The 216,098-nt window shown below is 63.1% G+C and carries 207 protein-coding genes, 2 tRNA genes, 3 other RNA genes, 4 pseudogenes and 1 riboswitch; of the genes and pseudogenes, 122 read left to right on the top strand and 94 right to left on the bottom strand.

The features are described from left to right. The coding region (locus tag HB860_RS13155) for an inovirus Gp2 family protein (RefSeq protein ID WP_247626931.1) at window positions 1-457 on the top strand (457 nt) is incomplete at its 5' end. Between the two features lies 1 nt (window position 458). Next, window positions 459-1,109, top strand: a complete 651-nt coding sequence (locus HB860_RS13150; protein WP_247626930.1) for a hypothetical protein — start codon at window positions 459-461, stop codon at window positions 1,107-1,109. A gap of 175 nt (window positions 1,110-1,284) precedes the next feature. On the opposite strand, the gene HB860_RS13145 is transcribed toward HB860_RS13150, so the two are convergent. From HB860_RS13145 to smpB, 3 genes are all read right to left on the bottom strand, one after another. Then, window positions 1,285-2,523, bottom strand: a complete 1,239-nt coding sequence (locus HB860_RS13145; RefSeq protein ID WP_247626929.1) for an integrase domain-containing protein — start codon at window positions 2,521-2,523, stop codon at window positions 1,285-1,287. 164 nt (window positions 2,524-2,687) lie between these two features. Next, window positions 2,688-3,047: a transfer-messenger RNA gene (gene ssrA / locus HB860_RS13140) on the bottom strand. 122 nt (window positions 3,048-3,169) lie between these two features. Then, window positions 3,170-3,658 carry an SsrA-binding protein SmpB gene (gene smpB, locus HB860_RS13135; RefSeq protein WP_041206169.1) on the bottom strand — a complete coding sequence of 163 codons (489 nt, stop codon included), beginning with the start codon at window positions 3,656-3,658 and terminating at the stop codon, window positions 3,170-3,172. Between the two features lie 240 nt (window positions 3,659-3,898). Here smpB and HB860_RS13130 point away from each other — a divergent pair, with 240 nt between their 5' ends. Beyond that, entirely contained in the window at window positions 3,899-4,333 is a 435-nt protein-coding gene (locus tag HB860_RS13130; RefSeq protein ID WP_139435216.1) for an SRPBCC family protein, read from the top strand. Then, on the top strand, window positions 4,326-4,685 hold the full coding sequence (locus tag HB860_RS13125) for an RnfH family protein (protein ID WP_202046383.1): 360 nt from the start codon (window positions 4,326-4,328) through the stop codon (window positions 4,683-4,685). Before HB860_RS13130 ends, HB860_RS13125 begins: the two co-directional genes overlap by 8 nt. 88 nt (window positions 4,686-4,773) lie before the next feature. Here the strand turns inward: HB860_RS13125 and HB860_RS13120 are convergent, their stop codons facing one another. The 4 genes and pseudogenes from HB860_RS13120 to HB860_RS13105 form a co-directional block, all read right to left on the bottom strand. Continuing rightward, window positions 4,774-5,409, bottom strand: a complete 636-nt coding sequence (locus tag HB860_RS13120; RefSeq protein ID WP_247626928.1) for an NAD(P)H-binding protein — start codon at window positions 5,407-5,409, stop codon at window positions 4,774-4,776. 125 nt (window positions 5,410-5,534) lie between these two features. Then, window positions 5,535-5,873 carry an outer membrane protein assembly factor BamE gene (locus tag HB860_RS13115; protein ID WP_005325779.1) on the bottom strand — a complete coding sequence of 113 codons (339 nt, stop codon included), beginning with the start codon at window positions 5,871-5,873 and terminating at the stop codon, window positions 5,535-5,537. Window positions 5,874-6,008: 135 nt separating this feature from the next. Continuing rightward, window positions 6,009-6,971, bottom strand: a pseudogene (locus HB860_RS13110) (iron-containing alcohol dehydrogenase); the annotation flags it as partial. A 248-nt stretch (window positions 6,972-7,219) separates the two neighbouring features. Then, window positions 7,220-7,993, bottom strand: a complete 774-nt coding sequence (locus HB860_RS13105) for a LexA family transcriptional regulator (RefSeq protein WP_180911496.1) — start codon at window positions 7,991-7,993, stop codon at window positions 7,220-7,222. A 435-nt stretch (window positions 7,994-8,428) separates the two neighbouring features. On the opposite strand from HB860_RS13105, the gene HB860_RS13100 reads away from it, so the two are divergent. The 33 genes from HB860_RS13100 (at window position 8,429) to HB860_RS12945 (ending at window position 29,744) form a co-directional block, all read left to right on the top strand. After that, a complete protein-coding gene (locus HB860_RS13100) occupies window positions 8,429-10,642 on the top strand; it encodes a DNA-binding protein (protein ID WP_247626927.1) in 2,214 nt (737 codons plus the stop codon). Window positions 10,643-10,683: 41 nt separating this feature from the next. Continuing rightward, entirely contained in the window at window positions 10,684-11,406 is a 723-nt protein-coding gene (locus HB860_RS13095) for an AAA family ATPase (protein ID WP_010673988.1), read from the top strand. A 44-nt stretch (window positions 11,407-11,450) separates the two neighbouring features. Beyond that, a complete protein-coding gene (locus HB860_RS13090) occupies window positions 11,451-12,056 on the top strand; it encodes a hypothetical protein (protein ID WP_043133130.1) in 606 nt (201 codons plus the stop codon). Then, on the top strand, window positions 12,040-12,600 hold the full coding sequence (locus tag HB860_RS13085) for a transcriptional regulator (protein WP_180911498.1): 561 nt from the start codon (window positions 12,040-12,042) through the stop codon (window positions 12,598-12,600). Before HB860_RS13090 ends, HB860_RS13085 begins: the two co-directional genes overlap by 17 nt. Window positions 12,601-12,655: 55 nt before the next feature. Then, the gene (locus HB860_RS13080; protein WP_124813042.1) at window positions 12,656-12,886 is read left to right on the top strand and encodes a hypothetical protein; all 231 of its coding nucleotides are present in this window, start codon (window positions 12,656-12,658) and stop codon (window positions 12,884-12,886) included. Window positions 12,887-12,918: 32 nt separating this feature from the next. Continuing rightward, window positions 12,919-13,539: a DUF3164 family protein gene (locus HB860_RS13075; protein WP_247626926.1), complete on the top strand. Its 621-nt coding sequence runs from the start codon at window positions 12,919-12,921 to the stop codon at window positions 13,537-13,539. 14 nt (window positions 13,540-13,553) lie between these two features. Continuing rightward, window positions 13,554-13,751, top strand: coding sequence for a hypothetical protein (locus HB860_RS13070; protein ID WP_247626925.1), 198 nt, complete (start codon window positions 13,554-13,556; stop codon window positions 13,749-13,751). A 2-nt stretch (window positions 13,752-13,753) separates the two neighbouring features. After that, window positions 13,754-13,823: hammerhead ribozyme type II (locus tag HB860_RS13065), an RNA gene on the top strand. An 8-nt stretch (window positions 13,824-13,831) separates the two neighbouring features. Further along, complete coding sequence (locus tag HB860_RS13060; RefSeq protein ID WP_247626924.1) at window positions 13,832-14,521, top strand: DUF2786 domain-containing protein; 690 nt, start codon at window positions 13,832-13,834, stop codon at window positions 14,519-14,521. Between the two features lie 108 nt (window positions 14,522-14,629). After that, the gene (locus HB860_RS13055) at window positions 14,630-14,842 is read left to right on the top strand and encodes a hypothetical protein (protein ID WP_247626923.1); all 213 of its coding nucleotides are present in this window, start codon (window positions 14,630-14,632) and stop codon (window positions 14,840-14,842) included. Further along, an RNA gene (locus HB860_RS13050) (hammerhead ribozyme type II) lies at window positions 14,841-14,915 on the top strand. The genes HB860_RS13055 and HB860_RS13050 overlap by 2 nt, the downstream gene beginning before the upstream one ends. A 40-nt stretch (window positions 14,916-14,955) precedes the next feature. Beyond that, window positions 14,956-15,186: a hypothetical protein gene (locus tag HB860_RS13045; RefSeq protein ID WP_247626922.1), complete on the top strand. Its 231-nt coding sequence runs from the start codon at window positions 14,956-14,958 to the stop codon at window positions 15,184-15,186. Between the two features lie 149 nt (window positions 15,187-15,335). Beyond that, the gene (locus HB860_RS13040) at window positions 15,336-15,917 is read left to right on the top strand and encodes a gp16 family protein (protein WP_247626921.1); all 582 of its coding nucleotides are present in this window, start codon (window positions 15,336-15,338) and stop codon (window positions 15,915-15,917) included. Then, complete coding sequence (locus tag HB860_RS13035; protein WP_247626920.1) at window positions 15,910-16,338, top strand: Mor transcription activator family protein; 429 nt, start codon at window positions 15,910-15,912, stop codon at window positions 16,336-16,338. The genes HB860_RS13040 and HB860_RS13035 overlap by 8 nt, the downstream gene beginning before the upstream one ends. A 168-nt stretch (window positions 16,339-16,506) precedes the next feature. Further along, window positions 16,507-17,397, top strand: coding sequence for a hypothetical protein (locus HB860_RS13030; protein ID WP_247626919.1), 891 nt, complete (start codon window positions 16,507-16,509; stop codon window positions 17,395-17,397). Window positions 17,398-17,480: 83 nt separating this feature from the next. Beyond that, window positions 17,481-18,068, top strand: a complete 588-nt coding sequence (locus tag HB860_RS13025) for a glycoside hydrolase family 108 protein (RefSeq protein WP_247626918.1) — start codon at window positions 17,481-17,483, stop codon at window positions 18,066-18,068. Further along, complete coding sequence (locus HB860_RS13020; RefSeq protein WP_247626917.1) at window positions 18,065-18,376, top strand: hypothetical protein; 312 nt, start codon at window positions 18,065-18,067, stop codon at window positions 18,374-18,376. The genes HB860_RS13025 and HB860_RS13020 overlap by 4 nt, the downstream gene beginning before the upstream one ends. Beyond that, complete coding sequence (locus HB860_RS13015) at window positions 18,369-18,590, top strand: hypothetical protein (RefSeq protein WP_124813754.1); 222 nt, start codon at window positions 18,369-18,371, stop codon at window positions 18,588-18,590. Before HB860_RS13020 ends, HB860_RS13015 begins: the two co-directional genes overlap by 8 nt. A 14-nt stretch (window positions 18,591-18,604) precedes the next feature. Beyond that, complete coding sequence (locus HB860_RS22205) at window positions 18,605-18,832, top strand: TraR/DksA C4-type zinc finger protein (protein ID WP_124813752.1); 228 nt, start codon at window positions 18,605-18,607, stop codon at window positions 18,830-18,832. Further along, entirely contained in the window at window positions 18,813-19,115 is a 303-nt protein-coding gene (locus tag HB860_RS13010; protein WP_124813751.1) for a DUF2730 family protein, read from the top strand. Before HB860_RS22205 ends, HB860_RS13010 begins: the two co-directional genes overlap by 20 nt. Further along, window positions 19,112-19,408: a VpaChn25_0724 family phage protein gene (locus HB860_RS13005; protein ID WP_124813749.1), complete on the top strand. Its 297-nt coding sequence runs from the start codon at window positions 19,112-19,114 to the stop codon at window positions 19,406-19,408. The genes HB860_RS13010 and HB860_RS13005 overlap by 4 nt, the downstream gene beginning before the upstream one ends. Before the next feature lie 2 nt (window positions 19,409-19,410). Next, on the top strand, window positions 19,411-19,986 hold the full coding sequence (locus tag HB860_RS13000) for a DUF3486 family protein (RefSeq protein ID WP_124813747.1): 576 nt from the start codon (window positions 19,411-19,413) through the stop codon (window positions 19,984-19,986). Further along, window positions 19,986-21,545 (top strand): terminase large subunit domain-containing protein, encoded by a 1,560-nt coding sequence (locus HB860_RS12995; protein WP_247626916.1) that lies wholly within the window; start codon window positions 19,986-19,988, stop codon window positions 21,543-21,545. The genes HB860_RS13000 and HB860_RS12995 overlap by 1 nt, the downstream gene beginning before the upstream one ends. Continuing rightward, the gene (locus tag HB860_RS12990) at window positions 21,545-23,116 is read left to right on the top strand and encodes a DUF935 domain-containing protein (protein WP_247626915.1); all 1,572 of its coding nucleotides are present in this window, start codon (window positions 21,545-21,547) and stop codon (window positions 23,114-23,116) included. Before HB860_RS12995 ends, HB860_RS12990 begins: the two co-directional genes overlap by 1 nt. Beyond that, window positions 23,116-24,585 (top strand): phage head morphogenesis protein, encoded by a 1,470-nt coding sequence (locus tag HB860_RS12985; RefSeq protein ID WP_180911515.1) that lies wholly within the window; start codon window positions 23,116-23,118, stop codon window positions 24,583-24,585. Before HB860_RS12990 ends, HB860_RS12985 begins: the two co-directional genes overlap by 1 nt. 19 nt (window positions 24,586-24,604) lie before the next feature. Continuing rightward, entirely contained in the window at window positions 24,605-24,805 is a 201-nt protein-coding gene (locus tag HB860_RS12980) for a hypothetical protein (RefSeq protein WP_043159992.1), read from the top strand. After that, window positions 24,805-25,251, top strand: a complete 447-nt coding sequence (locus tag HB860_RS12975; protein WP_247626914.1) for a phage virion morphogenesis protein — start codon at window positions 24,805-24,807, stop codon at window positions 25,249-25,251. The genes HB860_RS12980 and HB860_RS12975 overlap by 1 nt, the downstream gene beginning before the upstream one ends. 202 nt (window positions 25,252-25,453) lie before the next feature. Continuing rightward, entirely contained in the window at window positions 25,454-26,599 is a 1,146-nt protein-coding gene (locus HB860_RS12970) for a phage protease (protein WP_247626913.1), read from the top strand. 54 nt (window positions 26,600-26,653) lie between these two features. Continuing rightward, the gene (locus HB860_RS12965; RefSeq protein ID WP_247626912.1) at window positions 26,654-27,562 is read left to right on the top strand and encodes a Mu-like prophage major head subunit gpT family protein; all 909 of its coding nucleotides are present in this window, start codon (window positions 26,654-26,656) and stop codon (window positions 27,560-27,562) included. 104 nt (window positions 27,563-27,666) lie between these two features. Further along, window positions 27,667-28,149 carry a Rho termination factor N-terminal domain-containing protein gene (locus HB860_RS12960; protein ID WP_247626911.1) on the top strand — a complete coding sequence of 161 codons (483 nt, stop codon included), beginning with the start codon at window positions 27,667-27,669 and terminating at the stop codon, window positions 28,147-28,149. A gap of 1 nt (window position 28,150) precedes the next feature. Beyond that, window positions 28,151-28,564, top strand: a complete 414-nt coding sequence (locus HB860_RS12955) for a gp436 family protein (RefSeq protein ID WP_180907219.1) — start codon at window positions 28,151-28,153, stop codon at window positions 28,562-28,564. Then, window positions 28,561-28,998: a phage tail terminator protein gene (locus HB860_RS12950; protein ID WP_218408996.1), complete on the top strand. Its 438-nt coding sequence runs from the start codon at window positions 28,561-28,563 to the stop codon at window positions 28,996-28,998. The genes HB860_RS12955 and HB860_RS12950 overlap by 4 nt, the downstream gene beginning before the upstream one ends. After that, on the top strand, window positions 28,995-29,744 hold the full coding sequence (locus tag HB860_RS12945; RefSeq protein ID WP_247626910.1) for a hypothetical protein: 750 nt from the start codon (window positions 28,995-28,997) through the stop codon (window positions 29,742-29,744). Before HB860_RS12950 ends, HB860_RS12945 begins: the two co-directional genes overlap by 4 nt. 48 nt (window positions 29,745-29,792) lie before the next feature. On the opposite strand, the gene HB860_RS12940 is transcribed toward HB860_RS12945, so the two are convergent. Beyond that, complete coding sequence (locus tag HB860_RS12940) at window positions 29,793-30,182, bottom strand: hypothetical protein (protein WP_247626909.1); 390 nt, start codon at window positions 30,180-30,182, stop codon at window positions 29,793-29,795. 486 nt (window positions 30,183-30,668) lie between these two features. Between HB860_RS12940 and HB860_RS12935 the strand changes: the two genes are divergently transcribed. Genes HB860_RS12935 through HB860_RS12895 form a run of 9 tightly spaced genes read left to right on the top strand, consistent with a single transcriptional unit; the run spans window position 30,669 to window position 41,721 of the window. After that, complete coding sequence (locus HB860_RS12935; protein WP_247626908.1) at window positions 30,669-33,521, top strand: tape measure protein; 2,853 nt, start codon at window positions 30,669-30,671, stop codon at window positions 33,519-33,521. Beyond that, on the top strand, window positions 33,518-33,883 hold the full coding sequence (locus HB860_RS12930; RefSeq protein WP_247626907.1) for a hypothetical protein: 366 nt from the start codon (window positions 33,518-33,520) through the stop codon (window positions 33,881-33,883). The genes HB860_RS12935 and HB860_RS12930 overlap by 4 nt, the downstream gene beginning before the upstream one ends. Before the next feature lie 2 nt (window positions 33,884-33,885). After that, window positions 33,886-37,347 (top strand): hypothetical protein, encoded by a 3,462-nt coding sequence (locus HB860_RS12925; RefSeq protein ID WP_247626906.1) that lies wholly within the window; start codon window positions 33,886-33,888, stop codon window positions 37,345-37,347. A 38-nt stretch (window positions 37,348-37,385) separates the two neighbouring features. Beyond that, window positions 37,386-37,646: a hypothetical protein gene (locus HB860_RS12920; protein WP_247626905.1), complete on the top strand. Its 261-nt coding sequence runs from the start codon at window positions 37,386-37,388 to the stop codon at window positions 37,644-37,646. Then, window positions 37,647-38,705, top strand: a complete 1,059-nt coding sequence (locus HB860_RS12915; protein ID WP_247626904.1) for a hypothetical protein — start codon at window positions 37,647-37,649, stop codon at window positions 38,703-38,705. A gap of 7 nt (window positions 38,706-38,712) precedes the next feature. Then, entirely contained in the window at window positions 38,713-39,264 is a 552-nt protein-coding gene (locus HB860_RS12910; RefSeq protein WP_247626903.1) for a hypothetical protein, read from the top strand. Then, window positions 39,264-41,168, top strand: a complete 1,905-nt coding sequence (locus HB860_RS12905) for a hypothetical protein (protein WP_247626902.1) — start codon at window positions 39,264-39,266, stop codon at window positions 41,166-41,168. Before HB860_RS12910 ends, HB860_RS12905 begins: the two co-directional genes overlap by 1 nt. Beyond that, entirely contained in the window at window positions 41,169-41,405 is a 237-nt protein-coding gene (locus HB860_RS12900) for a hypothetical protein (protein WP_247626901.1), read from the top strand. 34 nt (window positions 41,406-41,439) lie between these two features. After that, window positions 41,440-41,721, top strand: a complete 282-nt coding sequence (locus tag HB860_RS12895) for a DUF2845 domain-containing protein (RefSeq protein WP_247626900.1) — start codon at window positions 41,440-41,442, stop codon at window positions 41,719-41,721. A gap of 165 nt (window positions 41,722-41,886) precedes the next feature. Here HB860_RS12895 and HB860_RS12890 read toward each other — a convergent pair. After that, window positions 41,887-42,078, bottom strand: a pseudogene (locus HB860_RS12890) (L-threonine dehydrogenase); the annotation flags it as partial. A 392-nt stretch (window positions 42,079-42,470) separates the two neighbouring features. On the opposite strand from HB860_RS12890, the gene udp reads away from it, so the two are divergent. Then, entirely contained in the window at window positions 42,471-43,226 is a 756-nt protein-coding gene (gene udp, locus HB860_RS12885) for a uridine phosphorylase (protein WP_025326293.1), read from the top strand. Between the two features lie 128 nt (window positions 43,227-43,354). Here udp and HB860_RS12880 read toward each other — a convergent pair whose 3' ends face one another. Then, on the bottom strand, window positions 43,355-44,083 hold the full coding sequence (locus HB860_RS12880; protein WP_247626899.1) for an RluA family pseudouridine synthase: 729 nt from the start codon (window positions 44,081-44,083) through the stop codon (window positions 43,355-43,357). Window positions 44,084-44,257: 174 nt separating this feature from the next. Here HB860_RS12880 and rihA point away from each other — a divergent pair, with 174 nt between their 5' ends. Together rihA and HB860_RS12870 are read left to right on the top strand one after the other, a co-directional pair. Beyond that, a complete protein-coding gene (rihA, locus tag HB860_RS12875; RefSeq protein WP_247626898.1) occupies window positions 44,258-45,193 on the top strand; it encodes a pyrimidine-specific ribonucleoside hydrolase RihA in 936 nt (311 codons plus the stop codon). Between the two features lie 29 nt (window positions 45,194-45,222). After that, window positions 45,223-45,693 carry a hypothetical protein gene (locus HB860_RS12870; protein WP_139435202.1) on the top strand — a complete coding sequence of 157 codons (471 nt, stop codon included), beginning with the start codon at window positions 45,223-45,225 and terminating at the stop codon, window positions 45,691-45,693. Window positions 45,694-45,851: 158 nt separating this feature from the next. Here HB860_RS12870 and HB860_RS12865 read toward each other — a convergent pair whose 3' ends face one another. The 3 genes from HB860_RS12865 to HB860_RS12855 all read right to left on the bottom strand — a co-directional run bounded on the left by HB860_RS12865 (window position 45,852) and on the right by HB860_RS12855 (window position 48,491). Further along, window positions 45,852-46,148: a winged helix-turn-helix domain-containing protein gene (locus HB860_RS12865; protein ID WP_247626897.1), complete on the bottom strand. Its 297-nt coding sequence runs from the start codon at window positions 46,146-46,148 to the stop codon at window positions 45,852-45,854. Between the two features lie 31 nt (window positions 46,149-46,179). Then, entirely contained in the window at window positions 46,180-46,710 is a 531-nt protein-coding gene (locus HB860_RS12860) for a DUF1523 family protein (RefSeq protein WP_139435198.1), read from the bottom strand. Between the two features lie 158 nt (window positions 46,711-46,868). Beyond that, entirely contained in the window at window positions 46,869-48,491 is a 1,623-nt protein-coding gene (locus tag HB860_RS12855; protein WP_247626896.1) for a methyl-accepting chemotaxis protein, read from the bottom strand. 163 nt (window positions 48,492-48,654) lie between these two features. Between HB860_RS12855 and HB860_RS12850 the strand changes: the two genes are divergently transcribed. Continuing rightward, window positions 48,655-49,287, top strand: coding sequence for a LysE family translocator (locus HB860_RS12850; protein ID WP_139435193.1), 633 nt, complete (start codon window positions 48,655-48,657; stop codon window positions 49,285-49,287). Window positions 49,288-49,358: 71 nt separating this feature from the next. Here HB860_RS12850 and HB860_RS12845 read toward each other — a convergent pair whose 3' ends face one another. The 7 genes from HB860_RS12845 to HB860_RS12815 form a co-directional block, all read right to left on the bottom strand. Next, window positions 49,359-50,462 (bottom strand): beta-N-acetylglucosaminidase domain-containing protein, encoded by a 1,104-nt coding sequence (locus HB860_RS12845; RefSeq protein WP_247626895.1) that lies wholly within the window; start codon window positions 50,460-50,462, stop codon window positions 49,359-49,361. A gap of 89 nt (window positions 50,463-50,551) precedes the next feature. Beyond that, on the bottom strand, window positions 50,552-52,279 hold the full coding sequence (locus HB860_RS12840) for a potassium/proton antiporter (RefSeq protein ID WP_139435189.1): 1,728 nt from the start codon (window positions 52,277-52,279) through the stop codon (window positions 50,552-50,554). 268 nt (window positions 52,280-52,547) lie between these two features. Continuing rightward, window positions 52,548-52,694 (bottom strand): hypothetical protein, encoded by a 147-nt coding sequence (locus tag HB860_RS12835; RefSeq protein ID WP_005325762.1) that lies wholly within the window; start codon window positions 52,692-52,694, stop codon window positions 52,548-52,550. Next, window positions 52,694-53,380: a M15 family metallopeptidase gene (locus tag HB860_RS12830; protein ID WP_247626894.1), complete on the bottom strand. Its 687-nt coding sequence runs from the start codon at window positions 53,378-53,380 to the stop codon at window positions 52,694-52,696. Before HB860_RS12830 ends, HB860_RS12835 begins: the two co-directional genes overlap by 1 nt. After that, window positions 53,377-54,504 carry a succinyl-diaminopimelate desuccinylase gene (gene dapE / locus HB860_RS12825; RefSeq protein WP_247626893.1) on the bottom strand — a complete coding sequence of 376 codons (1,128 nt, stop codon included), beginning with the start codon at window positions 54,502-54,504 and terminating at the stop codon, window positions 53,377-53,379. The genes HB860_RS12830 and dapE overlap by 4 nt, the downstream gene beginning before the upstream one ends. 22 nt (window positions 54,505-54,526) lie before the next feature. Further along, complete coding sequence (locus HB860_RS12820; protein ID WP_202046369.1) at window positions 54,527-54,877, bottom strand: ArsC family reductase; 351 nt, start codon at window positions 54,875-54,877, stop codon at window positions 54,527-54,529. A 197-nt stretch (window positions 54,878-55,074) separates the two neighbouring features. After that, on the bottom strand, window positions 55,075-55,389 hold the full coding sequence (locus HB860_RS12815) for a hypothetical protein (RefSeq protein WP_162519153.1): 315 nt from the start codon (window positions 55,387-55,389) through the stop codon (window positions 55,075-55,077). A 284-nt stretch (window positions 55,390-55,673) separates the two neighbouring features. Between HB860_RS12815 and dcuC the strand changes: the two genes are divergently transcribed. Together dcuC and HB860_RS12805 are read left to right on the top strand one after the other, a co-directional pair. Beyond that, entirely contained in the window at window positions 55,674-57,050 is a 1,377-nt protein-coding gene (gene dcuC, locus HB860_RS12810; protein WP_247626892.1) for a C4-dicarboxylate transporter DcuC, read from the top strand. An 82-nt stretch (window positions 57,051-57,132) separates the two neighbouring features. After that, a complete protein-coding gene (locus HB860_RS12805; RefSeq protein ID WP_247626891.1) occupies window positions 57,133-58,272 on the top strand; it encodes a M20 family metallopeptidase in 1,140 nt (379 codons plus the stop codon). A 110-nt stretch (window positions 58,273-58,382) separates the two neighbouring features. On the opposite strand, the gene HB860_RS12800 is transcribed toward HB860_RS12805, so the two are convergent. The 3 genes from HB860_RS12800 to HB860_RS12790 all read right to left on the bottom strand — a co-directional run bounded on the left by HB860_RS12800 (window position 58,383) and on the right by HB860_RS12790 (window position 61,422). Further along, window positions 58,383-59,039 carry an adenine nucleotide alpha hydrolase gene (locus HB860_RS12800; RefSeq protein WP_247626890.1) on the bottom strand — a complete coding sequence of 219 codons (657 nt, stop codon included), beginning with the start codon at window positions 59,037-59,039 and terminating at the stop codon, window positions 58,383-58,385. A gap of 132 nt (window positions 59,040-59,171) precedes the next feature. After that, window positions 59,172-60,515 carry an anaerobic C4-dicarboxylate transporter gene (locus tag HB860_RS12795; RefSeq protein ID WP_025326310.1) on the bottom strand — a complete coding sequence of 448 codons (1,344 nt, stop codon included), beginning with the start codon at window positions 60,513-60,515 and terminating at the stop codon, window positions 59,172-59,174. A 298-nt stretch (window positions 60,516-60,813) separates the two neighbouring features. Beyond that, a complete protein-coding gene (locus HB860_RS12790; protein ID WP_247626889.1) occupies window positions 60,814-61,422 on the bottom strand; it encodes a TetR/AcrR family transcriptional regulator in 609 nt (202 codons plus the stop codon). Window positions 61,423-61,656: 234 nt separating this feature from the next. Here HB860_RS12790 and HB860_RS12785 point away from each other — a divergent pair, with 234 nt between their 5' ends. The 3 genes from HB860_RS12785 to HB860_RS12775 all read left to right on the top strand — a co-directional run bounded on the left by HB860_RS12785 (window position 61,657) and on the right by HB860_RS12775 (window position 64,838). After that, window positions 61,657-62,748 (top strand): alkene reductase, encoded by a 1,092-nt coding sequence (locus tag HB860_RS12785; protein WP_247626888.1) that lies wholly within the window; start codon window positions 61,657-61,659, stop codon window positions 62,746-62,748. A gap of 116 nt (window positions 62,749-62,864) precedes the next feature. Then, window positions 62,865-63,662, top strand: a complete 798-nt coding sequence (locus HB860_RS12780) for an SDR family NAD(P)-dependent oxidoreductase (protein WP_247626887.1) — start codon at window positions 62,865-62,867, stop codon at window positions 63,660-63,662. 171 nt (window positions 63,663-63,833) lie between these two features. Continuing rightward, window positions 63,834-64,838, top strand: coding sequence for an NADP-dependent oxidoreductase (locus tag HB860_RS12775; protein WP_247626886.1), 1,005 nt, complete (start codon window positions 63,834-63,836; stop codon window positions 64,836-64,838). Between the two features lie 74 nt (window positions 64,839-64,912). Here HB860_RS12775 and asnS read toward each other — a convergent pair whose 3' ends face one another. Then, window positions 64,913-66,313 (bottom strand): asparagine--tRNA ligase, encoded by a 1,401-nt coding sequence (gene asnS / locus HB860_RS12770; protein WP_139435166.1) that lies wholly within the window; start codon window positions 66,311-66,313, stop codon window positions 64,913-64,915. A 199-nt stretch (window positions 66,314-66,512) separates the two neighbouring features. On the opposite strand from asnS, the gene HB860_RS12765 reads away from it, so the two are divergent. After that, window positions 66,513-66,857 carry a hypothetical protein gene (locus HB860_RS12765; protein WP_247626885.1) on the top strand — a complete coding sequence of 115 codons (345 nt, stop codon included), beginning with the start codon at window positions 66,513-66,515 and terminating at the stop codon, window positions 66,855-66,857. A gap of 259 nt (window positions 66,858-67,116) precedes the next feature. Here the strand turns inward: HB860_RS12765 and HB860_RS12760 are convergent, their stop codons facing one another. Further along, complete coding sequence (locus tag HB860_RS12760; protein WP_247626884.1) at window positions 67,117-67,938, bottom strand: HAMP domain-containing protein; 822 nt, start codon at window positions 67,936-67,938, stop codon at window positions 67,117-67,119. Between the two features lie 135 nt (window positions 67,939-68,073). After that, window positions 68,074-69,348 carry an adenosylmethionine--8-amino-7-oxononanoate transaminase gene (gene bioA / locus HB860_RS12755; RefSeq protein ID WP_247626883.1) on the bottom strand — a complete coding sequence of 425 codons (1,275 nt, stop codon included), beginning with the start codon at window positions 69,346-69,348 and terminating at the stop codon, window positions 68,074-68,076. A gap of 191 nt (window positions 69,349-69,539) precedes the next feature. On the opposite strand from bioA, the gene bioB reads away from it, so the two are divergent. From bioB to htpX, 5 genes are all read left to right on the top strand, one after another. After that, on the top strand, window positions 69,540-70,628 hold the full coding sequence (gene bioB / locus HB860_RS12750; RefSeq protein WP_043131627.1) for a biotin synthase BioB: 1,089 nt from the start codon (window positions 69,540-69,542) through the stop codon (window positions 70,626-70,628). Further along, entirely contained in the window at window positions 70,625-71,821 is a 1,197-nt protein-coding gene (gene bioF / locus HB860_RS12745; RefSeq protein ID WP_247626882.1) for an 8-amino-7-oxononanoate synthase, read from the top strand. Before bioB ends, bioF begins: the two co-directional genes overlap by 4 nt. Beyond that, window positions 71,811-72,614 (top strand): malonyl-ACP O-methyltransferase BioC, encoded by an 804-nt coding sequence (bioC, locus tag HB860_RS12740; protein WP_247626881.1) that lies wholly within the window; start codon window positions 71,811-71,813, stop codon window positions 72,612-72,614. The genes bioF and bioC overlap by 11 nt, the downstream gene beginning before the upstream one ends. Window positions 72,615-72,734: 120 nt before the next feature. Continuing rightward, on the top strand, window positions 72,735-73,415 hold the full coding sequence (bioD, locus tag HB860_RS12735) for a dethiobiotin synthase (protein ID WP_139435152.1): 681 nt from the start codon (window positions 72,735-72,737) through the stop codon (window positions 73,413-73,415). Between the two features lie 114 nt (window positions 73,416-73,529). Continuing rightward, a complete protein-coding gene (gene htpX / locus HB860_RS12730) occupies window positions 73,530-74,402 on the top strand; it encodes a protease HtpX (RefSeq protein WP_171269207.1) in 873 nt (290 codons plus the stop codon). 85 nt (window positions 74,403-74,487) lie between these two features. Here the strand turns inward: htpX and HB860_RS12725 are convergent, their stop codons facing one another. After that, the gene (locus HB860_RS12725; protein ID WP_247626880.1) at window positions 74,488-76,290 is read right to left on the bottom strand and encodes a hybrid-cluster NAD(P)-dependent oxidoreductase; all 1,803 of its coding nucleotides are present in this window, start codon (window positions 76,288-76,290) and stop codon (window positions 74,488-74,490) included. 351 nt (window positions 76,291-76,641) lie between these two features. Here HB860_RS12725 and HB860_RS12720 point away from each other — a divergent pair, with 351 nt between their 5' ends. From HB860_RS12720 to HB860_RS12710, 3 genes are all read left to right on the top strand, one after another. Beyond that, complete coding sequence (locus HB860_RS12720) at window positions 76,642-78,288, top strand: NAD(P)-binding protein (RefSeq protein WP_247626879.1); 1,647 nt, start codon at window positions 76,642-76,644, stop codon at window positions 78,286-78,288. Next, window positions 78,285-81,860 (top strand): pyruvate:ferredoxin (flavodoxin) oxidoreductase, encoded by a 3,576-nt coding sequence (gene nifJ, locus HB860_RS12715; RefSeq protein ID WP_247626878.1) that lies wholly within the window; start codon window positions 78,285-78,287, stop codon window positions 81,858-81,860. Before HB860_RS12720 ends, nifJ begins: the two co-directional genes overlap by 4 nt. A 247-nt stretch (window positions 81,861-82,107) precedes the next feature. Further along, window positions 82,108-82,971, top strand: coding sequence for a hypothetical protein (locus HB860_RS12710; RefSeq protein ID WP_247626877.1), 864 nt, complete (start codon window positions 82,108-82,110; stop codon window positions 82,969-82,971). A 148-nt stretch (window positions 82,972-83,119) separates the two neighbouring features. Here HB860_RS12710 and HB860_RS12705 read toward each other — a convergent pair whose 3' ends face one another. The 6 genes from HB860_RS12705 to HB860_RS12680 all read right to left on the bottom strand — a co-directional run bounded on the left by HB860_RS12705 (window position 83,120) and on the right by HB860_RS12680 (window position 88,435). After that, complete coding sequence (locus HB860_RS12705; protein ID WP_005313020.1) at window positions 83,120-83,335, bottom strand: YdcH family protein; 216 nt, start codon at window positions 83,333-83,335, stop codon at window positions 83,120-83,122. A gap of 286 nt (window positions 83,336-83,621) precedes the next feature. Beyond that, window positions 83,622-84,212 carry a hypothetical protein gene (locus tag HB860_RS12700; RefSeq protein ID WP_247626876.1) on the bottom strand — a complete coding sequence of 197 codons (591 nt, stop codon included), beginning with the start codon at window positions 84,210-84,212 and terminating at the stop codon, window positions 83,622-83,624. An 11-nt stretch (window positions 84,213-84,223) separates the two neighbouring features. Next, window positions 84,224-85,570, bottom strand: a complete 1,347-nt coding sequence (locus HB860_RS12695; protein ID WP_202046349.1) for an MATE family efflux transporter — start codon at window positions 85,568-85,570, stop codon at window positions 84,224-84,226. Between the two features lie 139 nt (window positions 85,571-85,709). Continuing rightward, window positions 85,710-87,533 carry a SulP family inorganic anion transporter gene (locus HB860_RS12690; protein ID WP_247626875.1) on the bottom strand — a complete coding sequence of 608 codons (1,824 nt, stop codon included), beginning with the start codon at window positions 87,531-87,533 and terminating at the stop codon, window positions 85,710-85,712. Between the two features lie 70 nt (window positions 87,534-87,603). Next, window positions 87,604-88,188, bottom strand: a complete 585-nt coding sequence (locus HB860_RS12685; RefSeq protein ID WP_247626874.1) for a nucleotidyltransferase family protein — start codon at window positions 88,186-88,188, stop codon at window positions 87,604-87,606. Beyond that, complete coding sequence (locus HB860_RS12680) at window positions 88,178-88,435, bottom strand: GNAT family N-acetyltransferase (protein ID WP_247626873.1); 258 nt, start codon at window positions 88,433-88,435, stop codon at window positions 88,178-88,180. The genes HB860_RS12685 and HB860_RS12680 overlap by 11 nt, the downstream gene beginning before the upstream one ends. 146 nt (window positions 88,436-88,581) lie before the next feature. Between HB860_RS12680 and cysM the strand changes: the two genes are divergently transcribed. Continuing rightward, window positions 88,582-89,484, top strand: a complete 903-nt coding sequence (cysM, locus tag HB860_RS12675) for a cysteine synthase CysM (protein ID WP_247626872.1) — start codon at window positions 88,582-88,584, stop codon at window positions 89,482-89,484. 37 nt (window positions 89,485-89,521) lie between these two features. Here cysM and HB860_RS12670 read toward each other — a convergent pair whose 3' ends face one another. Genes HB860_RS12670 through HB860_RS12655 form a run of 4 tightly spaced genes read right to left on the bottom strand, consistent with a single transcriptional unit; the run spans window position 89,522 to window position 93,246 of the window. Then, complete coding sequence (locus tag HB860_RS12670; RefSeq protein ID WP_247626871.1) at window positions 89,522-90,706, bottom strand: iron-containing alcohol dehydrogenase; 1,185 nt, start codon at window positions 90,704-90,706, stop codon at window positions 89,522-89,524. Window positions 90,707-90,723: 17 nt separating this feature from the next. Continuing rightward, a complete protein-coding gene (locus HB860_RS12665) occupies window positions 90,724-91,230 on the bottom strand; it encodes an SCP2 sterol-binding domain-containing protein (RefSeq protein ID WP_247626870.1) in 507 nt (168 codons plus the stop codon). Beyond that, a complete protein-coding gene (locus HB860_RS12660) occupies window positions 91,220-91,810 on the bottom strand; it encodes a TetR/AcrR family transcriptional regulator (RefSeq protein ID WP_247626869.1) in 591 nt (196 codons plus the stop codon). The genes HB860_RS12665 and HB860_RS12660 overlap by 11 nt, the downstream gene beginning before the upstream one ends. A gap of 8 nt (window positions 91,811-91,818) precedes the next feature. Continuing rightward, on the bottom strand, window positions 91,819-93,246 hold the full coding sequence (locus tag HB860_RS12655) for a coniferyl aldehyde dehydrogenase (RefSeq protein ID WP_247626868.1): 1,428 nt from the start codon (window positions 93,244-93,246) through the stop codon (window positions 91,819-91,821). A 213-nt stretch (window positions 93,247-93,459) separates the two neighbouring features. Between HB860_RS12655 and HB860_RS12650 the strand changes: the two genes are divergently transcribed. Next, window positions 93,460-93,753, top strand: a complete 294-nt coding sequence (locus HB860_RS12650; RefSeq protein WP_025326337.1) for a hypothetical protein — start codon at window positions 93,460-93,462, stop codon at window positions 93,751-93,753. A 66-nt stretch (window positions 93,754-93,819) separates the two neighbouring features. Here HB860_RS12650 and HB860_RS12645 read toward each other — a convergent pair whose 3' ends face one another. The 8 genes from HB860_RS12645 to HB860_RS12610 form a co-directional block, all read right to left on the bottom strand. Further along, window positions 93,820-94,269, bottom strand: coding sequence for a C40 family peptidase (locus tag HB860_RS12645; protein ID WP_139435118.1), 450 nt, complete (start codon window positions 94,267-94,269; stop codon window positions 93,820-93,822). A 117-nt stretch (window positions 94,270-94,386) separates the two neighbouring features. Continuing rightward, window positions 94,387-95,301, bottom strand: a complete 915-nt coding sequence (locus tag HB860_RS12640; protein ID WP_202046339.1) for a hydrogen peroxide-inducible genes activator — start codon at window positions 95,299-95,301, stop codon at window positions 94,387-94,389. 314 nt (window positions 95,302-95,615) lie between these two features. Beyond that, window positions 95,616-96,581: an alpha-L-glutamate ligase-like protein gene (locus HB860_RS12635; protein ID WP_025326340.1), complete on the bottom strand. Its 966-nt coding sequence runs from the start codon at window positions 96,579-96,581 to the stop codon at window positions 95,616-95,618. Between the two features lie 3 nt (window positions 96,582-96,584). After that, on the bottom strand, window positions 96,585-98,123 hold the full coding sequence (locus HB860_RS12630; protein ID WP_202046338.1) for an inactive transglutaminase family protein: 1,539 nt from the start codon (window positions 98,121-98,123) through the stop codon (window positions 96,585-96,587). A gap of 3 nt (window positions 98,124-98,126) precedes the next feature. Then, window positions 98,127-98,885, bottom strand: a complete 759-nt coding sequence (locus HB860_RS12625) for an ATP-dependent zinc protease family protein (RefSeq protein ID WP_025326342.1) — start codon at window positions 98,883-98,885, stop codon at window positions 98,127-98,129. Between the two features lie 82 nt (window positions 98,886-98,967). Next, window positions 98,968-99,945: a tRNA 5-methoxyuridine(34)/uridine 5-oxyacetic acid(34) synthase CmoB gene (gene cmoB / locus HB860_RS12620; RefSeq protein ID WP_247626867.1), complete on the bottom strand. Its 978-nt coding sequence runs from the start codon at window positions 99,943-99,945 to the stop codon at window positions 98,968-98,970. Next, the gene (gene cmoA, locus HB860_RS12615) at window positions 99,942-100,682 is read right to left on the bottom strand and encodes a carboxy-S-adenosyl-L-methionine synthase CmoA (protein ID WP_205641370.1); all 741 of its coding nucleotides are present in this window, start codon (window positions 100,680-100,682) and stop codon (window positions 99,942-99,944) included. Before cmoA ends, cmoB begins: the two co-directional genes overlap by 4 nt. 383 nt (window positions 100,683-101,065) lie before the next feature. Then, entirely contained in the window at window positions 101,066-101,914 is an 849-nt protein-coding gene (locus HB860_RS12610) for a DUF72 domain-containing protein (protein WP_247626866.1), read from the bottom strand. Window positions 101,915-102,346: 432 nt separating this feature from the next. Between HB860_RS12610 and aspS the strand changes: the two genes are divergently transcribed. The 3 genes from aspS (at window position 102,347) to HB860_RS12595 (ending at window position 106,853) form a co-directional block, all read left to right on the top strand. Next, a complete protein-coding gene (aspS, locus tag HB860_RS12605) occupies window positions 102,347-104,125 on the top strand; it encodes an aspartate--tRNA ligase (RefSeq protein ID WP_247626865.1) in 1,779 nt (592 codons plus the stop codon). Window positions 104,126-104,193: 68 nt separating this feature from the next. Continuing rightward, window positions 104,194-104,934 carry a YebC/PmpR family DNA-binding transcriptional regulator gene (locus HB860_RS12600; protein ID WP_139436470.1) on the top strand — a complete coding sequence of 247 codons (741 nt, stop codon included), beginning with the start codon at window positions 104,194-104,196 and terminating at the stop codon, window positions 104,932-104,934. A 293-nt stretch (window positions 104,935-105,227) separates the two neighbouring features. Continuing rightward, window positions 105,228-106,853 (top strand): phosphoethanolamine transferase, encoded by a 1,626-nt coding sequence (locus HB860_RS12595; protein ID WP_247626864.1) that lies wholly within the window; start codon window positions 105,228-105,230, stop codon window positions 106,851-106,853. 142 nt (window positions 106,854-106,995) lie between these two features. Here the strand turns inward: HB860_RS12595 and nagC are convergent, their stop codons facing one another. From nagC to nagB, 3 genes are read right to left on the bottom strand one after another with little or no spacing between them, the layout of a single operon-like run. Continuing rightward, window positions 106,996-108,210, bottom strand: coding sequence for a DNA-binding transcriptional regulator NagC (gene nagC / locus HB860_RS12590; protein ID WP_162519201.1), 1,215 nt, complete (start codon window positions 108,208-108,210; stop codon window positions 106,996-106,998). Window positions 108,211-108,214: 4 nt separating this feature from the next. Further along, on the bottom strand, window positions 108,215-109,360 hold the full coding sequence (gene nagA / locus HB860_RS12585; RefSeq protein ID WP_202046332.1) for an N-acetylglucosamine-6-phosphate deacetylase: 1,146 nt from the start codon (window positions 109,358-109,360) through the stop codon (window positions 108,215-108,217). A gap of 9 nt (window positions 109,361-109,369) precedes the next feature. After that, the gene (nagB, locus tag HB860_RS12580; RefSeq protein ID WP_247626863.1) at window positions 109,370-110,170 is read right to left on the bottom strand and encodes a glucosamine-6-phosphate deaminase; all 801 of its coding nucleotides are present in this window, start codon (window positions 110,168-110,170) and stop codon (window positions 109,370-109,372) included. A gap of 271 nt (window positions 110,171-110,441) precedes the next feature. On the opposite strand from nagB, the gene nagE reads away from it, so the two are divergent. Further along, on the top strand, window positions 110,442-111,896 hold the full coding sequence (gene nagE / locus HB860_RS12575) for an N-acetylglucosamine-specific PTS transporter subunit IIBC (protein ID WP_005325683.1): 1,455 nt from the start codon (window positions 110,442-110,444) through the stop codon (window positions 111,894-111,896). Window positions 111,897-112,018: 122 nt separating this feature from the next. Next, window positions 112,019-114,682 (top strand): beta-N-acetylhexosaminidase, encoded by a 2,664-nt coding sequence (locus HB860_RS12570; protein WP_247626862.1) that lies wholly within the window; start codon window positions 112,019-112,021, stop codon window positions 114,680-114,682. A 238-nt stretch (window positions 114,683-114,920) separates the two neighbouring features. Here the strand turns inward: HB860_RS12570 and HB860_RS22200 are convergent. The 6 genes and pseudogenes from HB860_RS22200 to HB860_RS12545 form a co-directional block, all read right to left on the bottom strand. Then, window positions 114,921-115,256, bottom strand: a pseudogene (locus tag HB860_RS22200) (nucleotidyltransferase family protein); the annotation flags it as partial. 35 nt (window positions 115,257-115,291) lie between these two features. Continuing rightward, a pseudogene (locus tag HB860_RS22365) lies at window positions 115,292-115,486 on the bottom strand (NTP transferase domain-containing protein); the annotation flags it as partial. Next, window positions 115,476-116,465 (bottom strand): XdhC family protein, encoded by a 990-nt coding sequence (locus HB860_RS12560; protein ID WP_247626861.1) that lies wholly within the window; start codon window positions 116,463-116,465, stop codon window positions 115,476-115,478. The pseudogene HB860_RS22365 and the gene HB860_RS12560, both read right to left, overlap by 11 nt. Further along, window positions 116,458-117,675: a c-type cytochrome gene (locus HB860_RS12555; RefSeq protein WP_247626860.1), complete on the bottom strand. Its 1,218-nt coding sequence runs from the start codon at window positions 117,673-117,675 to the stop codon at window positions 116,458-116,460. The genes HB860_RS12560 and HB860_RS12555 overlap by 8 nt, the downstream gene beginning before the upstream one ends. Beyond that, complete coding sequence (locus HB860_RS12550; protein WP_139436452.1) at window positions 117,672-118,202, bottom strand: (2Fe-2S)-binding protein; 531 nt, start codon at window positions 118,200-118,202, stop codon at window positions 117,672-117,674. The genes HB860_RS12555 and HB860_RS12550 overlap by 4 nt, the downstream gene beginning before the upstream one ends. After that, the gene (locus HB860_RS12545) at window positions 118,199-120,991 is read right to left on the bottom strand and encodes a xanthine dehydrogenase family protein molybdopterin-binding subunit (protein ID WP_247626859.1); all 2,793 of its coding nucleotides are present in this window, start codon (window positions 120,989-120,991) and stop codon (window positions 118,199-118,201) included. Before HB860_RS12545 ends, HB860_RS12550 begins: the two co-directional genes overlap by 4 nt. Before the next feature lie 563 nt (window positions 120,992-121,554). Between HB860_RS12545 and glnS the strand changes: the two genes are divergently transcribed. Beyond that, on the top strand, window positions 121,555-123,216 hold the full coding sequence (gene glnS / locus HB860_RS12540) for a glutamine--tRNA ligase (protein WP_247626858.1): 1,662 nt from the start codon (window positions 121,555-121,557) through the stop codon (window positions 123,214-123,216). A gap of 117 nt (window positions 123,217-123,333) precedes the next feature. On the opposite strand, the gene fur is transcribed toward glnS, so the two are convergent. Further along, the gene (gene fur / locus HB860_RS12535; RefSeq protein ID WP_005325677.1) at window positions 123,334-123,762 is read right to left on the bottom strand and encodes a ferric iron uptake transcriptional regulator; all 429 of its coding nucleotides are present in this window, start codon (window positions 123,760-123,762) and stop codon (window positions 123,334-123,336) included. A gap of 244 nt (window positions 123,763-124,006) precedes the next feature. Here fur and HB860_RS12530 point away from each other — a divergent pair, with 244 nt between their 5' ends. Next, the gene (locus HB860_RS12530; RefSeq protein ID WP_247626857.1) at window positions 124,007-124,507 is read left to right on the top strand and encodes a DUF4442 domain-containing protein; all 501 of its coding nucleotides are present in this window, start codon (window positions 124,007-124,009) and stop codon (window positions 124,505-124,507) included. Between the two features lie 46 nt (window positions 124,508-124,553). Here HB860_RS12530 and fldA read toward each other — a convergent pair whose 3' ends face one another. From fldA to HB860_RS12510, 4 genes are read right to left on the bottom strand one after another with little or no spacing between them, the layout of a single operon-like run. Beyond that, window positions 124,554-125,078 carry a flavodoxin FldA gene (gene fldA, locus HB860_RS12525; protein ID WP_005325673.1) on the bottom strand — a complete coding sequence of 175 codons (525 nt, stop codon included), beginning with the start codon at window positions 125,076-125,078 and terminating at the stop codon, window positions 124,554-124,556. 38 nt (window positions 125,079-125,116) lie between these two features. Next, complete coding sequence (ybfE, locus tag HB860_RS12520) at window positions 125,117-125,413, bottom strand: LexA regulated protein (protein ID WP_005325670.1); 297 nt, start codon at window positions 125,411-125,413, stop codon at window positions 125,117-125,119. 20 nt (window positions 125,414-125,433) lie between these two features. After that, window positions 125,434-125,655 carry a DUF2788 domain-containing protein gene (locus tag HB860_RS12515; protein WP_106887376.1) on the bottom strand — a complete coding sequence of 74 codons (222 nt, stop codon included), beginning with the start codon at window positions 125,653-125,655 and terminating at the stop codon, window positions 125,434-125,436. 55 nt (window positions 125,656-125,710) lie between these two features. Beyond that, entirely contained in the window at window positions 125,711-126,475 is a 765-nt protein-coding gene (locus HB860_RS12510; RefSeq protein WP_247626942.1) for an alpha/beta fold hydrolase, read from the bottom strand. A 288-nt stretch (window positions 126,476-126,763) separates the two neighbouring features. Here HB860_RS12510 and seqA point away from each other — a divergent pair, with 288 nt between their 5' ends. Then, entirely contained in the window at window positions 126,764-127,270 is a 507-nt protein-coding gene (gene seqA / locus HB860_RS12505; protein WP_202046322.1) for a replication initiation negative regulator SeqA, read from the top strand. 54 nt (window positions 127,271-127,324) lie between these two features. Continuing rightward, the gene (pgm, locus tag HB860_RS12500) at window positions 127,325-128,974 is read left to right on the top strand and encodes a phosphoglucomutase (alpha-D-glucose-1,6-bisphosphate-dependent) (RefSeq protein WP_247626856.1); all 1,650 of its coding nucleotides are present in this window, start codon (window positions 127,325-127,327) and stop codon (window positions 128,972-128,974) included. An 84-nt stretch (window positions 128,975-129,058) separates the two neighbouring features. Here the strand turns inward: pgm and HB860_RS12495 are convergent, their stop codons facing one another. Next, window positions 129,059-129,940 (bottom strand): DMT family transporter, encoded by an 882-nt coding sequence (locus tag HB860_RS12495; RefSeq protein WP_139436438.1) that lies wholly within the window; start codon window positions 129,938-129,940, stop codon window positions 129,059-129,061. Window positions 129,941-130,034: 94 nt separating this feature from the next. Between HB860_RS12495 and HB860_RS12490 the strand changes: the two genes are divergently transcribed. Then, window positions 130,035-130,517, top strand: a complete 483-nt coding sequence (locus HB860_RS12490) for a MarR family winged helix-turn-helix transcriptional regulator (RefSeq protein WP_005325629.1) — start codon at window positions 130,035-130,037, stop codon at window positions 130,515-130,517. A 45-nt stretch (window positions 130,518-130,562) separates the two neighbouring features. Here HB860_RS12490 and mltB read toward each other — a convergent pair whose 3' ends face one another. The 10 genes from mltB to HB860_RS12440 form a co-directional block, all read right to left on the bottom strand. Next, a complete protein-coding gene (gene mltB / locus HB860_RS12485) occupies window positions 130,563-131,648 on the bottom strand; it encodes a lytic murein transglycosylase B (RefSeq protein ID WP_139436436.1) in 1,086 nt (361 codons plus the stop codon). A 128-nt stretch (window positions 131,649-131,776) separates the two neighbouring features. Continuing rightward, window positions 131,777-132,379 carry a CDP-alcohol phosphatidyltransferase family protein gene (locus tag HB860_RS12480; protein ID WP_247626855.1) on the bottom strand — a complete coding sequence of 201 codons (603 nt, stop codon included), beginning with the start codon at window positions 132,377-132,379 and terminating at the stop codon, window positions 131,777-131,779. After that, on the bottom strand, window positions 132,372-133,031 hold the full coding sequence (locus tag HB860_RS12475) for an ATP-binding cassette domain-containing protein (protein ID WP_247626854.1): 660 nt from the start codon (window positions 133,029-133,031) through the stop codon (window positions 132,372-132,374). Before HB860_RS12475 ends, HB860_RS12480 begins: the two co-directional genes overlap by 8 nt. Before the next feature lie 2 nt (window positions 133,032-133,033). Further along, window positions 133,034-134,689, bottom strand: coding sequence for an ABC transporter permease subunit (locus HB860_RS12470; protein WP_247626853.1), 1,656 nt, complete (start codon window positions 134,687-134,689; stop codon window positions 133,034-133,036). Window positions 134,690-134,692: 3 nt separating this feature from the next. Continuing rightward, window positions 134,693-135,859 carry an ABC transporter substrate-binding protein gene (locus HB860_RS12465; RefSeq protein ID WP_247626852.1) on the bottom strand — a complete coding sequence of 389 codons (1,167 nt, stop codon included), beginning with the start codon at window positions 135,857-135,859 and terminating at the stop codon, window positions 134,693-134,695. Between the two features lie 18 nt (window positions 135,860-135,877). After that, the gene (locus HB860_RS12460) at window positions 135,878-138,031 is read right to left on the bottom strand and encodes an FAD-dependent oxidoreductase (protein WP_247626851.1); all 2,154 of its coding nucleotides are present in this window, start codon (window positions 138,029-138,031) and stop codon (window positions 135,878-135,880) included. Further along, a complete protein-coding gene (locus tag HB860_RS12455) occupies window positions 138,028-138,609 on the bottom strand; it encodes a carboxymuconolactone decarboxylase family protein (RefSeq protein ID WP_247626850.1) in 582 nt (193 codons plus the stop codon). Before HB860_RS12455 ends, HB860_RS12460 begins: the two co-directional genes overlap by 4 nt. 1 nt (window position 138,610) lies before the next feature. Then, window positions 138,611-139,312: a DUF1499 domain-containing protein gene (locus tag HB860_RS12450; protein WP_139436423.1), complete on the bottom strand. Its 702-nt coding sequence runs from the start codon at window positions 139,310-139,312 to the stop codon at window positions 138,611-138,613. A gap of 192 nt (window positions 139,313-139,504) precedes the next feature. Continuing rightward, window positions 139,505-139,783, bottom strand: coding sequence for a peptidylprolyl isomerase (locus HB860_RS12445; RefSeq protein WP_042650241.1), 279 nt, complete (start codon window positions 139,781-139,783; stop codon window positions 139,505-139,507). Window positions 139,784-139,862: 79 nt separating this feature from the next. Beyond that, window positions 139,863-140,237: a hypothetical protein gene (locus HB860_RS12440; protein WP_139436421.1), complete on the bottom strand. Its 375-nt coding sequence runs from the start codon at window positions 140,235-140,237 to the stop codon at window positions 139,863-139,865. Window positions 140,238-140,766: 529 nt separating this feature from the next. Here HB860_RS12440 and tamA point away from each other — a divergent pair. Both tamA and tamB read left to right on the top strand, forming a co-directional pair. Continuing rightward, window positions 140,767-142,542: an autotransporter assembly complex protein TamA gene (gene tamA / locus HB860_RS12435; protein ID WP_139436419.1), complete on the top strand. Its 1,776-nt coding sequence runs from the start codon at window positions 140,767-140,769 to the stop codon at window positions 142,540-142,542. Window positions 142,543-142,618: 76 nt separating this feature from the next. Next, a complete protein-coding gene (gene tamB / locus HB860_RS12430; RefSeq protein ID WP_247626849.1) occupies window positions 142,619-146,371 on the top strand; it encodes an autotransporter assembly complex protein TamB in 3,753 nt (1,250 codons plus the stop codon). Between the two features lie 146 nt (window positions 146,372-146,517). Here tamB and HB860_RS12425 read toward each other — a convergent pair. Together HB860_RS12425 and HB860_RS12420 are read right to left on the bottom strand one after the other, a co-directional pair. Then, window positions 146,518-146,602 (bottom strand) — tRNA-Tyr (locus HB860_RS12425). Window positions 146,603-146,632: 30 nt separating this feature from the next. Then, window positions 146,633-146,717 (bottom strand) — tRNA-Tyr (locus HB860_RS12420). Between the two features lie 126 nt (window positions 146,718-146,843). On the opposite strand from HB860_RS12420, the gene HB860_RS12415 reads away from it, so the two are divergent. Next, window positions 146,844-147,353 (top strand): VC2046/SO_2500 family protein, encoded by a 510-nt coding sequence (locus HB860_RS12415; protein ID WP_247626848.1) that lies wholly within the window; start codon window positions 146,844-146,846, stop codon window positions 147,351-147,353. A gap of 75 nt (window positions 147,354-147,428) precedes the next feature. On the opposite strand, the gene hpf is transcribed toward HB860_RS12415, so the two are convergent. Then, window positions 147,429-147,767, bottom strand: coding sequence for a ribosome hibernation-promoting factor, HPF/YfiA family (hpf, locus tag HB860_RS12410; protein ID WP_025326380.1), 339 nt, complete (start codon window positions 147,765-147,767; stop codon window positions 147,429-147,431). Window positions 147,768-148,157: 390 nt separating this feature from the next. Here hpf and HB860_RS12405 point away from each other — a divergent pair, with 390 nt between their 5' ends. From HB860_RS12405 to yciA, 5 genes are all read left to right on the top strand, one after another. Beyond that, on the top strand, window positions 148,158-150,674 hold the full coding sequence (locus HB860_RS12405) for a putative bifunctional diguanylate cyclase/phosphodiesterase (protein ID WP_247626847.1): 2,517 nt from the start codon (window positions 148,158-148,160) through the stop codon (window positions 150,672-150,674). Window positions 150,675-150,760: 86 nt separating this feature from the next. Beyond that, entirely contained in the window at window positions 150,761-152,677 is a 1,917-nt protein-coding gene (locus tag HB860_RS12400; RefSeq protein ID WP_247626846.1) for a transglycosylase SLT domain-containing protein, read from the top strand. A gap of 176 nt (window positions 152,678-152,853) precedes the next feature. Beyond that, window positions 152,854-153,852, top strand: coding sequence for a LacI family DNA-binding transcriptional regulator (locus HB860_RS12395; RefSeq protein ID WP_041206143.1), 999 nt, complete (start codon window positions 152,854-152,856; stop codon window positions 153,850-153,852). 246 nt (window positions 153,853-154,098) lie between these two features. Continuing rightward, window positions 154,099-154,914, top strand: coding sequence for an NAD-dependent epimerase/dehydratase family protein (locus HB860_RS12390; protein WP_247626845.1), 816 nt, complete (start codon window positions 154,099-154,101; stop codon window positions 154,912-154,914). A gap of 127 nt (window positions 154,915-155,041) precedes the next feature. Next, window positions 155,042-155,440: an acyl-CoA thioester hydrolase YciA gene (yciA, locus tag HB860_RS12385; protein WP_005325590.1), complete on the top strand. Its 399-nt coding sequence runs from the start codon at window positions 155,042-155,044 to the stop codon at window positions 155,438-155,440. A gap of 6 nt (window positions 155,441-155,446) precedes the next feature. Here yciA and HB860_RS12380 read toward each other — a convergent pair whose 3' ends face one another. Next, window positions 155,447-155,671 carry a hypothetical protein gene (locus HB860_RS12380; protein ID WP_025326386.1) on the bottom strand — a complete coding sequence of 75 codons (225 nt, stop codon included), beginning with the start codon at window positions 155,669-155,671 and terminating at the stop codon, window positions 155,447-155,449. 111 nt (window positions 155,672-155,782) lie between these two features. Between HB860_RS12380 and HB860_RS12375 the strand changes: the two genes are divergently transcribed. Next, window positions 155,783-156,628: an endonuclease/exonuclease/phosphatase family protein gene (locus HB860_RS12375; protein ID WP_139439273.1), complete on the top strand. Its 846-nt coding sequence runs from the start codon at window positions 155,783-155,785 to the stop codon at window positions 156,626-156,628. Window positions 156,629-156,725: 97 nt separating this feature from the next. On the opposite strand, the gene HB860_RS12370 is transcribed toward HB860_RS12375, so the two are convergent. Further along, entirely contained in the window at window positions 156,726-157,976 is a 1,251-nt protein-coding gene (locus tag HB860_RS12370) for a LysM peptidoglycan-binding domain-containing protein (RefSeq protein ID WP_247626844.1), read from the bottom strand. Window positions 157,977-158,030: 54 nt separating this feature from the next. On the opposite strand from HB860_RS12370, the gene HB860_RS22290 reads away from it, so the two are divergent. After that, a complete protein-coding gene (locus tag HB860_RS22290; RefSeq protein WP_241672827.1) occupies window positions 158,031-158,249 on the top strand; it encodes a hypothetical protein in 219 nt (72 codons plus the stop codon). 87 nt (window positions 158,250-158,336) lie between these two features. Here the strand turns inward: HB860_RS22290 and gloB are convergent, their stop codons facing one another. After that, the gene (gene gloB / locus HB860_RS12360) at window positions 158,337-159,101 is read right to left on the bottom strand and encodes a hydroxyacylglutathione hydrolase (RefSeq protein WP_247626843.1); all 765 of its coding nucleotides are present in this window, start codon (window positions 159,099-159,101) and stop codon (window positions 158,337-158,339) included. Between the two features lie 81 nt (window positions 159,102-159,182). On the opposite strand from gloB, the gene HB860_RS12355 reads away from it, so the two are divergent. Further along, complete coding sequence (locus HB860_RS12355; protein ID WP_162519303.1) at window positions 159,183-159,905, top strand: class I SAM-dependent methyltransferase; 723 nt, start codon at window positions 159,183-159,185, stop codon at window positions 159,903-159,905. A 59-nt stretch (window positions 159,906-159,964) separates the two neighbouring features. Here HB860_RS12355 and rnhA read toward each other — a convergent pair whose 3' ends face one another. Further along, on the bottom strand, window positions 159,965-160,429 hold the full coding sequence (gene rnhA / locus HB860_RS12350) for a ribonuclease HI (protein ID WP_025326391.1): 465 nt from the start codon (window positions 160,427-160,429) through the stop codon (window positions 159,965-159,967). Window positions 160,430-160,481: 52 nt separating this feature from the next. On the opposite strand from rnhA, the gene dnaQ reads away from it, so the two are divergent. Beyond that, the gene (dnaQ, locus tag HB860_RS12345) at window positions 160,482-161,216 is read left to right on the top strand and encodes a DNA polymerase III subunit epsilon (protein WP_247626842.1); all 735 of its coding nucleotides are present in this window, start codon (window positions 160,482-160,484) and stop codon (window positions 161,214-161,216) included. Beyond that, window positions 161,213-162,475 (top strand): TIGR03503 family protein, encoded by a 1,263-nt coding sequence (locus tag HB860_RS12340; RefSeq protein WP_247626941.1) that lies wholly within the window; start codon window positions 161,213-161,215, stop codon window positions 162,473-162,475. Before dnaQ ends, HB860_RS12340 begins: the two co-directional genes overlap by 4 nt. Before the next feature lie 83 nt (window positions 162,476-162,558). Here HB860_RS12340 and HB860_RS12335 read toward each other — a convergent pair whose 3' ends face one another. Beyond that, window positions 162,559-164,076: an HD domain-containing phosphohydrolase gene (locus HB860_RS12335; protein ID WP_247626841.1), complete on the bottom strand. Its 1,518-nt coding sequence runs from the start codon at window positions 164,074-164,076 to the stop codon at window positions 162,559-162,561. 173 nt (window positions 164,077-164,249) lie between these two features. Beyond that, window positions 164,250-166,706 (bottom strand): acyl-CoA dehydrogenase FadE, encoded by a 2,457-nt coding sequence (gene fadE / locus HB860_RS12330; protein WP_247626840.1) that lies wholly within the window; start codon window positions 166,704-166,706, stop codon window positions 164,250-164,252. 256 nt (window positions 166,707-166,962) lie between these two features. On the opposite strand from fadE, the gene lpcA reads away from it, so the two are divergent. The 3 genes from lpcA (at window position 166,963) to HB860_RS12315 (ending at window position 169,089) form a co-directional block, all read left to right on the top strand. After that, complete coding sequence (gene lpcA / locus HB860_RS12325) at window positions 166,963-167,541, top strand: D-sedoheptulose 7-phosphate isomerase (RefSeq protein WP_005325554.1); 579 nt, start codon at window positions 166,963-166,965, stop codon at window positions 167,539-167,541. Window positions 167,542-167,659: 118 nt separating this feature from the next. Continuing rightward, window positions 167,660-168,457: a class II glutamine amidotransferase gene (locus tag HB860_RS12320; RefSeq protein ID WP_247626839.1), complete on the top strand. Its 798-nt coding sequence runs from the start codon at window positions 167,660-167,662 to the stop codon at window positions 168,455-168,457. A gap of 296 nt (window positions 168,458-168,753) precedes the next feature. Beyond that, window positions 168,754-169,089, top strand: coding sequence for an Hpt domain-containing protein (locus HB860_RS12315; RefSeq protein ID WP_043132862.1), 336 nt, complete (start codon window positions 168,754-168,756; stop codon window positions 169,087-169,089). Between the two features lie 14 nt (window positions 169,090-169,103). Here HB860_RS12315 and HB860_RS12310 read toward each other — a convergent pair whose 3' ends face one another. Continuing rightward, the gene (locus tag HB860_RS12310) at window positions 169,104-170,027 is read right to left on the bottom strand and encodes a gluconeogenesis factor YvcK family protein (RefSeq protein ID WP_139439281.1); all 924 of its coding nucleotides are present in this window, start codon (window positions 170,025-170,027) and stop codon (window positions 169,104-169,106) included. A gap of 112 nt (window positions 170,028-170,139) precedes the next feature. Here HB860_RS12310 and HB860_RS12305 point away from each other — a divergent pair, with 112 nt between their 5' ends. Then, window positions 170,140-171,324, top strand: a complete 1,185-nt coding sequence (locus tag HB860_RS12305; protein WP_247626838.1) for an FIST signal transduction protein — start codon at window positions 170,140-170,142, stop codon at window positions 171,322-171,324. Window positions 171,325-171,342: 18 nt separating this feature from the next. Continuing rightward, window positions 171,343-173,424, top strand: coding sequence for an ATP-binding protein (locus tag HB860_RS12300; RefSeq protein WP_247626837.1), 2,082 nt, complete (start codon window positions 171,343-171,345; stop codon window positions 173,422-173,424). A 268-nt stretch (window positions 173,425-173,692) separates the two neighbouring features. On the opposite strand, the gene HB860_RS12295 is transcribed toward HB860_RS12300, so the two are convergent. The 4 genes from HB860_RS12295 to narQ form a co-directional block, all read right to left on the bottom strand. Next, window positions 173,693-174,268 carry an LON peptidase substrate-binding domain-containing protein gene (locus tag HB860_RS12295; RefSeq protein WP_139439283.1) on the bottom strand — a complete coding sequence of 192 codons (576 nt, stop codon included), beginning with the start codon at window positions 174,266-174,268 and terminating at the stop codon, window positions 173,693-173,695. Between the two features lie 303 nt (window positions 174,269-174,571). Continuing rightward, window positions 174,572-174,997 (bottom strand): globin domain-containing protein, encoded by a 426-nt coding sequence (locus HB860_RS12290; protein WP_247626836.1) that lies wholly within the window; start codon window positions 174,995-174,997, stop codon window positions 174,572-174,574. Window positions 174,998-175,155: 158 nt separating this feature from the next. Continuing rightward, window positions 175,156-175,794 (bottom strand): two-component system response regulator NarL, encoded by a 639-nt coding sequence (gene narL, locus HB860_RS12285; RefSeq protein WP_247626835.1) that lies wholly within the window; start codon window positions 175,792-175,794, stop codon window positions 175,156-175,158. Then, window positions 175,794-177,506 (bottom strand): nitrate/nitrite two-component system sensor histidine kinase NarQ, encoded by a 1,713-nt coding sequence (narQ, locus tag HB860_RS12280; protein WP_139439285.1) that lies wholly within the window; start codon window positions 177,504-177,506, stop codon window positions 175,794-175,796. The genes narL and narQ overlap by 1 nt, the downstream gene beginning before the upstream one ends. Before the next feature lie 79 nt (window positions 177,507-177,585). Then, window positions 177,586-177,725, top strand: a riboswitch (molybdenum cofactor riboswitch). Here narQ and moaA point away from each other — a divergent pair. The 18 genes from moaA (at window position 177,713) to HB860_RS12190 (ending at window position 192,531) form a co-directional block, all read left to right on the top strand. Then, window positions 177,713-178,708: a GTP 3',8-cyclase MoaA gene (moaA, locus tag HB860_RS12275; protein ID WP_247626834.1), complete on the top strand. Its 996-nt coding sequence runs from the start codon at window positions 177,713-177,715 to the stop codon at window positions 178,706-178,708. (Overlaps the previous riboswitch by 13 nt.) 250 nt (window positions 178,709-178,958) lie before the next feature. Beyond that, entirely contained in the window at window positions 178,959-179,468 is a 510-nt protein-coding gene (napF, locus tag HB860_RS12270; RefSeq protein ID WP_247626833.1) for a ferredoxin-type protein NapF, read from the top strand. A gap of 8 nt (window positions 179,469-179,476) precedes the next feature. Next, window positions 179,477-179,767 carry a chaperone NapD gene (locus tag HB860_RS12265; protein WP_226989672.1) on the top strand — a complete coding sequence of 97 codons (291 nt, stop codon included), beginning with the start codon at window positions 179,477-179,479 and terminating at the stop codon, window positions 179,765-179,767. A 126-nt stretch (window positions 179,768-179,893) separates the two neighbouring features. Continuing rightward, complete coding sequence (napA, locus tag HB860_RS12260; RefSeq protein WP_247626832.1) at window positions 179,894-182,383, top strand: nitrate reductase catalytic subunit NapA; 2,490 nt, start codon at window positions 179,894-179,896, stop codon at window positions 182,381-182,383. A gap of 15 nt (window positions 182,384-182,398) precedes the next feature. Continuing rightward, window positions 182,399-183,133, top strand: a complete 735-nt coding sequence (gene napG / locus HB860_RS12255) for a ferredoxin-type protein NapG (protein WP_247626831.1) — start codon at window positions 182,399-182,401, stop codon at window positions 183,131-183,133. Then, entirely contained in the window at window positions 183,130-184,005 is an 876-nt protein-coding gene (gene napH / locus HB860_RS12250) for a quinol dehydrogenase ferredoxin subunit NapH (protein ID WP_247626830.1), read from the top strand. The genes napG and napH overlap by 4 nt, the downstream gene beginning before the upstream one ends. Further along, window positions 184,005-184,460 (top strand): nitrate reductase cytochrome c-type subunit, encoded by a 456-nt coding sequence (locus tag HB860_RS12245; RefSeq protein WP_139439291.1) that lies wholly within the window; start codon window positions 184,005-184,007, stop codon window positions 184,458-184,460. Before napH ends, HB860_RS12245 begins: the two co-directional genes overlap by 1 nt. A gap of 11 nt (window positions 184,461-184,471) precedes the next feature. Beyond that, a complete protein-coding gene (locus HB860_RS12240; RefSeq protein WP_139439292.1) occupies window positions 184,472-185,062 on the top strand; it encodes a cytochrome c3 family protein in 591 nt (196 codons plus the stop codon). 224 nt (window positions 185,063-185,286) lie between these two features. Then, window positions 185,287-185,793, top strand: a complete 507-nt coding sequence (gene moaB, locus HB860_RS12235; protein ID WP_106887335.1) for a molybdenum cofactor biosynthesis protein B — start codon at window positions 185,287-185,289, stop codon at window positions 185,791-185,793. A 50-nt stretch (window positions 185,794-185,843) separates the two neighbouring features. Then, window positions 185,844-186,338 carry a cyclic pyranopterin monophosphate synthase MoaC gene (gene moaC / locus HB860_RS12230; protein WP_139439293.1) on the top strand — a complete coding sequence of 165 codons (495 nt, stop codon included), beginning with the start codon at window positions 185,844-185,846 and terminating at the stop codon, window positions 186,336-186,338. Then, window positions 186,335-186,580, top strand: coding sequence for a molybdopterin synthase sulfur carrier subunit (moaD, locus tag HB860_RS12225; RefSeq protein ID WP_247626829.1), 246 nt, complete (start codon window positions 186,335-186,337; stop codon window positions 186,578-186,580). The genes moaC and moaD overlap by 4 nt, the downstream gene beginning before the upstream one ends. Window positions 186,581-186,582: 2 nt before the next feature. Continuing rightward, on the top strand, window positions 186,583-187,062 hold the full coding sequence (gene moaE, locus HB860_RS12220) for a molybdopterin synthase catalytic subunit MoaE (protein WP_247626828.1): 480 nt from the start codon (window positions 186,583-186,585) through the stop codon (window positions 187,060-187,062). A gap of 85 nt (window positions 187,063-187,147) precedes the next feature. Continuing rightward, the gene (modA, locus tag HB860_RS12215; RefSeq protein ID WP_247626827.1) at window positions 187,148-187,876 is read left to right on the top strand and encodes a molybdate ABC transporter substrate-binding protein; all 729 of its coding nucleotides are present in this window, start codon (window positions 187,148-187,150) and stop codon (window positions 187,874-187,876) included. Window positions 187,877-187,987: 111 nt separating this feature from the next. Further along, complete coding sequence (modB, locus tag HB860_RS12210; RefSeq protein WP_139439297.1) at window positions 187,988-188,668, top strand: molybdate ABC transporter permease subunit; 681 nt, start codon at window positions 187,988-187,990, stop codon at window positions 188,666-188,668. Next, entirely contained in the window at window positions 188,665-189,720 is a 1,056-nt protein-coding gene (gene modC / locus HB860_RS12205) for a molybdenum ABC transporter ATP-binding protein (protein WP_247626826.1), read from the top strand. The genes modB and modC overlap by 4 nt, the downstream gene beginning before the upstream one ends. 70 nt (window positions 189,721-189,790) lie before the next feature. Beyond that, window positions 189,791-190,570: an alpha/beta fold hydrolase gene (locus tag HB860_RS12200; protein WP_247626825.1), complete on the top strand. Its 780-nt coding sequence runs from the start codon at window positions 189,791-189,793 to the stop codon at window positions 190,568-190,570. Window positions 190,571-190,682: 112 nt separating this feature from the next. Continuing rightward, entirely contained in the window at window positions 190,683-191,726 is a 1,044-nt protein-coding gene (parM, locus tag HB860_RS12195) for a plasmid segregation protein ParM domain-containing protein (protein WP_241672828.1), read from the top strand. Next, a complete protein-coding gene (locus HB860_RS12190) occupies window positions 191,719-192,531 on the top strand; it encodes a hypothetical protein (protein ID WP_247626824.1) in 813 nt (270 codons plus the stop codon). Before parM ends, HB860_RS12190 begins: the two co-directional genes overlap by 8 nt. Window positions 192,532-192,612: 81 nt before the next feature. On the opposite strand, the gene moeB is transcribed toward HB860_RS12190, so the two are convergent. Together moeB and moeA are read right to left on the bottom strand one after the other, a co-directional pair. Then, window positions 192,613-193,368: a molybdopterin-synthase adenylyltransferase MoeB gene (gene moeB, locus HB860_RS12185; protein ID WP_247626823.1), complete on the bottom strand. Its 756-nt coding sequence runs from the start codon at window positions 193,366-193,368 to the stop codon at window positions 192,613-192,615. Then, window positions 193,365-194,591: a molybdopterin molybdotransferase MoeA gene (gene moeA / locus HB860_RS12180; RefSeq protein WP_282101219.1), complete on the bottom strand. Its 1,227-nt coding sequence runs from the start codon at window positions 194,589-194,591 to the stop codon at window positions 193,365-193,367. Before moeA ends, moeB begins: the two co-directional genes overlap by 4 nt. Before the next feature lie 353 nt (window positions 194,592-194,944). On the opposite strand from moeA, the gene folE reads away from it, so the two are divergent. Together folE and HB860_RS12170 are read left to right on the top strand one after the other, a co-directional pair. Further along, the gene (gene folE, locus HB860_RS12175; protein WP_106887327.1) at window positions 194,945-195,601 is read left to right on the top strand and encodes a GTP cyclohydrolase I FolE; all 657 of its coding nucleotides are present in this window, start codon (window positions 194,945-194,947) and stop codon (window positions 195,599-195,601) included. Window positions 195,602-195,876: 275 nt separating this feature from the next. Further along, complete coding sequence (locus HB860_RS12170; RefSeq protein ID WP_247626821.1) at window positions 195,877-197,526, top strand: methyl-accepting chemotaxis protein; 1,650 nt, start codon at window positions 195,877-195,879, stop codon at window positions 197,524-197,526. Between the two features lie 133 nt (window positions 197,527-197,659). On the opposite strand, the gene HB860_RS12165 is transcribed toward HB860_RS12170, so the two are convergent. Continuing rightward, window positions 197,660-199,390 (bottom strand): formate--tetrahydrofolate ligase, encoded by a 1,731-nt coding sequence (locus HB860_RS12165; RefSeq protein WP_247626820.1) that lies wholly within the window; start codon window positions 199,388-199,390, stop codon window positions 197,660-197,662. Between the two features lie 66 nt (window positions 199,391-199,456). Here HB860_RS12165 and HB860_RS12160 point away from each other — a divergent pair, with 66 nt between their 5' ends. After that, complete coding sequence (locus HB860_RS12160) at window positions 199,457-199,864, top strand: hypothetical protein (protein ID WP_247626819.1); 408 nt, start codon at window positions 199,457-199,459, stop codon at window positions 199,862-199,864. Between the two features lie 18 nt (window positions 199,865-199,882). Here HB860_RS12160 and HB860_RS12155 read toward each other — a convergent pair whose 3' ends face one another. Continuing rightward, a complete protein-coding gene (locus HB860_RS12155) occupies window positions 199,883-200,785 on the bottom strand; it encodes a LysR family transcriptional regulator (protein WP_139439304.1) in 903 nt (300 codons plus the stop codon). A 110-nt stretch (window positions 200,786-200,895) separates the two neighbouring features. On the opposite strand from HB860_RS12155, the gene HB860_RS12150 reads away from it, so the two are divergent. The 4 genes from HB860_RS12150 to HB860_RS12135 all read left to right on the top strand — a co-directional run bounded on the left by HB860_RS12150 (window position 200,896) and on the right by HB860_RS12135 (window position 203,808). After that, window positions 200,896-201,456, top strand: coding sequence for a YceI family protein (locus HB860_RS12150; RefSeq protein WP_202046282.1), 561 nt, complete (start codon window positions 200,896-200,898; stop codon window positions 201,454-201,456). Continuing rightward, window positions 201,456-202,193: a hypothetical protein gene (locus tag HB860_RS12145; RefSeq protein ID WP_247626818.1), complete on the top strand. Its 738-nt coding sequence runs from the start codon at window positions 201,456-201,458 to the stop codon at window positions 202,191-202,193. Before HB860_RS12150 ends, HB860_RS12145 begins: the two co-directional genes overlap by 1 nt. Before the next feature lie 185 nt (window positions 202,194-202,378). Beyond that, complete coding sequence (locus HB860_RS12140) at window positions 202,379-203,500, top strand: adenosylhomocysteinase (protein ID WP_202046280.1); 1,122 nt, start codon at window positions 202,379-202,381, stop codon at window positions 203,498-203,500. After that, window positions 203,497-203,808 carry a SelT/SelW/SelH family protein gene (locus HB860_RS12135; protein WP_247626817.1) on the top strand — a complete coding sequence of 104 codons (312 nt, stop codon included), beginning with the start codon at window positions 203,497-203,499 and terminating at the stop codon, window positions 203,806-203,808. Before HB860_RS12140 ends, HB860_RS12135 begins: the two co-directional genes overlap by 4 nt. Before the next feature lie 57 nt (window positions 203,809-203,865). Here HB860_RS12135 and HB860_RS12130 read toward each other — a convergent pair whose 3' ends face one another. Continuing rightward, window positions 203,866-205,578, bottom strand: coding sequence for a lysophospholipid acyltransferase family protein (locus HB860_RS12130; RefSeq protein WP_247626816.1), 1,713 nt, complete (start codon window positions 205,576-205,578; stop codon window positions 203,866-203,868). A gap of 144 nt (window positions 205,579-205,722) precedes the next feature. Beyond that, complete coding sequence (gene pepT / locus HB860_RS12125; RefSeq protein ID WP_247626815.1) at window positions 205,723-206,949, bottom strand: peptidase T; 1,227 nt, start codon at window positions 206,947-206,949, stop codon at window positions 205,723-205,725. Between the two features lie 1,060 nt (window positions 206,950-208,009). On the opposite strand from pepT, the gene speA reads away from it, so the two are divergent. Both speA and HB860_RS12115 read left to right on the top strand, forming a co-directional pair. Then, window positions 208,010-209,911, top strand: coding sequence for a biosynthetic arginine decarboxylase (gene speA / locus HB860_RS12120; protein WP_111912556.1), 1,902 nt, complete (start codon window positions 208,010-208,012; stop codon window positions 209,909-209,911). A gap of 266 nt (window positions 209,912-210,177) precedes the next feature. After that, window positions 210,178-210,366, top strand: coding sequence for a hypothetical protein (locus tag HB860_RS12115; protein ID WP_247626814.1), 189 nt, complete (start codon window positions 210,178-210,180; stop codon window positions 210,364-210,366). A gap of 45 nt (window positions 210,367-210,411) precedes the next feature. Here the strand turns inward: HB860_RS12115 and HB860_RS12110 are convergent, their stop codons facing one another. Beyond that, window positions 210,412-210,699: a hypothetical protein gene (locus HB860_RS12110; RefSeq protein WP_247626813.1), complete on the bottom strand. Its 288-nt coding sequence runs from the start codon at window positions 210,697-210,699 to the stop codon at window positions 210,412-210,414. Window positions 210,700-210,863: 164 nt separating this feature from the next. Beyond that, on the bottom strand, window positions 210,864-212,966 hold the full coding sequence (locus tag HB860_RS12105) for a putative bifunctional diguanylate cyclase/phosphodiesterase (protein WP_247626812.1): 2,103 nt from the start codon (window positions 212,964-212,966) through the stop codon (window positions 210,864-210,866). A gap of 449 nt (window positions 212,967-213,415) precedes the next feature. On the opposite strand from HB860_RS12105, the gene HB860_RS12100 reads away from it, so the two are divergent. Continuing rightward, window positions 213,416-213,784 carry a VOC family protein gene (locus tag HB860_RS12100; protein WP_247626811.1) on the top strand — a complete coding sequence of 123 codons (369 nt, stop codon included), beginning with the start codon at window positions 213,416-213,418 and terminating at the stop codon, window positions 213,782-213,784. Between the two features lie 14 nt (window positions 213,785-213,798). Here the strand turns inward: HB860_RS12100 and HB860_RS12095 are convergent, their stop codons facing one another. Continuing rightward, window positions 213,799-214,014 carry a DUF3955 domain-containing protein gene (locus HB860_RS12095; RefSeq protein WP_247626810.1) on the bottom strand — a complete coding sequence of 72 codons (216 nt, stop codon included), beginning with the start codon at window positions 214,012-214,014 and terminating at the stop codon, window positions 213,799-213,801. Between the two features lie 181 nt (window positions 214,015-214,195). Next, window positions 214,196-215,554: an NADP-specific glutamate dehydrogenase gene (gene gdhA / locus HB860_RS12090; protein WP_247626809.1), complete on the bottom strand. Its 1,359-nt coding sequence runs from the start codon at window positions 215,552-215,554 to the stop codon at window positions 214,196-214,198. Window positions 215,555-216,098: the final 544 nt, after the last annotated feature.

The raw sequence follows: 216,098 nt of genomic DNA, 5'->3' as shown, positions 1-216,098 counted from the left end.
TAACCCCATGTCCGGGTGGATCACTTTTCAATCGGCGAAATTAGCCAGAGTGGATCAGTTTTCGGTCGGCGTTGACAGACAGCCAGCCTTCCCTGCATATATCTGGGTGCGCGAGCAGGACTCTAGTGCCAACCCGCATTACCACGTGGTGCTGCTTTTTAATAAAGACATTTATGCGTACTTGGGAGATTACCGTAACGCCGAGGCCGACAACATGGCCCTTAGGATACAGCGTGCTTGGTGTCGTGCCCTTGGGCTCTCTCACCCGGACTATGCGTCTTTAGTGCATTTTCCGAAGAACCCTGCGTACGTATTTGACCGCCGTGCTGCGACGGTACATTCCCCTGTGTTTCGCGAGTTTTTATTGCGAGCTGCTTATTTAGCGAAGACCCGAACAAAGGTTCCCGGTCAGCGTAATTTTGGTAGTAGTCAACTTTTTGGAAAATCAGGAGAGTAAGATGACGGAAATGAACAAGAGTGAAGTAGTAGGAGAAAAGGTACAGCCAGAGTTTGAGCAGTATATGCATATGCCTACTGTATGCGGTGGTTTAGCGCATTATGATCTAAAGCCAGTCCTGACGAAGGATATTCTGCGGCTATTGTGGTGGGAGGCAACTGACCCAGTATCGACGCGTTATGCGTTTAGCTTGGAAATCTATTTCGGTGCTCGGCATTTTAATGATGTTTGCATTGCGTCAGAGTGGTTAGCCACCTCTCTGGCATCGAGTACTGAGACTCGAGCTTTATTTAAAGAGTTGGAATGTGTGGTCTGCCGTGTGAGTCGCTCTCACGACATGACGTTGGTGCGCATGGTCTTCTTATTCAGTGACTGTAAACAAGCGACAAGGCCTGAGTGGTTTGCCTATCGAGTGGCAGAATACTGGCGTGAGTGCATCTTGCGGCGCTTTCGTTTCTGCAAAGAAGTAGAACGACTTCCAATGGAACCAGGCTTGGGGCGTGTGGCATACCACTGTATAGACCAAGAGGAGACTGCGCTAACCGTGTTCGAATGGCTAATGAGTGGGCACCGGCTTTACGGTGATAACGCTACACAGGCGGAGTATTTCTGCGGTCGTCACATTAAAAGGCAGGAGGCGGGATCTTTATAGGTTCTTGTCGCAGGAGAGAGCCAAGGCTCTCCCCTGTATCTAATGTTGTATCAGGCAAACCTCAACGAGTAGTGATCACATCCAACAGGATCATCTGATACTTGTTTTTGTGGGGCCCAAAGGAGTCCTAGCATCTTCTGCTTTATTGATAATCAGTTTGGGGCCAGTAAATAACTTAACCAGCCATTGTTGGTTGTATCCATGTCAGCGCTGAGCCGATCTTGGATGCGGCATCTATATGCTCTGACCACCAGACCATCATTTCTCTGCGACGTTCCAGATAATCCGTGCGGTTATAGGCGCTACGCACCTCGTCCTTGTCAGAATGTGACAAGGCGGACTCGATAACGTCTCGATCAAATCCTCTCTCGTTAAGGGTTGTGCTGCCCAAGGCTCGCAGGCCATGAGCGACCAAGGTCCCTTCATATCCCATTCGTTTTAAGGCCGCATTGGCTGTTTGCTCGTTGGTGTGCGTTTTAGGGTTACGGATACCAGGGAAGATAAATTCACGATGGCCGCTGATCGGTCGCATGAGTTCCAGATAGGCAAGGGTCTGTGGTGTTAATGGCACATCATGACCTCTGCGCTTCTTCATTCTCTCTGGTGGGATCCGCCAGAGTTTCTTTTCCATATCGATCTCTGCCCACCGGGCTCCGGCTGCTTCGCTGGGGCGAGCCAAGGTATGCAGGCTCCATTCGATAAGGCAGCGGGTCTGCAAATTGATACTGGCTTTCGATAGCCGATTCATCAGTTCCGGCAGCTGGTTTGGATTAATGCTGGGCATGTGCTGTTTGGCTGGACGTTGAAATACCTTGCTGATCCCCGAGCAAGGGTTGGCATCGATCAGACCAGAGTTGACGGCAAAGGTCATGATCTCGTTCACCCGCTGGGTGAGACGACGCACAGTTTCGAGTTTTCCAGCAGCGGCGATGGGTTCGATGATCTTGATGGCTCTCTGCGCTTTTATCTCCATCACGGGCACAGTGCCAATTTCGGGGAAGAGGTACATTTCGAGCGAACGCCAGAGATCCTCAGCATATGCTGGGGTGACGGAAGGACGCTTAACATCAAGCCAGCGCTTGGCGACGGCTTCAAAGGTGTGCTCGCTCAGCGATAACGCAGCGGATACCTGCTCGTCACGATGGTGTTGGGGATCGATGTTTTGTTGCAGCAACGTTTTGGCTTCGGAGCGCTTCTCTCTCGCGTCAGCCAATGACATCGTAGGGTATGAGCCGAAGCTGATCATGTTTCTCTGTTTAGTGAGAGGGCGGTAGTAACGAAGGCGCCACAACTTGGAACCATTGGGCTTGATGACGAGCTCCAGGCCCGCGCCGTCGCAGAGGGTGTATTCCTTCTCCTTGGGCTTGGCTGCTTTGATCTCGGTTGGGGACAAGGGGCGGGTGATACGAGGCATAGGCATACGCTCCTGAAGGTATACAGAACCATATACCTAACGATATGCCTAAAAGGGCTGGATGGCAACGCATCCCATTGGACAGCGTAAGACAACAAAAAACCCGCAAAGCCTTACGCTCTGCGGGTTTCTTGGACTTCGTTGGTCACTGTTGGACCGGTATTTGGTGGAGCTGGGGGGATTTGAACCCCCGTCCAAAATTACTACATCCTCGGTACTACATGCTTAGTCACTCTTTACATTCGCCAACACGCTGCGGAGAGACACGCCACGCATTGACTAGCTCGATTGGTTTTAATGCTTCCGCCCCGAGCAGGACTTCCACACGATCCTGTGAAGGATGACCTTCCAATTCCCTAGGACACAGGCAAGCTAGGGGAGAAGGGCTCAGCGCAGGTTATTAAGCTGCGAGTGCGTAGTTTTCGTCGTTTGCGACTATTTTTTTGCGGTTTGTTAACGAGGCCTACCGCACCTCGGCATGCACCTTGGGTTTCGTGAATCTTGTCGAATCCAGAATCAGCCCCAAGTTGTCAAAAGCGATTGTACGCAAAAATCCTGCCATGGCAAGGCGTTGATGGCAATCGACCGGCACGGGCCGGTCGATTGCTGGTTTATTGGTCGCCGCACGGGTGCTGGCGGCGCACAATCAACCGCGGTTCTTGTTCTTCATGATGCGGGCCTTCTCCCGGTCCCATTCCCGGGCCTTGGTGTCTTCCCGCTTGTCGTGCTCTTTCTTGCCCTTCACCAGGCCGATCTCGACCTTGACCCAGCACTCTTTCCAGTAGAGTGCCAGCGGCACTATGGTGTAGCCCTGGCGGGCAACCAGGCTCTCGAGCTTGTCGAGCTCACGGCGGCTCAGCAGCAGCTTGCGGGTGCGGGTCGGGTCACACACCACGTGGCTGGAGGCGGCGTTCAGCGGCAGGAAGCTGGAGCCGAACAGGAAGGCTTCGCCCTGCAGGAAGATGACATAGGCTTCGCTGATGTTGGCCTTGCCCGCCCGCAGGGATTTGACTTCCCACCCTTGCAGGGACAGACCGGCTTCCACGCGCTCTTCGATGAAGTACTCGTGGCGGGCGGTTCTGTTGAGTGCAATGGTGCTGGACCCGGCTTTGTTTTTACTGTTCTTTTTGCTCATGACGGGGGCCTTCGGCAATGTTTAGGAAGGCGCATTATACGTGGGTGGCGGCGGCTGTAAAACGCGCAACCACTCGAGTGGCGGCTTTGTGAGCAGTTCGGTGATGTTTTTGGCTGGCAAGGTGGTGTAAAGCTGGTCATCAGGGGCGGCAATTGCGCGCGTGGCGGCCAGGTGAGCAGTTTCGGCGGTGATTTTGGCTGACAAGGTGATAAAATCGGCCCGATTGGATGAGGAAAGCCCATGCCCCGTATTACTCGCAGTGCCCTGGTGATGTTCAGCGCGGAACAGATGTTCCGTCTGGTCAACGATGTTCACGCTTATCCCGAGTTTCTGCCCGGTTGTGTCGGTAGCCGCGTTCACGAGACCGGTGAGGACTACATGATGGCTTCGGTGGATGTGGCCAAGGCGGGCATCGCCAAGACCTTTACCACCCGCAACCAGCTCGATACCAATCGACGAATCAAGATGGAGCTGGTGGAAGGTCCCTTCAAGACGCTGGCGGGCTGGTGGACCTTCACGCCGCTGGACGTGGATGCCTGCAAGGTGGAGTTCGATCTCGACTTTGAATTTACCTCCAAGCTGATCGAGCTGGCCTTTGGCCAGATCTTCCGTGACCTGGTGAGTTCCATGGTGCTCGCCTTCTCCAACCGCGCCAAGGTGGTCTACGGTGTCTGATCTGCTCAATATCGAAGTCGCCTATGCCCTGCCCGAGCGACAAACCGTGCTGTGCATCCGGGTGGCCCCGGGCACCAGCGTGCTGGCTGCCATCGAACAGTCCGGCATAGTGCAGAAGCACCCGGAGATCGATCTCTCGGTCAACAAGTTCGGCATCTACAGCCGTCCGGTCAAGGGGAGCGAGCCGGTGCAGGACGGGGATCGCATCGAGATCTACCGCCCCCTCATCGCCGATCCCAAGGAGATGCGCAAGAAGCGGGCCGAGAAGGCCAAGGAAGAGGGGCGGGCCGACGTGGTCACCGGCGGGCGCCCAGACGTGCACCGCAAGCGGGACGATGGCGAATCGACCTGATGCGGGGAAGGCCGAGCAATGAAAAGAGGCGCCATGGCGCCTCTTTTCTATTGGATGTTTTACCACAGGGGCTGCACTGGCCTGGGCCTTACAGGGTGAGCAGCCGCTCGTTCTGCACTATCTCTACCCCCTGAGCCTGGTTGGCGAGCACCGTCATGGCATGGGCCACCTGGCTCGCCTCTATGGCCCGCCAGCGCCTGAGGGGTCCTTGCAGCAGGGGCTTTATGCAGGGATAGATGGCTTGAACTAGCTGCTCGGAGCGGCGCGGAGGCTCGCGATGGCCGAGCAGCATGGCGGGGCGCAGTATGACGAGTCGCTGCCACGCCTGCGCCAGCAAGGCCTGCTCCATCTCGCCCTTGGTGCGGGGATAGAGGGCGGGCGCGCGCGGGTTGGCCCCCAGGCTGGAGACGACCAGCAGGCGCCGGCAGCCGTGGCGGCGGGCGAGGGCGGCAAAGGCCAGCACATAGTCGTGATCGACCCGGCGAAAGGCCTCATCGGAGCCGGCGTCCTTGCGGGTGGTGCCGAGGCAGCAGAAGGCCATGTCGACGGAGCCGGGCAGCGCCACCTCGTCGAGGTGTTCGAAGTTCACAGGCAGCCAGTGCCGGTTGGGGGTGGCCTCGCCCGGCTGGCGGCAGAGCAGGGTCAGCTGGTGCTCGGGGCCGAGCTGGCGGATGAGGGCCTGGCCGATCAGGCCGGTTGCCCCGGCGATCAGGATCTGGCTCATGTGATCTCCTTGAGGGGATGATGAGGGGCGTTGACGTCCTTGATCATGGTTCAGGGAGCGCCCCTGCGAAACCCGATCGAAGGCCAGACAAGAGAAAACCGGCCTTGGCCGGTTTTATGATGCTGTCAGAGCGGGGTGGTGAAGGCGGCGGGGAGGGGGAAGTCACCCGTGGCGGTGGCGAGTCTGTCGCCCACGAAGTTCAGGGTCAGCTCCTTGCGCTCCTTGTCACCACGACCTGGCTGGAACTCATAGAGATAGTACCAGGTGTTGGGGTCAAAGCCGTCGCGCAGCATGGGAGAACCCAGCACGAACTCGACCTGCTCGCGGGTCATGCCCTGGCGCAGCTTGTCGACCTGCTTTTGTTCCACATAGTTGCCCTGAGGAATATCGATGCGATAGACCAGGCTGCAACCGGACAGGGTGAGGGCGGTCAGGGCCGCGGCAATCAGGTGTTTCATCCGCATATCGGGTTCAGATCATCCATACAGTCTTTTTTAGCTCGGCAAATCATACCCACTCCCCGTGCGGAAGTAAAAAGCCATTGATCCTCCTGCCAATAAAAAGGGCCGCGTGGCGGCCCTGACACACAATGGCGCGTCTCACATGGCGGCGCGGAAGATGGCGACTATCTCCTCGTGGCTTGCCTGCCTGGGGTTGGTGAAGCCGCAGGCATCTTTCAGGGCGTTGCTGGCCAGCACGTCGAAGTCATCGGCCCTGACCCCGAGCTGCTCCAGCCCGGCCGGGATCTTCACATCCAGCGCCAGCTGCTTGATGGCGGCAATCGCCGCCTCGGCACCCTGCGCGTCGCTCATGGCGCTCACGTCCACCCCCATGTGGCGGGCCACCTCCTTGAGGCGGGCGGCGATCACCCGGGCGTTGTAGGCCTGCACGTGGGGCAGCAGCACGGCGTTGCAGACCCCGTGGGGCAGGTCATAGAAACCACCGAGCTGGTGGGCCATGGCGTGTACATAGCCGAGGCTGGCGTTGTTGAACGCCATGCCGGCCAGGAACTGGGCGTAGGCCATCTGCTCGCGGGCCTGCAGGTCGTCCCCCTGGTTGACGGCGGTGCGCAGGTGCTTGGCAATCAGCTTGATGGCCATCACGGCGCTGGCATCGGTGACCGGGGTGGCGGCGGTGGAGACATAGGCCTCGATGGCGTGGGTCAGGGCATCCATGCCGGTGGCGGCGGTGAGACCGGCGGGTTTGGCCAGCATCAGCTCGGGATCGTTGACCGACATCAGCGGGGTGACGTGCTTGTCGATGATGGCCATCTTCACCTGACGGGTCTCGTCGGTGATGATGCAGAAGCGGGTCATCTCGGAGGCGGTACCGGCCGTGGTGTTGATGGCGATGAGTGGCAGCTGTGGCCTGGCGGAGCAGTCCACCCCTTCGTAATCCTGGATGCTGCCCCCGTTGGTGGCCACCAGGGCGATGCCCTTGGCGCAGTCATGGGGGGAGCCGCCCCCGAGGGAGATGACGCAGTCGCAGCCATGGGCCTTGATCATGGCCAGACCGGATTCCACGTTGCTCATGGTGGGGTTCGGCTTGGTGTCGTCGAAAACTTGTAACCGACCACAGAGAATGAAAAAACCGGGAGCAGCCGAAAGCAAGTGGGATCTCGTGGGACAAACTCAAGGCTGATAAGGCTTAGAGGGGGATCGGGAGGTTCTAGGCGCGGGCGGCGCCAAAATGAAAGTTCATGGACGGTCTTCGGGGGCGTTGCGCCAAAAATGAAAACCCAGGGCGGGTGGTCGGCAATGCAGTTTGGGGTTTAACTCGGCGTTTAAACCCCATTTTGAAGCGGCCCAGGTTAAAAAAAATCGTGTCCCAGCCAGACTACCTTGCCGATGATGCTCAATGACTCCAGCTCGTTGGGGAGCACGGAAAGCGTCTCATACCCTGCCTTGTTATCGCTGATGATATTTACCCCACCATCGACCCGCTTCTGCAGCCGCTTGGCATAGAGCTCATCCCCCAGGCGCAGCACGAACAGGCCACCGTCCTGGATCTGGTTGCGGCTCAAATCCACCAGGATGGAATCGCCGGAATGGATAGTTGGCTCCATGCTATCGCCCTTGGCAAAGACGACGGCCATGTTCTCCGGGTTCAGCTGACGGAACTTAAGCCACTTGCGGCGAAAGGCCAGCTTGCGTTTAACCTCATGCTGGTCATTGAACGAACCGTGGCCAGCACTGACAGCAATGTGGTACCCGTCAATCAGTGCGTACTCTTCATCGAAATCAGCCCATCGAGAATCAACAGACGCTTTCTCCTCTGGCTTATCAGTGCTGTACACCGCGACAGACTCTTGCAGTGCCTGCCACTCTCCATTGGCTGTCTCGCCTGAGAGTAGCCAGACCAGATCAATCCCTCTTGCTCGCGCTATCGCGAGAGCATCATCAGCCCTAGGAATTCGACCTTTTAAAAAGGCTCTTACTGCGCCCTCTGAGAGCCCGATCTCTTCTGCGAATGAACGGACGCTTTGGGTTCCTATGACCTCAGTTAAACGCTCAGGGAAGGATCCGATCCCACGCCTAAGAAACGGATCTGTGTTTCCGATCTGGTCCTCGCTTTCCGATTTCATATTTTCCCTTTTAGTTCAGTCACTTAGCTTTATTAATTGTGATGCGTCCCTTTGTGCGAATTGGAAGCGTACATTTATCAATATCGTTGATTGACGTGCGCACGAAACGGATCAATAATCACGATTGTTCGCAGTGCGTATAAAAGTGAAGTGTACGCAATGCGAATAACCGACGGATATTAACACGGAATGAACCGATGGAAATACGAAGCGCGAAACACATACACGGACATCTGGTAGCCAAAGGCTCCAGTTGTCGTGCGTGGGCTATTGAGCGTGGCTACAACCCACGGACAGTCCAGCTCTATGTTCAAATGTACGCGCCTGATACGGGGCGCTCGCCCCGGCCTCGTTCCCTTGCCGAGGAAATCATGAATGCACTGTATGAGTTCATAGGTTATGAGCAAGCGCAGAAGTCAGGTGAGGAGCGAGACGATGAGTGAATGGCTCACTTCCATCAAACTGGCCGGCTTGCCTGGCCTGCCGGCGACTGATCGTGCAATTCGGATCCGGGCGAACAAGGAGCAATGGACATCTCGGCCAAGAGCCGTAGGTAAAGGCAGTGAGTACCACATCAGCTCATTACCCGCAGAAACCCGGCGCTACCTGGCAGAGCAGGCTGTTGCCCTGCAGGGACAAACGGTGACCGATCATGCGGCCGGTGGCAAGGCGATGGCCAAGCTGCTTGCTCGTGAAGTGCCAGTGAAGCCGGATGCGGGGCGCAAATTGCTGACCCTGGGCGCTGCCGCCCGCAAGAAGGTAGATGCCCGGCTGTTGATCCTGCAGGCCGCCGATCTCTTCCTGGCTCCTTATCAAGCATGTCAGCAAGGGGAGGTGGGACGCCGCGCCTTTATCGAGGCATACCGCACCCGCAGCCTGTCACTACCTGTGAGCGTCTATGAGCAGCAAAAGCCGTTCAGCCTGATCACCTTGCGGCGCTGGCAAGGCACCCTGGCCGATGCCGGCCCGGCGGCACTGGCAGGCAACTACCAGCGGGAGCGGCCATCCAGCGTCGAGCAAAGCCCGGATCTGGCCCGGTTCCTCACGGCATTAATCACCGCCAAACCGCACTTGGCCAACAAGTGGGGGGCGCTGCATGAGTTGGCGACCCAGTACAGCGAGATGAACCAGCTTGGCTGGCAGATCCCCAGCCAGTCCTCCTTGCGCCGCTGGCTGGTCAAGTGGTTGGCAGAGAACAAGGTGGCCTTTACCTATGCCACCAACCCCGACGCTTACAACAACAAGTACCGCACTGCCATCGAAGAGATGTACCCCTGGATGGGCCAGCCCAACGACGTCTGGGAGTTCGACAGTACCCCTGTCGATGCCATGTTGGTGGAAGGCCGCCACAGCATTATCGCGGTGATCGATGTGTTCACCCGTCGGGTGCGGTTGCTGGTGGCCAAGACCTCATCGAGCGAGGGGATCTGCCTGCTGCTGCGCAAGACCCTGCTGACCTGGGGCACCCTCAACGACAACGGGGTGATGCGTACCGACAACGGTTCCGATTACGTGAGCCAGCGGGTCATGTCCATCTGCACCCTGCTCGGCATGAACGTCAGCCGATCCAACGCCTATTCGGGATGGGAGAAGCCGCATATCGAGCGCTTCTTCCGCACTCTTTCCCACGGTCTGATCGAGTTGCTGCCCGCCTATATCGGGCACTGCGTGGCCGATCGCCAAGTGATCGAGGCTCGCAAGAGCTTTGCCCAGCGGCTGGAGGAGAAGCGCAAGCCGGATGCGGAAAAAGAGATCTACGAACTTGCCATGACAGCCGGCCAGTTACAGACCCTGCTCGATGATTGGCTCGATGCTCGTTATCACAACCGCAAACACAGCTCACTCGGGATGACCCCCAACGAGAAGTACCAAATCGCCCGCTATCAGCGCCGCGCGATCGTCGATGAGTCGGCGCTGGATCTGCTGCTCAACCATATCGGTGAGGCCACTGTGTCCAAGGGCTTCATCAAGGCCGGCGGCCTCAAGTACAGCGCCCCGGAGTTACTGGAGAACAGTTGGAAAAGCCAGCGGGTCAGCGTGTTCCTCGACCCGAGCGATGTGGGCCGGGCCATCTTGTATCGCACTGGCGACTGGAACGAGCGGATCGAGGCCGTGAACCTCGACCTGCTGGGGAACGGGGTGAGCCCGGATGCCTTCCGCGCCGCCAAGCGTGCCGATGCCAAGGCGCTGGCGAGTTTTCGCCGCGAGATGCGCAGCCTCGCCAAGACCTTCGGCATCAACGAGCTGCATCAGGATGTGGTGCGCCACTTCGTTGACCAGGCGCGTGATGTTGCCCAGTTCCAACGTAGTGATATCGGGCTCGATAACCCGGCATTGGCGGCGCTCTCAGGCATTGCTGCACCCAGTGAGCCTGCCCAATTCAGCGCGGCAGAGCTGGCTGCGATAGAAGCTCGCCGTGAGGCGAAAGCAGCCCGTGTCCAAGCGACAGCAGGACAGGAGTCCAAGGTGCTCAAGAGCGAATATGACCGAGCAATCATTCTGGCCGAGAAGGAGTTGGATACCCCTCTGGAAGGGTGGGAGAAGGAATTTCTGACTAAGTACCTCTACAGCCACAAGCTGATGGCGAAACGGATTATCCGCCATCTGGAAAGTATCAGGGCCACTCGCAACGCCCAGGCAAAAGGTTAACGAGCGGCCCTGTAAAACAACCTCATAAGGACAAAAAGACTATGAAACACAAGATCGTTGAAGTCAAAAACATGATCAAGACCGAGCAGTTGCTCGACAACCTGCTCAACCGTTCCAGCATCGTGCCGGGCATCGGGTTGATCCACGGTCCTTCCGGCTTTGGCAAGACCACCGCCGTGGAGTGGCTGTTCAACCAGGACGAGGTGAACGGCATCTATGTGCGCTGCTACAAGGCCGACACCGTGACCAGCTTGCTGGAGCAGATCGCCAAGGAGATCGGCATTCCCCAGCGCCACAACCTGCGGGCCCAGGTCGATAGCATCGTCGAAGCGGTGCGGGCCGAGGAGCTGGCCATCTTCGTGGACGAGGCGGATTACGTGGTCGGGAATGCCCGCATTATGGAGACCCTGCGCGATATCTATGACGCCACCGAACAGCCGCTGATCCTGGTGGGGATGGAGGAGATTGCCCGTCGCATCAGCCAGCGCAAGCAGCTGTTTAACCGCATCTCTCAGTGGATCGAATTCAAACCCGCCGACCTGGAAGATGTCTCCCTCATCGCCAACGAAATGCTGGAGGTGGACGTGGAGATTGACGACGCCCTGCTGGACCTCATTCGCAAACGCTCCAACGGGGTGGTGCGCACCATCGTCTCGGCCCTGGACAAGATAGAGAAGATGGCCATGGCCTCTGATGCCCGGATTATCCGGCTGGAGGACGTGGACGCCAGCGAACTGCTGCATGACGTGCGCCGCAGCCGGTAGCCGCGAGGACCAGCAAATAACAACAAAGCACGGGAGGGATACCAGTGGTTGATATCAACGATAAGTCCAAGACGGAAGAGGCTTGGTTGTGGATGTGTAAACAGGACTCGTTCGATATGAGTGAGTTACTCGCAGCGACAGACGTTAAGCAAGCAAATTTATATGCGCTGATGCGTCGTTGGTTAGCGAGCGGCCATCTCAGTTGCGTTGTTGAAGGGCCATTGCGCCAAAGAGAGGTGTTTGGCTGCAATCGGTATCAAGTTTCGGATGTGAATGAACCACCCAAATTTGGCACCAATCAAGGAACTTGCATCTCTCGGAAGAAGCGGAAAAGCCGGCGCAAGACCAGCCAACAAAAGATGTGGAACACCATGAAAATCAGTCGGGTGTTCACGTTGACGGAATTGGCGATGACCTCGAATTCAACCAGTAACCATGCAGGCGTCTATGCAAAGGCGTTGGCTAAGGCTGGTTACGTAAAAGTTCAGGCCAAAGCCATGCCACATCGTGGAGAGGTCGCCAAGTACCAGTTGCTGAGAGATACAGGTCGCTTTGCCCCCATTGTCCGCCAAAACGGTTGCTGGGATCAGAATCAGCAGCGGCTCTATCCGTTCCTGGTTGAGGAGGAGAAACATGGACACGTGGCTTGAGGTATTGCAAGCCGAAGTCGGGGCCAGCTCGTTGTCCGTGGTGGCCGAGAAACTCGGTCTGTCCCGCACCACGATAAGCCAGGTCTGCAACGAGAAGTACCCAGGAGATCTGGCCCGGGTGCAGAAGCTGGTGGAAGGCAATCTGATGGGACACAAGGTGACCTGCCCCATTCTAGGGGAGATCCCGGTACATCAGTGCCTGGCGTTTCAGCGCCGAAGAGCGGACGAGGTCGGGACCAGACCGATGGATATCAAGCTCTGGAAAGCCTGTCACAGCGGCTGCCCCCATAGCCAGCTCAGTGAGGATCAGCAACTGCGTCGGCCGATGCGCCTGGCCGTCGAACAGGTTGGCAGAGGCGTGGAGAAGGGCACCCGCTATGACGCCGAGGCCACCCTCTCCAGGTTGCGCCGCCAAGCGAAAAGCGATGGCGAGAACGCCAGCAGCAGCTTGCGCATCTTGGCTGAGCTGCTGGCCGAGGAGCTCAAGATCCTGGGCATCAAATACAACCGGCTGCTCGACAAGGTTGAGAAGCACGGCCAGTAAACCAGCGGGCTCGGGGTGTGCAGTGGGCCCAGTGAGACATCACAAGGAGAACGGGATGAACAGAAATCTGCAGAAGACCGCCGAGCAGTTGCGGGTCTGGCTGACGGCGAAAGGGTGCAAGGTGAGTACCAGCCGGGTATGCCATACCCCCTTGCTGGCGGTGACTGGCCCCTTGCCCGAAGCAATGACCAAGCGGGCAGTGTGGGGGCGGGAGTGCCTCGCGGGTGTGGTGCGGGATGTCGCCATCGTGCGTTTCGGTGGTTGCCTGCTGCACTGGCGCCAGTAAGAGAACCAACGGGATTTATCAAGGAGAGCCTCATGCAAGAAGCACAGACCAGCAACACGACCCCGATGCGGCAGAACGCCCAGGGGCACTGGGTACCGGAAACCCTAATCGCCCCAGCGGACAAACTGCGCGATGAGGTGGTGATGGCCATCATCGCAGCGGCCCGCGAGCAGCGCTCATTGCTTGCCGCCTTCAAGATCGACGCCATGCAGCAGATCGCCGACTTTGTGGACCTCTCGGCCGAGCAGTACGGGGTGGCCTGGGGCGGCACCAAGGGCAACGTCACCCTGCTCAGCTTCGACGGCCGCTACAAGCTCGTTCGAGCGGTGGGGGAACACCGCAAATTTGATGAACGGATCCAGGCGGCCAAGGTGCTGATCGATAGCTGCATCGAGCGCTGGAGCGACGGTGCCAGCCCTAAGCTGCGGGCCCTGGTGGACCACGCCTTTAGGGTTTCAAAGGCCGGTCATATCGACGTCAACCAGGTGCTCTCCCTGCGTCAGCTCAACATCGAGGACGCCGACTGGGAGCAGGCCATGCAGGCGATCGCCGATGCCATCCAGGTGACCGGTACCAGTCAATATCTGCGGCTCTACGAGCGGGACGGTCAGGGCCGTTACGTCCAGATGAGCCTGGACCTGGCCAAGTTGTAAGGGAGGAGTGCGCGATGGAAATCAACGTAGAACAGGCCGAACAGCAACTGCAGTTGTGCGAGCAGATAGGCGAAACCGAAGGCACCTGCTACCCCGATGACACCTATGAGGATGGCATCAAGGCAGCCCTGTTGTGGGCCCTGGGATTGGGTCCGGCACCCCTCAATGCAGAGGACTATCAGGGGCTGATGCCGCTGCAGTTTGATCAGTGACAGTGCGAAACAGGGTGGCCATGCCGCCCTGTCTGCCCGGCGTGGTGGTCGGGTACTGATGAGCAGCCAGGGATGAACAGATGAACAAACGAATCTTAGGGAAGATCAAGAAGCTGATGGCCTTGGTGGAACGAGGAAACCCGCACGAGTCGGCCAACGCGCTCAAGAAGGTACAAGCGCTGATGGCAGAACACCAGCTATCCAGCGAAGACGTGGCCCTGAGCGGTATTGATACCGCCAAGGTCAAGGCCGCCAACCGCAGCGAGCGCCAGCCTAAGTGGAGCAACATGCTGGCCGGCGTCGTGAAGGAGGCGTTTGGTGTGGAAGTCGTATTCAGTCGCGCTTGTCTGATGGGTCACATCACCGCTCAGGTGATGTTTATTGGCCCAGCCGAACGGGTCGAGATAGCCGGTTATGTCTACACCGTGCTGGCGCGTCAGCTCAAGGTCGCCCGTAGCGAGTACATCGGCACCCTGAATAAACGTATCAAAACCAGCACCAAGACAGCCCGTGCCGATCTGTTCTGTGAAGGCTGGTGCAATGGGGTGTGGCACAAGGTCACCGCCCTGGTGCCGACCGAGCAGGAGTGCCAGCAGGTTGCCCAGTACATCGAGAAGCATCACCCGCATCTGACCACCGGTAAGTCTCGCGAAGCAAAGGCCACCAAGCGCGACCAGTCTGCATCCCTGCAGGGCTGGATTGCTGCGAAACAGGTGGAGCTCAATGCCGGGGTTGGTGGAGAGGAACAAGCAAAGCTGGGGGCTGCATGAACCGTGAAGCGGCCTTCTGGCTGCTGGTCAACGTGGCCGCCGCCGTTTATGGGGCATTCGTTGCCGGTCTGTTCACCGGCCTGTTTTTGGTCAACTGAGGAACCGGATATGGAGAACGTGAAAGCACTGCTCAATACCAGCGTGGCCGATGCCAAAAGTTCCCTGGAATGCCAACTGATGAGCAATCCACGGCAGGCCTTAGAGGAGGCGCAGTTGGCCGTTGACTTTATCAACGAGTACGGCACGGCTACCAGCCAGAAATCCAGGCTGGCCATGCTGACATCCATCATCAACAAAGCCCGCAAACAGTTATCTCACTAAGCGAAACCATCCCGAGCGACCGCTCGGGATGGTCTGCCCGGCGTGGTGGCCGGGTACTGATGAGCAGCCGACCTGGGCCCAGGTCTTCACCGCCTCGAACAAGGAGCACGGCGATGACCAAAACAGAGATGGATATTCGGCTTACCAAGATATTCAGCGCGGCCGCCATTGCACAGGCGACCCCTGATAAACGGGCTGTGTGCAGACAGCTCAAGCAGTTTGATAGAGAAGCTCGTGCCCAAGGGCTGTTTGCCCTGGCAGGAGAGGCCAGCCAGATGCGCTGGCAACTCGTGGCAGAGCTGCAGCAAGCCAGATCAGCAGAGGTCAGTCATGGCGGCGTCTAATTGGCAGGGCTTGCTGGCCTATGTGATGAAGTTCGGCCCATTTAGCCAGCAAGGCGCCGAGCATTGGCTCGATCGTCATTGTCCGCAATGGCGTAGTGGGAGCGACGTGGTCGCCGGCCAGATCTGGGTGGCAAAAGTGGGGAGAAATCATGACAGCAAACAATGAGCGTACCCGCTTGATCCGGTTGGTACAGGTGGGCCGCCGCTCCCTGGGGCTGGATGAGGAAACCTATCGAGAGCTGCTGGCCCAGCAGAGTGGCAAGCGCTCGGCGGCAGAACTGACGCTGCAGGAGTTGGACAAGGTGCTGCTGGCCATGAAGGGTGCAGGGTTTAAACCGACCGTTAAACGTGCCGTAAACGGGGGTAAACCAAAGCGTTTAAGCCCGGCTCGCGGCGCCCCGACTAAGACCGCCGAGATAGGCGTGATCCGGGCTATCTGGATCACCATGCACCGCCATGGCCTGCTGCGTGATGGCAGCGAGACGGCGCTCAATCACTATGTGGAGCGTCAGACGGTGCGGATCAACAACGGGGTTGGTGTGGCCGAAGTGGCCTGGCTCAGCGAGGCGCTGGCTTACCCGGTACTGGAGTCCCTCAAAAACTGGCACAAGCGGGAGATGGTTAAGGCGCTGCAGGCGGCCAAGAAAACTGTCCCCATCAATGAGAAGACAGGGCGGGTGGCAGGCTATCAGGCCGTTCTCGGGGCGTTTGAGGAGATACAGCATGGATAAGAACCTGGACTTGTTTGCCGACGATCATGAGTCGCTGGGTCAGTTGGTGGACCGGTTGGATCAGATCCCGGCGGCCGAGCTGACTGCCAAATGGCCCAAGGCACTGGCCGAGTTGGTTGATGTTTTGGCCTGCGAATTGGGCCGAGGTGGAATGGCGCCGGAGCTGGCCCGAGCTCAGGCCCGCAAGTTGGCTCTGGTGCAGGCCCACTATATGGGGGGCCGAGCGTATTACATCCCCACGGGTGATCACCTCAAATCCGCCCTGCGCGACCGGGCCATTTGGGATGAGTTCAACGGCCGCAACATCGACCAGCTGGCTCGCAAACATGGGCTTTCGGTGCCCCAGACCTATGCGGTGGTGGCAGAGCAGCGGGAGCTGACAAGACGACGGAACCAGTTCGACCTGTTCGGCTATCAATAGCGATGGCCCTCACGTTACGAACAAACCCCGCCTAGGCGGGGTTTTCATTTATGTTCAGTTGAGGATAAATGGGGTATTCATTGATAAAACCAAGTTCCGTCAGATAACATCGGCGGCCGATAAATCGTTACACTGAAAGCGAGAGCTTTGATGGCAGATGAGCAAGACATGAAATTCAGATTCTTTTACGATGGCCCAGCGTTACAAGGGCATCAAATGGATGTGAAGGTTATTGCTCCTGCGTTAATGGCTATGGGGCAACTACTAGAACAGGCCAACAAACTGGTTAATGGCCCCAAGTCGCGAGTGCAAGCGCGTGTTGATGCATCGTTTATCGCGGGTTCTTTTGGGGTCGATATTGCTGTGGTCGCCCCTGATCTTTGGCAACAGACCAAGGATATGCTTTCTGGCAATGATGCGACTGCCGTACTCAATTTGATTGCGTTCCTAGGTCTAGGTGCTGGCTCGGTCAAAGGGTTGGTGCATCTCATCAAGTGGTTACAGGGTCGCGCAATCGATAAAGTTGAGGTCGTGAATCAAGATTTTGTGGTTGTCATAGTGAATGAGCAAAGGCTGAAAATCGACCGACCAGTGCTTGATCTGTATCGTTCTTATGAAGTGCGTCAATCACTTGAAGGTGTTATGGCACCTCTCGCTGAAGAGGGAATTGATACCTTCTCTACCGGAGTTGAAGGTTCACCTAGTGTTGAAGTGTTGAAATACCAGCGTGAGTGGTTTAACTCGCCGATACCAGGTGATGTACAGCCAGAAAGTACCAGTGGTACAGGGTTGTTCAGACTGGTCTCTTTGACGTTCAAAGATGACAATAAATGGCGTTTTCATGATGGCACAGCAGAAATTTATGCAGTGATGGCGGATGAGCATTTCTCAACCAGGGTTGCCATGGGACAAGAGGCGTTTTGTAGCGGGGATACACTCCGAGTCAGATATACCAAAACACAATGGTTAGATGGCAACAAGATAAGGTCTGAATACAGAATTGACGAAGTATTGGAGCACATATCCGCTTATCGTCAAATCCCCATCAATTTTGAATAAGTATTAGCACTAACCCACCATAAACCCGCCCTATTGAGGCCCCTCGGTACGCTGCGATAACGCAGTTAATCGAGGGGCCTTTTATGTTGCCTGATACCTATCCCATAGCGCTTGCCTGGTTGCTTCGTCCCGATGTGGAAGGGGGCGAGGTCAACCACCCGGCCGACCGGGGCGGCCACACCAAGTTCGGCATGGCTGATGCCGCCGACGGCAAGAAAGACGGCATGCTCGATCTCGATCGCGATGGCCGGACAGATATTGCCGTCGGCGATGCGACCCCTGCCCATGCCCAGCTGTTTTACCGAGCGAACTACTGGCTGCCAGCCCGTTGCGACAGGGTTGATAGCGTCTGCCCGCTGATTGCCATCGCCCTGTTCGACGGCGCCGTGCATCACGGTCCTGGTCGCTCGGTGCGCCAGTTACAGCAGGCGCTTGGCGTCTTGGCCGATGGGTTACTGGGCTCCCATACCCTGCGGGTGCTGGCCGCCAAGACGGGGCAAGACGGTGGCCGCGCCCTGTTGCTTGCGCTGCTGGAGATCCGCGCCGGCTTCATGCTCGGCATAGTGCGCAAAGACCCGAGCCAGTGGGCCAATGCCCATGGCTGGAGCAACCGCCTGCTGCGCCTGCAGAGCTACCTGCTCTCTACCCGGTTCGGGGAGGGGGCTGCATGAGCAAACCTAGCCTCATCAACAAGCGTCGTCAGGCGTTGCAAGGGATCCAGGCCGCCGGCTATTTCGGTATCCCTGAACTCAAGAACCCCCGTTACATCGCCTGCTTCAAGGAAGGGCGCCGCGCCCATCTGAAAGCCTATCTGGCCGAACCCGCCCCCACGGACCTGGAGACGATCCCGCTCTACAGCCATCACCCCACCCGACAGTCCCTGTTTGCCCAGGGCTGGCGGTCGGTGGGCGAGCTGGATCGCCTGCGGGCCCGTGCCCGTCATACCCCACCTCTACAGAAGGAAGCCCGTCATGCCTGATTCCCTGTTACCCCAAGCAAAGCCTGCGCTCAAGAGCCGCGCCGTGATCGGTGGCGTCATCGCCGTAGGAGCTGGTATTGCCGGCCTGTTCGGCGTACCGGTCGATGCCGGTACCCAAGCCAGCCTGGCTACCACCGTCGTGGATCTGGCCAGTGCCATCGGTGGCCTGATGGCCATCTGGGGGCGTCTCAAGGCGACCCATGTCATCAAGTAGGCCAGGAGACTCCTTTGAGCGACCCCATAGACCGCGCCCAGCAGCTCGATGCCGAGCGAACCGGGCGCCTTATTCAGTCCCATCAAACAAGGGCAAGGCCCCATGGGGATGGCATCTGCTGCGATTGCGATGACGCCATCCCGCCCTTGCGCCTTGCAGCAGAACCTGGTGCCGAGCGTTGCATCGAGTGCCAGACCCTATTCGAGCGCAAGGAGGCTGTCCGTGTGGGAATTCATCGTTAAGAACTGGGGCCCGCTCTATGCGTTGGCCAGTCTGGTGGGGCTGGTGGTCATCATCTTGCTCTCCAAGACCTACGCCAAACGCGAAGACCTCACCGGTCTGACAGAGCGGGTGCAGCGGGTGGAGCAGGTGCTGACCGATCTGCCGAGCGAGCGGGAGCTGCACAAACTGCAGCTGGAGATCAGCGAACTTCGCGGCGAGCTGCGGGAGATGAAGCCGGACCTGCGGCAAAACCGTCGCCTTGCCGAGCTGCTGCTGGAAAATGAACTCAAGGAGAAGGCATGAGCATTCAAGGAATATTGGACGCCCAGCAACGCCTGGTGATCTTGCGCTCTCTGCTCGATATCGGCGGGGCGGCCAACGAGTCGATCCTTAACGATTGCCTCGATCAGTTGGGCACCGGCCGGGTGTCCCGGGACAAGGTCAAGACCCTGCTGGCCTGGCTGGAAGAGCAGGGGCTGGTGCGCATCGAACGCCTCGCCCAGGTGCAGGTGGCCCATCTCACCGGTCGAGGTCAAGATGTGGCCGAGGGGCGGTCCAGCGTGCCCGGCGTCAAGAAGCCCAGGGCGGAGGATTGACCATGGCCGAGAAACCGACCCGGGGCCGCCCCAACAAGATCTGGCTGCTGCCCGAGACTATCCGCGATGCCCTCAACGCCATGCTGCGGGATCGGGCCAACAGCCAGGCCGCCATCCTGGACGAGATCAACGGCCTTATCGAGGGGGCGGGGTTACCCGATGACCTCAAGATCTCCCGCTCTGGGCTCAGCCGGCACGCCAGTCAGGTGGAGCAGGTGGGCCAGCACCTGCGGGACTTGCGGGAGACTACAGCGGCACTGACCTCCCAGCTTGGTGACAAGCCGATGGGGGAGACCACCAAGCTCATCCTGGAACTCGGCCGCTCCCAGTTGTTCAAGGCGATGCTGGCCCAGGTGCAAAACCCGGAGGAGGCGGTGGATATCGACATGCTGAAAAACGCCATGCTGGCAGCTCAGCGGCTCGAATCCACCGCCATGCAGAGCCACAAGCGGGAGAAGGAGATCCGCCAGGCCTTTGCCGAGGAGGTGGCCGAACGTACCTCGGCCATCGTTATCCAGGCAGGCCTGAGCGGTGAAGCCGCCGCCGCCCTTCGCCGCGAAATACTGGGGATTGCCTGATGACCGCCATTGCTCAGACCCCTATCGCCCAGCAGTTGGCCCAAACACTCGGTACCGAATACAACCCCGACGAGGTGCTACTGCCCTACCAGCGCATCTGGATTGCCGACGAAAGCCCGCTCAAGATCGCCGAGAAGAGCCGCCGCACCGGTATTACCTGGGCGGAGGCGGCTGATGCAGCTCTGACGGCCTCCAAAGCCAAGGCGGCCGGCGGCTGCCACCACTTCTATGTGGGCAGCAACAAGGAGATGGCCCGCGAGTTTATCGACGCCGTGGCCATGTGGGCCAAGGCCTACAACAAGGCGGCCGGTGAGATCCAGGAGGCGGTGTTCACCGACGACGAGGACAAGGCGATCCTCACCTTCGTGGTCTATTTCGCCTCTGGCTTCAAGGTGCAGGCGCTCTCCAGCAACCCCTCCAACCTGCGGGGGATGCAGGGCAATGTGACTATCGACGAAGCCGCCTTCCATGATCGGTTGGCCGAGGTGCTCAAGGCTGCCATGGCGCTCACCATGTGGGGGGCCAAGGTGCGCCTTATCAGTACCCACAACGGCGTCGATAACCTGTTTAACCAGCTGATAAACGACAGCCGGGCGGGTCGTAAAGACTATTCCATTCACACCATCAGCCTGGACGACGCCTGCCGCCAGGGGCTCTATCGCCGCATCTGCCAGGTCAAGGGCACACCCTGGACACCGGAGGCCGAGGAGAGCTGGAAGGCTGGGCTGCTCAAGGCCACCGCCACCGAGGAAGACGCGTTGGAGGAGTATTTCTGCGTGCCCAAGCAGAGCAGCGGCGTCTACATCAAGCGCACCCTGATCGAGCGGGCCATGCAGCCGGATATCCCCATCCTGCGCTTCACTTCCCCTGCGGACTTCGAGCTGCAAAGCGAGGAGACCCGCAAGGCGGTGGCGGAGATCTGGTGCGAGGAGAACCTCAAGCCCTGCCTGGAAGCCCTCGATCGCAGCTGCCGCCATGTGCTCGGCGAGGATTTTGCCCGCAAAGGGGATCTCTCGGTGTTTGTCCCGCTATCCATCGCGGCCAACCTGCGCAAGCGGGTGCCCTTCGTAGTGGAGCTGGTCAATGCCCCCTATGAGACCCAGCGCCAGATCCTCTTTTACCTGCTGCAGGGGCTACACCGCTTCACGGCGGCCGCCTTCGATGCCACCGGCAACGGCGGCTATCTGGCAGAAGCTGCCCGGCTGCGCTGGGGTGCCAGCATGATCGAGTGCGTGATGCTGAGCGACCCCTGGTACCGGGAGTGGATGCCCAAGCTCAAGGCAGAGTTCGAGGACGACAACCTGATGATCCCGCGCCATGCGGACGTGCAGGACGACCTCGGCAAGATCCAGGTAATCAACGGTATTCCCAAGATCGACAAGGGCAAGAACACCGGCCAAGGCGGCCAGCAGCGCCACGGCGACTTTGCGGTGGCGTTGGCCATGGCCGTGCGGGCGAGTTGGATGGAGGGGGGCGCCATCGAGTTCACCCCCTTACCAGGTAAACGCGATTCAGAGCGCAACGACGACTATCACCGATATGAGAGAGGGGGTTGGTAATGGCCGGACTCATCGACATTCATGGCAACCCGCTGCGCCTGCAGAAGGTGCCGCAGACCGAGAACGACGCCAAGCTGGCCCAGTTGCGTCGTCACTACAGCGAACACCCCACGGTGGGGCTCACCCCGGGCAAGGCTGCGGCAGCGCTGAAAGAGGCGGAGGAGGGGAGCCTCATCGCCCAGTGCGAGCTGGCCGAAGACATGGAAGAGAAGGACGCCCACCTGCAGAGCGAGCTCGGCAAGCGGCGCCGGTCCCTGCTCGGGGTGAGTTGGACCATAGAGCCGCCCCGCAATGCCACCCCCGCCGAGCAGCGCGACTGCGAGATGATCCGCGAGCTGCTGGAGGACTTCACCTGGTTGGATGATGCCATCTTTGACGCCACCGATGCGGTGCTCAAGGGGTTCAGTGCCCAGGAGTTCAGCGGCTGGGAAATGGTGGAGGGGCTGCAGCTCCCCAAGGGCATCGTCTGGCGCGATCCCGCCTGGTTCCAGACCCACCCGGATGACTGGAACCAGTTACGGCTGCGGGACGGCAGCAAGGAGGGGGCTGCCCTCAATCCGTTCGGCTGGATCATGCACAAGGCCAAGTCGAAATCCGGCTATCTGGCCCGCACCGGCCTTATCCGCACCCTGGTCTGGCCCTTCCTGTTCAAGAACTACAGCGTGCGGGATTTGGCCGAGTTCCTGGAGATCTACGGCTTGCCGGTGCGTCTGGGAAAATACCCGGAAGGGGCCACCGAGAAGGAGAAGGCGACCCTGCTGCAGGCGGTGCTCTCCATTGGCCACAACGCGGGCGGCATCATCCCCCGGGGGATGGAGATCGAGTTCCAGAACGCAGCCAATGGCCAGGCCGATCCCTTTGTGGTGATGATGGACTGGTGCGAGCGCTCCATGAGCAAGGCCATCCTGGGGGGCACCCTGACCAGCCAAGCCGACGGCAAGAGCTCGACCAATGCGCTCGGCAACGTGCATAACGAGGTGCGCCAGGAGGTGCGGGATGCGGACCTTCGCCAGCTCGCCGCGACGCTGACCCGGGATCTGGTCTATCCGCTGTTTGCCCTGAACGGCAAGAGCTTCCAGGGGCCTCGCCGCTGCCCGCGCCTGGAGTTTGACGTGACCGAGCCCGAGGACATGCGCGATCTGGCCTATCCGCTGCGGGCCCTGGTGGGCATGGGGATGCAGATCCCGGCGCAGTGGGTGCGGGACAAACTGCAGATCCCGGCGCCCAAGGAAGGGGAAGAGGTGCTGGTCATCGTCGATAAGCAGGCAGGGGCCGGGGAGGCGGCTCTCAGGGCGCAAGGGTTGGCGGCGCTGGCGGCAAAGTCCCCTGTCCAGGGTGATAACAACGACGCCCAGCTTGACCGCCTGCAAGCGGAGGTTGCCCCGTTGCTTGCCAGCATGACAGATGCCGTCCAGGCACTGGTGATGCAGGCCACCACCCTGGAGGAGATCCGGGATGGCTTGCTGGTGCTGGAGCCCAACCTCAGTCATGACGAGCTGGGGGCCCTGCTGGCCCAGGCCATCGCCGCCAGCGAACTGCTCGGCATGCTGGAGATGGAGGAGGGCAACTGATGCCCGTTCGTTACGGCAGTCTGCCGTTCAAGGAGGCGATCGCCTTCTTCCGCCAGAAGCTCGATATGCCGAGTGAGCGCTGGGCCGATGTGTGGCGGGATGCCCATAACCGCGCCTTTATGGTGGCGGGGGCGACCAAGACGGACTTGCTGGCGGACCTGCGCGGCGCGGTGGACAAGGCGATCAGCGAGGGGCAATCCCTCGGCGCGTTTCAGAAGGCGTTCAAGGAAGTAGTGGCCCGCCACGGTTGGGAGCACACCGGCCCAGCCTCCTGGCGCTCTCGCGTCATCTTCGAGACCAACCTGCGCCAGAGCTACAACGCCGGGCGTGATGACCAGATTGAGCGCATCAAGCACAAGCGCCCCTATGCGCTCTATCGCCACGGCGACTCCGAGCACCCCAGGGAACTGCATCTCAAGTGGAACAACCTGGTGCTGCCGGTGGACCATCCCTGGTGGGATACTCACAGCCCCAGCAACGGCTATGGCTGCAAGTGCAAGAAGTTCCTGCTCTCCGAGGCGGATCTCAAGCGTCGGGGGTTGACGGTGGGCCAGGCACCGGATGACGGCGATTATGAGTGGGTGGACAAGGCGACCGGGGAGATACACAGGATCCCCCGTGGCATCGACCCCGGTTTTGACTACCGGCCGAAGACCCCGGCCGCCCTGACCGAGGCCGTGGCCAAGCGGGAGGCGGCGAAACCCGCGCTGGCCGAGCGCTTGCCGCAGCGGTTGGTGGAGAGCGCGTTTTCGACGGCCAAGGGGGTAACGGCGCAGGGGGTCAGCGATCTGCTGGCCCAGCTACCCGCACCCCAGCGCGAGCCCTTGGCGGCCTTCCTCAAGGCGCACCCAATCAAGACCCTGTTTATCAAGCAGACCGAGATGGGGAAGGGGGCCGCGAGCTTGAAAGTGGCTCCAGCGATAGGTGAGTATCTAGGGATCAACCCCAGCAATGTGAGGTCTTGGTACACCACGGCAGGGGCTGCAAGGACCAATGGATTCACCTTTGCACAGGCCGACCACGTTGTGATCAAAGTTGCAGCGGGCGATAAACTTAAAGAGGTGGATATGCAGGCGGTACAGGCTGCTGCCGCCCAGGTCATCGCGGATGGCAAGGCCAACCGGGGCCCACGAGCATGGCGGCCACGAGGCACCAGTGGTGATACCTTCCATCTACACTGGAGTGTGTCAGCCAATGTGGGTGAGACAGTGGGGTCTGCCTCACAACGGATATCTACTTGGTTGCACGAACTTGGTCACCAGGTACATTTCTGGGCCGGTGAGCCAGATCTGAGTGGCGGGCCGCTGCTGACCGAGTATGGTAGCAAGAGCAAGCGAGAAGCAGCCGCAGAGGCATTCGCTGCCTGGATGCTGGCGGGTGAACAACTGGCCGAGCACTATCCTGCGCTGGCTAAACAGGTGGAAGCGATGCTGACCAAGGCGGCGCAGGCCACCACCAAAGGCAGATGAAGGTGATATGGAACGAGAAATGAAGCTATTGGAGCAAGCCAATGCCCTGTTCGAGAAAGGGGATCTGCTCACACTCACCGATGTTCAGACCCTGGAAGCGCTCTGCGCGCAGGCATCTGGCAAGGAGGCGGAGTACCTGGGGGATCTCTGGTCGGCTGCATTGCTTAATTCCGATGAGCAGGCATTTGCCTACATGACCCAGATCGAGGATGAAGCCTGATGGCCGGGAGCTTTATCGCCATCAGCCACCACGGGGTGGCTGATGCCCATGAGTTGCTGGCCCGGCTCTATCAGCGCACCGGCGATTTGAGCGAACCCCTGGCGGATATCGGCGAGGGGCTGGCGCTCACCCACCGGGATCGCTGGGATGCGCAGGAGACCCCGGAAGGGGAGCCCTGGGCCCCCCTCTCGGACAAGTACCGCGCCCGCAAGCCGCGCCATGCCGACGAGGTGCTACGCCTCAACGACGATCTGCGCGACACCCTCAACTATCAGGCCGATCCCCAGGCCCTCTACTTCGGCACCCCGCTTGAATATGGCGCCGCTCATCAGTTCGGCCGCCCCGAGATCAACCTGCCCGAGCGCCCCTATCTGGGGCTGTCAGAAGCAGACCAGCAGAGCGTGCTGGAGACGCTGGAAGGCTATCTGACGGCGGACGCGCCCTAAGCCTCTGAGTGCGTTTACGGGGATAGGGCCGGTGCGATGGCATGGCCCGTCCGCTCTTCGCACAGCAAAACGGTGTTTAAACACCATTAAACAGTACCGGCACCCCCTGCTGTTGCAGTAACCCACCATAAACCCCACCCCTCGCTCTCCTCCCTGACACTGGCGCCAGTGATTTTTGCTGTGACCAGCCGGAGTGAGAGTGATGCCCCCATCTGCGATTGCCGTGGCCATCTTGAATGCCAGACCCACCACCCTGGGGCTGGCTGTGCTCGATGCGGCGCTTAGTCCCAGTGACGACGGTTGGCACCAGTTGCTGCCGGTGGGCCCGTTCAAGGCCCGCGATGGCCGCCCCTTCGATGTTCCTGGTGGCCACTGGCAGCTCGACAGGGCCATCGCCACCACCCTGATCAACCGTGCCAAGGCGCTCGGCCAAGACATCCTCATCGACTACGACCACCAGACCCTCCATATCGAAAAGACGGGCAAGGAGGCCCCGGCCGCCGGTTGGTTCAACGGTGACGAGATCGAATGGCGCGAGGGGCTGGGCCTCTTTATCAAACCGCGCTGGACGGATCGTGCTGCTGCCATGGTGGACGCCAAGGAGTACCGATTCCTTTCAGCAGTCTTTCCCTATGACGCCCAGGGCCGCCCGCTGGAACTGCGGATGGCAGCCATCACCAACGATCCCGGTGTGGTGGGTATGCAGGCTCTGGCGGCGCTCAGTGCGCTACCCGCTTCCCAACCCGGCCAGCTGGCCACCCCCGCCCATGCGGTACACAAGGAGACTCCCATGAATGAACTGCTGAAAAAGCTGCTGGCCAAGCTCGGTATCGAGCTGACCGGTGACCCGACCGACGAGCAACTGCAGAAGGCGCTCACCGAGATCGACAGCCTGCAGGCCAGTGCCAAGAAGGCGCCGGAGCTGGAGGCAGCGCTCTCGGCTGAAAAGGCCTCGCTGGCCGCGCTCAAGGCGCAGCCGGGCGGCCAGGTTGACCTGGCGCAATTCGTGCCTGTGGCGACCTATAACGCCCTGGTCACCCAGGTGGCGTCCCTGACCGCCCAGGTGGACACCACCGACGCCGCGACCCTCATCAAGGAGGCCCGCACCGCAGGCAAGGTGGTGGCGGCCGAAGAGGAGTACCTGACCGCCTACGCCGCCCAGAAGGGGGTGGCCGCCCTCAAGGCGCTGCTGGAGCCGCGCCCGGCTATCGCCGCGCTCACGGCGAGCCAGACCTCTGCCGTCACCCTGCCGGAGAAGAAGGGCGATGCCGTGCTCTCGGCCGAGGACAAGTACGCCGCCGACCAGCTCGGCATCAGCCACGAGGACTTTGCCAAGGCCAAGGCCTGAGCAAGCCCCGCTTCACGCGAAGGCAGTTCCGTTTAACCAGAGAAGGAATAGACCATGGCCATGATTACCCCTGCGCTGCTGCAGTCCCTCTTCACCGGCTTCAAGAAGAACTTTGAAGACGCCAAGAGCGAAGCGCCGAGCCAGTACACCAAGATCGCCACCGTGATCAAATCAACCACCAAGTCCAACACCTATGGCTGGCTCGGCAAGTTCCCGTCCCTGCGCAAGTGGGTCGGTGATCGGGTGATCGAGTCGCTGAAGGCGCACGGTTACCAGATCGTCAACGAAGACTTCGAAGCCACTGTGGGGGTCGATCGCAACGATATCGAGGACGACGAGCTGGGCATCTATGCCCCGATGTTTGCCGAGATGGGGCGTTCGGCCGGGGTGCATCCCGACGAGCTCTGCTTCGGCCTGTTGGGGGCTGGCTTCACGACCCCTTGCTATGACGCTCAGTATTTCTTCGACACCGACCACCCGGTCTACCCCAAGGCCGATGGCACCGGCACCCCGGCGCTGGTGGCCAACCTGGTAGTGGATGCCGGCTACAGTGGCGAGCCCTGGTTCCTGCTCGATACCAGCCGCGCCCTCAAGCCGGTTATCTTCCAGGATCGCAAGTCGCCGCAGCTCATCGCCATGACCAAGGTCGACGACGAGGCGGTGTTCACCCGCAAGGAGTTCCGCTATGGGGTGGACTGCCGCGATGCCGCCGGTTTCGGCTTCTGGCAACTGGCGTTCGCCAACAAGCGGGCGCTGACCCCTGACAACCTGTGGGATGCCTTCTCCAGGATGCGTGCTTTCGAGGCTGACGGCGGCCGCAAGCTCGGCATCAAGCCGACCCTGCTGGTGGTGCCGGCCTCCCTGGAAAAGCTGGCGACCCAGATGCTGGAGCGTGAGCTCTCCGAGAACTCCAGCAACGAGCTCAAGGGCAAGCTGGAACTGGTGGTGGCTGACTACCTGTAAGCGACACCGAGCTGTTTAACGGCGGGGTTAAGCGAGCGCAGTGTGGACGTTTAACCCCCGTTTAAACCGGATCCTGGATTGAACGAGACAGAGGGAAACATGAGATGGAACACGAGATGGAACAGGCTATTCGAGTTGGCATCACATCAACGGTTCGTCAGCTCTATTATCGCGCGGGCCTGGCGATTGCACCTGGCAAGTCTGAGCTGGCTGTGTCGTCTGTGCAGTGCGAGACCCTGGAGGCCGATCCGCGCCTGGTGGTCACCCGCCTGGGTCAAGACGTCGCCCCTGCGACGACTGATGCACCGCAGACGGGCCGGGATCTGGACGCAGCAGTGGGCGGCCTGACCGGCTCGGGCTATCTGGCGGGCGTCGCCACCCTGGATGGCAAGGTCACCCCGTTGGCCGAGATGAAGGTCGATGAGCTGCGCGAACTGGCCGTGGAGATGGCGATCCCGGGCGCCGCCAGCATGAAGAAGGCCGAGCTGGCGGCTGCCATTGCGGCGATTGAGGTGCAATACCCGGTCAAGGACGAGGCTGGTGCGACCACTGAGCCGCCTGCCGACCCCGTGGCCGAGGGCGCCTGATATGTACGCCAGCGTCAACGACATGGTGACCCGCTTTGGCGAGGCGGAGCTGTTGCGCCTCGCCATGACCCCGGCCGGCGAGCTGGATAGCGCGGCCATCACCATCGCACTGCAGGACGCCGGAGCCTTGATCGACGGCTACCTGGCGGGGCGCTACCCGCTGCCGCTGGCTCATGTCCCGAGCGCCCTGGTGCCTATCTGCGCCGACATTGCCCGCCACCGCCTCTATGGCGAGCAGGCGCCGGAGCAGATTGCCAAGCGCAATGAGGCGGCCCTGGCCTTCCTCAAGTCGGTGGGCAAGGGGGAGCTGGCGCTGGGGCTCGCCGCTGACGGCGAGCAGGTGGAAAGCCAGAACCTGGCCCAGCTGCAGTCCGATGGTCGGGTGTTTGGCCGGGGCAGTGGGGGCTTCCTATGAACGGGCCCACGCCTGAACTCGACTACCTGGCGGCGGGGGAGCGGCTGCGTGAGCTGTTGCTGCCCTTGAAAGGGCAGGGGCTCAAGGAGGTGTTTGTGGCCACCGATCTGGAGGCGGTGGCCAACCTGGGGCAGCACACCCCGGCCATTCATGTGATTTACCAGGGGGAACGAGAGAACGATACCAGCCAAAGCGGGCGGCAAAGCGCGTTCGATCAGGTTTGGCTGCTGGTGTTGGTGCACCGTGCCACTCCCAAGGAGGCCAGCGCCGGGGTGTGGTTGGGGCGCATGTTGCAGGCCGTGGCCGGTCGGGCCTGCGGTGACAGTACCTTTCGGCGTGAAAGCGCACCGGTCAAGCCGAGTTACAAGGGTGGGGTGGTCTATCTGCCCCTTGCCTTCAAGACGACAGTGAAATTCAAGGGAGAACGGTCATGAGCGAAACACTGCACCTGGAAGGGGATCTCTATATCGAGACCTTCACCAACAACGTCTCGAACGGGGTTATTGGCCCGGTGGACGTCAACAGCCTGGAAGTCAAACCGGACAGCGATAAGATCAGCATCCCGAGCAAGCGCAAGGGCAAGCTGGGTCAGGCGCGAGAGACCTATTTCGTGCCAAAGCCCGCCACGGTCACCATCAAGACCAGCGAGATCCCGCCGGTGCTGCTGGCAGCCGCCTTTATGGGGCTGGAGAGCCCCATCAACCAGGGGGCGGGGACGCTGACCGAGGTGCCGCTGACCCTGCCCGCCCATCCGAAATGGTTGTCGCTCGGCAAGACCAATCTCTCGGCCACCGGCCTGGTGGTGAAGGAGGGCGTCACCTCTTTGGTGCTCGGCACCGACTTCGAGATCAACTATGCCCTGGGGCTGCTGCGGGCCACTAAGGCGGGGGCGGTGGCAGATGGCGGCCCCGTGACCGTCAGCGCCAGCTACAACGCCATCACCGGTACCCGCATCGCCGGCAACGTGCAGCCAGAGGTGAAGGCGAAGCTGACCCTGGATGGGCGCAGTGTGATCGGTGGGGAGTCCATCATCCTGACGGTGCCCCGTGCCAGCCTGACCCCCAAGAAGGCGGTGGATTTCCTCAGCGACAAGCCCATCGAGATCGAGCTGGAAGGGGAACTGCTTGCCCTGGATGGTGAGACTGCGCCTTTCTATGTGGATCGGCCGGAGACGGTGTAAGGGGTGGACAGCAGAACGGCGGGGAGACCTGCCGTTTTGTGAAAAACCCTAGCCTCTTTCAAAACGCTGCTCAATTAAAGTCATTTGTGTCGCTATGGAAGCTGCTTTTACTCGATGGGACTTTTTTTCTCCGTGAGCGAAGTGAACACACAAAAGACCAGTTATCCCACATACAGCAAATACAGCCCAAGCAACAATAATGTTTGTTTTATCCGCTTCTGATATAGCCCCTGTTAAAATAGATATTACAGTTGCTAAGGCGGCACCTAGTAGTAAAGAGCCTACGGTTTGGATTAACCATGGCTCTGTGGTTAACTCTCCTATTTGGTTTTTGAGAACATCCCACTCATTACATGGGATCGGAAATGCTTTGTCGTTCTTAGGTCGAAGAACCTCAAAGCCTTGCGACATTTTGAATCCAGTTTCAGTGTCCATCATTTCTTCTCCTGAGTAGGGGAAGGTGATTCTGGCTTTACTACACCGGCGATTATTGCGTTAACAAGAACAGTGTTACCGCAGTTTCCACATGAGACCGGTATGACGGGGATAAGGGGGCCCCCCATCACAAGATTACCACTGTGAAACTCCATAAGTTGAAACGTATTGTCCGGAACATTCCATGGACCTTTGCCGCACATTGGGCAACCTTTGCCACCCCATTTTTCAGAAAGAAAGTCAATTACTTTTTGTGGGTGTAATTTAGACACTATGTTTCCTCAGAGAAGAGATATGAACATCTAGAATTTTGGAACTCTGATTTTACGTCGTTTAATTGCGTACATGCTAGTAATGCAGGTGTGATTAGCTCATCACAATCGAACGTTCACAAGATTCTTGCGATATATTTATCAGTAATACACCATAAATCCGCATATCTTCCCATTTCCTTACTATGGGGCATCTCCTACTTGTTCGGGAATGCCCATGTCCACCTCTTCCACCCTCAAACTCGCGCTGGAGCTGGCGGCCAAGGTCACCGGCCGCGAGGACCTGGCTGCGCTGGCGGGTGAGGTGCAGGAGCTGGGCCCTATCTCAGACGAGACGGCCGCCGAGACCGAGCGGCTGGCGCAGACGCTGGAAACCCTGAGCCAGCAGCAGGAACTGATCGCGCAGTTCAACCAATCCGCCGAGGCCCTGACTCAGCTTGAGCAGGCCAGCGTACTGTCCCGCGACAAGCTGGCACAATTACGGGCCGAGCAGCAGACCAGTGCTGGTCAGGCCCGTGTGCTCACTGACCAGGAACGGCTGCTGGCATCCGAGGTCAAGCAGCTGGAGCGCCAGCTGATTTCCCAATCCGCCGCCCATACCCGCCTGCACGTCGGGCTCACCCAAGCCGGGCTCGATACCCGCAACCTTGCCCAGGAACAGCAACGCCTGCAGCGGGAGCTGCGCGAGAGTGCGGCCCAGACCGAACGGCTGGGGCGTTCCCTGGTGCAGGGAGCGCAAGGCGCTGGCGGCTTCCAGGGGGCCATCGGTAGCCTGACCGGCCGCCTGGTGGCCATGGCCGGTACCTGGTTCGGGATCCAGACCCTTACCACCCAGCTGATGGCCATGTTCCAGACCGGCGATCAGGCCGAACGCCTCAGCGTTCAGCTCAAGGCGGTGATGGGCTCCATTGAAGGAGGCCAGCAGGCCAGCGCCTGGATCCAGGACTTTGCCAAGAACACCCCGCTGCAGCTTGACGAGGTGACCCAGGTCTTCGTGCGTCTGAAAGCCTTTGGCATCGACCCCATGAATGGTGCCATGCAGGGCATCGTCGATCAGGCGTTCAAACTGGGCGGCGGATTTGAGGAGGTGCAGGGTATCTCCCTGGCCCTCGGCCAGGCCTGGGCCAAGCAGAAACTGCAGGGGGAGGAGATCCTGCAGCTTATCGAGCGCGGGGTGCCGGTGTGGCAACTGCTGGAGCAGGTCACCGGCAAGAACACCGCCGAGCTGCAGAAGCTCTCGGAAGCCGGCAAGCTCGGCCGTGACACCATCCAGGCCCTGATGAACGAGATCGCCGCCCAGTCGAGCGGGGCTGCGGCCAACAACATGAGCCTGCTCTCGGGGCTTATCTCCAACGCCCAGGACAACCTGGCCAAGTTCTACCGCATGGTGGCAGAGAACGGAGCGTTGACCTGGCTCAAGAACCAGCTGGCCCAGCTCAACGCAGAGTTTGACGCGATGGCCAAGGATGGCCGCCTGCAGGCGTGGGCCCAGCGCCTCTCCGATGGCATCGTCGGGCTTGGGGAGTCCATCAAGGCCTTTATCCAGACCGTCTATGCCTGGCGGGATGCCCTGCTGGTGATGGCGCAGGCCTGGTATGGCCTGAAAATCGCGGGCTGGATTGCCGATCTGCGCGGTCTTTATGGTCAGTTTATCGCCCTGCCGGCAGCTACGGCCACGGCTGCAGGAGGCATGAGCACGGCAGGCACGGCGGCGGCCGGTGCTGCCATCGGCGTGCGGGCGCTGGGCATGGCCCTCAAGGCTGTGCTGGCCGCAGTGACGGTGGAATCCATCATCCAGATCACCCAGTTCGCCAACGCCCTGCGCCAATGGGTACAAGCCGAGCTAGCCCTTAGAGAGGCGCAAGGCTTGCGCTCGCAAACCCAGGCCCAGCTCAATGGCCAGTTGGCTGCCCTCTCTGCCGAACTGGGTGTGGCCATTACCAGCATGGCGGATCTCGACCGCCTGGTCGCCGAGGGCAAGATCCATTACGACGAGGCCACCGGCAGTTGGCGAGCTGGGGCCGCCGCCGTCCAGGAGCTCGGTACCGAGGCCAAGCAGACCCGCGATTACATGAATGAAATCAATGCCGTGGCCAAGAAAACGGCGGCAGAGATCCCCGCCACCCTTGGCAAGGCAGCCGAGACCCTGGGGCTGGACTTCGAGCGGGCCAATGGCCGTATCGGCGAGAGTTTCAAGGAGACCTTGGGGGCGCTCGACACCCTGGTGCAGCACAGCGGCTCCAGTTCGGCGGCCTGTGAAGAGTACCTGGCGGCGGCGTTCAACCAGGCGAAGAACAAGGCCGAGATCGATGCGGTGATCGAGCGTATGCAGGCGATGGCCAAGCAGGGCCAGCTCACCGGGGATGGCATCACCCGCTCGATGGCCATCGCTGCTGACGCCATGAGCAAGGTGAAGGGGGGCAGCGGCGATGCCAAACAGGCGGTGGCGGCGATCGGCGATGGCTTCGACACGGCCGCCGCCAAGGCCAAGAGTGCCACCGATGCCATGCGCTCCGGCCTTCGCGGCGTGCAGAAAGAGGCAGAGCAGACCGGTAATGCCGTGGCCTCTGCAGGTGGTGGGGGCGGTGCCGGTGGGGGCCGAGGGGACGTCACCCGCACCGTGGGCGCCGGCTCGTTCTTCTACAAGACCGTGGACATCAACAACCTGCGCGGCAATGCCGATGCCCTGGCCAACACCCTCGCGGGCGTGGAAGAGGAGCTGGCCCGCTACAGCCAGAAGGTCAGGGACATCCCCGCCTATAGCGAATGGAGCAAGTATTACGGTGAGAAGTTCCAGAAGGAGATGGAGGCCATGCGCACCAAGCTCCAGCAGGAACTGAGCAAGGCCCAGGCCAAGGAGGCTGACAAGGCTCAGGTCAGCCAAGCAGGGCCATCCCCGTCCCAGTACTCGCCGCCTATCAACACCCCCAGCGCCAGCGTGCCGGCGGCCCAGCCTCTCCAGCCCATCGTGATCCAGCTGGGTGAGCGCTCGGCCCGGATCGATGTGGCGCCATCCCAGGTGGTGGGGCTGCTGGATGTATTGAAGCGCTACCAGGAGGGGCAGACATGAACAGCATCAACGGCGTTGAGCTGGATGACGAACTGGTCTGGAGCGATGAATGGGCGTGGACCCCCATGCTCCAGAGCGTGGATTACGCCGTGACTGGCGACTTGATTGCCCAGCACGGTTTGAAGGCCGGCGGCCGACCGGTCACCTTGACAGGTCGGATACGGTACGCCGGGCTGGCGGCGGTTTATCAGTTGCTGAGCGATCCGACACCGATGACGCTCTCGCTGTTCGGGCGTGAGTCTCAGGTCATCTTCCGCCATGCAGATGGGCCCATCCAGGCGATTCCCGATTACGAGGTTGCCAACCCGGCCGAGTTCCCCGAGCTGGGATACTCCCTCACCCTGCGTTTAACAGAGGTTTAAACATGCCCATCACAGCAAAAGATATCGTCATCTACGAGTCGGCCAGGCTGACGGATGAAGACAACGGCGGTGGGTTACCGACCGGCCGCCAGGTGATCGATGGGCAGGTCAACAACCTGTTCCCCGACACCAGTCGCCTGGACCGCACCCAGGGCCGGGTCAATATCCGCAAAATCTTCGGTGGGGTGGCGGTGGATACTCAGGAGGTCTACCTGGGCTCCCATTTCATGGTGAGCAAGGATGCCGCCGACAGTCGCGTCAACATGATCGCCTTTGCGGGCACCCCGACGGATACCCGGGCAGAGGTCAAGAACGCCATCGAGAGCTACCTGGTGCCCGGCATCAGTGCCCGCATGTACCTGCTCGGCGACCAGTACAAGGGGCAGCGGATGATCCTCGCGTTTCAGGAGGTGTCCGCTCCCGAGCCCGAACTGGGCGGCACCCTGCTGCTGCGTGGGGTGGACCCTGACACCAAGGCCGCCTATGAGCAGTACGTCAAGATCGCAGAGTATGAGGCCCACGAGCAGACCTTCACCTATGAACACGGGGGGGAGTTCAAGACCCTGGTGCGGCGGGTCTGCACCCTCAAGATCACGGCCCGGCTCGCCTTTACGTTCTATGGCGGCGCCCCGTATCCAACCGGCTCGACCACCTCGAACGGCAATCAGGTGGCCGACATCCTCACCACCACGGTGGCGGATGCGGCACGCTACTACGGGGTCGCTGCGTTGGCGCGGCCAGCCTTGCCGGGGGATCTGCAGGTGCGGGTCAACTCGGTTTACAAGCCGATCGTGCCGAGCGCCTATGGCGAGAACCTGTTGACCGACCGCTCGGCGGCGACTGATCTGGCGATCATGCAACCCTCGGGCAATGCCGTGACCCGCCCCCTCCAGTTCGCCCTGGTGGCGGGTAGCCAGTCCCGCAGCTATCTGGAGCGGGTGCCCAAGCGCGGCTCCCTGCAACTCACGATCGATGGGGGCGTGTTCAAGGACAATGGCAGTGGGGAGCTGAAGTTCCAAAGCGGTAACAACAACTTCAGCAAGCTGACCGTGAACTTCGAAACCGGTCAGATCGACGCCTGGCGCAATGCGGGCAGCTTTACCGCTTCGGCCACCGCCAGCTACACCCCGGCGGTGCGGATCCTGGGCAACCTCATCAGCGTGAGCCGGGAGGTGACCCCGGCCACCCGCACCTTTAACTGGACGTTCGACTTCTCCGCCGCCATCCCCATGCCGGGCTCGGTGCGGGTCTTGTACCGGGCGCTGGGTAAGTGGCAGCAGCTCGAAGACAACGGCAGCGGCCAGCTGGTGGGGCAGGGCTCTGGCACTCAGAACTTTGTGACCGGCTCCCTGGCCGTCACCACTGCCGCCCTGCCGGATGCCGAGAGCGAGATCATCGTCCAGTACCAGCCCGCTCAAGGGATAGCGGTCGAGTTGCTGCTGGGCAGCAAGACAGTCGGCAAGCACCAGCGCCTGGAGTTGCCGGACGGCATCCTGCCGGGCTCGCTGCAGGTCAGCTGGGTCAATGGCAGTACCGGATACAGCCTCACCAGCAACGAGCAGGGGGAATTGTCCGGCAGTGGCAGCGGCACCGTGCTCGATGTGGATGGGCTGATCGAGTTCATGCCACTCGTGTTGCCCAGTGATGGACTTTATACCCTGACCTACACACCGGATATCCGTCTGCTTGGGGAGGTGGTGATCCCGGGAGCAGGAAACCAGAGTGCCAACGGGTCGGTGGGGCAAGCGTTCAAGCCGAGGAGCTTCCTGCTGCGCTATGCGGTACGCCGCTTCAATCACGCTGGGCGCTTTAATGCCCAAGGGGATGGCTATTACACCACCCAGGTGATCGATATCCGCGATGACGGGGTAGGCAATTTGCTGCGAGATGAGGCCGTGGTGGGGACGATCGACTATTTGACCGGGGTGTTTTCGTTCAGCTGGTCACAAAGTTACAGCTACCAGTATTACATCACAGAGCAGGGGTATCAGACCGTCAACCTGCAGGAGGAGATGGTGGGGCCCGGCAGCTGGCAGGCGCTGGAAACGGGCACTGGAACCACCCCCATCACAAGCCAAGTCAATGCGCCGGAACTCGATTTCCTACTGGGTAAGCCCAACATCCTGACCGGTTCGCTCTGGTTTACCGATGGCAGCACTCACTATATCGAGCGGGATGGCATCCTCTGGAAGAACCCGGACTCCCGCACCGGGGCCGGTAGCCGGGTTGGCCGGGTGGATCTGGGAATAGGGCGGGTAGTGCTCTCCGATCTCAGCGGCTTTACCGGCAACCTCACGCTGCTCTCTTGTGCCCGCGTGGTGACGGCGGCGTTTGCCAATGCGCTGACCTTCCGCACCCCCGGTAGCCCGCTCAAGCAAGCCAACTTCCAGCTGATCGCGGTGGCCTATGACGGCACCCTGGTGAATGCCAGCGCGGATGCCCAGGGGGATCTGGTGGGCGAGGGCGTGACGGGGACGGTGAACACCAACACCGGGGTGGTGAAAGCCGATTTTGCCAAGCCGATCATGGCGAGCTCGGCCCGCTACAACACAGTGTTGCTCACCGCCTTGCCGCTGGATGCCGCCCGCATTGGGCTGGATCCGGTACGCTTGCCCGCCGATGGCAAGGTGCCCATCTACCAGGATGGCGACACCCTGGTGCTCTCCCACATCTCCTCCCAAGCGGTGGGGGAGCCGGCCGGTGGCGCCGTGCTCGACGCTGGCCGTGACTATGTGGCCGATCTCTACCTGGTGGGGGCCAATGGCAAGCGCCTCGCGCCATCCCAATACACCGAGGATCGGGATAGTGGTCTGCTGACCCTGAAAGCAGGCTACAGCCTGGTGGATGACACTGGTGCTGCAGTGACAGCACCGCTCACCTTCGTCAACCGCATCGAGCACATGAGTCTGGTGCTGGACGTGCAGATCTCCGGTGACCTGACCCTGGCCGATCCGCTGGTACACGACTATCCGGCCGGGGAGACCATGGTCAGCTCCTGCCTGCAGTTTGGCGACCGCTTTGCCAGCTGGGCCAACAACTTCGTCCAGCAGAGCTGGAACAGCGCCAGCCCGAACTGGGGCAGTACGCCCGTAGGTGGGGCCATCAGCGCCAACTACAACTGGACGGATCACCCGGTGCAGGTGACCGACCGTGGGGCGGTGGATGAGCAGTGGGCGCTGGTGTTCACCGGCACCTCTACTTACAACGTCATCGGCAAGACGCGGGGGCTGATCGCCTCCGGCAACCTGACCACCGACTTGGCGCCCCTCAACCCCAACACCGGTACCCCTTTCTTTGTGCTGGAGGCAGCGGGTTTCTCCAACGGCTGGGCCAACAACAACGTGGTGCGTTTCGATACCAGTTCGGCGTTGGCCCCCATCTGGTTGCTGCGCTGCATCAGCGTCGGCCGCGCCACCCACCCGGACGACAGCTTCGAGGTCTTCCAGCGCGGTGATGCCGATTAAGCGGCCGCCGACAATGAGCAACGACGAGGAGCCGCGCCATGCAGCGACTATCAGGCAGTGTCAATGACCAGGGCGTGCTGCTGGCCGATGCCGTGGTGCTGGCCCTGCCGCGCTTTGCCGGGGTGATCCCCGGCTCATCCCCGCCCAGGGTGGGGCGCTGGGTGCTTGCCCATACCCGCACCGACGGGGCGGGGGCGTGGCAGCTCGATTGCGACTATTCAGGCCCGGTCATCGTGATGTGCTGGGATACCACAGGACGACAACTGGCCCCCATGGTACTGGGGCCGGTGGAGGCATAGATGGCGCTCGAATATGGCAGCGGAACCCAGGCAGATCCTTATCTGCTGGTCAATCTGGCGGATGTGACGGAATGGCTGACCACCAAGCAGACTCAGGGCTACTGGTTTGCACTGGTGGCGGATCTCGATGTCTCCGCCACCAATATCACCACACCGTATGCCGACTGGAAATGGAACCTGGATGGGCGGGGCTTCAAGCTCAGTATTAAATGCAATTCCACCTCAACCAACATCGTCATTAATAACCTGCAAGCCTGCAATCTGAACAACGTGTGGTTTGTGTTGAGCACAAACGCCACCTATTTCATCAATGGCGGCACCCCGGGAACGATGAAGCTGAGCAACGCGGTGCTGCAGTTCACCAAAGCGTTCACCACTGCCGCCAAGACGATGGTGAGCGGGACCAATGGGCTGGTGATAGAGCCAGGCAGTTACATCGCGGTAGCAGCAGGCTCAACGAATATTTACCGGCAAGGTACCGTGATGGCCAACACCATCAACACCGCCAGCTTTGCTGATGGCAATCCGTATAACCGCAATAACTACACGACCTTTGCCGAGGTAAATTGGATCTTTGATGGCATCAGCCTGCCGCGCCCGCGTGCGCAGGCGACCGTCGATCTGACCAACCGTTACGGGGTCAAGGGGCAGAGCAAGGTGGGCAGCAACGGCCTGCAGCGCAATGTGGCGGTGTTTACCGAAAACGGACTGCGTTACAAGCTGCAGACGACCAAGCCCGATGGCACCTTTTTTATCAATCTGAACGACGTGGCCACCCCGGTGATCTTGCTGGTGCATGACGAGATCGGGGCCAAGTTGGTGGCCAATACCGCCTATGCGCTCAATCAGATCATCCACCCCGCCATTCCCAACGGCTATCGCTACCGATGCACCCTAGCGGGCAACAGTGGCGCTACGCTCCCCGCCGAGCCGTGGCCTACTGCGGCGGTACTGACAGCCGGGGCCGCCCAGTTCACCCCGGAGCCGGTATTTGAGCCCAAGGCACACGGCCCGCTGCTGCCGGTGTTGTTTAACGTGTTAACCGAACAACCGGTGTGAGGTCGATATGGCAACTCCCTATTTACTAGCGACCGATCCCCGCGCTCTGGTGTTTACAGCCACGGCGAGTTATGTCTCCCCGGCTGCGCCGGCGGTGTTGTTCGATGCGCCCGACTGGTTGGAGCGCACCATCACCGGCCGGGTGGCCGGGGTGGTCACGGTGCGCAATATTGGCCGCGCCCGCGAAGTGCTGGTGTTGAGCGCAGAGCCGGTCGATGGCCAGTACCGGGTGCTGGCCGAGGTGATCAGCGGCGGCGATGGGGCCTTCGCCGCCGAGTGGCTTACCTACCAGGGCAAGGTGCTGGTGGTGGGGCTCTCGCAGTATGGCGAGACCTGGCAGGCCGAACGCATCTATCAGGTGGGGGAGGTGGTGAGCCCGACCGAGTGGAACGGTTTCATGTATGTCTGCGAGCAGCCCGGCACGGCGGACATCGAGGAGCCGGTCTGGCCGCTCGCCGAAGAGGCCGCCGTGTTTGTCGGTAGCGCCGTGTTTCGTGCCCGGCAATATCTGCCCATCGTGGCCCATGGGCCGCTGCAACCCGAGATCGAGGTGAGCTGATGTATCTGCCACCCGCTGCCACTGCCATTACGCTCGCCATTGCCTCGCGCCGCCTGGTGAAGATCCCCGCCCCGGCGGCCATCGACTTTTATCTGGGGGGATCGCTGCGCCCACCCATGGCCCCGTCGCTCCGCACTGCGGTAGCCAGCGGTTGGCAGGGGATGGCCCAGGTGAGGGATAGCCAGCTGACCCTGACACGTGGCCTGCTGCACGCAACCGACCAAGGTGACGCGCTGCCCTTTGGTCAGGCGAGACCGTTGGCACAGCCGCTGATGGCCCCGCTGACCCAGGCGCGGGCCGTGGATCTGACCCAGGTGGGGAGCTGGCTGCTGGCCACCCGGCAAGACAGCCGCCTCTGGCAGGACTTGGTGATGAGCGCGGCGCGTGATCAACAGCCCATGCGAGGCGCCTGGCAGCAGGCTGCCCAGCGACTGGATCTGGCCTGCACCGGCCCCTGGCAGCAACCGCCCGCCTGTGACCAGGCCACCGCCACCTGCTGGCATATCACCGATCTCCGCTATCGCCCCTGGGAGCTGCGTTGGGACGGGTTGCCGCCGTTGCTGACCCGGTTACCTGCCCGCAACCAGCTCGATTTTGCCCTGACCGTTGCCTCGGTCGAGTGGCAGGCGATGAGCCTGGTGTTTTCACTGGCCGAGCCCCAGCCCGATCGCGCCGTAGCTCCCCGCGACCAGGGGCACTGCCTGCCCGCTGGCTATGCCCGCCTGGCCGACCAGGCCGATGCGCTGCCCTGGGGAGCGGGCGCCAAACCGCTCGACCCGGGCTGGGGGCTTGAGCATGGCGACGACTCTGGCGGCGAGATTGGCGATCGCGAGCCTCCCATCAACCCTCAACCGGCGCCCTACATCATCATGAACGAGATCAGTTGCGTTGCCGTCAATGGCAGTGAGCGCGTGCCGCTCGCCCTGTTCAACCCGAGCCTGAAACTCGATATCGACAGCTTTGTGTGGGAGCTCTCCGGTGAGCTGCGGGGCAAGACCAATCTGCCCTATGTGAAGCCGACTGCCACCGGGCCGCGCCATATCGAGTTGACCATCAACGGCTGGACCTGGTTGTTTGCGGTGCAGGGCTACCGGGTCAATCGTGCCTTGGGGAATGAGGTCTACCCCTTCACGGCCCGCTCGCGCTCTCAGTTCCTCGACAGCCCCTGGGCGTCCCTGGTCGATGTGACCCTGCCCAATGAGATGACCGCCTGGCAGCTCGCCGAGGCGCTGTTGACGCCGCTGGGCTTTGCCATCGAGCGCCCCGCCCACGGCGAGTGGGTGCAGACCCCGGACTGGCCGCTGGCACCGGGCTCTATCAGCGAACGGATGGCTCCCAAAGAGCTGCTGGCCAGGCTGGCCAAGGCGGCGGGGGCCGTGCTGGTACCCCACATGAGCGAAGACAAGGTGACGGTGCAGCCCCGTTATCTGGTAAGTCCCTGGCAGTGGGCCACGGCGCCGGATTCGGCCTTTAGCCACCTCATCCCTGAGGCGATGATCCCGGAAGAATCGAGCGAGTCGGCATCAAGTCCGCGCCTGGAGCGGGTGTTGATCGCCGGCACCACCCACGGGGTGGTCACCGAGGTGGTGCGCACCGGCACGGCGGGCGGGCAGAGCGGGGAGGATATCAGCGACGTGCTGGCCCAGACCCACCCGGTCAATGCCGAGCGGGGCCGCAATCTCATCGCCGACTCTGGCGAGCAGGAGATGGTGACCCTGCGCCTGCCACTGATGCGGCCGGGGCAGGCCCCCGGGCTGGTGGTACCTGGTCAGCTGGTGAAGGTGCTGCGGGCCGATGGTAGCCATACCAGGGCCCTGTGCATCAGCAATGCGCTGGCACCCTCTGGCATCAGTTCGGTGTGGCAGAACGTCACCCTGGAAGTGCATTTGGACATGGAGGCATAGATGGCGAGCAACAACCCGTGGAAAAAGTTTGAGGCCATGCTGCCGAGCACGGTGAGGGTGAGGGGCAAGGTGCTGCTGATCGATAGCCTACGCGGTACCAGTCTCATCGAACAGGTGGGCGGGGCCACCCTGCGGGTGTTTGGCACAGGTGCCGCCGTGGGCCGCTGGGTGCTGGTTGAAAATGGTGCAATTGTGACCCAGCTCCCCGATCTGCCCTTTGCCAGAATTGAAGTCTAGGGCTACGTTTGATGCCAACTGAACAGGAGGTTCTATGAGACGGTTGATAATACTGCTGATATTGGCGATGCCCGTGGTGGCGAATGCTGGAGCAATGAGATGCAAAAGCGCACTGATCAGCGAAGGAGATTCATCCTTCAACGTGCAGAAGAAGTGCGGTCAACCTCAGATGAAAGAGGACATCATCGATGAGCGTCTTCTGGATGCTCCTAAGGTTGGGGAGCGCTGGACCTATCAGGCTCGCGAAAGCGACATCCCTCAGGCCGTGACCATCATCAATGGCAAGGTTACCCAGATAGAAGACCTCACCCGCTGATATGACAATGGCCACGCAATGTGGCCATTTAAACTCCTTCGTTTAACCCCTCGATACTGCTTATCAAACTCAGCGAAACCGCTTCACCCAATTTGATAAATCCAAGGCACAGACAGATTTTCGTTTTAACCGCGAAAGTTTTTCATTTTTCGCGGCGGGCTACAAAACTGCGCTTTCAATGCCATGTTCTGCCAGCAGGCTGGTGAGCCTGGTGACCACCCCTATCTGGCTCAGGATCTTGTCGGTGACGATCAGCGCCTTGCGAAAGCCATGACCCTGGATGTCGGCCGCCGCTTCTTGCAGGCAGCCCGCCCCCATCAGGTTGACCGCGGGAATGTAGAACTTGAATGTCGCCATGGTGGACTCCGTTTGATTAGCCATTAAGTGGTATACGGGCGTCAACATAACAGCGTCAGAGGGGATGAAAAGGGGTCAATGGTATCTGATTGGCAACTTTATGGACTCGATCACGGACCGAAAAACCGGGGCCAGAGGGGGATTGACAAGGGCGCTTGCCTCTTGTTCGGTGTAAAAACGTTTTTCAAGAAATTCATCAAGTTAGCAAACGTTTTGCCGGTTTTTTAGCGCCTCGGATGCACGGAAGTGTGAAGCGCGTCAAGGAATTGGAAAGCGCTTTCGACCATAGTTGGCGCCTTCCCCGATGGAGGGAAACAGGCTCGAAAATACCATAAAGAATCACCTTAACTGCGCTCGGCTGCGAGGCGGCGGGATGCAACCAGGAGTCCACTATGTCTGATGTATTTCACTTGGGTTTGAAGAAAGCGGATCTGCAAGGCGCCACCCTGGCGATCGTTCCCGGTGACCCCGAGCGCGTGAAGCGCATCGCAGAGCTGTTGGACAACCCTGTGCACCTGGCCAGCCATCGTGAGTTCACTACCTGGCGCGGCGAGATGGACGGCAAGGCCGTGATCATCTGCTCCACCGGCATCGGCGGCCCGTCCACCTCCATCGCGGTGGAAGAGCTGGCCCAGCTGGGTATCCGCACCTTCCTGCGCATCGGCACCACAGGCGCCATCCAGCCGCACCTGAACGTGGGCGATGTCATCGTCACCACAGGCTCGGTGCGCCTCGACGGTGCCAGCCTGCACTTTGCACCCATGGAGTTCCCGGCCGTGGCCGACTTCGACTGCACCACTGCGCTGGTCAACACCGCCAAGGAGCTGGGTTCCACCCTGCACGTGGGTGTGACTGCCTCTTCCGATACCTTCTACCCGGGTCAGGAGCGCTACGACACCGTATCCGGCCGCGTAGTGAGCCGTTTCCAGGGTTCCATGAAAGAGTGGCAAGCCATGGGCGTGCTGAACTACGAGATGGAGTCCGCCACCCTGCTGACCATGTGCTCCAGCCAGGGCCTGCGTGCCGGTATGGTAGCCGGTGTCATCGTGAACCGTACCCAGCAGGAAATCCCGAACGCCGAAACCATGGCGAGAACCGAATCTGATGCCATCAAGATCGTGCTGGGCGCCGCCCGCAAGCTGATCTGATAGCACCACCACGAGTGGGGGGTGGGGGCCGTTGCGAAAGCGCGGCCCCTATCTTTATCCGCCGTTTGCCCTGTTCCCCTTCGCCTCTCTGTTTTCCCTCCCAATGCGTTTGATGTCGGCCAACATCCCTAGAAGGGGGCGGCACACTTGACGGCCATCGGCTCGCCGCTCACCGGATGCACGAAATCCAGCGCGCTGGCATGCAGCATCAGCCGTGGTGCCAGCTCGCAACCCGGCAGCACCAGACCGCCGTAGAGATCGCAGCCGAGTATGGGATGACCCAGCCACTGGCTGTGGATCCGCAGCTGATGGGTGCGGCCTGTCTCCGGCACCAGGCTGACTCGGGTCAATGGCAAGGGCTCGCCCCTCGCGCCCTCGCGCACCAGTCGCTCCACCACCCGATAGCGGGAGCGGGCGGGCTTGCCGCTGGCGCAGATCTTCATCAGGGGGAAGATCGCCGGATCCTTGGCGATGGGGGCCTCGATCACCCCCTCATCGTCCGCCAGGTGGCCGCACAGCAGGGCGTCATAGGCCTTGCTCACCGCCCGCTGGCTGAACTGCTGGCACAGCATCCCGTTGATGCCCTTGTCTCTGGCCACCACCATGAGACCCGAGGTGCCAAAGTCGAGGCGGTGGACCAGGGTGCAGCCGGGGTAATCCTGCACCAGCCGATAATGCACCGAGTCGAGGTTCTGCGGGTTCTTGCCCGAGAGGCTGAGCAGGCCGCTCGGCTTGTTGATGAGCAGCAGGTGTTCATCCTCGAACAGGACCTCTATTTGGGCATTGCAAGGGGGGGCGATAAAGGTATCGACGATAACAGACATGGGGCGCACGGGCTGGAAACGGGGGGCGATCATACTCCAAGCGGTGGCGCGGGGCGAATCGGCGTGAGCTGGCCAGGTCCTGCCTGGGGTATCTGGTGGCAAGTGATTGATAATGCAGGACGATGCCGTTTTGTGACCCCTTCCCGAGTTCATTCGGCGCTGGCTTGCTAAGGTATGGCTCCCTGTCATGTCGTAAGGAGCCTCTCCATGGCGTTGCCCGTTATTCTCGATTGCGATCCCGGCCACGATGATGCCATCGCCCTCATCCTGGCGCTGGCGAGCCCAGAACTCAAGGTGCTGGCGGTGACCACCAGCGCGGGCAACCAGACCCCGGACAAGACCCTCAACAACGCCCTGCGCATCCTCACCCTGCTCGGTCGCCACGACATTCCGGTGGCGGCGGGGGCCCCCAAGCCGCTGATGCGCGAGCTTATCATCGCCGACAACGTGCACGGGGAGTCGGGCCTCGACGGCCCCACACTGCCGGATCCCGCCTTTGCGCCCCAGGCCATGACGGCCCTCGAGCTGATGGCCAAGTGCCTGCGCGAGAGTCCGGAGCCGGTCACCCTGGTGCCGACTGGTCCCCTCACCAATATCGCCCTGCTGCTGGCGGCCCACCCCGAGTTGAAATCCAGGATTGGCCGCATCGTCTTGATGGGCGGCGCGGCGGGGGCGGGCAACTGGACCCCGGCGGCGGAATTCAATATTTATGTGGACCCGGAAGCGGCCGATATGGTGTTCAGCGCCGGCATTCCCATCACCCTGTGCGGGCTGGATGTGACCCACGAGGCCCAGGTGATGGACGAGGATATAGCGCGGGTGCGTGCCATCCCCAACCCGGTGGCCCAGTGCGTGGCGGACCTGCTCGACTTCTTCATGATCTACCATCGGGATCCCAAGTGGGGATTTGCTGGCGCGCCGCTCCATGACCCCTGTACCATCGCCTGGTTGCTGGCGCCTTCGCTGTTCCATGGGCAGGACTGCTGGGTCGGCATAGAGACCCAGGGCAGGCATACTGTGGGGATGACGGTGGTGGATCGCTACGGGCTCACCGGCAAACCGGCCAATGCGCGGGTACTGCTGGGGCTGGACAGGGTCGGCTTCATCGATCTGCTGGTGGGGCGCCTAAGGGCATTTGACTAAGTTCTTCGACATCGGATAAGGGGTTGGGCATGTGGAAAGGGACGTTGGCACTGCTGACATGTATGCAATTGACTGCCTGTGCCACCCCCTTCGAGAGGATGTGGCAGGGACTGGCGACCTGCGATCTGGACGATCTCCATCTCGACAGCGAGAGCGGTGAGCCGTCCCACCCGCTGCTCAAGAGCTTCACCCCCGACAAGACGTCAGACGGCTTCGCCTGGTACAAGACCCACCAGGAGCTTCATGGCCTGCCCATCACGGGCTTTCTGATCCCGGCCTCGACCTTCGAGGTGCACGCCCTGTTTGTGGATACCCCCATCGCCAATGCACGCAGGCTGACCCACAACGCCTATGGCAGCGAGTTTGCCGACGAGCAGAAGCACGACAGGGGGGAGGCCCCCCTGCTGCTGCGCGATCCGGGCAACCCCAAGCGCTCCATCATCGACTGCACCCGGGGGGAGTCGGCGGAGCCGCTGCCGGAAGAGTCCTTCCCGGAATAGGGAAGGACATTCTGATGACCATGAGAGAGGGGAGCCTGGGCTCCCCTCTCTTTTTATCTGTTGCCGGCTAGCCCTCAGGGATAACCCAGGGTCTGCTTGATGACAGCCAACTGGGCCGTTATCCACGCCGGATTGGTTGATCCCCTGGTCATCCCTGTTCAGGGATACCCCAACGTCCCCTTGATGACAGCCAACTGGGCCTTGATCCAGTCAGGATTGATGGGGCCCCAGTCGCTGATGCGGTAGTGGCCCTGCAGGTGGCGAGCCCCCTCGGTCTGCTCGAAGGCGCAGCTGATATCGAGTTCGGCCAGGGCGCTCAGGGTATCCTGGGCGGTGCGCCTGGGCATGCCGGTGGCCGCCATGATGGCGGGCACTGTGTCCGTGCCCTGGCTGATGAGGTGAGCCACGTAGAGGCGGCGATAGAAGCTGGTGCGGGTCTTGCTCGGTTCGCTCATTGCCCGTCTCCGCCTGATGCCGGTACGCTCCTCATATCTCGTCCTCGAGACGGTCGAAGTAGCGCCAGGTAGCGATGGCGGCCTTGCCCATCACCAGCGCCCAGACGCCGAACCAGAACCAGCGGAAGAAGCTCCAGGTGGAGGCATCGGGCTGGGTGCTCTCTATCTTGGTGACGTTGGGGAAGAGGGAGAACATGTTCACCCGCCAGCCGTAGGAGGTGATGATGGCCAGGCGCTTCTCGAACTCCATGGACTTGGCCTTGGCCTGGACGTCGGCGGCATTGAACTTGAAGTAGAAGGGCCAGCCCCAGCCGGTATCTTCATTGCGGAACACCCGGATCTTCTCGCCGGGACGCTCGGTGTAGATGTAATAGACGTCGGTGATGGGGCCGTCGGCCGGGTTCTTCTGGCTGATGGGACCATCCTTGTCGGTGCGCTTCACCTCGACCCCCGTGATGGTGGCTATGGTGTGTTCCGGCAGATAGAAATCGAGCCAGAGCGCGGAGAGCAGGGCGACGAGGCCCAGCGTGATAAAAGCGGGTTTCTTGAACTTCAGGCTCATGGTGTTCTCTGGGTGAGGGGGAATGACGTGCCTCTACCATACCCATATTTGCGGATGCAGCCCAGCCCCTAATGGCGCCTTGTGGGCAAAAAGCCGTTTTAAACACGAGGGGACAGACCCCGGGGCGGGGCCCGGAGTCTGTCAACGAGAGGGGAGTATTACAGCTGGAACTGGGCGAGTTGCCTGCGCTGCTGCTCGGCGAGCTGTGACAGTTCGTGACTGGCGGCGGCGCTCTGGCTGATGCCGGCCACGTTCTGGTTCACTATCTCGTGGATGTTGGTGATGTTGCGGCTGATGTCGGCGGTGACACAGGATTGCTCCTCGGCGGCGGTGGCCACCTGGGCATTGGCGCCATTGATCTGGTTGACCGCCTCCGTGATACCCCCCAGCAGCGCCTGCACCTCGGCGGAGAGGCGCTGGTTGTGGCCGAGGATCTCCAGGGTCACCTGCACGCCGCTGTTGGCGGAGAGGGACTGACTCTGCAACTGCTCTATGATGACCTGGATCTCCTTGGTGGAGTCCTGGGTCCGCGCCGCCAGCAGGCGCACCTCGTCGGCCACCACCGCAAAGCCTCGGCCGGTTTCACCGGCGCGGGCGGCCTCGATGGCGGCGTTGAGCGCCAGCAGGTTGGTCTGCTCCGAGATGCTCTGGATCACCTCTATCACCTTGCCGATCTGCTCGGACTGGGACTTGAGCCGCGCGACCACGGTGGCGGCGTTCTCCAGGCTGCCGGTCATGCGACCGTTGGCCTGGATGCTCTCGGCAAACAGCGCCAGCCCCTGCTCGACCCGGCGGTTGGCGTCCCGTGCCAGCTCATCGGCCAGGGCGGCGTTGTGGTTGACGTTGTCCGCTGTGCTGGCCAGCTCGGTGACGGCGGAGGCCACCTGCTCGGTCTCGCTGCGCTGCTGCTGGGCGTTGGCCTCGGACTGGGTCATGACGGCAGCCAGCTCGGTGGCGGCGGAGGCCACGTTGCCGCTGATGCCGGTCAGGGCATGGATAGTGCTGCCAAGCTGGCTCAGGGTCTGGTTGATGTCCTTGGCCAGCTGGCCCAGCTCGTTGTTGCCTTCGGCCTTGGCGCGCACGTTGAAGCGACCGAGGGCGACGGCGTGCATCACCTCCTGCAACTGGCCTATGGGCTGGACGATGCGACCGGAGAGCCACCAGCCGCCGCAGAGCGCCGCGACCAGGGTGGCCCCCATCAGCAGCAGGGTCTGCAGCAGGGTGGCGTGGTAGTGGGCCTGCTCCTGGGCTATCTCCTGCTGGATCAGCTGATTGATGTGGGCAGAGAGGGTGTCAATCTGCTTGATGAGCTGCTCCCCCAGCTCGCGAAAGCGCAGCCGGGACTGCTCATAGCCGGCGGGCTCGCCACTGCCTGCGTGTTTGGCGGCCAGCAGCGGCAGCATGTTGCTGCGGGTATGGCCGAGATAGGCCTGCAGCGCCGCGGCCACCTGGCCGTTGTCCTGCTCGGCCCCCGGGATCACCAGCCGCGACAATATGGTGGCTATCTCCTGCTCGGCGGCGGAGAGCTGGCTCGGCAACTGGGCGAAGCGCGCCTGATCGTAGAGGCCGTAGATGGCGTTGGTGCGCAGCCGGTAGGTGGCGTGGATCAGGGCGGCGATGTCGTCCTTGTGGCGGGTGACGCTGGCGGTGGTATCGTTCATGTCCTTGATGGCACCGTCTATCTCCTGCTTGCTGATCACGGCCATGAGCAGCATCAGCAGGCTGGCGAGCAGTAGTGGAATGAGAACTTGCAGACGAATGGACAGATTATTCAAAGACATGAAAGATCCTAACCCAAAAGAGGAGTGAGGCGGCATCTTACACAGGCGCGACAACTCTTGTCACAGGGTTTTTAATGCTGAATTCTTGCTGAAGGAAAAGGTTTTTCTTGTGTTAAAAGAGTGTGATAGGCAAGATCGACTGCTTGTTACCTGGAGGTGTAGTGTGTCTCACTGGATTGATCCCGCCATCTTGGCGCTCTTTATTCCCACGTTTTTCTTTGTCTCCGTGACCCCCGGCATGTGCATGACCCTGGCGATGACCCTGGGCATGAGTCTGGGGGTGCGCCGCACCCTGCACATGATGTGGGGGGAGCTCATCGGCGTCGGCCTGGTCTCCGTGCTCTCTGTGGTCGGGGTGGCGGCCGTCATGCTCAACTATCCGGCCCTGTTCTCGGCCTTCAAGTACGTGGGCGGCGCCTATCTGGTCTGGCTCGGCATCCAGATGTGGCAGGCCAAGGGCAAGATGGCGATTCCGGCGGATCTCTCCGCCGGCCAGGAGACCAAGCCGCTCGGGTTGGCGCTGCAGGGCTTCGTCACCGCCATCGCCAATCCCAAGGGGTGGGCCTTCATGGTCTCCCTGCTGCCCCCCTTCATCAATGCGGCCAAGCCGATGGCCCCCCAGATCAGCGCCCTGGTGGTGCTCATCCTGGTCATCGAGTTCTCCTGCCTGCTGCTCTATGCGAGCGGTGGCCGCACCCTGCGCCACTTCCTCGCCAAGAGCGGCAACGTCACCCTGATGAACCGCATCGCCGGCTCGCTCATGCTGTTTGTGGGCGTCTGGCTGGCCTTCGGCTGAGGGGATAGGAATGAAAAAGGCCACCTCCCTGCCGGGAGGTGGCCTTTTTCGTGGGCGGCTGACGGCCGGGGTCAGTCGGTGAGGCAGTCGGGATCGAAGACGTATTCGCCGTCCAGCCAGCGCAGGATCTCGGCGACGCAGCCCTGATCCTGGAATGGCAGGTAGCGGGCCTTGAGGTGAGTCACCTGCTCAGGTGTCAGCTGGGCCAGCCCTATGTCCTGAAACAGCGGCAGGTCGGCCTCTATCATGGCGGAGATCTGCGGCCCGCAGGTGGCGTTGAGGGAGGCGTGCAGCGCCTGATCCGGATCGTACTGGCGGCCGAGCCGGTAACTCATGGGCAGGGTGGCGAGCGGCAGCACAGAGAGCGCCGCCTGCTTCATGGGATTGACCGCGTGACCGGCGGTGAGATCCGCGAGCTCTGCCGGGCGGTGCTCGAAGGCGCGCAGGTGCAGGAAGCTGCTCGCCTTGCTGCCGTCATTGACCGGGTAGTTGTCCCACAGGAACGGCTTGCGGTGCAGCCAGTCGGCGGCCTGCCTGAGGTGGGCGGCCGGGTACTCGGTGGAGCAGACCCTGGGGCCGGTCCAGAAGATGTCGAAGCGCTTGTCCAGCCCCTGGCCCAGATCCGTCAGATAGTGGGGGGGCATGGCGCCGAACACCTTCTCCAGCACGGGATCCGTCGAGTAGTAGCTGGGGCAGAAGATGAGACGGCTGGCGCGGGTGTGGGCCGCGATGTCGTGGGCTATGGTGAGCTGCCAGTGGGCGAGATCCGGGGTATCCCCCTTCATGTCGTCAAACAGCACCGCCAATATGTCGGGCTGGAGCGCCTCCTCGATGAGGTGCACCTTCTCGAGCAGGGCCGGGCGCTTGTGGGCGTAGTCGTGATGGGCGCCCATGGGGCTCAACCCCACACCGAAGGCGAGGCCGTTCTCCCGGCACTGCCGGGCCAGCTGGCGCAGGTGGTCGAGCTGCTCCCTCGGCCAGGGCTCGGCCCAGTGCTTGCGCAGGTAGCCGTCTTCCTTGGGGGCATAGAGGTAGAAGCCGTAGCCATGGCGGGGCAGCCACTGGGCGTAGCGGGCGCGGGCCTCCCAGCTCCAGCCCTTGCCGAAGAAGCCCTCGATCAGCCCCAGTCGGGGGGAGGGAGGATAGAGACCAGACAACTGGGTTTGATAAGGCATGGGTCACTCCCTTCTCGCCGGGCGCAGGTTCACCGTCTTGGCGGGAACGGGCGCCGAGTATGTGTATTGAACAGGGTCCGGCTTGCGTCCTAGACCGGATCTTCTTCCAGGAAGCGTACCCCTATCTTGCGAGGTTCACCCTCTTCCATCTCCGCCACCGTCCAGAGCAGGCCCTGCCAGGCGACGTGGTCACCCACTACCAGATTATCGCCCAACTGATGGGCAATGAAATCGCCGAGCGTCTGATCCGCCACCTCGCTCACATCCAGCCCGTAGAGCGGGGCGAGATCCACCAGCCTGGCGGTCGCCTCCAGCAGGAAGTCACCGAAGAAGCGCGGGCCCAGATCCTGCTCAGGCGCCTGGCTGAACAGCTGGCCGAGGGCGGGCAGATCGCGCTCGTGGCCGATGACGCAGAGGATGTCGTCCGACTGCAGGCAGGTACTGCCCGAGGGGTGCAGCAGCTCCTGGCCGCGGAACAGGGCGCAGATGCGGGTACCCTGGGGCATGCGCAGCTCCCGCAGGGGGGAGCCGATGCACCACTTCTCGGCGCTCAGGCGATAGACGAAGGTCTCCCACTGGCTGTCGAGATCGATCTCGAGCCCGGAGCGGTTGATGGGGGACGGCGGCGCCGGCACCTCCACCCGCGCCAGCCTGGAGGCCAGCGGCAGCGAGCTGCCCTGCAGGATGAGGGAGACCAGCACCACGAAGAAGGCAACATTGAAGTAGAGCTGGGCGTTGGGCAGCCCCGCCATCATGGGGAAGACCGCCAGTATGATGGGCACGGCGCCACGCAGGCCGACCCAGGAGATGAACCAGCGCTCCCGGGGGGCGAAGTTCTTGAACGGCAGCAGCCCTATCCAGACCGACACCGGGCGGGCAAAGAGTATCATCCACATGGCCAGCGCCAGCGCCGGCACGGCGATGGGCAGCAGATTGCTCGGGGTGGCGAGCAGCCCCAGCACCAGGAACATGCCGATCTGGCTGAGCCAGGTCAGGCCGTCCAGCACCGACAAGGTGGTGCTGCGGCTGCGCAGGGAGAGGTTGCCGAGCAACAGGCCGGTGAGGTAGATGGCGAGGATGCCGCTGCCCCCCACCGCTGTGGTGAGGGCGAAGATGAGCAGGCCGCCGCTGACGGTGAGCAGCGGATAGAGCCCGGGGGCCAGGCGGGCCGTGTTGATGAGCCGCCACAGCAGCCAGCCCCCGGCTAGGCCTATGCCGGCGCCCAGGCCAAACTGCTTGATGAGTTGCAGCAGCAGGAAGCCGGCGTCCAGCCCCTGCTGGGCGGTGGCCAGCACCTCTATCAGGGTGACGGTGAGAAAGACCGCCATGGGATCGTTGCTGCCGGACTCTATCTCCAGGGTGGCGCTGACCCGCTCGTTGAGGCTGCGCCCGCCGAGCAGGGAGAACACAGCCGCCGCATCGGTGGAGCCGACGATGGCGCCGATCAGCATCCCCTGCATCAGGTTCAGATCAAACAGCCAGGCGGCGGCAAGACCGGTCAGGCCTGTGGTGATGGCCACCCCGACGGTGGCGAGCGACAGGGCGGGCCAGAGTGCGACCCGAAAGGAGGAGACCCGGGTGCGCATGCCGCCATCCAGCAATATGATGGCGAGCGCCAGGTTGCCCACCAGGTAGGCGACAGAGTAGTCGGCGAAGTGGATGCCACCGGGGCCATCCTCACCGGCCAGCATGCCGACGGCGAGGAAGATGACCAGGATGGGGATGCCGACCCGGGACGAGAGCGCACTTAACAGGACACTGGCTCCCACCAACAAGGCACCGATAAAAAAGAAACTGTTGATGGTGGTGGCATCCAATGGCGAACTCCTTATAGCGGACGGCAAAACAGGCACATTATATGCAGATTGCACCCCTTTGTGTGGCTTAATTGTGCATCGATTTGCAGTTTTTTACGGTTGTTGTGCTGTTTTTAAGCAGCAGGCGCGAGGCTAAAGAGGGGCGAGAAAGAGGGGGCGGGAGTGGCAATCGGTGCCCATTTTCAGGGGCCGGGGCCGGGGTGCCAGCAGGCTGGCATCGAGCCCGGCAAGGGGGAGCAGGAGCGCCATCGGGCTCCTGCGGGGGAGGTCAGTCGTCCTCGTCGTCCTTGACTTCCCGGATCTTGTCCCTGTATTTCGGCAACTGCTTTTCGAGCTGTTTCATGTCCTTGATGGCATTGAGAAACAGGCCGAGCAGAAACAGCAGCGGCAGGCCTATCCATAACCACAGACTCATCAGATTCTCCTTTCGGTGTGACCGGCAGTGACATAACGGGCCAGGATCTCGTCGAGATGGGACAGTATGCACGCCTTGCCTTCAATATCCGCCTGTTGCAGGCAAAGCGCCAGCGCATCCGGATCCAGCCGCTGTTCAGCGGACTCCAGGGCGAAGCTGATGTGCCAGGGCTCGTAGGCGACCCCCTGAGCCGCCTCCAGCGGTTTGGCATAGGGCAGGAAGAAGCCGAAGTCGCTCATGTGATCCCCGAGCCATTCGCCGAGATCGGCAAACCAGCCGCCCGCCTCGTACTCCCAGGGCTCCAGCGCCAGCCTGGTACCGGCGGGCAGGCAGTCGGGATCATAGATGTCGAGATCCGTGCCCCAGTGGTGGCGGCTGGTGCCCGGCAGGGCGCTCCAGCGCAGTATGGCGTGGAGGCGCTCCTCGTCGCTCAGTTGCAGCGCATCCAGCGGCCGGTTGTTCGCATCCAGCAGGGGCCGCTCCCCGCGCCACTTGCCATTCCAGATGGCGAGCTGGCGCTCGAAGCTGCGCCAGCTGGAGGCGGCCTGCAGGTTGAACCCCTCATGGGCGGCCGCCACCTGCATGTCGTTGAAGGCCGCAGCCGTGGCGGCGGTCAGGCGGTGGGGGCCGCGCCCCACCAGGATGAGGTGGCTCTCGTCGAGCCCAAGCAGTTGATCCTGGGTCATGCCAGCAAGTGCTCCAGCACCCCTTGGTACATGTCCGCCAGCAGATCCAGATCCTCCGCCTTCACGCACTCGTTCACCTTGTGGATGGTGGCGTTGACCGGGCCCAGCTCGATGACCTCGGCGCCGGTGGGGGCGATAAAGCGCCCATCGGACGTTCCCCCCGTGGTGAGCAGGGCCGGTTGCTGACCGTTGACCGCCGCCACGGCGGCCACTGTAGCCTCCAGCAGGGCGCCGGTGTCGGTCAGGAAGGGCTGGCCGGAGAGGGTCCACTTCAGCTCGAAGTCCAGACCGTGACGGGTCAGCAGCGCCTCGACCCGCTCGCGGATGTCGAGATCGGTGAGCTCTGTGCTGAAACGGAAGTTGAACTGCACCTGCAACTCGCCGGGGATGACGTTGGAGGCACCGGTGCCGGCCTGGATGTTGGCTATCTGGAAGCTGGTGGGGGGGAAGTAGGCGTTGCCCTCGTCCCAGACGGTGGCGGCGAGTTCAGCGAGGGCCGGGGCCGCCTTGTGGATGGGGTTGTCCGCCAGGTGAGGGTAAGCCACGTGACCCTGTACCCCGCGCACCAGCAGATCGCCGGTGATGGAGCCGCGGCGACCGTTCTTCACCACGTCCCCCACCAGGTTGGTGGAGGAGGGCTCGCCGACGATGCACCAGCGGATCTTCTCGTTGCGCGCCTCCAGGGTGTCGATGACGCGCACCGTGCCGTTGATGAAGGGGCCCTCTTCATCCGAGGTGATGAGGAAGGCGATGGAGCCCTTGTGGTCCGGATGCTGGGCCACGAAGCGCTCGGTGGCCACCACCATGGCGGCGAGGGACCCCTTCATGTCGGCGGCGCCGCGGCCATGGAGCATGCCGTCCTTGATGGTCGGCTCGAACGGCGGGGTGTGCCACTTCTCCAGCGGGCCGGCGGGCACCACGTCAGTGTGGCCGGCGAAGCAGAACAGCGGTCCCTCGCTGCCACGGCGGGCCCAGAGGTTGGTGGTGTCTTCAAACACCATGGGCTCGATGACGAACCCGAGGCGCGCGAGGCGCTCCGCCATCAGGGTCTGGCACCCTTCGTCCAGCGGGGTAACTGAGGGGCGGCGGATCAGATCCTTGGCCAGTGCGATGACATCCGACATCGGCGTTCCTTAACAGAAATGTTTAACGAGAGAAGAGGGATTGGTAGTGGTCTGCCTTGAACCCCAGGGTCAGCTCGCCATCGCGGTCCAGCAGCGGGCGCTTGATCATGGCGGGGTGCTCCAGCAGCAGGGCGCGGGCTTTGGCGCCGTCCAGCCCTTGCTTGGCCTCCTCCGGCAGGGCGCGGAAGGTGGTGCCTCGGGTGTTGAGCAGGGCTTCCCAGCCCAACTGGGCCAGCCAGCCGTCCAGCCGGGCAGGCTCGAGGCCGTCGGCTCTGTGATCGTGAAAGCGATAGTCGATGCCAGCCTCGTCCAGCCACTTGCGGGCCTTCTTGATGGTGTCGCAGTTCTTGATGCCATAGAGGGTGGTGGCCATGGGAGATCCTATGTCTGCGGGCCCGGGGCCCTGAAATCCGAACGTGAAATCGTGCAAGGGCCCAATTCTGGCATTGTGGCCCAGCCATGGCAACGCTCATGGCCGGGCTGGCTGGTTTTACCAGCGGGGAGGGGGAGAAAAAGCGAGGGGCCAGATAGCCAAAACGCGCCTGGGGCGCGTCTTGGGGGAAGGGGCTATCAGTGCAGGGTGGTCCACTGGTGGTCGAAGACCCGGGCCCGCTCCCAGGGCGCATCCGGCAGGCTGGAGGAGAGGCCGGTGTATTTGCCCACGTCGTCCACCACTATGGCGGAGAGGATCGGCAGGTTGTTTTCGGTGCAGTACATGCGGATGCGTTGCAGCAGGGTGCGCAGCTCATCCTGGCACTGTTCCAGCCCTGCCTGCCTGGCCAGCTTGGAATAACGAATGGTGGTGCGTTCCTTTGCAGACTCGACGAGGATGTCCCACAGCTTGTAGTCGCAGGTAGAGACACCTGCGGTGGCTTGGCTTGTCATAACTCTCTCCGGTGCGAAATGGTCGCTCTGTATCGACGGGCATCTTGGCCAGTTCACCCCTGACGGGCGTTGATCCAACGCAAAAAAAGTGGAGGTTGTTGGCCAGGATCTCATGCAGGGCATTCTAGTGGGTCGGGACTGGATTGATGTACCAATTTTATTTGATTTATCAAAATTTAATGCTGCTTTTTGTCATTCAAGCCAATTTTATTGATAGGGATCAAGGGGAAAGGAGGGGCTCGCCACTAGATTTCGATCCTCGATAATCTTATCAGGAGCACACTTTGGAACTCTTATTCGTCTTGCTCGTGCTGATGGCCGTGGTCTACGGCATCGTCAAGGATTACAACCCGCAGGCGGTGCTGGCGCTGGCAGGCATGGCCATCTTCGCGGTGGCCTACTGGCTGGGGTTGCACCCCATACTGCCTGCCGACAAGAGCACGGGGTTCGCCCTGTTCGACCTGTTCGAGGTGTTCAAGGGGATCTTCTCCTACCGGGCGGCGGGGCTCGGCCTCACCATCATGGCGGTGGCGGGTTTTGCCACCTACATGTCCCATATCGGCGCCTCCCAGTCCCTGGTGCGGGTGGCGGTCAAGCCGGTGGCGGGCATCCGGTCCAGCTACCTGATGCTGGCCATCTGCTACCTGGTGGCGGTGTTCGTGTCGCTGTTCGTCACCTCCGCCACCGGCCTCGGCCTGCTCTTGATGGTCACCATGTACCCTGTGATGCGCAACCTCGGCATCAGCCCGGCGTCGGCCTGCGGCGTCATCGCCACCTCCCAGGCGTTCGAGATCGGTCCGACCCAGACCAACGCCATTTTCTCGGCCGGTCAGTCCGGTATGGATCCCACCAGCTACTTCGTCGACTACCAGATCTGGCTGGTGGCCCCCATGCTGCTGGTGACCATGGTGCTGCACTTCTTCTGGCAGCGTCACTGCGATCGCCAGGATGGCTGGGATCCCGCCCTGCACCGGGGCGATCCGGCCGAGCTGGACGAGCAGAGGAAGGAGGAGGTGCCGGCGCCGACCTGGTATGCCCTGCTGCCCATCATCCCCTTCGTGCTGATGATGACCTTCTCCAAGCTCCTGGTGACCACCATCAGCGTCAGCGTGGAGGTGGCCATGCTGCTGTCGGTCTTCATCGGCATGCTGTGCGAGCTGCTGCGCACCCGCTCGGTGCGCACCGCCATGGCCGGACTGTCGAGCTTCCTCGACGGCATGGGCAAGGTGTTTGGCCCCGTGGTGGCGCTCATCGTCTGCGCCGAGCTGTTCGCCGAGTCCCTCAAGGCCATCGGCGCCATCGACACCCTGCTGCACTCTGCCAGCAATGCCGGGATCGGCAGCGGCCTGATGACGCTGGTGATGGTGGGGCTCATCATGGTGGCGGCCGTCATCATGGGCTCAGGCAATGCGGCCTTCCTGAGCTTCTCCACCCTGGCCCCCGCGGTGGCGGCCAAGTTCGGCGTGCCGGCGGTGACCATGCTGCTGCCGATGCAGCTCGCCTCCAGCATAGGCCGCACCGTCTCCCCCATAGCAGCTGTGCTCATCGCCTGCGCGGGGATCGCCAAGGTCTCCCCCTTCGTGGTGGTCAAGCGCACCTGCGTACCCATGGCCGGAGCCCTGGTGACGGCGCTGCTGCTCAACTATCTGCTGTTTATGTAATGGCGGGGCGGGTGGCAAGGCTGCCCGCTCCATTCACTCTGCGCAAGGGCGAGGCCCGACCTTTTGCCCTTTGGAGACGATGATGACAGATCCTCGCAACGCTTTTTCCCTGGACGCCTATCTGGCGGATCTGGCCCCCCTCATCAACCTGGATTGCGGCACCCGCACCCCGGCCGGGGTGGCTCGGGTGGCCGACATCATGACCGAAAAATACGAGGCCATCGGCTGGCAGGTGAGCCGCCACCAGTTTGCCGCCGAGTGCGGCCCCTGCCTCGAGGCAACCAATGCCCCGGGGGCGGATCACTATGACGTCATGCTGGTGGGCCACATGGACACCGTCTTCCCCGAGGGGACGGCGGCCAAACGCCCGCTGACAGTCGAAGGCAATCAGGCCTTCGGCCCCGGCGTCTCTGACATGAAGAGCGGCCTGCTCTCCACCTGGTATGCCTTGAAGGGGATGGACCCGGCCGTGCTGGCCAAGCTCAAGGTGCTGGTCTGCTGCAACTGCGACGAGGAGATTGGCTCCCCCTGGTCGAAGGATTGGCTGGTCGAGCGAGCCAAGCAGAGTGGCTGCGTGCTGGTGGCCGAGGCGGCCCGTCCGAGCGGGGATCTTATCAGCGCCCGCAAGGGCAACGCCAAGTATCGCATCCGCTTCCACGGCAAGGCCTCCCACGCGGGCTCTGCCCTGGCCGAGGGTATCTCCGCCATTACCGAGCTCGCCCATTGGGTGCTGGCCATCAACGAGCAGGTGAACCTGGAGACGGGCACCACCATGAACGTGGGGGGGGTGCAGGGGGGCACCGGCGTCAACGTGGTGCCGGACTTCGCCGAGGCGATCGTCGATCTGCGCTTCTGGAGTAACGAAGAGGCCGCTGCGGTGCACAACCGGCTCAGCTTCATGGCCAAGAATCCTTTCCTTGCCGGTTGCCGGGTCGAGGTGGATCGCCAGAGCTTCAAGCCGGCGATGCGCCCGAGTGAAGACACCCGGGCCCTGATGGCGCTGGTGGAGACGGCCGCAGCGCAGGAGGGGATCCCCTTCAACTGGCTGGAGGCGGGGGGCGGCTCCGACGCCAACTTCACCGCCGCCGCCGGTGTGCCGTCCCTGGATGGCTTTGGCCCCATGGGGGGCGGCTTCCACTCGGAGGCGGAATTCCTGCTGCTGGGTAGCATAGCGCCGCGCATTCGCCTGCTGCAGCGGGTGCTGGGCAAGCTGGCGAAATAAGCCGGTTTATTCCATGTTCGGGTCCTTATTGGCCCGCTCAAAATTGGTTCGCTGAAATCCAAACGGGAGGCTGTTGCCTCCCGTTTTTTATGTGCCGCCTTAGTGAGGCGTCACCCCTCGTCCTCCAGCAGATAGGCCAGATGATCCTGGTGCGCCACCTGCCAGCCATCGAGGCGCAGCGGGGCGGCAAAGCCCGGGCCGTCGATCACCATGGTGTGATACTCCCCCTGCTCGCCGCAGGCATCAAATCCTTCACGCTCGGCCAGTTGCTGCAACTCGGTCAGGGTGGCGGCATCCAGCACTCGCCCGGCCCAATCCGGCGCCAGCACCCGGGTATCGACGCAGGAGAGGTGGGCGACGATGCCGCGGGCCAGCATATCCGCCAGCAGCGCCTCGCGAGATTGCTGCCAGAGCGGGGTGTGGACGGCGAGCCCGAGCGGCTGGCAGCGTTCGCGGATCCAGTTCGGTGCGCCCCCCACGCTGTCGATGTCGCCGGTCACTACACCATCCAGGGCCCACTCGTGCTGCAGGCGGCTCAGCGCCGTCTCATAGCTCTGCTCGAACGGCGCCTCTATGGTGACCAGCAGATGGGGCAGCCCGAGGACCGCCGCCTGACGGCGCACCAGCGGCAAGGGGTGAGCGAGAAAGCGGGGCTCAGGGGGAGCGAAGGTGACCAGGGCCACCACCTGATGACCCGCATCGCGGGCATGACAGAGGGCCAGCATGGCATCCTTGCCACCGCTCCAGAGCAGGATGACGCGAGACATGGGGGTTGATTCCAATCATGAAAGATGAGGCATGCTACCGAGCCGGCGGGCGCTTGGCAAAGCGGGAGGGCGGGAAAGGCAACGGGCCCGCGAAGGGGCCCGTTGGGGATGGCGCGGCGAACGCCGTCTGGATTACAGCAAGATGGTGGTCAGCACATACCCCAGGGCGCAGGAGCTGCTGACCCCGATCAGCCCCGGTATGATGAAGCTGTGGTTGATGATGAACTTGCCGATGCGGGTGGTGCCGGAGCGGTCGAAACCGATACAGGCCAGATCGCTCGGGTAGGTCGGCAGCACGAAGTAGCCGTAGCTCGCCGGCAGGAAGGCGATCAGCAGCTTGGGTTCGACACCCAGCGCCAGACCCATGGGGGCGATGGCGGTGAGCGCGGCGGCCTGGCTGTTCACCAGCTTGGAGATGAGGAAGAGCACCAGGGCATAGGTCCAGGGCTGGGCCTGTACCACGTGGGCCAGGGTCTCTTTGAGCAGCGGCATGTGGGCCTGGAAGAAGGTCTCGCTCATCCAGGCAACCCCGAACACGGAGAAGATGGCGACCATGCCCGCCTTGAAGACGGCGCCATTGGAGATGTCGCCCGGCTTGACCTTGCAGCGCATCAGGATGATGGCGCCGGCGATCAGCATCATCATCTGGATCACCAGGTTCATGGAGAGGGGGCCGGTTTTGTCCTTGATGGTGAACACCGGACGCAACCCTTCGTTGGCACCGAGCAAGACCACGGCGGCGATGGCGGCGAAGAAGATCCAGGTAGACCAGTAGGCCTCTTTCGGGAACTTGGTGTTGAGCAGGGTTTCACCGCCGCCGTAGACGAAGGCGCGCTGCTCCGGATCCTGGATCTTGGCCTGGAACTCTTCGTCCTTGTCCAGATCCTTGCCGCGGCGCAGGCTCCACAGGGCCGCCATGACCACACCCGTGAGAGAGGAGGGGATGGCGATCATCAGGATGTCGAGCAGGCCGTAGGCCTGACCTATGCCGTGACCGGCCGCCAGAATGGAGACCATGGAGACCACGGCAACGGAGACCGGGGAGGCGCAGATCGCCATCTGGGAGGCAACGGATGCCACCGCCATGGGGCGCTCGGGACGGATGTTCTTCTGCAGCGCTATGTCGGCGATGATGGGGAACATGGTGTAGACCACGTGGCCGGTACCGCACAGGAAGGTGAGGGTCCAGGTGGTGAGCGGCGCCAGTATGGTGATGTATTGCGGGTGACGGCGCAGCAGGCGCTCGGCCACCTGCATCATCAGGTTGAGGCCACCGGCGGTCTGCAGGGTGGCGGCGCAGCCGATCACCGCCAGTATGGTCAGCATCACCTGAACAGGCGGCTCCCCCGGCACCAGGCCGAACACGAAGGTCAGCAGGAACAGACCTATGCCGCTGATGAGACCCAGTCCCATGCCCCCAAAGCGGGTACCCAGCAGCAAGCAGCCGAGCACCACCAAAAATTCCATCAAGATCATTCCATTACCTCGTGTGATTGAATCCATGTCCGCACTGGCCCTGGGGCCCGGGAGCATCTGTTGTGGTTATTTGCCCCTAAAGGGTTAGTGGGTATTCTGGCACCCCTAAAGGGGTAAAAAATTGAGGTGGTTCAATAACAGACCCTTTTCCGATTTAAGTGCATAAAAACTATGGATATGCCCTTGAACAGGGGGATCGGGGAATGACAGGCAGGGGATGAGGGGGTGGATCCGAGGATCGGGAAGGAACGAAGGGGTGGAGCAGGCCGGCGCCGGCCTGCGAGTCTGGATGACCGGCTCAAGCGTCCCGGTTTGGCTCGGCGGTGGCCGCCTCTTCGCAAGAGGCAACCTGCGACAGCAGGGTTGTGCGGCAGGCAGCCAGGATCTCATCGGCCAATGGCGACTCGTCCGGGCAGGCCCGTGACAGCATGATGGCGCCAATCATCTGTGCCATCAGCGCTATCCTCCTGGCGCGATGGGCCTGGGTCTCCTCTGTATCCGGCGTGTCGTGAGGGCCACAGGTGCGGGCCAGCATCTCTTCAATGCCGGCCTCGAAGGCAGCCTTGACCTGGGGCGGTTGGCGCGCCGCATCGGCGCACAGCGCGGCCATGATGCAGCCATCCCCTGGGGCATCGCGGTGCTCTCTGGAGAGGTAGTGCCTGACAAACTCGGGGCTAGCCAGGGCACTGGTTTTCTCCAGGCTCTGTTCAAAGCCGCAGGCGGCGGCCTCCGCCATCAGATCCGCCTTGGCGGGGAAGTGCTTGTAGAAACCGCCGTGAGTGAAGCCGGCCGCCGCCATCAGATCTGCCACTCCCACGCCATCGTAACCCCGCTCGCGAAACAGCCTGGCTGCGGTGGCGACTATGTGTGCCCGGTTTGCCTGAGCCTGTGCCTTGGTGACCCTCATACCCGGTCCTCCTCTGAATCATGGAAGTGGTGAACACTATACATTGATGTTGGTCATCATCAAAATGCTTGACTGAAAAGATTATGATCGTCATCTTTAATGCGCAGACCCCGGGAAGGGGTTGAACGCCCTGACCCTGGATTGACCCTTGCAGCCCCCGAGCCTGGCGGCGCCATGTCGGGATACGGACTACCTTCCTTCCCAGACCCATGTTCCACACGACAGAGGCACGCCATGACAGACAAGAGACTCTTCGAGGCCTATTCCCTTGGCCCCATCGCCCTCGCCAACCGCATCGTGATGGCGCCACTCACCCGCAACCGTGCCGGCCCCGGCCTGGTCCCGAGCGAGCATGCCGCCACCTATTACAGCCAGCGGGCCACGGCGGGTCTGCTGATCGCCGAGGCGACCCAGGTCTCGGCCCAGGCGCAGGGCTACCAGGATACCCCCGGCCTCTACACGGCGGCGCAGATTGCGGGCTGGCGCAAGGTGACCGATGCGGTGCATGCCAGGGGAGGTCGTATCTTCGTGCAGCTGTGGCACGTCGGCCGCGTCTCCCACGTCGCGCTGCAACCCGATGGCGCGGCGCCGGTGGCCCCTTCGGCCCTTCGCGCCCAGACCAAGACCTTCGTCAACAATGAGTTCGTCGAGGTGTCTATGCCCCGTGCATTGGCACTGGAGGAGCTTCCCGGCATCGTCGACGACTTTCGTCAGGCGGCTGCCAACGCCATGGCGGCGGGTTTCGACGGGGTCGAGATCCACGGTGCCAACGGCTATCTGCTGGAGCAGTTCCTCAAGGATGGCGCCAACCTGCGTACCGACGGCTATGGCGGCTCCATCGAGAACCGCGCGCGGCTGCTGCTCGAGGTCACCGCCGCCGTGGCCAAGGAGATCGGGGCCGATCGCACCGGGGTCCGGATCTCCCCCGTCTCACCGGCCAATGGCATCTCCTGCAGCGATCCCCAGCCGCAGTACGACTATCTCGTCGAGCGGCTCAGTGCGCTGGGCGTCGTCTATCTGCACGTGATCGAGGGCGCCACCGGCGGCCCCCGGGATGTCGCCCCTTTCGACTTCGCCTCCCTGCGTCGGCGCTTCAAGCAGACCTATCTGGCCAATAACGGCTATGACCTGACGCTGGCCAGCAGTGCGCTGGCCCAGGGCAAGGCGGACTTGTTTGCTTTCGGTCGCCCCTTTATCAGCAATCCGGATCTGGTCGAGCGCCTGCAGCAGGGCGCCGCGCTCGCCGCGCTCAGACCCGAGACCCTCTATGGCGGCGGCGCCGAGGGCTACATCGACTACCCGGCCCTGGCGGGGGCCGGCGAGTAAACGGACATCGGCAGGGGGCGTCATAGCAGGTCCCCTGTCGACACAGCGCCATCGGCCGTTGAGTGCCTGGCGCGACATCCATCCCGGTTCAAAACGATCACAGAGAGAATGACATCATGACCATTAAACCCAGAGTGCTTATCACCGGTGCCTCCAGCGGCATTGGCGCCACCTATGCGGACCGCTTCGCCCGGCGCGGCCACGATCTGGTGCTCGTCGCCCGCGACGAGGCGCGGCTGACGGCACTGGCCGGCCGCCTGCGCCAGGCGTACGGCGTCACCGTCGACATCCTGCCTGCCGACCTCACTCAATCCCGGGAGCTGGCCGCCGTGGAGGCCCGGTTACGGGAAGATGCCAGCATCGGCATCCTGATCAACAACGCAGGGGCGGGTCAGGTGGGCCACTTCCTCGCCCAGACCGCCAGCAGTGTCGAGCAACTGGTGACCCTGAACACCACGGCGCTGGCACGCCTGGCGGCGGCCATAGCCCCGCGACTGGTGCAAGCCGGGGAGGGGGCCATAGTGAACATCGGCTCCGTGGTCGGGCTCGCCCCCGAATTTGGCATGACGCTCTATGGCGCGACCAAGGCCTTCGTGCTGTTCCTCTCCCAGGGGATGAGCCTGGAGCTCGCTCCCGCCGGGGTCTATGTGCAGGCGGTGCTGCCCGCCGGCACGCGCACCGAGATCTGGGCACGCTCCGGCATCGATCCCGACAGCTTGCCGGAGTTGATGGAGGTGGAGGAACTGGTGGACGCGGCCCTGGTCGGTTTCGATCGCCGGGAAGTGGTCACCATACCGCCGCTGCATGAGGCCAGTCGCTGGGATGAGCTCGATGGCGCGCGCAAGGCGCTGCTCTCCGACCTTCGGCAGGCCCATGCTGCCGAACGCTATCAGGTTGCGCCTCAGGGCCGCTGATCCCGGCAACAAGACCGGCGGTCTGCTGGGGACGGCGCCATGCCCAACCCGCAGTTCTCTCCAGATCGCCTCTTTTATCCTCGCGATGAGGTGTGCCTGACCTGTGCCGCTGCCCTGTATGGGACAGGGCGGTTTGCCTGGTTCGGTCACCTCATGCTTTCTGGTAACAAGATGATGAAAGCCTTTGTGTTCAGACACTATGGCCGCTCGGCGCGGCCCGAGTTCGCGGAGCTGCCGCACCCGACCATGGGGCCGGACGAGATCTTGGTCAAGGTGCATGCCGTCGGCCTCAATCCCATCGACAACATGATCCCGCGAGGCACCTTCAAACCCCTGCTCAAGTTTGAGCTGCCCGCCGTGCTCGGCAGCGATCTGGCCGGTGTGGTGGTGGAGGTCGGCAGCCGGGTGACGCGGTTTCGGCCGGGGGATGCCGTCTATGCCAGCCTCTTCGATCTGGGGCGCGGCGCCCTGGCGCAATGGGTTGTGGTGCCCGAACACGCGGCGGCCCTCAAACCGGCCAGCCTCGACTTCGTTCAGGCGGCGTCCATTCCCATGGTGGCGCTGACGGTCTGGCAGGCCTTCACCGAGCAGGCCCCGCTCGCGCCGGGCCAGAGGGTGTTCATTCCCGCCGGGTCCGGCGGCATAGGCTCCTTTGCCATTCAACTGGCCAGGCACCTGGGGGCCTTGGTCGCGACCTCCACCAGCACGGCGAACGCCGAGTGGGTAGGGCAGTTGGGGGCCGAGGTGGTGATCGACTACAGACGGCAGGCGTTCGATGCCGTATTGCAGGGTTATGATCTGGTACTGGGGACCTTGCGGGGCGACGCGATCGAGCGGTCACTGTCGATCCTCCGGCCGGGGGGCCGGCTCCTGTCGCTGGTCGGTCCGCCGGATGCGGCCTTTGCGCGGGCGAGAAACATGAATGTCATCATGACCGCCCTGTTTGGCCTGATGAGCTGGAAGATCCACCGTCTTGCCCGGCGACGGGGTGTCACCTACGGCATGATGTTCGTGCGCCCGGATGGTGCCCAGCTGACCCGGATTGCCGCGCTGCTCGACGAGGGCAAGCTCAGGCCCGTCATCGACAAGGTCTTTCCGTTTGAACAGGCCGGCGAGGCGCTCGCCTATCTGGCGACCGGTCGCGCAAAGGGAAAGGTGGTCGTCAGCCTGGCGTAGGAGCAGGGCGACGGCAAAGAACAAAAAAAGCCGACCCAAGGGTCGGCTTTTTGCGATTCGCGTGCTGCCCGCGATTAGAACTCGGCGGTGCGAGGGGTACGCGGGAAGGGGATGACGTCGCGCACGTTGCCCATGCCGGTCACATAGACCACCAGGCGCTCGAAGCCCAGGCCGAAGCCGGAGTGCGGCACTGTGCCGTAGCGACGCAGGTCGCGATACCACCAGTAATCCTCCTTGTTCAGGCCCATCTCGGCCAGGCGGGCATCCAGCACCTCGAGACGCTCCTCACGCTGGGAGCCACCGATGATCTCGCCGATCCCCGGGGCCAGCACGTCCATGGCGGCGACGGTCTTGCCGTCGTCGTTGAGGCGCATGTAGAAGGCCTTGATGTCTTTCGGGTAGTTCTTCACCACCACAGGAGACTTGAAGTGCTCCTCGGCCAGATAGCGCTCGTGCTCGGAGGAGAGGTCGATGCCCCAGGAGACCGGGAACTCGAACTTCTTGCCGCAGTTCTTCAGCACTTCGATGGCGTCGGTGTAGTCAATCTGGGCGAAGTCGGAGGCGACGAAGCGCTCCAGACGGTCGATGGCATCCTTGTCGATGTGCTGGGCGAAGAACTCCAGATCGTCGCGGCGCTCGGTCAGCACGGCGTTGAAGACGTACTTCAGCATGGCTTCGGCCAGGGCGGCGTTGTCTTCCAGGTTGGCGAAGGCCACTTCCGGCTCCACCATCCAGAACTCGGCCAGATGGCGGCTGGTGTTGGAGTTTTCGGCGCGGAAGGTCGGGCCGAAGGTGTAGACCTTGGACAGCGCGCAGGCATAGGTCTCGACGTTCAGCTGACCGGAGACGGTCAGGAAGGTCTCCTTGCCGAAGAAGTCCTTGTCGTAGTCCACCTTGCCTTCGGGGGTGCGCGGCAGGTTTTCCATGTCCAGGGTTGAGACGCGGAACATCTCGCCGGCGCCTTCGGTGTCGGAGGCGGTGATGAGCGGCGCGGCAATCCACAGATAACCTTCTTCATGGAAGAAGCGGTGAATGGCCTGGGCCAGGCAGTTGCGCACCCGGGTCACGGCGCCGACCACGTTGGTACGGGCACGCAGGTGACCTTGCTCGCGCAGGTATTCGATGCTGTGGCGCTTGGCAGACATGGGGTAGGTGTCCGGGTCTTCGACCCAGCCCACGACCTTGACGTCGGAGGCCTGCAGTTCGAAGGCCTGGCCGCTGCCTTGGGAAGCCACGACCACACCGGTCACTTCCACTGAGCAGGCGGTGGTCAGACGCAGCACTTCATTCTCGTAATTGGCCAGGGTATTGGGGACGACGGCCTGTACCGGATGGAAACAGGAGCCATCGGATATGGCCAAAAATGAGATCCCCGCCTTGGAATCGCGGCGGGTCCGGATCCACCCTTTCACTGTCTGGGTGGTGCCAACCGCATACTTACCGGTCAGCACATCTACTACGGATGCGTGCGTCATCGAAATATTGTCTCCAGCTTGTTCTTGCAGCGCTATTTGCAACACTAGGGGTCTGGCCCGGGCATGAGTGGCCCACCATGGCAGACTAAGCCGTTAATCTTACCCGCGCGGGTTTGATAAACAAGCAAAAATGTCGGACCCTTGCGGGGTTTTCCCCATGAATCTTGCATGGATCCGGTCGGTTGGGCAGGGGGTGAGAGTGAAGGAACGCAGGCGGGGGCCGGATGGCTGGATACGGGTTCTCCAGGGGCTGGTGATCCTCTGCTGGAGCGGCTTTATCGTCCTGCTCTCCCTTTACCACTTTGCCAGGCCGCAGACGGCCTACGGTTTTCTGGTCTATGGCGGGGTCAAGGTGCGCCAGGAGTGGGATCCCGCCCTCACCCCCTGGCTGGTGCACGGGCTCTGGGGTTGCTGCCTGCTGACCCTGGTGGTGCTGGCGCTGGAGCACAGGCGCAGCCGACGGCAAGAGGATGCCCTGCACGTCAATCTATTCATCCTGCTGCTGATCCTGGCCGCCAGTCTGCTGTTTTATTACCTGGCGTGATCCGCCGGCTTCTCCTCCTGGGACGAGCGCGCTGGAGCACAGGCGCAGCCGCCGGCAAGAGGATGGGCTGCATGTCAATCTGTTCCTCCTGCTGCTGATCCTGGCCGCCAGCCTGCTGTTTTACTACTTGGCGTGATCCGCCGGTTTCTCCTCCTGGGACGAGAGCGCTGGAGCACAGCCGCAGCCGACGGCAAGAGGATGCGCTGCACGTCAATCTATTCATCCTGCTGCTGATCCTGGCCGCCAGCCTGCTGTTTTATTACCTGGCGTGATCCGCCGGCTTCTCCTCCTGGGACGAGGGGGCGGGGCGCTTGCCGAGCTGGCGCTCCACGCTGTCGAGCATCTGGTTGTAGGCGAGGGCCACCCGACCTATCTCGTCCCCTTCATCGCCCTCCAGCCGGTGACCGAAGTCGTGCAGATCGGTGGCCTCCTCCATGGAGCGGGTCAGCTGGTTGAGGGGGCGGACTATCCAGGTGCGTATGACCCAGAGGGTGAGCAGCAGCCCCAGCCCGAAGATGAGGGTGAGGCTCAGGGCCGAGGTGAGTATGTTCTGCTCGACCCGGGTAAAGAGGGTGTCGAGGGAGTAGTCAAAGCGCACCGCCCCCAGCACCGTGTTCTCCGGCACCTGGTGACAGCTGGTGCAGTCGGTGCCGCGAAAATCCTTCTTGGCCAGCAGGGGGCGGGTCACCACCAGCTTGCTGTGGGTGCCGTCGTGCACCACCTCCAGGCTCCCCTTGCCCGCCAGGGCCAGGGCATCGAATCTGTCCTTGGGGGCCTCACTGTCGCGGCCAGGCCCATACTGCTTGTTGACCGGCGCCCCACGCACTATGCGGGCATCTTCCACGTGGGCGTGATCGAGAAACTTGGCGCGCAGGGTATCGCGGGCCTCCATCTTGCCGGTCAGCATCAGCATGTTGAGGCCGTCGAAATAGGCCTCGGTCTGCTCGCGGCTCTGCTCCTTGATGAGGGTCAGGATGAGGTCGCGCTCGCGCACCGCCTGATAGGCCGCGGAAAACACCAATACCATGGAGAAGATGAAGAGCAGGAAGAAATTGATCTTGGCAGTGATGGAGAGGCGCATGGGAAAGGTACATCTGTTGGGTAAAACCCGCGCAGTCTACTCCCCTCGCCTGGCGGGTTCTGGTGTCTCGCTCACATTCTGATGAAAAAGAGCCAAAAGGCCCTGCATTCTCATGCAGAGCCTATTCATCGAGACTCAGAATTCGCCGCTGGCGATGGCCTCATGGATGGCCCGGGTCAGCACCCGCAGCTCCTCGGGGCTGATGACGAAGGGGGGCATCAGGTAGATGAGCTTGCCGAACGGGCGGATCCAGGCCCCCAGCGACACGAACTTGCGCTGGATGCGCGCCACGTCCACCCGCTCCTTCATCTCCACCACACCGATGGCGCCGAGTACCCGCACGTCGGCCACAGCCGGATGCAGGGTCAGCTGTACCAGTTCGGTGCGCAGCTGATGTTCGATGGCCCGCACCCGTTCCTGCCAGGGTGAGGCCAGCAGCAGTTCGATGGAGGCGTTGGCCACCGCGCAGGCCAGCGGATTGCCCATAAAGGTGGGGCCGTGCATAAAGACGCCGGCCTTGCCGTCACAGATGGTGCGGGCGACCTGCTCGGTAGTCAGGGTGGCCGACAGCGTCAGGTAGCCGCCGGTGAGCGCCTTGCCAAGGCACATGATGTCGGGGCTGATCCCCGCCCAGTCGCAGGCAAACAGCTGGCCGGTGCGGCCAAAGCCGGTGGCGATCTCGTCGGCGATCAGCAGCAAACCGAACTCGTCGCACAGGGCGCGCACCCACTGCAGGTAGCGGGGGTGATAGAAGCGCATGCCACCCGCCCCCTGCACTATGGGCTCCAGCACGATGGCAGCGATTTCCTCATGGTGGTCCGCCACCAGGGTCGCCAGCTCCACCACGCAGCTCTCGTCCCACTCGGCGTGGAAGCGGCAGCTGGGGGCGGTCACGAAATGGTGCTCCGGCAGGAAGCCCTTGTAGAGCTCGTGCATGCCGCCATCCGGATCGCAGACGCTCATGGCGCCGAAGGTGTCCCCGTGATAGCCGCCCCGCAGGGAGACGAATCTGGCGCGGGGCGTTCCCTTGGCGTGCCAGTACTGCTGGGCCATCTTGAGCGCCACCTCCACCGCCACCGAGCCGGAATCCGCCAGAAAGACCCGATCCAGACCGGCCGGGGTGATTTCCACCAGCTTGCGACAGAGCTCGACCGCCGGGGCGTGGGTCAGGCCGCCAAACATCACGTGGGACATCTTGCCGAGCTGGGTGGTGGCGGCCGCGTCGAGCTCCGGCACCTGATAACCGTGGACGCAGGCCCACCAGGAGCTCATGCCATCCACCAGCTCGCGGCCGTCGCTGAGGGTGAGGGTCACCCCCTTGGCGCTGGCCACTTCATAGCAGGGCAGGGGATGGGTGAGGGAGGTATAGGGGTGCCAGACGTGGTGCAGGTCGAATTCTTGGTTGGTCATTTTATGTTCTGTTGTCAATTGGTTTGATCTGGTCGGTGTTGACAGTCTACGCGCGCTCTCTACACTAGCCAACAATTTCAGCCACTTGGCGCCAGTCCTAACAGCGAGTAGGTCGGCCGGTGGCGGCTTTTGCGGTCCTTCATCTCAGGATGGCGGCGCAGGATCCCACTTATAACAACTGGAAGCCATGTATGAATGCTCTCACCCTGGGCGGTCACGCCCTTCGTCACGACTGGACCCTCGCCGAGGTCCAGGCCCTGTTTGCCCTGCCATTCAACGATCTGCTGTTCCAGGCCCAGACCGTACACCGCGCCCATTTCGACCCGAACGAGGTGCAGGTGAGCACCCTGCTCTCCATCAAGACCGGCGCCTGCCCGGAGGATTGCAAATACTGCCCCCAGAGCGCCCGCTACCACACCGGGCTCGAGACCGAGCGGCTGATGGAGGTGGAAAAGGTGCTGGAGCGGGCCCGCGAGGCCAAGGCCAACGGCTCGTCGCGCTTCTGCATGGGGGCCGCCTGGCGCAACCCCAAAGAGAGGGACATGCCCTATATCCTGCGCATGGTCGAGGAGGTGCGCGGGCTGGGGATGGAGACCTGCATGACCTTGGGGATGCTGACCGCCGATCAGGCGGCGCGCCTGGGTGCCGCCGGGCTTGATTACTACAACCACAACCTCGATACCTCGCCGGAGTTCTACGGCGACATCATCACCACCCGCACCTATCAGGACAGGCTGGACACCCTGGAGCACGTGCGCGGCGCCGGCATGAAGGTCTGCTCCGGCGGCATCGTCGGCATGGGGGAGCAGGCAAAGGATCGGGCGGGCCTCCTGATGGCGCTGGCCAACCTGCCCCGCCACCCGGAGAGCGTGCCCATCAACATGCTGGTCAAGGTGAAGGGGACGCCCATGGAAAACCAGGAGAATCTGGACCCGTTCGAATTTATCCGCACCATAGCCGTGGCGCGCATCATGATGCCCGCCTCCCACGTGCGTCTCTCCGCCGGACGGGAGAAGATGAACGAGCAGATGCAGGCCATGTGCTTTATGGCGGGTGCCAACTCCATCTTCTATGGCTGCAAGCTGCTGACCACCCCGAACCCGGACGAGAACAGCGACATGCAGCTGTTCAAGCGCCTCGGCATCCGCCCCGCCCAGCGGGCCCAGAAGCCGGATCAGGTGCAGGAAGAGGAGCTCCTTGCCGAGGTGAGCCGCCAGAGCGAGCCGAGCGAGCTCTTCTACGATGCCACCCGTTCCCGCGCAGGTGCCGTCCGTCCATGACTTCCCCTGTTGTCACCGGCCCCTTTGCGCTGGGGGAGGCCCTGGCCGAACGTGAGCAGGCGGCCCTGCTGCGCCGACGCACCCCTGTGGATGTGGCGAGCGGCGGGCGGATCCGGGTCGGGGGACGCGACTACCTCAACCTCTCTGCCAACGACTATCTGGGGCTCGCCGATCATCCCGCCATCAAGGCCGCCTTCAACGAGGGGATCGACCGCTATGGCGCGGGCGCCGGCGCCTCGCCCCTGGTGACCGGCTACAGCCGCGCCCACCAAGAGCTGGAAGAGACCCTGGCTGAGTGGCTCGGGGTGGAGGCTGTGCTGCTGTTCAACAGCGGTTTTTCTGCCAATCAGGCGGTGCTCAAGGCCCTGCTCGGCAAGGAGCACCTGCTGTGGCAGGACAGGCTCAACCACGCCTCCCTGCAGGAGATGGGCAGCCAGCTGCCCTGCAGGATGAAGCGCTTCGGCCACAACGACATGGCCGCGCTCGCGCGTCAGCTTGAGCCAAACCGGGGCCTGATCGTCTCGGAGGGGGTGTTCAGCATGGACGGGGATCAGGCGCCCTGGACTGAACTCGCGACATTGGCAGCCCAGAGCGGCAACTGGCTGATGATCGACGATGCCCATGGCCTCGGGGTGCTGGGGCCACAAGGGCGCGGCACCCTGGCGGCGCAAGGGGTTGCTCCCGCCAGCGTGCATATCCAGATGGGCACCTTTGGCAAGGCGCTCGGGGTGGCAGGCGCGTTTGTGGGCGGCAGCCGCGAGCTGGTGGAGTACCTGGTCAATTTTGCCCGCCACTATGTCTACAGCACCCATATGCCCGCCGCGCAGGCTTGCGCGATCAGCCAGAGCATTGCGTTGGTACGCGCCGCCGACGAGGCCCGCGCCCAGCTTGTTCACCTTATCGCCCGCTTTCGGCAGGGGGCACAGACGCTCGGTTGGACGCTGGGTGCAAGCGAGACCCCGATCCAGCCCCTGCTGGTGGGGGAGAGCAGTGCCGCCCTGCAACTGGCCGAGCGGCTGCGGGAGCGCGGTGTCTGGGTGAGCGCCATTCGCCCGCCCACTGTGCCGGTCGGCACGGCGCGCCTTCGCATTACCCTGAGTGCCGCCCACCGCGAGCAGGATGTGGATAGCCTGCTCGAGGCCCTGGGTCCCTGCCCATCCAGTGATCAGAGAGGAGGCGCCCATGCTGCATGAGCGTTTCCAGCAGGTCGACAAGGCCCAGCTCGCCCGTCGCTTCGGGGCCGCCGCCCGTCACTACGACGCCCACGCCCGCTTCCAGCAGGAGGTGGGGCAGGCGCTGCTGGTGCGCATGGGCGAAGGGAGTATGAAAGAGATGCGCCCGGGGGCCGGGCTGGATCTGGGCTGCGGCACCGGCTTCTTCCTGCCCGCGCTGGCGGGTCGTTGCCAGCAGTTGCACGGGCTGGATCTCGCCCCCGGCATGCTGGCGCAGGCCGCCCTGCGTGGCAGCGGCGCCCGGCTGGTGTGCGGCGATGCGGAGGCGCTGCCCTTCGCGGATCAGAGCCTGGACTGGGTCTTCTCCAGCCTGGCCCTGCAGTGGTGCGAGCGCCCGGCCCAGGCGTTTGCCGAGATCCACCGGGTGCTCAAGCCCGGCGGTCAGATCTTCTTCTCGACCCTGCTGGCCGGCTCGCTTTGGCAGTTGCGCGAGGCCTGGGGCGCCGTCGACGGGCATGCCCACGTCAACCGCTTCCTCGCCCTGCCCCAGTTGCAGCAGGCCATTGGCGCCGCGGGTTTTCAGGAGCCTGAGCTGACCTCTGTCACCTGGTCTCTCGCCTATCTGGAGCTCAACGACTTGCTGCGGGATCTCAAGGGCATAGGGGCCAGCCAGGTCAATGACGACAGGGCTGCGGGGCTGGGCAACCGCCAGCGCCTGAGGCGTCTCGGGGAAGCCTATGAGCGCCACCGCCAGCCCGACGGCCTGCTGGCCGCCAGCTATGAGGTCTGTCTCGGGCGCCTTGTCCGCCGCTGACCGGCTGCGGGAACACGCGTTTTTGCCTTGGGCCGGGCGAGTTTAGCCGCCCGGCACAAGCCCATCATTGATACCCAGGTGGTGCCAGAGCGCCACCTTGAACTGCGCTGAGGAATCATCATGGTCAGATCCTATTTCATCACGGGCACCGACACCGACGTGGGCAAGACCCTGGTCGCCCGTACCCTGCTGCAGGCGTTCGCCGCCCGGGGCATCCCCTGCGCCGGCTACAAGCCGATCTCCGCCGGTTGTGCCCGCACCCCGGAGGGGCTTCGCAACCTCGATGCCCAGCAGCTGCAAGCGGCCGCCAGCCTCCCGCTGCCCATCGACTCGGTCAACCCCTACGCCTTCGAGCCCCCCATAGCCCCCCACATAGCCGCCCGGGAGGTGGGGGCGAGCATTCCCCTGGCGGGCCTGTCTGCCGGGTTGCGGGAGATTGAGCGGGCGGGGGCCGAACGGGTGATAGTCGAGGGGGCGGGGGGCTGGTTTTTGCCGCTGGATCACCAGCATCTGCTCTCCGACTGGGTTGCCCTTGAGCGCCTGCCGGTGATCCTGGTGGTGGGGGCCAAGTTGGGTTGCCTCAATCATGCCCTGCTCACCTGCGCCGCCATCCGCCATCAGGGGCTGACCCTGGCCGGCTGGGTGGTCAATCGGGTGGATCCGCACATGAGTCGCTACCAGGAGAACCTGGCCACCTTGAAAGCCATGTTGCCGGCCCCATTTCTGGGGGAGATCCCCTTCGTAGACCAGCCGCTCGAGGCGGATCTGCGCGATTGTCTCGACATCTCGTCCCTGCTCTGAGGCCCAACATTCAGCAAACATTCATCGAGTCTGTCTATGATCGGGGGCAGGTGTGGTATCGGGTCGATTGTGAATTGGCCCGAACCATGCATCTATATCTCACAAGGAGTCAATATGAAGCGAATTATGCTATTCCTGGTGACCAACCTGGCCGTCATGCTGGTGCTGGGGGTGGTACTCAATATCCTGTTCTCGGTTCTGGGGATCAACAAGTCCAGCATTTCCGGTCTGTTGGTGTTCTGTGCCGTGTTCGGTTTTGGGGGTTCCTTTATCTCCTTGCTGATGTCCAAGTGGATGGCCAAGCGCAGCTATGGCGTCCAGGTCATCGAGCAGCCCCGCAACGAGACAGAGCACTGGCTGGTGAGCACAGTCGCCCGTCAGGCCCGTGAGGCTGGCATCAAGATGCCGGAAGTGGGGATCTACGACTCCCCCGAGATGAACGCCTTCGCCACCGGCGCCCGCCGCGACGACTCCCTCGTTGCCGTGTCGTCCGGCTTGCTCTACAGCATGAGCCGTGACGAGGCGGAAGCCGTGCTGGCCCACGAGGTGAGCCACGTGGCCAACGGCGACATGGTGACCCTGACCCTGATCCAGGGGGTGGTGAACACCTTTGTGATGTTCTTCGCCCGCATAGTGGCCGGCGTCATCAGCAACTTCTTCAGCTCCAACAACGACGAGGAGAGCAGCAGCTCGGGTGGTTTTGCCTACATGATCACCGTGTTCGTGCTGGAGATGCTGTTCGGCGTGCTGGCCTCCATGATCGTCATGTGGTTCAGCCGTCAGCGCGAGTTCCGCGCCGATGCCGGTGCCGCCAAGCTGGCCGGTCGCGACAAGATGATAGCCGCGCTGCAGCGCCTCTCCCGTGGCGCCGAGCCGCAGATGGAAGGCACCATGATGGCCTTCGGCATCAACGGCAAGCGCTCCATGAGCGAGCTGTTCATGAGCCACCCGCCCATCGAGCAGCGCATCGCCGCCCTGCGTGGCTGATTGCCAGACACGATAAGAAAACGGCTGCCTCAGGGCAGCCGTTTTGCTTTGCGATGATGGCGCCGACCCGTGCGGCGCCATCATCTTATTTGATCACCAGATCGGAGAGGGGCACGGCGCAGCAGGTGAGGATCTTGCCCGCGGCTCGCTCGGCGGCTGTGATGGCCGGGGCGTCCGGATGATCCACTTCCCCTTCGAGCAGGGTCTGCTTGCAACTGCCGCAGATGCCGGCGCGGCAGCTCCAGGGCAGCTCCACCCCCTGCTTGTGGGCCTGATCCAGCACTGTGCCCTGATTGTTGCCAGCGAAGGTCTGCTCGCCGATGCGCAGTTGCACCGCCTTGTGGGGGCGGGCCACCGAGAGGATGGCCCCGCCAAAGCTCTCCTGGCGGATGCGCTCGGCGGCGACCCCCTGCTCCTGCAGCAGCCTGGCCGCCTCGCTCATAAAGCCGTGGGGGCCGCACAGGAAGATCTCCCGCGCCAGCAGATCCCTGACCTGCTCGAGGTGCCCCTTGCCAAGGCGACCGCTCATGCCCTGCCAGTGGCCATCGGGCTGGCTCAGGATCAGGGTCAGTTGCATGCCTGCCTGACTCATGGCGTGCAGCTCGGCGGCGGCCGGAATGTCGGCCTCGTTGCGGCACAGGTGCATAAAGTGAACATCTTCCAGCTCCCCGCGCAGCGCCAGGGTGCGGGCAATGGACAGCATGGGGGTGACGCCTGAGCCCGCCGAGAGCAGCAGCAGCTTGCGCTCTGTGCCTAAGTAAAACTCGCCGGCCGGGGGGGCGGCCAGCAGGTGATCGCCCACGCGCAGCTCATGGTGAAGCCAGGGGGAGATGCGGCCATCGGCCAGCTTCTTGACGCTGATGCTGTAACGCTCGGGTCTCTCCGGGGTGGAGCTCAGGGTGTAGCGGCGCTGTTGCCGCTCCCCCTTGATGTCGAGGCTGATGGGCAGGTGCTGGCCCGGCAGGTAGTCGGGCAGGGGCTCGCCGTCGGCGGCCTCGAACCAGAAGGTCTCCAGATCCCGGGCCAGGGGCTCGCGGGCGACGCAGACCAGCTCCCGCTTCTTCGGCGCCGCATTGGGGTAGACGGGGGGACGGGCGGTTTCCAGCACCTGGATCTCGCTCCCTGCCTCAATCCAGCCCTCGTTAAGCGCCACCAGATTCTGGCCGAAATAGACCTCCCCATCCTCGCCACGGCGGTAGCGGGTGAGGGTGGCGAGCGGCTCTTTCAGCGCGTTGAAGCGATCCGTGCCCGCCTCCACCGTGGTCATGATGCAGCGGCTGCACGGCTTGGCCACCAGAAACTCCACCTCGCCGATGCGGATCCGCTTCCAGCCATCCTCCTCGAAGGGGCGGGTGCCGCTCGCCACCAGATTGGTGCGAAACTGGCTCATCTGGTGCAGGGCATCGGATCTCAGGTTGAGGTCATCCAGCGAACTCTGGCTGATCAGCAGCAGGGGATAACCGTCGGCAAAGCTGACCCGGGTGCCGGTCTTCTCCCGAAAGCGGTCAGAGGTTTCGCCGAGCCAGAGCAGGCGAACCGGCTCCCCCGCCACCCGGCTCAGCCACTCATCGGCCTGGGACTGGGTGTGCAGGGCATGGAAGCTGTCGCCCCAGACGCCTGTGGCCTGGGGGGCGCGGCTGAAGTCCGCTTCCTGCAGCCTGAGCTGCGCCATTCCGGGGTAACGCAGTTGCAGGCCGCCCTCCACCGGGGTGGCAGTCACCAGTTGCAGCTGGGGATGGGTGCGGGCTGTGATGAAGGTGCCGTCCGGCTTGACCACCATGTAGCGGCGATCCCCCAGCAGCCCCTCCTCGGTCACCCGGGCGCGGGTCAGCGGCATGCCCGCCGTCGATTTGATGGGGTAGAGATGTATGCTGGCGAGGCTGGGCATGTCAGGGTCCTTGTGCTGTGGCGATTCCAGTGAAGAGGGCAAGATAACGATTCCTGCCCCGTGCGGCAATCCTCTCTTGCCCCCCATCATGGGGGGCAAGAGAGGAGGCGCCTGATTGGTGCAGTCCAACGGCGCCATGTGATCGGGGTCGGATCCCGGGGGAAACACCCCATAAAACGCAACATTTATTGATCCTGATCCACCATGTCGTACAAAAAACGGCCCATCATCGAGCCAGCTTCCAGTTTCTAACGCTTTCGCTTCTTCCCCCTCCGGCCACCGTCTGCCCAGGCAAAACGGTATCAAGCGCCATCGGAGCGGGCCTGTTACCCAACAAGAAGAAAGCAATGTATGAGCAAACAACTGGATATGACCCCACAGCCGGATCTCTCCCAGAAAACGGGAACAGGCCCGGTCCGTACCCGGCTACCCGTTTGGCGGCCGGCCCTGCCACCCTGCAATCATGCCTGCCCGGCCGGAGAAAATATCCAGGCCTGGCTTGCCCTGGCCGAAGCTGGCCGCTTTGAAGCGGCCTGGCAGCGACTCATCGAAGAAAATCCCCTGCCCGCCGTCCACGGCCGGGTCTGTTATCACCCCTGCGAAAGCGCCTGCAACCGGGCCCAGGTGGACGAGGCCGTCTCCATTCACGCCATCGAGCGCTTCCTCGGTGACGAAGCGCTGGCCAAAGGCTGGCAGCCTTCGCCCCCCGCGCCCGCCAGCGGCAAGAAGGTGCTGGTGATCGGTGCCGGTCCCTCCGGCCTCTCCTGTGCCTGGCACCTCAACCGGCTCGGCCATCAGGTGGAGATCCGCGAGGCGGGGCCACTGGCGGGCGGCATGCTGCGTTTCGGCATTCCCGCCTACCGTCTGCCCCGCGATGTGCTGGACAGGGAGGTGGCCCGCATCCTGGCGGCCGGGGTGACCCTGACCCTCAACCACAAGGTGGAGGATGTGCTGTGGGAGCGCGACGAGGGGGGCTTTGACGCCGTCTTTATGGCCATCGGTGCCCATCTGGCCAAGCGGGTCGATATTCCGGCCCGGGAGGCGGGCAAGATCCTCGATGCGGTGAGCTTCCTCGAGCAGGCGAGTCTGGCCGAAGAGCAGGGTTTGCCGCCCCCCAGACTGGGACGGCGGGTGGCCATCTACGGCGGCGGCAATACCGCCATGGACGCAGCCCGTACCGCCCGTCGCCTCGGTGTGGAAGAGGCGATGATCATCTACCGCCGCGACCGGGATCATATGCCTGCCCACGCCTTCGAGGCCCTTGAAGCCGAGGAGGAGGGGATCAAGATCAACTGGCTGCGCAGCATCCGCCAGCTCGACAACACCAATATCGAAGTGGAGGTGATGGCGCTGGATGAGCAGGGCAAGCCGGTGCCCACCGGCCAGTTTGAAACCCTTGAAGCGGACTCCCTCATTCTGGCGCTCGGTCAGGAGGTCGACCTCTCGGTGCTGGAGAGCATTCCCGGCGTGCGGGTCAACAAGGAGGGGGTGGTGCAGGTGGCGGGTAACCTGATGACGGATGTGCCGGGTCTGTTTGCCGGCGGCGACATGGTGCCCTCCGAGCGCACCGTCACCATCGCCACCGGCCACGGCAAGAAGGCGGCGCGCCATATGGATGCCTGGCTGCGCGGTCGCCACTACCACAAACCACTTTCCTATTCATTGGTGGGGCCGGAGCAGTTGCAGCTCTGGTTCCAGACCCATGCGCCCGCCAGCAGTCAGCCGATCAAACCGGCGTGGGCGCGGGATGACTTTGGCGAGATCATAGGTGGGCTGGATGAGGTGGCCGCCCGCTACGAGGCGGCGCGTTGCTACTCCTGCGGCAACTGCTTCGAGTGCGACGGCTGCTACGGCAGCTGCCCCGAGCAGGCCATCGTCAAGCTGGGGCCGGGCAAAGGCTATCAGGTGGATGCCGAGCGCTGCACCGGCTGCGGTGCCTGTCATGACCAGTGCCCTTGTCACGCTATCGAGCTGCGCCAACCGGAGGAGTCCCAATGAAACATGAACTGATCATGGTCGATGGCAACGAAGCCGCGGCCCGGGTGGCGTACCAGCTGAGCGAAGTCTGTGCCATCTACCCCATCACCCCCTCCTCGACTATGGCGGAGCTGGCCGATGCCTGGGCGGCGGAGGGGCTGACCAACCTGTGGGGCAATATCCCCACAGTGGTGGAGATGCAGAGCGAAGGGGGGGCGGCCGGTACGGTACACGGCGCCCTGCAGGCGGGGGCGCTCGCCACCACCTTCACCGCCAGTCAGGGGCTGATGCTGATGCTGCCCAACATGTACAAGATTGCCGGCGAGCTGACCTCGGCTGTGTTCCATGTGGCGGCCCGTTCGCTGGCCGCCCAGGGGCTGTCGATTTTTGGCGACCATCAGGACGTGATGGCGGCGCGCAGCACAGGTTTTGCCATGCTCGCCTCCGGCTCGGTGCAGGAGGCGCAGGACCTGGCCTTGGTCGCCCACAGCGTCACCCTGCAGTGTCGGGTGCCCTTTATCCACTTCTTCGACGGCTTTCGCACCTCCCACGAGGTGAACAAGATCACGGCCCTGCATCGGGACGAGATCCGGGCCCTTATCGACAACGACTGGGTGCGCGCCCACCGTGCGCGGGCGCTTAACCCGGATCATCCGGTGATGCGCGGCACCGCCCAGAATCCGGATACCTATTTCCAGTCCCGCGAGAGCGTCAACCCCTTCTACGAAGCCGTACCGGCACGGGTGCAGCAGTGCATGGAGAGCCTCGGCAAGCTGACCGGCCGCCACTACCATCTGGTGGAGTATCACGGCGCACCGGATGCCACCGATGTCATCGTGCTGATGGGCTCGGGGGCGGCCACCGCCCGCACCACGGTCGATTGGCTCAACCGGCAGGATCGCAAGACCGGGGTGCTGGTGGTGCGTCTCTATCGCCCCTTCCCGGTACAGGCGCTGCTCGATGCCCTGCCCGCCAGCGTGCGCCGCATCGCCGTGCTGGATCGCACCAAGGAGCCGGGGGCGGGCGGCGAGCCGCTGCTGCTGGATGTGCAGAGTGCGCTGATCGATGGCTTGCAGCGCGGTCTTATCAAGCGCCTGCCGTGGCTCAGTGGTGGCCGTTACGGCCTCTCCTCCAAGGAGTTCACTCCCGCCATGTGTGCGGCTGTGTTCGAGGAGCTCTCCTCCGATGCACCGCGCCCGCGCTTTACCGTGGGGATTGTCGATGACGTATCGGGCCTCAGTCTGGCCTGGCACCCCATCGGCGATCTGGAGCCCGCCAGCCGGGTGCGGGCGCTCTTCTTCGGCCTGGGTGCAGACGGTACGGTTGGCGCCAACAAGAACAGCATCAAGATCATCGGCGAGCTGGATGGCTTCCACGCCCAGGGCTACTTTGTCTACGACTCCAAGAAGTCGGGCTCGCGCACTGTCTCCCACCTGCGCTTTGGCCCCGAGCCCATAGACGCGCCCTGGCTCATCGAGCAGGCGAGCTTTATCGGTTGTCACCAGTGGAGCTTCACCGAATCGGTGGACTTGCTGGAGCACGCCGCCGAAGGGGCGACCCTGCTGCTTAACGCTCCCTACGAGGCTGACCAGGTGTGGAGCCAGCTGTCCGAGCGGCTGCGTGCCCGCATCCGCGCCCTCAATATCCAGCTCTACTGCATCGACGGGGATCGGGTGGCCGAGCAAAACGGCATGGGCAATCGCATCAACACCATCATGCAGACCTGCTTCTTCGCGCTGGCCGGGGTGTTGCCACGGGATGAGGCGATTGCGCTGATCAAGGAGAGCATCGAGAAGAGTTATGCCCGCAAGGGACCCGAGGTGGTGGCGCGCAACTTCGCGGCGGTGGACGATACCCTGGCTCACTTGAGCAAGGTGGCGATCCCGGCCGGTGACGAGCAGATCAGCGACTATCCGCTGCCATTGGCACCGGGGGGCAGCGAGTTTGTCCAGCGGGTCACAGGCCCGATGCTGGCGGGGCGCGGCGATTTGATCCCCGTCTCCATGCTGCCGGTGGATGGCACTTACCCCACCGCCACCAGCCGCTTCGAGAAGCGGGATATCGCCCGCGAGATCCCGATTTGGCACTCCGATATCTGCATCCAGTGCGGCAACTGCGTCTTCGTCTGCCCCCACGCGGCGCTGCGGGCCAAGTTCTACCATCAGGATTGGCTGGCAACCTCCCCCGAGGCGGCCCAGTCGGTGCCCGTCACCGCCAAGGGCTTCCCCGACAGCCGCTACACCCTGCAGCTCTATCCGGAAGATTGCACCGGCTGCGGCCAGTGTGTGCAGGCCTGTCCGGTGCGGGTCGGGGCGGATGAGGAACACGAAGGCGAACGCGCCATCACCATGATGGACAAGGCGCCGCATCTGGCGGGCCAGAAACAGGCGCTGCGCTGGTTCGAGAGCCTGCCATGGCCTGCCCGCGAGCGGGTGGACTTCTCCACCGTGCGCGGTGCCCAGTTCCTCGAACCCCTGTTCGAGTTCTCCGGTGCCTGCGCCGGTTGTGGCGAGACCCCGTACCTCAAGCTGCTGACCCAGCTGTTTGGCGATCGCATGCTGGTGGCCAACGCCACCGGCTGCTCCTCCATCTATGGCGGCAACCTGCCGACCACCCCCTGGGCCAAGAACGCGGAAGGGAAGGGGCCGGCCTGGTCCAACTCATTGTTCGAGGACAACGCCGAGTTCGGCTTTGGTTTTCGTCTCACCGCTGATCAGCACCACGCCCAGGCGGTAGCGGCCTTGCAGGCGATGAAGGGGGAGCTGGGTGAGGCATTGGTCGAGTCGCTTATCAAGGCCCCGCAGCGGCTGGAGTCGGAGATCCGCGCCCAGCGAAATCGGGTCGCACAAGTGCGCGAGCGGCTGGAAGAGGTTAAATCCGGCAAGGCCCGCGAGCTGCTGTCACTCATCGATCAGCTGGTGCGCCGCTCGGTCTGGATAGTGGGGGGCGATGGCTGGGCCTATGACATCGGCTCATCGGGGCTCGATCACGTGCTCGCCTCCGGGCGCGATGTGAACGTGCTGGTGATGGATACCGAGGTCTACTCCAACACCGGCGGCCAGATGTCGAAGTCGACCCCGCTCGGTGCCGTCGCCAAGTTCGCGGCGGGGGGCAAGACGCTGGCCAAGAAGGATGTGGCCTTGCAGGCCATCTCCTACGGCAACGTCTATGTTGCCCGCATCGCCTTTGGTGCCAACCCGCAGCAGGCGCTGCAGGCCTTGCGTGAGGCCGAGGCCTATCCGGGGCCGTCGCTTATCATCGCCTACAGCCACTGCATCGCCCACGGCATCGACATGGAGTTTGGTCTGACCCAGCAGAAACGCGCCGTCGCCTCCGGTCACTGGCCGCTGATGCGCTACAACCCGGTACTGCGCAGCGCCGGGCAGAATCCCTTCAGCCTCGACAGCCTGCGCCCCTCCATCCCGCTCGCCGAGTACCGGCAGGAGGAGAACCGCTTCCAGGTGCTGGCCCAGAGCCATTCGGAGGAGGCGGAGCGGCTGATGCAGGTGGCGCAGCAGGTGGTCTGGCAGAGGTGGACCACCTACGAGGAGATGGCCACCCGCGAGGCCAGCCATTTCCATCCGCCGGTTTGATGATGGGGTTAATTCTGTATAGAGAAGCGGGCCATTGGCCCGCTTCTTTGTATTGGATAGTGATGGATATTCTATTTCTGATCTCTGAGATCAAGTACCATTACTGTAGTGGTGAAATATTTTCCGCACCATAATGATGGGTTGATATGCTAGGGAAATCCGGGCAGGATATACATCACAATATATTTTAATGCAGATGCTCCATGCATAATCAACCTTTGTTATATCTTCATGGTGTGGAAACTTAATGGAACCAAAAAACGTTATCCAACGATATATGAATCTATCGAAATTCCTATATCTCTTGCAAAATAGCACCTTGTTTTTGCCTAAAATGTCTATTTTTGATGACCAACTCGAAGGTGGGTTGACGGCAACTGACTATTTAAATAAGTCTAATGAACCAGGCATTCTTGAACTTACTATGAATTTTCTTCCAGTATATGGTGAGTCAGCAGAGCAAAGGGAAAAAAGATTAAATGTCAATGAGTTTTCTAAGCAGAAACTAGATAATGCAAAATTCATGACTCCATTTGGTGAATACCTGAAAAGTGACACTCAGACTGTTTTTCCAAAGTGTCGCGAGTATCTCTATGTAAGCTGTTGGCATCGATCTTATTTTGAATGTAGTGCCATGTGGCTATTGTATGGTGCTGAGAAAAACTCAGTCTGTATTTTTACCTCGATTGAAAAACTAGAACAGCAAATCATTCATAATGAGTTGCTTGATAATCTAAAGCTTGAAGATGTCAACTATATTGATCATGCAAAGGCTCAGTTCGGCTCTAATTGTCTTGATCCATTCCTGTCAAAATCCTTGCCATTCAGTTTTGAAAAAGAGCTGCGTATTGTAGCTTTCGACTCGAAGACTGATTTGGCAAGAGTTGAACAAAATGAAAAGGCTGGCGTAAACATAAGAATTCATTCCCTTCCTAAGCTAATAGATAGAGTTGTGGTCTCTCCAAATTCAGATTCATGGTTTAAAGATTGCATTCAGAAGCTATGTAATGAGTATGGCTTGGGTATTGAAGTAGAAATGTCATCACTTAAGCGTGAACGTAATGAAAGTTTCTTGGGGGCTATGGCACAACTTCAAAACATAGAGCTCTAGTTATCCCCTGACACAGGCCTGACCCCCTGGAAGTTCCGACACTGGCGGCCGGATATGGCAGTCGCCGTGTCTTGAGGCGGCCAATAAAAAGCCCGGCTTTAAGCCGGGCTGGGGGATAAGTTGCTTATCCGGGTATTCGTCGAGGCGTCTAGTGTGGATGTTGTTTGAGGATGTCGTATATCTCCTCTTTCAGTTTAAGTTTCTGTTTTTTCAGATCCTTCACCTCGGAGCTGTAATCGCTGGCGTGATGTTTTTCCAGCTTCCTGATCTCCGCATCCAGGTCGTTGTGCAAGTCAAACTTCTTTTGGAAATGGACATCACTGCTCTTCAGTTTCGAGATGAGATCTCTGTACTCCGGGAACATGTAATGAAGCCTCCTTGGTGTCGTTTGATTGTGCCTTGACCTTCAAACTACCCCTTACCCCGGGAGATAAATGTGATCCCGATCGAATTTGGGGCAATGGGTTTGCTGCATCTGGCGGATGATTTTTAACTGATTGAATCACAAGAAGATAAGTGATTTATAAGGAGGACAGAGAGGCGGGAATCGGGATCCCGTTCACAGTCGTGACCCTTCGATGACAGCCAAGGGCCGCCGGGCGGGCAGCAAGAAGGGGCGCAGGGCCCCTTCTTGGTAACAGGTGTGGCGTTTACTCTTTTTTCTTTTTCTTCTCGGGCAGGGGCTGACCGCCTCGGGCAATCACCTTGCCCACCTCGAAGCCTATCTGGGCCGCCAGCTCTTCCAGATCCGGGGCCTTGGCCTCGTTGCCGATGGCGTACTGGTAGTTGGCTATGGTGATCTTCTCGGCCACCGGGGTGCCCGGCACTATGGGCTCACGCCAGCCCTGGCCCACATGGGCCACCAGGGTGCCGTTCATGATGAGCTCGCCGACTATCTCCTGGGTGGGGATGCCCTTGCCGTAGGTCAGCCCCTGGGCATGTTTCTTGCCGACCAGGGGTTCGGTGCTTGCGGGCACCAGCTTGGTGCGGATCAGCCACTTGGGATCCTTGTGCTTGCCCACCGCCTTGCCGGTCTGGTACTCGTTGATCTTGATGGTCTTGATCATCTGGGCCATGAAGTCCTTGGTCAGGGCCTTCTGCGCCTCGCTGGTCTGGTCGATGACGATGGGGGCCACGTACCAGGTCTGGGGGGCTTGCGCCTTGGGGGCCGCCGGAGCGGTTTGTGCCATGGCGAGCGGGCTGAGCAGGATGGCCGCCAACAAGAGTCCGATTTTCTTCATTGTGATTCCGCTTATGTTTCGACAAGAATTTTGTTTTGCCAGCGACGACTGCGCCAGCGCCAGAACATGGCCAGACCGCGAACCCACTCGTCGCAGGCCAGCGCCAACCAGATGCCTACCAGGCCATAGCCCTGCATGATACCAAGGAAATAGGCGAGGGGAACGGCAATGCCCCACATGGAGACGAGCGCCATGTAGAGCGGGAAACGGGCATCCCCGGTGGCGCGCAGGGCGTTGATCACCACCAGGTTGAAGGTGCGGCCGGGTTCGAGGATGAGGCTGATGAGGAACAGCTGCGCCACCTGGGTGATGATGTCGGCGTCGTCGGTGAACAGGCTGATGATGGCGCGTCCGTTCAGGGCCGCGGCGATGGCAATCAGGCTGGTGACGATGAGGCCGAGCTTGAGGCTCTTGATGAGCTGGCGATAGGCCTGCTCGAAGCGACGGGCCCCCGCCAGATGGCCGATGATGATCTCGTTGCCAAGGCCGATGGAGAGGCCGAACAGCAGGATGAACAGGCAGATCTGGAAGAAGTAGGACTGGGTCGCCAGCGCCTTGTCGCCGAGCAGGCCGACGAAGGCGGTCACCACCATGAACTGCAGCATCCAGGAGAGGTTCTCCCCCGCCGCCGGCAGGCCGATGTGCAGCACCTTGTCCAGCATGACCTTGCTTGGCCGGAGGATCTCCGGCAGTCGCAGCCGTATGCCGGTCTTGCGCGCCACCAGCCACACCAGTAGCACCACGCCGACGATGCGCCCGGCAACAGTGCTGATGGCGACCCCGGCGACCCCGAGCTGGGGCAGGCCGAACCAGCCATAGAGCAGCAGCAGGTTGCCGACGAAGGTGATGAGGTTGACGATGAGGGTCACGTACATGGCCTGACGGGTGTGGCCATGGGCGCGCAGGGTGGCGGCCAGGCAGAGCGCCGCCGCCTCCGGCAGCAGGCAGAGCCCGATGATCTGCAGGTAAAGGGTGGCATCCCCCATCAGGTGGGCGGGCAGGTTCATCAGCGCCAGCATGGTGCTGGCACCGGCCATGACCCCGACTGCGGCCACCAGCCCCACCAGCAGGTTGAAGCCGATGGCGGTGTGGATGACCACGCGCGCCTTCTCCCTATCCCCCGCTCCCAGGTACTGGGTGATCACCACGCTGGTGCCTATGCTGACAAAGCTGAACAGGGTGATGGCGAGATCGAACACCTGGTTGCCCACCGCCAGCGCCGCCACCCCCTGGTAGGAGACGTGGCCCACCATGAAGGTGTTGAGGGCCCCGGTCAGGAAGTGCAGGGCGAGATCGATGAACAGTGGCCAGGTCAGGGCGAAGAGGGAGCCCGGGCCCGCGTGGGATTGAGTCTGCATGGGATGTCCAAATACTGGGGATGGCCCTCGTCAGCGCCATCTGGACGGGCATTTAACACCAAGCGGGTGCGGGGTGCAATCCTGCCCTGAGCAAAGAGGGGGACGGGCCGGCCCGGCACCCTCTCGCTGGGTGGCGCCGTCAGACCGGGGTGGCGCCCGCTTCCTGCTCGCAGGGCCGGGTGAGGTGCGCCGAGTCCGGCAGCTCGTCGTCCTGGGGCCAGCGGGAGAGCAGGGTATCCGTGGTGCTCTCCACCACCTCGTCATCCTTGAACACAGGCTCCCGATAGCAGCGGGTCATGCGCAGGGCCTGATACATGTCGGGGCTGAGGATGACCCCCTCGTCGCCTATCCGGATCCCCGCCTGCTTGAGCCACTGGGTCATCTGGCCGTGGCGACCGGCCATCACCATGTGGATGCCACGGCGCCTGAGCTCCTTGTGCAGCTCCCCCACCATGCTCATCACGCTGATGTCCTGATGGGTGAAGCAGGCCACCGCGTCCACCACCAGGCACTTGGGATTGTGGGGATCCTGCACCAGCAGCGCCAGCACCCGCCGCTTGAAGTAGGGGGCGTTGAAGTAGGTCAGCGGCGAGTTGAAGCGATAGACCAGGATGCCGGGAATCGCCTTGGCCTGCTCGTTGTCCCCCAGGGTGCGCACCACCCCCTCGTCGTCCATGCCGAGCAGCTGATCGGTGGGACGCATCACGTTGCGCAGGAACTGGAACAGGCCCAGCAGGACCGCCAGGGTGATCCCCGGAATGACCCCCATGGTCAGCACGCTGACGAAGGTGATGAGGGCCAGCCAGAAGGCGGCGCGGTCCGAGTCGCGCAGGGCCCAGAGGCCGCGAAAATCGGTGAGCGACAGGGAGGCCATCACCAGCACCACCCCGAGGGCGGCGGTGGGGATGAATTTAAGCGGCGCCGTCAGGTAGAAGGTGATGAGGGCGATCACTGCGGCCGCTATGATGGAGACCAGCTGGCTCTTGCCGCCGTTGGCGTCGTTGACCGCGGTGCGTGAATCCGCCCCGCTGATGGCAAACCCCTGGGAGACAGCAGAGGCGAGGTTCGCCATGCCCAGCGCCCTGAACTCCTTGTCCGCGTCGATCTCGTAGCCGTTCTTGGCGGCGAAGCTGCGGGCGGTGAGCATCATGGAGACGAAGCTCACCATGGCGAGGTTGAGCGCCGGCAGCACCAGCTCGCGCATCAGGCCGGGGGGGAATTCCGGCATCTGGAAGGCGGGCAGGCCCGAGCCCACGGCCCCCAGGGTGGCGATATCGAACTGGCCGAGATTGAGGGCCCACACCAGGGCCGCCGTCACCACCATGGCCACCATGGAGGAGGGCCAGGATGGCTTGTAGCGCTTGGCCAGCAACAGGGTGAGCAGGGCGGTCAGGCTCATGGCCAGGGTGGGCAGATGGGTCTGGGTAATGTAGTCGGTGCCATTCAGGATCCGCTCGATGAGATAGCGCTCGCTGAAGGTGAAGCCGAAGATCTTGGAGAGCTGACCCACCATGATGGTGATGGCCACCCCGTTGAGCAGCCCCATCAGGATGGGGCGGGAGAGAAAGTCCGCCAGCACCCCCAGCTTGAAGCGGCTGGCGATGAGGCACCAGAAGCCGGTCATGGCGGTCATGGTCATCACCAGTTGCCACTGGCGGGTGGGATCCCCGGCGGCGAGCGGCGTCACCACGGCGGCGATGACGGCGCAGGTGGCGGCGTCCGGGCCGACGATGAGCTGGCGGGAGGTGCCAAAGAGGGCGTAGACCACCATGGGCAGGATGCAGGAGTAGAGGCCGACGATGGCGCCTACCCCGGCGAGCTCCGCATAGGCGATGGCCACGGGCAGGGCCACGGCCGCCACCGAGAGTCCAGCGCGAAGATCCGGCATCAGCCAGGCCCGCTGATATTGCAGCAGGGCGGCGAGGCCCGGCAGCCAGCGTTCGAGTGAGAAGAAGTCGCGCATTATTTAACCCATTGAGTTACAAACATCTTTTTCTTAGTGTGCCCAAGGTTGTCGGCCCATTGCAATCCGGTCATGGCCAGTTCACCACCAGATCAGGCCAGATGCGCTGCCACTGTTTGTCCCTGATCCTGTCGATGAAGATCCGGCTCTCCTGCCGGCAGCGGGGATTGGGGCTCACCTGCAGGGACCAGTTGGGGCCAAAGCCGTAGGGAGCCAGCCACTGGAACTCATCGTTTTCCAGCAGGCGGACCCCGATGCAGGTGGGCACCTCCACCCAGTGGCCGAGCGCCGCCAGCGAGCTGGCAAAGGGGGCCACTTGCTGGCGCACATGCATGCGGGCCTGGTTACGCACCTCCCAGCGCTGGCCGGGCAGACGCTCCGCCAGCCAGGCTTCGTGCTCCCGCTCGGCGGCACCTTCCGGATCGCTCGGATCCAGATAGACAAGATCTATGTCGTTGAGAGGGGTGGGCTCGGCCTTGTGATGGAGATGATCCCAGATGAGGTTGCGCACAAAGCCCGCCCCCAGCGCCCAGTCCGGCAGGGCCAGCTCCCGCGCTGCCCAGAGGCAGGCCATGCGCAGGGGATCGGCCCGCAGCAGGACCTCGGTGTGGGCTTGCAGCTGCGCCTCCCGGGGGGCTTGTGCCTCAACCGGCATGACGGCGCAGCCAGACGTCCATGTAGCTGCAGCTCGGCACTATGGTGAGCCCCTCTGCCCGGGTCCAGTCGTAGAAGCGGCGCGCCAGCCTGTCGGCAATGCCCTGTCCCCTCAGCTCGGACGGCACCTGGGTGCTGCAGGCGTCCACCGTAGTTGCGTCCAGCATGCGGTAGCTGAGGCGAGAGGTCTTGCCGTCCACCACGCAGATGAACTGCTGCTGGTCGGCCTGATGAAGAATGTCGCTCATGGAGGCTCCTCAAAGGGTGGGGAAGGGGTATCAGAGCATGCTGGCCGGACTTTGCCAACCGTGCTCTTTGCGGGCCGAGGAGGCTCGCTTACACTGACCGGCCTGCGAGCGGCTCGCTAGGCAAGGTATAGAACAGTTAGCAGAGGATGGATCCCGTTATGGCCTTCGCCACCCTGGAAGATCTGATTGGCAATACCCCGTTGCTGCGCCTGCGGCGCATCAACCCCTGTCCCGACGTGACCCTGCTGGTGAAGCTGGAGGGCAACAACCCCGCCGGCTCGGTCAAGGACAGGCCGGCCCTGAACCTCATCCGGGCGGCGGAGGCGAGCGGTCACTTAGGGCCAGGAGCACGACTCATCGAGGCCACCTCGGGCAATACCGGCATAGCGCTGGCCATGGTGGCGGCGGCCCGGGGATACCGGATGCGCCTCGTCATGCCCAGTACCATGAGCCAGGAGCGGCGCGACGCCATGCAGGCCTACGGCGCCGAGCTGGTGCTGGTGGAAAACGGCATGGAAGAAGCTCGGGATCTGGCGCTGGCCATGCAGGCCCGAGGCGAGGGGCTGGTGCTCGATCAGTTCAACAACCCGGCCAACCCGGATGCCCACTACCTCTCCACCGGCCCCGAGATCTGGCGCCAGAGCGCGGGGGCAATCACTCACTTCGTCTCGGCCATGGGCACCACGGGCACCATCATGGGGGTCTCCCGCTACCTCAAGGAGCAGAACCCGGCGGTGCAGGTGATAGGCCTGCAACCGGCAGAGGGGAGCCAGATCCCCGGCATTCGCCGCTGGCCCGCCGCCTATATGCCCGCCATCTTCGAGCCAGAGCGGGTCGATCGGGTGCTGGATGTGACCCAGGAGGAGGCGCTCGCCACCATGCGCCGGCTGGCGCGGGAAGAGGGGATCTGCTGCGGGGTCAGCTCGGGGGGCGCCGTGGCCGGCGCCCTGCGGGTGGCGGCCGAGATCAAGCAGGGGGTGGTGGTGGCCATCATCTGCGATCGGGGGGATCGCTACCTCTCCACCGGGGTCTTCACGCCGCCCATCTAATCCTGCTCCCCCGGCCCTCTGCGGGCTGGCTTGGGGGTCATTCCCACACCTGCTCCAGCAGGGCCAGCAGCTGTTCCCTGTCCGCATCCTTGCGGTTGTAGAGCAGGGCGCCGTCGTTGATGGCGAGATCCCGGATATCCTTGAGCAGGGCTCTGTCCGTCACCCCGGCTTCCGCCAGGGTGCGCGGCAGCCGCACCGCCTCCCACAGGGTGTCGCGCAGGGCGCAGAGTGCATCCAGGGTGGCCTGGGGTCGCAGTGCCTGTGGGGTGGCCGCGAAGCGCTCAGGCCCCGCCAGCGGCAGCAGCAGACGGGCCAGCTCAGGGTCTATCTGCGGCCTGTTGTAGTCGAGCACAGTGGGCAGGAAGAGGTTCATGCACAGGCCGTGGGGCAGGTGGCAGCGGGCCCCCAGGCTGTGGCCGAGGGCGTGTACCAGCCCCACCATGGAGTTGGAAAACGCCATGCCCGCCAGGGTGGAGCCCTCCGCCAGCTGCAGTCGCAGGCGCTTGTCCTCGGGGGCCAGCAGCACCCTGGGCAGGGCATCGGCTATCTTCTCCACCGCCATCAGGGCCAGGGCGTCGCTGACCGGGTTCTTGCCGTTGCCGATGAAGGCCTCGATGGCGTGGGTCATGGCGTCCATGGCGGTGGCAGCCGTGATGGGCAGCGGCAGCCCCTGGGTGAGGCGCGGATCCAGCACCGCCAGCTGGGGCAGCAGGAAGGGGGAGGTGAAGGGCACCTTGCGCCCGCTCCCCTCGTCCCGGATCACCGCCACCAGGGTCACCTCCGAGCCGGTGCCCGCCGTGGTGGGCACCACAGCCAGCGGCTTGAGGGGTCGGGTCAGGCAGCCTGCCCCTGCGTGATCCAGCAGTCGCTCCCCGCCCAGGGTGACCAGGATGTTGACCGCCTTGGCGGTATCGATGACGGAGCCGCCCCCCAGGGCCACCATGCTGTCACAGCCCAGCTCCCGCCAGCGGGCGGCGATGCGCTCCACCACGGCGGTGGAGGAGTCGGCGGGGATCTCGTCCCAGATGGCGGCCACCGGCAGGCCCCCCTCCGCCAGCACATTGGCCAGCAGGGTGGCGAGCCCGCTGCCGCCGACCCCCTTGTCGGTGAGCAGCAGCGGACGGCGTGCCCCCAGTGCCATCAGCTCGTCCGGAAGCTGCTCCAGCGCCTGCTCCCCCGCCATCAATCTGACCGGACAGAAGAAATCGTAATAACGGCTCATGGTGTTCATCCTTCTCTTCAACCGGTCAGCAGACCCAGGTAGATGTGGCAGGCTCGCGCGAGCTTGTGGCGCGGGCTCGGGTAGTGGCGCAGCAGGGGCCGCGCGATGAAGGCAGGCAGGATCAGTGCTTGCAGCTGCTCCAGCGCTCGCACCAGGTGCATGGCCGCCCCGAGATCCCCCTCCACCAGCAGCCGGTTCTCGCAGAAGGCCTGATTGATGCCGAGGCGAAAGCTGAGGGCGCGAAAGGCGATGGCGGGGTGTTTGAAACGCACCCGCAGCGGGTGCAGGCCGCCGGGATCGGGCGCCGCGCCGCAGCGCCAGCGGCTCCCTGACTTGTACAGGGTCAGCCCCCGTTTTATGCCGCTCACCTCCAGCCGGATGCAGAGCCCCTCCGGCAGGGGGGCGAGCTCGCGGCGCACCGCCTCGTCGACCCGGGCGGCGCGGCACAGGGTGCGGCCGATGACCCAGAGCAGGCCCCCTATCCAGAGGCGCCTGCCGGTGGCAAGCCAAGGATCAAGCGTCATCAAGGCCTCCTGCGATGGCGGACCAGAAGAGGGCGAAGGCGCTGGCCTGCCAGTGGGGGTCCTCCCCGAGCTCGGGCTGGTCGACAAAGAGGGAGGCGCAGGCCAGAAACTGGCTCTGGCACACCTCCAGCATCAGGACGGGGGGCGCCTGCATCAGCTCGCCGCTGGCCTGACCCTGGGCGAGCAGGCGCGGCAGGAAGCGCAGTGTCTCCCCCAGGATCTGGCTGCGCAGGGATCTGGCCAGCAGGGGGGAGTGGAAGAAGCCCAGCACGAACTTGAGCTCGTGGGGATGGGCCTGCATCCAGCGCATCGCCTGACACCAGTAGTGGCGCGCCTGCTCCCTGAGGGGCAGGGCCGGATCCGCCTCGCTGATGGCGGCGCCAAGGCGCAGCTTGACGTCCTGGTAGAGCTGTTGGATCAGCAGCTCCTTGCTGGGAAAGTGGTGGAACAGGGTGCCGTTGGCCACCCCGGCCGCCCGGGCGATGCGGGCGGTGGCGGCCCCCTGCAGGCCATCCTCGGCGCACAGGGCAAGGGCGGCATCCAGGATCTGGCGGCGTTTGTCTGTCATGGGATCGCTCATGCAGCCTCCTAGCGCAGGAACAGGGCCATCATCAGCCGCTGGTACCAGCGCCGATAAGGGGGATGGATCAGGGTCCCGGCGCTGAAACGGCCGCGGCGCAGCACGGTTTTCGCCTTGGAGAAGGTGAGAAAGCCCTCGTGGCCGTGGTAGTGACCCATGCCGGAGGGGCCTATGCCGCCGAAGGGGGCGTCGTCCGCCGCCACCTGGAACAGGCACTCGTTGATGGCCATGCCACCGGCGTGGGTCTCCCGGATGAGTCGGTGCTGCAGCGCCGGATCCAGGCTCATCAGATAGAGCGCCAGCGGGCGTGGCCGGGCCGCCACATAGGCAATGGCCTCCTCGATGCTGTCATAGGGCACCAGGGGCAGCAGGGGGCCGAAGATCTCCTGCTGCATCAGCTGGCAGTGGCCGGGCACCTCGGTCAGCAGGTGGGGCACCAGGCGGCGGGTGCCGTCATCCCGGGCCGGCGAGGCGCAAGGGTGCACCTCGGCGCCCGCCTGTTTCGCCTCCGCCAGCCAGGCGGTGAGCCGCTCATACTGGGCCCCGTTGATGATGGAGCCGTAATCCGGGCTATCCAGCCCCTTGGGATAGAGGCGGCGAAAGTGTGCCTGATAGGCCTCGATAAAGGCCTGCTCCTGCCCTCGCGGCAGCAGCACATAGTCCGGGGCCACGCAGATCTGGCCGGCGTTGAGGCTCTTGCCGAAGATCATCCGCTCCACCGCCAGGGCCAGGGGCATGTCGGGGGCGATGAGGCAGGGGCTCTTGCCACCGAGCTCCAGGGTCAGCGGCGTGAGCTGGGGGGCGGCGGCGGCCATCACCCGCCTGCCCACCGCAGTGGAGCCGGTGAACAGCAGATGATCGAAGGGGAGGGTGCTGAAGGCGGCCGCGAGTCCCGCGTCCCCCTCGATGACCACCACCTCGTCGTCGTCAAACACCTGGGCCAGCAGGGTGCGCAGCACGGCGTTGGTGTGAGGGGTGAACTCGGAGAGCTTGATCATGGCGCGGTTGCCGGCGGCGATGGCGCCGATGAGGGGCCCCAGGCTCAGCATCACAGGGAAGTTCCAGGGCACCATGATGCCGATGACGCCCAGCGGCTGATAGTGCACCTCGACCCTGGCGGGGGCCAGCAGCAGGCCGGGATGACGCCGCGCCGGCCTCATCCACCCCTTGAGCCGTTTCAGGCTGTAGTTGATCTGCATGACGCAGGGCAGGATGTCGGCGACCAGGGAGTCGTAGTCGCTGCGCTGGCCGTAGTCCAGGGCCAGGGCGTCGCACAGGGGTTGCTTGTGGGCGAGCAGGGCCTCCTTGAGTGCGATCAGCCGGTTGCGGCGCTGTGCCAGGCTCGGCATGGGATGGGCCTGGCAGGCCTGCTTGAGGCGGTGCAACTGCTCGGGCAGGGAGAACTTGTCTGGGGACTCTGTTGGTATGGCTTCCATGGTTTGCTCCGCACAAAAACTGACCGACTGATTAGTCGGTCCAAGCCTAGCGCCTTGTTGCCAGCTTGTAAACAGGGGCGTGCCGGAGCGAGGGCGGCTGGGGGGCCCTGTCCGCCGGAACTGTGCTCGGCCCCACAGTTTTGGGGGATCTCGATTGGTGAATTATCCAATAAGGGGTAGTTTTTGCTCATCAACTCAAATGGAGAGCAGCACATGACCAGGGAATTGCACAGCCTGCTGGCCCGGCTGGACGATGTGATCGAGCGGATGCCGGACAGTTTCAACACCTATGAATTTGCCCAGAAGCTGGCGCTGCAACATCAGCGGGAGTATTTCGCCGCGGGCCACTCCCTGGCGGAGCAGGAGAAGAACCTGCTGCGCCTGCTCCACGAGAAGATTGCCGAGGCCCTGGCAGCCAGCGATGGGCTGATCGAGGGAGCCCTGCTGCCCTGCGTCACCCCCTGGGGGGAGCGGGCCACCTCGCCCCGCTGGCACCGCAAGCACTGAGCCTCTGCGCGGCACAAAAGAAGAAGGCCCCTCGGGGCCTTCTTCATTTCGGTTCGTTGGTGGCGGCTACTGGGTCAGGCGGCGGGCCTGCCAGTAGCGGCTGTTCCAGTAGACGTTGTCGAGGCGCGAGCGGATCACCCCCTTGCTGGTGGAGGCGTGAATGAACTCCCCGGCGCCGGTGTAGACACCGACGTGGTACTGCTGCCAGCCGGTCTTGAAGAACACCAGATCCCCGTGCTGCAGCCGGTATCTGTCCACCGGCCTGCCGAGACTGGCCTGGGATTCCGTGGTGCGGGGCAGGGTGAAGCCCAGCACCTGCTGGTAGGCAAGCTGGGTGAAGGCGGAGCAGTCGAGGCCGGCGCGACCGGTGCCGCCCATGCGGTAGGGGACGCCGCGCCACTGCTGATAGAAGCCGTCGAAGGCACTGGCCTGGCGGGCAGGCGGTGGCGGCTCCGGAGTACTGGAGCAGGCGACGACAAGCAGGGCCAGCAGGGGCAGCAGCAGGGTGCGAAACATCTCAACTCCTTGATAGGGCACGGGATTCATCATAGACGATGTTCCTGCCTGGAAGCTGAACAGCGATTGCATAAATGCTTGCCAAGGGCAGAAGACCAGCCCCCGGCAAGCCAGTCGTCACTCCGCCGCCTTGGGAGTTATCAGCGGCGTGAGCAGCTCGGCAATCTTGTAGAAGGTCTGCACCCGGGTGGTGCTGGGGCGCCACACCAGGCCAATCTCCCGATAGGGCTTCTCCCCGGGCAGGGGGATGGCCACCAGATCCGAGTTGTCGAGGATGCCCGCATCTATGGCCATCTGGGGCAGGAAGGTGGTGCCAAGGCCGGCCCCCACCATCTGCACCAGGGTGTGCAGGCTGGTGGCGGCGAAGGGGTTGATCTTGCTCTTGTCCCTCAGCCGGCAGGCGCTCACCGCGTGCTCCGTCAGGCAGTGCTCCCGCTCCAGCAGGAAGATGCTCTGGTTGGGCAGCTCCTTGTAGTCGAACGGCATGTGCAGCCCCGCCGCCATGTGGGAGGGCATCACCATGTGGAAGGGATCCTGCCCCACCGTCTTGCTGTGAAAGCCCCCTATCTCCACCGGCAGGGCCAGGATCAGCAGGTCGAGCTGACCCTGCTCCAGCTGCTTGAGCAGGTTGGTGGTGGTGTCTTCCCGCAGCAGCAGCTCCAGCTCCGGATAGGCCTTGCCGCACCGCTGCAGCAGCTTGCTCAGCAGGAAGGGGGCTATGGTGGGGATGCAACCCAGGCGGACGGTGCCGTGCATGACGCCCCCCTGCTGCTGGCCGAGCTCCATCAGATCCCGGGCGTCGGAGAGCAGGTTGCGCGCCCGCGCGACTATCTCCATGCCGACCGGCGTCATGATGAAGCTCTTGTGGTCACGCTCCACCAGTTGCAGGTTCATCATGTCCTCCAGGGTCTGGATCCCGGTACTCAGGGTGGACTGGCTGACATGACATGCCTTGGCGGCGCGATTGAAATTCTTGTGCTCGTCCAGAGCGACCAGATACTGCAGCTGTTTCAGGCTGGGCCAACGTTGCATAGGGGAAACCCGATCGATGCTATCTATTTGATTTGATTAATCTACCATCGAGAGACTGCTTTGTCGCCGAGATTAGGCGCCCTCCTGGCAGGGTCCGTGCATCGCGGGGCCAGCGGATGGGGGGATAAGCCCGCCAGTCCATGCCCGTCGCGGCAACTACTGCCATGGGAGCTTATCCCCTTGTGCCAGCCCGTTGAAGGGGGGTTGCCATGGGATGTGACGGGGATCGGCCTTCCCCGGGGTCTTGCGGGGCCGCCCATGGCCGGCCATAAAAAAACGCGCCTGTTGGCGCGTTTTTGCAGGTGCGAGGCAGGCTATTCGTCGAAGATACCGAAGTGATCCTTGGCGAAGTTGACCCGCTGCTCCACGTTCATCTTGACCTGACCCAGCTTCTCTATGGTCTTGAGGTTGGGCACCAGGCCGCGACCGTTGGCGATCTGGATGGCGAGGCCGGGACGGGCGTTGAGCTCCAGCAGCATGGGGCCGCGGAACTTGTCCAGCACCATGTCGGTCCCGATGTAGCCAAGCCCCGACATCTCGTAGCAGGAGGCCGCGAGCGTCAGCAGGGTATCCCAGTGGGGCACCTTGAGATCGTAGAGATCGAGGCCGGTGTCCGGGTGGTGGCGCAGGGGGTTGCCAAACTGCACCGCCCGCAGGGCGCGACCGGTGCGCAGGCACAGACCCACCCCCACGGCGCCCTGGTGCAGGTTCGCCTTGCCGTCCGAGGCCGAGGTGGAGAGGCGCATCATGGCCATCACGGGGAAGCCCTTGAAGATGATCACCCGGGCATCGGGGACCCCTTCGAAGGAGTAGCCGTCGAACACGTCATCGAAGTTGATGAGGCCTTCCACCAGCGCCACGTCGGGCTTGCCGCCCAGGGAATAGAGGCCCGCCAGTATGTTGGAGACATGGCGCTCCAGATCCTGGCCGTTGCAGGCGCTGCCGTTGGGCTTGTAGAAGCTGCCCTCTTCCTGGCGCAGGATCACCAGGATCCCCTTGCCGCCGGAGCCGCGGGCCGGCTTGATGCAGAAGCCCGGCCAATCCTTCACCAGCTCGGTGATGCGGGTCACGTCGTGCTGCTCGCGGATGGTGCCGATGAGTTCGGGCACCGTCACCCCCGCGTCCAGCGCGATGCGCTTGGTCTTGAGCTTGTCATCCACCAACGGGTAGAGACGACGCGGGTTGTAGCGGCTGATGTAGGAGTGGTTGCGTTTGTTCATGCCGAGGATGCCTGCTTGCGACAGGCTCCACGGGCTGGTGTATTTCTGCCAGAACCACATCTGTTACTTGTCCTTACCCGGGGTGGCACCGGACTTCATCTCGTCCACCAGCGGCTTGAAGCGCTTGAGCTCGCTCAGCTTGTAGCCGGTGTAGTTACCCATTACCAGCACGGTCGCCATCAGCACCAGTTGCAGGCCGAGGAAGTTGAAGGTGAGGTGACGAATGAGCTCGTTGTCCATGGCCAGGTAGGCGATGACCGCCACCAGCAGGGAGCCGCCACCCTGGCGTACCACCTCTTTCGGACCCTCTTCTTCCCACAGGATGGACATCCGCTCAATGGTCCAGGAGAGGATGATCATCGGGAAGAAGGTGATCTTCATGCCGTCGGTCAGCCCCAGCTTGAAGGCAAAGGCCGAGAAGATGCCGATCATCGAGATCACCATGATGATGATCGCCGATATTCGCGCCACCAGCAGCAGGTTGAGCCTTGAGAGGTAGGAGCGGATCACCAGGCCGGTGCCGACGATCAGCAGGAAGCCGATGAGACCGGTGACCAGCGAGGTCTGGATGAAGGCGACCGCGATCAGCACCGGCATGAAGGTGCCCGAGGTCTTGATACCGACGATGACCCGCAGGAACACCACCATGAGCACGCCGATGGGGATCAGCAGCAGACCCTTGAACAGGGCCTGCTCTTCCAGCGGCAGGCTGTGGATGGAGAAGTTCATCATCTCGGACTTCTCGAACTTCTGCGCCAGGGCCACGTTGACCGGTTGCTCCTGCTCGATCATCGAGAAGGTGACGCGGGAGTTGTGACCGCCGGTGACGTCCAGGAGGGCGCCGGAGTTGTATTCCCACAGCAGCAGGTTGCCCGGTTGTCCCTGTTCGCCGGTTTGCGGGTTGAACAGCTTGTAGTCGGTCGGGCTGTTGAACACCTGCAGGTAGTCCACCAGCTCCTGACGACGGCGACCATCTTCCAGGCTCAGGGCGTGCACCACCCGTGCCGGCACCTCGGCGTTGTTAAGCAGCTCGGCGATCAGGCTGGCGCGGCTCTTGTGGGATTTGAGCAGCTCGGCGTTCTGTTCCTGCTTCTCGATCTCCTTGATGATCTCGCGGGTCAGGGTGTAGCCGTCGGCGGAACGCTCCTGGGCGCGCTCGAGGATCTGCTTCATCGCGGTGGCGTAGGGCTCACTCTCGATCTGCTTCTCGATGGCGGGTGGCAGGGGGTTGGCGGCGGGCTTGGCATGGGCATCCGCCATCATGTCGACCCGGTAGTAGAGCTCCTGGCGGCCGGAGGCGCTGCGAATGGACCACTCGGCGCGGGCATCCCCGTCTTTTTCCACGAACGACAGGCCGTAGCCCGGGCTCGCGGCATTCTCGTTCATCAGGGTGAAGCCGGGCTGGGTGCCCGGAATGGCCAGGGAGGCGATCACCGGCTCGCCGGTGGCCTCGAACTCGAGCTTGGCTTCGATAGACCAGATCTGACGTTTTTCACCGGGCGTGAGGGGCACGTCCAGGGCGACATGGTGATAAAACGTCATTCCCAGGCCGACAATGAACAGCAGGGCGACCAGCAGATAGAACGGCTTACGGGAAACCATGGATTATTTTACATCCTTGAGCTTGGGTTTTGGTTGGATATACTCGCGGGCCACGTCGACCACGGCGATGTCTTTCAAGAATTCACGGCCCAGCAGCACGGGGAAGGTCATGTCGCTGCGATCCTTCAGGGTAAATTCGGCCTTCTCCGTCATGTCGCCGATGCGCACTGTGAGGCGCACCACGGGACGGCGGTCGAGGTCGTCGGCAGAGGCCTGACGCACCCGCACGTGACGCACCAGGGGCGCCTCGATCTGGATCTTGTCGTCCATCTCCTGGTGGCTCAGGAAGAAACGCACCCAGTTCTTGCCGTTGCGCTCGAAGATGGTGATCTCCTGGGCGCTGATGGAGGAGGTGGTGGCGCCGGTATCGACCCGTGCCTGGAAGGCATCGTTGGCGGCATCGACCCAGATCCACTCCGCTTCACCCACCAGCAGCTTGCCGTCGACCGTGTGGCCCTGGCTCGGAGCCGGGCACTTCTCGGTGGGAATGGCCATGGGTTTGGGGGGCTCGGGTGGCAGGGTAGCCAGCTTGCTGTCGACTTTCTTCACGGACTCTTTCATGTTGGTGACATCGGTGTTGAGCTGAACCAGCAGGTGCTGTTGCTGCACATACTGCTTCTGTTGCTGTTCCATGGATGTTTGCAGGCGTTGCTCGCTCAACGAGATCTCGTTGCGCAGCTCCGCCAGCGTCAGGGTCGGGACAGGGGGCGCTTTTTCCATACTGACACACCCGCCGAGACTGAGCAGGGAGAGCAGGGTCATTCCTTTTAATTTGCTTTTCATGTCATTCATTTAACTGTGCTTCCTGGAATTGGGTCAGTGTAACTTCCACAGCCGCCATCGGCTAGTCTTTGGCCTTTCTGGCGATCAGTACGGCACGCTTGGGTGCCGGGTATCCTTCGACCGTGAGTGCGGGATCGGTGGGATCCAGATAGTCACTCAGGGACTCGTTAATCATCCAGTCGGTACGACGCTGTTCGTCGGTGCTGGTCATATTCTCGTCCACTATCCGCACGTCCCTGAACCCGCAGCGCTCGACCCACAGCTTGAGGGCCGCGCTCGAGGGGATGAACCAGACGTTGCGCATCTTGCCGTAGCGATCGGTGGGCACCAGCACGTCGTTGACACCGCCGTCGATCACCAGCGTCTCCAGCACCAGCTCCCCATCGTCTTTGAGCTGGTTGCGCAGCTGTTCGATGTGCTCGATGGGGGACTTGCGATGATAGAGCACCCCCATGGAGAAGACGGTGTCAAAGGCCCGCAGCTCAGGGAGCTCCTGGATGCCGAGCGGCAGCAGGTGGGCGCGCTGATCATTGCCTGCGAAGTGGCGAATGGCCTCGAACTGGCAGAGGAAGAGCGGACTCGGGTCTATGCCGACCGCGAGTTTGGCCCCTTCCCCCACCATGCGCCAGAGGTGGTAGCCGCTGCCGCAGCCCACGTCCAGCACGTAACGCCCTGCGAGCGGGCTGATATGGGGCAGCACCCGATCCCACTTCCAGTCGGAGCGCCACTCGGTGTCGATGTGGATGCCGTGCACGGTAAAAGGCCCCTTGCGCCAGGGCATGAACTGGCGCAGCAGGCTCTCGGTCTTCTTGCGCTCCCCCTCGTTCATGCTCTCAAGGCTGCCTACCGCGACCCGGTTTTTCAGCTCGACGTTGCCGGGGGCCACCTGCGGCAGCTTGTTGAGGGCCCGGTTCCAGCGCGGCAGGTCCCCGTGCAGGTTGTCGTGCTGCCAGGCGTGCAGCTGGGCGGGCAGGGTGTGCAGCCAGTGGCTCAGCCGGTTCTTGGCGATCAGTTGATAAAAGTTGGCGAAATCGATCATGGCTGGGCGTCGCTTGATTTGATGGCAATCATGGAGCCGAAGTTGAAGCACTGGAACCAGAGATCCTGATGGGTGAAACCGGCGTCCCGCAGGCGGGCACGGTGGATTTCCAGGCTGTCGGTGCGCATCACGTTCTCCAGCGCCGTGCGCTTTTGGCTGATCTCCAGCTCGCTGTAGCCGTTGGCCCGCTTGAAATCGAGGTGCAAGTCGATGAGCAGCGCGTTGACCTGCTCGTCCTCGAAGCGGAACTTCTCGCTCAGGATGAGGATGCCGCCGGGGCGCAGACCGTCATGGATGCGCGCGATGAGGGCGGCCCGCTTCTCGGGTTCGACGAACTGCAGGGTGAAGTTGAGCACCACCACGGAGGCGTTCTCGATGGCGATGTCGCAGATGTCCGCCTCCACCAGTTCCACCGGCACCTCGGACTTGAAGCCCGAGAGGTGGGCGCGGGCGCGCTCTATCATGGGGTGGGAGAGATCCACCGCCGTGATCTGGCAGCCCGGCTGGTTGACATGGCGGCGCATCGCCTGGGTGGCGGCGCCGAGGGAGCAGCCGAGATCGTACAGGCGGCTCTGGGGCTGGGCGTAGCGGGCGGCCATCATGCCGATGGCGGAGATGATGTTGCTGTAACCCGGCACAGAGCGCTGGATCATGTCGGGGAAGACATCGACGACCTGTTCGTCAAAGCAAAAATCCCCCAATTGGGCGATGGGGGCGGCAAAAATCTGATCGTGCATGCTGGCGCAACCTGACAGCCGGTGCGCGAACCGACTGTGTGTTCAATGGAGTCGTTGGGTGACGCCCGTCCGGGTCGTCACCGGTTTACGAACGGGGTGGCTGGCCTTGTGATCCTTCGGGCCCGCCCTGTTCGCAATGGACCATCATCCTGGTCCTTTATGGGGATGAGCCGTCTGCGGCAGGTGTTGCCATGGACAGCGGTCAGAGCCCTTTCCCGGGAGCCGGACGGTCGCCTGCAACACTGTGCCATGGCGGGCGTCCGGGTCCTTGCTTGGGGCGGTAGTGTAGAGGAAAGGCGGGCGTTTGTCTTGACGCCGAACCCAGTGGGGCCACAAAAAAACGGCTTTTTTTAGCGGTGAAACAGGGGCGGGGAAGGGAGTGGCTAAAAGGGCAGCACGCCCTGGCGCGCGCGATCGTTTTCCCCCGGCCAGGGGGCCATCTCCTGACCGAGCAGCCGACTGACCTGACGGGCCAGTTCGGGGGCCCGGACGTTGTCGGCGGTATGGATAAAGAGGTAGAGATCCTTCCCCTCTGCCAGCCATTGTTTCCAACGGGGCAACCAGGATGGCAAAAAGGGGTAATTGTCCTCGATTTGAGGAAGGCCGATGAGGCGCACCACTGGGCTGTTGGCGGTGGCGAGCAGGTGCACCGGGAGCCTGGGCTTCTTGCCCTGGGCATCGATCATGGCGGCCGTGGTGGCGGGCACCGAGAAGAGCGGCCGGCTGTCGAGCATGATGCGGTTGATGCCCCTGTCCATCAGCAGGCGGTTCAGGGCCCGCTCCGCCTCCCCCTTGGCGAAGAAGTCGGGGTGGCGCACCTCGAGGGCATAGGTGAAATCCGGCGGCAGGCTCTCGAAGAAGGCGGCGAGGCGCGGCAGGCCGGCGGGGCCGAAGCGGGCGGGCAGTTGCAGCTTGAGCAGCCCCAGTTGCCCGTGCAGGGGCGCCAGCAGGGCGATGAAGGCCGCCACCTGCTTGCCGGCGCTCACCAGATCGTTCTGGTGGCTGATCTCTTTCGGAAACTTGAAGCTGAAACGAAACTGGGGCGGCACCGCATCGGCCCAGCGGCGCACCGTGTCCGGGGTGGGGGAGGCGTAGAAGGTGGTGTTGCCCTCCACAGTATTGAACACCCGGGCATAGTGGGCGAGGTGCTCGGCGGGCCTGGCGCCCACCCCCAGCAACTGGCCGGGCCAGGCCGGGTGTGACCACTGGGGCAGACCCAAATAGAGGCTCATGTCGGTTCCTGTCTGCGGATTTATGCTGTTTTGCTCCCCTTTTTGCGCCAGGACAACAAAAAACAGGGCAAAGGAGGCTGCGGGCCATTTTACCCAAATGGGGGTTTTCCTCTATAATGCCAGCCCTTTTGTTTGCCAAATCGTTGTGACTCACGGGGTTGTGCGCCTAAGGTGGCGATGACCTAGGTCACAAGGTTGCCAGACAACGACGCTTGCCGATGTTCTCGCCTCGCGCGTCGCCCCCTCGACGGGGCACTCGGCGCGAGCCGGCATTGGCGGCAAGTATCCGGCTCGGGGAGCCGGATGATATGAGACTGATTTCAAACCGGGTAAGAACCAGGATCTGGCCAGCTGTGAGACAGACGGTGCTTGCCAGTCGTGCCCGGCGACCCAAGGTGAACCGTCTCTCTACCATTTCGAAGGAAGAAGTCCATGCGCTCTATCTATTGCGGACAGGTCAATGAGGCCCATGCCGGGCAGACCATTACATTGTGCGGTTGGGTCCACCGTCGTCGCGATCTCGGCGGCCTCATCTTTATCGACATGCGCGACCGGGAAGGGATCGTGCAAGTCTTCTTCGACCCGGACAAGCCGGACGCCTTCGCCCTGGCCTCCGAGCTGCGCGGCGAGTTCTGCATCCAGGTGACCGGCGTGGTGCGTACCCGTCCGGACTCCCAGCGCAACAGCGACATGGCCACCGGTGCCATCGAAGTGTTCGCCCACGAGCTCACCATCATCAACCGTGCCGAGCCGCTGCCCCTTGACTTCAACCAGGTCAACAGCGAAGAGATCAGCCTCAAGTATCGCTACCTGGACCTGCGTCGCCCCGAGATGGCCAGGTACCTGAAGACCCGTGCCAAGGCCAGCGCCTTCGTGCGCCGCTTCATGGACGAGCAGGGCTTCCTCGACATCGAGACCCCCATGCTGACCAAGGCGACCCCGGAAGGGGCCCGTGACTACCTGGTGCCGAGCCGGGTGCACAAGGGCAAGTTCTACGCCCTGCCGCAGTCCCCGCAGCTGTTCAAGCAGTTGCTGATGATGTCCGGCTTCGATCGCTACTACCAGATCGTCAAGTGCTTCCGCGATGAAGACCTGCGTGCCGACCGCCAGCCGGAATTCACCCAGATCGACGTGGAGACCTCCTTCATGACCGCGCCCCAGGTGCGTGAAATCATGGAAGAGATGATCCGCAAGCTGTGGCTGCACATCCTGAACGTGGATCTCGGCGACTTCCCCATCATGACCTTCGACGAGGCCATGCGCCGCTTCGGCTCCGACAAGCCGGACCTGCGTCTGCCCATGGAGCTGGTGGATGTGGCCGACCTGCTGACCGCGGTGGAGTTCGCCGTGTTCGCCGGCCCCGCCAACGATCCGAAAGGCCGTGTGGCAGCCCTGAAAGTCCCGGGCGGCGCCGAGCTCTCCCGCAAGCAGATCGACGAGTACACCAAGTTCGTCGGCATCTATGGTGCCAAGGGCCTGGCCTGGATGAAGGTCAACGAAGCCGCTAATGGCCTCGAGGGCGTGCAGTCCCCGGTGGCCAAGTTCCTCACCGACGAGATAGTGCGCGAGATCCTGGCCCGTACCGGCGCCGCCGACGGCGACATCCTCTTCTTCGGCGCCGACTCCAAGAAGGTGGTGTGCGACGCCATGGGCGCCCTGCGCCTGAAGGTGGGCCGCGATCTGGGTCTGGTGGAGAACGTCTGGAAGCCGCTCTGGGTCATCGACTTCCCCATGTTCGAGGAAGATGGCGAAGGCGGCCTGGCTGCCATGCACCACCCCTTCACTGCGCCGAGCAACCTGGGCCCGGACGAGCTCAAGGCCAACCCCCTGGGTGCCTATGCCAACGCCTACGACATGGTGATCAACGGCTACGAAGTGGGTGGCGGCTCTGTGCGTATCCACAACAGCGAGATGCAGTCCACCGTGTTCGACATCCTGGGGATCACCCCGGACGAGCAGCGCCTGAAGTTCGGCTTCCTGCTGGATGCCCTGAAGTACGGTACCCCGCCCCACGCCGGTCTGGCCTTCGGTCTGGACCGCCTCAGCATGCTGCTGACCGGTACCGACAACATCCGGGACGTGATCGCCTTCCCGAAAACCACGGCAGCGGCCTGCCTGATGACGGATGCTCCCAGCTTCGCCAACCAGGCCCAGCTGACCGAGCTGGCCATCGCCACCGTTGCCAAGGCCGATGCCAAGGCTGACGCCTGAGAAGATTGAAGAACGGGTCGCCATGCGACCCGTATCCCATTGATTTCACATTATAACGGAGAGTTTTTATGGCAGGTCACAGCAAATGGGCCAACATCAAACACCGCAAGGCGGCGCAAGACGCCAAGCGTGGCAAGATCTTCACCAAGCTGATCCGCGAAATCACCACCTCGGCTCGCCTCGGTGACGCGGATCCCGCCAACAACCCGCGCCTGCGCGCGGCGGTAGCGGCTGCCCTGACCGGCAACATGACCCGTGACACCATCAACCGTGCCATCCAGCGCGGCGCCGGTGGTGGCGATGGCGAGCAGCTGGAAACCATCGTCTACGAAGGTTACGGTCCGGCGGGCTCCGCCGTCATGGTGGAGTGCCTGACCGACAACCGCAATCGCACCGTGGCCGAAGTGCGTCACGCCTTCAGCAAGTGCGGTGGCAACCTGGGCACCGACGGCTCAGTGGCCTACCTGTTCAGCAAGAAGGGTCTGCTGACCTTCGTGGGCGTGGACGAAGATGCCCTGATGGACGCGGCCCTGGAAGCGGGCGCCGATGATGTTGTCACCGAAGAGGATGGCTCCATCGAGGTCTACACCACCCCGAACGACTTCGGCACAGTGCTGGACGCCCTGGAAGCCGCCGGCTTCAAGCCCCAGAGCGCCGAAGTGACCATGATAGCTTCCACCGAAGCCGAGCTGGACGCCGACACCGCCCCCAAGCTGATGCGTCTCATCGACATGCTGGAAGATCTGGACGACGTGCAAGAGGTCTACCACAACGGCTCCATCTCCGACGAAGTGGCTGCTCTGCTCTAATCGCCATCAGAAATAGACACTAGCGGCAGGAGGCACCACAAGGGTGTCACCTCCGACCAGACGGCAGCCTAAGGCTGCCGTTTTTTTATCTCCCAGACTCCTCTCTGGCGCCATTTCCTTCGCTGTGCCTCCCTTAATGCCCGCTTAAGTTTGCCTTCCTACTCTCTCCTTGCATCCGGGCCGCGGTGCCCATCACCGCGTTGTCTGCTCGGGAAGAGAGACGGGTGACAGGGATGCCCACAACGGAGCCCCCATGCAGGGTCTCCAGAACACTGGCTTGTCGGAGTATCGTTATGCGTCTCACCCTGGGAGTGATGAAGGTCAACCTGTTGCTGGTGCTGCTGTTTGCACTGGTGTTCAACTGGCCCATTTTCCTGCACTTTTACCGTATTCTCAGCGCCCTCGAGCACGTCAAGGCGGGGTTTGCCCTCTCCATCCCCCTGGTGCTGATTGCCGCCCTCAATGCGGTCTTCCTGCCGTTCACCTTCCGCTATCTGCTCAAGCCCTTCTTCACCTTCCTGATCGTCACCGCCTCCCTGGTCAGCTACGCCATGCTCAAATACGGCATCATCTTCGATGTGGGCATGGTGCAGAACATACTCGAGACCAACAGCGGGGAGGCGAGCTCCTACCTCAATGGTTCAGTGGTGCTCTGGTTCCTGCTGACCGCCGTGCTGCCGGTGCTTGCCCTCTTGTGGCTGAAGATCGAATACCCCACTCCCTGGTACAAGGGGCTGGCCCAGCGTCTGGCGGGTATCGCCCTCTCCCTGCTGTTCCTGGCCGGCGTCGCCGCGCTCTATTACCAGGACTACGCCTCGGTCGGGCGCAACAACCACACCATCGTCAAAGAGATAGTCCCCTCCAACTATGTGCGCGGCCTCTATCGCTACGCCCGGGATATTCTCTTCGCCACCCCTGTCCCTTATCAGCCGATAGGCACAGATGCCAGGGTGGTCGCCAAGAGCGACAAGCCGACCCTGATGTTCCTGGTGGTGGGGGAGACGGCCCGCAGCCAGAACTACTCCCTCAACGGCTACCAGAAGGAGACCAACGGCTTCACCATGAAGGAGCCGGATCTGGTCTCCTTCAGGGACGTGCGCTCCTGTGGCACCGCCACCGCGGTCTCGGTGCCCTGCATGTTCTCCAACCTCACACGCCGTGGTTATGACGAGACCCTGGCCAAGTCCAGGGACGGCCTGCTGGACGTGCTGCAGCACGCCGGTGTCTCCGTGCTGTGGAAGGAGAACGACGGCGGCTGCAAGGGGGTGTGCAAGCACGTGCCCACCCTGGAGATCGAGCCCAAGGCCTTCCCCGAATACTGTGAAGGGGATTCCTGCTATGACGAGGTCTTGCTGCAGGGGCTGGATCAGCAGATCGCCGGGATGAAGGGCAGGCAGGGCAGCAAGCTGGTGGCCTTCCACCTGATGGGCAGCCATGGCCCGACCTACTATCGCCGCTACCCGGCCGCCGATCGCGTCTTCCTGCCGGACTGCCCGCGCAGCGACATCGAGAACTGCAGCAACGAGGAGCTGGTCAACACCTATGACAACACCATCCGCTACACCGACAAGGTGCTGTCCCAGCTCATCGCCAAGCTCAAGACCCTGGAGAGCCAGTACAACGTGGGGCTGGTCTACCTGTCGGATCACGGGGAATCCCTCGGCGCGCTGGGGCTCTACCTGCACGGCACCCCCTACAAGTTCGCCCCGGACGATCAGACCCGGGTGCCCTTGCTGACCTGGTTCTCTCCCGAGTTGCAGCGGGATCGCGGGCTCAATCAGGATTGCCTGCGCCAGGAGGCGGGCAGCAAGCGCTTCTCCCACGACAACCTGTTCCACTCGATGCTGGGTATCATGGACGTGCAGACCCAGGTCTATGACGGTGCGCTGGATCTGTTCAAGCCGTGCCGAGCGGGGTAAACCACGGCGTCCGATTACGCCGCTACGGGGCTAATCGAACCTGGGCTCTGTTCAAGCCGTGTAGGGCGGGGTAAACCGGCGAAAGCCGACCATAAAAAACGGCAGCCACTGGCTGCCGTTTTCGTATCCGAAGGCGTTGGCCTTACTTCTGCTCCATGATGATCTGCAGCAGATCACCCTCCAGCAGGGAGCGCTTCACCAGGGCGAAACCCCCTATGGTGGGCTGGTTCTGGAAGCGCGCCTTCACGATGGGCAGGCCACGGTGGAAGCTCGGCAGGGACTGGTGCTCGACGCAGCGACGGATGGCCGGGATCAGGATCTCCTCGGCGGCGGTGATTTCGCCGGCGATCAGCACCTTCTGGGGGTTGAACAGGTTGACCGTGATGGCGATGGCCCGGCCCAGATGTTCCCCCACGTTCTCGATCACGCTGCGGGCCAGTTCGTCCCCCGCCACGGCGGCCTTGCACACCTCCTGGATGGTGATGTGCTTCTCCTGCAGCGAGCTCAGGTGGCCGCGGCTGATGAGCTCCTTCACCTTGTCGACGATGGCCTCGTTGGAGGCGATGGTCTCGAGGCAGCCGAAGTTGCCGCAGTGGCAGCGCTTGCCGAGGGGCTCGACCTGGATGTGGCCGATCTCACCGACGTTGCGGTTATGACCGAGGAACACCTGCCCCTTGGTGATGATGCCGGAGCCGGTGCCCTGGTGCACGCTCACCAGGATGGAGTCCATGCAGTCGCGGGACTCGCCGAAGAAGTGCTCCGCGAGCGCCAGGGAGCGGGTGTCGTTGCCCACGTAGCAGGGGAGGTTGAAATGGTGCTCCAGCAGCTTGGCGAGCCCCAGGTTGCGGATCTGGTAGGTGGGGGTATAGATGACCATGCCGGATTCCGGATTGACCAGACCCGGCATGGTCAGCGCGATGCTGATGAGGTTGCGGCTGCGCTCGGTATTGGCGTCGATGAAGGCGCCAATCTCCCGCAGCAGCATGTCCACCACGGGCTGTTGCTCGATCTCGGTCACCTGGGTGATGTGCTGATCGAGCTCCTTGCCGTCGAGATCATACAGGGAGAGCTGCAGATAGCCGCGGCCAAGCTTGGCGGAGACAAACTGAAAGCGATGCTTGATGGTGGTCAGGGAGATGGCACGTCGTCCGCCGGTTGACGCCTGGGGCGACGTCTCCCTGATCAGCCCATGCTCGATCAGTTGCCGGGTTATCTTGGTCACGCTGGCCGGGGCCAGCTGACTCAACTCGGCAATTTTGACCCGCGAGATGGGCCCCTGCAGGTCAATGAGTCGATAGACGACGGCACTGTTCACCTGCTTGATAAGATCTACGTTTGCTATTTGTCCGCCAGTCATAGTGTCACTGTGTTGTGTAGTGTCCGTTAACCACGGTCCCGCAGACCGTGAAGGCCTGATCAAAGACGGTGAGGTTGGCAATTTTTCCGACCTGGATACTACCGAGACGTGAGTCCCATCCAATGGCGCGAGCGGGGTAAAGGGTGGCCATTCTCAGTGCTTCATCGAGCGGTAATCCGACCTGTTTGACCAGATTCTCCACCCCTTCAATCATGGTGAGGGCAGAGCCGCCGAGTGTACCATTCTCATCGACGCACTGACCATCGCGGAAATAGACGGTTGCGCCACAAAAATCAAACTGCTCAAAGCCTTCCGGTGCCCCGGCCGCGGCGGTGGCATCGGTGACCAGCACCAGTTTCTCGCCGAGGATCCTGTGTGCCAGGCGCACGTTGGCCCAGTGCACGTGGTGACCGTCGACTATGATGCCGGCGTAGACATCCTTGCGATCGTAGATGGCGCCTACCACCCCAGGCTCGCGACCGTTCAGGGTCGGGGTCATGGCGTTGTAGAGGTGGGTGGCAAAGCGCATGCCGTTGTCAAACCCGGCCATGGCCTGGTCATAGCTGGCAGCGGTGTGACCGGCGGAGACCAGGATGCCGGCCTCCACCAGACGGCGGATGTGCTCCGGCTTGTTGCGCTCCGGCGCCAGGGTGATCTTGGCGATGGCGTCCGCGTTGGCGCAGAAGAAGTCGATCATCTCATCGACGGGCTGACGGATCTGCTCGGCCGGGTGGATCCCCTTGCGCTTGAGGTTGGTGTAGGGCCCCTCAAGATGGACCCCCAGCACCTCGTTCGGACGGGCGGCCATGTAGTCGCGGGTCACCGCCACCGCCAGCTTCATGTCCGCATCCGGACTGGTGATCAGGGTCGGCAGGAAGCTGGTGGTACCGGACTTGAGGTTGGCCGCCTGCATGGTGGCCAGGGTCTCGGTGGTGATATGACCGTTGAACATGACACCGCCGCAGCCATTGAGCTGCACGTCGATGAAGCCGGCGCTGAGGTTGGCGCCCTTGAGATCAATTTGCTCGATGCCGGCGGGCAGCTCGGCCAGGTGGGAGATGGCGACAATCCTGTCGCCTTCGATCAGTACGCCGTGGCCGGTCAGCACGCAGCTGCCGGTATAGAGGGTGCAATTAGTCAGTGCGTACATGACGGCTCCTTACAGACGGTCGATGTTGGCGGCTTCCAGCTGCTGGAAGTAACGGACCGTCTTGACCTTCAGCTCCATGGTGGAGGGCTCGTCGCACACCATCATGCCCTTGGGATGCAGTTGCAGGGTGGAGATGGTCCACATGTGGTTGACGCAGCCTTCCACCGCGGCCTGCAGGGCCAGGGCCTTGGCGTGACCGGTCACCAGGATCATGATCTCTTCGGCATCCATCAGGGTGCCCACGCCCACGGTCAGCGCCAGCTTGGGCACCTGCTCCATGTCGCCACCGAAGAAGCGGGAGTTGGCGATGCGGGTATCCTCGGTCAGGGTCTTGACCCGGGTACGGGAGGCCAGGGAAGAGGCCGGCTCGTTGAAGGCGATGTGACCGTCGTTACCCACGCCGCCCATGAAGAGGTTGATCCTGCCGTAGGACTTGATCTTGTCCTCGTAGCGCTTGCACTCGGCCACCAGATCCTCGGCGTTGCCGTTGAGGATGTTGATGTTTTCCGGGCGAATGTCCACGTGGTTGAAGAAGTTGTTGTACATGAAGCTGTGGTAGCTCTCCGGGTGCTCTTTGGGCAGCCCCACGTACTCGTCCATGTTGAAGGTCACCACGTGCAGGAAGCTCACCTCGCCGGCCTTGTGCAGCTCGATCAGGCGCTTGTAGGTCGTCAGCGGCGTACCTCCGGTGGGCAGGCCCAGTACGAAGGGGCGGTCGGCTGTCGGTTTGAACGCATTGATGCGGTCAACGATGTAACGGGCAGACCAGAGACCCACCTGGCTGGCAGACTTCAACGGGATCAGGCGCATTTTCTATACCTCAGTACGGTTGCCGCACAGGATTGACGGCAAGGGACCAAACACGGATTCAAGTTGTTTTATAGCGTAAATAAAGATTGCGAACTAAGCCACATCTATCCGCTACCTTTATCTCTGTTGAGTGATAATGATCACGAAAGCTGGTTTATTAATTTGCGCAGCGAAATAAAACACATAGACTGCCAATCAAGCCTTGATGGCTTATGCGTCGAACGTGATAAGCACTTAATTTCTAGAAAAACATCAACTAAGGAGAGGAACCGTGAACATTCTCGGTTATTTGCAAAAGATCGGCCGTGCCCTGATGGTGCCGGTAGCGGTATTGCCTGCCGCAGCGATCCTGATGGGGATTGGCTATTGGATTGACCCGAACGGCTGGGGTGGCGAAAGCGCGCTGGCGGCCTTCCTGATCAAGGCGGGTGCCGCCATCATCGACAAGATGGCCATTCTGTTTGCCGTGGGTGTCGCCTATGGCATGTCCAAGGATAAAGACGGTTCCGCCGCGCTGGCCGGTCTGGTCGGTTACCTGGTGGTCACCACCCTGCTGAGCCCGGGCGCGGTCTCTCAGATCCAGCAAATCCCGCTGGACCAGGTCCCTGCCGCCTTCGGCAAGATTGAGAACCAGTTCATCGGTATCTTGACCGGTGTCATCGCTGCCGAGCTGTACAACCGCTTCAGTGGCGTCGAGCTGCACAAGGCCCTGGCCTTCTTCTCCGGCCGTCGTCTGGTGCCGATCGTGACCTCCGTTGTCATGATCGTGGTCTCCTTCATCCTGATGGCCGTCTGGCCCATCATCTATGGTGGCCTGGTCTCCTTCGGTGAATCCATCGTCAGCATGGGCTCCACCGGTGCCGGCATCTACGCCTTCTTCAACCGTCTGCTGATCCCGGTCGGTCTGCACCACGCCCTGAACTCGGTGTTCTGGTTCGACGTGGCCGGCATCAACGACATCCCGAACTTCCTGGGTGGCCAATCCTCCATCGACGCCGGCAAGGCTGTCGTGGGCGTGACCGGCATGTACCAGGCTGGCTTCTTCCCCATCATGATGTTCGGTCTGCCGGGTGCGGCACTGGCCATCTACCACAGCGCGAAGAAAGAGAACAAAGAGAAAGTTGCCTCCATCATGATCGCAGCCGCCTTTGCCGCCTTCTTCACCGGGGTGACCGAGCCGCTCGAGTTCTCCTTCATGTTTGTGGCGCCGGTACTGTACGTCATCCACGCCCTGCTGACCGGCCTGTCCGTGTTCATCGCCGCCAGCATGCACTGGATCTCAGGCTTCGGCTTCAGCGCCGGTTTCGTCGATATGTTCATCCAATCGCGCAACCCGCTGGCAACCCAGTGGTACATGCTGCTGGTACAAGGCCTGGTGTTCTTCGGTCTCTACTACGCCATCTTCCGTGCCGTGATCGTCAAGTTCAACCTGAAGACTCCGGGTCGTGAAGATGACGAAGCCGTGCCGGTACAGGCCCAGACCACTGACCGCACCGAGCTGGCTCGCCAGTATCTGGAAGTGCTGGGTGGCCAGGACAACCTGGTGACCATAGATGCCTGCATCACCCGTCTGCGTCTGACCCTGAAAGATCGCAGCATCGTCGACGAGCGCAAGCTCAAAGCCCTGGGTGCGGCCGGTGTGGTCAAGCTCGGTGAGCAGAACCTGCAGGTGATTCTGGGCCCCTTGGCCGAGATCATCGCCGGTGAGATGAAAGCCCTGCGTTAATCGAGCGACCCGCTCACCTCAAGTCTAAGTCCATTGTTGACATAACTAAGGGCCCCGCTTAGGGGCCCCATATAAAAAAAGCCAAGAAAATCCAACCTTTACTTCAAACGAGAGCAGCAGTTATGAACTTGAAACATTCTCTGTTAGCCATTGCCATGTCTACCGTTTGTGCCGCCCAGGTACAGGCAGCCGATGCCGCCAAGCAAGCCGTGGTCGATTCCCTCGCCAGCAACCTGGTCGTCAAGTACGAAGTCGTCACCAACGACGGTGCCGGCGCCGGCCTCGATTGCCAGGCACTGGGCTCCGAGTGGGCGAGCTGCGGCGTTGCCAAGCTGCACCTGACCAATACCGGTGCCGACGTCACCTCCAAGGACTGGAGCATCTATGTCTCCTCCATCCGCCGCATCCAGCGGGTGGACAACGACCAGTTCACCATCACCCACCTGACCGGCGACCTCTATCGTTTGACGCCAACCGAGAAGTTCCAGGGCTTTGCCAAGGACGCCACGGTCGAAGTGCCCCTGGTGGTGGAATACTGGGTATTGTTCGAATCTGACATCATGCCGAACTGGTACGTGGCCAGCGAAGGGGCCGAACCAAAAGTGCTGGCCAGCATGAGCAACATCGACGATGCCACCACCTATGAGAAGCCGATGCCGGCCGACGGCTGGAAGCGCACCAAGGATGACAACAACATCCTGATGAACAGCGAGACCCGTTTTGCCGCCAACCAGACCAGCACCTTGCTGCCTGCCGGCAAGATTGACGACCAGATCCTGCCGACCCCGATGAAGCAGGTGGTCAAGGCCGGTCCCCAGGTCGACTTCTCCACCATCAAGCTCAATGCCCTGGATCTGCCAAGCGATCGCGCCGAGGCCCTGAAGGCTCAACTGACCAAGCTGGGTGTTACCCTCTCCGACACCGGCTACCCAGTGACCATCAAGCTCGGCAGCAAGCTCAAGCAGGCCGAAGGCTATGACATGACCATAGGCGCCAAAGGCACTGTGGTGCAGGGTCATGACATCGACGGGGCCTTCTGGGGCGCCCAGTCCCTGATCTCCCTCTTGGGGGTTGACGACAAGCTGGTGAGCCAGATGAGCGTCGAGGATGCTCCGCGCTTCGAATACCGCGGTATGCAGACCGACGTGGCCCGCCACTTCAGAAGCCCGGAGACCATGAAGAAGCTGGTTGACCAGATGTCTGCCATGAAGCTCAACGTGCTGCACCTTGGCCTGACCAATGATGAAGGCTGGCGCATCGAGATCCCGGGCCTGCCGGAGCTGACCGAGGTCGGCAGCCAGCGTTGCCACGACGAGTCCGAAACCAAGTGCCTGATGCCGCAGCTCGGCTCAGGCCCCACCAGCGACAACCAGGGCTCCGGCTTCTACAGCAAGGCCGACTACATCGACCTGGTGCGCTATGCCAAGGCCCGCGGCGTGACCGTGATCCCCGAGATCAACATGCCGGCCCACGCCCGTGCCGCCGTGGTCTCCATGGAGGCGCGCTACAAGCGTCTGCTGGCGGAAGGCAAGGAGGCGGAAGCGAACCAGTTCCGTCTGACTGACCCGGATGACACCTCCAACGTCACTTCGGTGCAGTTCTACGACAAGATGTCCTTCATCAACCCCTGCCAGCCGGGCGCCGCCACCTTCGTGGCCAAGGTGATGGATGAAGTGGCCCAGATGCACCAGGCCGCCGGCCAGCCCCTGACCGCCTGGCACTACGGTGGTGACGAGGCGAAGAACATCATGCAGGGCGGCGGTTACCAGGACCCGGCCGTCACCAAGAAAGAGGAGCTGGTGGCCTGGAAGGGCAACGTCGACTCCAGCAAGCAGGACAAGCCGTTCGGCAAGTCCCCCATGTGCCAGAAGATGATCGACGATGGCAAGATCAAGGACGTGGCCGAGCTGCCTGTCCACTTCGCCAAGGAAGTGAGCGAGATGGTCAAGGGCCATGGCTTCTCCACCCTGCAGGCGTGGGAAGATGGTCTGAAGTACGCCACGGACGCCAGCGTGTTCGCCACCGAGAAGACCCGGGTCAACTTCTGGGAAACCCTCTACTGGGGTGGCTTCAACGAGGCGATGAAGTGGGCGCACAAGGGCTATGACGTGGTGCTCTCCAACCCGGACTACCTCTACTTCGACTTCCCGAACGAAGTACACCCGGCCGAGCGCGGCTACTACTGGGCGACCCGCTTCAACGACACCCGCAAGGTGTTCGCCTTCGCCCCGGAAAACCTGCCGCAGAACGCCGAGACCTCGGTTGACCGCGACGGCAACGCCTTCGTGGCCAAGGGTGACCAGGATCCGGTCAAGTTCAAGGGGATCTCCGGTCAGCAGTGGAGCGAGACAGTGCGCACCGACGCCCAGTACGAGTACATGGTCTACCCGCGGATCTTCTCCGTGGCCGAGCGCGCCTGGCACAAGGGTGGCTTCGAGCTCGACTACGTGAAGGGTCGCGAGTTCTCCGGTACCACCAAGCACGTCAACAAGGCCACCCTGAGCAAGGAGTGGAACCAGTTCGCGAACCTGCTGGGTCAGCGCGTGCTGCCGAAACTCGATCAGGCCGGTGTGGAATACCGCCTCTCGGTACCGGGTGCCAAGGTGGTGAACGGCAAGCTGGAAGCGAACGTGGATCTGCCGGGTCTGCCCATCCAGTACAGCCTGGACGGCACCAACTGGACCGCCTATGACGCCGCCGCCAAGCCGAGCGTCAACGGCAAGGTCTGGCTGCGTACCACCAGCTTCGATGGCAAGCGCACCAGCCGCGTCACCGAGCTGAACTGATAGCGTATCGTCACTGACACAGGGCGGGTCGCAAGACCCGCCTTTCCCAAGGCCGATATGTCATCGGGCTTGGGAAAGGTTGACTGTGCGTGTGAACCTTTGTTGTGTGTGTATTGTCTGTTTTTCATCACTTGTGACCCCGCCTCGTGCGGGGCTTTTTTTGCCCGGCGATCAGGCATGCCGTGAACGGCATATGGTGGGCTGTGCGGGGAGAGGCGGGTCGGATGGGGCTGGCGCCTCAGAGCGGATCCTCTGGCCAGTCGATGTCTTGCACGCAGCCGGGATCGTCAAGGGGCAGGGTGCGCAGACGCCCCCGATGGCGCAGCAGTACGCCTTGCGCGCCCTGTTCCCCCGCCAGGCTCGCCAGCTCGGGGAGCAGATCGGCGGGGAAGCTGACGGGATGGCCCGGCTGCCCCTGATGGAGGGGGCGCACTATCTCCCTGCCAGTCTGGGCGGCTTGCAGCGCCCGCAGGCTGGCGGGGGAGAGGCGGGGCATGTCGGCCAGGGCGATGAGCAGGCTGTGGATGGGGCGGCCGCTTCCCAGCAGGGTACGCACCCCGTGGCCAGGCTGTCCCCCAGGCCGCCGTCCCGTGGCACCTGGGTCAGCTCGGCGCCGGAGTCCGCCAGCAGGCGGCGCATTGCCTCGTCTCGCTGCCTGAGCACCACCAGTACGCTGTCATGACAGGGGAGCAGGGTGGCCAGGGTGCGCAGGATCAGAGGCGGTGAGCCCGCGAGACGCTTGTCGCTGCCGTAGCGACGGGAGAAGCCGGCCGCCAGCAGCAGGGCGACGCGCTCAGGTTGCATCTGTGGCCTCTCTCAATCGGATGCCCTGGCGCACGGCGATCACCTCGGCCAGCACGGCGATGGCGATCTCCATGGGGGTCTTGCTGCCGATGGGCAGCCCGATGGGGGCGTGGATCCGCGCAAGCTGGGCCTGACTCGCCTCGGCAATTCGCTGCAGCCGCTCCAGCCGACGGGCGCTGGTGCGTACCGACCCCATGGCACCGAGGTAGAAGGCGTCGGATTCGAGCCCCGCCATCAGCCCGGCATCGTCGATCCTGGGGTCGTGGGCCAGGGCCAGCACGGCGCTCTGGGCCGTGGCATGGCGCTCGACGAAGCGTTCGGGATCGCACCACTCCACCGCTATGCCCCCTTGCTCCGGCCCCCAGTGCCAGTCGCGGCGGTACGGCTCGCGGGTATCGCACAGCCGCACCTCGAAACCGGCGGCCTGACCGAGCCTGGCCACCTGCTCGCTCACCTGGCTGATGCCGAGCAGCAGCAGGCACCAGCGCTGGGCATAGCTCAGGCGTACCCGGCCTGGCGTCTCTTGCTCGCAGGGATCCGTCGTCTCCCCGGACAGATAGCGGCGTGTCCCCTGCTCGAGCAGCACCTCCCGCACGAAGGGGCGGCCCCCTTGCAGCCGGGTGAGCCACTCGTCGAGATCCGCGCTGGCCGCGTCCCCTTCGAGGCGCTCCACCAGCAGCCGGATGCGGCCACCGCACGGCAGCTCGAACCCACTGCCATCGGGGGCCAGGTGGGCGCCATAATCCAGCAGGCTCAGGGGGGCGTCATGCTCCCCCCTGGCCAGCATGGCGACGAAGGCATCCTCGATGCAGCCCCCCGAGATGGAGCCGCTGCGGCGGAGGCCATCGGTGGCGAACAGGGCCCCCTTGGGGCGGGGGGCCGAGCCGTAGGTCGCCACTATGCTGCACAGCCAGATGCCTTTCCCCTGGGCCAGCCAGGCGAGGCTCTGACGCAGCACCTCCAGCTGAGCGTCACTCATCGTGCGCCTCGACGATCTCCTTCTTGAGCGTACTGATGTCGTCGGCACTCAGGGTGGAGGCCTGATGGGCCCAGGTCTGGCGCAGGAAGTTCACCAGATCCGCCAGTTGCTGGTCGTTGAGCTCCCTGGCGTAGCCGGGCATGGGGGCGAAGCGCTCGGTCTGGCTGTAACTCTGGGCCGGGATCCCGCGCAGCAGCACCGCCAGGGTGTTGGTCGCGGTCGCCTGATCCAGGGTGGCGTTGGCGTACATGGAGGGGGTTACGTTCGGCTTGCCCTGACCCTGCTGACCGTGACAGCCGGCGCAGTAGTCCCGGTAGAGCCCGTAACCCGGGTGCGATGCGTCCAGAGTGACCGGCCTGGGCGCAGGCTCCGGCAACGGGGTGTCGCTGCCGAGCAGGTAGCTGGTGACGGCATGCATGTCCTCGTCGGTCAGGTAGGCGAAGCTCTTCTCGACCACGGGATACATGCCGGCGAAGACGCCCCCCTTGACCGAGTAGCCCTTGCGCAGCAGCCGGGTCAGGGAGTCATGGGTCCAGCCCTGGCGCCTGAGCTCGGTGGCGGTGATCTCCGGGGCCATCACCCCCTCTATCATGGCCCCTTTCAGGTAGCGTGAGCCGTCCATCGCCATGAACAGATCCCGCGGCGTGTGGCACTCGCCGCAGTGTCCCAGCCCGTCCACCAGGTAGCGGCCACGGTTCCAGTTGCTGCTCTTGGCCGGATCCAGCTGGAAGGCGCTGTCCTCATGGGCCACCAGGTTCCAGGCCATCAGGCCGGTGCGCACGTTGAAGGGGAAGCCGACCTCGTTGTCGCGGTTCACGGTGGCGGCCGGTTTGGTCTGCATGAAGTAGGCGTAGAGTGCCTTCATGTCCTCATCCGTGACCAGGTGATAGGAGGTGTAGGGCATGGCGGGATAGAGGCGTCCCTTGGGGGCGTTGCCGTTCTGCATCACCTCGTAGAAATCCTCATAGCTGTAGCTGCCTATCCCCTGGTTCTTGTCGGAGCTGATGTTGGTGGAGTAGATGACGCCAAAAGGCGTCTTGAACCCCAGCCCGCCTGCGTATTTCTGACCCCCCTCGGCGGTGTGGCAGGCGGCGCAGTCACCCACCTTGGCGAGGTATTCCCCCTGTGCCACCAGCGGATCCCGGGTGTCGGCCGCGGAGACGGCGCCTGCGCCCAGCAGGAGCGCGAATGTGAGTCTGGAGAGCATCATGTGCGGACTACCCCCTCCGAGATCAGCATGGCCTTGACCCCCTCGTAGTACTTCTTGTAACCGGTGCAGCGGCAGACGTGATCCTTGAGTGCCTCCTCTATGGTGGATTCGAGATCGGCCATGGCCACCGGCGCTTTGCGCAGCCGCTCCAGCAGCACTGTGGTCTCGTTGACAAAACCCGAGGTACACCAGCCGCATTGGAAGGAGAAGTGATCTAGGAAGGTCTTCTGCACCGGGCTCAGGGCGATGATCTTGCCCAGCTTGTTGCGTGTCGCGTGGCCTTCCACGGTGCGGATGCGCTGGCCGTTGAAGCGGCCCACCCCGTTGATGCAGGTGCGCACGCTCTCGCTGCTGCCGTCCGCCCCGTCGACCACTATGGTGCAGGCATGGCAGACGCCGACGCCGCAGCCGAACTTGGTGCCGGTCAGGTTCACATACTCGTGCAGGAAGTCGATCATCATGGTGTTGTCATCCACGTCGATCGGGCCAATGAGACGGTCGTTGATGGTCATGTTTACGGTGATCATTGGATGGCCTTCTGAATGTCGGTTGCAGTGACGGGAAGATGATAGAAACGGGTGCCGGTCGCCTGATAGATGGCTTCGACCAGGGCGGCGACCACGGGGATCATCACCACTTCGCCTATGCCCTTGGTGGCATCGGTCGGCGAGAGGGGATCGAGCAGGGTGTGGGTCAGGTTCCAGACCGGCAGCTGGTTCGCCAGGGGGACCTGGTAGCGGTTCAGGTTCCAGGTGCCGTTGCCCGGCCCGTCCTGTCCGGCGGGTAGGTATTCATACAAGGCGTGACCGACCCCCATGGCCAGGCCGCCCTGGATCTGCCCTTCCACCAGCTCGGGGACGATGACACGGCCGGCGTCCAGCCAGCTGTGGGCAGACAGTATGTGCACCTTGCCCGAGCCCTTCTCCAGGGCTATTTCGACCAGGGTGGCGCAGGGGGCGTAGTAGGTCACCATGGCATTGTTCAGGCTGGTGCTGGGGTAGTGGGCCTGGGTGCGGTCGAGCAGCTGGTAGCCGTTGCCATCCGCCTGTGCCCGTTTCTCGCTGCTGGCGCCCTCGCCGTAGCGCAACGCCAGCGCATCTATGGGCAGGCGCTGGCTCTGACCCTCTATGGTGAAGTCGCACTCGGCCCAGGCCCAGCGGTTGAAGCAGTGCACCATGGCGCCTGTGATGAGGCCGTTGGCGTGAGCATGGGCCGCCAGCAGGGCGAGCGGCAGCGGCGGCATGCCACGGGTCGTGAGGCCAGCCGGGGTCCAGCTCGCCTCGCTGGCGGGGCCGAGATCCAGGCCTGCCTGGCCGACGAAGTACTGCTTGCGCCAGATGGCGGTCGCCGCCGGCCAGAGCGTCTGCTCGAACAGGATGCGGGCCGCGGTGACGGTGGCATGACTCTGGAAATAGGAGGAGATGGAGGCCGAGGAGGCCTGCGGAATGGCCAGGGTCCAGCGCGGGTTCTTCTGCATCTCGTCCTGGCGCGCCTGCGAGATGGTGTAGGGGTTGTCGGTCGAGACCAGCTTGAAGCTATCCCAGAGGGCGATTTCGGCGAGCGCTATGGTGTCGGCCGGTTGGCCCAGGTAGCGGCTGACGATCTCGGCCTGGGAGGTCTGGATCCCGGTGCCCATCTCCATGCCGCTGATTTTCAGCAGTATCTCCCCCTTGCTTGTCAGCTCGACGCAGGCGGAGGGGGCCACGGCGCCGGTGCCATAGTCCTTGGTGGTGATGCCAAAGCCCGTGCCGTGCAGGCGATCCGGATGCTGGCTCTCGTAAGCCTGCTTCCTGGCCTGGCGCTGGGCCCAGATCTCGTGCTGTTCGGTCATGGCCAGGATCTCGGGGTAACGGTTGTTGCCCTCGGGAATGGCCCCCTGGGTATTGGGTTGGCCGGGCCTGATCAGGTTGCGGCGCCGCAGCTCCAGCGGATCCATCTTCAGCAGGGCGGCGGCCTCGTTGACCATCATCTCCATGGCCGCCATGGTTTGCAGGGAACCGTATCCCCGCATGGAGCCGCAATCCGGGTTCTCGGAGGGCAGGGCGACCGCGGTGATGTCGTTCTTGGGGAGGTAGTAGACCCCCTGGATGGCGCTGGCCCCCACGCTGGCCACCGAGCCGGTGAAGTTCAGGCGACCGCCGCCGTCCACTGTCATGGCGCTGATCAGGGCGCGGAACTGGCCGCTCTGCTTGTCGAGCACCAGCCTGTTGTGCATGTTGAACGGATGACGCTTGAGGCCACCCTGGAACTGTTCGAAACGATCGTTGGCCAGGCGCACCGGCCCCTCGCCATAAAGGGTCGCGAGCAGGCCATAGAAGGGGAATATGGTGTGATCCTTGGCCCCGAAGCCGCCCCCGATGAAGGGGGAGTGCACCACCAGCTTGTCGACCTTGCCGGCCAGCGGCCCCTTGGCGAGCATCTCGGCGGCCTCGTAGTAGAAGTCGTGAGGGGACTGGGTGCTCAGCACCAGGTGCATGGTGCGCGCCTTGGCGTCGAACCAGCCGTTGAAGTTTTCCGGCTCCATCATCATGGGCTCGATGAACTGGGTCTGGTAGGTGCGATCCAGCACCAGGGCGTCCTCGGCCTCCAGCTCCTTGTGCACCAGTCCGGCCTGATACATCCCCTGTTCGCCGGCGTTGCCATCGGCGTTGGCCGTCGGCCAGACCGGCTGGTGGTTGACGATGGCCGGGAAGAAGAGGCCGTTCTTCAAGGTGCTGTATTGATCCTCCCTGCCGAGCTTGCCCTCGATCCGGATGATGCGCCAGCAGGCCCAGGGATCCCGGGTGGTGGCGACCAGGGGGGTCACATCTCCGTAGCGCACCACCTTGCCGTTGAACTGCAGGATCTGCTTGGCCCGGTTGAAGGTGGCGAAGTCGGCGAAGATCAGCATGGCGGCCGCATGGCCCAGATAGTCCGGGGTGGCTCCTTCGCTCACCATCATGTTGACGCCGTAGAAGGCAGGCAGCTCGACGCCGTCGCGCACCAGGTCGGCGGCCGTGATCACCCGGCGGGGCTGGGCATTGGCGGGCAGCATGGAGAGATCCAGCCCCAGATAGACGCGATCCGCCTTGTCGAGCCGGATCAGCAGCGCATGTTGCTGCTGGGACGGCCAGCCAGCCAGATCCTGGGCGCGATAGTCCCGGCTGTAGATCTTCTGGCCGGTAACCTTGGCCAGGCCATCGCTGCGGAACTTGACCTTGCCCCCCTGCTTCCACTGGCCGAGCAAGGCGGGATCGAAGACCTCGTCTTCCATGCCGGACAGGGAGAGGTTGGCGAGGAGGGGGCGCTGTAGACGGCGATGCCGGCTATGACGCACTGCTTGATGAAATCACGTCTTGATACGGAGTAGGACATGGCTCAGCTACCTGTGTGAGGATGAGGCGAGTGGCTCGGGGGAAAGGGAGGGGACAGGTGTTGTCGACCATCTTCCCTGATGTCGCAGCAAAATGACAAAGTTGTAAATAGGATACTAGGATGATGCAGTTTGGAAAATGTCTGGTTCTTGTTGGTTCCAGCTCTGTTCAGCTTGGCGATGTGACGGGCCAGATGTTGCTAAATTGTTTCAAGACATTGAAGTGTGATCTCGCCGCAATATCAAGCAGCCATGTGGTTGTGCCCGCAGGAAGCCCTTTATGCCAGCCTCGTTCAGCCCGCTCTCTGTGTGGGGAAGTGGCTTGCCCGAGAGCCGATCTCGGCGAAATAAAGGATGCCTGTGGCCGGGAAGCGACCCTGCCCGGAGGCAAATGGCGTCTGGCGTGACGGCAGCCAGGGCGCGGCGGCAAATTCCTGTTGAGCCTCATGGATGAATAGTGGATCATTGTCGGTTTCTAAGCGGGGGCGCGCGGTTGCCCCATGAGCTGAGACATTCGAGGTGAATTCATGAGCGAGGCGAGCAGCCCAACCAACTTTATCCGTCAGATCATCGATGAAGATCTGGCCAGCGGTAAGCACAAGAGCGTGCATACCCGTTTTCCGCCGGAGCCGAACGGTTATCTCCATATCGGCCACGCCAAGTCCATCTGCCTGAACTTCGGCATCGCCCGTGACTATCAGGGCCAGTGCAACCTGCGCTTCGATGACACCAACCCGGCGAAGGAAGACATCGAGTTCGTGGAGTCCATCAAGCAGGACGTGCAGTGGCTCGGCTTCCAGTGGAGCGGCGAGATCTGCTACTCCTCCGACTATTTCGACAAGCTGCACGGCTATGCCATCGAGCTCATCGAGAAGGGTCTGGCCTATGTGGACGAGCTCTCCCCCGAGCAGATGCGCGAATACCGCGGCACCCTGACCGCCCCTGGCAAGAACAGCCCGTTCCGCGATCGCAGCGTGGAAGAGAACCTGGCGCTGTTCGCCAAGATGAAGAGCGGCGAGCTGGCCGAAGGCAGCGCCTGCCTGCGCGCCAAGATCGACATGGCATCCCCCTTCATGGTGATGCGTGATCCCGTCATCTATCGCATCAAGTTTGCCCACCACCACCAGACAGGTGACAAGTGGTGCATCTACCCCATGTACGACTTCACCCACTGTATCTCGGACGCCCTGGAGGGGATCACCCACTCCCTGTGCACCCTGGAGTTCCAGGACAACCGTCGCCTCTATGACTGGGTGCTGGACAACATCAGCATCGACTGCCATCCCCGTCAGTACGAGTTCTCCCGTCTGAACCTCGAATACACCGTCATGTCCAAGCGCAAGCTGAACCTGCTGGTGACCGAGGGGCACGTCAGCGGTTGGGACGATCCGCGCATGCTGACCGTCTCCGGGCTGCGTCGCCGTGGTTACACTCCGGCCTCCATCCGCGAGTTCTGCCAGCGCATCGGCGTGACCAAGCAGGACAACATCGTCGAGATGAGCATGCTGGAAGCCTGCATCCGCGACGATCTCAACGAGAACGCCCCCCGTGCCATGGCGGTGTTGCATCCGGTGAAAGTGGTCATCGAGAACCTGGCCGCCGACGAGGTGCTGACCGCACCGGCTCACCCGAACAAGCCGGAGATGGGCAGCCGTGAACTGACTTTCACCCGCGAGATCTTCATCGACGAGGCGGACTTCAAAGAAGAGGCGAACAAGCAGTTCAAGCGTCTGGTGCTGGGCAAGGAAGTGCGCCTGCGCAACGCCTATGTCATCAAGGCCGAGCGGGTCGAGAAGGATGCGGACGGCAAGGTCACCTGCATCTATTGCTCCTACGATCCCGAGACCCTGGGCAAGGATCCGGCCGATGGCCGCAAGGTGAAGGGGGTGATCCACTGGGTCAGCGCCACTCACTCCCTGCCGGCCGAGATCCGTCTCTACGATCGTCTGTTCAAGATGCCTAACCCGGGTGCCGAGGACGACTTCGAGGCGGCGCTCAACCCGGACTCCCTGGTGATCATCCAGGGCGCCCGGGTCGAGGCCTCCCTCAAGGACGCCAAGCCGGAGTTTGCTTACCAGTTCGAGCGCGAAGGCTACTTCTGCGCCGACAACAAGCTCTCCAGTGCCGAGCATCTGGTGTTCAACCGCACCGTGGCCCTGCGTGACGTCTGGGGCAAGGCCGAGGCCTGATCGCTGCCGTCTGACAGGCAGAGGGCAGGGGAGACCCTGCCACTCTGGTCCGGATTGCGGACACAAAAAAAGCCAGCGTGATGCTGGCTTTTTCATGGCTGCTCGCGGCCGACGGCGTTATTCGTCGTGCTTGCAGTCACCGTTCACGCAGTGACCATAGAGATAGAGGCTGTGGTTGGTCAGGCGGATGTTGTGGTGCTTGGCGATGTCACGCTGACGCTGCTCGATCACCTCGTCGGAGAACTCGATCACCTTGCCACAATCGAGGCAGACCAGATGGTCGTGATGTTCCTGGGTGGCCAGCTCGAACACCGACTTGCCCCCTTCGAAGTGATGGCGGGTGACGATACCGGCATCATCAAACTGGTTGAGAACGCGATAGACGGTAGCGAGACCAATCTCCTCACCCTGGTCGATCAGCCGTTTGTACAGATCTTCCGCACTGGTGTGCTGGCAGTCCGGCTGTTGCAGGATTTCCAGGATCTTGACGCGGGGCAAGGTGATCTTGAGCCCGGCCTTTTTTAACGCTTGGTTGTTGTCTGCCATATTCTATTTATTCGCATTCTCGAAGGTGTGGTTATTCTGATTGACTGCCGAAGGAATGGCAACCACGAACTCGTATGGCCTGACATTATAGGTCGTAGCCAAGTCAAAAATAAACCCAGTAATTCAAGGGGTTTAGCACATTTCCCCTCTGTGGAAGATTAATCTGGCCAGCCCGGACCGGGCTTGCTCCGCGAGGGAATGTTGATACTATGTCACTTCTCTATAGTCTGGTCGGATGAGATCCATGGATTGGCTTTTTGGCAACGCGGCCTGGGTGCGCCACGCCCTCAACGCCTGGCCCCCGTTCTGGGGTGCGGGCATCAAGATAGAAACATTGAGCCCCGATTTTCGCTTCTGTCGGGTCACCCTCAAGTCCCGCTGGTGGAACAAGAACGCCAACCGGACCCAGTTTGGCGGCAGCATGTTCGCCATGACGGACCCCATCTATCCGCTGATGCTGATGGGCCATTTCAAGAACCGTTATTACGTCTGGGACAAGGCGGGCAGCATCAATTTCATCAAGCCTGGCAAGGGGATGCTGGTGGCGGAGTTCAATCTGACCGACGCCAAGCTGGCATCCATAGTGGCGGCGACCGAGGGGGGCAACAAGCATTTCCCCGAGTTCGAGGTGCAGGTGCAGGACAAGCGGGGCGAGCTGGTGGCCCAGGTCAGGCGCACCCTGTATGTGAAACCCAAGCCGGAACACAGAACCCAGAGCCTGGCTGCGCCAGCCATGAAGGAGTAGAAACAACAAGGGCCCCGACGGGGCCCTTGTTGTCAGAGGAGGGAGATCACTCCAGCTCGCTCAGGCACATCTCTTCGTGCAACTGCTTGCACCAGCCCTTGACGCGCTCGGCGGTCAGCTCCGGCTGGCGATCCTCATCGATCCCCAGACCGACGAAGTGCTTGTCATCCACCAGTGCCTTGGAGGCCTCGAACTCGTAGCTCGCGGTTGGCCAGTGGCCGATGATGATGGCACCTTTGGCTTCGACGATGTCACGCAGGGTGCCCATGGCGTCGAGGAAATACTCGGAATAGTCTTCCTGATCGCCGCAGCCGAAGATGGCGACCAGCTTGTTGTTGAAGTCGATCTCTTCGAGCTCGGGGAAGAAGTCATCCCAATCGGCCTGGGCTTCGCCGTAGTACCAAGTCGGGATACCGAACATCAGCAGATCGAAGCTGTCGATGTCGGCCTTGCTGCTCTTGGCAATGTCACGGACTTCAATCAGTTGTTTGCCCAGTTCTTTCTGGATCATCTTGGCGACAGCTTCGGTATTACCGGTATCGCTGCCGAAAAACAGACCTACACTAGCCATAGTGTTTAGTTACCCGTATCTGGTTAATGCTTAACGGTTCAGATTGCGATGCCTGCTGCATGCGCAGACTCAATCTGTTGCTTCAGGATAGATTGGATCAGCTCGGCTCGGCTGACGTTCTGTTGTAGCGCAAGTTGGTTCAGGCGCTCCAGCAATTCGGCCTCCACCTTTAACTCGACCCGCTTCAGGCCGTTCTCCCGATCGCGCTTGAGCTGGTTGCGCTTGTTGATCTTGAGTTGGGTCTCACGGGGGAGTGGATTGGTCTTTGGCCTGCCGGGGCGCTTCTCAGTTGCGAACAGATCCAGTGTTGTTCGATCAGTTTGCTGTTTGGCCATACATCACAGATGAAAAGTAGTTAGCCGATCCCAGAGCCTTCCCAGCCCATTTCGATCAGCCCCTTGGCGACAAAACCCGCGCAACCCAGAAACAGAACCAGCCAGACGATAAAGCGGCCGAAACGGGGCACGTTGCCGCGTTTGAGCACGTCGTGAATGGCCAGACCAATCAGCAGGAAGATGGCCACGAAGAACAGCTTCAGGCCCAGACTCTCGATCAGATCGATATGTTCATACAGCATGGATTGCGCACACTCCTTATGACGGGCGCACTATATCACAAAGGATTTGAAACTGTTAACCGCCTGTCGACAGGAAATCCACAACCAGTTTATTGAACAAAACCGGCTTTTCGGCGTGCAGCCAGTGACCGGTTCCGGCGATGACACGGGCCTTGGCGGCCGGGAATTGTGCCATCACTGTCTCGGTATACTGAGGCTGCACATAGTCGGAATCCCCCCCCTTGATGAACAGGGTCGGCCCCTCGAAGCGGGTCTGGTCGTCGGGCCAGCCCATGATGTTGGCGTAGTTGCGCTCAAGGGCCGGCACATTGAAACGCCAGCCCCAGCCCGCCTCGGTTTTGGCGAAGGACTTGAGCAGGAACTGGCGCACGCCGGCGATCTCGATATGTTCGGCCAGGATGGCTTCCGCCTCGCTGCGGCTTTGGGGGGGGCGCGTGAGCGTGGCGTTGAGACCGGCGAACACATTCTGGTGGCGGGCATGGGGATAGGCGACCGGGGCTATGTCGGCCACCACCAGCCGGTCGACCCGGGCAGGGGCCAGCTTGGCGACCTGCATGGCGACCTTGCCCCCCATGGAGTGACCGACCAGGGATACCTGCTCAAGCCCGAGCCGATCCAGCAGGGCGATCACATCCACCCCCTGCTGCGGGTAGCTCATCTCATCGGAGTGAAAGGAGGCGCCGTGGTTGCGCAGATCGACGCTGATGACCCTGTATTGCTCGCTCAGGGGGCGGGCCAGCAGGCCGAGGTTGTCCAGGCTGCCGAACAGGCCGTGGATCAGCACGACGACAGGGCCTTGTCCCTGATCCTTGAAATTCAATAATGAGTTTTGTTGCAAAATGACACCTTGTCGGTCGTGGGCTGTTTCGCCAGATTTTTAACACACTGAAAGAAAAGGATTTCATTCCTTGGGGGGCATTTTTTTGTGGTTTTTTTCCAAAAAAACGGCCCGGGATCGGTTATCAGTGCGGGGGATCACACACTTGGCTCGCCATTATGCCGTATTCTCACCGAGATTCATGCACATCTGCCAGCCCCTCCCTTGGGCTGCCGGGTCTGCCTATGTATAATCGCCGCATCCGAATTTCGACGAGTCCAGCGCATCCCTATGAAAACCATCGAGCTTGATGACGATCTCTACTTCTTTATCGCCAGCCAGACCCGGCACATCGGCGAGAGTGCTTCCGATATCCTGCGCCGTCTGCTGGAACAGCCCGTCAAGGCGGGGACGACAGTGCCGGCCGCGCCTGTGGTCCAGCCTCAGCCCCTGGCCGATGCCATGGGACTGGAAGCCCTGCTCGATTCCGGCGAGCTGCAAAAAGAAGAGAAGTCCATCAACCGCTTCATGCTGGTGCTCAGCACCCTGTACCGAGACAACCCGGAGAGCTTCACTCAGGCGACCGAGATCAAGGGGCGCAAGCGTGTCTATTTCTCCCGGGATCCCGAAGCGCTGCGTGCCAGTGGCAGCACCACCAAGCCCAAGCAGGTGCCGGATACCCCGTTCTGGGTCATCACCAACACCAACACCAGTCGCAAGCAGAACATGGTGGCCCAGCTGATGACCAGCATGGGTTATGACGAGGCTCTGACGGCTCGGGTGTGCGGCACCGTTTAACGCATCAACGACTCAAGGCCTTGCCGGGCAAGGCTTCTGCTCAAGGAAAACGCCATGGCACAGCATCCCCACGCCGGTCAGCCGGCCCGTTTAAGCGATCTGACCAACATTCCCCGTCTGGTCAGCGCCTACTACCTCAACAAGCCGGACATGAGCCGCCCCGAGCAGCGGGTAGCCTTTGGCACCTCCGGCCACCGCGGCAGCGCCCTGCACAACGCCTTCACCGAATCCCACATCCTGGCGGTGACCCAGGCGCTGGTGGAGTATCGCCAGCAGGCCGGCATCACGGGCCCGCTGTTTGTGGGCATGGACACTCACGCCCTCTCTGAATCCGCCTTCTCCAGCGCGGTGGAAGTGCTGGCGGCCAATGGCGTCGAGACCCGCATTCAGGCAGGCCTCGGCTTCACGCCGACCCCGGTCATCTCCCACGCCATCCTGCGCCACAACGCCGGCAAGCCGGCGGCCCTGGCTGACGGCGTGGTGATCACCCCGTCCCACAACCCGCCGGAAGACGGTGGCTTCAAGTACAACCCCCCCCACGGCGGTCCTGCCGAAGGGGAGATCACCAAGTGGGTGGAAGACCGCGCCAACGCCATTCTGGAAGCCGGTCTGGCCGGCGTGAAGCGGATGCCGTTCGCCGAGGCCCTGGCCAGTGAGTTCGTGGTCGAGCACGACTATGTCACCCCCTATGTGGACGATCTCGAAAACGTGCTGGATCTGGCCGCCATCAAGCGCGCCGGCATCAAGATCGGTGTGGATCCGCTGGGGGGCTCCGGCGTCGCCTATTGGGACGTGATCGCCAAGCGCTACGATCTGGACATAGAGGTGGTCAACTATCGCGTCGATCCGACCTTCTCCTTTATGACCCTGGACAAGGACGGCAAGATCCGGATGGACTGCTCCAGCCCCTTCGCCATGGCGGGCCTGATTGCCCTGAAAGACAAGTTCGACATCGCCCTTGGCAACGACCCTGACTACGACCGTCACGGCATCGTCACCAAGGCGGGGCTGATGAACCCGAACCACTATCTGGCGGTGGCCATCCAGTATCTGTTCACCCACAGAACCGGCTGGCCCAAGACGGCGGCGGTCGGCAAGACGCTGGTCTCCTCGTCCATGATCGACCGGGTCGCCGGCGAGATCGGCCGCACCCTGAAAGAGGTGCCGGTCGGCTTCAAGTGGTTCGTGGATGGTCTTTTCAGCGGCGAGTTCGGCTTCGGCGGCGAGGAGAGCGCGGGCGCCTCCTTCCTGCGCAAGGACGGCAGCGTCTGGACCACCGACAAGGATGGCTTCATCCTGGCGCTGCTGGCCGCCGAGATCCTGGCCGTCACCGGCAAGGATCCCCAGGCCCACTACGATGCCCTGGAAGCGAAGTTCGGTCGCTCCAGCTACCGCCGCATCGACGCTCCCGCCAACAGCGCCCAGAAGGCGGTGCTCTCCAAGCTGGATCCGGCGCTGGTGGAAGCCTCGACCCTGGCCGGCGAGCCCATCCTTGCCAAGCTGACCAAGGCCCCCGGCAACGACGCCGCCATCGGCGGCCTCAAGGTGGTGACCGAGAACGGCTGGTTCGCGGCGCGCCCCTCCGGCACCGAGTCCATCTACAAGATCTACATGGAGAGCTTCAAGGGCGAGGCGCACCTGGACCTGATTCAGCAGGAGGCCCAGCAGATCGTCTCCGCGGCCCTGGCCAAGGCCGGCGTCTGAGCCTGAAGCCAGTCACTGAAGCGCATAAAAAGGAGCCATATCGGCTCCTTTTTGCTGTGTGCCAGGTGGGGATCTGGTGCCCGATCAGCCATTTCCCGGCTGGTCTGGGCAAGCCTTGGCAGCCTGCCCGCCCTTGAAGAGGGGGCGGGTCGGCAGCTTCATCAGGAACAGGGAGAGCAGGATCACCGCGATGCCGAGCCACTGGCGGCCGTCCAGGGTCTCTCCCACCAGCAGCACGCCGAAGGAGACCGCCACCATGGGGTTGGTGAGGGCCAGCATGCCCATCACCTCGGGACCGTGGCGCTTGAGCCCCCACAGCCAGGCCCAGTAGGCCAGTGCCGTGTTGAGCAGAATAAGCCAGATGAGCCCAGGGGCACTCGCCGGCTGGGGCAACGGCATGGGGCCCGCCAGCCACCAGGCGAGCGGGATCAGCATCAGGCCCCCGAGCAGCAGTTGCCAGGCGGTCAGCGCCAGCAGATCGCTCACCGGCCAGCGCTGCATCCAGCGGCTGGACTGGCCGATGAGCAGGGTGGCCAGCAGGGCGCACGCCACGCCGACGGGATCCAGGTTGGCGGAGGGATTGAGCAGCAGGAGCACACCCGCGAGCCCCATCAGGCCCAGCAGCAGCCACTTCAGGCTGGGTCGCTTGCCGTCCTGCCACCAGGCCAGCCCCATCAGAATGAGGGGCAGGGTGGCGCCCAGGGTGCCCGCCACCGCCCCCGGCAGGCGATAGGCCGCCACGAACAGCAGGGCGAAGAAGGCGGTGATGTTGCAAAACGCCAGCAGGAACTGCCGGTTCCAGGTGAGCGGTGGCCGGCGGGGATGGAGCAGCAACAACAGTACGCCGGCCGGCAGCGCCCGCCACACGGCCACCCAGTAGGGGGAGTAGTCGGTCAGGTAGAGGCTGACGACGGCATAGGTACTGCCCCAGAGCAGGGGGGCGAGCAGGGCAATCAGCAGTGGCATGGTTGTCTCGTAATGAAGTATCTTGAAGTAAAGATAAATTAGCCGCGAGTTAGTTTATTATCAAGTATCTTTTCGAAAAGATAATGGAGCCGGAATGGATAGTGATCATGTAGACCTGCTGCTGGCCCAGTGGGCGCGGCAGCGACCGGATCTCGACTGCTCCCCCATGGGGGTGCTGGGGCGGGTGGCGCGCATGGCGGCCATCGCCGGGCGCGAGGTGAGTGAAGAGCTCAAGGGGTGCGGCCTGCTGGGCTCAGACTTCGACATCCTGGCGACCCTGCGCCGGGCCGGCGAGCCGCTGACCCCGACCGCCCTCTACCAGTCTGCCATGCTGAGCTCGGGGGCCATGACGGCCAGGCTCGACAAGCTGGAGCAGCGTGGCCTGATAAGACGTGAAGCCTCCCCCGATGACAGGCGAAGCCTCTTGGTCTGCCTGACGGAGCCGGGGCGGGAGCTGGTCGACCAGGCGGTGGAGCGCCACGTGGCGAACGAGCGGCGCCTGCTGGCCCCGCTGACGAACGAGGAGCAAGGGCAACTGGCCGCTCTGCTCAAGCGCTGGCTGCTGGAAAACGAATAGCAAAACGGGCCCGATGGGCCCGTTTTGCATTGGCAAGGTGCGGTTTCAATAACCGCCTCTGGCATCCCTGACCGCCAGACCCAGTTGCCACACCGCCATGGCGTAGTGGGTGCTGTGGTTGTAGCGGGTGATGGCGTAGAAGTTCGGCAGGCCGTACCAGTACTGATAGCCGGTGCCCACGTCCAGGCGCAGCAGGCTCGCCTCCTTGTGGTTGCCGAGCGACGCTGTGGGGGCCAGCCCTGCCCCGCGCAGGGTGGCGACCGGGTAGCGGGTCTGGAAGCCGTGCTCATAGCCGGGCAGCTGGCCCTGACCGCGCACCGCCACCGGTTGCCCCTTCTCCCAGCCATGGGCCTTGAAGTAGTTGGCCACGCTGCCGATGGCATCCACCGGATCCCACAGATTGGTGTGGCCATTGCCGTTGAAGTCCACCGCATAGCTGCGGAAGCTCGATGGCATGAACTGGCCATAGCCCATGGCGCCGGCGTAGGAGCCCTTGGGTTCGGTGGGATCCATGCCCTCATCCCGGGTCATCACCAGGAAGGCCTCCAGCTCGCCGGTGAAGAAGGTCGCCCGGCGCGGATAGTCGAACGCCAGGGTCGCCAGGGCATCCAGGATGCGGGTCTTGCCCATCACCCGGCCCCAGCGGGTCTCCACCCCTATGATGCCGACGATGATCTCGGGAGGCACCCCGTAGATCTGCTGCGCCCGATTGAGCTCGCTCTCGTACTCACGCCAGAAGCTGACGCCGTTTTGCACATTGTCCGGGGTGATGAACTTGGCGCGGTAGCGATTCCAGGCGCCGGTCGGCCCTGTGGGGGGCGTGGTGGTGGGCGCCTGGGCGTCCATCAGCCGGATGATCCAGTCGTAGCGTTCGGCCTGGGCCAGCACCCTGTGCAGCTCGGCGCCGTTGAAGCCGTGCTTGTCGACCATGCGCTGCACGAACTGATCCACGTTGCTGCGGTTGGCGAAGTCTCCCTTGCTGACCCCCTGCTGGTAGAAAGGTTTGCTCGGCGGCGTCTGATTGATGAAGGCGCTCTGGGGCTGCGGCTTGACCACGGGCTTGGGGGCCGGTGTGCTGCTGCAGCCATACAGCAGAGGGAACAGGGAGAGGGTGAGGAGAAGGCGACGCATATGGTTCTCGTGAGCCTGAAAAAGAGTGTCGTCATGGTAAAACATTGGCGTCCATGCGCAAGTGCTCAGTGCAGGGCCTGGGGCCCATATTCATCCGCCGCTGAATTCGCCGACAGGCCCCTCTCCTCTCATCGCAGGGTGTGGTAGCCGCTCCAGAGCCGGGTCAGGGTGGTGATGGCGCAGAGCAGGGCAAAGCCATAGGCGAGCGGGGCGAAGGCGGCGGGCCACAGGCACATCAGCACGAACAGGGCTATGGTCTCGCTCCCCTCGGTGAGGCCGCCCAGATAGTAGAGGGACTTGTGGTGGTAGACCGGATTCTCGATGCCGCGCTTGCCCGCCATGATGGCAAAGGCGAGGAAGCTCGAGCCCGTGCCCATGAAGGCGAACAGCAGGGTGGCGGCGGGCAGGGCGTTGGCGGGGGCGGCAAGGGCAAAGCCCAGCACCACGGCGGCATAGAAGATGAAGTCGAGGCTGATGTCGAGGAAGCCGCCGCAGTCGGTGATCCCGGTCTGGCGCGCCACGGCCCCATCCAGGCCGTCCAGCAGCCGGTTGAACAGGATGGCGGCGAGGGCCCAGCCGTGCCAGCCCAGTGCCAGCAGCGGCAAGGCCAGCATGCCGACGGCAAAGCCGGTGAGGCTTATCTGGTTGGCGCTGATCCTGGCCCGGCACAGGGGGGCGGCCAGCAGCTGGAGGGGGCGGCGAATGAGGGGGATCAGGTGGCGATCAAACAAGGTCGGTCTCCTCTTTGGTCAAGCAGGGAGTGGTGAGTGTCAGGATAGCCCCGGGGGCATCCTCCTCGTCGTGGGTGACCAGCAGGGCGGGTATGCCGAGCGCCTTGAGCCGCTCGAACACCAGGGTTCTGAAGGCCGCGCGCAGCGGCTTGTCCAGCCGGGAGAAGGGCTCGTCCAGCAGCAGGGCCTCTGGCTCTGCCAGCAGGGCCCGCAGCAGGCCGACGCGCGCCTTCTGACCGCCGGAGAGCTGGCCAGGGAGCTTGTCCGCCTGCCCCTCCAGCCCCACCTCTGCCAGCGCCTCGAGGGCGCGGGCCCGTCTCGCCCCCATCCCCCCGAGATGTGCCGGCATGCCGAACATCAGGTTCTCTGCCACCGTCAGATGGGCAAACAGCAGATCGTCCTGAAACAGCATGCCGATGCGCCGCGCCTGGGGTGCAAGGGGGGTGAGCAGCCGCTCGCCGAGCCCTATCTCCCCCGTCAGCCGGATAGGCCCGGGGGGCAGCACCCCCGCGAGGGCCGCCAGCAGAGAGCTCTTGCCGCAGCCGCTCGGGCCCATCAGGGTCAGCACCTCGCCGTGGGCCACCGTCAGGGGGGGCAGCGTCAGCAGGGGCTGGTCATCCAGGTAGAGGGTGAGCTCGGTGGTATGCAGCATGATCAATGCCTCAGTGCGGGGTTGATACGGCGGGGCAGCCAGAGCACCAGGCCGTAGATGAAGAGTGGCAACAGCAGTTGCAGCAGGCCATAGAGGCCAGCCAGTCGCCGGTTGAGGCCGCTGCCTATGGCCACCGCCTCGGTGGTGATGGTGACCACGCGGCCCGCGCCAAACAGCAGGGTGGGCAGGTATTGGGCCAGGCTCACCGCCGCCCCGACCCCGAAGGCGAACAGCAGCGGTCGCGCCAGCAGCGGCCCCTTCACCTGCCACCAGGCGCGCCAGGGGCTGGCCCCGAGGGAGAGTGCCGCCCGGGTCAGGCGATCGTCGAACTGGTGATAGGGGCCGTGCAGGCAGAGATAGACGTATGGGAAGACGAACAGCAGCTGGCTCCAGAGCACCCAGCCCGGTCCTATGCCGTCGACGCCGCCGAGCCAGTCGATCTGCAGGCGCAGTCCGAACAGCAGGCTGGCCTGGGGCAGCAGCAGCGGCAGGCAGATGAGCCAGAGCGGCCACTGGCTGTGGTGGGGACGGCGGCCCTGCTGGGCCTCCAGGGCGAGCACCGCCAGCAGTAGCGAGAGGCCGGCGCAGAGCAGGGCCAGCCACAGGCTCTGCCACAGCAGGGGTCCCAGGGTGGGCAGCAGCTCCAGCCAGTGGCGGCCGCTCCATTCGCTGGGCCAGAGCGCGGGGAAGGACCAGCGCCGGGCCAGGGACCAGAGCAGCAGGGAGGCCAGCACCAGCAGGTTGATGGCGAGCAGGACCCAGACCCCTGCCCGGGTGAGGCGCTCGGGCCAGGGCGAGGGGAGGCTGCGCCTGCCGTCCAGCCAGCGGGCCTTGCCAAGCGCCCTGTGGCTCCACTCCAGCAGCCGCAGGGCGGCGAGCAGCAAGAGGTTGAGCGCCAGCAGCAGCAGGGCGCCGCTGGCGCTGGCCCCGCGCCACTGGAGGTCCGGGTCCTGATACCAGAGCCAGAGCCGCACCGCCAGGGGGGCAGGGGCATCTGGCCCCAGCAGCAGGGCGAGATCCACCACCCCCATGCCATAGGCCGCCACCGCATAGAGGGGCAGGCGCAGGGCGGGCCAGAGCGCGGGCAGCAGCAGGCGCCACCAGATCTGCGGCCCGCTGAAGCCCATGGTTTGCCCAAGCCACTGCTGGCGGCTGACTCGGACGGGGTCGAGGGCCGAGAGCGCCATCAGCAGCAGAAAGGGGGTCTCTTTCAAGATGAGCGCCAGAATGAGGCCGAGCCCCCAGGGATCTCTCAGGGTCTGCCAGTCGGGCGGTAAGTCAAAGCCGGTGAGGGTGGGGGAGATCAGGCGCAGCAACCAGCCGGAGGGGGCGAGCAGGAAGGCCACGCCGATGGCGAAGGCGACGTGGGGCAGGGCCAGCAGGGGGGAGAGCAGGCGGCGCAGCCTGCGCATCCAGGGTCGCCCCTCCCCCCGGGCGAGCAGCAGGGCGGTGAAGAGCAGGGCCCCCAGGGTGGAGGCCCCCGCCACCCAGAGGCTCAGGCCCAGCGAGTGCCAGAGCCCGGGCTGGGCGAGCAGCAGGCTGACATGGCCTTTGGCCAGGCCTTCAAGCAGCAGGAGCAGCAGACCGCCGGCGACAGGCGCGGCCAGCGACAGGGCGCACAGCAGGAGAAAGAGGAGGCGCCAGGGCCGGATGCTCATGGTCTAGTGGCCGTAGCGTTCGGCCCAGGCCGCTTCCAGCCGAGTCTGCCAGCTGGGATGGGGTTCGGCCACCGCCTTGAAGCGCAGGGCCGGTTGACGGTTCCCCGGCAGGGCATCCTGGCGCAGCACGCTGGGGTCCCCCCAGAACGCGGGGTCCGCCTTGCGGGCCTGGGCGGTGGGGCTCAGCAGGAAGTTGGCCACCACCTTGGCACCGGCCCGGGCGCTGGCGTTGAAGGGGATGGCGAGGAAGTGGCTGTTGGTCAGGGCCCCCTTGGCCATGGCAACGGCCTTCACCGCAGGGGGCAGGGTGCCGTTTTGCACCGAACTCTGGGCCTCGCCAGGGTTGAAGCTGATGGCCATGGCCAGCTCGCCGTCATCGAGCAACTGTTTGGTCTCGGCGGCGCTGGTGGGGAACAGCTTGCCCTTGCGCCAGAGCACGGGGTGCAGCTGATCGAGCCAGCCCCAGAGCGGGGCCGTGAGGCGGGCAAAGTCGGCGTCGCTCGCCTCCCGATAGAGTGGCGTTGGGTCCGGCGTCAGCTCCAGCAAGATCTGCTTGAGGAAGCTCGAGCCATGAAACTGGGGCGGCTTGGGGTAGGTGAAGCGGCCAGGGTTGGCCTTGGCCCAGGCGAGCAGCTCGGCCGCCGAGGTGGGCACTGTGGTGACTTCCTCCGTGTCGACCATCAGATTGAGCTGGCCTATGCCCCAGGGGGCCTCTAGCCCGGCGACCGGCAGGGTGAAGTCCTCGTGCACCGGCAGCTTGGTGTCCACCAGTGCCATGTTCGGCAGATCCTGGGTGAAGGGTGCCCCCATCAGCCCCTGCTCCTTGAGGGCCTTGAAGTTCTCCCCATTGACCCAGAGCAGGTCGATGGGGCCGCCCGACGTCTTGCCCGCCTGCTTGCTGGCCAGCAGCTGGCTGACGCTCTGGGCTATGTCATCCACCTTCACCTGCACCAGGGTGACCCCGTACTGGTGCTCAATCTCCTGACCCGCCCACCCCAGGTAGGCGTTGATCTCCGGGCTGCCGCCCCAGGCATTGAAATAGACGCGCTGGCCCTTCGCCTCGGCGAGGGTCTGTTGCCAGGTGGTCTCGGCGGCGTGGAGCTGGGTCGCCAGCAGCAGGGGAGCGGCGAGCAGGGGACGGAGCAGGGTGCGAACTCGGGTCTTGAACATGGTGAGGGTCTCGTGGGCTCAGGCGCCGCGGCGCCAACTGTGATAACGGGCCAGCAGGGCCAGCAGGCGGGTGGGCTGGTGGGCCCGCTTCCACTCGCCGGCCAGGTACTTGTTCCCCTCCATCAGGGTGGGATAGGCGTGGATGGTGCCCAGGATCTTGCCAAGCCCCAGGCGGTGGCGCATGGCGAGCACAAACTCGGCGATCCGCTCGCCGGCGTGAGTGCCCACTATGGTGGCGCCGAGGATCCTCTCCTTGCCCGGCACCGTCAGCACCTCGATAAAGCCGTGGCGCTCCCCGTCGGCGATGGCGCGATCCAGCTCGGCCAGCTCGAAACGGGTCACCTCGAAGGGAATGCCTTGGGCCTTGGCCTCCTTGCGATTGAGGCCGACCCGGGCAATCTCGGGGCTGGTGTAGGTGGCCGCCGGGATCACGCGATAGTCCGCCTTGACGCGTCTGAACTGGCCAAAGAGGGCGTTGACCGCCGCATACCAGGCCTGATGGGCTGCGAAGTGGGTGAACTGGTAAGGGCCTGCTACGTCTCCCACCGCCAGTATGCTGGGGTAGTTGGTGGCGAGGAAGCCGTCGACCTTGACTGTGCCACGGGGGGCCAGCTCCACCCCCAGCTCTTCGAGCCCGAAGCCGCTCACGTTGGCGACCCGGCCCAGGGCCAGCAGCAGCTGATCCCCTTCCACCAGTTGCGTTTCCTCCCCCCGACGCAGTTGCAGCCGGACAGGCAGAATGCCCTCGGCCGCGGGCTCGTAGTCGGCGCGCTCCGCCCGCCAGCCGGTGAGCAGCCGCACGCCGTCGCGGCTCATCTGCTCGGCCAGCGCCTCGGCCACCTCCCGCTCTTCCCGGGGCAGCAGCTGATCGGCGAGCTCCACCAGGGTGACGGGAATGCCGAGCAGGGACAGGCTCTGGGCCAGCTCGCAGCCGATGGGGCCGCCGCCGAGCACCAGCAGGTGGCGGGGCGGTTCGCGCAGTTGCCAGAGGCTGTCCGAGGTGAGGTAGGGCACCTGCTCGAGACCCGGCAGCCTGGGCACCAGGGGCCTGGCGCCGGTGGCGATGACGATGTGGCGGCTGCTCAGGCGTCTGCCGTCCACCTCCAGCTCCCAGGGGGAGACGAGGCGGGCCCGGCCCTGGATGCACTCCACCCCCAGCCCCTGATAGCGTTCAACCGAGTCGTGGGGCTCGACCTCCTTGATCACCGTCGCCACCCGTGCCATCACGGCGGCAAAATCGGCCTGTGATTGACTGGGGCTGAAGCCAAGCTCGCCGGCCTTGCGCTGTTCAACGGCGAAGCGGGCGCTTCGGATCAGCGCCTTGGAGGGAACGCAGCCGGTGTTGAGGCAATCCCCCCCCATCTTGTGCTGTTCGATCAGCGCCACCCTGGCCTTGACCGCGGCTGCGATGTAGCTGGTGACCAGGCCTCCGGCACCGGCGCCTATCACCAGCAGGTTGTAGTCGAAGCGAGCCGGCTTGCGATAGGGGGCGTGCAGGCGGCGCAGGGCGAGCCTGCGTTGCAGCCAGCGCATCAGCAAGGGCATCAGGCCGAGCAGGGTCAGGGCCGCCACCAGGCTAGGGGAGAGGATCTTGCCCGTGCTGGTGAGGGTGGCGAGCTCGCTGCCCGCCAGCACATAGACGAAGGTGCCCGGCAGCATGCCGAGCTGGCTGACCCAGTAGTAGGTACTGACTCTGATGGGGGTGAGCCCCATCAGCAGGTTGACCAGAAAGAAGGGGAAGAGGGGGATGAGGCGCAGGCTCAGCAGGTAGAAGGCCCCATCCTTCGCCATGCCGGCTTCAAAGGTGGCCAGCTTGTCGCCGAAGCGGCGGCTCACCCAGTCGCGCAGCAGGAAGCGGGCGCTGAGAAAGGCCAGCGTGGCCCCCAGGGTGCTGGCAAAGGAGACCAGCAGCAGCCCCCAGCCGACGCCGAACAGGGCGCTGCCCCCCAGGGTCAGCAGGGCGGCGCCGGGCAGGGAGAGGGCAGTGGTTGCCACGTAGAGGAGCGTGAACAGCAGGGCCGCCTGGCCGAAGTGCGCCTGCACCCAGGCCGAGGCTTGCTCCTGGTGGGCCTGCAACCGGGGGAGGCTGAAATAGGCATCGAGATCGAAGGCGAAGAAGGCGCCGCTCAGGCATCCCATCACCAGCAACAACAGCAGGCGGCCCCGGCTCATTGGCCGTCCCTGTCGGAGGGCGCCGGGCGCTCGGGCTGCACCGGCAACTGGCAGAAGCCCTGGGGAGCGATGTCGAGGGCGGCATTGAACTTGGCCGACATGTTCTGGAAGGCGATGAGGCCGGTGAGCTCCACCAGGGCATCGTCATCGAACCAGGGCTTGAGCCGCGCGGCCTGCTGGTCGCTCACCCCGTCCAGCCCCGTCATGGCCTCGGTGTAGTCGAGCACCGCCCGCTCGCGCTCATCGAACAGGGTGCTTTGGCGCCACTGGGCCAGCGCCTCCACCTTGTCGCTTGAGCCGGCGCGCTTGATGAGGGTCATGGCGTTGATGTCGACGCAGAAGCGGCACCAGTTGAGCTGGGAGACCCGCACCGTCACCAGGGAGCGCAGCACGGGGTCTATGGGGGAGCGCTTGCGGTTGATGACGCCGTAGAGGGTGGCGACGGCGGCAAACAGGCGCGGCGAGCGACCCCAGCACTTGCCCGGGATCAGTACCTGACCGTAGTTGCGTTGCTGCAGCCAGAAAAAGGGGCGGATAAACCAGGCATATTCCCGATCAGGCTTGACCTCAACGCGCATGTTATTCCTCTTGTTCCATTTTCTGCATCTTGGGTTTGTAGGCGCCCCCCAGCCGCTCGTTGAGCCGGGTCAGGAAGTTCTGGATCCGTGCCCGGTTGACCCCCAGATCGCTGCGCCCCTGACGGGAGGCGGAGCGCATGTCGACCCGGGTCTCTTTCGGCCCGGCGAAGACCCGTAGCGCCACGTCATCCTCAAAGCCGAACCAGCCGGTGGTGACCACGGCATCGAGGCCGTCCGGGCTCGGGCGCACCCGCCAGCCGAGCTCCGTCATCAGCTCGTCCGCTTCGGCGATCACCTCGGCCGGGGAGGCTCGGGTATAGAGAGGACCGGGGTTGCCGGGGAAAACTTGCAAGGGGGGGGCATTGACGGGGAGATCCTCAGCCGTTCTCAGCTGCTCGGCCCACAGCAGACGGGGCGGATGATGGGGATCCGTGCTGACGTCGTTGGTGAGCGGTGAGCGCAGCGCCTGAACGACAAACAGCAGGGGCAGCAGCAGGGGGGCTATGCCCCAGGCATCGGCCCACAGACAGGGGGAGCTGCGGTAGCGCCAGGGCAGGCGCAGCAGGAGCCAGAGGCTGATCAGGGCGCTCGCGAGGCAGAGGGCGAAACCGAGCCACCAGGGCCAGAGATGGGCCCGGCTGCCGAGGGCGCCCCCCAGGGGCAGCAACCAGGCCAGCAGGGGCCACCACAAATAGCTGTGCATATGCAGGATCCACTGGTTATGATGGAGCAATGCCCAGAAGGATAAACTTAATTATCTGATAACGTTAGTAAATTATCTTTATCTTGGCGCTTTTTACCGCCCTGGGCGCAGGGGCTGCAGGGCGGTGGCCAGGAGTCGGCCGGGCAGGAAGCCGGCCGAGCCCTTGTCAGGGCTGGGGCGCGGGGAGGGCTCTCAGTTGCGGTAGAGCACCTTGATGAGGTGGAAGCCGAACTTGGTGCGCACCGGCCCCAGCACGGTCAGGAGTTCCCCCTTGAAGACGGCATCGTCAAAGGCCTTGACCATGTCCCCCTTGGAGAACTCCCCCAGATCGCCGCTGCGCTTGGCGGAGGCGCAGGTGGAGAAGCGCTTGGCCATCTGGCCGAAGTCGGCACCCTTGGCGAGTTTTTCCTTGATCTCGAGACACTCTTTTTCGGTCTTGACCAGGATGTGCTGGGCACAGGCTTTTTTCATCGGAACGCTCCTCGGCGAGGGTAAAGGGGGCGCAAGGGTACTCCAATTCGGCGCGCGCGTCAGCCCCGCCGGCGGCACATCAGCCGCGGGGATGGGTCGCCAGACGTGCCCTGGGGCGAGACTGCCAGAGGATCTCCAGCCCCAGCAGGGCGTAGAGGCTCCAGATGGCCAGGGGATTGAGCCAGTCGCCACCGAGCTGCAGGGTGAGCAGGGCGCCGCCGACCAGCAGCAGGGCTATCCCGGGCAGGCGCCAGTGGACCGGCAGCGGTGCCAGCATGGCCAGCCCCAGCAGCAGGGCGAGACCGAAGGGCAGGTTGAGGGCGGTGAAGGCCAGGGCCTGCTGACCGTTCATGCCGGTCAACAGGGCCAGCAGGGCACTGCAACAGGCCAGGAAGGTGACGAATTCGAGTCGGTCGGCTATGTAGTCAGCCAGTTGTTCGCTACGTAAGTGCATGGGATCTCTCCTGCGATTTGATGACATCAGTGTGGGGCAGGGAAGGTGGCAGTGGCAGCGGGATAAATCGATTGGATTGAACGAAGCTTTAGTGCCACCTATTCAAGTTGTTGATTTAAACTTATTTTCCTGTTCAATAGCAGGATATGGCAATGGGGGCGCCAGACGGTGATGTCAACCCTGCCAGGGGATCCTGGGTCTCAAGGTCCGGGGTAGTCCGACAGGGGTTGTCGCGTGGCGAGCGCAGCTGCGCCACGGGCGGCGACGGGAAGGCGCTGCCGGCATCGGGCGTGGGTGCCGTTTTTTTGTACGACCCTTGCCGGGAGAGTGCGCACTTTCCCCGCTGACGGGCGGTTTTCCCTCTCAGTTCCCGGTGAAAGCCGGCCCCGGAAGAGGATGCCAGCCCCGGGGGAGAGGGGGATTTCGCGACTGCGGTTATGCTAGGATGAGCCGCGCTCGCCTGGGGTGGGCCCCATTATCATTCTAAATCGAACAGTTTTTTACTTATGTTATTCGGGGAAATTGACGTTTGACAGGATGCCATCCTATTTTGCCTGCCGGGTTCACCTCACCCGGGCGAACCCGTCGCCCCGGGCTCGGCACCTTGCTGCTCGCCCTCTCTCTGTGGCTGCTGGTGACCCCCGCCATGGCGGCCAAGCTGACCTATCAGATCAAGGGCATCAAGGGGGAGCAGAAGGATAACGTCGAGGCCTATCTCAATGCCCTGCCGGTCTACCAGGAGCGTCAGTACCGTCCCGCCCGCGCCAAGATCACCGAGAGCGTGCAGAAAGCCCTGCAGGTCTATGGCTACTACCAGCCGAAGATCACCCTCGCTCGCGACAAGAAATCCCCCGCCAGGGTGGTGATCGAGATAGCACGGGGGGAGCCAGTGCTCATCTCGCGCCTCGACATTCTGCTGGAAGGGGAGGCGGGCAGCGACGAGGTCTACAGCGAGCTGCTGGACAAGTTGCCCCTGAAGGAGGGGGATCCCCTCAACCACGGCAAGTACGAGTCCATCAAGGCGGATCTCGGCAGCCTGGGGCTGGCGCGGGGCTACTTTGACGCCAAGATCAGCAAGAGCCAGGTGAAGGTCTTCCCGGATCAGGGCAAGGCCGAGATCTATATCCTGTTCCGCTCCGGTCCCCGCTATCACTTCGGCGAGATCAATTACGATGCGACGCCGGAGGCCCTGCGCCTCATCCGGCCGCTCATCAACATCAAGAGTGGCGACCCCTATCTGGCGATCCGGCTGGCCGAGATGTCCCAGGACGTCTCCTCCACCAAGCTGTTCAAGCAGGTGGACATCAAGCCCATGATCAGCCAGGCCGAGGGCAATCGGGTGCCGGTGCAGGTGACCCTCTCGAACCGGGTCGACCACGAGATCGAAACCGGTATCGGCTATGCCACTGACGTGGGGCCGCGCCTGAGTGCCACCTGGGAGAAGCCCTGGGTCAACCGCTACGGTCACAGCCTCTCCAGCACCGCCAAGATCTCGGCCCCGGAGGCGGAGCTCAGTTTCGACTACCAGATCCCGGTCGGCAACCCGCTGCGGGACTACTACTCCCTGCAGGCCGGCTACCAGTACACAGACAACAACGATACCCGCTCCGATCTGGCCACCTTCGGCGTGCACCGCTGGAAGCGGCGACCGGAGAGCTGGGACAGGGACGTCTTCATCCGGCTGGAGAACGAGCGCTACGTGCAGGGCAACGACGAGGGGAACAGTCTGCTGCTGATCCCTGGGGTCTCCTGGTCACGGTTGCGGGTGCGCGGCGGCCTGGTGCCGGAGTGGGGGGATCGTCAGCAACTGACGACGGAATTCTCCAGCCCCTACTGGGGTTCGGACATCAACTTCATGCGGGTGTGGGGGCGCAGCAAGTGGCTGCGCACCCTGGGGGAGGATCACCGCTTCCTGATGCGGGTCGAGCAGGGGGCCATCATAGGGGATGACTTCTCCCTGGTGCCCCCCTCCCTGCGTTTCTTCACCGGCGGCGATCAGACCATACGTGGCTACGGCTATGAGACCGTCTCGCCGAAGGACGAGGATGGCAAGCTCACCGGCGGGCGCTACACCAGCGTGGGCAGCCTGGAGTACAACTACCGCTTCAGCGACAAGTGGCTCGGCGCCCTGTTCGTGGATGGCGGCACGGCTACCGTGGACTACAGCGAGGCCTGGAAGATAGGCACCGGGGTCGGGGTGCGCTGGGTGACGCCCATCGGCCAGGTTAGGCTGGATCTGGCGGTGGCCATCTCCGAGGAGGACAAGCCGTTGCGGCTGCATTTCGCGCTGGGGCCCGAATTATGATCCGGTTTGAACCCACTCATCCTCTCTCTTCTCTCTCCTGGCCGCTGCGGCTGCCTCTTTCTCGGGGGTCTGCGCTGTGATCTGGGTAAAGCGTATTTTCTTGTGGCTCATGGGGCTCGTCTTCCTGCTGCTCATCGGCGTCAGCCTGCTGGGCTTCACCCATCAGGGCAACAAGTGGCTGTGGCAGCAGGCGAGGGGGGCGCTGCCCTCCCTCAAGGGGGAGCTGGTGGCGGGCCAACTCGGCTATGGCTGGACCCTGGAAGGGGTCGGTTGGCAGGACGAGCTGGTGGACGTCACCGTCGAGCGGGCCGTGCTGGACTGGGATCTCGGCAAGCTGCTGCAGGGCAAGCTCTGGATAAAATCCCTGACGGTCACCCACCCTATGGTGAAGGTCGCCGACGCTGAGCCTGTGCCGGAAGAGCCCACCGAGCCCTTCGTCTGGCGCCCGCTGCCACTGCGCATCCAGGTGGACAGCCTCAAGGTGACGGATCTGGACTTGGCCGTCCCCGGTGTTGGGGTGACCCTGGCCGCCCTCGACATCGGCGCCACCCTGGATCGCAAGGGGCTCATAGTGCGCGGGCCCGTGCTCGATGGCCTGAACCTGACCCTGGCCGAGGCCCCTCCTGCCGACGAGGCGGCCAAGCCGGCCGCCAGCAAGACGGCCAAGGCCAAGCCCAAGGAGACCGCGACCGCCAAGGCGAAGCCAGAGGCGACCGCCCCCATCCAGCTGCCCGAGATCCGCCTGCCATTCCCCATCCAGCTGGAAGGCCTGGCGGCGACCCGGGTGCGCTACCAGCAGGGGGAGCTCGTCGAGGGGCTCGACAAGCTGCTGCTGTCGGCCAAGGCCCAGGATGCGCGCATCGAGGTGCGGGAGCTCTCCTTGCGCCACGCCATGGCGGATCTGGCGCTCAAGGGCCATGTCAGCCTGACCTCGGATTATCCCCTCGCCCTGACCCTGGATGCCAAGGCCCGCAAGGGGCTCAAGCAGTGGGAGCTCGACACCGAGCAGGCGAACCTGACCCTGGATGGCTCCGTGGGCAAGCTGGGGCTGGCGCTCAAGGCCAAGGGACCGATCGCGGCCAACCTCAAGGGGACGCTGGCGACGCTGGATCCCGACTTGCCCTTCGATCTGGCGCTGGACTGGAAGAGCCTCGGCTGGCCGCTGCACAAACCGGCCAAAGATGAGCCGAGCTATCGGCTGGACAAGGGCAGCCTGAGCGCCAAGGGCAAGCTCTCTGGCTATCAGTTTGCGCTCGACACCGCCGGCAAGGGTACGGACGTGCCCCCCTTCAAGCTGGCGCTCTCGGGCAAGGGGGATCTGGAGCAGCTGAGCCAGATAAAGTTGCTGCTGGGCGCCCTGAAGGGGGAGCTCAGGCTCGATGGCAAGCTCGCCTGGCGCAAGGGCGTCCAGTGGCAGGGGACCACCGAATTCAAGGGGATCAATCCGGCCGAGCTGATGCCCGAGATCAAGGGGACGCTGGCGGGCAAGATAGCGAGCCGCTTCGAGCTTGACGAGGCGGGCCACTGGCAGCTGGCCCTGCCCGAGCTCAAGGTGGACGGCAAGCTCAACCAGTATCCGCTAGCGCTCAAGGGCGCCCTCAGCGGCAACGACAAGATGGAGTGGACCATACCGGCCCTGGCGCTGCAAAGCGGTCCCAACCAGTTGCAGGCCAAGGGGGCGCTCACCGCCCAGGCCTGGAAGCTGGATGCCCAGATAGATGCCCCCAAGCTCGGCGGCATCTACCCCGGCCTTGGGGGCGACCTCAAGGGACAGGTGCGCGTCACCGGCAGCCAGCAGGTGCCGAGGGTGAATGCGGATCTGGTCTCGAGCCGCCTCTCCTATGCCGGGACCGTGCTGAAAGAGACTGTCATCAAGGGCAACGCCCTGGTGGGGGACAAACCGGCCGGCGAGCTGGCCCTGACGGTGGCGAGTCTGGTGCAGGGGACGACGGCGCTCTCCAAGATAGCCCTGAACCTGAGTGGCGATCTCGACCGCCACGGTCTCACCTTGACCATGAAGGGGGATCCGGTGGCTGCGGACCTGCGTCTGAGTGGCAGCCTGCGCGGGGATCGCTGGCGCGGCACCCTCTCCGAGCTCAAGGTGAAGACCCCGCTCAAGCGCTGGTCCCTGACCGCCCCCTGGTCCCTGGATCTGGACTTGCCCAGACAACAGCTGACCATGGGGGACCTCTGCCTGGGCTCCCAGAAGGCCAGCCTCTGCGTCAAGGGCAGCCAGATCTCGGCCGCCCAGGGCAGCCTGGAGTTTGCCCTGAGCGAGTTCGACCTCAAGCGGCTGCGCCCCTGGTTGCCGGACAACTTCCGCTGGCAGGCGGTGCTGTCGGCGGACGGGCGCGCCAGCTGGCGCGGCAGCCAGCCGACCCTGCACGCCACAGTGCGCACCACGCCGGGTACATTGGTGGCCGACGAGATCAAGACCGAGTACCAGCGCCTCGAGCTCGGGGTCGATTTCGAACGCCAGCAGGCCGCCATCCGGCTCGATTTCGCCTCCAGACAGATAGGCAACATAGACACGGATCTGCTGATAAAGGAGCCCGCTGGCCGTGGCCAGCTGTCGGGTCAGCTCAAGTTTGACGACCTCAAGCTGGCGACCTTTGCCCCCCTCATCCCCGAGGTGCGCTCCCTGCAAGGCTTCATCTCGGCGGATGCCCGCTTCGATGGCACCCTGGCGGCGCCCCTGCTGTACGGTGAGCTGAACCTGCTGGAGGGGGAGGTGCAGACCCACTCCGACATGGTGACCCTCTCCAGGCTGGTGACCCGCCTCAAGATAGACGGCAACCGGGCCGAACTCGACGGATCCATGCTGGTGGGCAAGGGGCCGCTCGTGCTGGGGGGCTGGCTGAGCTGGGCCAGGCTGCCGGTGACCGGCAGCCTCACCATCAAGGGCAAGGATCTGGAAGCCCAGTACCCGGGCATGGGTCGGGTCAGGGTAACGCCTGACATCGCCATCTCCCTGGGGGAGGAGACCAGGGTCAGCGGTCAGGTGGACATCCCCTGGTCGCGCATCCTGGTCAAGACCTTGCCGGAGAGTGCGGTGGCGGTCTCGGATGACGTGACCGTCATCTATGACGATCTGCCGCCGGTGCCCAAGGCAGAGCCCCTGCCGATGGAGATCAAGCTCGCCATCCGGCTCGGTGACGATGTCCGGCTGGAGGCCATGGGGCTCAAGACCAAGGTGACGGGGGCGCTCGGCATTCGCCAGGATCCATCCAAGCCCATGTCGGGCAACGGTCAGCTGGAGCTGAAAGATGGACGCTTCAAGGCCTACGGTCAGAACCTCATCATCAAGGAGGGGCGGATCCTCTTCTCTGGCCCCATCGATCAGCCCTATCTCAACATAGAGACCTACCGGGATCCCGACACCATAGAGGACAACGTCACCGTCGGGGTCCGGGTGACGGGGCCGGCGGCCAAGCCGAAGATCACCGTCTATTCCGAGCCGCAGATGGCGCAGTCCGAGCAGCTCTCCTACCTGCTGCGCGGCAAGGGGCTGCAGACCAGTGGCGAGGATGGCGGCTTCAACGGCCTGCTGGTGGCGGGGGCGGTGAGCCAGGCGAGTGGGGTGGTCTCCAGCATCGGGGAGTCGCTGGGCATGAGCGATGTGGCACTCGACACCGCAGGGAGCGGTGACGATACCCAGGTGACCCTGTCTGCCTACCTGCTGCCCGGCTTGCAGTTCCAGTACGGCGTCGGGGTGTTCAGCCCCATCGCCGAGTTCAAGCTGCGCTACGAGCTGATGCCCAGACTCTATCTGCAGGCCATGAGCGGGGTGGCCCAGGCGGTAGACATCTTCTATCGCTTCACCCTGTGAAGGGGATGAGCACGAAAACGGGAGGCCTTGGCCTCCCGTTTTTCATGGTGCATTCTGGCAGGGCAGGGCAGGGCAGGGCAGGGCAGGGCAGGATTGGGATGCCCGAAAAAGCAAAAACCCGGCGCCAGGCCGGGTCTTCAGAAGAGTGGTGGAGGGAGAAGGATTCGAACCTTCGAAGGCAGAGCCGTCAGATTTACAGTCTGATCCCTTTGGCCGCTCGGGAACCCCTCCACGGGGCATGACCTGATTGTGGCACTTGAATGGTGGAGGGAGAAGGATTCGAACCTTCGAAGGCAGAGCCGTCAGATTTACAGTCTGATCCCTTTGGCCGCTCGGGAACCCCTCCCCAAGTGCGAGGCGCATACTAACAGATCTGTCGCGCTTGTGAACCCCTTGGCAGGGATTTTTAATGCTTAAAGGATTGGGTTGACGGCCGATAAGCAATGAAACCCTTATTTCCAAGATTTATCCCATGCTGCCCAGTGCCATTCGTGATCGCCTGCTCGTCGATGAAGCCCAGTTGGGCCAGCGGCTCAACCAGGATCTCCGTCAGGGAGACAGGGCCGACTTCAGGCTGCACCTGGCGCTGCTGACCGATGCGGTCGAGGAGCAACCCTGGTTTGGGTCCGCCCCGACGGCGGCGCCGCAAGAGCAGACATGGCGCACCCGTTTCGGTTTGATGCCCGAGGCCGCCTTGGCGGGCGAGCCGGGGGAATCCGGCGCCTGGGCACTCAACGAGCGCCTGCAGCAGGGGGGCTGCATGGCCGATGTGCGGCTCTGGCTGGCGCTGCGATCTCCCCCGCTGGTCAACCGGACACCGGCGCTGGATCCCGCCGTGTATGACAATCTGTCTGCTCTCGGGCGGGAACGCTGGCAGGGCAAGCTCGCCTCCGAGCCCAGGGGGGAGGATCCCTTGCTGATGCTGCCGTTGCTGGATGATCTGACGCGGGGGGTGGATGCTCGCTTGCGCTGGCTGGCCTGATGCCAGAGGCGCAGGGAGAAGATGCAAAAAGGCGGGATGACCCGCCTTCTTGCGCAATGGATGGGATAACCGGGATTAGGCGTCGGCTTCATCCACCTCGGGAACGTCCTTGCCTGCGACTGCCGCGCGGCGGGCGAGGGGTTTCTCGATATGACGATTGAGCTGGCGCTCCAGCTTCTGGCCCAGATCCGTGATGGCGGCATACAGATCCTCGTGCTCTGCCTGCGCAAACAACTTGCCGTTGGGAATGCCGGCGGTGGCTTCGACGATATACATCAAACGCTCTTTGGAGATGATCACATGGGGTGTGATAAGAGGCACCTGAAGACGCTCGAGCTTTTCAAAACGGGATTCAATGCGCTCGCGGATGGCTGGGGTAATGTCGATGATTTTACTGGTCATTTCGATTTTCATATTGGCCCCCTTCGGGTCGTCTTGCTTGTGTCTTCACCCTCAGATTACCCATGTGGCTGAATCAAAATGTGATCTGCATCACAAAATATCCCCTTGGTGATCCGGCAATCCCTAAATTGTGAGCTTTTCCCGTTTCATGCCAAAAACCGCTTGAGCTCAGCGAAACGGGCAGGCAGTATGCGCGAATAGGATCGTTTCTGTCCCCCCTTGGCAGCGCCTTGTGTCGACCCGATGTCTGGTTTTCACCGCTCAGTCTCGCATTTTCTCTACCCACATCGTTTATCGCATCGCAAAAGGATTGCCATGCGCCGGTGGAGATATGCGCACAAACGGATATGCTTTTCTGCATGTGTCGGGGTGGATAATGTGGTTGTAGTGTTGGAGTTGTAAATGAAGCAACAAGCCACCCAGATGATGTGGTTTTATGATCGACAGTATGAGCAGTGGAGTCTGTCCGATCATCTCTCTTGCCAGCCCTGGCAAGGGGAGGGGGCTCATCCCTGGGCCAGCCAGCTGGCGCCAGAAGATGAATCCGGTTTCGCCGATTTTCTCGCAAGACTCCACCATTCGGGCCAGCCCGGCCAGTTCATCGGTCACCTCAGCGATGAGGCAGGCACAGTGCATCACGTGCTCTGGTACGGCCAGTATGTGCCTGCCCAGCAGCTCTGCTGCGGCTGGCTGGCGCCCCTGGAGATGGCTCACAACGCCGCCAGCCGCGCCGAGCCGCCCGCCAGTCTGGCCCCGCCGCTTCCCCTGCTGCAAGCCCCCTTGCTGGCCCAGCTGGCGCAGGCGCTCTCCGCGAGGACTGGCCTCGATTTCTGCCATACCCTGGTCAACGAGCTGGCTCACATTCTGGGAGCCAACGCGGTCTGGCTGACGGAGCGGGTGGGCCTTGACCGGCTCAGGGTGCTGGCGAGCCACGGCATCGACTTCAAGGAGTACGCCCTGGCGGACATGCCCTGTCAGCAGCTCTATCGGGGCGCCGCCAGTGCGACCCCCATCAGCGAGCCCCTGACCGGCTGCACCTGCCTGCCCCCTGGCCAGCACTACTATGCGCAGCCTCTGCTGGATCGCAGTGGCCAGATCCTGGGCCATCTCGCCCTGCTGTTCCCGAACCAGACCCAGACCGCCGATCTGGGATCCGTGCTGACCATCTTCTCGGTGCGCATGGTGGCGGAGCTGGAGCGTCTGCAGAGCGACGCCCTGATGCGACTCTCTGCGGTGGCGTTCGAAACCCATGAAGGCATCATCATCACGGATCCGGACTTCAAGATCCTGCGGGTCAACTACGCCTTCAGCCAGATCACCGGCTTCGACAGCCAGGGGGTGATAGGCCTGCACCTTGGCAACGACCTCTGGTCCGGGCTCGGGGGGCTCGGCTATGAGCTCAACGCCCTGGATCGCTGGCAGGGAGAGACGTTGCGCCTGCACGCCGACGGCCATGTCTACCCCCAGTGGGAGATCGTCACGCCGGTGCAGGATGACAAGGGGGGCATCAGCCACTACGTCATCTTCTTCGAAGACATCTCCGAGCGTAAGGCGGCGGAGCGCCGCATCCAGGATCTCGCCTATTACGACGAGCTGACCGGTTTGCCCAATCGTCGCCAGCTCCACGAGACCCTGGCCCAGGCGTTCAGCGAGGCGAGCCGCGAGCACCTGATCGGCGCCCTGCTGTTCATCGATCTCGATCACTTCAAGACCATCAACGACTCCCTCGGTCATGCCACCGGCGACTGGCTGCTCAAGGAGGTGGCGAACCGCCTCAAGCGGCTGGTGCGGCAGGGGGATTGTCTGGCCCGGCTCGGCGGCGACGAGTTCGTGTTGCTGCTGCCTGGCCTCTCCATCAGTCCGCCCCAGGCGGAGATGCAGGCCGATCTCATCGCCGAGCGGCTCATCGGCGAGATTGCCGCCCCCTACAGTCACGGAGGCCAGGTGCTGCACATCGGGGCCAGCGTCGGCATCACGCTCTTCCCCGGAAGGGAGCAGGAGGCCGGGGATCTGCTCAAGCAGGCCGACACCGCCATGTACCAGGCCAAGTCGGCGGGTCGCAAGACCCGGCGTTTCTTCGATGCCTCCATGCAGTTGCAGGCGGACCGGCGTCTGCTCATTCACAACGAGCTGCGCAGCGCCCTCAACAATCAGGAGCTGACCCTTCACTATCAGCCCCAGCACATGGTCGAAGGGGGGGACATCATAGGGGTGGAGGCGCTGATCCGCTGGCAGCCGCCTGGCCGTGCCCTGGTCTCTCCCGCCGAGTTCATCCCCATCGCCGAGGAGACGGATCTCATCGTCGACATCGGCAACTGGGTGTTGCATGAGGCCTGTACCCAGTATGTCTCCTGGGAGGAGAACGGGATCCACGTGCCCCAGCTGTCGGTCAACGTCAGTGCCAAGCAGTTCCATGCCCACGATTTCGTCGATCGGATCCACGATGTGCTGGCCGCCACCGGCATGGATCCCTCCTGCCTGAACCTGGAGATCACCGAGTCCGTGGTGCTCGGTCATGCGGAGGACACCATCAGCAAGATGGCCGAGCTCAAGACCCTTGGCATCAGCTTCGCCATCGACGATTTCGGCGCCGGCTACTCCTCCCTGAGCTACCTCAAGCGGTTGCCCGCCGATGAACTCAAGATCGACCGCTCCTTCATCCAGGACATCCCCAAGGATGGCGACAACATGGCCATAGTGGAGGCGGTGATCGCCATGGCCCGTCACATGGGATTCAACGTGACGGCCGAGGGGGTGGAGTCCCGCCAGCAGCTGGAGTTCCTGCAGGCGCAGGGCTGCCATTTCTTCCAGGGCTATCTCGCCTCCAAGCCGCTGCCCGTGCCCTATCTGGAGCGCTACATCAGCCGCCTGAGCCGCCATGATCGCGCCGCCCCTGCCGACAAAAATAGTGTGGCGTAGCGCCCCTCTTTAACGGGTAGAATGAAGGTATCTCACCACCGCCAGCGGGCGGTGGTTATGCCTCTTCTTTAGGGAGAATGCCTTTCGTGAAAGCCGTGCAGGGAATCATCTTTTCGGCGTTGTGTGTGCCAGGGCTAGTGGCCCCCGTCTTTGCGCAAACCATGGAGCAGTCCCTCTATCGCGAGGGTTATGACGCCGTGCGTGCCAATGATCAGGAGCGCTTCCAGCAGATCCGCGCCCGTCTCAACCACTATCCGCTGCTGCCCTATCTGGATTACTACCAACTGGCGTTCCGGCCCGGGGCGGCAGACTACGACGACGTGACCCGCTTCATCCGCCAGCACGGGGATACCCCCCAGTCCAACCGTCTGGAGCGCGCTTACCTCACCTACCTGGCCCAGAGCCAGCAGTGGTCCCAGTTCCTGCGCTTCTACCCGGCCAAGCCGAACTCTACCGATCTGCTCTGCATGCACTACCAGGCCCGCTATTACACCGGCCACAAGAGCGAGGCCCTGCAGGAAGCGGGCAAGCTCTGGCTGAGCGGCCAGTCCAGACCCGATGCCTGCGATCTCCTGTTCCAGCTCTGGCAGCAGGCGGGCCTGCGCACCCAGGAGAAGATCTGGCAGCGGATGAACCTGGCCTTCGAGGCGCAGAACCCCAATCTCATCCGCCACCTCGGCGCCCAGCTGGGGGGCAGTCTGAAACCCTATGGGGATCAGATGATAGCCCTGTTTGATCAACCGGCCAGGGCGATGAACCCGGCCTCCTTCTCGACGGCGCCGCAGTCGAGGCAGCTGCTCTCCCTCGGGCTGGCCCGCTATGCCAACGAGCAACCCGAGCCCGCCCTGCGCCAGCTGGGGGAGATGAAGCGCCGCTTCGGCCTGAACCAGGCCGAGGTTGCTCGGGTGGAGCGCGCCGCCGCCCGCCGCCTGCTGCTCGATCGCTCCCTCGCCCAGCGCAGCTGGCTGGATGCGACCCTGGTGCGGATGAAGGATGCCGAGCTGGTGGAGCTGCGGGCACGCCTCGCCATCTGGGAGCAGGATTGGCGCGGCCTCGAAGGCTGGGTCAAGCGGATGCCCATGGCACTGCAGAAGGAGGATCGCTGGCGCTACTGGCTGGCACGCTCACTGGAGGTGCAGGGTCGGCAAAAACCGGCGCGGGAGCTCTATCTCGAGACCGCCAATCTGCGCGGCTTCTATGGCTTCATGGCGGCGCAGCGCACCGGTGTGCCCTATCGCATCAAGAACCAGAGCGTGGGGCACAAGGTGCCGGACTGGCGCACCGCCAGCAGCCGCTGGCCTTTCCTGGTGCGGGTGCGCGAGCTGCTGGCGATGAACGAGATCACGGCGGCGCGCTCTGAGTGGATCCACAACATGGATCGCAACCCCGTGGCCCAGCGCCTGGAGTTCGGTCATATCGCCCTCAACCAGGGCTGGCACGAGCTGGCGATCCTCTCCAGCATCCGGGCCGAGGCCTGGGATGCGATCGACTTGCGCTTCCCCTTGCCCCTCAAGCGTACCTTCTCCCAGATGGCGCAGGAGCGCACCATGAACACCAGCCTGCTCTACGCCATCTCCCGTCAGGAGAGCGCCCTCTATCCGCTGGCGCAGTCGCCGGTCGGGGCGCGTGGCCTGATGCAGCTGATGCCGGCCACCGCGAGGGAGACCGCCAGCAAGCTGGGAGTACCCTATCGCAACGAGCAGCAGCTGTTCGATCCCGCCATGAACATCCGCCTCGGCAGCGCCTACCTCAAGCGGCTGCTGGACGTCTATGACGGCAACCGGATCCTGGCGGCGGCGGCCTACAATGCGGGCCCCGGCAGGGTCAAGCGCTGGCGGGATCAGAGCACCAACAAGCCGATGGATGTCTGGGTGGAGAGCATCCCCTATAAAGAGACGCGCAACTACGTCCAGAACGTGCTCTCCTTCGATCTCATCTACCAGCACAAGCTGCAGCAGCCCCTGCGTTTCATGTCGGAACGCGAGCTCAATCACGCCTATTGAGAACCGAGGCAGTCGCGTCAGCGACTGCCTCCCATTCTTGCCTCAGAATGGTTATTATCCCTTAAGCTTTGTTACAAAAGGAAACCTGTCAGGTGATCGGGCGCCGCGTCTTGGTCTGACTGGTTCGATATAATGCCCGATCAACACAGACAGGCTCCCCAACAAAGGAATTGAGAGTGGCAACGATCAAAGACGTATCTCAGCTGGCGAATGTGTCCATTTCGACGGTGTCGCGAGTCATCAACAACACGGCGCAGGTTGCACCCGAGAAGCGCGAGGCCGTGCTCGCGGCCATGAAGGAGCTGAGTTTTCGTCCAAACAGCTTCGCCCAGGCCCTGGTAAGCAAGCGTTCCAACTGCATCGGTGTCCTGGTTGGGGATCTCTGTGGTGGCCCCTTCTTCGCCCAGATGATGCGTGGCATCGAGAGCATGGTCGACAAGGCGAACAAGTTCACCATAGTGGTCTCCGGCAACCACGACGCGGCCCGGGAGCGTCACGCCATCCAGGCGCTGCTGCAACGCCAGTGCGACGCCCTGATCCTGCACAGCAAGGCGCTGCCGGACGAAGAGCTGAGCGAGCTGGCGTCGGGTTCCACCCCCATCGTCTTCATCAATCGCCAGGTGCCGGGCTGCGAGGAGCGCTGCGTCTGGCTCGACAACCAGGCGGGCATCACCACGGCCTGTCAGCACCTGCTGGACGCGGGGCACAGCCGGATCGCCTTCATCACCTCGGATGACGAGGAGTTCGTCGATGGCCAGCAGCGGATGGCCGGCTATCGTGTCGCCCTGCAACGGGCCGGCATCGAGCTGGATCCTGCCCTCATCGGTCGCGCCTTCGCCGACGAGAAGGGGGGCTATGTGGCCATGAGCGAGCTGCTGGAGCGCGGCGTTCCCTTCACGGCCGTGCTGGGCTTCAACGATGCCATGGTGGCGGGAGCCATCTCCTGCCTGCTGGAGCGGGGCTACAAGATACCGCAGCAGGTCTCGGTGGTCGGCTTCGACGACATACCCTATGCCCGTTACATCTATCCCAAGCTCACCACGGTGCGCTACCCCATCGAGGAGATGGGAGAGCGGGCCGCCGAGCTGGCCCTGCGCCTGCTGGATCACAAGCCGGTAGAGGGTCTGGCGCTCAAGTTTGAAGCTGAGCTGGTGCGTCGGGAGTCCGTGGCCTGAGCCATGAAGTTGGCCCCATGCGGGCCAGCTTTTTCATCAAACGGTGAAAGCGCTTTCAGAAATCCTTTTCAACTGTGATCCGCTTCAAAGCTTTTTGACCGCGCTGCCACTAGGATAGGCCCACGAATTAGGAGCGTGCGCTCCCGATTTTCCCGCTGTGGGAGGTAACCGGTTCATCCGGCTATTTCCTTCGTTACTTTCGACGGTCATCATGGATGGCCGTTTTTTTTTGCCGAGATTTTGCCAATGACGACCGAACACGAGTATCAGACGGGAATAGTGGGAGCAGGCTGGCTGGGGTTGCCGCTGGCCAGGGCGTTGCAGGGGCAGGGTCAGTCCGTCGCCGTGACGGTCAGTTCCCTCGAGAAGGCGACCCGGTTGCGTGACGGGGGCATCGCGGCCTGGCCGCTGCTGCTGGCCCCGGACATGGCGGGCCCGCTGCCGTTTCGCTGCCGCGATCTGGTGATCTGCGTCCCCCCCAGCAAGACCGAAGACTACCCGGCATCGGTGGCACGGCTGTGCCAGCTGGCCAGGGAGGCCGGCGCTGGCAAGGTGCTCTTTATCAGCGCGACCTCGGTGTGGGCGCCAGGGCAGGGGGAGGATGAGACCCCGAGTCCGGCCAGCGCCAGGGGAGAGCGGATGCGGGCGGCAGAACTGGCTGTCCAGGAGGGAGGCTTTGCCTGCGCCATGGTGCTGCGCCCGGCCGGTCTGTACGGTCCGGACAGACACCCCGGGCGCTTCCTCGCGGGCAAGACGCTGGCAGGGGGAGGGCAGGCGGTGAACCTGGTGCATCTGGACGATGTGGTGGCGGCCTGCCAGCTGATGCTGGCGGCGGGGCAGGAGGGGGACGCCTATAACCTGAGTGCCCCGGTCCACCCGCGCCGGGAGCAGCTCTATCCCTTCGCGAGCCGTCTGCTCGGGCTGGCGCCCCCGCAGTTCATCGAGCCGGCGGGGGACTTTTCCCCCATCGAGGGAGAGCGCATCTGCCAGCGACTGGGTTTCGTCTACCGCTGGCCGGATCCGGCCCACTGGTTTGCCGCCCAGGCGTCCTTGCAAGGCTGAGTCAGGATGGGTTTCAACCTGGTCTTCTTTGCATGTGGTGGGGCACGGGAGCCCCGCGCGGCAATTGAGGTTTGCCAAGGGCGGGATCGCCCCCTATCATGCCGCCATCCATATAGAGAGAGCGGTAATGATGGAAGAGACAAAGCGTCATCCCGATGGGGAGCTGTTGCTGAGAACCCTGGCGATGCCAGCCGATACCAACCCCAATGGCGATATCTTCGGGGGGTGGATCATGTCCCAGATGGATATAGGTGGGGGCATCATGGCCAAGGAGCTGGCAAAAGGACGCATCTGTACCGTCTCGGTGGAAGGCATGACCTTCCACAGTCCGGTCAAGGTGGGCGACGTGGTGTGTTGCTATGGTCGCTGCCTGAAGGTCGGGCGCAGCTCCATGCGCCTCAAGCTGGAGGTCTGGGTCAAGCCGGTGCTGCGGGAGAATGAGGCCCAGCGTTACTGCGTGACGGAAGGGGTCTTTACCTACGTGGCCATCGACGATCAGGGCAAATCCCGTCCCGTTCCGGTCTGAACCTGCTCAGATGAGCCGGGCGTTGATGATGGATATTTCCTGCTCAAGCCCGGTTTTTTGCCGTATCATGCGTTCCAGCATCTCTTCCGAGCCGACGCACTGATCCGTGTCGAACAGGCAGAGATCGCACTGGGGATCCCGTCTGATCTGATAGACGGTGGAAAGCTCCACTTGATGACAGGTTCCTTGTTGATCATAAAATGTCACGCGGTACTGGTGCTGTCTCGCCATTGCGGGATCCCTCATGGATGAGTCGGGCCGGACACGAATAATGAGACTAGTCGGCGTCCATGACCTCTGTGAGGATCATGGCGCCTTGCAGAGGCAGGTGATTGTTAGCCAATGAAAAATAGTTATCGGATTCTGGGGACTTCCCTGCTGACGCTGGGACTGGTTGGCTGTTTCGAGGTGCCGGATCAGGATCACCTGGTCACGGCGGCGGGCATAGTGCCCGGCGTTGATTGCCAGAAGCCCCCCCTGGTGGCGCTGGCCTCCACCGCCTTGCCCCGCGAGTTTGGCATCACCGTCTGGAATCTCTACAAGGGGCAGCGCAAGAACTGGCGCGAAGGGCTGGATGAATATGCCAAGTCCCAGGATCTGGTGCTGTTGCAGGAGTCTGCGACCCGGCCCGAGATGCTGCAATGGCTGCGTGCTGGCGACTTCCAGTGGCAGCAGTTGCAGGCGTTCACCCAGGGCGGCGTCTCCTTCGGTGTCATGACGGTGGCCAAGACGCCGCAGGCCTTCGTCTGTGGCGTGCGCTCCCCCGAGCCGTTGCTGCGCATCCCCAAGTCCGGTCTGGTGAGTCTCTACCCCTTGCAGGGGGATCCTGACGGCGTGCTGGTGGTCAACCTGCATGCGGTCAACTTCGAGCTGGGGATGGCCACCTTCCGCGAACAGCTCAACGATCTGACCGCCTTGATCCATCGCCATCAGGGCCCTGTCATCCTGGGGGGAGACTTCAACACCTGGAGCGACAAGCGCGAGTTCTGGCTGAACAAGCTGGTCGGCGAGCTCGGCCTGCAGGAGGCCATCCCCGTGCCCGACTTGCGCCGTACTGCCTTCGGCCGTCCGCTGGATCACCTCTACTACCGCAACCTGGACCTGGTGGAGGTGAGCTCACCGGCCACCGATGCCTCGGATCACAATCCCATCATGGCGCGCTTCGCAGCCCAGGCCATCACTCCCTGAGTCTGACGCCCAACAAGGGGGATTGGCTTCGGCTGGTTTATGCAGACAAAAAAATACCCCGCACTCGCGGGGTATTTTTTTATTCGGTGAGAAGCAATCAGCTGTTGTTTTTCACGAACAGGGTCAGCTCCTGCCCCGGCTTGAGGTAGTCGCTCTTGCCGAGCTGGTTCCAGCGCATCACGTCGTTGACGGCGACCTGGAAGCGGGCGGCGATGGAGGAGAGGGAATCCCCGCGACGCACCTGATAGACCATGGATTTGTTGCTGCCCTTGCCCTGCTTGGGCCAGACCACCAGCTTCATGCCCGGTTTCAGGGCTGACTTGGCGCTCAGGCCGTTCCACTTGGCCAGATCGGCGTGGGTCACCCCGTGGGCCTGGCTGATGCTCCACAGATTGTCACCGGAGCGCACCTGATACTGGATCTTGCTGCCACTGCGGCTGGCCAGTTGCTGAGGCTTGCTGCGGGTGACCTGGCTCGCGGTGCCGCCGTTGGGGATCACCAGGCTCTGGCCACGGCGCAGATTGTTGCCGCGCAGATTGTTGGCCAGCTTGAGCTGCTGCACGCTCACCCCGTGGTTCTGGGCGATGCGGGAGAGGGTATCGCCGCTGGTGACCTGATAGGAGCGCACGCCACGGGTACGTTCACGCTGGGGCAGATCGGCCAGGGCCAGCTCCAGGGTGTCGGCGTACTCGATGGGTACCAACAGGTTGTAGGGGCCTCGCGGCGAGGTCATGCCACGCTTGAGTGCCGGATTGAGGGCCTTGAGCTGGGAGGCGGAGACGCCTGCCAGCTGGGCCGCCACGTTCAGATCGATCTGGCCACCTGTGTTGATGGTCCGCAGCTGCGGCTTGTTGGCCAGCACCGGCAGGGTGACATTGTATTTGTCCGCATTGCGGATCATGTCGGCCATGGCCAGGATCTTGGGCACATACATCCGGGTCTCGCGGGGCAGGTCCAGCGACCAGTAATCGGTCGGCCGACCGGCCTTCTGATTGCGGATGATGGCGTTGCGTACCCGGCCTTCACCGGCATTGTAAGCGGCCAGGGTCTGCAGCCAGTCGCCGTCGAAGAAACGGTTCAGGTACTCCAGGTAGTCCAGTGCGGCATTGGTGGACGCCAATACATCGCGGCGGCCGTCATACCAGTTGTCGTGGCGCAGGCCGAAGTTCTTGCCGGTCGCAGGCACGAACTGCCAAAGACCCACCGCATTGCTGCGGGAGCGGGCATTGGGATCGAACATGCTCTCGATCATGGGGATGGTAATAAGCTCCATTGGCAGCTCACGCCGTTCGATTTCCTCTACCATCAGATACAGGTAGGGCTCAGCCCGGCTGGCAATGGTCGCCATATGCTTATCATTACGCAGTAACCAATCACGTTGCTGGCGGACACGAGCATTTTCGTGCGAGTCCAGCTGCATATCATCGCTGATACGCACCCACAGGTTATCCGTGTCATCCAGCTCTTCAATCTGTTCATCGCCGAACAGGAAGCGTGCCGAATGTTTTTTGTATGTTTTCTTGCTGACTTGGGGGGATTTGATCGGCTCGATTGCCGTTACCGCCCGGTCATCCTGATGGCTCAGGTTTTGACAGCCGCTGAGAAACAGCGCCGCCAATAAGGCCGTTCGTAGCTTCATCTCGCTCAGGTCATCTCTTGAAAAACAGCTCGCATCATAAGGGGCAATGGCCCCCTGATCAAGGTTTGTTCAAAAAACGTCCTTCCAGCCCCTCAGCACGGTGAAGGTATCCTCTGGATTTTCCAAGCATTTAAGGGCGTATTTCTCAGCAGAAAATTTCACTGAGTCCTCATTGCAGCGCAGAAAAACATTGAAATGCCGCTCATCCCCCAGGCGTGAGGGGAGACTCGGCAGGCCCTGCTGACGCAGCTTGCTGATCACCCCGATCCGGCGCTGGATCGCCAGGTTGTCCGGCTCGACCGCATGGGCGAAACGCAGGTTGGAGAGGGTGTATTCATGGGCACAATAAAGGAGGGTGTCATCGGGCAGGGCCGCGAGCCGCTGCAGGGATCCATACATCTGGGCTGGGCTGCCTTCGAACAGGCGGCCACAGCCGGCACTGAAGAGGGTGTCGCCACAAAACAGCATGCCATGGCCGTGATAGGCGATGTGGCCCAGGGTATGGCCGGGGATGTGGAGGACATCCAGGCTCAGGCCGTGCCAGTTGATCTGATCCCCGTCATCGAGCCACTGGCCGTGGTGATCCGGCATGGGATCATGCTTGGGGCCATAGAGGCGGGCATGGGGGAAATGGTGGAGCAGATCCGTGACGCCGCCCACATGGTCGCGATGATGGTGGGTCAGCAGGATGGCATCGAGCTCAAGCCCGAGGGTCTCGAGCCGCTCCAGCACGGGGGCCGCCTCGCCCGGATCCACGACCAGGCAGTGATTTTCGTGTCGGATCAACCAGATGTAATTGTCGCTGAAGGCGGGAACTGTGATGACGGTATACATGGGTCGGCTTCTCTTTGTGTTCTCTTTGTAGAAGGGATCTTATATAACAAGATGGCATTCGCACCCCGGATTGGTCCCATTATGCAGCTGGCACGTACCGAACAACAGATCGCGATCCCGACCAGCTGGTCGGCACTGCCCATGGGGGACTGGGTGGCGGCCGAGCTCCAGGAGCGGCTCGACAACTGGTGCCCTCATCTGTTTGGCTACCATCTGCTGAAAATTGGCGCCCTGAGCGCCGAGCTCTCCTGCGGCAGCTCCACCATTCGCCACCAGCTAGGTGTCGCCCCCGGCGGGCGCCTGCTGGATATCAAGGGGGATCCCCTTGCCTTGCCGATCCGCACCGCCAGCGTGGATGCCTGCCTGCTCGCCCACTGCCTCGACTTTTCACCGGATCCCCACCAGGTGCTGCGCGAGGCTGAGCGGGTGCTGACCGATGACGGCTGGCTCATCGTCAGCGGCTACAACCCCACCAGCCTGGTCGGCCTGGGTCATTACCTGCCCTTCATGCGACAGCACCTGCCCTGGTCGGCCCGCATGTTCACCCCGGCCCGGGTGACCGACTGGTTGCAACTGCTGGGGTGCGAGGTGATGTTTGACGAGCGCTTCGGTTTCTCCTTCATGGGGAAGCAGAGCCGGATCGGCTGGTGGCGGGAGAGCCTGGGGCGGGATTACTGCAGGGCCTTTGCCTCTGTCTATGTGATAGCCGCCCGCAAGCGGCGTTTCCCCGTCACCCCGGTGCGCCGTCGCTGGCGCCTGCCGGAGTCGATGGCGGCGCCTGGCATGGCGCGCCAGGGCTGGTGACGAGGATGCCACGACAGACCGCTGGCTGTTTCCTTCATTGATAGAGACGCTTCGGCATCTCAGGGCTGGTAACCCGTGTCTTCGGCGAGCTGCTTGCCGCTGGCGGCATCCCGGGCCAGCACGTCACAGCGTTCGTTTTCCGGGTGACCGGAGTGGCCCTTGACCCAGAGCCATTCGATCTGATGGCGCGCCACTTCCGCGTCCAGCGCCTGCCAGAGATCGACGTTCTTGACCGGTTGGCGGTTGGATGTCATCCAGCCTTTCTTCTTCCAGCCGATGATCCACTGAGTGATGCCCTGGCGCACATATTGGCTGTCTGTGGTCAGGCGAACCTGGCAGGGTTCGTTCAGGGTGCGTAGCCCCATGATGGCGGCCATCAGCTCCATCCGGTTGTTGGTGGTCAGCCGATAGCCTCCTGCCAACTCCTTGCGGTGCTTGCCATAGACCATGACGGCGCCATAGCCGCCGGGGCCCGGATTGCCGAGGCAGGAACCATCCGTATACAAATCAATCTTTTTTAGCATGTGTCTTGGGGTAAACTAGCGAATAAAACCGAAGTTTGACATGGATTCGATCATGAGCACACCCCAACTGAATCGCCAGATCATTCTGGATACTGAAACCACAGGCATGAACACGGCAGGCGGCCCCGCCTACCTCGGGCACCGCATCGTCGAGATCGGCTGTGTGGAGGTGATCAACCGCAAACTGACCGGCAACCATTTCCATGTCTACATCAAGCCGGATCGGCTGGTGGACCCCGAGGCCATCGCCGTGCACGGCATCACCGATGCCTTCCTGGCGGACAAGCCCTCCTTCAGCCAGATAGCCGACGACTTCATCGCCTTCATCCGCGGTGCCGAGCTCATCGCCCACAACGCGCCCTTTGACGTGAGCTTCATGGACTATGAGTTCAGCAAGCTCGGCCTCGACTTCAAGACGGCGGACATCTGCGGCATCACGGATACCCTGGCGATGGCGCGGGACCTTTTCCCCGGCAAGCGCAACAACCTGGATGTGCTGTGCGATCGCTACGGCATCGACAACTCCCACCGTACCCTGCACGGGGCCTTGCTTGATGCGGAGATCCTGGCGGACGTCTACCTGCTGATGACGGGTGGCCAGACCAAGCTCAATCTGGCCAGCGAGAGCAACGAGAATGACAGCAGCCAGGACACCGGGATCCGCCGGCTGGAGAGCAACCGCGCCCCCCTCAAGGTGGTGCGCGCCAGCGACGAGGTGGTCGCCGCCCATGAGGCCAGGCTGGATCTGGTGCAGAAGAAAGGGGGAGCCTGCCTGTGGCGGCAATGAGTTCGCTCTGGGGAGGCGTGCTGCTGCTGACCTCCCTCTCCGGCATGGCCAACGAGGTGTTTGCCCCCTCCGACATTCCGCTGCTCGACAACCGCTTTCGCATCGATTACGGGGTCAAGGAGATCACCTTCATCATCAAGCGCAAGCCGGGCACGCCGTCGGTGATCCTGGTGCGGCCGGATGGCAGCAAGCTCTATGTGGGCAAGGTCACGCCGCCGGATGTGGGCTGGCTGACGCAGCAGGATCAGGATCTCATCACGGTGCGCAACCCCATGCCGGGCCCCTGGCAGGCCATCGGCGAGGTGGATCCCGACAACAGGGTGCGCCTGCTCACCGATATCCGGCTCGAGAGCGAGCCGTTGCCGACCCGCCTCTATCAGGGGGAGCGGGTCAAGCTGCAATCCAGGCTGCTGATCGACGGGGCGGCGCCGGGGGCGGACTACTACCTCTCCGATCTCGGCATGACGGTGAAGCTGCAGCAGTTCAACGATGCGGCCCAGAGCGGGGAGCCCATCGTCGAGGAGACCCTCGGACACTACCTGGATGATGGCAAGGGGCTCGACGAGGTGCCCGGGGATGGCGTGCTGACCGCCGAGGCGGTGCTGGATGTGCCGGCAGGCAAGTATCGCGCCCTCTACAGCACCGGCAACCAGGTGTTCTCCCGTGCCGAGTTCCAGCAGGTGCTGCTCTTCCCCTGGCCGCTGAGCTACACCCTGGATGCCCCTTCCGGCGACACCGGGGCCAGGCTCTCCTTGCTCATCGATGCCGACGAGCTGGATCCGGCCTCAGTGGTGATCCAGGGCAAGGCCATCGACAGCGCAGGGGTCAGCATGGCCTTCAATGCGATGGCAACCGAGCCCCGTCTTGGCGTCGATCTCTCCGCCCTCAAGGCGGCAGGCCAGTACAGGGTGGAAGCGACCCTGTTTGGCACCACCCGGCTCGGCCGCGAGGTGCAACTGCAGCTGCCGGTCAAGTCGTTCACCATCATGCCGCCACCGGCGCCCACTCCTTCAGCGGCGTCTCCCACCTCGGCGGCGGTCCCGGCCCAGGCCAGGTTTGAGGAGCGGGAGAGCCCGGTCTGGTTGCCCTGGGCCCTGGGAGGTGGCGGCCTGCTGCTGCTCCTGCTGGGAGCGGGTGGCTTCATCCTGCTGCAAAAGCGCCGCACCCTGCACAAGGCGATGGCGGCCCAGAAGGCACAAAGCGAGGCCGCGACCCCGGCGGCGGAGCCCAAGCTGGATCTCAATCTGCCGGAGCAGTAGCACGCGCTCAATGCAAAGCAAAGAAGCCGCCCTGTGGGCGGCTTCTGCATGATGGCGAGGTGGCAGCTCGCAGGACCCCTGTCTCAGTGGGCGCCGATATAGACGTCCTTGTACTGTTCGCGGATCTCGAGGAACTTCTCGAGGTTGGTCAGCATCAGGTCCACCAGCAGGGGATCGAAGTGCTCTCCCTTCTCTGCCCTGATCAGCGCCAGCACCTCATCAAGTGGCCAGGCCTGCTTGTAGCAGCGATCCGACCCCAGGGCATCGAACACGTCCGCCAGCGCGACTATGCGCCCCTCCAGCGGGATGGCCTCTCCCTTTAGCCCGCGGGGGTAGCCGTTGCCGTTCCACTTCTCGTGATGGTTCCCGGCTATGGTGGCGCCTATCTGGAACAGCGCGAGATCGCTGCCGGAGAGCATGTCCTGTCCCAGCTGGGCGTGGGTCTTCATGATCTCCCACTCCTCTGGGGTGAGTTTGCCCGGCTTGTGCAGGATGGCATCCGGGATCCCCACCTTGCCGATGTCGTGCAGGGGAGAGGCGCGCTTGATGAGCTCGCACCTGTCTTCGTTCATGCCCAGCAGCTGGCAGAACAGCTCGGTGTAGAGCGCCACCCGCTTGACGTGCAGGCCGGACTCCTTGGAGCGGCTCTCCACCAGCTCGCCGATGCGGTAGATGATCTCGCGCTGGTTGTCGCCGATGACCTCGTTGAGCCGGATGTTCTCCAGCGCCACTATGATGTTCTCGGTGAACAGGCTCAGCAGGCCGGTATCCATCTGGCTGAGGGGGCGGGTGGTCTCGATGTGGAACAGCAGGTGATGACGGGGGTTCTGGCAATAGAGCACCAGCTGGTTGCCGTCGTAGACGTTGGCGCCCTTGTCCATGGCGCAGCGCAGTATGGCCGGCGCTTCACTGAGGCGCAGGGCCGGGCCGTCGCTGAGCAGGGGCTCCAGCACCTGATCCCGCACCTCGTAGGCCAGATGCTTCACATCATAGATCTGGGACTCTTCCAGGTTGAGCAGGGCGCTGAGCTGGGTCTGGGCCCCTTCGACGAACTGCCGCAGTGCCCGCTGCTCGAAGATCCCCTTGGAGGCCTCGATGACCTTCTCCAGCCCCTGGCGATTGCTCTCCAGGGTGCGAATGTCCCGGTAGGAGCGCAGGCTGGCGCGCAGCAGGGTGCGCAGCTTCTGGGAGGTGAGTTCCGTCTTGTCCTTGTAGTCGTTGATGTCGTAGTTGGTGACGACGTCATCTTCCGGTGCCTGACCGGGTTGGCCGGTGCGCAGCACTATGCGCACCATCTTGTTTTGCAGCTCGTCGCGCACGAACTTGACCACCTCCAGACCGGCGTGATCCGCTTCCATGACCACATCGAGCAGCAGCAGGGCGACATCCGGGGTGGTGGCGAGCAGGGACTTGGCCTCGGCGGCCGAATAGGCGTGCAGAAAATCGATGGGCTTGCCGTCGAACTCAAACTTGCTCAGGGTAATCTTGGTGATGCGATGCACCTCGGGCTCATCGTCCACTATCATCACCTTCCAGCCGGCGGGTCGCGGTGCTGTCTGGGGCAGCTCTTCATCGTCAATAATCAGGATTTGATCATCCATTACGCAATCCTGTTTGTGATCCTGTGCTTACCTTAACCGCTTCATTCAAGATAGGAAACGGATTGATATCCAAAATATGATCCAGCCGATCGCTCTTTCTGCCTCCGGGGTTGCCGGGCAGATGCCAGCATGAAAAACGCCTCCATGAAGGAGGCGTTTTGGCATTCATGGCATCAGGCTGCCCTGTGATAGGCCGACGCTTCAAACAGCGCCTTGTTGGCCACCAGATCGATGGGGTCGAAGTCATCGACGTTGATGGTGCGCAGGCGGCTCTCTTCGGCACGGCGCAGCAGGTCGGCCTCGGTCTGGTTGATGACCCCCAGGGCCAGGCCGGCGTCTGCCACCTTGTCCAGCTGGGTGAAGGGACGCTTGCGACCCTCTGCCTTGCACACCTTGTCAAACAGCGGCTCGGCGGTCAGCACGTCATCGAGGGCCTGTTCCAGCAACCCGAAGGGGTTGCCCTCCTCGCGGGTGAGGTACTGCCCTTCGGCCAGACGGTCGCGGGTGGCACTCGGGGTCTGCAGCAGACGGGCCACCTGGCTGTCCAGCTTGTCGGAAGGACGCTTCAGGTCGCGACCCAGCGGCAACACGATGACGCGCAGGGCCAGGCCAATCCAGCGATTCGGGAAGTTGCGCAGCAACTCGTCGATGGCTTCCTGTGCCTTGAACATGGCGTCTTGCAGCGCCCAGTGCAGCAGCGGCAGGTCGGCCTGCTGGCGCCCCTCGTCCTGATAGCGCTTGAGGGCGCTGGAGGCAAGATAGAGCTGGCTCAGCACGTCGCCGAGGCGGGCGGAGACCCGCTCCTTGCGCTTGAGCTCGCCACCCAGGGTGCCCATGGCCATGTCGGACAGGAACGCCAGGTTGGCACTGAGGCGGGAGAGCTGCTGGTAGTAGCCCTTGGTCTGATCCTTGTAAGGAGCAGCAGCGAAGCGGGCGCCGGTCAGGCCCAGCCAGAAACTGCGCACCAGGTTGCTGATGGCAAAGCCCACGTGGCTGAACACCGCCTTGTCGAAATCCTTCAGCGCCTGCTCCTTGTCCGGGTGGCTGGCCGCCAGCATCTCCGGCAGCACGTAGGGGTGGCAGCGGATGGCACCCTGACCGTAGATGATCATGCTGCGGGTCAGGATGTTGGCACCCTCAACGGTCACCGCGATGGGCGCACCCTGATAGCCGCGGGCCAGGTAGTTGTTCGGGCCCATGCAGATGGCCTTGCCGCCGTGGATGTCCATGGCATCTATGATGCACTTCTGGGCACGGTCGGTGAGGTGGTACTTGACGATGGCGGAGATGACGGACGGCTTCTCGCCGAGATCGATGCCGGTCACCGTCAGCTTGGCGGCGGCGCCCATGATGTAGGCGTTGCCGCCCAGGCGTGCCAGCGGCTCTTCGATGCCTTCCATCTTGCCGATGGGCAGCTTGAACTGGCGACGGATGCGGCTGTAGGCGCCGGTGGCCAGGGCCAGCATCTTGACGCCGCCCGTGCTGTTGGAGGGCAGGGTGATGCCGCGACCGACGGAGAGGCACTCCACCAGCATGCGCCAGCCCTGACCGGCCATGGCCGGGCCGCCGATGATGAAGTCCAGCGGCACAAACACATCGTTCCCCCTGGTCGGCCCGTTCTGGAACGGCACGTTGAGGGGGAAGTGACGGCGGCCTATCTCGACGCCCTTGATGTCGGTGGGGATCAGGGCACAGGTGATGCCAAGCTCCTCTTCCTCACCCAGCAGGTGATCCGGGTCGCGCAGCTTGAAGGCCAGCCCCAGCACGGTGGCGATGGGGGCGAGCGTGATGTAGCGCTTGTTCCAGGTCAGGCGCATGCCGAGCACCTCTTCCCCTTCCCATTCGCCCTTGCAGACGACGCCGAAGTCGGGAATGGAGCCCGCATCCGAGCCCGCTTCCGGGCTGGTCAGGGCGAAGCAGGGGATCTCCTTGCCGACGGCCAGGCGCGGCAGGTAGTGGTCTTTCTGCTCTTCGGTGCCGTAGTGTTGCAGCAACTCGCCCGGGCCCAGGGAGTTGGGCACGCCGACGGTGGAGGCGAGCACGGCGCTGGCGCCGCACAGTTTTTGCAGCACGCAGGACTGGGCGTAGGCGGAGAACTCCAGGCCACCGTACTTCTTCTTGATGATCATGGCGAAGAACTTGTGGTCCTTCAGGTATTGCCACACCTCGGGGGAGAGATCGGCCCGCTCGTGGGTCACTTCCCAGTCGTTGACCATGCGGCACACGTCTTCAACCGGGCCGTCCATGAAGGCCTGCTCTTCGGCGGAGAGGGTGCTGACCGGGATGGCGTGCAGCTTCTTCCAGTTCGGGTTGCCGGCAAAGAGATCCGCTTCCCACCAGGTGGTGCCCGCCTCTATGGCTTCCTTCTCGGTGCGGGACATCTCCGGCATGATGGATTTGTAGATCTTGAACAGGGGTTTGGTCAGCTGGTTGCGACGAAACTCCACCAGGTTGAGCGGGATGGCGATCACCGCGAACAGCACCCACACCAGCAGGGGCACATGGCCATAGAGGGCGCCGGCGACCAGGGCGGCGGCCGTGGCAAGCGTGGAGGTGAACAGTGACGCCCGGCGGTAAGCCATGGCGCCGATCACCAGGATCACCCCGAACAGAGTGAGGGTCGTCGTCATTTTTCGCTCCTTGCATGAGTTGCCGAAGTTGGGAAACGTGGGTTAACTGATCCAGAGGTCTGACCTGTTGGATATGGCCCCTGTTGTAATTCATGTGCACAAAATTATCAAGATGTTTACAAGCTCGTTACCTTGACACCGTGATCGGCCTAACGTGGCGGGGCCGCATCTTGGCGGGCGGGGGGGCGACGATTGGCTTGGCTTGTGCGACAATGCGGAACCCTATGTTGGACGATACAAAGAGACATCAGACGCCATGTACCAAGAACTTATCCGCAATGAATTGACCGAAGCTGCCGGCGTGCTCCAGGCCTTTCTGGCCGATGAGCAAAATCTGAAGAACATAGAGGCGGCCGCCAAACTGCTGGCTGACTCTTTCAAGGAGGAGGGCAAGGTGCTCTCCTGCGGCAACGGCGGCTCCCACTGCGACGCCATGCACTTTGCCGAGGAGCTGACCGGCCGCTATCGCGAGAACCGCCCTGGCTATGCCGGCATCGCCATTTCCGATCCCAGCCACCTCTCCTGCGTCTCCAACGACTTCGGCTATGACTATGTCTTCTCCCGCTACGTGGAAGCGGTCGGCCGTCGTGGCGACGTGCTGCTTGGCATCTCCACCAGCGGCAATTCCGGCAATATCCTCAAAGCCATCGAGGCTGCCCGCGCCAAAGGCATGAAAGTGATCGCCCTGACCGGCAAGGACGGTGGCAAGATGGCGGGCCTGGCCGATGTCGAGATCCGGGTGCCGCACTTCGGCTATGCCGACCGCATCCAGGAAGTGCACATCAAGGTCATTCACATCCTGATCCAGCTGGTCGAAAAAGAGATGGCCAAGTAATCAGAGAGGGCGGGTGGGGCAGCCGGGGGGGCAGATGACCGATCCTGGCGCCTCGCATCCAGCTTGAGTTCGCTGATTGACGCAGAGATGATCAATTAATTCAGGGAGTGGACTGGACATGTGCGAACTGCTCGGCATGAGCGCCAATGTGCCGACCGACATCTGCTTCAGCTTTACCGGGCTGATGCTGCGGGGCGGCAAGACGGGCCCCCACAAGGATGGCTGGGGGATCACCTTCTACGAGGGGCGGGGTTTTCGCACCTTCAAGGATCCCGAACCCAGTGCCAAGTCACCCATCGCCAAGCTGGTGCAGGCGTTGCCCATCAAGAGCCGCGCCGTGGTCAGCCATATCCGGCAGGCCAACCGGGGGTGCGTGTCGCTGGAGAACACCCACCCCTTCACCCGCGAGCTGTGGGGACGCTACTGGACCTTTGCCCACAACGGCCAGCTGACCGGCTACAAGGGGTTGCGGACCGGGCGCCACCGTCCTGTGGGGGACACCGACAGCGAGCACGCCTTCTGCTGGCTGCTCGACAGGCTGGAGCAGAAATACCCCAAGCGTCCGGCGAACTTCCCCGCCATGTTCCGTTATCTCGCGACCCTGTGCGACGAGCTGCGCGGACTCGGGGTATTCAACATGTTGCTGTCGGACGGGGAGTTCGTGATGACCTATTGCAGCAACAACCTCTACTGGCTGACCCGCAGGGCCCCCTTTGGCGAAGCCCGTCTGCTGGATGAAGACGTGGCCATCGACTTCCAGAGCGAGACCACCCCGAATGACGTGGTGACGCTGATAGCCACCCGCCCGCTCACCGGCAATGAGAGCTGGGTGAAGATGGCGCCCGGGGAGTTCTGCCTGTTCAGGCTGGGTGAGCTGGAATATGGCAATGCAGCCAGGCTGCTGACCCGCCAATAAAAAAATACCAGGGTAGAATCCTACCCTGGTTCTTCGCAGCAGCCATACAGGCAAAAGGGATGAGAGAGGTGTTGCTGAGCCGCATCATTCTCATGGCCTGTATTGTTATGTCATTGTTAATTTTGTGACAACGTTTATCTCTTTCCTGCCTGGGACTGCGTGTTGATAACTTGAACTGGCTCACATTCTGATGGCGGCAAGCCGCTTCAACCGACTCTCGTCGCAGCGCGGGTGACAGCCGGTGTGCGGGTCGGCTATATTGTGGTCTGTTTGAATACCATCATAGGGAAGAGAAGATGGAGTGGCTGGATCAGAAAGTGCTGCGACAACTGGCAGATGACATAGGTCATGACATGATGCCGGTCGTCATTTCGGTGTTCGTCGAAGAGGTGGGCGGGCAGCTCGCCCAGCTCAGGCCGCTCTTTGATCAGCGGGACTGGACCGCCCTGGCCCGCCTCGCCCACAGCATGAAGTCCTCCTGTGGCAGTTACGGTGCCGAGCCCAGCTACCAGCAGGTGATGGCGCTGGAGCTTGCCTGTCGCCGGGAGGATGTGGAGGAGGCCGCTCGCCTGCTCGAACAGCTCGAGCACTCCCTGCCGCAGGTCTTCTCCCACCTGGCCCAGTATCACTAGGTCGCATTGGCGGATTAGCCCGCCTTGTCACGCTCTGCGTACCAGCTCAGTATCACCGCATCCAGCGCCTGTCGAAGCTTGAGGCGATCGTGGCGATGGGGCAGGGCCGCCTCACCCAGACTGGCCTGAACCAGGCAATGCTGCAGCTCGGGAGCGCCATGGCCTTCGGGGGCCAGGATGGCATCGATCCGGCCCTGACCGATCCGCTCTTCCAGCCAGCGATGCTGGTGGGACAGCGTCAGCTTGCCAGCCGGCCCGTTTTCGGCCACCAGATTGCTGATGAAGACGACGATGGCGCCGCTGCCGCGGATCGCCTCGGCGACCTCGCTCAGCAACAGGGGCGGCATGATGGAGGTGAGGAAGCTGCCTGGCCCCAGAATGATCATGTCGGCCTGGCTCAGGGCGTCGATCGCCTCGCGGGTGGCGGGTACGACCGGGTTCAGGCTCAGGGCCCGTGGCGGCGTGGTGAGCTGATCGATGGAGACTTCCCCCAGGATCTGATCGCCACAGACGGTGTGGGCACACAGATCCGTGGGGTGCTCGGACATGGGCAGCAGGCTGGGCGCTATGTGCAACATGTCGCTGATGAGCCGGATGGCATCCAGGGGGCGGACACAGAGGTTGTCGAGGGCCAGCAGCATCAGGTTGCCGAGGTTGTGACCCGCCAGCTCGCCGCGACCCGTGAAGCGGTATTCGAACAGCTGGCTGCCGATGCTGGGTTCGGTCACCAGCTGATTGAGGCAGTTGCGCAGATCTCCCCAGGCGATGCACTCCTGGCTCTTGCGCAGGCGCCCGGTGGAGCCGCCATCATCCGTCGTGGTGACTATGCCGGTCAGCCGAGTGCCTAAAAACGAGAGGGAAGAGAGCACCCGACCCATGCCGTGACCACCGCCGATGGCGACCACCCGGTCAAAGTCATTGATATTTTTCTGCCACATGCAGTCATCCTGTGGGAGGCCAGTGCGCATCAGTTTAGTCCGCCTGGCCAGGTAATTGTTTGATAAAGGTATGATTTTTGCTTGATGACCCGGCATCACATACCACTAGGAGATGGTGTTGAACTTCCTGACGGCTCACTCTCTTGCCGAGACGACCCCGCTGGCCGCCCAACAGATAGCTGAACGGTTGCTCGCTCAATCACCTCATTCCCCGTCGTTGTTGCTGGTCTATTTTACCCAAGCACACGATGCCGCGGTACTGCGCCGTGCGCTCAAGGCCCGTTTTCCCCAAACCCGGCTCATCGGGTGCAGCTCCTGTGGCGGTATCCTGACCCAGGCTGGCCATCATGGCCGGCTGGGCTGGAGTCTGGCAGTGGCGGCCCTCTATGACGACAAGGGAGCCTACGGCGTGGCCGGTCAGGCAGGGGACGAGCTGGATGTGCGCCAGTTGCTGCGCCGCGCCATCGCCGATGGCGGGCGTCCCGGCGAGTTGCCGCAACTCATCCTGCTGCACACCAGCCCCGGGCAGGAAGAGGCTGTGCTGGCGGGCATCGATGCCGAGTTCGGGGCGACGGTTCCCGTCGTCGGCGGGTCGGCGGCGGACGACGGTGTCACCGGCGAGTGGCAGCTGTGCTGGGATGAGGGGGAGGGGCGCCAGGGCTGCGTGGTGGCGGTGCTCTATCCCGATTGCCAGCTGGCTTTCCAGTTCCACTCGGGTTATGTGCCCACCGAGCGCCATGGCACCATTACCGCGCTGGATGGCCGCGAGGTGCTGACCATAGACAATGAACCTGCGGCCCGGGTCTATGCCCGCTGGACAGAGCGTCAGCTCCCCTGGGCTGTGGGCCCCATTCTGCGGGAGACGACCCTCTCCCCGCTGGCCCGCCAGGTCGGAACCCTGGATGAGATGCCTTATTACAAACTCTCCCACCCCGAGGCGGTGACGGAGCGGGAAGGGTTGCGCCTCTTTACCGAAACCCGGTTGGGGGAGCGCCTGCAACTCATGTACAGCAGTCAGGAGGGCCTGCTTCAGCGCAGCCTGAATGCGGTACGCATCGAACCCGAATATGGCATGGCGGGGAACCTGCAGCCCATCGGCGCCCTGGTGGTGTTCTGCGCGGGCTGCCGTCTGGCGCTGGGAGACGCGCTCAGCGATGTCGTCGGCCATTTCAGCCAACGGCTGGGGGAGATCCCCTTTATCACGCCATTTACCTTCGGCGAGCAGGGGCGATTGCCCCACGGTGAGCTGGCGCATGGCAACCTCATGGTATCGAGCGTAATCTTCCTCGAGAGCTGACAAGGTGCTGGACACAAGATGATAGGCAATAGCGAACTCGAAACCCTGGGCGACAAGCTGCAAACCACGCTGGTGGAGCTGATGCGTTGCCGGGAGCGGGAGGCCAGATACCGTCAGGAGTCACAGGCCCTGCTGTGCGGGGTGGCGACGTTGGCACAGGCCAAGAGCCTGGAGCAGGTGCTGGACAGCCTCATTCTGGCGCTCAAGCCCTTCATCGGCTTCGAACAGGCTGATGTGGTTGCCTGGGATGGGGGGCGGGGCGGCACCCATCTGAGCACCCAACCCGGGGAGGTCGGTCGCACCTGGCCACTGACGCCGCTCTTCTCCCGCGCCATCGCAGGTGACACCCTGGTCATCTATGATCCGGCCCAGTTGCCCGAGCTGGCCTCCCTGGCGGGGGCGGCGGGCTGGGCCAGCGTCATGATGACGGGGTTGCAGGCGCCGGGTTTCTCCGGGGTGCTCATCTGCCGGCACAGTGCCGCGGGCACCTTCGATCTCCAGAGCAAGGCGGCGATGCAGCGTTGTCGCCCGCTCATCTCCCAGGCGCTGGTCAACATCGCCTATCGGGCGCGCCTGCAGGAGCAGGTCGACCTCAAGACCCTGGCGCTGCAAGCGAGCGAGCAACGCTTTCGCAGCTTTGCCGCCATGGCGTCCGACTGGTTCTGGGAGACGGATCCCGAGCACAGGCTGAGCTATGTCTCCGCCCCCGGCTACCAGGGGGAGGCGCTGGTTCGCCAGGCGGGGCGCAGCCTCTATGACTTTGCCCACGACAAGGAGGATCCCGCCTGGTGCAAGTATCAGCACCAGATAGCGCGCCATCTGCCGGTGCGGGCGATGCGCGCCCAGGTGACGCTGGCGAGCGGCCCCTGCTGGATGGAGATCAATGCCGAGCCTTGCCATGACGCCAGCTGCGCCTTCATCGGTTATCGGGGCACGGCGCGGGAGATTGGCAGCCAGATCCGCCGCGAGCAGGAGCTGGCGCGGGCGCGGGATGAGGCCGAGAGTGCCAACCGCGCCAAGTCCCAGTTCCTGGCCATGATGACCCACGAGATCCGCTCCCCCATGAATGCGGTGCTGGGGATGCTGGATCTGCTGCAACATGGTCGGCTCGAGACCCCGCAACAGACCCTGCTCGGTCACGCCACCCACTCTGCCCATCTGCTGCAGACCATCATCGACGATGTGCTCGACTTCTCGAAGATTGAATCCCATACCCTGGCCCTGCACTGCGAGCAATTCCAACCCGCCGAGCTGTGCCGGGCCCTGGTGGAGCCGCTGCAGGCGCAGGCCTGCGCCAAGGGCATAGCGCTGCATTGGCAGCTGGATGAGCAAGTGCCGTCTCATCTGCAGGGGGACGCGGTCCGCCTGTCCCAGGTGATCGGCAACCTGCTCGGCAATGCGGTGAAATTTACCGCCGCCGGTAGCGTGCGGCTCGCGCTGGAATGGCAGGATGAACGGCTGAGGGTGTCGGTCAGCGACACCGGGATTGGCATATCCCCCGAGGATCAGGCGCTGCTGTTCGAGCCGTTCTATCAGGTCGACAGCTCGGCCACCCGTCGCTTCTCCGGCTCCGGGCTTGGGCTCGCCATCTGCCGGCGGCTGGTGCAACTCATGGGGGGGGAGATCCGTCTGCAGAGCTCCCCCGGGCAGGGCAGCTGCTTCTGGTTCGAGTTGCCCGGGATGGCCTCACCCTGCATCGCGTCGACCAGCCCCGCCATCGAGGGGCTCACCATGCTGGATCTGGATGTGCTGGTGGTGGAGGACAGCCCGGTCAATCAGCTGGTGGTGTCACTCATGCTGCAAAAGCTGGTGTGCCGGGTGAGGCTTGCAAGCAATGGCCTGGAGGCGCTGGCCCAGGTCGGCGAGCGGCGACCGGATCTCATCCTGATGGATATGCGGATGCCGCAGATGGATGGGCTGGAGGCCACCCGCCGTTTGCGTGCCATGGGGTGCGAGGTTCCCATAGTGGCGCTGACGGCCAATGCCATGACGGAGGACAGGGCGCGTTGTCTGGCCCAGGGGATGAACGATTTTCTGGCCAAGCCCATCAGCCTGGCCCGGCTGCGAAGCTGTTTGCTGCGCCATTGCCGGCTCCCGTAGCCCGATTTTGGGTAAAAAAAATGGTCAACCTGGTGGTTGACCAATTCTTCAGCAAATACTGAAGAGAGCACGGGATAAATCGGGTTGTACGGTATTATATGAAAAAGTCGTGCCAACTTTTCATGACCTGTTATTTGCGGCTGGTAGCGGAGTTATCTGTTGTTATCGCTACCGGTGATTGCAAATTGCGAATTCCATCTTTTCATTGTAAGAATTTCCGGTCAGGATATTCGCGTTTTGCAAACCACGTCTTGACTCACTCTCTGACTCACTGTGCGATCAGTCGGCGCAGGAACTGGCGCGCCGCTTCACTGTTTTGTTTGGCAATCAACATCTGTTTCTCATAGATCGGCATGGGCAGGATTTCGAGCCAGCGCTGACAGAGCCAGGCCGCGTCGTCGAACTGCTTGTCCGGGTAGAGCTCATCCAGTTCCGGATATTGTTCAAATACTTCCTGCAGTCTGCTGACCAGCTGCTTGTCGCTGAAGTCCGAGTGGGCGCTCGGCCAGTTGGGCAGGGTTTCCACCTGAGCGTGGCGCAATCCGGATTCATCCGTTTCCAGCTCATGAATGCAGAATCGTTCCAGACCGAGCACGGTGACCCCGAGCAGGCCATCGTTGAGGGTATAGAAATCAGTCACCTTGACGCGAGTGCCGACCGGCAGTATGCGTCCGCAGGTGCCCGTGCTGGTGGTCTCTTCCATCACGATGCCAAAGCCGCGATCTTCGATGAAGGACTCCTTGAGCATCTGCAGGTGGCGAGGCTCAAACAGACGCAAGGGGAGTTTCCCGCCCGGCAGTATGTGTGAGGGCAAGGGGAACAGTGCCAGGTGTTGAAGTTTCATGTTCCATCCTCCGATAAGTTGCATCTGGATATGACAATGCAGTGACTGTGCCAGAGCTCGGGGAAAAGCAGGAAAATGATGCCGATAATTTAAATATCCATTAGTAATCAAGCTATTAAGATTTGATTCAAGGGCAGGAAGAGGATAGATCAGGAAGGGATTCAGGTGGCTTTGCAGGGGCTCGTACATGCCCCATCTGCAGAATGGGGCTGCGTTCGCATAATGCAAATGATTCCCCTGCAAAATGGGTATCTGCCGACCATCTTAAGCGGCAGTCTCTCTCGGGCGTGATGGCTGAGGGGGCTAGGCGACGGATTCGGTAGGCTGACTGAGCCCTTCCAGCATCAGGGCGGCTACCTCGTCGTACATCTGTGACCAGGCATCGGAGAGCGCTGGCGTGAAGTGCTCCCCCAGTCGCCGAGCCAGCACCAGGGTCAATGCCTGTTTCAACAGGGCTAACTGGTGTGACTGCACCTTGAATTTTTGATGCCGCCTGCCGAGATCCCGGATGATGAAGCTCAAGGCATCCAGCTGCTCCAGGCTGGTGATCACGGTGTTCAGGGTATCCGATACCTTGGCGACCGGCATTCCCGCAGGATCGGGAAAGAGGTCGATCAATTCAGGCGAGAGTCGGAACAGCTCCGCATATACCTCCTGGACATAGGTGTTGTTCAGGGCGGTGACCCTGCCCCAGGCCCTCTGTACCAGCTCGATCTGTTCGGATGTCATGCCCTGTGCCCTCCATGTGCCCTCTCCTGAACATAATAATTCATTTGCTCAATAAGATGCGGGGTCTGTGATGTCTTGTGAGGCGAGGGAGGCAGCCAGCAAAAGGCCCCGCGATGACGGGGCCCTGGCTGACATGGGAAGGGGCAGGCAACGGGAGCTTAGTTGCGCTGCTCCAGGTACATGACGGCGGCTTCCACCCGGCTCTGGGCCTCGAGCTTTTTCAGCAGGCTCTTGACGTGCACCTTGACGGTGCCTTCCGAGATGTGGAGCACGGAGGCGACCTGTTTGTTGGAGAGACCCTTGGCAATCTCGCGCATGATCTGCATCTCGCGGCGGGTCAAGCTTTCCAGCTTCTGCTGCAGGTGATCCAGCTCGTAGATGTTCTCGAGGTAGGGGCGCAGCGGCTCGCTCAGGATCTGCTTGCCGGTCATGACATCGGCCAGCTGGCCCAGTAGCATGTCGGGCTCGGTGTCCTTGAGCAGGTAGCCATCGGCGCCGGCCTTGAGCAGGGCAACCACGTCCTGGCGGGCATCGGAAACGGTCAGGATCACCACCCGGGAGGTGATCTCTTCGGCGCGCAGGGCCTTGAGGGTATCGAGGCCGGACAAGCCCTTCATGTTGAGATCGAGCAGGATGAGGTCCGGCTCCGACTCCTTGGCCATGGCCACAGCGTCAGTGCCGTTAGAAGCCTCGCCTATCACTTCGATGTTATCTTCCAGCTCCAGCAGTTGCACAATGCCTTTGCGCATCAGGGGATGGTCATCTACGACCAGAACACTATATTTCATCTCGTCCATCAGGCGTCTCTTGTTAGGCTGGTGGGAAAGGTCAGGTGTACACGGGTGCCCCCGGAGGGCGGTTCGCTGATGGTCAACTGACCGTGCAACTTGCTGGCACGCTCGTTCATGATGCTGAGACCGTAGTGATTCACCGCCGAGCTTGCGCCCCCTATTCCGACACCATCATCTGCAATCTGAACCTGGATGTTACCATCAGCCAGGGTCTCACAGCTAACGTCAATGCGCTGGGCGCAGGCATGTTTGATGGCATTGAGCACTGCCTCACGGATCAGTTGCAGGATGTGAATGTGCTGCCCCGCCTCGAGATCCGTATCGGTCAGCCCGTATTGGAGCCTGATCTCGGCCCGGGTCTGAGGCTTGAGCTGCTCCAGCATGACGCCGATGGCTTCGCCGAGGTTGGCGTCGCCGATGCTGAGGCGGAAGGTGCCGAGCAGCTCGCGCAACTGGGTGTAGGCATTGCTGAGCCCTTCGTCTATCTGCTCCATGGCGGCCTTGGCCTTGCCATTATCCCCCTTGGCGACGGAGCGCTTGAGCAGGGTGGACTGGATCTTGAGGTAGGAGAGCGCCTGCGCCAGCGAGTCGTGCAGCTCGCGGGCGATGACGGCCCGCTCCTCCATCAAGAGCAGGCGCTGGTGTTGCAGCAGGGTCTGATCCTTGTGCAGCACCTGGGCCAGCAACATGGAGAAGTTCTTCATCAGCCGCTCGTCGATGGGGTGCGCGCTTATCATGTCGAGCCTACCGTACTCCTCCTCATCCATCTGCAGATAGAAGCTCACCACGGCCTCCAGATCTCCCGGCCAGCCGGTGCGCCCTGTGATGTAGACCGGCATGGCGTTGTGCTCGAAGCGGGTCAGGCGGATATGGTCGATGTGCTGATGGGCGGCGGCCCGCTCCAGCAATTTCTGCAGGGTGCGCCGGCTCAGTGGCGCCGCGTGCAGCTTCTGGGCGGTGGAATAGAGGAAGGAGAGGGTGTCGTTCGCCTGCTGCAGCTTGGCGGTTTTCTCTTCCACCTTGCTCTCCAGCTCCCGATAGAGCTTGCCGAGCTCGTCCGCCATGGTGGCGAAGGCGCCGGACAGTTCCCCCAACTCGTTTTCGCAGTGGGGGGGCAGGGTCAGGTCGAACTCCTGGCGCTGGATCTGGCGGGCGCAATGGACCAGCTGATTGAGGGGGGCGACCACCTGCTGGCGGGTGAAACGCACCGTGAACCAGGCGATGGTGATGATGGAGAGCAAGCCCAGCCCCTCCGCCAGGGCCAGCATGCGCACCTTGAACTCCACGTGATACTGCATCTGGTTGACGAAGTCATCGATGGCGGCGACGAACTGTTCCGTGTTGTCGGTGTAGCGGCTGGGGGTCGCGTTCTCGATGTGCTCGCGCATCATCTGCCATTGCAGCAGCACCTCGCCATAGGTGCGGCGCAGGGAGGCGGGGGTGATCCAGCGCTGGGTCTCCTGCAACTCGGAGGCGTGCAGTGTCTGCTCGAACTGGTCGAGCCGGCCGAGGACGGCCTGATCCTTCTCGATCTCGTAGGCCATGCGATAGGCCTGCATCCGCAATGAGCCCGACAGGTTGATCGCCTTGGCGTCGGGTACCGAGTAGAAGAGAGTGACCATGGCCACCACGGCGATCAGGCTGGCCATGAACAGGATCAGCACCATGGAGCGGCCGATGGCGCTGCTGACCGAGTGTACTTTGAACCACTTTCCCATGCCGATTGGCTTCCTTCAGATCAGACAAAGACCCCACAAAGTAGCATGGGAGTGTACTCCAACATGTGCTAGCATCGAAAAACTAGATGAACTCCGAGCGTTTTTGCCTAAGTCATTGAGATAGGGGGAAAACGCCGTCAGCCGTCGTTCGAGCTGAAAGGGTCAGGAAAGAAATGCCCTGGCCTCCCGTATTTGGAAAGGTGTTTATGTTGCCACTTGAAGATGGTTTTTCCCGTCGTTTTTACTATTTGCGCCTGTCGATTACCGATGTGTGCAATTTCCGTTGTACCTACTGTTTGCCGGACGGTTATCGCCCCCCGGATGGAAGCAGGGAGGGGCGCAAGTCGTTTCTCTCCCTGGAGGAGATCCGCCGCATCGTTTCGGGTTTCGCCGCCATGGGTACCCGCAAGGTGCGCCTGACCGGGGGGGAGCCCTCCCTGCGCCGTGACTTTACCGCCATCATAGAGACGGTGGCCAATACCCCCGGCATCGAGAAGGTGGCCATGACCACCAATGGCTACCGCTTGAAGGAGCGTGCCCGGGAGTGGTTCGATGCCGGGCTCAATGCCCTCAATGTCAGTGTCGACAGCCTGGATCCACGCCAGTTTCACCAGATCACCGGCGAGAACAAGCTGGCGGAGGTGATGGAGGGGATAGAGGCGGCACTGGCCGCCGGCTTCAAGTCGGTGAAGATCAATGCGGTGCTGCTCAAGGGGCTCAACGACCAGCAACTGGATCAGTTTCTGGCCTGGATCAGGCACAAGCCCATCGAGCTGCGCTTCATCGAGCTGATGCAGACCGGGGAGATGGACAACCTGTTTCGCGACCACCACACCAGCGGCGAGCTCATCAAGGCGCAACTGCTTGGCAATGGCTGGATCCAGCAATTGCGCGCGGTGGACGACGGCCCGGCCCAGGTGTTCATGCACCCCGAATCACAGGGGGGCGTCGGGCTCATCATGCCCTACAGCAAGGACTTCTGCGCTGGTTGCAATCGGCTGAGGGTCTCCTCCGTGGGCAAGCTGCACCTCTGTCTGTTCGGTGACAACGGGGTGGAGCTGCGGGATCTGCTCAGTGACGACAGTCAGCAGGAGGCCCTGCAACTGCGGATCCGCCAGGCGCTCACCGGCAAGGCTGCCACCCATCGTCTGCACGAGGGCAATGCCGGCATGACCCCCCATCTCGCCTCCATCGGCGGCTGAGTGCCGGCCGTCAGAGCAAAATAGCCATCGATTAATAAGCAATCCTCACATAGGGGTAATTTACCTTGCCCCTCTGCTGCCTTATTGCGCCAAGGGTTTGATCCAGCGCAATAATCCCCCCTGTTTATCTCCCTGGTGGTATATCACTGGACTTGTGAGAGTCGCAATATACACCCACGCTTATAATTGGTATTGAAAATGCCAGTCACTGGTTCCGCGCTCGAATTCTGTCCTGTGAAGAGGAATTGATATGCCTGATGGGGTCAATCTGTCCCGCCGCAGTCTGTTTCGAGGACGACTGAGCGCGCCCAGACCCGAGGTGCAACTGCCCTGGTCCGTCTCCTGGGCCGACTTCGTGGCCGATTGCACCCGGTGTGGCGACTGCCTGACGGCCTGCCCGGAGCAGATCCTGATCAAGGGGGACGGCGGCTTCCCGACGGTGGATTTCCAGCGTGGCGAGTGCACCTTCTGTGGCGAATGCGTCAGCGCCTGTCAGGCACCTGTGTTCAGGCCGACGACCCAGGCGCCCTGGGACTATGTGGCTCACATCGAAGCCGGTTGCCTGGCCAGTGCCCAGGTCTTCTGCCAGCGCTGTCAGGACAGCTGCGAGCAGCAGGCCATCCGTTTTTCTCCTCAGCTGGGGCGAGTACCCACCCCCAGCATCCATACCGAGTCGTGCAATGGCTGTGGTGCCTGCGTGGCGGATTGTCCGGTCGGCAGTATCAGGGTGGGCGCCCCCCATGAGGGGTCGGCCACATGAAGCAAGGGATGAGCAAGTTGGAAAACAACCATATGACCCGAGAAGAGTTCCATGTATCCAGCCTGGTGGTACTGACCCAGCCCCCCTTGCGCCACCGGCTCGCAGAGCAGATTGCGGCCCTGGACGGGGCCGAGATCCATGCCGTCAGCGACGAAGGCAAGCTGGTGGTGACCCTGGAAGGGCCCAGCCAGCGCCCCATCATGGCGGCCATCGATGCGATCAATGCCATGCCGGGCGTACTCTCCGCCGCCCTGATCTACCACCAGTTTGATGAAGTCGAAGCCGAGGGCAGGGAATAGCGCCACTAGGCTGGGCCGCGCGGTTCGCGATGCCCGATGTATAGCAATAAAGCGCCATGACGCTGAGCCAGCGCGGCTCGTGACAATGGCTGTCATTGATGTGATTAAGCAATGCGAGGATATGTCATGAAGCTGAGTCGACGCGACTTTATGAAGGCCAATGCGGTGGCGGCAGCCGCTGCCGTGGCCGGAGTCAGTGCCCCCACCCTGGCGGCTAACCTTATTACCAGCACCGACAAGACTGCCATCACCTGGGACAAGGCGCCCTGCCGCTTCTGCGGCACCGGCTGCTCCGTGCTGGTGGGCTCCCAGGCCGGCCGCGTCGTGGCGACCCAGGGCGATCCCGATGCGCCGGTCAACCGTGGCCTCAACTGCATCAAGGGCTACTTCCTCTCCAAGATCATGTACGGCGAGGATCGCCTGACCCAGCCCATGCTGCGCATGACCAATGGCAAGTTCGACAAGAATGGCGACTTCGCCCCCATCAGCTGGGATCAGGCGTTCGACATCATGGCCGAGAAGTTCAAGGCCACCCTTAAAGAGAAGGGACCGACCGCGGTGGGCATGTTCGGCTCCGGCCAGTGGACCGTCTGGGAAGGCTATGCCGCCGCCAAGCTGATGAAGGCGGGCCTGCGCACCAACAACCTGGATCCCAACGCCCGTCACTGCATGGCCTCTGCCGTGGTCGGTTTCATGCGTACCTTCGGCATGGATGAGCCCATGGGCTGCTACGACGACATCGAGCAGGCCGACGCCTTCGTGCTCTGGGGCTCCAACATGGCCGAGATGCACCCCATCCTCTGGTCGCGGATGTCCGATCGCCGCCTCTCCAACCCGGATGTGCAGGTGCACGTGCTCTCCACCTTCGAGCACCGCAGCTTCGAGCTGGCGGACAACGGCATGGTGTTCACGCCCCAGACCGACTTGGCGATCCTCAACTACATCGCCAACTACATCATCCAGAACGACAAGGTGAACTGGGACTTCGTCAACAAGCACACCCAGTTCCGCAAGGGCGTCACCGACATCGGCTACGGCCTGCGCCCGACTCACCCGACGCAGCAGAAGGCCAAGAACCCCGACAGCGGCGACTCCACCCCCATGAGCTTCGACGACTTCGCGAAGTTCGTGGCGGATTACGACGTCGACTCCGTGGCCAAGCTCTCCGGCGTCTCCAAGGAGAAGCTGGAAAAACTGGCCCAGATCTATGCGGATCCGGACAAGAAGGTGGTCTCCTACTGGACCATGGGCTTCAACCAGCACACCCGTGGCGTCTGGGCGAACAACCTCTGCTACAACATCCACCTGCTGACCGGCAAGATCTCTACCCCGGGCTCGGGTCCCTTCTCCCTGACCGGCCAGCCCTCCGCCTGCGGCACCGCGCGGGAAGTGGGCACCTTCGCCCACCGCCTGCCCGCCGACATGGTGGTCACCGACCCCAAGCACCGCGCCATCGCCGAGAAGATCTGGAAGCTGCCGGAAGGCACCATTCCCGAGCAGGTGGGTTATCACGCCGTGCTGCAAAACCGCATGCTCAAAGACGGCAAGCTCAACGCCTACTGGGTGATGTGCAACAACAACATGCAGGCCGGTCCCAACATGAACGAGGAGGGGCTGCCCGGTTACCGTAACCCGGCCAACTTCATCGTGGTCTCCGACCCTTACCCGACCGTCACGGCGCAGGCGGCTGACCTCATCCTGCCCACCGCCATGTGGGTGGAGAAAGAGGGGGCCTATGGCAACGCCGAGCGCCGCACCCAGTTCTGGCACCAGCAGGTGAAGGCGCCGGAAGGGGCCAAATCCGACCTGTGGCAGCTGATGGAGTTCTCCAAGCGTTTCACCGTGGAAGAGGTGTGGCCAGCTGAGCTTATCGCCAAGATGCCGGAAGTGAAGGGCAAGACCCTGTTCGAGGTGCTCTACGCCAACGGTCAGGTCAACCAGTTCCCGAAAGAGCAGAGCAAGGGGGCGCTGAACGACGAGGCGGAGCACTTCGGCTTCTACGTCCAGAAGGGGTTGTTCGAGGAGTACGCCTCCTTCGGTCGCGGCCACGGTCACGATCTGGCGCCCTTCGATCAGTACCACGAGGCCCGTGGCCTGCGCTGGCCCGTGGTGGACGGCAAGGAGACCCTGTGGCGCTATCGCGAAGGGTTCGACCCCTATGTGAAGGCGGGGGAGGGGGTGAAATTCTACGGCAAGCCGGACGGCAAGGCGGTCATCTTCGCGCTGCCCTATGAGCCTGCCGCCGAAGCACCGGATAAAGAGTACGACATGTGGCTCTCCACCGGTCGCGTACTGGAGCACTGGCACACCGGCACCATGACCCGCCGGGTCCCCGAGCTCTATCGCGCCTTCCCGGATGCGGTGCTCTTCATGCACCCGGAAGATGCCAAGGCCCGCGGCGTGCGCCGTGGTGAAGAGGTGATCGTCGCCTCCCGCCGTGGCGAGGTGAAGACCCGGGTCGAGACCCGCGGCCGCAACCGTCCGCCCAAAGGCCTGGTGTTCATGCCCTTCTTCGATGCGAGCCAGCTGGTCAACAAGCTGACCCTGGACGCCACGGATCCCCTCTCCAAAGAGACGGATTACAAGAAGTGCGCCGTCAAGGTCATGAAGGCGTAAGGCGGGGCCGGGGGGATGAGTCGCAGCCGTCGCCAGTTCCTGGCCGACCTTGCCAAGGGGGCCTGCTCCGTGGGCCTGCTGGGTGTGGGTCTGGGCTCGGTGGCCCGCCAGCAGGCGCAGGCGGTGCCCGCCCAGGCACTGCGGCCGCCGGCGGCACTGGGGGAGGCTGACTTCCTCGGTGCCTGCGTGCGCTGCGGGCTCTGCGCCCTGGCCTGCCCCTACGACACCCTCAAGCTCGCCCGGCTGCTGGATCCCGTGACCACGGGCACCCCCTATTTCGAGGCCCGCGCCGTTCCCTGCGAGATGTGTGACGACATCCCCTGCGTGGCGGCCTGCCCGAGCGGGGCGCTGGATCAGGGGATGACGAACATCGATCAGGCGCGGATGGGGGTGGCGGTGCTCATCGATCACGAGACCTGCCTCAACTACCTGGGCCTGCGCTGCGATGTCTGCTATCGGCTCTGTCCGCTGATAGACAAGGCGATCACCCTAGAACTGCAACGCAATCCGCGCACCGGCAAGCACGCCATGTTCCTGCCCACGGTACACAGCGATCTGTGCACCGGCTGCGGCAAGTGCGAGCACGCCTGCGTGCTGGAGACGGCGGCCATCAAGGTGGTGCCCCGCGGGCTTGCCAAGGGGGAGCTCGGTCATCACTACCGGCTCGGCTGGGAAGAGAAGGCCAAGGCGGGCAAGTCCCTCATCGGTGAGCGACTCACCCTGCCGACCCGCAAACCGGAGGGGCTATGAGTCGTTATCCGGGGGCCGAGGCCAGCGCCAGGCTGGGGTGGTGGCGCGCCCACCGCTTCCTGCTGCTGCGCCGTCTCTGCCAGTTCGGCGTGCTGGGGCTCTTCCTGCTGGGGCCGCTCGCTGGGGTCTGGATCCTCAAGGGCAACCTCTCCAGCTCCCTGCTGCTGGAGACGGTGCCCCTCACGGATCCGCTCACCCTGCTGCAGTCGGTGGCGGCGGGCCATTGGCCCATCACCACCCTGTGGCTCGGGGCTGTAGTAGTGCTGGCCGGTTACTGGCTGGTCGGGGGGCGGGTGTTCTGCTCCTGGGTCTGCCCGGTCAACCTGGTCACGGACGCCGCCGCCTGGCTCAGGGCCCGGCTCGGGCTCAAGGGCAACGGCCAGTTCAGCCGCAACACCCGCTACTGGCTGCTGGCCATGGTGCTGGTGGCGCCCGCCATCACCGGCGTGCTGGTGTGGGAGCTGGTCAATCCGGTCTCCTTGGCCATGCGCGGCCTGCTGTTTGGCATGGGGGCGGGCTGGGGTCTGCTGGTGGCCCTGTTCCTGTTCGATCTGTTCGTGGTGGAGCGGGGCTGGTGTGGTCATCTCTGTCCGGTGGGGGCCTTCTATGCCCTGGTCAACCGGGTCGGGTTTATCAAGATTTCTGCCAGGGGGCGTGAGCGGTGCAGCAACTGCATGGATTGTTATGCGGTCTGCCCGGAGCGTCCCATCCTGCGCGGCCCGGTTCACGGGGCCAGGCGCGGTCACGGGCCCTTGATTGTGGCTCAGGAGTGTACCAACTGCGGCCGTTGCATCGATGTCTGCGCGGAGCAAGTTTTCGAAATCACTACAGGTTTTGCCGTCAAGGCAGAGAAAACGTCGGAGAACAAATAATGAAAAAGCTGATTGGAGCAATGCTGGCTTGCCTGATGGCGGGCTCCTTGATGGCAGCCACCCCCGAGATCACCAACAGCACGGGGGGGATCAAGTCGGAGCGGGGGAGCACGGATCTGGTGACCGAGGCGGATGCCGCCCCGCTCAAGAACTACCGCAAGGATGGGGATCTCTATGATCGCCAGTACATGCATCAGCCGCCGCTGATCCCCCACGATACCCGCAACTACGAGGTGGACAACAAGGTCAACAAGTGCCTGGCCTGCCACAGCTTCAAGAACGCCAGCAAGATGAAGGCGCCCAAGATAAGCCCGACGCACTTCGAGACCCGCGACGGCATGACCCTTGGCGAAGTGTCCCCCCGTCGCTACTTCTGCCTGCAGTGCCACGTGCCGCAAGCGGATGCCAAGCCGCTGGTGGAAAATACGTTTAAACCAGTTGAAGCGCTGAACTGAGGGACCCCCAGATGAAATTACCCGGCTTTATCCAGCGTCTGTGGACCACCTTCAAGTCCCCCTCGAAGGCGGCCCTCTGGGTGCTGCTGCTGATGGGCTTCTTCGGCGGTGTCATCTTCTGGGGCGGCTTCAACACCGCCATGGAGGCCTCCAACACCGAGAAGTTCTGCACCGGCTGCCACGAGATGAAGGACAACGTCTTCGTGGAGTACCGCGACACCATCCACTATGCGAACCGCTCCGGGGTGCGCGCCAGTTGCCCCGATTGCCACGTGCCCCACGAATGGACCTACAAGATCATTCGCAAGGTACAGGCATCCAAGGAGCTGTGGGGCATGCTGACCGGCAAGGTGGATACCCGCGAGAAGTTTGAATCCCACCGCCGGGAGATGGCGGAGCGGGAGTGGCAGCGGATGAAGGAGACGGATTCCCGCGAGTGCCGCAACTGCCACAACTTCGAGTACATGGATTTCTCCCTGCAGGGGCGGCGGGCGGCCCAGATGCACTCCACCAACCTGGCAAGCGGTCAGAATACCTGCATCGACTGCCACAAGGGGATAGCGCATCAGCTGCCTGACATGAAGGGCGTGGAAGGGTTCTAAGGCGCCTGGCCATCGAAGCGGATAGCGCCGCTTCGATGGCCTTTGATTTTTATGGGCCTTTTAACCCCTGCGCCAGACATCTTTTGATAGAATCCCTTCCCGGCAACGGGGCGCCCCTGTCGGCGCGCATTCACCGACCGGCATGGCCGGGCGACGCGTACCCCTCTTCTTCCTCTCGTGGTCAATGAATGATTGACAGGATTTGTCCTATGGCATCCAGAAACATGGCACCCAAAAACAGCGAATTCATCCCTCTCAAGATTGCCGTGCTGACGGTCTCCGACAGCCGCACCGCCGCCGACGACAGCTCGGGGGATTATCTGGTATCGGCTCTGACCCAGGCGGGGCACCAACTCGCGGATCGGGCCCTGTGCGCCGACAACCTGTTCCGGATCCGGGCCCAGGTGAGCCAGTGGATCGTCGACGAGGCGGTGCAGGTGGTGCTGATCAACGGCGGCACCGGCTTCAATGAACAGAACCGGGTGCCGGAAGCGGTAGGGGTGCTGTTCGAGCGCACTGTACAGGGCTTTGGCGAGATGTTCCGCCAGCTCTCCTTCGCCGAGATAAAGGGCTCGGCCATGCAGAGCCGCGCCCTGGCGGGGCTCGCCAATCGCACCCTGATCTGCTGCCTGCCGGGTTCCACCGGCGCCTGCCAGCTCGGCTGGGAGCAGCTCATTCGGGATCAGCTGGACGCCCGCACCAGGCCGTGCAACTTCGTGTCCCATCTATGATCTCGGGAGTTTCTCTCGATCATCCATCTTGTTTTTCGATAGGGGAATAGATGAACCTGACCCATCTCAACCAGAGCGGCGAAGCCCACATGGTGGATGTCACCGACAAGCAGGTCACCCAGCGGGAGGCCCGCGCCGAGGCCTTCGTGACCATGGCCCCCGCGACCCTGGCCCTGATCCTCGGCGGTCAGCACCACAAGGGGGACGTGTTCGCCACCGCCCGTATCGCCGGCATCATGGCGGCCAAGAAGACCGCCGATCTCATTCCCCTCTGCCACCCTCTGGCCCTGACCCGGGTGGAGGTAGAGATCGAGGCCCAGCCCGAGCACAATAGGGTCCATATCCGTACCCTCTGCAAGCTGTCCGGCAAGACAGGGGTGGAGATGGAGGCGCTCACCGCGGCGTCCGTGGCGGCGCTGACCATCTACGACATGTGCAAGGCGGTGCAAAAGGACATGGTGATCGAGCACGTCAGGCTGGTGGAGAAGAAGGGCGGCAAGTCCGGCCACTTCCAGCTGGGCTCCCAGGCAGGAGAGAAGGCATGATCAAGGTACTGTTTTTTGCGCAAGTAAGGGAGCTGGTGGGCTGCGACGAGCTCTGCCTGCCCAGCGACTATCCCACGGCCGAAGCGCTTCGTGCGGCCTTGTGCGAGCGCGGCGACAAGTGGGCCCTGGCGCTCGAATCGGGCAAGCTGCTGGTGGCGGTCAACCAGACCCTGGTGCCGCTCGATACGCTGCTCAATGATGGCGATGAAGTCGCCTTCTTCCCCCCCGTGACCGGAGGCTGAGAATGAGCGAGGCAACCATGACGGATCGCATCCTGGTGCAGCGGGCCGACTTCTCCCTGGGGGAGGAGTATGAGCGCCTCGCCGCCCGCCATGACAGCGGCGCCATCGTCACCTTCGTCGGCAAGGTGCGTGACTTCAATCAGGGGGATGCGGTGAGGGGGCTCTCCCTCGAGCACTACCCCGGCATGACCGAGAAGGCCCTGACGGACATAGTCACAGAGGCCCGTGGCCGCTGGCCGCTGCAGGAGTGCACCCTGATCCACCGCATCGGCGATCTGCTGCTCGGGGATCAAATCGTGCTGGTGGCGGTGAGCAGCGCCCACAGGGACGCGGCATTCGAGGCCTGCCACTTCATCATGGATTTTTTGAAGACCCGGGCACCGTTCTGGAAAAAAGAGCTGACCGCCGAGGGGATTCAACGCTGGGTCGAGGCCAAGGCGAGCGATGATGCCGCCGCCGCCCGCTGGCGGCAAGCGCCCTAGCCAGCCCGGTTCGATGACAGGGGAGTGCCAGCTGGCGCTCGCCACCACTTGCTTCGGGTGCGCCGGAGCCTCAAGGAGACAGGGAATGAAGAAACAGTTGTCCGTGGTGTTGCTCGGCCTCGTGGCTGGCGCCTTGCACAGCGGGGCCGCTCGGGCCGATGAAGTCAGGGTGGCGGTGGCCGCCAACTTCAAGGGCACCCTAGAGCGCATCGGCAAGGAGTTCACCGCCAAGACAGGCCACAGCGTCGTCATCAGCTCGGCGGCCACCGGGGTGCTCTACACCCAGATCACCCACGGCGCCCCCTTCGATCTCTTCCTCTCCGCCGACGTGGCCACCCCTGAAAAACTGGAGGCGGAGGGCAAGGGGAGCGGTCGCTTCACCTACGCCATCGGCCAGCTCGGCCTGTGGCAGAAGGGGGGGCCAGCCCCCGACGAGGCCACCTTGCGCAACTGGCAGGGGGAGCTGGCCATCGCCAACCCGAAGACCGCCCCCTATGGCGCCGCGGCCATGGCAACCCTGGCCCACCTCAAGCTCGATCCCAAGCAATACAGGGTGCTGACCGGCACCAACATCAGCCAGACCTGGCAGTTCGTCGACACCGGCAATGCGAAGCTGGGCTTCGTCGCCTGGGCCAACCTGGTGGAAGCGGGCAAGACCGGCGAAGCCTGGGCGGTGCCGGCCAGCTTCTACCCCCCCATAGAGCAGCAGGGGCTGATCCTGAAGAAAGGGGCGGCGGTGGATGCCCTGGTCGCCTGGCTCAAGGGCCCCGGTCAGGCGCAGATCAAGGCCGCAGGCTATGCCCTGCCCCGATAAGGGGATGGTTCAGATGCGATACCCTGAGTGGTCGGCCTTCGGGTCGGCCACTCTTTGCAATGGGGATGGATACCATGCCGCTGGAGGCATTTATCAACCGGGAGGTCGGCAATGAGTGAAGGGGATCTGCTGGCGGTCTGGCTCACCTTGAAGCTGGCGGCCAGCACCACCGCCATCCTGCTGCTGCTGTCGCCGCCGCTCGCCTGGTGGCTGTCGCGCAGCCAGCACCGGCTGCGGCCGCTGGTGGAGGCCCTGGTGGCGCTGCCCCTGGTGCTGCCGCCAACCGTGCTTGGCTTCTATCTGCTGCTCGCCTTCTCGCCGGAGTACGGCCTCGGCGCCTGGTGGCGGGAGACCTTCGGGACCCCGCTCGCCTTCAGCTTCCTCGGCCTGCTGTTTGCCTCCATCCTCTATTCGCTCCCCTTCGTGGTGCAGCCGCTCACCTCCGCCTTCGTCAACATGGGCAACAAGGAGCTGGAGGCCGCCGCCACCCTGGGGCTGGGGCCCCTTGAGCGCTTCTTTCAGATCATCTTGCCGATGACGCTGCCGAGCTTCGTGATGGCGGCAGCGCTGGGCTTTGCCCACACCCTGGGGGAGTTTGGCGTGGTGCTGATGATAGGGGGCAACATCCCCGGCGAGACCCAGGTGCTCTCCATCGCCCTGTTTGATCACGTGGAAGCCATGGATTATCGGCACGCCCACTACCTGGCGGGCGGCCTGATGGGTTTCTCCCTGGTGATGCTGGTGCTGGTCTATGGCGTCTTGCAGCGCCGGCAGCGGAGGTTGTTCGGATGAGCCTGCACCTCAAGGCCAGCCGTGCGTTCGGCGCCTTCACCCTGGCGTGCGATCTGGCGCTGCCCCTTGGCGGCATTCTCGGCCTCTTTGGCCCCTCCGGCTGTGGCAAGAGCACCTTGCTGCGCATCATCGCCGGGCTGGACCGTGCCCCCTCGGATGTCCTGTGCTGGCAGGGACGGGAGCTGGCGGCCCTGCTGCCGGAGGCGCGCCGCATCGGGCTGGTGTTCCAGGACTCCCGGCTCTTTCCCCATATGACGGTGCTCGGCAACCTGCAGCTGGCGGCGGGCAAGGGGCGAGGGCGCTGGCAGCCCGAGGCGCTGGCGGAGCGGCTCGGTTTTGCGGATCTGCTGGGGCAGCCCGCCCACGGCCTCTCCGGCGGCCAGCGCCAGCGGGTGGCCCTGGGGCGGGCCCTGCTGGCAGAGCCGGATCTGCTGCTGCTCGATGAGCCCTTCTCGGCGCTGGACAGCCGCAGCCGCATCCATCAGGCCCATGTGCTCAAGGGGTTGCAGCGCGAAAGCGGCATCCCCATGATCTTCGTGAGCCACGCCATGGAGGAGGTGAGCCTGCTCTGCGATCAGCTGGTGCTGCTGGCTGATGGCAGGCTGGAGGCGCAGGGCAGGCCGAGCGAGATCTTCGCCCGCACCGACCTCTCCCTCGCCAGTCGCGACGATGCTGGTGTCATGCTGACGGCAACCCTGGCCCACTACGACGACGCCGAGCAGATGGCGACCCTGCAACTCGGGGATCAGAGCCTGATGGTCACCATGGAGCATGCCCCCGACGAGACAGGGGAGTTGCAGATCAAGGTGGCGGGGCGGGATCTGGTGATCGCCACCGCCCCCATAGCGCACTCCAGCCTCTCCAACTGCCTCGAGACCCGACTGCTGGAGGCGCGGGAGCTGAGGCCGGGGCAAACCCTGTTGCAGTTGGCGCTGGGGCAGCAGATACTGCTGGCCCGGATCACCAGCCGCTCCGCTAAGCGGCTGGCGCTGGTGCCGGGGCAGCGCCTCTACGCCTACATCAAGGCGGTGAGCCTGGTGGGAGAGGGCTGAGGGGCGTGTCGCCACAGCATGGGCAGCAAGGCCGTCGATGGCCGCTATCGAGTCGAGAGGGAGAGCACGGGTGCGTCGCAACCAGGTAATGAAATCCCATGGATTGGCCCTGCGCAGCGCGGGGGAGGGCCCCTTGCTGCTCCTGCTGCACGGCCTTGGCTCCTCCAGCCTCGACTGGCAGGCCCAGATCGAGCACTTCTCCCAGCACTACCGGGTGGTGGCGCTGGATCTGCGCGGCCACGGCCAGAGCATGCAGGAGGGGCCCTTCGATGTGCCCACCCTGGCGGCGGACGTGGCCCGCTGGCTCGAGGAGCAGCCGGAACCCGCCTGGGTGGTGGGGCTCTCTCTCGGGGCCATGGTGGCGCTGGAGCTGGCGCTGCGACTGCCCCACAAGGTGCGGGGGCTGGTGCTGGTCAACGGTTTCAGCGAGTTTCTGCTGGAGACGCCAAGGGAGCAGGAGCGCCATGCCATGCGCCTCAAGTGGCTGCGCTGGTTTGGCATGCGGCCGCTCGCCTGGTGGCTGGGGCGCGAACTCTTCCCCGGTCCCGAGCTTGCCCAGGTGCGCCACACCTTCCGGCTGCGCTTCGTGCGCAGCAACAAGAAAAAGACCTACAAGGCACTGCTGGAGGCGCTGCCCGGCTGGTCGGTGCGCGCCCGGCTCGGCAGCCTCTGGCAGCCGGTGGCCATCATCTCCACCAGTCACGACTACCTGCCGCTCGCCAAACGGGTGGAGCAGTTCGCCTCCCTGCCCAACGCCAGCATCCATACCCCAGAGGGCCATCACGCCTGGCCCGCGGAAGATCCCGCCGGGTTCAATCATTTGCTTCACCGGATTTTAGAAACCCATTAGACTTGTCGCCCTTTAGCCTTAATTCCCCGTGTATGTATTGGTCCGATCGCCTTGCCAATGGCACAAGGCAAGGCAATCGGACCCGTCTGCCCTATTGAACAGGTATTTCCTCATGTCTGAAGTAATGAAAATGGCCATCGATGATGGCTCCACCAACGTCAAGGTGAGCTGGATCGAGAACAAGGTGCTCAAGACCATCATCTCCCCCAACTCCTTTCGCAAGGATTGGAAGAGCGCCGCCTTGCGCAAGGACAAGAAGATCTACAACTACGAAATAGGCAACACCAAGTACACCTATGACGCCACCTCGGACAAGTCCCTGGCCACCACCCATGTGGAGTACCAGTACGACGATCTCAACCTGCTCTCCGTGCACCATGCCTTGCTGCAGACCGGCGTGACCCCTTGCGATGTGGCCATCACAGTGACCCTGCCCATCACCGAGTTCTACAGCCCGGACGATTGCCAGCGCAACGAAGAGAAGATAGAGAAGAAGCGGCGCAACCTGATGCGGGCCATCAGCCTCAACAAGGGTGAGCTGTTCAACATCGTCAGCGTGGAGGTGATGCCGGAGAGCCTGCCTGCGGCACTCTCCCGCCTGATTGGCTCGGGCTGCAACGAGTTCACCAAGACGCTGGTGATCGACTGCGGTGGCACCACCCTGGACATGGGGATCATCGTCGGCGAGTTTGACGACGTCTCCGATGTGTATGGCAACAACGAGATCGGCGTCTCCATGGTGACAGACGCCACTCGCAAGGCGCTGGCGGCGGCGGACAGCGATTCGAGCTATCTGGTGGCCAACGAGTTCATCAAGCGTCGCCACGACATGAGCTTCGTGCGGGACGTGGTCAACGACGAGAGCCAGATCCCCAAGATCCTCGAGAAGATGCAGAACAAGATCGACGAGCTGGGCTCCCAGGTGGCCCACGAGGCGAAGAAGTTCGCCAAGAACCCGAACCGGGTCTATCTGGTCGGCGGTGGGGCGTCGCTGATCTTTGAGGCCATCAAGGCCGCCTACCCGACCCTGGGTGAGCGGGTCGAGCTGCTGGACGATGCCCAGTCCGCCCTGGCCCGGGAGATCTGCCTCTACACCACGGAAGAGGAAGAGGTGTACCGTGAGGCGCCCGTGATGGCCGAGGTTGGCGATGAGTAGCCAACTCAAGCGCATGACCTTCTCCATCTTCATGGATCCGGGTGCGCTGGAGTCTGATCGCTACGCCGCCGGGGTCTTGCAGAGCTGGTACCAGCGGGCGCGCAAGATCCAGGACGATGTGGAGGAGTTCGACTTCTCCAAGAGTCGTTTTCACAAGGACATCTACCTCTCCGGCATGTTCATGTATGTGCTGGCCCCCAGTCTGTGCAAGGCGGTGGCCAATGCCTTCGGCCCCGAGCAGGTGAATTTCGAGACCTTGCGCCATGTCTTTGCCAGCTGTGGCTTCGCACTGGGGGAGGGGACGGCCCCTGCCGTGAGCGACACCATGATCGACGAGATAGTGGCCAGGCTGGCCCCCCGCCTTGGTCAGGACAACAGTGCCCGCATGGTGGAGGAGATAGTGCAACGCCTGGGTCAGCCCCAGGCCATGCCCTCTTCGGATCATCTGGTGGACGAGATAGTGAGCCGGCTCGGCGAGCAGCAGCCCACCGAGCTGTGGGATGAGCTGAGGCAGGGGCTGCCTGCCCCGCTCGATCACGATCTGCTGGCAGAAACCATAGCGGGCAAGCTGCCCGTGGCGGCGGCCGAGCAGGATCTGGCGCCCCTTGCCAGCAGCATCCAGCTGCTCTCTCGCCAGCTGGAGGAGCAATCCCGGCTCATTCGCGAGCAACACCTGCTGATCCAGCGACTGGCCAGCGCCCCGGCTCGTCAGGGGCCGGCTGGCGTCGAGGCTGAGCCCCTGGTGGAGGATCTCTCGAGCCAGGTCGCGAACATGAAGAAGGTCAAGGCCAAGGGGATCTTCTAGGGCGCGAGTCTAGGTCTCTGCGCCCCCATGCAAAAATGCCGAACCCCTGGGTTCGGCATTTTTGTGGGCGCGGTTTGCCGCTCAGGGCTGGGAGCAGACCGGGCAGTCCGGGCGTTTGGGGAGCTTCAGCTCGCGAAAGCTGCCACCCAGGCCGTCGATCATCAGCAGGCGGCCGCTGTGGCTTTTGCCCATGCCCGCCAAGAGCTTGATGGCCTCCAGCGCCTGCAGGCTGCCCACCAGACCGACCACGGGGGCCAGCACCCCGGCCTCGACACAGGTGAGGGACTGCTCGCCAAACAGGGCGCTCAGGCAGGCGTAGCAGGGCTCGTCCTCCTGCCAGGTGAAGCTGCAGAGCTGTCCCTCCAGCCGGATGGCTGCGCCGGACACCAGGGGCACCCTGTGTCGGCGGGCGCGCTGGTTGAGCAGATTGCGGATGGCGACGTTGTCGGTGCAGTCAAGCACCAGCTGGTGGCCGGGCAGCAGGGCATCGAGCAGCGCCTCGTCGGCGAGGAGGGCATGGGTTTCCACCTCTAGCCAGGGGTTGAGGGCCCGCAGCGTCTTGGCGGCGGAGTCCACCTTGTGCATGCCGATGCGCTCGTCGCTGTGCAGCACCTGGCGCTGCAGATTGGAGAGCTCCACCCGATCGAAATCCACCAGGGTGAGGTGGCCGACCCCGGCCACCGCCAGATATTGGCTGGCGGCGCAGCCCAGACCCCCGGCGCCTATCACCAGCACCCGGGCCTGCTTGAGCGCCTCCTGCCCCTCGAAATCGAAAGATTTAAGAATGATCTGACGGTTGTAGCGCAGCAGCTCGGCATCGCTCAGGATCTCGCTCACAGCAGCAGCCCCGAGAAGGGCTCGACGGTGACCGTCTCACCGGCGGCCACCTTGCCCCGTTCCTGCTCGAGCACTATGTAGCAGTTGGCCCGGGACAGGGAGCTGAACACCCCGGAGTCCTGGGAGCCGGTGCTGCGCACCTCGAGGCCGTGAGGCCCTTGGCTCAGGATGCCGCGCTGGAAGTCCAGGCGTCCCGGCGCCTTCTTGAGGGGCTCGGCCGCCATGGCCTGCAGCGGCAGAGGGCGCGCGAAGTGGTGGCCGGCCAGCCTGGCCAGCGCCGGTTGCACCAGCTGATCGAAGGTGACCATGGCGGAGACGGGGTTGCCCGGCAACCCGAAGAACCAGGCGTTTGGCAGGCGGCCGAAGGCAAAGGGCTTGCCCGGCTTGATGGCGAGCTTCCAGAAGCCGATTTCGCCAAGCTCCTCCAGCAACTGCTTGGTGAAGTCCGCTTCCCCCACCGAGACGCCCCCCGTGGTGATCAGGGCATCGGCCTCGCGGTCAGCTTGCTGGAAGGCGGCGCGCAGGGCGGCCGGATCGTCGGGGATGATGCCAAGATCCAGGCACTCTATGCCCATGCGGGTCAGCATGGCCTTGACCCCGTAACGGTTGGAATCATAGATGTCGCCGTGGGCGAGGGGCGTGCCCAGGGGTTTGAGCTCGTCCCCCGTGCTGAAGATGGCCACCTTGAGGGGACGGCGCACCGTCACCGTGGCGATGCCCAAGGAGGCCAGCAGCGGCAGCTCCCGGGGGCTGAGGCGCAGGCCGCTGGCCAGCACTTGCGATCCTTGCGCCAGATCCTCGCCCCGGCGGCGGATGTTCTGGCCAGGGAAGGGAGTCGTCAGAAAAGTGATCCCGTTGCCGCCTTCCTGCGTTTCTTCCTGCATCACGACCGCCTCCGTGCCCGCCGGCACAGGGGCGCCGGTCATGATGCGGATGCAGTGACCGGCCGGCCATTCCCCCTCATAGGGCTGGCCGGCGAAGGCCTTGCCCGCGACGGGGAGTGGTGCGCCGGCGGCGAGATCCGCCAGGCGCACGGCATAGCCGTCCATGGCGGCGTTGTCGAAGGGGGGCACCGACAGGGGGGAGCTTATCTCCTCGGCCAGTATCCGATCCAGCGCCTGGGGCAGCGGCAACTGCTCCGTCTCGCAGCGGCAGCCGAGTTGTTCCAGCATCCCTTGCAGGGCCTTGTCCAAGGGGAGGAGTGCACCGGTATCGAATCCCATCATCATGACCTCTCTGGTGTATAGGGGGCGGATTATCCCAAAAATCCATCCGTATGGGCAGGCGGATCGCGCAGGAAGGCGGGGGAAAGCCGATTTTTGCCGCGATGAGAGGGGAGGCAACTCCTTGAATTACCTCCTTGTGGGTGGTGTGAGAGGCGCGCTTGCATGTGGAGTGCCAGACCTGTGCCCGGCGCCCCGAACGGGAGGGGGAGAGGGTAAAACAGGGCGGTTTGGCATAAAGTCAGATGCCGGGCTTGAGTTAGTTTGAATTATGACAATAATCGCCCTGTAACATTGCGCCACGGCACCACGTCGATGGCCAGCACAGTCCCTGAGCGTGGGAGAGAAACAAGATGACGAGCTTTAGCCAGGAAGCCCTGTTGGTCAGGGCAGCGCTCGAGGCCGAGGGCCTGGAGACACCACTGGTGGCCAATGGGTTGAACGGCCAGCAGAAGAAGGAAAACATCGAAGGCCATATGCGCGCCATCATGGAGACGCTGGGGCTGGATCTGGCCGATGACAGTCTGGCCGAGACGCCGCACCGCATCGCCAAGATGTACGTGAACGAGATCTTCTCCGGCCTCGACTATGCCACCTTTCCCAAGGTGACGGTGATCGAGAACAAGATGAAGGTGGACGAGATGATCATGGTGCGGGACATCAGCCTCACCAGCACCTGTGAGCACCACTTCGTCACCATAGACGGGCTGGCCCACGTGGCCTACATCCCCCGTGGCAAGGTGATCGGGCTGTCGAAGATCAACCGCATAGTGCAGTTCTTCGCCCGCCGTCCCCAGGTGCAGGAGCGGCTCACCCAGCAGATCCTGCTGGCGTTGCAGACCCTGCTCGGCACCAGGGACGTGGCCATCAGCATCAAGGCGACCCACTTCTGCGTGAAGGCCCGTGGCGTGATGGATTCGACCTCCTATACCACCACCACCTCCCTCGGCGGTGTGTTCAAGACCCAGCCAGACACCCGTGCCGAGTTTCTCGGTGGCCTGAAAGGCTAGTCACCCGGGGGCATGTCCCACCGACATGCCCCGACTCCTTCCCCTCCCGTCTGCCGCTCCGGTTACTTTTCTGAAAAAATCCTAAAGTGATGCCCACGCGGGCCGATACAGCTCTCCGTGCCACGGGATGGCCTGTTTGGCACCCGTTTGGCCCCCTCGTTCGTGCCGATACGGATGAGGTTTGAATGACTGCTATGGATGGCAGCTAGCGTGCTCGCGCCTTTTGGGGCCGGTGCCGATGAATGCCACTTGATGACCCATATGCAGGACATGCCATGAACACCATGACGATAGGCAAGAAACTCTCCGCCGGCTTTGCCGTACTCGGCCTGATGATGGCCTTTATCGGCGGCTTTTCACTGTTTGAATTCAGCACCATGAACCGGGCCGCCATCGGATTCACCGACAGCATACTGCCCGCCGTGGTGCGCACCAGCACCCTGGGCGAGACCATCAATGCGGTGCGCCGCTACGAGCTGGATGTCTTTCTGGTGGCGGACGATCCCCAGCAGCAGGCCCATTACCGCAATGAGAGCGAGAAGAGCCTGAGGGAGGCCGGGCAGCAGATAGCGGCCCACGATGCCACCATCTGGGCGGAGGATCTGGAGGAGCGCCGTACCTTCGACATCGTCAAGGCGGACTGGGAGAAATACCTCGGTCTGCACCAGCGCATCCGGCAGATGCAGGATGCCGGTCAGATGACCGAGGCCCAGCACCTCTTCATGGGGGAGGGGATCACCCTCTACACCAACCTGGCCAAGTCGGTTGGCGACCTGGTGCGCATCAACCATGGCTATGCCGATGCCTCCCGCAAGGTAGTGGTGGGAGCGTATGACTCCGCCAAGCTGAGCGTCACCCTGGCCCTGCTGATCGGTCTGGTGCTGGTGGTCTGCCTCTCCGTGGTGCTGACCCGCCAGATCCGCGACCCGCTCATCATGCTGGCCCGCCAGGCCCAGCGCATCGCGGGCGGCGATCTCGGCAAGGGGGAGCTGCAGGAGTGGATCCGCGGCAGTCGCTTCAACCGCGACGAGCTGGGTCAGCTCGGCTCGGCCATCGACCGCATGCAGGGGGCGCTGGCGGATCTGGTGAGCGAGATAGCCGGCTCGGTGAGCCAGCTCAGCAGCGCGGTGGAGGAGGTGAGCGCCATCTCCGAGCAGTCCGCCAGGGGCATGGCCAGCCAGCAGAGCGAGGTGTCCCAGGTGGCCACCGCCATGAACGAGATGCAGTCCACCGTCAATGAGGTGGCCCGCAACACCACGGATGCCATGAGCGCGGCCAAGGATGCCTCCCGCACCTCGACCCAGGGCAACCAGGTGGTGCGCAGCGCCATCGGCAGCATAGAGCAGGTCTCCCGGCAGATTGAGCAGGCGGGCACTGTGGTGTCGCAGCTGGAAGCGGACAGTGCCAGCATCAGCATGGTGCTGGATGTCATTCGCGGCATCGCCGAGCAGACCAACCTGCTGGCACTCAACGCCGCCATAGAGGCGGCCCGGGCCGGCGAGCAGGGGCGTGGTTTTGCGGTCGTCGCGGACGAAGTGCGCTCCCTGGCCCAGCGTACCCAGGCCTCCACCGCCGAGATCAGCAAGATGATAGAGCTGTTGCAGGAGCGCACTGCCGAAGCGGGCAACGCCATGCAGCTGAGCCGCCAGCAGATGCAGGAGAGCGTCGGGCTGGCACGGGAAGCGGGGGAGAGCATCGACAGCATCAACGGCGCCGTCACCCAGATAAGCGACATGAACACCCTGATCGCCACTGCCACCGAAGAGCAGAACGCGGTGACCGAGGAGCTCAACCGCAGCATAGTGAACATCCACAATGCCGCCGACGAGAACGCCCAGGGGGCCCAGCAGACCGCCCAGGCCTGTGTCGAGCTGAGCAAGCTGGCCAACAACCTGCACCATATGACCCAGCGCTTCACCCTCTAAATCTTGCTGCCACCCGGCAGAGAGCAGAAGGCCCCGTCCATTGGCGGGGCCTTGTTGTTTCTGGCAGGTTTGTTGATCGTAGGGTCGATTAGCGCAGCGTAATCGGCCGGCGCCAGACTGTTTATCCGATCATTTAGCTCAACCCGACTATCTCGCCGTCGTCGTCGATGTCGATATGGCGATAGGCTGGCAGGCTGCCAAGGCCAGGCATGGTCATGATGGGGCCCGCCAGGGCATAGACGAAACCGGCGCCGGCGCACAGGCGCACCTCCTCGATGGGCACCTCGAAATCCGTCGGTACTCCCTTGAGGGCCGGATCATGGCTGATGGAGAGCGGCGTCTTGGCCACGCAGATGGGCAGCGGATCCCAGCCCTCGGCCGAGAGCCGGGCCAGCTGCTGGCGCGCCTTGTCCGAGAGCCGCACCCCGCGCCCGCCGTAGCCGCACTCCACCAGGGTGGCCAGCTTGGCCGCGAGGCTCATCTCGTTTGGGTAGAGCAGTTTGACCTGGCTCGGCTGCTCGCAGGCGGCCACCACGGCCCGGGCCAGCTCGCTGGCGCCCTTGCCCCCCTCGGTGAAGGCGTGGGAGATGGCGGCGTCACAGGCGCCGGCGGCCAGCGCCTCGCGGGCCAGCAGATCCAGCTCGGCCTGGCTGTCGGTGGGGAAGCGGTTGATGGCGACCACCACGGGCACGCCATAACGGCGGGCATTGTTGATATGCCAGGCGAGGTTGGCGCAGCCCTCTTTCAGGGTGGGCAGGTCTTCCCCCTGGAGGCTCGCCGGCAGCGGCTGGCCCGGGCGAATGTCCAGCAGGCCGCTGTTGGCCTTGAGACCGCGCACCGTGGCCACCAGCACCACGCAGGCGGGGGTGATGCCGGACTGGCGGCTCTTGATGTTGAAAAACTTCTCCAGCCCCATGTCGGAGCCAAAACCCGCCTCGGTCACCACATAGTCGGTGAGGCCCAGGGCAATGCGATCGGCGATGACGGAGGAGTTGCCGTGGGCGATGTTGGCAAAGGGCCCTGCGTGCACCAGCACAGGGGTCTGCTCCGTGGTCTGCATCAGGGTCGGCTGCAGGGCGTCTTTGAGCAGCACCGTCATGGCCCCCGCCACTTCCAGCTGCTCGGCGGTGATGGGGTTGCCGCGGTTGTCCAGCGCCAGCTGGATACGGCCGATGCGGGCGCGCAAGTCTTTCAGATCGCTGGCCAGCGCCAGAATGGCCATCAGCTCGGAGGCGGCGGTGATGACGAAGCGGTCGGCACGCTCCACCCCATCGGCGGCGCCACCCTGGCCTAGGGTGAGGTGGCGAAGCGCCCGGTCATTCATGTCCAGGGTGCGCGGCCAGAGGATGTTGGCCGGGTCAATCTCGAGGCGCGGCAAACCGGTTCTGGCGCTGAACTGGTCGCCGAGTTTCTGCTCGTGGAACAGGCGGGCATCCAGGGCCGCCGCCGCCAGGTTGTGGGCGGCGCTGAGGGCGTGAAAGTCCCCGGTGAGGTGCAGGTTCATCTCCTCCATGGGCACCACCTGGGCATGTCCGCCCCCGGCGGCGCCCCCCTTGACCCCGAACACCGGCCCCAGACTCGGCTGGCGTATGGTGGCTATGCTGGGCTGGCCTATGTGGTTGAGGCCCATGGAGAGCCCCAGGGTGGTGACCGTTTTGCCCTCGCCGAGGGGGGTCGGGGTGATGGCGCTCACCAGCACCAGCTTGCCTCTCTGCTTGGGCTGGGACTTGAGCAGGTCGAGACTGAGTTTGCCCTTGTGGTGGCCCTGGGGGCTGAGCTGGTGGGGCGGGATGGCGAGGCGTTCGGCCAGCGCCTGGATGGTGAGACGGGGGGACTGGCGGGAGATCTCGATATCGCTTAGCATCAGCACCTCGTTGGCATGTCAGGTCAAAGATGCGGCGAAGTCTAGAGGAATCAATAAGGTTATCCAATGAGTAATACTATTTTATCCGGCAGTCGTGAGCCCCATCAAAGCCCCATACTGCTGGACCTCAATGCCCTCTACCACCCTCCCAAGCAGCCGCTCACCGCCCTTGGCATCGTCAGCGCCTTGATCCCGCTGTTCGGCTACGGCTGGCAGGCGATGACCCAGGATCCCGAGACTCACTTTCGCCAGGAGCTCGGCAAGCGCATCAACAAGCGCAAGACGGACGAGGCCAACCTCGCGCTCACGCTCCAACTGGCGGCCATGCTCGATTGCCACTGCCTGCACATCACCCTGCCCTATGAGCTGGGGGAGGAACAGCTCGCCACCCTGGCGCGGCGCCTGCCGCGCTGGCGGCTGACCCAGCACAGTCTGCTGCTGGTGGCCGAGCTGCCGGTCGTCACCACCCCCTGATCACCCTCCGGCCCGGGCTCAGGTCTCCCTGTCCCAGTAGTGGGGAGCCAGGTAGCGCTCCTGCACGAACTCGATGAAGCAGCGCACCTTGGCCGAGACGAAACGGCGGTGCGGATAGAGGGCATAGAGTCCCACCTGTCCCTTCTCCCATTCCGGCAGCAGGGGCACCAAGGCGCCTGAGCGCAGCGCATCCCCGACGATGAAGGTGGGTTGCAATATGATGCCCTGGTGGTCGCAGGCGGCCCGGGTCAGGGCCACCCCGTTGTTGGCGCGAAGGGGCCCCTGGGGGCGCACGCTTTGCTGCTCCCCATCCCGCTTGAAGACCCAGTCCGGCTGGGTCAGGGTGTAGATGAGGCAGTCGTGCTGCTTGAGATCCTCCGGGGTCTCTGGGGTGCCCCTGCGGGCCAGGTATTCCGGGCTGGCGCACACCACCAGCTTCATGGTGGCGAGCGGCTTGGCCACCAGGGAGGAGTCCGGCAGGTTGCCGATCCGCAGCGCCAGATCGAATCCCTCCTCCACCAGGGCCACCCGCCGGTCGCTGTACTCTATCTCCAGCTTGAGCTCGGGAAACCGCGTCCGAAACAGCGGCAGGGCGGGGGAGAGGTGCAGGTAGCCAAAGTCCATGGGCACAGAGAGCTTGAGGGTGCCCTGGGGCTGCTGATTGTTGTGGGTGAGCTGGCTGTGGGTCTCTTCCAGCTCCGCCAGCAGGGCCAGGGAGCGCTGGTAGTAGAACTGGCCCGCCTCTGTGGGGTTGACCTGGCGGGTCGTGCGTGACAGCAGCCGGGTCGACAATGACTCCTCGAGCTGCTGCATCAGCTTGGAGGTCATGGCGACCGAGATGCCGAGCTGATGGGCGGCCTTGGTAAAGCTCTGGCACTCCACCACCTTGATGAAGGTGCGCATGGCGGCTATCTGATCCATATTCCACTCTCGGTTGATAATTATTTTAATAAATCGATGATTATCCATTCCTGCTCGGAGGTTAGCATGTCGGGTATCGATGTGAACCCCCTAATGAAGGAACGATCGGAATGAAAATGACCAAGGCCCTGCTGGCTTCCTGCCTGTTTATGGCGGCTCCCCTGATGGCGGCCGACTACGATGTCGATGCGGCTCACACCACAGTCCAGTTCAAGGTGGGCCACCTCGGCTTCTCCGAGCTGGTCGGCCGGTTCAACACCTTCAGCGGCACCTTCAGCATGGATGATGCCAATCCGACCGCCGCCAAGGCGAGCTTCGAAATCGACGCCGCCAGCGTGGACTCCAACCACGAGGCCCGCGACAAGCACCTGCGCAGCCCCGACTTCCTGGACGTCAAGCAGTACCCCAAGATGACCTTCGTCAGCTCCGGCTATGAAGGCACCAAGGACAAGGGCGTGCTCAAGGGCACCCTGACCCTGCACGGCGTCGCCAAGGACGTGGCCTTCGACATGGTCCACATCGGCGAAGGCAAGGATCCCTGGGGCGGCTACCGCAGCGGCTTCAACGCCACCACCACCATCAAGCGCAGCGACTTTGGCGTGAACTACATGCTGCCGGGCATTCCGGACGAGATGAGCATCAACCTGTTCGTCGAAGGCGTGCGCAAGTAATGGGCGCAGCACTCTTGCTACAGACCCTGGCGGCTCCTTTGGGGGCCGCTTTGCTGTCATGGCGCTGGCCACGGCTGGGCACCCTGTGGGGGGCGCTCGCGCTCTGGCTGGTGGGTTGCCTGCTGGGGGGCGCCTATGGCCTGCCGGTCAAGGCGTGGCAGTGGCTGCCGCTGGCCCTGCTGGTGCCTGCCATCGCGGCTCAGGTTGAGGACAAGCGTGCCGCCCTGGCGCTGTTTGCGGTGCTCGCTGCCCTGGTGTGGTGGCAGGGGCTGGCCTCGGTCCTCGCCATCGAGCCGCGCATCTGGCTGGCCCTGTTGCCCGCCATCGCCTGGTTCGGCTGGACGGGCTGGCGCGGTGACAGCGAGGAGGGGCTGGGCTTTGCCTTGGGCTTCATCTGGCTGGCGCTGGTCATCGGCATCGATGGCAGCCTGCTGATCGCCCAGCTGGCGGGGGCCCTGGCCGCCTTCGCCGGTTTCCGTGCCCTGCTCGGTGCCTTTGCGGGCATCAAGGTGACCCCGGCCGCCCTGGGGCTGGCGCTCGCCTTCGTGCAGATGCTGGCCTGGCAGTATGTGGAAGTCCCGCTGCTGGTGCTGCTGCCGGTCTGGTTGCTGCCGCTGCTGGAGTGGGCCCTGCGCAAGCGTCCGGGGTTGTCTCGCTGGGGTCTGCTGATCCTGGTGGGGGCAATTGGTGCTGGTTTGAGTCTGTGGTGGGTCTGGCCAGAGGCATCACTTTATTAATTTCTGCATGAAAAACAGGCTATTACCTTATAAATTGATGGGTTAGTCAAAGTCTGCATAGATAAAGATTGAGCCCCATGGCGCTTTCAGATAAAAAGGATTTTCAATTATCTGGACACACACAGAACCCGGCTATGCCGGGTTCTGTTTGCCTGCTTTCTCGCGGCACGCTAAGGAGGCCACAGTTGCGCAGTCAGGGATCTGAGCATCTGTTTTTTCGCCATTTCACCGAGCAGGGACGCCTCGGGGATCTCTGCATTCTGCTGGTGACCCACCTGCTTCCCGACCGGCCCCACTTCATCCAGGTGCTCGACCGGGTGGGGCGGGTCGGCGCCATCCTGCCCAAACCCAAGTCCGTTCACGGACCTACCCTGGCCTGGGCCCAGCAGCACTACCCAGTGCTGCCCCTCAATCGCCACTGGACCTCGGATCCCGAGGGCGTCATTGCCCAGATTGCCCCCCTGGTGGAACCCCACGAGCGGCTCATTATCCTGGACATAGGCGGCTACTTCGCAAAGACCCAGGCGGTGCTCTTCGAGCACTTCGGCGAGCGCTTTCTCGGGGTGGTGGAGATGACGGAGAACGGCCATCAGCGCTATGAACAGGAGGCGCTGGCCGCCCCCGTCATCTCGGTGGCGCGCAGCCCCCTCAAGCAGGCGGAAGACATCCAGATCGGCCTGAGCGTGGTCTACTCCGCCGAGTCCCTGGCGCGGACCCTGAGGCGTACCTTCAACGTCTGCCAGGCCGCCCTGTTTGGCTATGGCAAGGTGGGGCGCAGCATCGCCCGCGAGCTGCGCTGCCGCAACCTGCATCTGGAGCTGGTGGAGACGGATGCCCTGCGCCAGGTGGAGGCGCTCTCCCACGGCTTCAAGCTGGTGAACAAGGCCGAAGCCCTCGGCCGCGCCGAGCTGGTGATCTGCTGCACCGGCAACGGGGCCCTGGATATCGCCGACTTGCAGGCGCTGCGCCCCGGTGCCATGGTGGCCTCTGTCACCTCAGCGGACGACGAGTTCGCCTTCTGCCTCTCCCAGCTGCCCTGGCCGAGCGAGGAGGTGTGCCCCCATGTGCTGGCGCTCACGCGCCCGGATGGCAGCACCATCTTCCTGCTCAATCGCGGCGAGGCGGTGAACTTCGTCCACGGCGCCGTCATCGGCGAGTACGTCTATCTGGTGCTGGCGGAGATCATCGAAGGGGTGCACCAGCTGGCCGGGCAGAGGCCGGCCGCCGCCCTGCTCGAGCTGCCCCAGGCCACCATGCAGCGCATAGCCCGCCACTGGTTAACCGATTTTCATGGAGTCATCGCATGACAGAAATACAGACCTCGGTCAGCAAGCCGCGCATCGAGATCCGCTACTGCACCCTCTGCCGCTGGATGCTGCGCGCCGCCTGGCTGGCCCAGGAGCTGCTCTCCACCTTCGACAGCGAGCTCGGGGAGGTGGCGCTGGTGCCCGCCAGCAAGGGGGAGTTTCGCATCCTGGTCAACGGAATCCTGGTGTGGGACAGGGTGGCCGACGAGGGTTTCCCCGAGGCGAAAGAGATCAAGCAGCGGGTGCGGGACGTCATCGCCCCGGAGCGCGATCTCGGCCATGCCGATCGCAAACCCGCAGCCGAATAAGGCAACCACACAGCGCAAAAGGGAGGCGACAGCCTCCCTTTTTGTTTGCCATCGCGGCTAACCTGCGGCCTCTGCCCGGGCGGGTTGGCCGATATAGCGGTCCCGCTTGTGGGGCTTGATGCGGCTCACGTCCACCCACACCAGGCCGTCGATGCAGTGGTTGAAGTCGGGGTCTATGCCAAAGTCCATGAACTGCACGCCCCCCGGCTCGCACAGCTCGGAGTATTGCTTGTAGAGGGTGGGGATGGCGCAGCCCAGGTGGTCGAGGCGGGCCTTGAGCGCCTTGAGATCGCTGCCGTAATCGCGCCCCTCGAACAGGGGCGCCGTCTCGGGATAGGGGCGGCGCGAGGGGGCCAGGGCCAGCTCGGGGGCGAAGTGCTGGCGGTAGAAGGCCACCAGCAGATCCTTGGCCGCCGGCGGCAGGCTGCCGGAGAGGGTCACGGGTCCGAACAGATACCGATACTGGGGGTAGCGGGCCAGGTAGGCCCCTATGCCGAACCAGAGATAATCGAGCCCCCGCTTGCCCCAGTAGGCGGGCTGGATGAAGCTGCGGCCAAGCTCGATGGCAAGTTCCAGCCGGGGCAGCAGCCTCTCTTCAAACCCGAACAGGGTGTGGCTGTAGAGGCCGCTCACCCCCTTGCGCGCCAGCAGCTCGGCCACGGGGGCGAAGCGGTAGGCGCCGATGATGTCGAGGCGGGCCGGATCCCAGAGGAGGAGGTGGTGGTAGTCATCGTCGAAGGCATCGAGATCCCGCCGCCTGCCCGAGCCTTCCCCCACGGCGCGAAACGCGATCTCCCTAAGCCGCCCCAGCTCGCGCAGGATCACAGAGTGGCCCTGCTCGTGGCGACGATAGAGCAGGATGCGCTGGCCATCCGGGGTCTGCCCGAGCAGCTCGCAGCCGTCCATGGCCTGCTTGAGCTGGCGGCGATCCTCCGGCAGGGCGATAGGGGCCTCGGTCGCCAGGGGGCCCTTCTTCCCCTTGCCGAGGCGATAGAGATGGCGGCGCACCAGGGCGGCTGCGGTCTTGGGGGCGAGCTCCCCGAGACTCTGGGGCGGGATGCGCTCTCCCAGGGTGAGGGAGATGCGTCGCCCCTGCTGGCGAAATAGCTGGCGCACCAGCAGCAGGGCGGAGGCGGGCTTGTGGAGCCAGGAGGCGAGATAGAAGGGGAGGCCGTTGCGCCCGTCCAGATGGATGGGCACCAGCGGCGTGCGGGTGCGCCTGGCCAGCTTGATGAAGCCTCCCTGCCAGGGACCGTCCTTCACCCCCTTGGGGCCGAGGCGCGACACCTCGCCGGCGGGGAAGATGATGAGGGCTCCCTCCTGGGCCAGGTGCTCCCCCATGGCCAGGATGGCGCGTCTGTCGGTCTTGCCCCCCAGGTTGTCCACCGGCAGCAGCAGGGGACGCAGGGGGGCAATCTGTGCCAGCAGCCGGTTGGCCACTATCTTGACGTCGGGGCGGATGCGGCCGAGCAGGCGCAGCAGGGCCAGCCCGTCCAGGGATCCTATGGGGTGGTTCGCGACTATCATGACCCGGCCGCTGGCGGGGATGTTCTCGAGCTCGGCCTCGCTCACCCTGTAGTCAAAATCGAGGGCGCCGAGGGCCTGCTCGACGAAGTCGAGGCCGCGCAGGTGAGGGTGGCGCTCGGCAAACTCGGCGAAGGCCTCCTCGTTGAGCAGCCAGCTCAGCCCCTGCCGGAGCAGGGGACGGATCAAGGGTTGGGTGGCGAGGCGGGGCAGATGCTGCCCCAGCAGGGTATCGACGTTGAACATGGGCAAGGCTCCGCAGAACGTTGCCTCAGGGTGCCGCCCCCCGGTTTCCCCTTTGTGGCAGCGCCGTGACGGTTTGATGACTTGGGGCAGAGGACCCCGCTCATACCACCGTTATTGCTCCCACCCGGCTCCCTCAGGAGCGCGTCAATGCTCCCGCCAGGCCGAGGTGAGCCGCACCAGGGCCACCAGGGTGGCGACCGCCTTCTCCATGGATTGCAGCGGGATGAACTCGTGCTTGCCGTGGAAGTTGTGGCCACCCGTGAAGAGGTTGGGGCAGGGCAGACCCATGAAGGAGAGGCGGGCGCCGTCGGTGCCGCCGCGAATGGGCTTGATCCTGGGGACCACGTCGGCGGCCTCCATGGCGGCCCTGGCCAGCTCGACGATGTGCATGTGCGGCGCTATCTGGCTGCGCATGTTGCGGTAGTTGTCCTCTATCTCAAGGGTGATGCGCGCCTTGGGGTTGTCCAACTGCAGGGAGGCGACCCGCTCCTTGAGCTGGGCCTTGCGGGCGGCGAAGCAGTCGTCGTCGAAGTCGCGGATGAGGTAGTGCAGGGTGCTCTCCTCCACCGTGCCCTCCATCCGGGCCAGGTGGAAGAAGCCTTCGTACCCTGCCGTGCACTCCGGGGTCTGCTCGGGGGGCATCTCGGCGTGGAAGCGGGCGGCCAGGGTCTGGCTGTTGATCATGCTGCCCTTGGCGGTGCCGGGGTGCACGTTGTTGCCGATGAAGCGCACTGTGGCGCTGGCGGCGTTGAAGTTTTCATACTCCAGCTCGCCGAGTTCACCGCCATCCACGGTATAGGCCCACTTGGCCGGGAATCTCTCCAGGGGGAACAGATCGGCGCCGCGGCCTATCTCCTCGTCCGGGGTGAAACCTATCCAGAGATCTCCGCGGGGGATCTCGGGGTGGGCCAGCAGGTACTGGGCGGCGGTTAGGATCTCGGCGATACCCGCCTTGTCGTCGGCCCCCAGCAGGGTGGTGCCGTCCGTGGTGATGAGATCCTGCCCCAGGTAGTTTTTCAGGCAGCGGTACTGGCGAATGGCCAGCACCTCGTCCCCCTTGCCGAGACAGATGTCGCCTCCCTGATAATTCTCGATGAGCTGGGGCACCACCTGTTCTGCCTCGTAATCGGCGGTATCCATGTGGGCGATGAGCCCGATGGCGGGCGCCTGTGGCTGGTTGCCCGGCAGGCAGGCGGTGAGGTAGCCGTGCTCATCCAGGGTGACCTGGGTCAGCCCAAGCTGGGTCATCTCCTCGCAGAGGGCGCGGGCGAAGACGATCTGGCCCTCGCTGCTGGGACAGGCAGGATTGGTCGCATCGGAGCGGGTATGAAAAGTCAGGTAACGCAGAAAACGCTCAAGCAGGGTATCCATTGGCAGGCCTCAAACCACAAAAGAGGCACCATTGTGGACAAGACGGCCGGGCTGATTATTGCGTCAGCGCAGTTTTTGATGGATTTGTCGGGCCCGGATCCCGGGGGGACGCTGGGGAAGGGGGCTCAATTCGAGGGCTTGGTGAATAAAAATTCCGAATTTAAAACTCATCATGCATATGCGAAAGGGCTGAATTTCCCCCCGGCCCAGCAGTGGCAAGGGGTCGGGAAAAATGGCCGGTTCCCCTGTTATTTTCAGGGCCTATACTGAGCGGCCTCATCCCTCGCCATCCCAGAGCCAGCCTTGCTGGCAGCAAGATTTGGCCCATCGATCAAAACCCGTTTTTTAACACGATTTTTTATTGTCAGTGGCGCCGGTAAGTGTGTACACTCCGCGCCGATCCGAGGGTAACCCTGAGCAGGCAGAGGCCGCCAGACACCGACAGGATCAGACGCCTATAGGGCGAGGCACGCAGAAACGACAGACACTGCTGGGGAATGGTTTCTTTAATACCGGTTAGGCTCCGGTATCAGGGAGAACAACAGACTCTCATCACCTACTGACCGAGTGGGCCAACGGCTCATCATCTTCCCTTGTCATGGGCGGTCACTGGCGTTGAGCGGGCTGTGGTGGTTGTCGTTCATCAACACGCGTGCGTGCTGACGTCTACCCTTCTCTTCCTTGAACCTCTCTCCTTCTGTCGGGATGGCTGCCGAATGATGAACGAACGGCGTGGCTGATGCCGGTTGTCATCAAAGTACCGCGGCGCCCCATTACAGTGGCACCGCATACCGTTGAGCTTGATGTAAAGCCACCAGCCCCACATCAAGACTCGTTACTTCCCAAGATCCACCAGGCAGCCTTGGCTTGCCGCGATGTGCAACAGAGGATCTGGCTGCGACAAGGCCCAGGGTCAGGCAACAACGCCTGCCGCCGCCGGCCGTGACGCACCGGGTGCCCGCAGGCAGCCCTTGCGCGCCGCATGTTGCAATCGATGGTCTGGATGTGATTGAGGGTAACGAAGGCGGCCTTCTGGCCGCTCATTTGCGAGGCATAGCCCATGACTAACTGGTCCAGCAAGGACTCCTTGAAGGTCTACAACGTTCCCTACTGGGGTGCGGGTTTTTTCAATATCAATGACGCCGGTCATGTGACCGTCTCCCCCGACAAGTCTCGTCCCGGGGCGCATATCGTGCTGTCCGAGGCCATCGAACAGCTGCGCCAGTCCGGACTGACTACCCCGGTATTGCTGCGCTTCCCCGACATCCTCAAGAGCCGGGTCGATGCGCTGTTCAACGCCTTCGGTCAGGCCATCGAGAAGTCAGGCTATGAAGGGGACTACCTGTGCGTTTACCCGATCAAGGTAAACCAGCAGCGTCGCGTCATCGAGACCATCAGTCAGTCCTACAGCGACAAGCCGCGGCTTGGGCTGGAGGCCGGCTCCAAACCGGAGCTGCTGGCCGTGCTGTCCCATCATCATGAGCAAGGGTCCGTCATCGTCTGCAACGGTTACAAGGACCGCGAATACATCCGCCACGCCCTTCTGGGCAACCTGATGGGCCACAAGGTCTACATAGTGGTGGAAAAACCCTCCGAGCTGGAAATGGTGCTGGACGAGTCAGTTCGCCTCAACATCAAGCCCAACATCGGGGTGCGCGCCAAGCTCGCCTCCACCGGCTCCGGCATGTGGGAATCGAGCGGTGGCTCCATGTCCAAGTTCGGCCTCTCCGCCTCCCAGATCCTGGCGCTGGTGGAGCGTCTGCGCAGCCTCGGCAAGCTGGACTGCCTGCAGTTGCTGCACTTCCACCTGGGCTCCCAGATAGCGAACATCCGCGACATCCAGGGCGGCATCCGCGAGTGCGGCCGCTTCTATGCCGAGCTGCGTCGCCTCGGCGTGCCCATCGACGTGGTCGATGTGGGCGGCGGCCTGGGTGTGGACTATGAGGGCACTCGCTCCCAGAGCCACTGCTCTGCGAACTACAGCCTCTCCGAGTACGCCAACAACGTGGTGTGGGGCATAGGCGATGTGTGCCGCGAGTTCGACCTGCCGCACCCGACCATCATCAGCGAGTCCGGCCGTGCCCTGACCGCCCACCACGCCGTGCTGGTCACCAATCTGATTGGTGCCGAAGGGGTGGAAGTGAACGACATCCATGCGCCGGATGAAGACGCCCCGACCATTTTGCAGAACATGTGGAAAGGCTGGCTGGACCTGCGCAGTGAAGACCCCTCCCTGCTGGAGATCTTCCACGACTCTGTGGCGGATCTGGGGGATGTGAACGCCCAGTTCACCATGGGGCTCTTGAACCTCGAGCAGCGCGCCTGGGCCGAGATGCTGCACCAGAACACCTGCCTGGCGCTCAAGGAGCTGCTCAACCCGGTCAACCGCAACCACCGCGCCCTGGCCGACGAGCTCTCCGAGAAGCTGGCAGACAAGTGCTTCGCGAACTTCTCCCTGTTCCAGTCCCTGCCCGATGCCTGGGGCATAGGTCAGGTGTTCCCCGTGATGCCGCTCACCGGCCTCGAGCGTCCGCTCACCCGCCGCGGCATCCTGATGGACATCACCTGTGACTCCGACGGTCAGGTGGAGCACTACGTCGACGGTCTGGGGGTCGAGAGCACGCTGCCGATGCCGGAGTATGGCGAGAACGAAGAGTGCCACGTCGGCTTCTTCCTGGTGGGTGCCTACCAGGAGATCCTGGGGGATCTGCACAACCTGTTCGGTGACACCCACTGCGCGGAAGTGTGGCTGGACGAGGAAGGCAAGATGGACATCCGCAACGTGGTGCGCGGCGACACCGTCGACCAGCTGCTGCGTTACGTCAACATCGACCCGTCCGTGATCCGCGAGAACTACCAGCGTATCGTCTCCCACCCGGCACTGGACGACGCGACCCGCAAGGCCCTGCTCGACGAGCTGGAGCTGGGTCTGCAAGGCTACGCCTACCTGGAAGACGAATAAGCCAGCGGCTGGTTCGCCCCGTCGGTCAAAAGACGGGAATGAAAAACGGCGCCTTCGGGCGCCGTTTTTGTTGCGCCATTCGCACGGCGGGGAGCAGAGGGGGGCTGCTTCCTCCTGGCAGGAGACATCTGGGACTGCTCAGGCCCGGGATCCGGCCACTATCCACCTCTGCCCCTCATCTCCCTTGATCCAGGTCAAAGGGGACTCGGGCCGGTTATTTTACGGTCAGGAGTGATGTTGTCGGGATGTAACATAAGGATGTGCGTATGGAACTCAAAAAGGACCCGAGATGCTATACCGACGTCTGTATCGACGGTAAGTGGTATCACTACGATCACTGCAGCACCCACGCCTACATGCTGATGGGGGGCGCTGCGCCCAGCCTGCAACTGGCCTGTGAGCCCGGCAGCGAAGAGGAGCTGATCGCCATGCTCCAGCAGCTGACCCGCAGCTGACTGTCTGTCGGCCATCGGGCGCCTTGCCCCGATGGCCCGCTTTGCTCAGCCCGCCTTGCGGCCAATGATCTGTTTGCCCATCTCCAGCATCGCCGTCGCCGCGGCATAGCTCTCGTCTGACTTGCCTATCTCGTCCGCCACATAGAGAAAGTCTGACTTGTACTTCTCCACCGCCTCGCGGGGCGTGGCCGCGTCAATGAAATCCTCTTCCACCTCGAACCCTTGCGCCAGCAGCGCTTCCTTCTCGATGAGGAAGGTGGGGGAGGCCATGTCGACATAGGTGTATTGCTGACGACGGGAGGTGGGGACGCTGAAGAACTGGTATCTGGCCATCGGGTGTTGCTCCTCTGAACGGGTGGTCTGCTATGGGGAACACTCGACGCGCCCGATAAGAAAAGGAGCATTCGAGTCTTGCAGCAGACTACCTTGCGCCGTGAAGGAGCGCAATCGGGCAGATGATTGCCCTGATCATACGGGCGCCGCGCCTCACCCACTCGTCAGGCGAGCACACCTTCCAGCGCGAGCCGGGGGGCATCGGGGGCACAGCGGGCAAGCAACTGCTCCCCCGCCATGGGGCGCCCCAGCAGATAGCCCTGCAGGGTGTCGCAGCCGAGCTGGGTCAGCAGGGTGCGCTGCTCCGGGGTCTCTACCCCTTCGGCCACGATGCGCATTCCCAGGGCCTGGCCCAGGGCGATGATGGCGCCGATGATGGTGGCATCGTCGCCTCCCTGCTCCAGGGTGGCGACGAAGCCCTTGTCTATCTTGAGCTCGTTGGCGGGGAAGCGCTTGAGGTAGAGCAGGCTGGAGTAGCCGGTGCCGAAGTCATCGATGGAGATGCCGAGCCCGAGCTCTGCCAGGCGATTGAGGATGGCCAGGCTCTCCTCGGCGTTCTGCATGGCGGTGGATTCGGTGATCTCCAGGGTGAGGTGGCGCGCCTCGAGCCGGTGGCGGGAGAGGGCAGCCTCCACCACCTCCAGCAAGCCGGGGCTGGCCAGCTGTATGGTGGAGAGGTTCACCGCCACACTCCAGTCGTGATGACCCGCCTCCCGCCAGGAGCTCATCTGACGGCACGCCTCGTCGATGACCCAGTTGCCGATGGGGATGATGAGCCGGGTCTTCTCCGCCAGGGGCAGGAAGCTGGCCGGGGAGATGGCACCATGTTCCGGATGCTGCCAGCGCAGCAGCGCCTCGGCGCCGACCACCTGGCCGCTGCGGGCGTCGTACTTGGGTTGATAGTGCAGGGCGAGCTCCCTCCGCTCCAGGGCATGGCGCAGCTCCTTTTGCAGCAGGAACTGCTGGTGGGCGTTGGCATTCATGGCGCTGTCGAAGTAGTAGTAGTCGTTGCGCCCCCGCTCCTTGGCGTAGTACATGGCGGCATCGGCGTTGAGGATCAGCTCGTGCAGGCTGGTGCCATCCTGGGGATAGACGGCGATGCCGATGCTGGCGGTGATGTGCAGGCTGTGGTGCTCCCAGGGGTAGGGCTGGGCCAGGGCTGCCAGCAGCCGCTCGGCGAAGGCGGTGGTCTGGGTGATATCCCCCGGCGCCAGGGCCAGCACGAACTCGTCGCCGCCAAAGCGCGAGGCGGTGTCGCTCCCCCCAAGCAGCCCGGTGATCCGCGCCGCCACCTCGGCCAGCAGCAGGTCTCCCGTGTGGTGACCGTGGGCATCGTTGATGATCTTGAAGCCGTCGAGATCGAGAAACAGCAGGGAGAAGCTGCGCTGGCTGTGCTGGCACTCCTGGATGCGCTGCTCCAGCCGGTCGGCAAACAGCAACCGGTTCGGCAGCCGGGTCAGGCTGTCATGGAGCGCCAGCTTGAGCAGCTCGTCGTGGGCCAGATGCAAGGAGGTCGAGAGGCGCGCGGCGTGGGCATCCAGCAGGGAGAGCACCAGGGCGATGGCGAACACCGCCAGGGTCACTATGATGACCACGGTCGCTAGCCACTGGGTATCGAGGCCGGTATAGAGGGCGCCGCACAGGCTCCCTTCCGGGAACTGGGCCGCCGCCATGCCGGTGTAGTGCATGCCGATGATGGCAGCCCCCATCACCAGGGAGGCGAGGGCCTTGCGAAAGAAGGCGCGCGGCGTGCTGTTGCGCAGGCGAAACGCTATCCAGAGCGCGGCGCCGGAGGCGAGCACGGCGATCAGAATGGAGAGCACGAAGAGGCCGCGGTGGTAATGAATGCCGGGATCTATCTTCATGGCCGCCATGCCGATGTAGTGCATGGTGGCGATGCCGGCCCCCATCAGCAGGGCGCCCCCCGCGACGTGGCGCCAGGGCAGCTCGGGGCGGCTCACCAGCCAGAGCGCGAAGGCCGAGGAGCCGATGGCCGCCACCAGGGAGAGGCCGGTGAGGGTCAGATCGTAACCGAGCGCTATGGGCAGGTTGAAGGCGAGCATGCCGATGAAGTGCATGGACCAGATGCCCAGCCCCATGGCGAAGGCACCCCCCGCGAGCCAGAGGGCGGCGGCCCGGCCCTGACTCTGGCTCACCCGGCTCGTCATGTTCAACGCCGTGTAAGAGGCGAGCACCGCCACCAGGATGGAGAAAAACACCAGATCCTGGCTGTAATAACTGTCGAGCATGGGGTGGGTCGCGGTCACTGTCACTCACTCTGGGATGAAAAACGGCCTGAGCCATGGCCGGACTGGAGAGGAAAATCGGGCTGGGGATTGTACACCAGAGGTGCCCCAAACCGGCCAGCAATACGTACCAAAATGGGCCCTGGATCAGAGTAAAAGCACTGAATTTATCCCCCGATGGCAAGGCCCTCCCACGCCCAGTCCAAAGGCGGGTTCCAAATTTTCCCGCTTGAAAATGAGGGGTATGACCACAATGGTATCTGCCATTACGGCACTACCTGTGCCGATGCTCATCTTGCCTAGTGGCCGTCGCCCCACCCCCCCTTGGCTGTGTCGTCTCCCTGCGGGGGACGAGAATGTGCTTTTCCTGATAAAATAGATAGTTAGATGACTCCTTGTGCACCATTCCACAGTTTCCGTTGGGGCGGGCGGCTATGATGGGGTGGTAATCACCACCACAGGGAGCAAGCATGATCAGCCATATCGACCATCTGGTATTGACGGTGAGCGACATAGAGCGGGCGGTGGGGTTTTACAGCCGCGCCTTCAAGATGGAGCCCATCACCTTCGGGGCGGGGCGCCGGGCCCTGCGCTTTGGCAACCAGAAGATCAATCTGCAGTTGCTGGGGGAGGAGCCGCGCAACCGGGCTCAGGTGGGCTCGGGAGATCTCTGCCTCATCACCCGCTGGCCCCTGGATCAGGTGATGGCCCAGCTCGCGAGCCAGGGGGTCGAGATAGTGGAGGGGCCGGTGACGAAGAGCGGTGCCTGCGGCCCCATCGAATCTGTCTATTGCCTGGATCCGGATCAGAACCTCATCGAGATCAGCCGCTATCGCTGAGTGCCTCTGACGCATCAGGGCCGGTTTTCTTCCCCTTTGGCGAGGGCCCTGCGCAGCAGAGGGCGCAAGCTGAGCACCATGCCGATGAAGAGCAGCAGATAGCCCAGGGGCAGCAGGGCAAAGGGCTCGAGCAGGAACCCCTGTGCATCCACTGTGGAGCCTGCGAGGTTGAAGGCCACAAAGCAGCCGAGCCCGGCCAGGATCAGGAGGGCGCCTAGGGTCGTGGTCATCTGGTTGTCCTCGTTCGCGCATCAAAGAGGAGTGAGGGTGCCATGGCTGGGTGAAGTGGGCGTGAAGTGGCGCCGACATCACAGGCGATCGCCCTGATGAAAGCCACCTCGACGCATCTAACACAACAGGGCAGCCATGGGCTGCCCTGTTGCTTTGGGGAACGTTTCGGGAGTGGCGTGACTAGCAGACCCCTTGCGCCAGCATGGCGTCGGCCACCTTGACGAAGCCGGCGATATTGGCGCCGCTTTCGTAGTTCACATGGCCGTCATCCTGGCCCTGATCCACCTGGCCGTAGCGCACGCAGGTGGCGTGGATGCTGGTCATGATCCCCTTGAGGCGGGCGTCCACCTCCTCCCGGGTCCAGCAGAGGCGCTGGGCATTCTGGCTCATCTCGAGGCCCGAGGTGGCGACCCCACCGGCGTTGGCGGCCTTGCCCGGGGCGAACAGCACCCTTGATTCGTGGAAGAGGCGGATGGCGGCGGCGCTGGAGGGCATGTTGGCCCCCTCGGCCACCAGCTGCACGCCGTTCGCGATCAGGGCGGCGGCATCCGATGCATCCAGCTCGTTCTGGGTGGCGCAGGGGAGGGCGACGTCGGTCACCAGATGCCAGGGGGTACGACCGGTGAAGAACTCCAGCCCCAGCTCATGGGCGTAATCCGCCACCCGCTTGCGCTGCTCGTTTTTAAGCTCCATCAGGCGGGCCAGCTTCTGGGGGGTGAAGCCGTCCGGATCATAGACGGTGCCGCCGGAGTCGGAGGCGGTGATGACCCGGGCGCCGAGCGCCATCGCCTTCTCGATGGCGTACTGGGCCACGTTGCCCGAGCCCGACACCGAGACCCGCATGCCATCGAGGGACTGGCCACGGTGGGCCAGCATGGCCTCCACAAAGTAGAGCAGGCCGTAGCCGGTGGCTTCCGGGCGGATCAGGCTGCCGCCAAAGGAGAGCCCCTTGCCGGTGAAGACGCACTCGGCGCTGTTGGTGAGCTTCTTCATCATGCCCGCCATGTAGCTCACCTCGCGCCCGCCCACCCCGATGTCGCCGGCCGGCACGTCGGTGTTGGCCCCGAGGTGGCGATAGAGCTCCAGCATCAGCGCCTGGCAGAAGCGCATCACCTCTCCCTCGCTCTTGCCCTTGGGATCGAAATCGCTGCCCCCCTTGCCGCCGCCCATGGGCAGGGTGGTGAGGGCGTTCTTGAAGGTCTGCTCGAAGGCGAGGAATTTCAGCACCGAGAGATCCACCGAGGGGTGGAAACGCATGCCCCCCTTGAAGGGACCGATGGCGCTGTTGTGCTGGATGCGGTAGCCACGGTTCACCTGCACCTGGCCCTGGTCATCCACCCAGCTCACCCGAAACTGCACGAGGCGCTCGGGCTCCACCAGCCGCTCCAGCAGGCCGTGTTGCAGGTAGCGGGGGTGACGCGCCACATAGGGCCAGATGGAGGCGACGACCTCGCTCACCGCCTGGATGAACTCGGGTTGATGGGGGTTGCGGCTGGCCACCTGGGCCAGGAATGCCTCCTGAGAGAGGGAATGACTCATCTGTAACTCCTGTAATAAAGGGAAATTGGCCTCTTGCCAGAGAAGGGTCGGCGCCGCACCCCGCTTTATATTCGACGTTGAAAGTGAATACGGATAAAAATTTGTTTCGTGGCGGTAATTGCCGACAATGATGGCGATGACGCCGCTGCATGGCCGATACCAGGGTGATAATTCGCGCCGACGAAAATCTTTTTATGCATTTTTGGTCAATAAATAGCAAGTTTTAGTTCGTCCCTCTCGATGGGTATCCTTCGAGGCTCTCTGCGGTCGCAGGTCTGCCGCTCCAGGTGGGGCAGGGGAGAGGAGGGCCAGAGCAGGGGCAAGGGCGGGGCGAATGGGCAAGGGGAGCCTTATCTGCGAGGCCGCATCCGCCGGGCGACGGCCCTCCTCGTGGCAGATGGCAGGATCCTGTGCACGGGGCGGGGCAAGGGATGGCGCAATATGCTACTGTAGCGGCGTTTTTTTGAAGAAAGGGCGGGCTTGCCCTTTTGAAGAGACTGATTGCAGGCGCTTTTTGTAGATTCTTTTTTGTTGATTCTTTTTG

The sequence above is a fragment of the Aeromonas genomosp. paramedia genome (assembly GCF_023093515.1).
Classification (GTDB): domain Bacteria; phylum Pseudomonadota; class Gammaproteobacteria; order Enterobacterales; family Aeromonadaceae; genus Aeromonas.
This window is presented reverse-complemented; position numbering and strand designations above follow the sequence as displayed.

What these genes read in the sequence shown, in the direction of transcription:
- HB860_RS12555 (WP_247626860.1), bottom strand. Translation starts at nt 117,675, where the DNA reads ATGATGCTCTCCAGACTCACATTCGCGCTCCTGCTGGGCGCAGGCGCC.
- HB860_RS12380 (WP_025326386.1), bottom strand. Translation starts at nt 155,671, where the DNA reads ATGGCGAGACAGCACCAGTACCGCGTGACATTTTATGATCAACAAGGA.
- pgm (WP_247626856.1), top strand. Translation starts at nt 127,325, where the DNA reads ATGGCACAGCATCCCCACGCCGGTCAGCCGGCCCGTTTAAGCGATCTG.
- HB860_RS12665 (WP_247626870.1), bottom strand. Translation starts at nt 91,230, where the DNA reads ATGACGCTTGATCCTTGGCTTGCCACCGGCAGGCGCCTCTGGATAGGG.
- HB860_RS12905 (WP_247626902.1), top strand. Translation starts at nt 39,264, where the DNA reads ATGTATCTGCCACCCGCTGCCACTGCCATTACGCTCGCCATTGCCTCG.
- HB860_RS12625 (WP_025326342.1), bottom strand. Translation starts at nt 98,885, where the DNA reads ATGACCCTGCTCTCCCTGCTCAGTCTCGGCGGGTGTGTCAGTATGGAA.
- modA (WP_247626827.1), top strand. Translation starts at nt 187,148, where the DNA reads ATGAAGAAACAGTTGTCCGTGGTGTTGCTCGGCCTCGTGGCTGGCGCC.
- HB860_RS13040 (WP_247626921.1), top strand. Translation starts at nt 15,336, where the DNA reads ATGACAGCAAACAATGAGCGTACCCGCTTGATCCGGTTGGTACAGGTG.
- HB860_RS12650 (WP_025326337.1), top strand. Translation starts at nt 93,460, where the DNA reads ATGACCAGGGAATTGCACAGCCTGCTGGCCCGGCTGGACGATGTGATC.
- HB860_RS12670 (WP_247626871.1), bottom strand. Translation starts at nt 90,706, where the DNA reads ATGAGCCGTTATTACGATTTCTTCTGTCCGGTCAGATTGATGGCGGGG.
- HB860_RS12405 (WP_247626847.1), top strand. Translation starts at nt 148,158, where the DNA reads ATGAAGCAACAAGCCACCCAGATGATGTGGTTTTATGATCGACAGTAT.
- HB860_RS12495 (WP_139436438.1), bottom strand. Translation starts at nt 129,940, where the DNA reads ATGCCACTGCTGATTGCCCTGCTCGCCCCCCTGCTCTGGGGCAGTACC.
- HB860_RS12980 (WP_043159992.1), top strand. Translation starts at nt 24,605, where the DNA reads ATGAAGCTATTGGAGCAAGCCAATGCCCTGTTCGAGAAAGGGGATCTG.
- HB860_RS12695 (WP_202046349.1), bottom strand. Translation starts at nt 85,570, where the DNA reads ATGCAGACTCAATCCCACGCGGGCCCGGGCTCCCTCTTCGCCCTGACC.
- aspS (WP_247626865.1), top strand. Translation starts at nt 102,347, where the DNA reads ATGCGCTCTATCTATTGCGGACAGGTCAATGAGGCCCATGCCGGGCAG.
- HB860_RS12295 (WP_139439283.1), bottom strand. Translation starts at nt 174,268, where the DNA reads ATGAAACTTCAACACCTGGCACTGTTCCCCTTGCCCTCACACATACTG.
- HB860_RS12490 (WP_005325629.1), top strand. Translation starts at nt 130,035, where the DNA reads ATGGATAGTGATCATGTAGACCTGCTGCTGGCCCAGTGGGCGCGGCAG.
- HB860_RS12415 (WP_247626848.1), top strand. Translation starts at nt 146,844, where the DNA reads ATGCTGCCCAGTGCCATTCGTGATCGCCTGCTCGTCGATGAAGCCCAG.
- HB860_RS13030 (WP_247626919.1), top strand. Translation starts at nt 16,507, where the DNA reads ATGAAATTCAGATTCTTTTACGATGGCCCAGCGTTACAAGGGCATCAA.
- bioB (WP_043131627.1), top strand. Translation starts at nt 69,540, where the DNA reads ATGAATGCTCTCACCCTGGGCGGTCACGCCCTTCGTCACGACTGGACC.
- HB860_RS12960 (WP_247626911.1), top strand. Translation starts at nt 27,667, where the DNA reads ATGGAACACGAGATGGAACAGGCTATTCGAGTTGGCATCACATCAACG.
- moaB (WP_106887335.1), top strand. Translation starts at nt 185,287, where the DNA reads ATGGCACCCAAAAACAGCGAATTCATCCCTCTCAAGATTGCCGTGCTG.
- dnaQ (WP_247626842.1), top strand. Translation starts at nt 160,482, where the DNA reads ATGAGCACACCCCAACTGAATCGCCAGATCATTCTGGATACTGAAACC.
- HB860_RS12950 (WP_218408996.1), top strand. Translation starts at nt 28,561, where the DNA reads ATGAACGGGCCCACGCCTGAACTCGACTACCTGGCGGCGGGGGAGCGG.
- HB860_RS13120 (WP_247626928.1), bottom strand. Translation starts at nt 5,409, where the DNA reads ATGAGCCAGATCCTGATCGCCGGGGCAACCGGCCTGATCGGCCAGGCC.
- HB860_RS13080 (WP_124813042.1), top strand. Translation starts at nt 12,656, where the DNA reads ATGAACAGAAATCTGCAGAAGACCGCCGAGCAGTTGCGGGTCTGGCTG.
- napA (WP_247626832.1), top strand. Translation starts at nt 179,894, where the DNA reads ATGAAGCTGAGTCGACGCGACTTTATGAAGGCCAATGCGGTGGCGGCA.
- HB860_RS12635 (WP_025326340.1), bottom strand. Translation starts at nt 96,581, where the DNA reads ATGTGGTTCTGGCAGAAATACACCAGCCCGTGGAGCCTGTCGCAAGCA.
- HB860_RS12315 (WP_043132862.1), top strand. Translation starts at nt 168,754, where the DNA reads ATGGAGTGGCTGGATCAGAAAGTGCTGCGACAACTGGCAGATGACATA.
- HB860_RS12985 (WP_180911515.1), top strand. Translation starts at nt 23,116, where the DNA reads ATGCCCGTTCGTTACGGCAGTCTGCCGTTCAAGGAGGCGATCGCCTTC.
- HB860_RS12705 (WP_005313020.1), bottom strand. Translation starts at nt 83,335, where the DNA reads ATGTTCCCGGAGTACAGAGATCTCATCTCGAAACTGAAGAGCAGTGAT.
- bioD (WP_139435152.1), top strand. Translation starts at nt 72,735, where the DNA reads ATGGTCAGATCCTATTTCATCACGGGCACCGACACCGACGTGGGCAAG.
- HB860_RS12785 (WP_247626888.1), top strand. Translation starts at nt 61,657, where the DNA reads ATGACAGACAAGAGACTCTTCGAGGCCTATTCCCTTGGCCCCATCGCC.
- seqA (WP_202046322.1), top strand. Translation starts at nt 126,764, where the DNA reads ATGAAAACCATCGAGCTTGATGACGATCTCTACTTCTTTATCGCCAGC.
- HB860_RS12660 (WP_247626869.1), bottom strand. Translation starts at nt 91,810, where the DNA reads ATGAGCGATCCCATGACAGACAAACGCCGCCAGATCCTGGATGCCGCC.
- HB860_RS13100 (WP_247626927.1), top strand. Translation starts at nt 8,429, where the DNA reads ATGAGTGAATGGCTCACTTCCATCAAACTGGCCGGCTTGCCTGGCCTG.
- HB860_RS12320 (WP_247626839.1), top strand. Translation starts at nt 167,660, where the DNA reads ATGTGCGAACTGCTCGGCATGAGCGCCAATGTGCCGACCGACATCTGC.
- fadE (WP_247626840.1), bottom strand. Translation starts at nt 166,706, where the DNA reads ATGACGACGACCCTCACTCTGTTCGGGGTGATCCTGGTGATCGGCGCC.
- HB860_RS12550 (WP_139436452.1), bottom strand. Translation starts at nt 118,202, where the DNA reads ATGATCACCGTAAACATGACCATCAACGACCGTCTCATTGGCCCGATC.
- modC (WP_247626826.1), top strand. Translation starts at nt 188,665, where the DNA reads ATGAGCCTGCACCTCAAGGCCAGCCGTGCGTTCGGCGCCTTCACCCTG.
- fur (WP_005325677.1), bottom strand. Translation starts at nt 123,762, where the DNA reads ATGGCAGACAACAACCAAGCGTTAAAAAAGGCCGGGCTCAAGATCACC.
- HB860_RS12595 (WP_247626864.1), top strand. Translation starts at nt 105,228, where the DNA reads ATGCGTCTCACCCTGGGAGTGATGAAGGTCAACCTGTTGCTGGTGCTG.
- HB860_RS13075 (WP_247626926.1), top strand. Translation starts at nt 12,919, where the DNA reads ATGCAAGAAGCACAGACCAGCAACACGACCCCGATGCGGCAGAACGCC.
- nagA (WP_202046332.1), bottom strand. Translation starts at nt 109,360, where the DNA reads ATGTACGCACTGACTAATTGCACCCTCTATACCGGCAGCTGCGTGCTG.
- udp (WP_025326293.1), top strand. Translation starts at nt 42,471, where the DNA reads ATGTCTGATGTATTTCACTTGGGTTTGAAGAAAGCGGATCTGCAAGGC.
- HB860_RS12870 (WP_139435202.1), top strand. Translation starts at nt 45,223, where the DNA reads ATGTGGAAAGGGACGTTGGCACTGCTGACATGTATGCAATTGACTGCC.
- HB860_RS12945 (WP_247626910.1), top strand. Translation starts at nt 28,995, where the DNA reads ATGAGCGAAACACTGCACCTGGAAGGGGATCTCTATATCGAGACCTTC.
- HB860_RS13145 (WP_247626929.1), bottom strand. Translation starts at nt 2,523, where the DNA reads ATGCCTCGTATCACCCGCCCCTTGTCCCCAACCGAGATCAAAGCAGCC.
- narL (WP_247626835.1), bottom strand. Translation starts at nt 175,794, where the DNA reads ATGGACGAGATGAAATATAGTGTTCTGGTCGTAGATGACCATCCCCTG.
- HB860_RS12610 (WP_247626866.1), bottom strand. Translation starts at nt 101,914, where the DNA reads ATGAGCCTCTATTTGGGTCTGCCCCAGTGGTCACACCCGGCCTGGCCC.
- yciA (WP_005325590.1), top strand. Translation starts at nt 155,042, where the DNA reads ATGATGGAAGAGACAAAGCGTCATCCCGATGGGGAGCTGTTGCTGAGA.
- nifJ (WP_247626878.1), top strand. Translation starts at nt 78,285, where the DNA reads ATGAAACATGAACTGATCATGGTCGATGGCAACGAAGCCGCGGCCCGG.
- HB860_RS12900 (WP_247626901.1), top strand. Translation starts at nt 41,169, where the DNA reads ATGGCGAGCAACAACCCGTGGAAAAAGTTTGAGGCCATGCTGCCGAGC.
- speA (WP_111912556.1), top strand. Translation starts at nt 208,010, where the DNA reads ATGACTAACTGGTCCAGCAAGGACTCCTTGAAGGTCTACAACGTTCCC.
- HB860_RS12130 (WP_247626816.1), bottom strand. Translation starts at nt 205,578, where the DNA reads ATGTTCAACGTCGATACCCTGCTGGGGCAGCATCTGCCCCGCCTCGCC.
- HB860_RS12160 (WP_247626819.1), top strand. Translation starts at nt 199,457, where the DNA reads ATGAGTAATACTATTTTATCCGGCAGTCGTGAGCCCCATCAAAGCCCC.
- HB860_RS12935 (WP_247626908.1), top strand. Translation starts at nt 30,669, where the DNA reads ATGTCCACCTCTTCCACCCTCAAACTCGCGCTGGAGCTGGCGGCCAAG.
- HB860_RS12815 (WP_162519153.1), bottom strand. Translation starts at nt 55,389, where the DNA reads ATGACAAGCCAAGCCACCGCAGGTGTCTCTACCTGCGACTACAAGCTG.
- HB860_RS13045 (WP_247626922.1), top strand. Translation starts at nt 14,956, where the DNA reads ATGACCAAAACAGAGATGGATATTCGGCTTACCAAGATATTCAGCGCG.
- HB860_RS12155 (WP_139439304.1), bottom strand. Translation starts at nt 200,785, where the DNA reads ATGGATCAGATAGCCGCCATGCGCACCTTCATCAAGGTGGTGGAGTGC.
- mltB (WP_139436436.1), bottom strand. Translation starts at nt 131,648, where the DNA reads ATGCGTCGCCTTCTCCTCACCCTCTCCCTGTTCCCTCTGCTGTATGGC.
- HB860_RS13035 (WP_247626920.1), top strand. Translation starts at nt 15,910, where the DNA reads ATGGATAAGAACCTGGACTTGTTTGCCGACGATCATGAGTCGCTGGGT.
- HB860_RS12965 (WP_247626912.1), top strand. Translation starts at nt 26,654, where the DNA reads ATGGCCATGATTACCCCTGCGCTGCTGCAGTCCCTCTTCACCGGCTTC.
- HB860_RS12795 (WP_025326310.1), bottom strand. Translation starts at nt 60,515, where the DNA reads ATGATCTTGATGGAATTTTTGGTGGTGCTCGGCTGCTTGCTGCTGGGT.
- folE (WP_106887327.1), top strand. Translation starts at nt 194,945, where the DNA reads ATGACGAGCTTTAGCCAGGAAGCCCTGTTGGTCAGGGCAGCGCTCGAG.
- HB860_RS12700 (WP_247626876.1), bottom strand. Translation starts at nt 84,212, where the DNA reads ATGAAGAAAATCGGACTCTTGTTGGCGGCCATCCTGCTCAGCCCGCTC.
- htpX (WP_171269207.1), top strand. Translation starts at nt 73,530, where the DNA reads ATGAAGCGAATTATGCTATTCCTGGTGACCAACCTGGCCGTCATGCTG.
- HB860_RS12790 (WP_247626889.1), bottom strand. Translation starts at nt 61,422, where the DNA reads ATGAGGGTCACCAAGGCACAGGCTCAGGCAAACCGGGCACACATAGTC.
- HB860_RS12820 (WP_202046369.1), bottom strand. Translation starts at nt 54,877, where the DNA reads ATGGCCACCACCCTCTATGGCATCAAGAACTGCGACACCATCAAGAAG.
- nagC (WP_162519201.1), bottom strand. Translation starts at nt 108,210, where the DNA reads ATGACTGGCGGACAAATAGCAAACGTAGATCTTATCAAGCAGGTGAAC.
- HB860_RS12190 (WP_247626824.1), top strand. Translation starts at nt 191,719, where the DNA reads ATGAGTAGCCAACTCAAGCGCATGACCTTCTCCATCTTCATGGATCCG.
- HB860_RS12265 (WP_226989672.1), top strand. Translation starts at nt 179,477, where the DNA reads ATGAGCAAGTTGGAAAACAACCATATGACCCGAGAAGAGTTCCATGTA.
- HB860_RS13020 (WP_247626917.1), top strand. Translation starts at nt 18,065, where the DNA reads ATGAGCAAACCTAGCCTCATCAACAAGCGTCGTCAGGCGTTGCAAGGG.
- bioA (WP_247626883.1), bottom strand. Translation starts at nt 69,348, where the DNA reads ATGACCAACCAAGAATTCGACCTGCACCACGTCTGGCACCCCTATACC.
- HB860_RS12335 (WP_247626841.1), bottom strand. Translation starts at nt 164,076, where the DNA reads ATGGATGATCAAATCCTGATTATTGACGATGAAGAGCTGCCCCAGACA.
- moaC (WP_139439293.1), top strand. Translation starts at nt 185,844, where the DNA reads ATGAACCTGACCCATCTCAACCAGAGCGGCGAAGCCCACATGGTGGAT.
- HB860_RS12530 (WP_247626857.1), top strand. Translation starts at nt 124,007, where the DNA reads ATGGATTGGCTTTTTGGCAACGCGGCCTGGGTGCGCCACGCCCTCAAC.
- HB860_RS12375 (WP_139439273.1), top strand. Translation starts at nt 155,783, where the DNA reads ATGAAAAATAGTTATCGGATTCTGGGGACTTCCCTGCTGACGCTGGGA.
- HB860_RS13000 (WP_124813747.1), top strand. Translation starts at nt 19,411, where the DNA reads ATGGCCGAGAAACCGACCCGGGGCCGCCCCAACAAGATCTGGCTGCTG.
- HB860_RS13130 (WP_139435216.1), top strand. Translation starts at nt 3,899, where the DNA reads ATGCCCCGTATTACTCGCAGTGCCCTGGTGATGTTCAGCGCGGAACAG.
- cysM (WP_247626872.1), top strand. Translation starts at nt 88,582, where the DNA reads ATGGATCCCGTTATGGCCTTCGCCACCCTGGAAGATCTGATTGGCAAT.
- HB860_RS12465 (WP_247626852.1), bottom strand. Translation starts at nt 135,859, where the DNA reads ATGTTCAAGACCCGAGTTCGCACCCTGCTCCGTCCCCTGCTCGCCGCT.
- moaE (WP_247626828.1), top strand. Translation starts at nt 186,583, where the DNA reads ATGAGCGAGGCAACCATGACGGATCGCATCCTGGTGCAGCGGGCCGAC.
- HB860_RS12570 (WP_247626862.1), top strand. Translation starts at nt 112,019, where the DNA reads ATGAACTTGAAACATTCTCTGTTAGCCATTGCCATGTCTACCGTTTGT.
- HB860_RS12830 (WP_247626894.1), bottom strand. Translation starts at nt 53,380, where the DNA reads ATGACCCAGGATCAACTGCTTGGGCTCGACGAGAGCCACCTCATCCTG.
- cmoB (WP_247626867.1), bottom strand. Translation starts at nt 99,945, where the DNA reads ATGATCGATTTCGCCAACTTTTATCAACTGATCGCCAAGAACCGGCTG.
- HB860_RS12895 (WP_247626900.1), top strand. Translation starts at nt 41,440, where the DNA reads ATGAGACGGTTGATAATACTGCTGATATTGGCGATGCCCGTGGTGGCG.
- bioF (WP_247626882.1), top strand. Translation starts at nt 70,625, where the DNA reads ATGACTTCCCCTGTTGTCACCGGCCCCTTTGCGCTGGGGGAGGCCCTG.
- pepT (WP_247626815.1), bottom strand. Translation starts at nt 206,949, where the DNA reads ATGGATACCCTGCTTGAGCGTTTTCTGCGTTACCTGACTTTTCATACC.
- moeA (WP_282101219.1), bottom strand. Translation starts at nt 194,591, where the DNA reads ATGGGATTCGATACCGGTGCACTCCTCCCCTTGGACAAGGCCCTGCAA.
- HB860_RS13025 (WP_247626918.1), top strand. Translation starts at nt 17,481, where the DNA reads ATGTTGCCTGATACCTATCCCATAGCGCTTGCCTGGTTGCTTCGTCCC.
- HB860_RS12915 (WP_247626904.1), top strand. Translation starts at nt 37,647, where the DNA reads ATGGCGCTCGAATATGGCAGCGGAACCCAGGCAGATCCTTATCTGCTG.
- glnS (WP_247626858.1), top strand. Translation starts at nt 121,555, where the DNA reads ATGAGCGAGGCGAGCAGCCCAACCAACTTTATCCGTCAGATCATCGAT.
- HB860_RS12340 (WP_247626941.1), top strand. Translation starts at nt 161,213, where the DNA reads ATGAGTTCGCTCTGGGGAGGCGTGCTGCTGCTGACCTCCCTCTCCGGC.
- HB860_RS12290 (WP_247626836.1), bottom strand. Translation starts at nt 174,997, where the DNA reads ATGACATCCGAACAGATCGAGCTGGTACAGAGGGCCTGGGGCAGGGTC.
- HB860_RS12855 (WP_247626896.1), bottom strand. Translation starts at nt 48,491, where the DNA reads ATGTCTTTGAATAATCTGTCCATTCGTCTGCAAGTTCTCATTCCACTA.
- gdhA (WP_247626809.1), bottom strand. Translation starts at nt 215,554, where the DNA reads ATGAGTCATTCCCTCTCTCAGGAGGCATTCCTGGCCCAGGTGGCCAGC.
- HB860_RS13005 (WP_124813749.1), top strand. Translation starts at nt 19,112, where the DNA reads ATGAGCATTCAAGGAATATTGGACGCCCAGCAACGCCTGGTGATCTTG.
- HB860_RS12445 (WP_042650241.1), bottom strand. Translation starts at nt 139,783, where the DNA reads ATGAAAAAAGCCTGTGCCCAGCACATCCTGGTCAAGACCGAAAAAGAG.
- HB860_RS13070 (WP_247626925.1), top strand. Translation starts at nt 13,554, where the DNA reads ATGGAAATCAACGTAGAACAGGCCGAACAGCAACTGCAGTTGTGCGAG.
- lpcA (WP_005325554.1), top strand. Translation starts at nt 166,963, where the DNA reads ATGTACCAAGAACTTATCCGCAATGAATTGACCGAAGCTGCCGGCGTG.
- nagB (WP_247626863.1), bottom strand. Translation starts at nt 110,170, where the DNA reads ATGCGCCTGATCCCGTTGAAGTCTGCCAGCCAGGTGGGTCTCTGGTCT.
- fldA (WP_005325673.1), bottom strand. Translation starts at nt 125,078, where the DNA reads ATGGCTAGTGTAGGTCTGTTTTTCGGCAGCGATACCGGTAATACCGAA.
- HB860_RS12970 (WP_247626913.1), top strand. Translation starts at nt 25,454, where the DNA reads ATGCCCCCATCTGCGATTGCCGTGGCCATCTTGAATGCCAGACCCACC.
- HB860_RS12150 (WP_202046282.1), top strand. Translation starts at nt 200,896, where the DNA reads ATGAAAATGACCAAGGCCCTGCTGGCTTCCTGCCTGTTTATGGCGGCT.
- moaA (WP_247626834.1), top strand. Translation starts at nt 177,713, where the DNA reads ATGTTGCCACTTGAAGATGGTTTTTCCCGTCGTTTTTACTATTTGCGC.
- ybfE (WP_005325670.1), bottom strand. Translation starts at nt 125,413, where the DNA reads ATGGCCAAACAGCAAACTGATCGAACAACACTGGATCTGTTCGCAACT.
- smpB (WP_041206169.1), bottom strand. Translation starts at nt 3,658, where the DNA reads ATGAGCAAAAAGAACAGTAAAAACAAAGCCGGGTCCAGCACCATTGCA.
- HB860_RS13015 (WP_124813754.1), top strand. Translation starts at nt 18,369, where the DNA reads ATGCCTGATTCCCTGTTACCCCAAGCAAAGCCTGCGCTCAAGAGCCGC.
- HB860_RS12775 (WP_247626886.1), top strand. Translation starts at nt 63,834, where the DNA reads ATGATGAAAGCCTTTGTGTTCAGACACTATGGCCGCTCGGCGCGGCCC.
- HB860_RS12600 (WP_139436470.1), top strand. Translation starts at nt 104,194, where the DNA reads ATGGCAGGTCACAGCAAATGGGCCAACATCAAACACCGCAAGGCGGCG.
- HB860_RS12135 (WP_247626817.1), top strand. Translation starts at nt 203,497, where the DNA reads ATGACAGAAATACAGACCTCGGTCAGCAAGCCGCGCATCGAGATCCGC.
- HB860_RS12990 (WP_247626915.1), top strand. Translation starts at nt 21,545, where the DNA reads ATGGCCGGACTCATCGACATTCATGGCAACCCGCTGCGCCTGCAGAAG.
- hpf (WP_025326380.1), bottom strand. Translation starts at nt 147,767, where the DNA reads ATGAAAATCGAAATGACCAGTAAAATCATCGACATTACCCCAGCCATC.
- HB860_RS12170 (WP_247626821.1), top strand. Translation starts at nt 195,877, where the DNA reads ATGAACACCATGACGATAGGCAAGAAACTCTCCGCCGGCTTTGCCGTA.
- HB860_RS12925 (WP_247626906.1), top strand. Translation starts at nt 33,886, where the DNA reads ATGCCCATCACAGCAAAAGATATCGTCATCTACGAGTCGGCCAGGCTG.
- HB860_RS13105 (WP_180911496.1), bottom strand. Translation starts at nt 7,993, where the DNA reads ATGAAATCGGAAAGCGAGGACCAGATCGGAAACACAGATCCGTTTCTT.
- HB860_RS12845 (WP_247626895.1), bottom strand. Translation starts at nt 50,462, where the DNA reads ATGCCTTATCAAACCCAGTTGTCTGGTCTCTATCCTCCCTCCCCCCGA.
- rnhA (WP_025326391.1), bottom strand. Translation starts at nt 160,429, where the DNA reads ATGCTAAAAAAGATTGATTTGTATACGGATGGTTCCTGCCTCGGCAAT.
- HB860_RS12865 (WP_247626897.1), bottom strand. Translation starts at nt 46,148, where the DNA reads ATGAGCGAACCGAGCAAGACCCGCACCAGCTTCTATCGCCGCCTCTAC.
- HB860_RS12975 (WP_247626914.1), top strand. Translation starts at nt 24,805, where the DNA reads ATGGCCGGGAGCTTTATCGCCATCAGCCACCACGGGGTGGCTGATGCC.
- HB860_RS12470 (WP_247626853.1), bottom strand. Translation starts at nt 134,689, where the DNA reads ATGAGCATCCGGCCCTGGCGCCTCCTCTTTCTCCTGCTGTGCGCCCTG.
- HB860_RS12100 (WP_247626811.1), top strand. Translation starts at nt 213,416, where the DNA reads ATGATCAGCCATATCGACCATCTGGTATTGACGGTGAGCGACATAGAG.
- HB860_RS12630 (WP_202046338.1), bottom strand. Translation starts at nt 98,123, where the DNA reads ATGGTTTCCCGTAAGCCGTTCTATCTGCTGGTCGCCCTGCTGTTCATT.
- HB860_RS12645 (WP_139435118.1), bottom strand. Translation starts at nt 94,269, where the DNA reads ATGTTTCGCACCCTGCTGCTGCCCCTGCTGGCCCTGCTTGTCGTCGCC.
- HB860_RS13055 (WP_247626923.1), top strand. Translation starts at nt 14,630, where the DNA reads ATGGAGAACGTGAAAGCACTGCTCAATACCAGCGTGGCCGATGCCAAA.
- HB860_RS13085 (WP_180911498.1), top strand. Translation starts at nt 12,040, where the DNA reads ATGGACACGTGGCTTGAGGTATTGCAAGCCGAAGTCGGGGCCAGCTCG.
- HB860_RS12805 (WP_247626891.1), top strand. Translation starts at nt 57,133, where the DNA reads ATGACAGATCCTCGCAACGCTTTTTCCCTGGACGCCTATCTGGCGGAT.
- HB860_RS13060 (WP_247626924.1), top strand. Translation starts at nt 13,832, where the DNA reads ATGAACAAACGAATCTTAGGGAAGATCAAGAAGCTGATGGCCTTGGTG.
- HB860_RS13095 (WP_010673988.1), top strand. Translation starts at nt 10,684, where the DNA reads ATGAAACACAAGATCGTTGAAGTCAAAAACATGATCAAGACCGAGCAG.
- napF (WP_247626833.1), top strand. Translation starts at nt 178,959, where the DNA reads ATGCCTGATGGGGTCAATCTGTCCCGCCGCAGTCTGTTTCGAGGACGA.
- HB860_RS12940 (WP_247626909.1), bottom strand. Translation starts at nt 30,182, where the DNA reads ATGATGGACACTGAAACTGGATTCAAAATGTCGCAAGGCTTTGAGGTT.
- HB860_RS12720 (WP_247626879.1), top strand. Translation starts at nt 76,642, where the DNA reads ATGAGCAAACAACTGGATATGACCCCACAGCCGGATCTCTCCCAGAAA.
- gloB (WP_247626843.1), bottom strand. Translation starts at nt 159,101, where the DNA reads ATGTATACCGTCATCACAGTTCCCGCCTTCAGCGACAATTACATCTGG.
- HB860_RS12165 (WP_247626820.1), bottom strand. Translation starts at nt 199,390, where the DNA reads ATGCTAAGCGATATCGAGATCTCCCGCCAGTCCCCCCGTCTCACCATC.
- rihA (WP_247626898.1), top strand. Translation starts at nt 44,258, where the DNA reads ATGGCGTTGCCCGTTATTCTCGATTGCGATCCCGGCCACGATGATGCC.
- moaD (WP_247626829.1), top strand. Translation starts at nt 186,335, where the DNA reads ATGATCAAGGTACTGTTTTTTGCGCAAGTAAGGGAGCTGGTGGGCTGC.
- HB860_RS13150 (WP_247626930.1), top strand. Translation starts at nt 459, where the DNA reads ATGACGGAAATGAACAAGAGTGAAGTAGTAGGAGAAAAGGTACAGCCA.
- HB860_RS13115 (WP_005325779.1), bottom strand. Translation starts at nt 5,873, where the DNA reads ATGCGGATGAAACACCTGATTGCCGCGGCCCTGACCGCCCTCACCCTG.
- cmoA (WP_205641370.1), bottom strand. Translation starts at nt 100,682, where the DNA reads ATGCACGATCAGATTTTTGCCGCCCCCATCGCCCAATTGGGGGATTTT.
- HB860_RS12955 (WP_180907219.1), top strand. Translation starts at nt 28,151, where the DNA reads ATGTACGCCAGCGTCAACGACATGGTGACCCGCTTTGGCGAGGCGGAG.
- HB860_RS12300 (WP_247626837.1), top strand. Translation starts at nt 171,343, where the DNA reads ATGATAGGCAATAGCGAACTCGAAACCCTGGGCGACAAGCTGCAAACC.
- modB (WP_139439297.1), top strand. Translation starts at nt 187,988, where the DNA reads ATGAGTGAAGGGGATCTGCTGGCGGTCTGGCTCACCTTGAAGCTGGCG.
- HB860_RS12690 (WP_247626875.1), bottom strand. Translation starts at nt 87,533, where the DNA reads ATGCGCGACTTCTTCTCACTCGAACGCTGGCTGCCGGGCCTCGCCGCC.
- HB860_RS12800 (WP_247626890.1), bottom strand. Translation starts at nt 59,039, where the DNA reads ATGTCTCGCGTCATCCTGCTCTGGAGCGGTGGCAAGGATGCCATGCTG.
- HB860_RS12835 (WP_005325762.1), bottom strand. Translation starts at nt 52,694, where the DNA reads ATGAGTCTGTGGTTATGGATAGGCCTGCCGCTGCTGTTTCTGCTCGGC.
- HB860_RS12305 (WP_247626838.1), top strand. Translation starts at nt 170,140, where the DNA reads ATGGTGTTGAACTTCCTGACGGCTCACTCTCTTGCCGAGACGACCCCG.
- HB860_RS12450 (WP_139436423.1), bottom strand. Translation starts at nt 139,312, where the DNA reads ATGCACAGCTATTTGTGGTGGCCCCTGCTGGCCTGGTTGCTGCCCCTG.
- HB860_RS12655 (WP_247626868.1), bottom strand. Translation starts at nt 93,246, where the DNA reads ATGGAAGCCATACCAACAGAGTCCCCAGACAAGTTCTCCCTGCCCGAG.
- HB860_RS12920 (WP_247626905.1), top strand. Translation starts at nt 37,386, where the DNA reads ATGCAGCGACTATCAGGCAGTGTCAATGACCAGGGCGTGCTGCTGGCC.
- HB860_RS12115 (WP_247626814.1), top strand. Translation starts at nt 210,178, where the DNA reads ATGGAACTCAAAAAGGACCCGAGATGCTATACCGACGTCTGTATCGAC.
- HB860_RS12725 (WP_247626880.1), bottom strand. Translation starts at nt 76,290, where the DNA reads ATGCCCAGCCTCGCCAGCATACATCTCTACCCCATCAAATCGACGGCG.
- HB860_RS12355 (WP_162519303.1), top strand. Translation starts at nt 159,183, where the DNA reads ATGCAGCTGGCACGTACCGAACAACAGATCGCGATCCCGACCAGCTGG.
- parM (WP_241672828.1), top strand. Translation starts at nt 190,683, where the DNA reads ATGTCTGAAGTAATGAAAATGGCCATCGATGATGGCTCCACCAACGTC.
- HB860_RS12095 (WP_247626810.1), bottom strand. Translation starts at nt 214,014, where the DNA reads ATGACCACGACCCTAGGCGCCCTCCTGATCCTGGCCGGGCTCGGCTGC.
- HB860_RS12310 (WP_139439281.1), bottom strand. Translation starts at nt 170,027, where the DNA reads ATGTGGCAGAAAAATATCAATGACTTTGACCGGGTGGTCGCCATCGGC.
- HB860_RS12880 (WP_247626899.1), bottom strand. Translation starts at nt 44,083, where the DNA reads ATGATCGCCCCCCGTTTCCAGCCCGTGCGCCCCATGTCTGTTATCGTC.
- HB860_RS12475 (WP_247626854.1), bottom strand. Translation starts at nt 133,031, where the DNA reads ATGCTGCATACCACCGAGCTCACCCTCTACCTGGATGACCAGCCCCTG.
- HB860_RS12145 (WP_247626818.1), top strand. Translation starts at nt 201,456, where the DNA reads ATGGGCGCAGCACTCTTGCTACAGACCCTGGCGGCTCCTTTGGGGGCC.
- bioC (WP_247626881.1), top strand. Translation starts at nt 71,811, where the DNA reads ATGCTGCATGAGCGTTTCCAGCAGGTCGACAAGGCCCAGCTCGCCCGT.
- HB860_RS12640 (WP_202046339.1), bottom strand. Translation starts at nt 95,301, where the DNA reads ATGCAACGTTGGCCCAGCCTGAAACAGCTGCAGTATCTGGTCGCTCTG.
- HB860_RS12240 (WP_139439292.1), top strand. Translation starts at nt 184,472, where the DNA reads ATGAAATTACCCGGCTTTATCCAGCGTCTGTGGACCACCTTCAAGTCC.
- HB860_RS12455 (WP_247626850.1), bottom strand. Translation starts at nt 138,609, where the DNA reads ATGCGCGTTGAGGTCAAGCCTGATCGGGAATATGCCTGGTTTATCCGC.
- HB860_RS12910 (WP_247626903.1), top strand. Translation starts at nt 38,713, where the DNA reads ATGGCAACTCCCTATTTACTAGCGACCGATCCCCGCGCTCTGGTGTTT.
- HB860_RS12560 (WP_247626861.1), bottom strand. Translation starts at nt 116,465, where the DNA reads ATGAGTGACGCTCAGCTGGAGGTGCTGCGTCAGAGCCTCGCCTGGCTG.
- HB860_RS12680 (WP_247626873.1), bottom strand. Translation starts at nt 88,435, where the DNA reads ATGAGCGACATTCTTCATCAGGCCGACCAGCAGCAGTTCATCTGCGTG.
- napG (WP_247626831.1), top strand. Translation starts at nt 182,399, where the DNA reads ATGAGTCGCAGCCGTCGCCAGTTCCTGGCCGACCTTGCCAAGGGGGCC.
- HB860_RS12710 (WP_247626877.1), top strand. Translation starts at nt 82,108, where the DNA reads ATGGAACCAAAAAACGTTATCCAACGATATATGAATCTATCGAAATTC.
- HB860_RS12995 (WP_247626916.1), top strand. Translation starts at nt 19,986, where the DNA reads ATGACCGCCATTGCTCAGACCCCTATCGCCCAGCAGTTGGCCCAAACA.
- asnS (WP_139435166.1), bottom strand. Translation starts at nt 66,313, where the DNA reads ATGACGCACGCATCCGTAGTAGATGTGCTGACCGGTAAGTATGCGGTT.
- HB860_RS12515 (WP_106887376.1), bottom strand. Translation starts at nt 125,655, where the DNA reads ATGCTGTATGAACATATCGATCTGATCGAGAGTCTGGGCCTGAAGCTG.
- HB860_RS12390 (WP_247626845.1), top strand. Translation starts at nt 154,099, where the DNA reads ATGACGACCGAACACGAGTATCAGACGGGAATAGTGGGAGCAGGCTGG.
- HB860_RS12245 (WP_139439291.1), top strand. Translation starts at nt 184,005, where the DNA reads ATGAAAAAGCTGATTGGAGCAATGCTGGCTTGCCTGATGGCGGGCTCC.
- napH (WP_247626830.1), top strand. Translation starts at nt 183,130, where the DNA reads ATGAGTCGTTATCCGGGGGCCGAGGCCAGCGCCAGGCTGGGGTGGTGG.
- HB860_RS12760 (WP_247626884.1), bottom strand. Translation starts at nt 67,938, where the DNA reads ATGCGCCTCTCCATCACTGCCAAGATCAATTTCTTCCTGCTCTTCATC.
- narQ (WP_139439285.1), bottom strand. Translation starts at nt 177,506, where the DNA reads ATGGGAAAGTGGTTCAAAGTACACTCGGTCAGCAGCGCCATCGGCCGC.
- HB860_RS12930 (WP_247626907.1), top strand. Translation starts at nt 33,518, where the DNA reads ATGAACAGCATCAACGGCGTTGAGCTGGATGACGAACTGGTCTGGAGC.
- HB860_RS12780 (WP_247626887.1), top strand. Translation starts at nt 62,865, where the DNA reads ATGACCATTAAACCCAGAGTGCTTATCACCGGTGCCTCCAGCGGCATT.
- HB860_RS12860 (WP_139435198.1), bottom strand. Translation starts at nt 46,710, where the DNA reads ATGAGCCTGAAGTTCAAGAAACCCGCTTTTATCACGCTGGGCCTCGTC.
- HB860_RS12370 (WP_247626844.1), bottom strand. Translation starts at nt 157,976, where the DNA reads ATGGCGACCATTGCCAGCCGGGCTGAGCCCTACCTGTATCTGATGGTA.
- HB860_RS12460 (WP_247626851.1), bottom strand. Translation starts at nt 138,031, where the DNA reads ATGAGCCGGGGCCGCCTGCTGTTGTTGCTGGTGATGGGATGCCTGAGC.
- HB860_RS12685 (WP_247626874.1), bottom strand. Translation starts at nt 88,188, where the DNA reads ATGCCGGTTGAGGCACAAGCCCCCCGGGAGGCGCAGCTGCAAGCCCAC.
- HB860_RS12110 (WP_247626813.1), bottom strand. Translation starts at nt 210,699, where the DNA reads ATGGCCAGATACCAGTTCTTCAGCGTCCCCACCTCCCGTCGTCAGCAA.
- HB860_RS12440 (WP_139436421.1), bottom strand. Translation starts at nt 140,237, where the DNA reads ATGCACTTACGTAGCGAACAACTGGCTGACTACATAGCCGACCGACTC.
- dapE (WP_247626893.1), bottom strand. Translation starts at nt 54,504, where the DNA reads ATGTCGGATGTCATCGCACTGGCCAAGGATCTGATCCGCCGCCCCTCA.